Genomic DNA, 230,686 nt, shown 5'->3' with positions numbered 1-230,686 from the left:
AGTATATTGATTTCCGCTTTCCAAATGTAAGTAGCCTTCCAAAGTCTGCACCTCTCTTTATTGTATAAATATTATATTATTTTTATAATTATTCATTTTTATCCAAAAAAAATATATAATCTCTTGGTTAGTATGGTTGTATTGGATGACGCTCACCAATTTCGATTGCAGAAAGAATGTGGGTAATTCGAGAAACTGCTTGATCCATCTCTTCTTTGCTAGCTGTCAATGGTGGAAGTAATCGGATTACCTTTTCACCTGCCGGTAGAACTAACAGGTTATAATTTTGCAATTCTTTTATATATGCTTGCGCTTTATGGTTCAATTCAATACCAATTATCATTCCCATTCCTCTTACATCTCTAACAAGTGAGGTTTGACTCAAGTCTCTCTGCAAATTTCCGATTAAATAAGCTCCTTTTTCTTTAACTATTTGAAGAAAATCTCTTTTAAACACTTCATCCATTGTAGCAATTGCAGCTGCAATAGAAATCGGGTTCCCGCCAAAGGTAGAACCATGACTTCCAGGGCCAAAAACTGAAGCAAGGTGACTTTTCCCAATTACTGCTCCAATAGGAAACCCACTTGCCAATCCTTTGGCTACTGTAACGATATCAGGGTTAATTTGAAAATGCTGATAAGCAAAATTCTCTCCTGTTCTCCCTATGCCGGTTTGTATTTCATCAATGATCAAGAGTGCACCATATTGCTTACACAGTCTTTCTACTCCTTTTAGAAAGTCCTGAGTTCCAACATACACTCCCCCTTCTCCTTGAACTACTTCTATCATAACAGCTGCAATCGAATAATCCATAATCGAAGATATATATTCTAGATCATTGAATGGAGCATGGATAAAGGTATCTAGCAAAGGCCCATATCCTTCCTTAATTTTTTCCTGTCCCGTTGCGGACATTGCTGCAAAGGTTCTTCCATGAAAGGATTGGTGGAACGTTATAACTTTCGACTTACCCGTTGCTTTTCTTGCCAGTTTAATAGCTGCCTCATTCGCCTCAGCACCACTGTTAGAGAAAAACACATAGTCTAATCCACTTGCATTTGCAAGCTTCAAAGCAGCAAGCTCCTGTGAAGAACTTTCATATAAGTTTGAGACATGCCAAAACTGATTAAGCTGCTTTTCAACAGCCTTTTTTACACTGGGTGGCTTGTGCCCTAAATTACAAACACCAATTCCCGAGGTAAAGTCTAAATATTGTGTTCCATCCTTACTCTTTAAGTAGCTGCCCCAAGCTTCAATGGGCTCTATTTCCCAGCGAAGGTAGGTTGAGAACAAATGACTCATTTGTTGATCACTTCTTTCTTACTAATTTTAGTCCCACTCCAGTTATCAGCTTTAAAAAAAGCTTCCTTTCCAGAAACAATTCTGACATGTTCAAGACCACTCCCTAATGCAACCAAAGCTGATTGAACCTTCGGAACCATTCCCCCAGTTATTTTCCCTTCATTTATGAACTTTCCAATTTCCACTTCATCTACATGTGTAAGAGGTTTATCGTTCATACATATACCAGGAACATTTGTTACGAACACACATTGCTCTACACCTAGGGCACTAGCTAGAGCAGCTGCAGCGTAATCTGCATTAATATTTAATGTAACCCCTTTGTCTGTCATCCCAATTGGTGTAATCACGGGATTGATTCCTTCAGCTAATAATGAAAGAATATGACTTGCTTCAACCTCTAGAATCTTCCCTACGAAGCCATATTTTTGTTTATTAATGAAATCCGCTTGCAACAAATTTAAATCTGAACCATGGACACCGATACTCTTTATGCCATTTTCTGCTAATGCGTGGACGAGTTTTCGGTTGGTTCTTCCAGCTAGTGTCATTTCAATTAAACTCATCATTTCTTCTGTAGTTACTCTTAATCCATCTTCAAATTGATTCGCACATTGATAGTGTTCAAGAATCTGGTCAATGTCTGGGCCACCTCCATGAACAAAAAGCAATTGATAAGACTTCTTAATAAGCTCATGTATGCTATGGAAAAAAGAAGGAGTTAACTCTTCAAGCACATTTCCTCCTATTTTAAAAAGGATCCGCTTCAATTTTATTCCCCCTTATGTTCGATAGCTTGCATTTATCTTGACATAATCATATGAGAGGTCGCAGCCCCAAGCTCTTCCTATCCCTTCTCCTTCATGTAAATCAACAATTATTTCGATTGTATCCTGTAATAAATAGGCTCTTGCTTCTTCTTCTGAAAAATGGAGAGGCTCACTCTTCTTTAGCATCTGGATAGTCCCAATTGATATATCAACTGATTGAGTACTAATTTTCACATCACTCTGGCCAATGGCACCGATGATTCTCCCCCAGTTTGCATCTGAACCATAGATAGCGGTTTTGACGAGATTAGAACCAATAATTTGTTTTGCTATCACCCTAGCATCTTCATTTGTCTTGGCACCTTTTACGCAAACTTCTACTAATTTAGTTGCCCCTTCTCCATCCCTTGCGATTTGCTTTGCTAAGTTCTCACATGTACATGTTAATAGTTCTATAAAATTCATCCAATCTGGATGATCCTCAGTCAGGCTAGTTTGATTGGCTTTCCCATTTGCCATGACAAGTACCATATCATTTGTAGATGTATCTCCATCTACAGTAATTTGGTTAAATGTATGTTCAGTTGCTTGTTTAAGAGCCAAGTGTAATGCGGAAGAGGTAATATTAACATCTGTTGTAATAAAAGCTAGCATGGTTGCCATAGAAGGATGGATCATACCAGACCCCTTTGCCGCTCCTCCCATAACAACTTTTCCCCCTTCAATCTCAACCGAATAGCTGCATTTCTTCATAACAGTGTCTGTCGTTAAGATGGCGGTTTGGAATGCTTCTGCTTGGTTCTCCGTACGTTCAGGAGTTAGACTTAATATTCCTTTTTTCACTTTTTCCATCGGTAAATATTCACCAATTACTCCAGTTGAAGCGACAGCCACCTGATGTTCGATAAGATTAAAAGCAGCTGCTGTCTGACGCCTCATTTCATATGCATCCTTCATCCCTCGTTCTCCTGTACAGGCATTCGCACAAGCACTGTTTACTACAACTGCTTGTAATACTCCACCTTCCTTCAAACTCTCTTGTGTAACTTTAAGAGGAGCTGCTTGAAATTGATTCGTTGTAAAAACAGCAGCACTATTTGCAGGTACATCACTGATAATAATTCCAAGGTCTTTCTTAGAGTATCGTAACCCCGCATGTATTCCTGCTGCTTTGAACCCTTTTGGACTTAAGATATCTCCATTTACTATTTCTTTAACAGCAGATGCTACTTTCATTACATTCAACTATATTCCCTCCTTATGGGTAAACCGGGATCGAATGAAGCCCTTCTGATTCTTGTATACCAAAGAGTAAATTTGCATTTTGAACCGCTTGACCTGCTGCACCCTTCATTAAATTGTCTATGACAGAAACAATAACCAATCTTCCAGTTCTCCTATCTACACTAAGTCCGATATCACAAAAATTCGAAGCACGTACTTCCTTAATGCTAGGAAAAACACCCATCGGCTTAATCCGGATAAATGGTTGCTGCTTATACATTTGTTGATATAATTCTATAATCTGCTCGGTAGGGTATTCTTCCTTGAGCTGTACGTAGATCGTTGTCATGATTCCTCGAGTGATGGGCAATAAATGGGTGTTAAAGGTGATAGTTGATATGGATTGGTTCCATTCTTGAAGTTGTTGTTCAATTTCCGGAATATGCTGATGTTCATTCACTTTATATATTCTAAAATTTTCATTCATTTCCGAATAGCTAGTTTCAATTGCTGCTTTTCTTCCAGCACCTGATACTCCAGATTTTGCATCAATAATAATACTTCCAGGATCAATTAATCCGTGTTTTACTACTGGGGCTAATCCAAGAAGGCTAGCCGTAGGATAACAGCCTGGATTCGCAATCCATTTAGCTGATTGAATCTGTTGTTTATTCCATTCTGGTAAACCATAAACAGCTTCAGCTATTAGTTCTTTTTTTGCAGGAGGTTTTTTATACCATTGTTCATATTCCTTATCGTTTTTTAATCGTAAATCTCCAGATAAATCAATAATTGGAACGTGATAAGTCGAAAACTCTTGGGCTAAATGTTTCGATACTCCTGAGGGAGTAGCTAAAAATATTAGATCTGCTTGTTCTGAGATGAGGTTTGGTTCGATTCTCTCCAAATTTGAATGAATGATCTGAAATAAATGAGGATACACCTGACTGATTAGGGTTTCTTCTCGAGAAGTATGTATTGATTGCAATGAAAATTCATTGTGCTGGTTTATTAGTCTTATGAGTTCAACCCCACTATAGCCTGATGCACCAATTATAGATACCTTCATTTATCAACTTCCCTTCGCTTTATTATGCATAAATAAACAAGTAATTTTATATTTATAACTTTTAGTTCCTCCTATTATAAGAATACTTTTATATTAAATCAACATATTTTTCCTTGTTTTTGTTTATCTTTTATTTCGTTTACAATATAATGATAGTAAATAAGTCTGAGGTTGACTGTATACCGATTTTCATTTTAAATCAGTAGTAGCGATTATTTCGCCTCAAAAAGGTGGTTAGAAAATGCAGTCATTTACAGAAATTTCATCGGAGTTAAAAGAGTTAATTCAAACCGTTCACCACACTCGAAAAGTAGAAAAAGGAACATTTCTTTTTCAAGAAGGAATGAGTGCTAATGAGCTTTATCTTGTTAATAGTGGTATCATTTATATAAGCAAAATCATTCCAGATGGCCGTGAACTTACTCTTCGTATGTGTAAGGCAGGAGATTTGATTGGAGAGCTTTCTCTTTTTTGCCCCACCCCGAAGTTTATGTTGAATGCAAAAGTGGTTGAAAATGGAGAAGTATCCGTCATACTAAAGAATGAGCTCGAGGAAAAGCTTGAACAAAATAGTACATTGGCTTTGGAATTCATGCGATGGCTAAGCCTTCAGCATCGAAAAACCCAAACGAAATTTCGTGATCTAGTACTCCATGGAAAAAAAGGTGCGCTATATTCTACATTAATACGATTATCTAATAGCTTCGGCAAAGAAACTGAGGAAGGAATGGTCATCCATTTACCTCTAACAAACCAAGAATTGGCTAATTTTTGTGGCACTTCACGCGAAGTGGTCAATCGCTTACTAAGCGAACTACGAAAGAACGACATCGTATCAATTGATAAAGGGATTATTACGATTCATGATCTAGAACATTTAAAACAAGAGATAGATTGTGAGAATTGTCCAATTGAAATTTGTAATATTGAATAAAGACGAACGTTCGTTATACAGAAAAAAGTCGATTGCAAAGAAATCGACTTTTTTTGTGTTCATAACATTCATTTGATCTATTTCCTTACTTCTGTACAATCCAAAAAAATATTATGATAAAAAATAATACGGCATTTACGATTTCTAATATGCCAACTTTCTTTACAGAATAATTTTTTCCATAAAAGTAAATCGCCCGACCTAAACTAGGAAGGAATGCAAATGCGATGAGCCATTCACCTGCGAACAGAAAACTACAAACAGCGGCTAGATGGTATCCCCAAGAAACCCATTTGTAAGTAGTGCTTTTCTTTTCGCGAATCATCGTTTTTACATAGAAGGTACTTCCCATAAAGAAAATGATAGATGTGATAAATACCATCCATGCTTGTTTTGAAACCTCTCCACCACCCAAAAAGCTACTAGCTAAACCAGCGATGCTAAATACGACAACGGCACTCATATCATTCAATAATGCCCGATCTCTATTTCGACTCGAAAAATAGGAATTTAAAAGAAAAAATGGAACCATTGCAAACCCAAAATATGCTATTCCTGGCCTTGTCCATAAAGGGATAAGTAATAGTATGAGAGCCGGCAACAAATAGATCAATGTCCATTTTGTATAAAAAGGGATTTTTTTCTTTTTAAATAAAAGCAGCATCGGGTATGTCGCTAAATACAATAATAACCATCCCAAAAAGAACGGAATATGCTGCCATATGATCGTACTTGCAACCGCCCCTAACCAAAATGGTATGATCAGCATTGCCCATGCCCCATGCTGCTTTGGTAAAAATAATTTCAATGTTATCACTCCCTCATCATCCTAGTTTCACTATATAGAAAATGCCTTCAGAAGTAAGTGAAGCATATCACAAGTTAACATATGAAATATAAGAGAAGGTAAAATTGATTCAGGTCAATCTCATACATGAAATACCTAGGTTGAATGATACCTTATATATCTTGAGCGAACACTTTTCAACCGGGATAAAAATTAGATATTATGAGCGAATTACCACCTTCCACGTAAAAAACAATGGAACAATAGCTTAGTGCGCCTTTGCGAGGCTAAGGCAAGCATAAAACAGTTTAGAATAGAAGGTCTTTGCCATCCATTTTAAATTGACTTACGACCCCTTAAGTGTTAAGTGATGGAGCGGGATGCCGACCTACTTATCAACAAGTGTCAATTTTCTACTTTCTTAAGCAACAAAAAAACCGCCAAAGGCGGTTTACTGGAAATTTCGCTGAGCTAGTCGCTTCTTTATATATCGGTGTGGTTTAAATATATAGTAAACATACTTTGTTAATGACACAACTAGGATAAAGGTCAACAATAGAATTAAGTGAATACGTGATAGAATAGAAATGCTCTCAATCACTTCCATATTAGGTTTTAACTGTATCAAGCTAACTACCCAATAAAATAGATCCACAGGTTCATTCGCCATGCTATAAAAGAAAATTACAGCTATTCCTGATAAAAAGCTGAGAATTAATAATCCTCCAGCAGTCTTCTTAAGCATCCGACTTCCTATAGAATCTGGTAATTGATCGTCCTGCCATCTTGTTAAGTCATATTGCCATACAAGTCCCATCCCCAAAATGGCAATAACTGTGTAAGGATAAATCATCCATAATATGATATGGAGCATTTCCATTCAATTGACACCACCTATATTTAAACAAACATCATTTCCCCTTAATGCCATCCTACCAGCACCCTCAAGGAATAGCAGTGACAAAAGTTACGAATTTGACAATTTTATTAACATTTTTTAAATCTTTTTTGAACAAACACCTAATTAGTCATATAATCTCTAACCCAATTAAGAAAGTCAGGATCGCCACGATAAAAAATTGGAACATTCGCTTTTTCTTTTAGAACCCCTAAAAGGTTGCGGTCTAATGTGATATATGCTCTTATCTCAGATAATTGTGACAGACTAGCATAATCATCAATACTTCGGAGCAATACAGCCTTTGAATAAGAAGCCATTTTATGCCCTTCAATAAAAATAACATCTGGCTTTAAATATGAAAGCCAAGCAATTTGCTGTTCAAGGGGCCAAGCGTCTAATTCAGCCTGAATTAACACCCTTCCGTCTCCCTCTACTAAAGAAGCCATCGCACCTGATTGCATGTGCTGGCTCGAGTCTTTTTCTTCGAATACAGTAGGCTTGCCACCGTGACCATGATGTTTTATCGTCACAACTTTTTTACCATCTGTTGTACAAATATCAACCATTCTTTTTAAAAGGGTTGTCTTGCCGCTATTTTGATACCCAACAAGTTGAAATATGATTGGTTTTACCATGGCCATTCACTTCCAACATCATCCTCCAGTATTAGAACCTCTACCTCCGTTCCTGCTTCGAAGCCCCGTGTCCCACCTGGTAAAAGCATAAGAGAATTCGCTCCTGCTAAGCTCATCACAATATTCGATTTATCTAATCCGCTAGGTGAGACTACTAGCTTCCCATTTGATACAGATAGGATACTCCGTACAAATCTAGTAAACGGATTCGCTTTTTTGAAATCAACCTGTAAGATAGCTTTCTCTTTACGCAAGTGAGGGTTTTCTGAAAAAAGCATTTTTCGAATAACTGGCCTTGAGAATAATTCAAATCCCACATAACAAGCGGATGGATTTCCAGAAAGTCCAAATAAAAGCTTTCCTTCTAATTGTGCAACGGTTGTGACACTTCCAGGCCGCATCGCCACCTTATTAAATAATACCTCTGCTCCTAATTTTTCATAAATTGCTGGTAAATAGTCAAAGTCACCTACTGAAACTCCACCCGTTGTGATCAGCATATCTACTTCCGAAATTGCTTTGTTAACTGCTTCAAAGCATGTATCAAAATCATCAGGAAGTTTACCAAAATAGTGAACGTCAGCACCTACTCGTTCAATTTGAGCAGCAATCATATATGAATTGCTATTGCGGATTTTTCCAGGTACTAGTGAATCGTGAACATCTAGAAGTTCTGTGCCTGTAGCGAAAAGACCAACTCTTGGCTTTTTAGCAACTGATACCTCAGCATATCCAAAAGTCGCTAGCATTGCTTGAATACCTGGATTAACCTTTGTTCCTTTTTTAACCAGGACTTCTCCTTCTTTAGCATCTTCACCACGGTATGATACATTATCCCCTTTATTGTACCTTCTCTTTATTGTCATATATTTTTTACCGTTATGCTCTTCTTCTTTTGTCAATTCAAGCATAACCACACAATCGCTTCCTGCAGGCATTTGTGCTCCTGTCATTATGCGAACTGCTTGGCGTTCATTAATTGTCTTATCGGTTACATGCCCTGCACCAATATGATCAATGACTTCAAACGTAACAGGATTTTGCTGACTTGCCTCGTTTGTATCCATTGATCGTACAGCAAATCCATCATATGGAGCACGATCAAAATGAGGAACATCACTTGTAGCCATTAAATCCTCAGATAGAAAGCGACTATAGCTTTCCTGTATCGTTACCTTTTCTATCTCGCCTGTGATTGAATATTGCATAACTCGTTGAACAGCCTCTCCAATCGGAATGGGCTTTCTTCTCTCTACCATTTCATCAGCTCCTATGTACATGCGGGCTTATTTTTTTTAGACTCTTTTTAGAACTTGAGTCAAAATTATTTCTCCTATTATTATAACTGTACAAAAAGCGACCCAACATGACAAACATCACAGCTCTAAATTGACATAGAAACTCCTTTTTCTTTTAGCTTAGCAATACCGCTTTCTAGTTTATCATCCACTACTGCAGCTGCTTGAATATGTTCATTGATCAAACGCTTCGTTTTTTCAAAAATCTCTTCCGTTTGCTTCATCTCATCTAGCGCTTGAAAGCAGCTTTGATTTTGGAAATAAATAAGCTCACGAACGTCATCAACCTGAATTCGCACTTTGCGAATCACTTGATCAATTACATCTATCTTCTCGACCGTTTGCTTCCCTAATTCCATTCCTGTTTGTACGATTGAAGAGCATACTTCGGTACTTCTAACTGTAGTATCAATGTCCCGTTGGAATCCCTTTGTTAATTTGGTTATCCCTTCTATACTGGAGGCAGTTTCCTCTGCCAAATCCCTTACTTTTGAAGCAACGATCGAAAACCCCTTTCCATGTTCTCCAGCTCTTGCTGCTTCTATTGAGGCATTTAACGCCAGTAAATTTGTTTGTTCAGCTATTCCCTTTATGATTTGGACAATCTCATCGATTTGATTGGATTGTGTTCTTACCGATTTAACCAGTTTCATATTCTGCTTCATTTCTACTCCAAGGTTACTTATTAGTTCTCCCATCCTCTTCACTATCGATTGACCTTCTTCCCCTTGAATAGCCATATTATTCGCTAATGATATTAGCTCTTCTCCTTTCTGATTCATGTGGTTAGCACTTTCTGAAGAAGCTGTTATTTCCATCCTCGTTTTTTCTACGTGTTTTTTAATAGTTGTAACTAAGTCTCCCAGTATATGATGCTGTCCATTTACAGTTTCATGCTGTTCAATCGCCATTATGAGTTCTTCTTGAAAGCGATTGACGAAACTCACTTGTTCAATTTCTTTATTATTCAAAGATTCTCTTAACCTCAAATTTTCTTCTATTAATTGATCTCTTTCTTCTAATATTTTCATATAAGTGTTTTGTCTAATAAACATCTATATACACCTCAACCTTTTTCCCTAAATATATCAACATATATTTTTTACAGTTATGAGATAAATCACATATACCAATGCAGTGATTTCCCTTTAATAAATGAATGTTAACTCTCCGTAAGGTAAAAATTCGATGTAAGTGTGATACGCATCACCAACATTCTGTTGGAAATTTATTATTCTTATAGTGTAAACCAATCCATTTGAAGGAGGATCCACATCCTATGAACACGATGCCATTCTCTGAAATCACTTACGTCAAAGATATAGTAAACGAAGCACCAAAAACGAGTGATGTTTTTAAACGCCATCGTATTGATTTTTGTTGCGGAGGTAATACCCCTTTAAAAAGCGCTGCCGCTGAAAAAGGAGTTAACCTTGCTAGCTTAATGGAAGAACTGCAGGAAGTATATTCACAATCCCAAAATCAAAAGGATGATTTAGAGGTTTGGACCAACTCATCTTCTAATGAAATTATCGAGCATATAATAGATCATTATCATCGTCCGTTAGAAGAAGAATTAAAAAATCTCAGTCCTTATGTAACGAAGGTAGCACGAGTTCACGGAGAGAGGAGACCTGAGCTCGTTCGAATTCACGATCTATTTTACGAATTGAAGGAAGAGCTACTAGAGCATACATTTAAAGAAGAAAGTGATGTATTCCCATTGCTTAAACAGCTTGATGATGTACAAGTTGAAGAACGCAATAACATGATGAAGGGAATTAAAGAGCTTGAAAAAGAGCATGATCATGCTGGAAGTATTTTGAAGGAGCTACGTGAGATTACTACAGACTTTGAGCCACCACTAGATGCTTGTGGAACTTATCGACTAGTTTTTAAAAGATTAGAGAATCTTGAACAACATACATTCATGCATATTCATTTAGAAAACAACATTCTGTTCCCGCGTTATTTTGAAGATTAAATCAAATTAAATAAACACTTTTTATTCTTATTTCTCAACTAAAAACGAGCAGAAACTTTACATTTATGATAGCAGATTCACGACAAAGGCAGTGAGAATCCCTCTCACTGCCTTTTGTGATATTTTTGATGGGAGTGGCGTTTGAAGGGGTGATTTCCATTATAAGATGCTTTGCTTTCCGAAGGGCGAGCGGTGAACCTCTACAGGGACTAAAGTGCTTTCAGGGTCTCAACTCTCCAGCTAATCCCGCATGTGTTTCGCATCCTTCCGCTCCCAACTGTCCGAATTCGAATGAAGAAGGTATTCTTACCTGGTTTATATCAGCAGTCTTTTAAGAATAACCTAAAACAAAAACAACTGTAGACGAACTCCATTGATTAGAGTTCGTCTACAGTCCGCCCGCTTATTATTTATCCACCAATATAAGACATTTCAATTTTTTTTCGGTTTTTTGCGGTTTCTTCCGACCTTTCATCGGAATAACGATCTTTCCGGCCATTCCATATTTGCATAATATGCTGTTTAATTTCTTCATTTGATACGCCACTTCTCATATAATCTCGAAGATCATGACCATTACCATTAAACAAGCATGTATATAATTGTCCATTGGCCGATAAGCGCATGCGTGTACAGCTAGAACAGAATGATTCTGAAACGGAAGGGATAAAACCAACATCCACATCAGTGCCCTCATAGCGATACCGCTTCGCCACTTCGCCAAAATAATCAGGATCTACAGGCTCTAGGAGATAATGCTCCTTTAACAACTCATAAATTTCTTTCTTCGTCACTACATCATCCATTTTCCAGCCGTTTGTACTGCCAACATCCATAAATTCTATAAACCTTAATTGTAATTCATTATCTTTACAAAACTTAGCCATTGAAACGATTTCAGTATCGTTTAAACCTTTTTTCACAACCATATTTATTTTGACACCTAGTCCTGCTGATTGAGCAGCTTTTATCCCTTCAACAATCGGCTGAACACCTACACCTCTACCATTAATATCACCAAATAGCTCATCATTTAGGCTATCTAAGCTGATGTTTACTCTTTTTAGACCTGCCTCCTTGAGAGCTTTTGCATGCTTAGGTAGAAGAACACCATTCGTTGTTAATCCAATATCCTCTAAACCTTCGATATTTGATAGCATGTTAACAAGCACTGGAAGATCCTTTCTCATCAGAGGCTCTCCACCTGTTAAACGAATCTTTTCTACTCCTAGTCCTACAAAGATTCGCCCAACTCTTTCTATTTCTTCATAGGATAATAGTTCACTTTTCGGAAGAAATTGAAAATCAGGTCCGAAAATATCTGCAGGCATACAATATTTACATCGAAAGTTACATCGATCAATCACCGATATCCGTAAATCTCTTAATGGTCTATTTAATTGGTCTTTTATGATTTGTTTCGTCATTAGCGTCAACCCCAACTATAAGAGTGCATAATCTCATCGTAACAATACTATGAAGAAAAAGATGTTAACAATCTCACACTATTCATCCATTTGCTTTCTTATTCTTATTACAACATAAAACTATTACCTATAGTTAAAAATAGCACTATTTGTCATGATGTTGTCAAGATTGAAAAGGCTATAGGTAAACTCAATAGACTTCGAGTTTGTCTATAGCCTTCTCAAGAAAAACCCACTTGGCGTTTTTTTACTAACACTTCACTTCAGCATTTTTTCTGCCATAATAATACCAACAGATAACTAAGCTAATGGCGTAATAACCTAAGAATAAGTACAATGCTAAATTGGCAGACCCTGTAGTATTGATGGACCAACCAAAGAGCTTTGGAATCAAGAATGCCCCATAAGCTGCAATCGCTGCCGTGAACCCTAATACTGGAGCTGCTAACTTGGCTTTTCCTCCTTCAAAAATATACGGAATCATACGGAATGTTGAACCATTGGCAATACCTGTTGCAAAAAATAATAGGATAAACATTGAGAGAAATCCAGTGAAATGATGGATGTTTAAGAAATAAATAACCCCGATGGTTGCAGCAATCATTAACAGTATATCAATCAAAGTGACCTTTGCACCGCTTCCAACTTTATCAGAAATCCACCCACCAACCGGACGGAATGCAGCACCTACTAGAGGTCCTAAAAAGGCAAGTCCAGCTGCTCCAGCTTCTGGAAACTCTGACTTGATTAATAACGGAAATGCTGCCGCATATCCAATAAAAGAACCGAAACACATCGTATAGAGCCAGCTCATAACCCAAGTATGCTTCTCCTTAAACATGGCTGACTGCTCCTTAAAGGATTGCTTTGTGCCAGGAAGATTATCCATTCCAAAAAACGAGATAATCGTGACAATTACAATTGGAATGACCCAAACAAAAGCTGCATTTTGAATAAAAATCTCTGATCCGTCTGGTAGTTTTTTGGCTCCTCCTGTTAGCATCCCTAGCCAAGGCACACTAATGATGATTGGTGTTACAAATTGAACAATACTGACTCCGATATTTCCTAACCCTGCATTTATACCGTTCGCTGTCCCCTTTTCTTTTTTTGGAAAGAATGGGCTTATATTTGCCATCGATGAGGAGAAATTTCCTCCTCCAATTCCACATAATGCGGCTAATAATGCCATTGTAAAGAAGGATGTTTCTGGATTTTGAACTGCAATTCCAATTCCAATTGCAGGGATTAGAAGCGCTCCAGTACTAATAACTGTCCAATTTCTCCCTCCAACGATTCCCGGCATAAATGTAAAGAAGATTCGAAAGGTTGCACCTACAAGTCCTGGTAATGCAGCAAGTGTAAATAATTCACTTGCTGTAAATTCAAAGCCTACATCATTTAATCGTACAGCTGTTACCGACCAAATTTGCCACACAATAAAGGCAAGCATTAAGGCAAAAACAGATATCCATAAATTTCTCTTTGCGTGTTTTTTCCCTTCTGCCTCCCAGTAATGAGAATCTTCAGGATTCCAATTCGTGATTCTAGCCATCTTCATCAAACCTCCAACCTGTGTTATTTGAAAATAAGCATGCTATTTGCATTTATCGTAAAGAAAAGGAGGATTTCAAGATGTGAAGTTCTTCACATCCCTTTATAAGTTCAAAAAGTATTCACAAACAAAACTTGAACCACCATTCAAACATGAACATATTGTTAAACTATTGGAAACCTTATTGACACTCTTTTCTCTATAATTCATGCTACAAATAGACGTACTATTTAGTAGCGAAAATTAATAATGATTAAAGGGTGATGCTTTGTGGTTGAAAAAATGAAAGCAACACATTCGATACAAATTAAAGAATTGCTCAGGTTTGCTGATCGAACCTTTCAAGTTGAAAAAGGTTCCTTTCTATTTCAAGAAGGAATGGAGGCCGTTGAGCTTTATATCATTCTTTCTGGAAAAGTACAAATTAGTAAAATGACGACAGATGGAAGAGAACTCTCCCTTCGCATTTGTGGAGAAAATGATATTTGCGGAGAATTAACGCTCTTTACCGAAAAGCCTAAATACCTATTAAGTGCAAAAGTGATTGATCGTGCTGAAATCATAGCCATTAAGAAAGATGTGATAGAGAAAGAGATCTTTCAAAATAGCAGCTTAGCTTTTGAGTTTATGAAATGGATGAGTGATCATTTTCGAAAAACACAAACCAAATTCCGTGATCTAGTCTTAAATGGGAAGAAAGGTGCATTATTTTCCACTCTCATCCGCATGACCAATAGTTATGGAGTTGAAGTTCAAGACGGCATCTTAATCGATCTACCGCTAACCAATCAAGAGCTTGCCAATTTCTGTGGTACCTCAAGAGAGAGTGCGAATCGGATATTAAACGATCTAAAAAAAGATCGTATTCTTTCAATTAACAAAGGTAAAATTGTTATTCATGACCTGCAATTTTTAAAGGATGAAATTGGATGCGAGAATTGCCCTGCTGTATATTGTAGTATCGAATAAATGTAGGAAAGAATGAGACCATTAGCTTCTATTCGCTAATGGTCTCATTCTTATGCTTGTTTCTGCCTTAATGCCTTGGGAATATACACACAAAATGGCTCACTTTCTAAATAGTCACCTGTCATGGCAAATGCACGTGAGCGTGAACCTCCACATACATATCGGAATTCACATTTACCGCATTTTCCTTTGTATTGGTCTGGATCTCTTAAATTCTTAAAGATTGGAGATTCGCGATAAATAGTAGCTAATGATTGCTCTCTGACATTTCCTGCCTTAATCGGCAATAAACCACTAGGATAAACGTCGCCAATATGTGAGATAAACACAAATCCATTTCCATCATTTACTCCTTTAGGAGCCCTTCCTAACCCATCAATTGATCCTGTCCTGCCTTGTTGAGTTAGTGCATCTAAATATTGAATTTCATCAGGCTGAGCCTTTGCTTCTCTCAATTTCTGCTGAATGACAACCCTTCGATAATGTTGAGCTGCTGTAGTCTTAATATCAAACGGAACTTTTCTACTTAGTTGATAGAGCCATGTGAATACCTTTTCATGTTCAGCAGGTGTGATCATATCCTTCTCTTGTCCTCTGCCAGTTGGTACTAAGAAAAATACACTCCATAAGACGCACTTAAGACTCTCTATTAGCTTCGCCATTTCTTCTAAGTAATCATAATTGTAACGAGAAATCACTGTATTTATTTGAACAGGAATCTCAAGCTCGTGGAGGTATTTTATTCGTTCAATCGTTAAGTCGAAGGAACCTGAAGTGCCGCGAAAATGATCATGAATATCTGCATTCGGTCCATCTAAGCTAAATGCCCAGCGAGATAAGCCAACTTCCTTTGCCTTTTCAATTGCTTCTTTCGTGACATTTGGTGTGGCGCTTGGTGTCATCGAAACTCTTACACCCTTCTTAACTGCATATTCTGCAATATCAAACACATCTTTGCGCATTAATGGGTCTCCACCTGTAAACACAAGCATGGGATTGTCCATTTCATAAATTTGATCAATTAAGTCTTTTCCCTCTTCGAACGTTAACTCTCGAGGGTCTGTCTTATATTGAGCTTCAGCCCGGCAATGCAAGCATTTTAACTGACACGCCCTAGTCAATTCCCAAATCACGATAAAAGGGTCTTTTTGAAAATCTCGATTAAATACCATTTATGCCCCTCCCTACTGCTTCTATGAGGATGATTATAGTTGAAACAGAGATGAAAGTAAGTGAAGTATCTCACATATTATAATTTTTCAATAGAAAAATGAGCTTTTCTCTATATCTTCTAATGTAATAATCAGAACAAAAGCTCAGGGCACCTTGTTCAAGCTAGGGAAGGCATAAGACAGTTCAGAATTGATGAAATTTATCTTCTCTTAAACAACAAAAAGGCTGAGACATAAGTATTTCATTCAATGGTATATCCGAACGATCAAGAGTTATCTCCTTTTACTAGTTCAGGTATTCTTGTTTGTTTGGAAAACAAATTTTTAAAAAATGGTGGAGTGGAGCGGAAGACACTCGACTACTAAGGGTAAAAGAGGAAAGACTGAGACACCAAAGCGCAGCGAGGAGGATCAGCTTCCTCCCCGCGGAATGCGAGTGTCTGCAGCGCAGGTGGAACGAACTTGTTTTTACAACCTAACTATTTGAATAAAGTCATTGATCGTCTTTGAGAAGGAGTCATTTAGCTATGTCCCAGCCTCTTGAATAATCCGAAGCTCAATCAATAGAATTCAGCATTCATTATGAAATGGTAAGTACTTCATATTTCTCTGCAAGCTCGATAAAGTGACCCATGCCACTTATTTTGCCGGTAATTATTTTACCTTCTACATCATAATAGTCAACACATGTTTTACAGGCGAAAACATTGACACCTTTGCCTTCTAATTCCTTTATATGGACAGAAACAAACGACTCTTCCGTTAGGGTGTAGACTCCTCTATTCATACAAAATATAGCGGAAGGTAGCTCTTCTCTTTGCTTTAATAGCGTAAAAAACGTTTCTAGCACTCCCTCACCTAGCTCTTTATCTCCTTTTCCTAGCTGGTCAGAGCTCACTAGTATTAATTTATTTTTCAAAGGTCTCTCCCCCTAAAAAAGTGCTTAGCGAATTCCAAGTGCAATTTTTGCATAGCGAGACATCCTATCTTTATTCCATGGTGGATTCCAAACTATGTTCACTTCTGTTTCCTTCACTTCTGGAATATCTACTAAAGCGGATTTAACTTGCTCTACAATTGTTCCTGCAAGTGGGCATCCCATGGAAGTCAATGTCATCTCAACAGTTGCAATTCCTTCTTCATTTACATCTACGTTATATACAAGACCTAAATTGACAATATCTACACCTAACTCAGGATCGACAACAAGCTCTAATGCTCCCATTAAACTATCTTTTAATTCTTGATCCATATTTCTACACTCCTTTAAATTTATACTTATTTTACTGCTAGTTGCATTAAATAGCGTTCAAACCATTCCACTGTTTTCTCCACACCTTCTCGACTAACCTTATGTCCAGCATGCTCGTCACTAATAAAGCAAAGTCTCTCTGGAGCCCCTCTGTATATTGGTTTTATTTTGTGATAAAACTCATATGTATAGGAGAAGGGAACAACGGTATCTTTCTTTCCATGCCAGAATAAAAGTGGTCTTTGATCTAGTTTTTCTGGCTGAATGCTAAGGTCTAGCCCTCGAAGCGTTGACAAAAGCTGTGCTAACTCTTCTTCCGAAATAGACAGCATTCCTCCTTGTTTCTCTAGATCCGCTAATTGTGCTAATGCAAACTTTTCATAATAAGGCATTCCCATTAAGCTTACAGCTGATTGAATCCAGTCATACTTTGTTAATGCACCTAGAGTTACAATACCTCCCATCGAGGTTCCAGCTAAACCAATGCGCTTAGGATCAATCAATTGCTCTGCTTCAAAGTATTCTTTAATAGTATGCAACTCGTCAATAGTCGTTAATACAATTTCCCAGAATCGTACACTTAGTTGATGTTCGTTAAGCCCGATAGTTCTTTCTCCGTGATACAAAGCTTCTGGTAAAACCACACGGAATCCTTTTTCAGCTAAATAATATGCATAATGGAGATTGTGCTCCTTCGCACTTGTAAAGCCGTGAATAAAGAAAACCACTGGCAGTTTTTCTGAAAAATATTCTTGTTTTACAATATGTACCATTGGGATTTGTTGGATCCGTTTATTCTCAACTACAACCAAATTCAAACCTCCAATACAGATTTTTGTTAAACTAATAGTATATGTTTTTACAATTGAATTAATAAATTGTTACCATAGTGTTTATAAGGTAAATTTGGTAAACGTCTGTTACATCGATAAACACCATCTACCAACTTTCATTGATTGTAAAAAAATTCTTTAGATTTAGTGTATCATGTAGACAGTGATTTTCTCAAAGCATTACACTTATTTTGTAAAAAATGAAAAAGGAGACTCCCATGAAAGAAAAACATTTAATCGCACTAGACTTAGACGGTACGTTATTAAAGGATGATAAAACCATTTCAAATCAAACAAAATTGGTACTTAATAAAGCTAAAGAAGAAGGTCACATTGTGATGATAGCAACCGGTAGACCCTATCGATCAAGTGAAATGTACTATCATGAGTTAGGATTAAATACGCCGATTGTTAACTTTAATGGCGCTTTCGTTCATCATCCTAAAGATGATGCTTGGGGCAGATTTCATACTCCTTTAGACATTAAAGTGGCTAAGGAAATTGTAGATGCTTGCAATACATTTCAATTTCACAATATTATTGCGGAAGTAATAGATGATCTTTATTTCCATTATCACGATGAAAAGTTAATGGATATCTTTAGTTTAGGTAGTCCTTCATACACGACAGGTGACCTACGACAATTTCTAAAAGACTCTCCAACAAGTATGTTAATCCATGCTGATGAGCACCATGTGAAAGAAATCCGTGATCATTTATCTGCTGTACACGCTGAAGTAATTGACCATCGAAGCTGGGCTGCTCCATGGCATGTAATAGAAATTGTAAAAACTGGCTTGAATAAAGCGGTTGGTTTAAAAAGAATTTCGGATAACTTAAATATTCCTCAAAACAGAATCATTGCATTTGGGGATGAAGATAATGACTTGGAGATGTTGGAGTTCGCTGGAAAAGGAATTGCAATGGCCAATGGAATAGATGCGGTGAAAAATATCGCAAATGAAGTGACCCTTACAAATGAAGAAGACGGCATTGGCGTTTATTTAAATGATTACTTAAATTTAAAAGCACTATAAAATTATGCAAGCAAGCCCACTCGTTCCCTTTATTATTATGTCTCTGTTATGGGCATATTATTTAATGAGTCAGCAACTAGGACTCATCACAGCTCTTAACAAACTGGAGGGATTCGGAATGGGTAAACGTAATAAATCAAAACGCTTTGTACAAAAGAGTGCAAATAGTGTATCTAAACATGATGAACGTATTCCCTATCACATGACTTATTCTGAAGCGGAAGCGCAAAAGCTAAAAAATGTGAATGAATCTTCTCTTGGTGGAATATAAAGAGCAGTTGAGGTACGCTAGCACCTTGGATGCCAGCTTCAAGTGCAAGCAAAAGGATGGAGAGCATGATCTCCATCCTTTTTGATGTTATATAGATTTTCAAGGATTACTTTCTAGCTAATATCAATCCACAAACACATTTTAATAAAATTTTTCAAGTACAAGGGGATATGTGTGAATGATTTTTCCGTCTTGTTGGCTTCTCTCATATAAGTTCAAAATAAGTGTACCATTTGTTGGTAATTCATCCCTCGGTATAGATACTTCTATCGTAAATGGGCTCCAGGATGGAAATGACTTTTGTGTTTTAACAGAAGTTTCTTGAATGAATTCATTGTGCCCGTCTTCAACTGTATAGAAAAATTCACCGTCGATTGGACGGGATTTACCCGTTACAGCATAGATCCCTTTTTCTCCTGAAACTTTGATTTGCTTGAAAACCGGATTTTCAGCAGGTACTAATAAAGTTGATTCCGATTTTTCTTCGGAATCCACCCGCTTCCCATTTACTAAATTCGCCATTAAATAAGTGGTTACTCGAAATTCCTCAGGTTTTACCCTTTCGTCCTCATAAGATAGATTCCATTTTTCTATCCAAGTGCGTTTCTCATTAGGTTTTAATGTGATCTTTTCAACTGTTTGTGTAAACGAAAGCCGTTCTGAGTAACGATAGATCACTTGGTCTTTATCATTTTTCACTTCAATTTCATAGAGCTGAGAAGAAGGGAATTGAAAAGTAATAGGAAAAGCTTCTTCATTTTTTAAAACGAGTTCAAATTCCGCATGCTCTGGTCCTGCTGTTGGAATTACATAAAAAGAATAATCAATTGTAGAGGCTTGCCCTCCTTCTTGTGCTAATCCAACTAAAGGATACAATAAGCATAATAAAAGAATGGCCACTACTAATCGTTTCATTTACGTCCCTCCATTAAGAATTATAATTAATCTTTACGGAAAAAGCCGATAATCCCCGTTGTTTGAACGATATTGGTAAAAGCATTTGGATCTACTTCATTGACAACCTGCATTAAATCATAAAGCTCGTAACGGGTAATTACGATGATCATCATTTCTTTATCCTCATTCGTAAAAGCACCCTTTGCAGGAACTGTGGTGATACCTCGAACAAGCTTAGCATGCACAGCTTTTTTCATTTCATCCGATTTTTTTGTTACAATCATTGCCGTCAGTTTTTCATGCCTTGTATGAATGGCATCAATCACACGAGTTGATGCATATAAGGTTACGAGCGTGTAGAGCGCTTTTTCCCATCCATATAAAAACCCTGCTGTCACAATAATAATCCCATTTAACGTAAAGAAATATGTACCTACAGGGCGATCCTTCATTCGGGATAATACCATAGCAACAATGTCCATCCCGCCTGTAGATGCCCCCCATTTTAAGGTAATCCCTACACCAACTGCTGCAATAACTCCACCAAACACTGCATTCAGTAAAATATCTTCAGACAATTGAATAATGGGAATAATCTCCAGAAATAGAGACATAAGAAACACACTAATAAAACTATATAGCGTAAATGATTTCCCTACTTTTTTCCATCCTAAAATGGTCACAGGGATATTTAAGATAAATAAGAGAATCCCTGTTGATGCAAACGATCCAAAAATCCCAGATAATAGCTGAGCTACACCTGCGAATCCGCTTGCATAGACATTTGCAGGGATTAAGAAGAAATTCATAGCCATTGCATTTAATAATGCCCCTATAGCTACGACAATGAGTTTTTTCGTTTCAAGCCAAATCATGAAGAGTCCTCCTCAAACCTATTATTATTTCTATACCCTAAAACGATGTTTTTGAACACAAATAATTGTATTTTAAATTTTTTCAAGCTAAACTTATAAACAAAGAATGCCGAAAGCAGGTGAACTATATGTCAGTAAAGATTTTAGCTGACAGCGCGTGTGATTTGCCATTAAGCTTTTACAAGGAAAATGATGTCACACTATTACCACTAAAAGTGGAAATTGATGGTGAGGAGTTTGAAGATCTCGTAACCATCCAACCTATTGAAGTGTATAACGAAATTCGCAACGGAAAAACTCCAAAAACCTCTCAAGTTTCTCCCCATACCTTTAAAGAAATCTTTACCCGTATGGCGGAAAATAATGAATCAGGTATTTATATTGCCTTTTCCTCAGAACTATCAGGTACATATCAAACTGCTGTAATGATTAAGGAGCAAGTGCAAGAAGAGTTTCCACAGCTAGACTTAACCATTATTGATTCAAAATGTGCTTCCGTTGGCTATGGCTTAGTTGTCCTTGAAGCTACACGACTTGCTAAGGAATCATTATCAAAAGGCGAATTAGAAGATAAAATCATCTTCCACTGTCAGCATATGGAGCATTTATTCTCCGTAGAAGATTTAGATTATTTAGCAAAAGGCGGTCGAGTATCTAGAGCCTCTGCATTTCTTGGTGGTTTGCTAAACATCAAGCCCCTATTGAATGTTGAAGATGGAAAGTTGATTCCGATTGAAAAAATCCGCGGTAAAAAGAAGCTTCTTAGACGAATGATTGAAATAATGAAGGAACGCGGAGTCTCTCTTGATACTCAATTAATTGGGATTAGTCATGCAGATGACCTTACAACAGCTAATGAAATCAAAGAGATGATCCAAGCTGAATTCCACCCAAAGGGCTTTTATATGAATACGATTGGTTCAGCAATAGGCTCACATACTGGACCAGGTACAATTTCCATCTTTTTCTTAAATAAATTGCCTTCTTAAAGTTACATACTCCTTTCGATTTATACAGACACTATAAATGAACCTATTTTGGAAAGGAGTATTTCTATGCCACATACTTCTGATAATGATAAAAAAGCCAAGGACAAAAATGCACTTCGTCATGAAAAAAACATGATGAAAGAAAAAAATCGCCAAGCTGGCAAAAATCAATATTCGAAAAATACTGATCATCTATAAAGATAAAAAAGGCTAAGAGCAAGCGTTCAAATGACGCTTGCTCTTTCTTCAGTCTTTTTTCACATATGTCCAGCCTTCTTCTTGGTAAATCTTCCCTTCTTTCATTAGCTTACCTAGAGCACGCTTAAATGCACCTTTGCTCAATTGAAAACGCTCTAAAATATCTTCTGGCATGCTTTTGTCCCCATACGGCATAGCTCCATTTCGAGATAAGAGGTATTGATAGACTCCCTCTGAATCTTCATCTAAGGCTTCTTGCTTTCTAGGGAGCAATGATACATTGACCGTTCCATCTACTTTCACATCAACGATCCTTCCCTCAATCTTCTCCCCTAAACGAGGCTCCTCTAATCTTTGGGATTCATGAATAAAGCCTTTGTAGCCCTCAGCTGTGAATATCCAGCTACCTACTTTAGCCGTACGATATATATGACCTTGAATGTTTTTGTTATAGTCCTTGCTTGTAGCTTCAATCGAAAGTTCTTCCATGATTGGGTCTGTTGCAAGCTTCGCATACAATCGATGATTTCGGTTAATGCGGATGGTGATATATAGTAAGTCACCGATTTGTGGCCATACTGATCTATGAGTAGGCAAATCCTCTTCGCCAAGTAATAGATGTTTATTAATCCCTATATCCAGGAAAACACCAATTCCTGGCTTAATATCTACAACTTTTACCCAATTGTATTTTCCTACGGATACAACTGGAATTGTCGTCGTTGAGGCAACCCTTCCTTGGTTATCCGTATAAAGAAACACCTGAACCTTCTCATCCACGCTGTATTCTCGATCAGCTTCATTCGTATGTAACAATACATCTTCTGTTCCGTCCGTTAAAAAGTAGCCAAACGAAGCTTCTCTAGATACAGTTAAGTTAACTACTTCACCAATCTGCTCTTGTAATGACATATTTATCCTCCTTTTTCTTTCCTAAATCTATATAACAAACGCCATTAAGACAAATTGAACTCATTGTCTTTTGGATACTTTACTTTCTACTCAGAGTTACTCCTATTCATTATAGTCCTTCTCGTGTATGAACCTTGATCACAATTTAGTTAACCCTTTGCGAAGAAATTGTCCATAAAGTTGTTTGAACTGCTATATTTTACTATAATGTAGCCATAAAGTGAAACCTTTCCGTAATGGTTTTTATTATTCCACACGGAAATTTCTTTTACCCAATACTTATCAAATTATTAGGAGGTACATATGGCTAAGGATAGTTCATTTGATGTTGTATCAAAGGTAGATTTTTCAGAGGTTACAAACGCTATTAATCTTGCACTAAAGGAAATTAAAACACGCTATGATTTCAAAGGAAGCAAAAGTGATGTTTCACTAGATAAGGAAGAGCTTGTTCTTATTTCAGATGATGAATACAAACTAGAACAATTAAAGGATGTCTTAATTAGCAAAATGATCAAACGTGGAATTCCGATTAAAAACCTCGATTACGGTAAAATTGAAGGAGCTTCTGGTGGGACAGTCCGGCAGCGTGGAAAGCTCATTCAAGGAATTGATAAGGACAATGCTAAGAAAATTAATATGCTTATTAAAAATAGCGGGTTAAAAGTAAAAAGCCAAGTGCAAGATGATCAAGTACGCGTCACAGGAAAGAATCGTGATGATTTGCAACAAATCATCGCTGCCATTAAAGATGCAGACTTATCAATTGATGTTCAATTTATTAATTATCGCTAATCAATACAGTGCGAATGGGATGATGCTCATTCGCATTTTTATGTCGCAAAAACTTCACATTTCGTCCTTGGATATAATGAATGACTCATGTATTATACCTATATAGGTATAATTTTTTTCTAACAAAGGAGGCTACAAATAGATGAGCAAAAAAATTATTATTGTTGGTGGAGTGGCCGGCGGAGCAACAACTGCAACGAAATTAAGAAGATTAGACGAGCAAGCAGAAATTATTATGTTTGAGCGTGGAGAATTTATCTCCTTTGCAAACTGCGGACTTCCTTATCACATCAGTGATGTGATTGAAGACCGTTCGAAGCTTCTAGTTCAAACAGTGGAAGGAATGACTAGTCGTTACAACCTAGACATTCGTAATTTCACAGAGGTACTTTCAATTGATCGTCATAAGAAGAAGATCAATGCGAAAAATTTGCAATCTGGAGAAGAATACGAGGAGTCATATGATATCCTCATTCTCTCTCCTGGTGCCAAGCCTTTTGTACCACCAATAAAAGGGGGAAAGAATCCAAATGTCTTTACACTCCGTAACATTCCTGACATGGACAAGATTAAATCTTTTATAAGTGAACAAAAACCCAAAACCGCAGTTGTGATTGGTGGAGGTTTTATTGGAATTGAAATGGCTGAAAACTTAGTTGAAGCAGGTTTAACCGTTTCAATCGTTGAAAAATCAAACCAAGTAATGGCTCCTATTGATCCTGAAATGGCTGAAATAGTTCATAACAAGCTCGAAAATAAAGGAATTAATCTTGTTCTAGAGGATGGCATTCAAGAGGTTACAGAAAGCGGCAGAAATGTAGTGTTAGAGAGCGGAAAAATGCTTGACTCAGACTTAATCATTTTAGCTATCGGAGTTAAACCAGAGAATAAATTAGCAACTGATGCAGAGTTAGAGCTAGGTGGAAGAGGTGGAATCATCGTCAATGATTATCTTCAAACATCTGATGAATCTATTTATGCATTAGGAGATGCCATTGAAGTTAAGGACTTTGTCCTTGGCTACCCAACTATGATTCCTCTAGCATGGCCAGCAAACCGGCAAGCACATATTGTTGCACACCATATAGTAGGAAGAAAGATCAAATATCCAGGAACTCTTGGCACATCTATTGTTAAAGTCTTTGACTTAACAGTAGCAGCAACTGGGAATAACGAAAAGACACTAACACGTTTAGATATTCCTTATGAAGTTGTTCATATTCATCCACTTTCACATGCTGGTTATTACCCTGGTGCAGAACCGATTGCTTTAAAGCTAGTATTTGACAAAGAGACAGGGAAAATCTTTGGAGCGCAAGCAGTTGGAAAAGATGGAGTGGATAAGCGGATTGATGTCCTCGCCACTGCCATCCGTGGAGGTTTGACTGTTCATGATTTGCAGGAGCTTGAATTAGCATATGCCCCTCCATTTTCGTCAGCAAAAGACCCAGTCAACATGCTGGGATATGTTGCGGCCAACATTGTCGACGGCATGATTGAAACAGTGAAATGGCATGAAATTGACGAGCTTGTTCAAGGAGGAGGATATTTACTCGATGTTCGAACAACTGTAGAACATGATTGTGGATGTATCCAAGGTTCTAATAATATTCCTCTAGATGAACTTCGAGATCGATTAGAGGAACTTCCGAAGGACGATACGATTCTCATCACCTGTCAGGTTGGATTACGAGGATATCTCGCGTCAAGAATTTTAATGCAGAACGGCTTTAAAGTAAAAAATTTATCTGGTGGCTATAAAACATATTCCACTTTTAAAAAGTCATAAGCATCCTTAGACGACTTGCTATTTAGCAGGTCGTTTTCTTCATTAATAAAATAATAGCAGGATCAACACACGGATAATTTCAGGAGATGGGGCAAATCCAAAATAATAAATGTAAGTTAATTCACCTGTTTTATTCCATACTAATAAGGGAAACTTCTGAGAAATGGAAGGAGTGCATGAGAATGAATAAGGAAAATCAATCGTCAGCAGGATTTCCCCCGCAACATCAAAAGCGCCAGCCAGGAATCGAATCACAGATGAAGCCCCTGCCTTTATCCGTCGATTCTAACTACAAAGGAAGCGGAAAGCTAAAGGGTAAAACAGCCATTATTACCGGTGGCGATAGCGGAATTGGTAAAGCAGTTGCCATCTATTTCGCAAAAGAAGAAGCAAATGTGGTCATCTCCTATTTGGATGAGCATGAGGATGCTGAAGAAACGAAAAAGCTTGTCCTAGCTGAAGGACAAGCTTGCATAACGATTTCTGGAGATATTGGGGATGAAGGCATTTGTCGTCAATTAATCCAGCAAACGCTAGATACATTCGGCCGCATTGATATCCTTGTAAATAATGCAGCAGAGCAGCATCCACAAAAAAGCTTAACAGACATAAGTGTTGAACAATTGGAACGAACCTTTCGTACGAATGTTTTTTCTTATTTCCATTTAACGAAAGCAGCACTTCCTCATTTACAAAAAGGGAGCTCGATCATTAATACGGCTTCAGTAACGGCTTATGAAGGAAATGAACAGCTAATAGATTATTCTTCTACGAAAGGTGCCGTAGTTTCTTTTACCCGCTCTCTTGCTAAAAGCCTTGCAAGTCAAGGTATTCGAGTAAATGGCGTAGCCCCTGGCCCTATTTGGACACCGCTTATTCCATCTACCTTTTCTGCAGAAAAGGTGAGCCAATTTGGGACAAACACTCCGATGGGGCGAGCGGGACAGCCCTTTGAGCTAGCACCTAGCTATGTTTATTTAGCAAGTGATGATTCAGCTTATGTAAGTGGACAAATGATTCATGTGAATGGCGGGACAGCCGTAAACGGGTAAAGTAACAATAGCTCAGTGCGTCTTGGTCATGCAAGGGCAAGCAAGACAAACTAGAATTGAAGAAAGTCATTCTAATCTGACGTACGACCTCTTAAGGCTTGTCGAAGTACTTTATCCCTAAACAAAGAAAAAACAAGCAGCTATGTGTACCTTTACATTCGCTGCTTGTTTATGACATGATTGGCCTCTTCAAACTAGGTATACTACAAGATGAACGTTTGATAATTCGATGAGAGACAATCATTCGTTTGACCGGTTCATTTGGATTTTCCACCAGTTGAATCAGTGTCTTCGTAGCATGGTATCCAAGATCAAAAATATTAATATCAACTGAGGTTAAAGGTGGACGGGACATTTCTGCTAATAGGACATTATTAAACCCAACAACAGAAATATCCTCTGGAACTTGAATTCCAAGCTCCGTTAAGGTGTTTAATATACCAATTGCCATAAGATCATCGGCTACAACTAGAGCAGTAGGTGGTTTATCCAATAGAAGAAGTTCGCGAACTGCCTCTTGTCCCCCCTCTTTTAAAAACTTCTCATGAACAATATATTCATTTCGGAAAGGAATTTTGGCCTCTCTTAAAGCTTTCTCATAACCAAGCACTCGATCAACTGTCACGACCAAATTTACATTTCCGCCAACAAACGCAATTTGCTCGTGACCAAGCTGAAGTAAATAATTTGTCACATCTTTAGCAGCCCTAAAATTATCATTATCCACATGAGAAATCGTCTCTTCGTGTTTAAATGGCTTTCCTACAACAACAAAAGGAAAATCCCTATCTTGCAAATAGTTGAGAACCGGATCTTCAACCTTCGAATAGAGCAGAACCAACCCATCTACCCTTCTACCTTGCACCATTTGGATGACGCCATCGTATATTTCTTCCTCTGTTTTCCCTGTCGTCATATGAAGAGCATATTGTCTTTCATGAGCCGCTTCACTAATTCCTCTTAAAACGGTTGGAAAGAATGGGTTTTGAAAAACAACATCAGTTGAACTCGGCATCACTAAGCCAATTGCTTGTGTTGACTGACTTGCTAAGCTACGAGCAATAAAATTTGGATGATACCCAAGCTGCTCCATTGCAGCTCTTACCTTTTGCTTTGTCTTTTCACTGATCCGAGGATTATTTGCAATCACACGTGAAACTGTTGAAGGGGCTACTTTTGCTAGTTTTGCCACATCTTTAATTGTTACACCCATCAGTTCCCCCTCTTTCATCATTGACTATTCCTTTATTATAATCGAATGTAAGCGTTTTTTCTTTCTTTTTTCAGTTATTCACATATTTCCCATAATATCTGAAAAAATGATAGACAAAGGGAGAGAAATATATCATTCCTCTCCCTCTCATCTATGCAACCTCTATTGTTCTGATCGATTTCTTCTCGCTCTTTTCCAAATTAATACTAGAAAACCAATGAAAGCAGAATATACAATACCCATTGTTACTAAATAAGGAATATTTAAGCCTGACTTATTTGTTAGTACATAAACCTCAGCTTCTTCTCGGTCAATAATCATCGTATATTCTTCGTTTTCCTCACGGACAAGATCGCCTGCAAGTAGCCCTCTCAGCTCCTTATCTGCCTCAAATGTACTTGCTGGGATGGCAATGCTTTGAGATTTTGAAGTGTTATTTAGAGCAACAATTGACACTTCATTCTCAAACTCACGCTTATAAACTGCTACACCATTCTCTTCCTTTACAAGCTCCATTGTGCCTTTGGTTAATGATGGTAGACGATCGCGAAGCTCCCCAAGCTTCGTTAAATACTCAATCAATTCTTTATCTGTTCGAAAGTCCATTTGATTATAATTATCAGGAACATCTCCACCATCTAAAGCAATCTCACTTCCGTAAAATACAATTGGAACTCCTGGGGTAGTAAACATATAGGCAAGTGTCAACTTCCATCGTGCACCAGGATGAATATTTTCATCAATAATTTCCCTTGTAAAGCGTGATGTTAAGTGATTGTCAACATAGTTCCCTTTTAGTACTTCATTTTCCTGCTGTAATGAAAGGAGCTCTGATATCGACTTGTCAGGCTTCTCAAATGCATTTCGCAAAGGTTTAACCAGACTTGTATTCAATTGAATATCCAGTTCTATTTCATTCGAATTTCCCATCAATATAAAATCTTGATTCTCTTTCTTGACAGCCTCTGAAAAATCTCGCCAATAACCGAAATCGCTATCTACGGTACCGATAAAATATCCATCAAGCTTTGTTTCTTGAATCCACCAGTTCGCTAGATTGACCATTTCCTTCTGCACTTCTTCATTTGCCAGGTTAACTTCATACTGCTCTTCATTCACCTGACCCTTTAACCAATCCTTTTTTTGTGAGTTTGTTACCCATGGATGTTCGCTTCCGACAAATTGAACAGGAAAATCGACGATTACTTTTAATTCAATTTTATGTGCTTCCTCAACAAGCTCCTTGAACATTTCAATATTGCCAAAGTGCTCTTCCGTTTGATAGAAGTCATTCACCCAATATCCATGATATCCTCCATCTGCATTTGCAAATATCGGTGACAGCATAATGGAAGTAAAGCCCATTTCTTTTATGTAATCAAGTCGATCTATGATTCCTTGAAAGTCTCCACCATGGTATGCATCCATATTTTCCATTTGTACATTTTCATTGTTTGATGGATCTCCATCATTAAACCGATCGATCATTAAAAAATAAATTGATTCATCTAGCCATTTCCGCTCTTCGTTTTCAACCGCTCCAACTGGGAGACCATAGAAAAGAAGAAATGGAATGAAGAATAGAGACAGTGCTCTTGATTTCATCCCCGCTCCTCCTTAAAAGGTGATATCGGAATGTAAAAAAGTCATATAGTTGATGGCATGCAATTTTGCATACCCTTACATAGCTTTACCTATTCAATAACCAATTAGACCCTTCTTTCATCCTCCTATAGATTAGCCTTTCCGATCTTCTTTAGTCAATCATGAAGGCTCTTATTCTATAAACAAGAAGAATTTCTCAAACCCTCTAATTCCTCTTGATTTGATTCCCTATTTTTTGTTACTTTGGAATATAATAATAATCAAAGAATAGTTTCTTAGAACGAATTGAATTTTGAGGATGCCTTGTACCTAGTAGCTTCAAACTGTACAATAAATTCCTGGCAAATGCGCAAACGATTGCGCTATAAATGGAGGTGAATATCTTTGATTGAATGTTCGTCTATATACCATCGTCCTATTGATCATCTAACGTATCCAATCGACCATCATTCACTTCACATTAAAATTCAAACGAAAAAAGAAAATGTGATGAAAATTAAATTAACTTATGGTGATCCATTTGAGTGGGAGAATGGCACCTGGATATCTCATATCACCGAAATGAAAAAGATAGGCAGTGATCACCTCTATGACTATTGGCAGACGAGTATCCATCCCCCTCATTTCCGTATTCGTTATGGCTTTGAGTTAATAGGTCATGAAAATCAAATTTTCTATACCGAGAAGGGATTCATCAATGAACGCCCAAATGACCCTGGTAGCTACTTTTGTTTCCCTTACTTACACAGCAATGAAATTTTTTCAGCGCCAGACTGGGTAAAAGATACAGTATGGTATCAAATCTTTCCTGAGCGGTTTGCAAATGGAAAAGAGTCGCTCAACCCAGAAAATACTCTAGCATGGGGAAGTGTGCCTCCATCCTCGACCAATTTTTTTGGCGGAGATTTTCAAGGAATCATTGATCACCTAGACTATTTGGGAGATTTAGGTGTAACAGGTATATACCTCACACCAGTGTTTAAAGCAAAATCTAACCATAAATACGATACGATCGATTATTTTGAATTGGACCCACAGTTTGGGGAGAAACAGCTTTTTCAAAAATTCATTATCCAATGTCATTCCCGAGGCATAAAGGTGATGCTTGATGCCGTTTTTAATCATTGTGGCTATTACTTCCCTCCATTTCAAGATGTATTACAAAATGGTGAAAAGTCAAAGTATCGAGATTGGTTTTACGTGAATCAGTTTCCTTTGGAAGGGGGACCTCTTCCAAATTACCGTACCTTTTCCTTTGTAGAAACTATGCCAAAGCTAAACACCCAAAATCCTGAAGTAAAAAAATACTTACTAGACGTTGGGCGCTATTGGGTAAGTGAGTTTGATATTGACGGTTGGAGATTAGACGTCGCAAATGAAATCGATCATATTTTTTGGAGGGAGTTTCGGACGGCCCTAAAAACGATAAAGCAGGATCTCTATATCTTAGGTGAGGTGTGGCACGATGCTATGCCATGGCTTAGGGGAGATCAATTTGATGGCGTAATGAACTATCCATTTACATCCTTTGTTATCCAGTTGTTTGCAAAAGGTGAGATAACAACCAAAGAATTTATCGAGGGGATGACAGCCGTAATATTCAAGTATCCTGAAACAGTCAACCAATCATTATTTAATTTGGTAGGAAGCCACGATACACCTAGAATTCTGTCAGAATGTGGAGGAGATATTCGAAAGGCTAAAATAATCTTTACATTTTTATTAACGTTTCCTGGAACACCTTGTATTTATTATGGAGATGAAATTGGATTATCAGGTGAAATGGACCCTGGATGTCGAGGATGCATGGAATGGGATCCAACTCAGCAAAATATTGAGTTATTTCAGCATATACAAAAGTTTATTAAACTTAGAAAAGAAGTCCCCCTTCTTGCAAATGAGGGTGATTTTTCTTTCCTTCACTCAACCGGTGTCACAGGGTGCCTAGCCTTTACGAAATCAACGGAAACAGAAGTTGTTTTGGTTGTGATGAACCCCTCTGACGAAAATAGTGAGTTTCCGATCCCCTTTCACTTGAGAGGAAAGAAGATTACAGACTTAATTCACTTGAAAGAGTATGCAGCTGAAGCAAGTCAATTGCTTGTCCAATTGCCACCATATGGCTATGAGGTTCTCCATTTTTCAAAGGAATAAATTTAGACACGTTTCATGCATAAGAACAAAAGCCCCGTTTTCATGAGGGGCTTTTTTGGAGGCTATTATGGAAAATCAATCAAAAAGGAATCTTACTCTATTTACGCTCACATGGCCCATTTTTATTGAAGTACTCCTACATATGTTAATGGGAAACGCAGATACCCTCATGCTATCTCAGTACTCCGATAATTCAGTAGCTGCTGTTGGCGTGTCAAACCAGATTCTAGCATTTATTATAGTCATGTTCGGTTTTGTCGCTACAGGAACGGCTATTCTAATTGCACAAAACTTAGGTGCTAAGCAAATGAAAACTGCCTCTGAAATAGCCGTCGTTTCATTAGGGGTTAACTTTGTATTTTCCCTTGGCTTAAGCTTAATCATTTTTTTATTAAGCGAGCGAATCCTCCTCTTAATGGATATTCCCAATGAACTATTAGAAGAGGCAGGCGTTTATTTAAAAATTGTTGGTGTCTTTTCATTTGTTCAAGCATTGATCATGACAGTTGGTGCCATTCTTAGAAGCTATAGCTTTACTCGAGATGTTATGTACATTACAATCGGCATGAATATATTAAATGTCATAGGTAACTATTTTGTTATCTTTGGTCCATTCGGTTTTCCTATTCTCGGAGTTGAGGGCGTTGCCATCTCGACAACAATCAGTAGATTCTTAGGTTTACTTGCTGCCCTTATCTTGTTATTTAATAGAGTTAAAGGCGGTTTCCCATTAAAGTTTCTATATCATTTTCCTAAAAAACACTTGAAGGACTTACTGCGTATCGGCATTCCATCTGCCGGTGAGCACCTCTCCTATAATGGTTCACAAATGGTCATCACTTATTTTATCGCGATTTTAGGTACACAGGCCTTAACCGCAAAAGTGTATGCACAGAATTTAATGATGTTCATCTTTTTATTCGGTATCGCCATTAGTCAGGGAACTCAAATTCTCATTGGACATATGGTTGGTGCAAATGAATTTTCAGAAGCCTACAAACGCTGCTTGAAAAGCTTGAAGCTTGCAGTGATGATTTCTTTTTGTGCTGCTCTAGTGTTTAGCTTTTTCTCCCATCAATTGCTAGGGATATTCACATCAGACAGTGAAATTATTCGGGTAGCTAGCACCTTAATATTGTTAACTATTCTGTTAGAGCCAGGACGCTCATTTAATCTAGTCATTATCAATTCATTAAGAGCTGCTGGCGATGTCAAATTCCCTGTGTACATGGGCATTCTTTCAATGTGGGGAGTCAGTGTAACTTTATCCTATCTGCTAGGCATCCATTTCGGTCTAGGCCTAGTCGGGATTTGGATTGCTTTTATAGCGGATGAATGGTTGAGAGGCCTCCTGATGCTTTGGAGATGGAAATCAAAAGTTTGGATGGATAAATCATTTGTAAAGAAGATACCTTCTCGCTCGTAGACTTTTGCTTTTCTGTTCGGACTCGGGTTCCTCTTTTTCTTGCATTCTTGTCCGATATCGCTCTCTCTTCGGACTCGGGTTCCTCTTTTTCTTGCTTTTCTGTCCGATATCGCCCTCTCTTCGGACTCGGGTTCCTCTTTTTCTTGCTTTTCTGTCCGATATCGCCCTCTCTTCGGACTCGGGTTCCTCTTTTTCTACCTTTTCTGTCCGAAATCACTCTCTCTTCGGACTCGGGTTCCTCTTTTTCTACCTTTTCTTGTCCGATCCGCCCTCACCTTCTTCACATTCATTTTCATCTTCTATCCTGACACCACCAACACATGGAGTTTTTTCATCAATAAAAAAACACCCGGACTAATCGCATGAAAAGTCCAAGTGTTTTACTAAAACAATTTATAATGAAGCCATAATTCGTTCTTTTATATGATCTGTGACGAAGTTTCTCTGCTTAAAGACGTTATAGCCCTTGTTCCGAATTTCATCTAAAATTGCTCGATATAGAAAGGCTGCTCCTTTTACAGGAATCCGTGAATACTCTGGATATAATTCTACTGTTTCCATTGCTTGCTCATAACTGTCTTCTGCCATTTTCGCGAGTTCTTCCCACATTGAGATGAAGCGTTCGTTTACCTCATAGTGAAGAAATTCCTTCATAGAATAATGATGCTGGATAAATTTCTCCTTTGGAAGATAGATCCTTCCTTTCATTAAGTCCTCGCCGATATCTCGAAGAATATTCGTAATCTGCATGGCAAGACCTAGCTGTATAGCCCCTTCCCTAAGTTCTGTTTCTTTTCCTGGTGCAAGAACGGGTAAGAGCATTAATCCCACTGTGCTGGCAACATGATAGGAATAATCAACCATTTCTTCTACCGTATCATATCTGTTTTTACATAAGTCCATCTTTTGTCCTTTGATCATGTCATCAAATGCTTGTTCATCCATGTCAAAACACTGAAACACATCTGTAAGTGCCATCCACATTGGATCATCTACAAAGCGGCCCTTTTTAAACAGTGCGTATTCTTGCTCAAATTGAAGAATTTCTCGCTTCGGATGGGCGCTTTCATCGATAATATCATCTACTCTTCTGCAAAAGGCATAAATGGCCCAAACAGCCCGTTTTTGGCTGGATGGTAAAAAAGAAAATGCTCGATAGAAGGTTTTCGAATTTTCCTTTATCACGTTTTCACAGAATTCATATGCGACTTGAAGTTTATCCAATTGTCATCACTTCCTCTTTTGATATATAGGTAGTCGTTTCCTTAAACATTTCCTCAGCGACCAATTTTGCCCCTTGCATAACTATCGGAATCCCCCCACCAGGGTGAGTGGATGCCCCTACTGCATAAACATTCTGTTCCTTAAATGGCTTTACTTGTGGTCTAAACACACCAGACTGCATAAGAGCGGGTGCTATACCAAAGCTTCCTCCCGCGAAGAGCCCTTCCGCCTCCGCATCTTCAGGTGTTCTCACTTTCATCCATTCGACATGCTCTCTTAAATTAGGGAACGCATCATCCTCTATTCGGCGAAGAATCTTTTCTTGAAATTCCCTCGTTTCCTTCCAAGCAATTTGAGACCCCGAAGGTACTGGAACAAGCACATAGAGAACACTTTTCCCCTTTGGAGCTAATGATGAATCTATACTTGAAGGGTAGAATGTATAGTACGATGGATCAGTAGGTAGTTCTCTTTTTTCAAATATCTCCTTCATCGATTGCTTAAAGTTACTTCCGATAAAAAATTGATGAGTCATTTGATCTTCATATTTCTTATTCAAACCGAAATAGAAGAGCAAGCATCCTGATGAAGGGGTGTATGACTTTTCTCTATTTAATAGCTCTCGCTCTGCTACTGGGAAATCCCCATTTACTACATATGAATCAAACACATGACGTTCATCGTTTACCATTAAGTAATCGACGTGTGAACCTGTGGAATGAAGCTCCTGCACTTTAGTATCCAAGTGGATGGTAACTTTCCTTTTGCGTAACTCCGCTTCTAACACATCAACTAAGCTACCATATCCACCTTTTAAATAATAAATTCCATGTTTATGCTCACTGTATGAAATTAAGCTGTAAATCGCAGGTGTCCGCAAAGGATTTCCACCAATATACAAAGTTTGGAGTGCATATGAAACTCTTAGTCTTTCATCCGAAAAATAGCGAGAAAGTTGCTTATACACATCTCGGAAAGCTTTCATTTCAAGTAAAGTCTTAATCGTTTCTTTGTTATAAAAATTCCGTTTCCTTGTAAAGGACTTTTCAAGAAACTTCGGTTTTCCTGTATTAAACCGACCTTCCATATCTTTCATAAATTGGCGGAAGCCTGCTAGATCATCGGGTGACAGAGAGGTGATTTCCTTTTCTTGCTTTTTCATATCCGCATACTTGGTATAAGCACTTTGATCAGCAAAATGAATTTTATACAGTGGATCACATTTGATTAATTCATACGCATCACTATTTATTCCTGCCTCTGTCAAAATATCCTGTAACATTTCTGGCAATAGGACAATGGTTGGACCTATATCAATTTTAAACCCATTCTTTTCAACAAACCCTAACCTTCCACCAAGCCGTGCCTCTTTTTCTAAAATAGTAACATCATGCCCTTGCTTTGATAAAAGTAATGCAGTAACTAATCCGCCTATTCCACCGCCAATAATCGCTGCTCTCATAGTGCCTGCTCCATCTTCGGCTGGATTGGGTATTCTATCTTAAGTCCGTCGCTTTCCATAATTAATCTTGTCGTAATTCGTGCAGACTCTAAAATAGTTGGGAGCCCACTCCCAGGGTGTGTCCCTCCCCCAACTAACCATGCATGGTTTAACTCTTCAAAGCGATTATGAGGACGTAGTACCATCATTTGTGATAGCTGGTGACCAAGATTAAAGGTTGCCCCTTTATAGACATGCATATCTTGTTCCCAATGCCGTGGGCTAATAATTTTTTCCACCTCAATAAATTGTCTTAAACTTTTAAAACCCGTTTTTCTCTCGATTGTCTCAAACACTAGATCTCGAAATGCATTCTCGTGCTTTTCCCAGTCGATTTCACTAAAATTATTTGGAACAGGAGCTAGAATATACAAGGCTGATTTTCCCTTTGGTGCTAACGTAGAGTCTGTAATTGATGCATTCTGAATATAAATGGAAGGATCCATAGATAACGTCTTCGTTTTTGTAATATCCTCAACGTTTTTCTTATAATCTTCTGCAAAACAAATCGTGTGGTGTGGAAGATTATACATATGATTGAGTCCTAGATAGATCATGAAGGTCGAGCAAGAATACTTCTTCTTCTCTAGCTTCGTCGGACTGTATTTTTTCAAAGCCCCAGGTTCTACAAGTTTTGTCATCACATGGGCAAAATCCCCATTAATGACGACTTCATCTGCCTCAATTTTCTCGCCATTTTCTAAAATGACACCTTTCACATCTTTTCCTTCTAGCCATAACTTTTCCACACCCATATTCAATCGGATTTCTCCACCATATTCCTCCGTTACCTTTGCCATTGCTTTAGGAAGTTGATTGAGTCCCCCAATCGGGTGAAATATTCCATGTTCATGCTCCATATAAGATAAGATGGAGAAGGCTCCAGGACATTCCCATGGAGACATTCCGAGATATTTTGATTGAAATGTAAAAGAAAGCTTGAGTTTTTCACTTGTGAAATATTGGCTTAACACGTCATAAAGTGACTTACCTAACGATAGTTCTGGAAGTGCTTTTAATACCTTTAAGCTTAAATAATCCGAATATCGATCCATCTTACTTTGAAGAATGGGTGTTAATACATCCATCTTCTTCTTTGTTTCCTTCATAAACGCCAGATACCCTTTTCCCTCACCTGGAAAATGCGTTTCAATTTGGTGATACATTTCATGTTCATTTCGAGTCATCTTTAGCTGAATATCGTCAAACTGTAACTCATACATGGTTTCTAACTCTTCCAATTGTAGATAATCATCTATGTTACGATTTGCGGCTTCGAATAGCTCCTCAGCAATATGAGGCATGCTCAAGAAAGTTGGACCAATATCGAAAGTATATCCATCAATGGTCATTGACCCATTTCTTCCTCCAACAAATGGCTGTTTTTCAAATACAGTTACGTTATATCCTTTACTTGAAAGGAGCATGGCTGCTGCTAATCCCCCTGGCCCTGCACCAATGACGATAATGTTTTTTGCCATGATTGGCCTCCTAGTATATTTATTGTACATAAGTTATACAAACATTATATAAACATCAACCACATTTGACAATTTTCAATGTGTTCATAAAAGAAAATCAGCTTCTATCTTTAATAGAAGCTGATTTTCTACGTTAATCCACAATATTAATATGATAATCTTTAAACCACACATGTATCTGTGCAAGATGAGCTAGTAATTGTGGACCTGTCATGAGCTGACCAAACCAAGGCTCTTTAAATGCAGCACCCTCACTATCAATCATTTCTTTTAATTTTTGCTGATCGAAAAACTCATATAATGCTGAATTTCGATCCTCTAAGATTTCTCCTAAGAATCCTTTGACTGCTTTCGTATAAGCTGGGTGATGTGTTTTGGGATAAGGACTCTTTTTACGATATAGAACTTCATTGGGTAAAACCCCCTCCAAAGCTTTTCTTAAGATTCCTTTCTCTCTGTTTCCATACATTTTCATCTCCCAAGGGATATTCCATACGTATTCTACTAGCTTATGGTCGGCAAACGGCACTCGCACCTCTAAGCTCGCCCCCATACTCATACGGTCTTTACGATCTAATAACGTCGTCATAAACCATATCATATTTAAGTAAAATAGCTCACGTCTTTTCTGTTCCTCTAATGACTCTCCATCTAACCTTGGTGTCTCAGCCACTGTATCATAATATTTTCCCATGACATAATCTTGAATTTTCAATCGCTCGCTCCAGTGGCCTTTCAGCAGTTCTTGACGTGCATGAACAGAACGCTGCCAAGGGAACCCCTCACGGCTCAAATCCTCGCTTCGGTGAAACCATGGGTATCCCCCAAAAATCTCATCAGCACATTCGCCGGATAATCCTACAACAAAGTCCTTTTTTATTTCACGACAAAACCATAATAGGGACGAGTCAATATCTGCCATACCAGGTAGGTCCCGTACATGAACTGCTTCGATTAAATGTTCGGCTAACTGTTCCTGTGATATGATACTGTAATGGTGCTTACTATTAAACGTTTCCGTCATTTTCTGAATAAATGCACCATCAGAATTTGGTTGAAATTCATTCGTCTTAAAAAACTGATCATTGCCTTCGTAATCAATTGAATACGTATGAAGCTGACCTTTCCCTTCATCTGCATATGCCTTTGCTGCAATGGCAGTAATCGCACTAGAATCCACCCCACCTGATAAAAACGTACATAGTGGAACATCTGAAACAAGCTGCCGATTAACCGCATCGGTAAATAAACCTCTTACCTTTTCTACAGTTTGGTCTAATGAATCTTGATGTTGTTCACTTTTCACATTCCAATAGCGCCATATTTTTTGACCTGAACGAGATAAGGTCATTGCATGAGCAGGTCTTAATTCGCTAATCCCTTTAAACACACCAGAACCTGGTGATCTCGATGGGCCAAGTCCAAAAATTTCTGAAAGCCCTTCACGATTCAGTTCCGCTTTCATGTTCGGATGGGCTAAGATCGCCTTTAGTTCAGATCCAAAGATGATTCCTTTTGCAGTATCCGCAAAGAACAAAGGCTTTACCCCTAACCGATCCCTGCCGATAAATAACTGCTGTTGTTTCTCATCCCAAACTGCAAAAGCAAAAATCCCATTTAAAAACTCCACACATTTTTCCTGCCATTCCATATAAGAAGCTAGTAAAACCTCAGTGTCAGAATGGCCGTTAAAAGAATATCCTTTAAGTAGTAACTCTTTACGGAGGTCTTCCGTATTATATAGTTCGCCATTGTAGCAGATCGTGTACTTATTGCTTTGTTTTACTTTTGTCATTGGTTGGATTCCACCTTCTGGATCAACAACAATTAACCGCTTATGACCAAATCCAACATGAACATCCGTCCATATATTTGTATCGTCCGGACCACGCTTCGCTAATGTTTCCGCCATTTTTTCGATAGTCGACGTTTCCTTTCGTAAATCTATTCCGAAGTCAACCCAACCAGTAATTCCGCACATGTGAACCATCCTTTCTTTGGTTGTCTATCTTGTTGTGAATGTAAACGATAGTCGAAGCTACCCATTACCCGTTTTCAAATATATGTGTTTGAATGTAAAAAATGAGAAAAACCCATTGTAAATATGCTTATTTACAACTTTTTTGAATAAGGATAACCACATTCATTAAGGTAGAATCTATTGTATGCAGCGATTACTGAGTTGGTTATTTACCTAAATGTAATATGATGAGTTATAAAATTTGAAGAAACTGTCTACAAAGGATGTTGAGGGATGATTACGGAGGTATTAACTTGAATAAACAGCAAAGAATTAAGCTAATGGAATATCAAACTCGCTCTTTCACAGAAGGTACCGTTGAATATATGAATGATCAGTGGGTTTTCTTTGATTCAGAGAGCGAAGAAGCATCATTAATGGATGACTACCTCCACCAGGAAATTGAAATCCTATACAACAATCGTTGGAAAAAAGGGAAGATTTTCGAAGGAGGCAAGATTGACTTAGGAAAAGACAGCATCTTTCTTCAGAATCATGATCTAATTCGAATTCGTAAACACTTAATTTATTCTCTCGAAAGATTATTAGAGGGTTTATCTGATGATTCATTTTTTCAATTTGTGACGAGCTTAAATAGCTTGCAGTTTTCTGTTTATGATTGTATTTATTGTTACAATCACCTGGAGTTTCTAGGCCATGAAAAACGAAAATCAGGAGTTAATTTTTTGATTTTTGATAATCAAGAACAGCTTTGCAATGTTCAGCATCATTTCAGCTATTTTGAAAGCATAAATGACCGTTTTGAGTTTACCATCAATAGCGGAAAACGGATGATTATCGAGAAGGTATCTTCTTAGCGTTACTTACAAAATGAAAGGCTAAATTCCATTAAAAATTCAGAAAAGGAACCAAGAGCGTGCTCTCGGTCCCTTAAACAACTATCTTTAGAAGCAGCACTTTTCACGTGCTGTTTTTTTCCTTTACACATGTCTTCTTTCAACTAAACGAATCCCAATCCCCATCATGACGACTCCCATCAACAGAAGGAGGCCAATTGGGTATAACAGGTCTGATACTGAAAGGCCTGATACGGTGACACCTTTTAATAATTCCATCCCGTACGTAATAGGGATAAATTTTGATAGTCCAAGGAGAAGCTCAGAAGAAACAATTTCAATCGGCCAGTAAGCTCCTCCTAGCATGGCAAAGCTCACACCAACTAACGGAATGACTGCGTTATATTGCCCCATCGTTTTCACTAAACCTGTTAATAAAATGGACATCGCAACAATTGCAAATAAATAGGGAATGACAACGAGTAGAACAGCTCCAAAAGCTCCCTTAAAATCGACTCCAACCATAAACTTAAACACACAGAATATTAATGCGATTTGAAAATATCCAATGAAGAAGCTATACAATAAATTTCCTACATATATCTGGGTCTTTGAGGTTGGTGAGAGAATTAAGCGATCCCAGATTCCTGACTGCTTATCTCTTAAAATCTCTACAACATTAAATGCCACCGTATAGATCGAAAAGAATAAAACATAGCCAAATAATGATTGTAATGTTTGATCATACACCCATTCCTCGTCGTCTTGGAAAGAAGTGATATGAATATCTAATAGAGGGTTTTGATTGATTTGCTGAAATACCTCGGTGCTTCCTGTTGCCTCGTTCACTACTTCTTCCTTTAGTTTTTCTTGATAGAATTGGTCTACATATTGTTCAATTAAACGATCATTTGAGTTTGCCCCTCCCAAAGTATAGAGAACGTAGCTGTCCTGTTCTAATTCAAGGCCTGCATTTGCTTTTCCAACAGATACTTCATCTAATGCTTTTCTTTTCGGAACTGCCTCAAATTGATACGTATCATTGTCATTCAATTCTTTCACTATCTGATTAAAATCATCATCTTCCATTGTACTATAGACAGGTACAATTATTTTTGAATTGGAGTATGAGGATGTTCCCATTAAGAATGCAAAAGCAATACATATGATTGTTGTAGCTATAAATGCTCCTGGCTTCCTTAACATTTTCAGCTTGCCATACAAAATCCCCTTCACATCGAGTCACCTCTTTTCGGCTGAATAATAATTCCAAGTAATAATAAAATAATCGTTGTTACAAGCATGGTGATCATTTGAGAGCTAATATCACCAATAGAATAACCTTGAATTATTTTTAAGTAGGATGAAATTCCTGCTCCACCTGGTGAATAACTTGCTAATAGTTCAAACAATGCACCAAATTGAGATACTGGGAAAAAGCTCCCTCCAAAAAATGCTAAAATCGGAACTAGAAAGGAAGAAAAGATCCTAGCTGTACTTTCTGAGTTCATGCGAAAATTGATGGCAGTTAATAGCACCGCAAATCCACCCATCATCGCACTTAATAATATAGTTACAATCAAGAAATTTAATACACTCGGCCAAGTCACATCATAAATGATGGCAGATAGCCCAAATAAGATCACCATTTGTAAAAAAGCAAAAATGATGGTAGAAATAAATATTCCTATAAAGAAAACAGACTTAGGTACACTTGCTAACAAGATTCTTCCAAAAATATGGTTCTCCTTTTGTTCATAAGCAAAGGATGCATTATTTGAAGCCACATAAAAGATGAACATAACACTCATCCCAATCGCATAATACGCAACAGAATTAATCGGCTTTTTCTTTGAAACTGTTTCTCGCTCTCCAATTTCCTTGGACAGCTTCGCTTCTAATTCCCCTGAACTAATTCCATATTGCGTGGCCTTCGACCAAAAGTTAATTTCCTTTTGAAAGATTTCAAAAATGTTTTTTAAGATACTTGATTCAAGCGACTTAGAATCATTTAATTTTAATTCTAGCTTAGGTGCATCACCTTTATTGAAATAGGCATGTTCATAATATTGCGTCGTAAAGTTCTTGGGAACATATAATATCCCACTATAATCCAATTCTTGCTTCATTGTAAGTTTTGTATCTATCTTTTCTATCGTAATCGATTTCTTTAGTTCTTCACTTTCTTCAATTTCATTAATAAAAACAGTTAATGGATTGAATTGTCTTATTGCTTGTATTATTTGGTCTTTTTCAGCTTTGGGGAGAGAAGCTTCTTCAAACTGTGTGACAAGCTTTTCTACTTCTTCTTCATGATTTGATTGTTCATAAACTGCTAATTTAATGGATAGCTTCGGTACTCTCTCATCTTGGAGTGCCCCTAATGCCGTACCAAGGATTGTTATTAATACAAAAGGCATGAGCAGGAGAATGATCAGCTCCCGAGGTCGTCTCCAAAACATGAGAAGATCTTTTTTTATCATTTGCATGAGCATCATTATCCCCTCCTAATCTCTTAATTGCCTACCGGTTAAATGCAAGAAAACATCCTCTAGGGACGGTGTTTCAACATTAGCAGATGTTATGACCGTCCCAGTTTCCTCTGCAATTTTAAACACATCTTTCAAGATGTTTACTTGCTTTGGTACAATAATCGAGATATTCGGTTCTTGTATTGAGATATTTTTGATACTTGGGTTGTTTTCAAGCTGTTGAATAAACTCTCCTTTAACTAAATCAACTTTAATTAAAATGGTCTGTTCAGCAGACAAAATACATTTTATCTCCTCTTTAGATCCAGCAGCTATGATTTCACCATGATCCATGATATAGATTCGATCACATAGATACTCAACTTCTTCCATATAATGACTCGTATAAAGGACCGTCATATTCTTTTCTGAATTTAACCGCTTCACGGTTTCAAGAATATAGTTTCTCGACTGAGGATCAATTCCAACAGTAGGTTCATCCATAATAATCAACTCTGGTTCATGTAATAATGCAACGCCAATATTTAGTCGCCGCTTCATTCCTCCAGAGAAGGTTTTCACTAGGTCTTTTTCTCGATCCTTTAAACCGATGATTTCCAATACTTCTTCTATTCTTTTCTTCAAGTCCACCTTAGGAATCCGATGAATTCTCCCAAAAAACTCAAGATTTTCTCTTGCTGTAAGCTCCATATATAAGGCGATTTCCTGAGGTACGACCCCTAAAATTTCTCTTAGCTTTTTTGGTGCTTTTAAAATACTCTCATTATATACCCTGACATCTCCACTTGTTGGGCTGATTAAAGAAGATATCATCGAGATCATCGTAGACTTCCCTGCGCCATTTGGACCTAATAGTCCGACTGTTTCACCCTTCTCAAGGTACAAGTTTACATTATTTACTGCGTATTTATTTTTATATTGTTTTTTCAATTCCACAACTTCTAACATATGAATCCCTCCTCTAATAACTACTTTAACCGAAATCCAAAATAGTCCACACTATCTACAGTCATTAGTTCTTTGTCTAACCATGACCTCAGTCATTTCCTTCCGTCATTATTACAAGTGTGTAATTTGATTTGCCATCATTCATAGACACAGTGAAGCAATCATATATATTCTCATTTAGATTTCCTTCTCTGATCTCTAAGCTTCAGATGCTAACCCTATTGTCACTCCAGCTTGAGCTCCTCCATAGATGTGGACTACAATACAAAAAAAGCTGACTCAAGATAGATAAGTAGGCGTGAGTCAGCTTAGTCAGGTTATAAGAGATCATGCCGTACCGCAAATATGGCGAGCTGAGTTCGATCTCTAAGTTCTAGCTTCTGTAGGATTTGTGTAATATGATTTTTTACTGTACCAATCGATAGGAAGAGCTCAGAGGCAATTTCTTTATTTGTCTTTCCATGTCCAACCAGCTTTGTTATTGCCAGCTCTCTAGGGGATAATGAATGATCAATACTTGTGGTTTCTGGCTTTTCAAGTAGCCTTGGAACTACCTTTGCGGCTACCTGTTCATGAATCGCCATTCCACCTGCTAAACAGCTTTTAATGGACTGTAGGAGCTTAGGGCCGTCAGAGGTTTTCAAGAGAAATCCATTTACACCTTCCTTTAGAGCTTGGAGAGCATATTCTTCATCATTAAAAGTAGTTAGAATGAGGATTTTCACTTGTGGCCAACGTGCTTTAATCTTATGTGCAGCCTCAATTCCATTCATGACAGGCATTCTTATATCCATTAATATGATATCTACCGCTTTATTTTCCATTACTTCCATTGCTTCAAGCCCATTCTCCGCTTCGTCAATAACGACAAAATCAGGATCCTGTTCAATAATCATCTTTAGTCCTTGTCGAACAATTAATTGATCTTCAACTAATAATACTCGATTCACTTTGTCATTCCTCCTAAAGCGGCAAGTTCCCATCTACGACAAATTCCTGATCCGTTTGGTAGATATGAATAGACCCTCCCACTCCCTGTAGTCTTGCTTTCATACTTTTGATTCCGAAGCCTTCATAAAAAGAATTTGGCTGGTAAACTCGGTTGATTACTTGAAAATTAAGATCTCCTTTTGCCGATATTCCAAAGGTTACCGAAACCTCTCGCCCATCACTGTACTTCATCACATTCGTTAATGCTTCTTGGATCACTCGATAAAGAGCCACACTTTGTTTATTTGATAAAGAAAGGTTTAGTACTCCCTGCTTTGTTGTGAAATGGACCAATAAGTGACTCTCTGCCTCAAGCTTTCGAATTAAATTAATTACAGAGGTAATCCCTACTACTTCTTCAGATTGAAGAGCTCTAACTGCTTTCCTTGTTTCATCTAAACTCTCATCGACTAGCACTTTTATCCCTCTTAGTTGTTCGTTTGGTTGATTCATAAGAAATACTTCAAGCTGAAATCCGATGGCGGTTAGCTTATGACCAACCGAGTCATGCATTTCTCTTGCAATCCTAGTTCTTTCTTCCGCACGAATAGACTTTTCATTTTGAATAGCTTGTCTCTTTAGCTTTCGATACTCAGCAAGAATTTGATCATATATGATTTTTTGAGATTCCACACTCCTATACAAATTATGTAAATAGAAGAATAGGAGAAGTAAGAAGATTCCTAGTATGATCGTCAACATATGTAGATTGTTTTGATAGAAAAGAAGGTAAGGAAATGTAAAAACAGCCGTGCCGCTTAATAAATAATTATATGGTTTTATCTTAAGATAAAAATTGGCTTCGAATAAATAGAACGCAGCTAGCAATAGGAGGAGATAGGAAGTTCCATAATTTACATGTCCTGCAAAAATAACTGTCGTTGCTATTAAAAAACTTAATCCCATTAACTGCTTATTCATCAGCGGCAAATAAAAGTAGCAAGCTAATGTACATGCAGAATAAAACAAATAGGAAATTTGAACTTGCGGCTCATCAATTAAAGAATAAAAGATGCAAACCATTAAAGTACATAATAGGGTTATCCGTATATAAAAAGGAGGCATAACACCTTACTCCTCTCATTAAAAAATCATGATTAATTAAATAATCTAATAACTTTACCGTATCAAAAGTCCTAATGAACGGTCAATATCATTTAGTAGGTTTCGAATTTGATAAATGCGTATGATTGTATCCTATCCAATTTTTGCATGACCTAGGGAAAGTATTCATTCCCTTTCCAATTAACCTAATAAAAAGAAAAGCTTGAGACATTATGCTCAAGCCACTCTCTTCCTATTTGATTTCCTCATTTGACTCTTCTACACTCTCGTCTCTTCGGTCCTTTAACGCTTCAATGACATCCTTTTGTGTTAATAATGTGTGCCCATTTTGCCTTGCCATTGCTTGAACAATAAACATGAATAAGATCATTACGGCAATCAATATTACCAGCACCCAAACCCCAGGCATATTCACCCCTCCAGCAGAACCTTCTTTACACTTTTAACACGATTTATATAACAGTTTTCGAGAAGTTCCTCTCAAAATCAGCAATCTTCAGTGGTTTTTGGATATAAAACCCTTGTGCATAATGGCATTTAAGCTCCTTCAACAGCTCAATTTGTTCCTTCGTTTCTACACCTTCAGCTACTACTTTAACTGCTAATCCATGTCCCATTGTAATAATGGCTTTTACTATTGCGATATCAGATGTATCTAAACGCAAATTATTGATGAATGATCGATCAATTTTCAGTGTATTAATGGGTAGTGATCTTAGATAGCTAAGGGAGGAATATCCCGTGCCAAAGTCATCTATAGATACTTTAACTCCCATCACTTGCAACTGCTTCATGGTTATAATACTATGGTCGATATTTCTAAGCATTGTACTTTCAGTCAGCTCTAATGTAAGGTATTGTGGGTCTAGTCTAGATTCAGCTAGAGCTCGCTTGACATCATTTATAAATCCTGGTTGCTGAAATTGATAAGCAGAAACATTCACCGAAATGGTTAGCTCTCCAAGACCCCGTTCATGCCATTCTTTTGTTTGTCTACAAGCTGTTCGCAACACCCAGCTACCAATGTCGTTAATTAAACCCGTTTCCTCAGCAAGTGGAATAAATTCTCCAGGAGATACAGTTCCCCTTAATGGATGTTCCCAACGAATCAATGCTTCACTACCATAAATAGCTCCGGTATGAAGATCAATTAACGGCTGATAGCATAGATAGAATTCATTTTTTTGGAGGGCCTTACGTAAATAACTTTCTAATTCTAAGCGAACTAAAGCTTGTTCATTCATTTCATTTGAGAAGAAAGTTAGCAGGTTCCCTCCATGGTTCTTTGAACGATTCATGGAAATGTCAGCATTTTTTAATAATGTAGTTTCATCAAGGCCGTCACTTGGGAACATACTAACACCAATGCTCGCTGTGACAAAAAATTCTTGGTTTTCAAAGAATACAGGCTTACTAACTTTTTCAAGAATGTTATTAGCAATCTTTGTTACTTCTTCTATCGAGACATCTTTTGATAATAATAATGACAATTTGTCTCCGCCAAATCTCCCTAAAAAAGCTCCCTTGGGAAGAGATTTTCTCACCCTGCGAATAAGGTCTTTTAAAATTAAATCTCCAGCATAGTGCCCTAAACTGTCATTGATCAATTTAAATCGATCCATGTCAATAAACATCACTGCTAAAGAACGCTTCTTTTTCTTAGCTCTTTGGATTAATTCTTTGAGCTGTTCTGTTAGCTTTAGACGGTTGGGTAACCCTGTGTCCTGATCAAAATATGCCAATTGAATAATTTTATCCTCAATGATCTTCTGTTCCGTAATATTTCGCCCAATTCCATAAATCCCTACACGCTCGCCATCAACAGTAATCGGAATATTTTTCAGCTGGAATAACTGAACTTCCTTATCCTTGGATTGTATTTCAATATTATAATATTGCTCTTTTCCTTTTAATGCCCTATAGAAATGCATTCGAACACGAGGTATATCTTGCTGATGAATAAATTTCAAGGCTGATTTTCCAAGGACCTCCTCCTGACTGTAACCAAAGGTTGCCTCAAAAGCAGGATTAGTGCTTGTGAAATTTCCTTGAAGGTCAGTGGAATACACGAAATCTGCATTATTATCAAAAAGCGATCGGTAGTATTGCTCAGATACACTTAGATGTTCATTTAAGGTACGTATATCTGCTTGTGAAGCTTGCATAAGGTGAGTTAGAGAATCAATGACCTTCATATTCTCAGGCACTACAAAATTGGGGGATATTGATGTTCGATTTTGAACCTCATATGTTTCCGACAATGCCAAATAGGTTAACGTATGACCTACTAGTTGTGTTGGTGCTTTCGTTTTTGTGGCAAATTCACCATAACAGAAAAACCCACATGTAGGTGCAATTCTATTAAACGTTTGTAATTCATATTCAGTAAATGGCCGAATCATTCGCTTTCTAGCCATACAATTATAAATAAAAATCGACTCAACTGGATGCTTTGAGAGCTTCTTAAGTTCTTGTAAGGAATCTTCAATAATTCCTTGCAAATTGGCATACGAAAAAGTTAGCTTCTTTCCTTCTATTACAGAGCGGTTCACCTCTACCGCTCCATTTGCTAGTACTTTTGTAATAAAAATCGATATTTTCTCTCCATTTTCCTCTAGGAGAAAGGGAAATTCCACTCCTGATAGAGGCAGGCCTTCTACAAAAATATCACCTAAATAATGCCGAATGATTTGCAAGGGCTTTCGATGATCAATGGAATAGATCACATTGTCTTTTGACTTAGTCACAGTAAAAGCTTGACCAATTTCATGCCATTTATAATTTGTATACGTGCGCACTTGTAATTGCTCACTTCTTAAAGCGACAGCCACAACCCCGCTACTTATTATTTCCGTTTCGTTAAACACGAATGATTGCTCAAATTGACCATAATCACCAGCTACACCGCCTGAGATGATAAGCTCTGGACTTACTTCGTATATTCCATTTAACAACAATTGGACATCGACTTTTTCATCTGCTGAAAAAAGAATGATTGCCTTCGTATCATAACTGGACAAAGAAGTAGCAAGTTGTTTGCCCATTTCAAAACTATCTTTATAGAATGATTGATTTAATAAGACAGAATTTAACTCTGTCTTTTCAAAAATCGTAAAGTTTAAGACGATTTGCCCCTCATATAATTCGCCATCCATCATTTCACCAGCAGTTGTACAGCCTAGAATTGTACTTGTTGGTAGAGATTCGCTTAATGTCCGTTGTACTTCCTTTAATCGGCGGGTATCGTTAATCCCTGAAAAGACTTGAACTAATAAATTGGGGTATTCAAATAAATCGTGTAAATCTATAAAGCTATTTAGTTGGTTATCATTTTCATACAGGCAAGAAATTGTTTTGACCATCGCAACCACCATTATAGATTATGATTTTCAGCATATACTTATTTCTAAAAATACCATAAATAAGACCTTTTGTAATGGCAAAAAATGAAAAAAGCTCCCTTTTCGGAAGCTTTTTTAAAAAAATGTTCATTTTATGTCATTACCCAAATACTGGTATACCAAGTGGTAATTTGAACCCAAGGTAAATGACTAAAACAAGGGCGATGACAAACTGCGCCCAGAATAGAGTCGTTTTTTCATTTTTAGACGTTTTAATTAAAATCATTTCAAGCATAGCAATAACCCATAAGCCTAGTAACGATTTAATAATATAGGATAATGTGATTGTACTTATGCTGAATAATAGTAATGCACCTGTCGCAATAATTAATAGATACAATAATCGTAGAATCATTTGAACAACTTTAAACCCTTTTGCTTTCCCGCTTTTATGTAAGCTAAGAGCTACAAAGAAAAGTACGATTGCAATAAACCATGTCGTAATATGAGCATGTGTCATGGATTAACCTCCTTATATTCCAAATACGTTAACATCATAACATAAATGTATTCATTTTTCCTAAATGAAAGGTGTTTATCTTCTTAATTCCCCATTTAACTTTCAAGAGTATTCATTAATGTTCCAATTCCTTCTATTGAGATTTCTATTTGATCTTCTGGTTTTAAAAATCTTGGAGGATTAAACCCTTTGCCCACACCAGCTGGTGTACCTGTTGCAACAATATCTCCCGGCTCTAGAGTCATACCTTGAGATAATACAGAGATCACTTCTTCTATGGAAAAGATAAAATGAGCTGTAGTGGAATTCTGCCTGACCTCTCCATTTACCTTTGTCTGGATATGTAAATAATTTGGGTTTGGGATTTGGCTTTTATGAACAATCCATGGTCCCATTGGGCAAGTCGTGTCTAAGCTTTTTCCAATAAAAAATTGCTTATGCTTCGCTTGAAGATCTCGAGCGGTAATATCATTTATGATGGTGTATCCAAATACGTAGTCCAGTGCATTCTCTTTAGAAATCTCTTTTCCTTTTTTTCCGATGATAACAGCCAATTCCCCCTCATAATCTAGTTGCTCAGTCACTCTAAGATGATGAGACACTTGTTGATTTGGTCCAATTACTGTTGTAGGAGCCTTTGTAAATATCATGACATGCTCTGGGATATCTTCCTTACTTCCCATTTCAATTGCATGCTCAGCGTAATTTTTCCCTACACAGAAAATATTTTTGCTCGGCCTTGGAATCGGTGCATGTAAAACTATCTCTGCTCTTAAATGCATCACACCCCTTGCCGAAGCAGGATGATCCTGTAACCATTCAAGTAGGCTTTGAACCTTTTCAACAAATTCATCTCCAAGGGAAATGCACTCGATCATTGACAAGGGGAGATCATTTATTCCGATTTGTTCTTGTCTTCCCTTTCCTAAATCGATAACACTTGACTCATCCTCCGTCATGATTCCGATAAATACGGTTTCATCCTTTTCACCTGTTACAAACTTCATTTCTTTCACCTACTATTCATTAAGTTATGATTGCTTCTTCCACCTTTGCCAGCTTCCATATGTAACGCTTCTCCACACCCACTCAAACGGTCCATAGTAATAGTTTTTCACCCATATCCGGCTAACAAGGATTTGGCAGATAAAAAATGCAATGGCAATCATCGTTCCAGCTACTACGGATACATTTCCATATAAGCCTAAACCATATTGGTAGAAAATTAGTGTGAAAATAATTGATTGTAATAGGTAGTTACTCAATGACAGCTTCCCGACTGCCGCAAGTGGAAGAAGCCATTTCTGAACTCTTTTTCTTTCAAATAATAGGGCGATGCACAAGGCATAGGCAATCGCGAATAGTGGACCTCCGAAAATATCTTGAACATACTCGATAAATAAATTGCGCTCAATTACATATGGCACCGACTTTATTAAAAGCCCTAAACCAAAAAATACAACAGCAACCCACATCATGGTTTTTCGATGTTTTGCAACATTCTCAAACAATTTCACTTTCCCGGCCCATGCACCAATGAAAAAAAACGGGAAAATAGTAACGATAGAAAAAATAAGTCCTACTAAATTATTCACTCCATACCAATCCGTGACCCGTTGATTCATAATTTCTATAAAAGTTCCATTTTGATAAATTTCAAGAGACGCCTTCGCTTCTTTCATATCATAGGTATTCATTTGATCTGCAGGAGCAATTAGCACAGATAGAAGCAATAATCCCGAAAACAAGAGATTAGGGAGGATATACAACAAAGTACCTGTAAGTAAAAGCCCCGTTCCTCTCATTCGAATAAACAGAAGAAAAAGAAACCCTAACATGGCGTAGTTAAACAAGATGTCTCCATGCCAAATAAATAACGCGTGCAGGAGTCCCATAATTGCTAAAAACCCAAGACGGCGAAAGGCTAATTTTGGAAAGGATAACCCTTTTTCCAACGTTCTCTCTTGAAAAAGAACAAGCCCATAGCCAAATAACATGGCAAACAATGGATAAAAGCTAGCTTGAACAAATAGATCAATCAATCGATAGACCGCTAAATTAGCTGATCCTTCCCACCATTTAAATGGATCCAAATACAGGATAGGTGAATGAAAGGATAGCATGTTGACTAAAAAAATGCCCAAGATTGCAAATCCTCGCATACTATCTATTGAAACGATACGATCCTTTCCAGCTGTTGGTTCTAATGAATTCAATTATTTTACACATCCTCTTCCCAAAATCTGTATTATCATTATACATGAACCCTTGCCAATAAGGATGAATTTTTTAGTAAACGAAACAAAAGAGGCTGGGACTTAACTATATGACTCTTTCTCAAAGACTTTATTAAAATAGTTAGGTTGTAAAAACTAGTTCGTTCCACCTGCGCTGCCGACACTCGCTTCCGCGGGGAGGAAGCTGAGCCTCCTCACTGCGCAGAGTGGTCTCATCCTTTCCACTATTTCCCCTAGTAGTCGAGTGTCGTCCGCTCCATTCCACTATTTTTAAATAATTTGTTTTCCGAACAAACAAAAATACCCGAACTAGTAGGAGATAACTCCTGATCGTTCGGATAGTTCAATGACTGAAATCATTCTGCCCCGGCCTCTTTTGAAATTCATCTATAGAAATGCAGCTTAGTTGACAAACCTCCCGCTCTTCCCATGAGATTCCCAATATTCATTGCGTAAATGGACTTTTTGGATTTTCCCTGATGCTGTTTTAGGAAGCTCAGAAACGAATGTAACACCTGTAATCGCCTTAAAGTGTGCAAGCTTCTCACGAGAAAAGGAAACTAGGTCTGACTCTGATATTTGGCTATTCTGTTTGATCACCACATATGCATGTGGTGTCTCACCCCATTTTTCATGCGGAACGGCAATAACAGCTGCTTCTAATACCCCAGGATGCTCGTACAGAACTCCTTCCACCTCTATAGAAGAAATATTTTCTCCTCCACTTATGATTACATCCTTCTTTCTGTCCACAATATCAATGTTGCCATACGGATCAACAGTTGCCATGTCTCCTGTATGAAGCCAGCCATTTTGGATGGCTTCCATCGTTGCTTGCTCATTTTTCCAATAGCCTTTCATCACACCGTGACTTCGAGTCACTACTTCCCCTATCTCTTTTCCATCGTGCTTAACCGCTTCTCCATATTCATTGATTACTCTTACTTCACTTCCGATCATGGAGTAACCTGCTTTTGCCTTCATTCGATATTGTTCCTTAAGGGGTAGATCCTTTAGATGTGAGCGAATGGTTGAAATCGTGCTTAACGGCGAGGATTCTGTCATTCCATAAACTTGAATAAACTCCCACCCCAATTCCTTCTCTACTCTTGTAACAAATGCTGGTGGGGGAGCAGAGCCTGCAATAACGACACGGACATCTTGCTTAATTTCTGGAACATTCTTCTCATAATATTGTAATAGCGAATTTAACACGGTTGGAGCCATATGCATGATGGATACGTTATGTTGTTCTAATGCGGCAAAGATGGCTTCAGGCGAAGCTTTTCTTAAACAAATTTGCGAAGCACCATTAGCGGTATAATAAAATGGAGATCCCCATCCATTTACATGAAACATTGGCAATACATGGAGCAATACATCATCATCACTAACGCGCAAATGATGCATCGTACTTAAAGCATGTAAATAATTATTACGATGAGTTAACATGACCCCTTTAGGATTTCCAGTCGTGCCACTCGTATATAATAAACTACAAACATCATCTTCATCTAAATTTTCTCGGCTATACGGAGATTCTATTTGAGACGCTAGCCACTCATCATAACCTATCGCTTCAGTCAAATCATGTTTATAATGAACAATGATTTGTTCAACTGTTGTGAGCTGTTCTTGTATAGGAGCAATTAATTGGAATAGCTCCTCGTCGACAAACAATAATTTAGACTCACTATGGTTTAAGATAAATAAATAATCCTCAGGCTTTAAGCGAATATTGAGAGGCACCATAACCGCTCCTAGCTGGAAAACTCCATAGAATCCTTCCAGCATTTCGACCGTATTCGGAGCTAGGTATGCTATTCGGTCTCCTTTTTTTATTCCAGCTTCCTTGAGCCCATGAGATAACCGGTTCACTCGATCATTTAACTCTTCATACGTAAATACACGATCATCACAAAAAATGGCCTTCTTCTTTCCATATAATGAAAGAGCTCGATCTAAGAATTGTGGTAAAACTAACGGTACATTCATTTAACAGCCTCCTCTTACTTTTATTTATTTTAATTTTCAGAAAAAATAATGATCTATTTTACATTTTAAGACAGTTTGAGTTATATTTCATCTGTTGTATAACATTTTCAATGAATTTTTTGTGACGATCGCCTCGGAGCCTTATGGAAAGAAATTAATCTGGGCTAATGAATCACATCCTCCTCTTCTTCACATACGATATTAAAGAAACTAAAAAAAGGGTGTTTTTTATGCCAGCAATTGTCGGAGTTGCACAAGTGATTACAATTGGGAGTAGCTCAGTGTTTCATATTGGGGATGTATACAAAATAATGCCTATTTCAACCGCCAAAACCTTTTCTGGAGCTGGGTCTTTTAATACAGGAGAAGCCATGACCGTTCATAATAATCAAAGTACAACCAATACGTACGACTCAGACGTATTAGATCAAGGGAATTATTTCAATGCATAGATATGGATGTGATTCATATGAATTTTTATATACAGCAATCTATTCAAATTAATTCGATTCGGATTGATGGAATAACAAATTCTTCCGTACTTCAAATTGGGAGTGCAGGCATCATTAAGCCTGCTTCTTACTTGTACAATACTGGCGGGTTTACAGAACCAGCTCCTCAAGCCGTTCAACAAACTTCACAAAACGGAATTTTAGAAGCTCCTGCTGTTCCGTTGCAGGCACCAATTAGAGGTTAGCCTAGCTATACAACTCGAACGAATGAGCGAGGTGTTCGTCATGAGCCAAGATATTTATCGCTATATTCAAGAGCTACAAATTTATATTCAACATCAAGATAGAAGGATTCAAAGGTTAGAAAAAGATGTAAAGGAATTACAAAAACAGTTCGGGGAAATAAAGGAACGCCCACCTATACGTGTAGACAAAATAGAATATAAGTTTGATCAATTAAAAGTAGAGTCATTAGAGGGGACATTAAATATCGGCTTAAACCCATCGGATCTTCAAGGGATAGATGAGTTTACCGTAGATCAACAAACAATCCAGACTCCAAAGCTTTCTCCTAAGGACTTCATGCAGAGAAGTATGGAGGTTGAAGAAGAGATTAATCAATTTCTTGAATCAGAATTACCTTCAATTTACCAACAATCACAGCAAAAGCTAAACATTAATGTGGATGACTCCTACCTTTCCTTTATTAAAGAAGATATAAAAAAGCAGTTACCCTCTAGAGTACAGTATTATATAAAACAAAATGGAACAGAAGAACGAACGAGACAAGAAGGAAAGGATAACATAGTGGAGCAGTTAAAAAAGGAAATACAAAACGGTGTCTTGACGTTTTTAAGTCATTTACCAGATAACGTGAAGGGAATGAGCAATCAATGATTTTCCAAGTCTATAATCGTAATCTATGTGTTGGCGATATTGAAGTAGTGGGGGTTTCAAGCTCCTCGTTATTAATGATAGGAGACACACAAACGATTCAACTTGCCTCTACTTTCGATACACCTGCTGAATCGTTAATTATTGGTCCCTTTGTTCCGCTAACTATCCGGTGATTAAATGTTTAGACGAACATCTCACGTGACCTCCTTAGAAGTTTATGCTTTATCCTTTGGCTCTACCTTACAAATTGGTGACTCTACTTATATTAATGGATTCACACGAGCAATTGCTGTACAAAGAGATGCAGATATTTTCTTTGGAGATGAGGGAGATTTTTCTAAATATCCTATTTTTTCAGAACCGATCCCCTTCTTGCCAATTGAAGAAGAGTTAACTTATGAATCTCATAACTATAACCCTAATATCAAAGTCAATAATATTCATGTTCTTGGAATCTCCACATCTTCAGCCCTTCATATAGGTAATACCGAGCATGTTTCCCTTGAATCAAGGGTTAAACATATTCGTCAATTGTCTTCCCCTGATGAACGTTATGAATAAGAGTAAAGGATGTTTTATATGCCAGCTATTATAGGACCTGTTCAAATCGTGAATGTTGGTGGAGGAATTGTCCAATTTGGGGATACCCTTTATATTTCTCCAAAAAGTAATTCAAAATCGGCAGTTGGTTCTGGTTCGTTTAATACAGGTGGTTTCATTATTACTAATAATGGGATAAGTGGAACAAATGTATTAGATACCAACCTTATTGACCAGCCTACTGTCGGGAACAATTAAGAAATGCGTATGCATAGTATATGGTGAATACAATTTATAGAAAAGCAGTCAATGTCATCTGTACTGCTTTTCTTTTCGTTGTACTGAAAAAAATTACCTACGCTTTTTCTTCAGGTCATTCGACTTCGTTACTTTTGTAAGCTTTGTTGAAGGTTGCTTTCGAATCCATTTTATATATTTATGTATCTTGTGGTCTGCTCGCAGCAAATCAAGGGTATGTAAGCGAATGGCCAGTTCATCATTTGTATAAAGAGCATGTATTTGCTTGTGGCATGGTAGACAAAGGTTAGCAGTGGGCAAAAAGGTCCCCCCCAATTCCTTAGGGGTTAGATGATGGACCGTTATTTCCACTTCCTCACGCTTACACAATTCACAAGTTCCCGTTGTCCATTTTTTACCCATCGATTAGATAACTCCCTTTTTCGGTTTCAGCAATAGTATGATAAGAATTTCTTTGGATAGCTTTATTATGAAAAAAACAGCTAAGATTATTCAACTCCTTGCGAGATTGCCTATACAAAGTTAAAAGCGTATGTTAAAATTTCCCGCTACAAAATAAACAATTAGAGGCTTGGACATAACTACATGACTCCTTCTCAAAGACGAACAATGAATTTATAAAAATAGTTAGGTCGTAAAAACAAGATCATTCCACCTGCGCTGCAGACACTCGCTTTCCGCGGGGAGGAAGCTGAGCCTGCTCGCGGAAAGCGAGTTCTCAGCCTTTCCTCTATTTCCCTTAGTAGTCGAGTGTCTTTCGCTCCATTCCACTATTTTAAAAAAATTCGTTTCCGAACAAACAAAAATACCCGAACTAATAAAAGGAGATAACTCCAGATAGTTCGGATATACCATTGACTGAAATACTTAGGTCCAGCCTCCCACATTTTAAAGAATCCACTTGTTTCTTCTCTCTATTTATGGATTCCAAGTATATGTGCGCCATCAAAGAAAAATAAATACCTTTCATTAACAGTCCTTTTATAGATGGTTTCTAGTGCTTCAGTATAAAGGTCGATTTGGACTTTGTAGCGATTTTCTAAAATGGGCTTTGCTTCAAAAAAGCCCCCCGTGAAGCGATCTGTGATTCCATCTGTTTTATAGTCGAGCAATACGGTTCCATGCTCATCTTCAAACACACAATCAATAACCCCTTGAATTAATATAGACTCATCTTTTCCCTTCCAATCAGCATAAATTTCACTAGCTTGGTAGCATAAGCTAAACGGAATTTCTCTTTGCACTTTTGTCGCGTTTCGCATTCGTTTTCCTAGTTCTGTTTCAAAAAAAGCAACGATTTGGCTTGGTTCAATGACTAGACGCTGTTCCTTTGTTAACAATTCATTCTTAACCAGATCGTCTAGTTGAATATTTACTGACTGTTCATTAATTGGGACGGCCAAATCCAATTGCTGCATGACCATATGCATAGCCGTTCCTCTTTCAGCTGGAGTTAATGCTTTTTCCTGCATGAAACGAGGACGACTTAGAATAGGCTTGCTCATCTTGCGAAGGAGTTCTGTACCACTTTCCTCATCCATTAACTCCCGCTGGCGTTTTACCTCTGTAACAGATTGCTTTGAACGATACTTTGAAGCTTCAAGATAATTGTATTTCCAAGACAACTGTTCTTCTAGCTCATTCTTATACGGAGAAGCCTCTGGGATCAATTCTCCTTTATATACTTTTTCTAATCTTGACTGCTGGCCTTCATCTTCTATTTGATCTTGCAAGATCATATCCTTTGCCACAATGAGCTCAACTTTCCAGGATGATGGATGATGTTGGATTTCATTTGGGATCTGCGGAGTTATTCCAGCCCCATCTTCTCTAAGTGATTCACAATCGCTGTGCCGAACAAGGGAAGGACCAATCCAATCTAAATAGTTCTTTGCAGACGCTCGCTCGAATTCCTGCAACAGCCAATTTGGATTCGCCAGTGTTTGAGACCAGGTCTCAAGCTTCTTCTCCAATCCTTTAACAGAGCCAATTAAGTACAGCTTCTCCTTCGCTCTTGTTAGAGCCACATACAGAACACGCATTTCTTCTGCAAGCATTTCCATTTTCTTCTTTCGTTTGAATGCTAGTTGAGGAAGTGATGGGTACGAAATTCGTTTCTCTGCATCTACAAATTTCGATGCGAAGCCTAGATCTTTATCAAGCATGACTGCTTTTCTTAAATCCATCATATTAAACTGCCTGCCGATGCCAGCCATAAAGACGACTGGAAACTCTAAGCCTTTACTTTTATGAATCGTCATGATTCTTACAACATCCTCTTGTTCTCCAAGAGCACGTGCAGCCCCTAGATCGTCACCTCTGTCGCGCATTCGTTCAATAAATCGTAGAAAGCGGAATAGCCCCCGAAATGAAGTCGCCTCATATTGGCGAGCACGGTCATATAATGCTCTCAAGTTTGCTTGGCGTTGTTTCCCTCCAGGCATGCCACCGACAAAATCATAAAAATGAGTATCACGGAACAATTGCCAAATAAGTTCTGACAAGGATCCTTGTCTTGCAATAGAGCGCCAATGTTCAAGCTGATCAATAAAAGGTCTCGCTTTTTCATAAAGCTCTTCCTCTTCAGAAGATGGTTTATGGCGACAAAAGCTTGCTAAAGCCTCATAAAACATTCCCTTTCGATTATGAATTCGGATTTTCGCTAGATCCTCTTCCTCTAATCCTACAATTGGTGAGCGAAGGACAGCCGCAAGAGGAATATCTTGATATGGATTGTCAATTACTTTTAATAACGACATCATGATGGCAACCTCTGTTGCTTCAAAATAGCCAGATGATAGGTCTGCATAAATTGGTATTCCCTGCTTTTTAAATTCTTCCATAATTTGCGGAGCCCATGTCATTGACCTAAGTAAAATCACCATATCTCGATACATAACCGGGCGGATTGATTTCGTTTTTGGATTATACACCTCTTTACGAGAGGAAATAAGCTCTTTAACCTTTTTCACAATAAGCCTTGCTTCTACTTGAGATTGTTCTAGCTCAGCTTGATCAAAGTCTGCCTGATTGCTTTCCTCTTCCACTCCCTCCACATCAGATCCCTCAGAATCTACTAAAAGGACCTCAATAGGGTATTCTTCTTCTTCAGGATATGGAGCGCCTTTCACTAATTCAGCAGCTTCATCATATTCGATTTCTCCTACCTTAACCCCCATCACTTGCTTGAAAATAAAGTTAGTTCCTGCTAATACCTCTCTACGGCTTCGGAAGTTTCGTGCAAGATCGATTCTTAACCCTGAAGTTTCTCCATCTACTTCAAATCGATTATATTTTCCTAAAAAAAGGTTTGGTTCTGCAAGACGAAACCGGTATATCGATTGCTTAACGTCGCCAACCATAAAAAGATTTCCAGTTTGCTCCCCATCTTGAGTAACCAGTTGGATGATAGCCTCCTGAACCATATTTGTGTCTTGATATTCATCCACTAATACTTCTTTAAACTGATTCCGATAGCTAGTCGCTGCTTCAGACGGTAGAAGTAACGTACCTTGATTTGAAGAAGATTGAGCTAATATTTTCAAGCAATAATGCTCTAAATCTGCAAAGTCAACTAAGCCTTTATCTTTCTTTACTTGTTCGAATTTCTCTCCAAATGCGCGAACGAGTTCTACGAGTGTTTTGATATGCGGATGCATTTTCCGCATATCCTTAATAAAGCTTTCTGGCTTTCGAGAAAACAGCTCTGATTGCAAATCCTGGAGAATTTTCTTCGCTTTTTCTCTTAGCTTTTGAGCACGTTCAATGAGTCCCTTATCATATTCATCTCCTCTACATACCTTGGCACGGGAGAAGGACCATGACTGCATTCCATTAAAAAGTGTTGACCATGAATCTTGATTAGCTTGAATTAGCGTATTTACAATTTGTATATCATCCAAGAAATTTTCAGCTCTCGGTGCAGGTCCCCCAGGTTCCTTTGATATTTCAAGTGCTTGTTCAAGCAGCTGCTTTGCCCCCTCGAGCTGAAGTTCAATATCGTACATGAGAGCTTCCATGAATGGTAGATCATCAATAGAGGATGAATTTTCATCCACATCATACATCTTTACCAATGATTGTAAATATTGATTTGGTGCAGCATTAGCTCTTGCAAAATCATATAGTTCGCGTACAATATCCTGCAAAGCATGGTCACTGCGATCGTTCGTAAATGTATCGACTAATGAAAAAAAAGCTTCATTAGATGTTTTCCCATATTGTTCCTCAAATAATTCTTCTATTACTTCATCTCTTAGCAATTGAGCTTCTGTTTCATCCGCAATGCGGAATCCTGGATCCACATCAATTAAGTAATAATATTTTCGAATGACTTCTAAGCAAAAAGAATGGAGTGTTGAAATAGACGCTTTATTTAGCAAGCTTAGCTGCTTCCTTAAATGATTCGAAGTAGGGTTTTGATTGATTGCTTTTTCCAATGCTTCTCCGATCCGGTGACGCATTTCAGCGGCCGATGCATTCGTAAATGTAACAACTAATAACTCGTCCACATTTATCGGCTGTACATCAGAAATGATTTTACTAATGATTCGCTCAACAAGTACGGCAGTTTTCCCAGAACCCGCAGCAGCTGCCACTAGTATTTCTTGACCATTAGCCATGATCGCCTTCCATTGGTCATCTGTCCAGGTTACATGTTCAGGCTTAGGCGGAATAGTTAATTTATTCATTCTTGTTTACCTCCTCTCTAATTTTAGCTAGCACGTCATCTTTGGATTGCGGGAGAAGAACTCGGTATTCATTCTGTTCCAACGATTCATCAAATTGACATACAGATTTATATGAACAGAACGTACAAGGAGTTCGATCCTTCATTTTATAAGGGGAAATATGCAATGTCCCTTCTGTAATGGCATTTCCAGTAGTTAAATATTGCTTCCGAACATAATTTCTTAATAGATTAAATTCCTCTTTACTAGCTACCTTTGATCGTTTTGATAAACTACCATCCTTTTTAATACCAGCTGCAACAATAGAAGAATCGCCTGATTCTAGCGTATTGTCCATTAAGCGTATTACCTGGTCTTCTCCAAGCATTAGACCGTTCATCTTAAACTTTTTAAAAATTTCATCTTCTATTTCATCAAGTGTCATCACTTTCTTGGCATTAACTAATGGATTATGCACATGGAAATATAATACACCTGCTGGATCCGCTGTTTTCCCTATTAAGCTTTTTGAATGGGTTATGATTATGTCAAGATAAGTAAGCATTTGTAAGGCAAGTCCATAATAAACATCACTTACAGCCAAATCCTTTGAGCTAGATTTATAATCAATAATCCTTAGGAATACACCATCACTATGTTCAGCCTTGTCTACACGATCAATTCGGCCAACTAGCTCCATTTTCGTCCCATTATTCAATGAAAAAGCTAGCGGAGGTAACTGTGCCTTCGGTCCAAAACCTAGCTCTAACCCAATCGGAGAAAAACCGCTTGCTTTTGCCTGTTCACTTAAAACAAAGGAAGCACGGCTAATAATATTCTCAAGCTTTCTTTTAATATAGTGGTGACGATTTGAGCTTAATAGAATCTCATTTTGCAGTTTCGGTGCTAGCATTTCTACAGCTTGTTTTGCCAATTGCTCAAGCTGAGCTTTGGATAAATCGCCCCAAGATTGATTTTGCGTCATAATGGTCTCTGCAATATATTTAAGCGCAGCGTGAAACAGATCACCAATATCCGGTGCTTCAAGCCTGAATATTTGCCGGTCTCTTAGCTTTAATCCGTGCTGCACGAAATGGGAGAATGGACAGCTATGAAACAGTTCCATTCGCGACACACTGGCTTGAATTAAATCACCATATAATTCTTGACTTGTTTTTTCTGTAAGTGGCTTGGTTCGATTTTCATAATTTAAGCTTGAAAGTACCTTTTTAGCAGGTGCTTTCCATTTTTCATGGTCCATGTAGTAGTTATATACATCCCACCAAAAATCATACACAGGGTAGTTTCTTTTCTTTAATTGCAGCTGAGCTGTTAAATAGGCAAGTGCCGTTTTCTCATTTACTGCATATTCTAATTGATCTGTTTCTGATAACTCCGCAGGATCTGATAAGAAGAAGTGTTTATGTGCAAAAGGCATAAGATCTTGAATACGTTTAATATAAGAGGAAGGCATAAGTGCTTTCCCTTCTTCATTTGCAAGCGGATACGTAATATAAATATATTGGGATGCCGTTGTAATTGCTTTATAGGCAATAAATTCCTCGTCTAACAAACGAGTTCTACTACTTGGAGCTATTTTCACTCCTGTTGAGAGTAGTAGCTCCCGATCATCATCTGCTAGTATTCCGTCCTCTGAAAATTTAGCAGGTAATACTCCTTCGTTCACTCCCATTACAAATGCAGCTTTTATATCAGTTAATCTAGATTTTTCCATATCTGCAATAAGCACCTGATCCAATGCAGGTGGTACAAGGGAGAACTTTAATGACTCTAATCCTGCATCAAGAATTGAAGCAAACTGTTTAAGTGAAACTTCTTCATCTCCGAGCATTTCAACAAATTGGTCAAGTAAATCCACAATCGAATTCCATGCTTGATCATGCTCTCTTGCCTTTAATAGATTCCCTCTCTCTTCTTCATCAAGCTTCCATTTTTCCAATTTCACTGGAATGTCTAGTTCCTCTAAATATAGAAATAAGGCTTCTGCCAGCCCTCTTCCGTCCCTTGCTTTCTTTAGTCTTCTTGACATTCTTATAATTGGAGCTGAAATCATTTCTTTTAAGTTGTTTAATTCATCTTCTACTATTTTTTCTGCATCTGTTTGGGCAATATCTTCAAACTCTAACCCACGGATTCTTCGATATACCCACCGATCTTTTTTCGTCCACTTCACGCCTTGGACTCCATAGGCTAGCACGTAGTTTTCAAGGCGATCGGTCTGCTCTCTGACTTTACGAACATTTAATTTCACAGGAAATAATAGTTCCGTTTTTACTGCACGAAAAATGGGTTCATACCGCCAAAAGCCATTGATAATTTCTAGACTTGAACGAATGAGTTCTACTAGAGGGTGGTTTAGCATCGTTCGTTTCTGATCAATAAAGAATGGAATCTCGTAATCTTGAAAAATCGATTCAATTAAATCATGATATTCATTGCCGTTCCTTAATAATAAAGCTATATCTCGAAAGCGAAGTTCTTCCTTCTGAACAAGTTGTTTTATTTTCCTTGCTACCCCTTCGACTTCCGCTCTTCGGTTAACAGCCTGAGCAATATTGACAGGTGCATGATCTTGAAAAGGATTTGCTGGTCTTGAGTCAAAATGCTTTTCTAAATGGACTAAAGCAGGAGATTGCCAGCGTTTTGGCTCTACTAGTAAGGTTTTTTCAACAGCTAATCCATGGGATTGTCCCATTTGATAGAGCGTTTGGTAGGTTTCTCCCGGCATCCTAAATAAATGAAGCTCATGGGGAGGTGCTGTTTCAAATGGCTTGTCTAGAGTAGAGGTAATGGTTACTTTTTTGCAAACCTTCATTAATTGATTAATAATTAAATACTCCTGGGGGGTAAAGCTATAAAATCCATCAATGTATACTTCTGCTGACTGCAAATACGTAGAATTTAAAGCCTTTTCAGTGAATAATCGGAAATAATCTTCTGAATCAATATACTTTTCAAATGTTGATTCTTCAAAGCTTCGGTAGATTACCTCTAGATCGTGAAGTTTATCTGCTAGCACTTTATTGGTCATGTCACCAGAGTGAGAAAGGGTGACTTGTTTTTCAATCAGCTGCGCTGGTTCTACACAGTACCGTTTAAATTCGGTGATCATCTGCTCCATTTGATCAATAAAACCATTTTTATCAGCTGTCCGTTGAAAAAGCTTTAATTCATCCTTCTTATCTTCAATAATCTTACGTATTAACATACTTATCCCCACGCTATTTAGATGATAGCGACTAATCCCACCGGTCTCTTGGAGAATTCTCCAAGCTAAACGAGTAAAGCTAAACACTTGGGACCGGATCATTCCACCAAGCTGTGGGGTTGTGATTAGCTTATATTCTGATAAAAACGTCATTTGGTCTGGAACCATATAAATGATTGGGGGACCATCCGGTTCAGCCAGCAACTTTTTGCGAATTTCATTTAAACAATAGGTTGTTTTTCCAGTCCCAGCTCTTCCTAATACAAAATGAACAGACATAATATGCCTCCTTACTCCAAATCTACGACTTTATTCTATACAACATCTTAACACAGACACGATTCAAATTTTTGTAAGACCTATAGGAAAACTCTCCTTTATTTTACAAGTGACCCGTTTGAATAACGAACTAAATTGAAACAACTTCCTTTTTCACTGGATTCCCATAGAATAGTATAGAATTTAAATGGGCAGGTGATTGATATGATATCAAGGCCTATTTTATGGGCCACCGCTTTCATTTTAACGATAACAGGCATATTTGTAGCAAGTAACATTTATACACTCATCCCCATCTACAGTAATGTAGCTATTTCTTTAAGTGTCCCAGAGGATCATATAGTTGGTGCCGGAAGCTTATTTACGCTCTTTTATGCAATTGGTCTTTTGTATTTCGGCCCTGCCTCTGATAAGGTGGGGAGAAGACGAATCATTGTTCTCGGAATGCTAGCATCCTCGTTATCTACATTAGCTGTAGCATTTTCTACTAACTTAGGTACTTTATATTTGTTCCGCTCCTTACAGGGGCTCACTTTGGGAAGTTTTGCTCCAGTTGCTTTCGCCTACTCCTTTGATCTGTTTTCTCCCAAAAAAAGAACCCTTCTACTTGTTTTTATTAACACTGGATTTTTAATGGCAGGGATTCTTGGCCAATTAATCAGTTCTTCGATCACAATCAAATTTCACTGGGACTATGTATTTTACTTTTTTTCGATTTGTTATTTTCTTCTGTTTGTGGTCTCACTCTTGATTTTACCGAAGACAAAAACAGAACACGACCAAAACACATCACTTATTAAAACCTTTATCGAATTACTTAAAAACAAGCAATTATTAAAATGTTATGCCATTACATTTACACTATTGTTTTCTTTCGTCGCTTTATACGATGCACTCGCAAGATTTTATCATGGCACATATGATGAATTGTTCACGATCCGCTCTGTAGGTCTAATTGGTGCAGCACTTTCGCTATTTACCGCGAAACTAATTGATAAGTACGGAATATTTACTACATTAAGGGCAGGATTATGCATCGCAATAGGCAGCCTTATTCTTCTTACCATGTTTAAAGGATATTATGAGCTTATGATTTTATCCATTTTATTTGTTGCCTCGATCTCTCTATTGATTCCTACAATAATTACATTGATTGGAACGATTGGCGGTACTAACCGAGCTAAAGCGTTATCCTTGTATTCCTTTCTTCTCTTAACAGGTGCCAGTCTCGCATCACCAATCGTTATGATGTTTAGTTTTCAACATGTATTACTCCTGCTAATAGGCTTTTTTTCACTGAACTTTTTCTTTGGACACTTCCTTTCCAAAGAAGAGAAATTAATTACTTAATCCTTCCTATGCAAGAGGAGGGATTTTTTTTATGGAACAGATCCGTTAAAACTCACTCACTAAATTGACAGTTAATTAATGCCCAATTTTAACAATCTTTTCTAATACACTTGAAATTCTCTCCAATAGGATGTATAGTACATTACAACACTAATGCACTATTCCACACTGAAGATCAGGAGGTGTTTTCAATTGATATTAAACACCGATGGAACAAAGCCGATTTATATCCAAATAGCTGAATGGTTAGAAACCGAAATATTAAATCAACATTTTGCAAGCGACGATAAAGTCTATTCTCAATATCAGCTGGCTGAAATGTTCAACATTAATCCAGCTACAGCTGCAAAGGGGATTACTCTCCTTGCAGAAGAAAACATCCTTTATAAAAAAAGAGGCCTTGGTATGTTTGTATCCGCAAATGCACGTGAAATGATTGTGCAAAAACGAAAAAATTTAAATTTCAAAAATCTAGTAGTGGACCTTGTATTAGAAGCCCAACGCTTAAGTATCTCAAGGGAAGAATTAATTCAAATGGTTCTAACTGAATATGAGTTTAAAGGAGCTGATAAAAATGAAAGTGATTGATTGTAATAACCTAACAAAAACATTCGGTCATGATAGAGGTTTAAATGGAGCTACTTTTGCCATTTTCGAAAATAAAATGATTGGGTTGATTGGACGAAATGGAGCTGGAAAAACAACCTTACTAAAATTAATCGCAGGATTTACAAAGGAATCATCAGGAGACATTCAAGTATTCGACCAAAAACCATTTAATAGCTTACTTGTATCAGCAAATACGGTATTTATTGATGACCAATTAAGTTTACCCAACTCATTAAATTTAAAAGAAATTCTCCAAGAATCCGCTCGCTTTTTTCCAAACTGGAATCAAAAGCTCGCTGAAGGATTGTTTGATTATTTCTCATTTACACCAACTGACAGACATCACAATCTTTCAAAGGGGATGAAAAGTACATTTAACATGATAATTGGATTAGCATCTCGCAGTGCTTTAACCATCTTTGATGAGCCAACGACAGGAATGGATGCAGCAGTAAGAAAGGATTTTTATCGAGCATTGCTAAAGGATTATATTCGATATCCTAGAACCATCATTCTCTCTAGTCATCTATTAAATGAACTTGAAGATATCCTAGAAGAAGTGTTGCTTTTAAAGGATGGCAAAGTATTATTACATGAAACAATGACTGATTTAAAAGAATACGCCATCGCCTTAAAGGGTCCAACTGAAACTTTATGCCGATGGACTCAAAATGTGGATATTCTTCATGAAGGCACTGTTGGAGCCAATACGGCCTATCAAGTCGTTGAAAACAAATGGAATGAATCAGAACAGCAACAAATGAAAAAAGAAGGCATTGATATAGTAAAAATAAATGCGAATGAACTATGTATCTATTTAACGGAACACAGAAGAGGAGGGATTGACCATGTCTTTAATTGAGGTTCACCTTTCAGATATCGTAAAAAAACAGTACTTTTTTAAATTAAAGGGATTTGTAGGAGCAATTACTTCTCTACTCATTGCCCAGCTATTTGCTTTATTGTTCTCACTTGGCGGGTTAATGTCGTTGAGCACTGGGAGTGGTGATGGTACATCGGTCACGATTAGCTCGTACTCAGCTAACCTTGTCATCGCCTTTACTATGATTTGGGGATTTGTTAGTGCCTTTACCATTACAACTAGAGCTTACCGAAATGATGATTTTACTTTTGTTTCTACTCGATTAAGTAGCAACTTAGCCAATATTCTTTATATCGTTTCATTAAGCATGATTGGTGGGTTTACCTCGCTGCTTTCAGGAATAGGTTTGAAGGTATTTATTTTCTATCAACAAGGTGCTGATCAAATAATAGGTAGTCCATTCTCTCCACTTGATATTATAGTTGGTCTTCTTTCTACTAGTTTATATGTCTTCCTAATTAGCGCTCTTGGTTACTTACTAGGTGTAATTATTCAGCTTCACAAATTATTTGCCATTGTGTTAAGCTCCCTATTAATTGGGCTATTAATTGTCGGAGAGAACTTTCCCATTTTACAGCTAGTGCTTGAATTTTTCTATCTAGAAACATCATTATTTCAATTTACACTAAAAGTTTTGTTCACATCTGGGTTGCTATTTGTTAGTGCCATCAGTATATCTAATCACTTGGAGGTGAAATAATGGGAATCATCTCAATTATTCCAGTCATCTTCTTCTTTAGCATCTTACTACTCATATACTTTTTAGTACGTACCTTAGTAAATAAAAGAACTAGCTTCACCTCTGTTCAATTAGGGTATCGCTTAAGCTATTACCTTTTAGCTGGATATGGATTGATCTTGCTGATATGTGTGATCGTATATTTTTCTTCCATAAACAGTGGGATTTCAACAAAAGAAGTAGATGAGGTTCACATTGATGATCAATATTATGAAAAAATCATACAAGGAAAAGCGGATGAATTAGAGGGGTATATGGTAAAAGATGAATGGAGACTCACCTATTCAGATGAGACACTTCATATAAAAAGCTACAATACAGTTTTTGTGAACTCTTTTATAACGGTAGAAGAGAGTCAAGAGTTAACGAATGAAATCGTTGCTAGCTACTATACCCCACTTGCTGTTTACGATGGGATTGATTATACGGAAAAAGTTGACAACATTACCATTGAACTTACAGAGGATAACCTTATTTTATCAAAGGCAGAACCTTTTAATTTGAGGCTATATAAGTTTTCACCTGAATTTACGATTAGCCAATTTACAGACTCAACATACATGGATGACTACGATCCTGACTACAATGGGGGTATTAGTTTAATTCGCATACAAGTGCCAGAGGGGTTAATTGTGACAAACGATGAAACAATAGACGTTCAATTTATTGAATAAATGCTTTTCGCAATAGAGAGGACCATTTATAGTGCTTTCTTAGATTGTTGACAAAAGAGACCGAGATTACTTTCTCGGTCTCTTTTGCCATCTTTTTTGTTCATATATCACCGAATAAAATAGTTGGATGATTTCTGCTCCAGGTAAGGCGCTTGATTTCCGGGGAGTGTGTGGTGAGCCTCCTCAGCGAATATAGCGCATACGGGATCACACCTGTCTCGCTAATCCCTCAGGAGTCTACGCACCCTCCCGTTCCAATCAACCTAGTGCTTCTAAACCTAGATACAAAAAGTAATAATACCGCTTTTCCATGTACTCAGCATTCGATGTAGTGTAGAGTCTTGTCTGTAACACGAATCTCCCAGTTTGACTTTTATTAACTGGGGTTATCATACACTTCTCACCAGTTGTACTTTATTTGATTCCTTTCATTTCTCCAATAATTCTCAATTCTTTTTTGTCAATTTTTCCGACATGTGTTTTCGGTAGCTCATCTAAGAAAAAGAAACTCTTCGGAATTTTATAGTTCCCTAGCTTATATTGACAGTGTGCTTTTATTTCATTGGATGTTATTGTTGCACCTTTTTTTAATACAATAAAGGCAGTGACTACTTCCCCCCATTTTGCATGTGGCATTCCAATCACTGCCACTTCATTAATGTGAGGGTGAGTAGAAATCCAATGTTCTACCTCTAAAGGATACACATTCTCCCCACCTGTAATTATCATATCTTTCTTTCGGCCAACAATGTAATAGTAGCCATCCTCATCACGACGAGCTAAATCTCCCGTGTACAGCCATCCCTGCTTTATTGCAGCGTTTGTAGCATTTTCATTATTCCAATAAGATTGAAAGGCATGTTTTCCTTGAATTAACACCTCTCCAACCTCGCCAATTAAGGCCTCAGCTCCGTCTTTTTTTACAAGCTTAATAGAATTAAATAGCATTGGCTTTCCGACTGATCCCAACTTTTTTTGAGCTTCTATCGGGTCAATAAAGAAATTGTTCGGTCCTGCCTCAGTCAGTCCATACCCTTCTTTAAACATAAGCCCCTTTTGATGAAATGCATCGTATATCTCAAGTGGACAAGGTGCACCACCTGAAAGAAATGTATTCATGCTTGGAAACTGGGCTTGTCTGAACTCGGTAGTTTCTACGAGCATATGATACATCGTTGGAACAAATAGAACGATTGTACACTGGAAATCGTTTATGATGCGTACGGCTTGAACAGGTTCAAAATTCGACCCAATTATGACTTTTCCACCTGCCATCAGCAAGGGGATGGATAAGGCATTTAATCCACCTGTATGAAACATAGGTAAATAGGTTAAAGTCGTATCATCGTTCGTTAAGTTCCAGCTAACAATCGTATTGATGCCATTCCACAAAATCGATTGATGTGTAAGGACAACGCCCTTTGGCCTTCCAGTCGTTCCACCCGTATAAATCATGGCGAGCGGATCTTCATCAAGCAATTCTATGCTAATCGGCTGTCCATTCGCTGAATATAGTTGACTGATTGGAACTTGTTGAAAACATGGGTGGAGATTTTCGACCAACTCTTCAAATATAGGGTGATAACATACTACACTTGGTGTACAGTCTTCTAATATAAAGTTAATTTCCTCCAGTGATAAACGCCAATTCAAGGGGGTAAAAACAGCCCCCACCTTTCCACAAGCAAACAATAGATCAAAATAACTTATATGATTAGGAGAGATCAGTACAACTCTCTCTCCCTTTCTTACCCCCTCATTAAGCAACCAACTGGCGACTTTCTCTGCTCGATCATTCAAGTCCTTATAGGACCATGCTTCATGGTCCCCCCCATCGACAACAGCAGTTGCATTTGGTGTTAATCTCGCTCTACTTTCAATCCAATCGAGTTCCCACCTCACACTAACCTCTCCTTCATTCCATTAAGATAGTACCATTGTAGAAAAGGAGAGTTACAAGTTAGTTACATAAATTGATAAGCACAACAAATAAGAAGGACCTTCTATTGGGCCCTTCTTATTTGTTTACATCATGATTCCACCATCCACATGAATGACTGTGCCATTTATATAATCGGCTTCAGAAGATGCGAGGAAAAGATAAGCGTTCGCAATATCATCTGGATTTCCTAGTCTACCTAACGGAACCATCATTTTCATTTGCTCGATTACCTTCTCAGGTACCTTAGCTGTCATTCCTGTAGCAATAAACCCTGGCGCTATAGCATTTACATTGATTCCTTTTCGTCCTAGTTCCTTTGCCCAAGTCTTTGTCATGCCTACAACTCCAGCTTTCGTCGCCGCATAATTGGTTTGCCCTATATTCCCATATACTCCTGAGACGGATGAAGTGTTTATGATTTTTCCTTTTCCTTGTTCCATAAGTACGGGCAACACCGCTTGGGTGCAATGGAATACACCTGTTAAGTTAACGTCTAGCACCTTTTGAAAATCCTCATGGGATAATTTGTGTAGCATCGCATCTCGCGTAATTCCCGCATTGTTGACGAGTATATTAATTTTCCCAAAATACTCCTTCACCCCGTTAATCATCTCGTCAACACTTTTCCGATCAGCAACATTCACTTGAAAAAAAGCCACCTCATATCCTTTTTCTTGCAGTTCAATTGCTCTCATTTTTCCAGTATCTTCATCGTAATCTGCTAGTGCAACTTTGGCTCCTTCCCTGGCAAATATCTCTGCTGCTGCTAAGCCTATTCCATTAGCAGCTCCTGTAATTACAGCTACTTGATCGTTTAATCTCATTTTAGGTCCTCCTGTATATTAATTTAAAAATTCAGACAATAATTCCGATAGCTGTTCTACATCATCTACAAGTGGTGAATGTCCACAATCGATTAATTCGACAAAAGAAGCTCGTTCTCCTAGGTCTTCTACTATTTCATTTGTCATTGATTCAGAAATGACAAGATCACGGTCTCCCCTTAAAACTAGAACAGGCACATGAATATCTTTGGCTTGGTTCGTACCAGTTGAAAGTCCATTACACTGGTTACTAATATTAAATGTATTTAAAGCATGATAGACTTCTGCTAAATTTCTTTGGGTCAGCATATCATCAATATACTCTTCGTATTTTTCAGCACTCGGTTGTTTTTTCGTATAGATTAGTGCATTCCACATCGCACGTAGAAAATCTCTGTTACTAGAATCATAGGCTGTTTGAACAGCGATTGTCTTTCCTTTGTCTTCTGTAATTTCCTTATATGACTGAATGCGGTGATCGGGATCTGGCATCCCATCCTCTCCCGTTCCATAAAAAGGGTACCCTCTTGTTGAAGCAGAAGCTAGTAATACCAACTTCTCACAACTCCCTGGGTAATCCGCAACATATTGCATTCCCACAGCTCCACCTGTTGACCACCCGATAATTGAAAAATTTCTCAAGTTCATTTCATCTACAAACATTTTTACATCATCAGAAAAATCTTTTATCGATTGGATTGGACGGTTATAGGAAGATTCTCCAAAACCTCTTAAATCAAGTGCATAGAGCTTATATCGTTCATCGAGCTGCTCCATTATAAGATCCCAATGCTTTGATGAGGTCATATTTCCATGAATCAGAAGAATATTCTTCGATCCTCCCTCTCTTTCTCGATAGGCAATAGTTTCTCCATTTGAAATAACTACTTTATTGATGTTTACTTTTTTAGTGATTGACATCAACATTCACCTCTCCCCACTTAATGGTTGTCGCTCCCCAGGCATAACCGATTCCTGCACTTACTAGTACAACTACATCTCCGGTCTTTAATTTCCCAGCCTGCTCAGCTAACTGCAACGATAGAATCTGGTCGAATTGGCCAATATGGCCGTAGTTGTTTAAATAGATGGACTGGTCTGCAGACAAGCCTAGTTCCTTTAATACATATTCATGTGCTGATCTTTTCATGTGCAGCATGGCTACATAACGGATATCTTTTTCACTAAACCCACTACGATTGACTGATTCACGTATTACATGAATAAAATTTATCATTGATTTTTCTTCTAAACGCTGCTTCATCCCAATTGGATCTAATACATCTAATTTATTCAATGAAAGATTATCTTTTGTAATTGGATGTTTCGTTCCCCCAGCGACTACTACAACATCCTCTGAAAAGGATCCATCTGTCATAATTTCAGTTTCATAGATTTGGTTTTTTGTGTGACCTTTTTTTAAGATTATTGCCCCTCCACCTGCACCAAGATTAAACATAAACCTCGTTCTTTCATTCTTGTAATCAATCAAATCCCCATTCCGATAGCCACCAGCAAGTAATACGGTATCAATTCTTTCATCTGACAGCATCATACTTTTCGCTACTTTAATCGCCATCATGGTCGTACCACACCTCAGAGCCACATCAAATGCCCATGCGTGATAAGCACCAATTTCCTCTTGAAGTTTAATCCCAGCTGTCCAAAGGGGATATTCCTTGTATTCCTCTCCAATATAAATGACAAGATCAATATCTAATGGGTCAATCTCGCCATTTGCCAGTGCAATTCTTGCAGCCCTTATGCCCATTTCACATGTATGATCATCTGGACCTGGGATAGGTTTTCTACTTATTCCCATCTTTTGTTCCACAATGAATGGAGGAATTCCTGCCTCATGAGCAATTTCTTCTCCTGTTATAAATGTTTCAGGTATATACGTACCAGTGCTGACAATCCCAATTTCCAATTTACCTCCTCCTTTATAACTCATTTAAGTCGTAATCCTCCATCGCCTCTTTCATAAAAATCAGCACCTCTTCAATTGTCTCAAACATCGTTTCTAGTTCCTCCTGAACGTGTGTTACCTTAATTCGCCAATACTTTTTTCCCGTACTCTCTTCCTTATTCGCTAAGTGAAATCGCACGACAAAAGATGCTACGTGATTTGATTCCATCCCTTCCCCCTAACTAGCCGCTTTATGCTCTGCTTTCGCTTCCTTTTTTCCTCTTCTGCCAAAGCGAATTGATCGAAGTGTTCCAACCAGCCCCGAAGGAAAAAACATGACTACTAAAATATAGATAATCCCAAAAAATATGATCCAACGCTCAAAAATCCAATGTACTTTTGCAAGTTCCGTAAGCCAGTGATGAGCAAATTCGATAATACCTGCGCCAACAATTGCACCAACCAATGTTCCAACACCGCCAATAATCGTCATTAACAAGGCATCTAATGTAATATCCATTGTAAACACACTCGTATTTACAAAACGCAATGAGATGGCATAGAGAATTCCAGCGATACCTGCCATCATTCCCGAAACAACACTCGCAATAATTTTATAATGAATAATGCTGAAGCCTAGCGATTCTGTTCGTTGCTCATTTTCGCGAATGGCTTGAAGTACTCTCCCAAGTGGTGAGTTTGTAAAACGAGTAAGCAAGACAAACACGACAATCATCGTCCCTAAACAAATGAAATAGAAATCTGTTCGGTCTTTTAGAAATTCTGGGACTCTAAAGGTAAACCCATCATTTCCATATGTTATTGTTCTCCACTTTTCTGCTAGCACTAAGAATAATCCTGCAAATGCCATTGTTAACATGGCATAGAAATGACTTTTCAATCGCAATGTGAGTAATCCAACAAAACAGCTCAATACAGCTGTTAACAATAAAGTTAGTAATATGGCTAGAATGAAGTTGGTTGCCGTCGCATCAAGCTGTTTCATAAAAACCCCAACAGTATAAGCTCCAATTCCAAAAAACATTGCATGACCAAACGATACAATTCCTGTGTAACCTAACAAAATATCATAACTCATCGCGAAGATGGCAAATATAAATATCTGTGTAAAAAGAATAAGCATGGTACGCGAATCATAGATAAATGGCAATAAGATTAAAAACCCTGCAACTAAAAGATATATGGAGGTTCGTCTATTATTCCTTACCACATTCATCTGTTCTCACCCCTTTAGTCCAAATAAGCCCTGTGGTCTAAAAATTAAAACCACTGCCATTAGAAGCATGTTAACAGCGAGAGCTAGATTTGGTACGTAATATGCCATAAATGAACCCGATAACCCTACTAGAATAGCGGCAAGTAATGACCCTGGGAAGCTACCCATTCCTCCAATGACAACGACAATAAATGCTAAGATGGCAAACTCCATGCCCATTTCTGCATAAATAACGCCAGAGTATGGCCCAAGTAATACTCCGCCTAGAGCAGCCATTGCAGCACCCACCATAAACACAAGCATGAATACTTTTTGAATATTAATGCCAAGTGATTGGACCATTTCTTTATTCATTACTCCTGCTCTAACAATTAAACCAACTTTCGTATTTCTTAAAACATATTGAACGACCAAAAATACAAGGAAGCCTACTAGAATGATAAAAGCACGATATTTTATAATGATGACTCCCCCAAGCTCCCAGCTTCCCTTTAAGTAATCTGGTGGAACAGCTGAAATTTGATCTGGTCCCCAAACGACCTTTAATAACTCGGACAGGACAAGCATTAAGCCAAGAGTAATTAAGATTTGCTGCACATGATTGCCATATACCGGCTTAATAATCCATTTTTCAGTTACAATCCCAAGGATCGCACCCGTTAATAACGCACCAATTATTCCAACAGTAAAGCTACCAGTTGTCATATAAATCCAAGTACCACTATAAGCTCCCCATGCAAACAAACCACCATGAGCAAAATTAAGAACATCCATTAGACCAAATATTAATGTTAATCCTGCTGCAAGCAAGAAGATTAACATTCCTGTTGCCAGCCCATTAACGGTCAGGTTAATCAGTAACTCCAAGCCAACTTCCTCCTTCCCTTAAGCAATCCCTAAATATTTCCTTCTCATTTCTTTATCTTCTTTTAATTGTTTCATTTCTCCACTAGTGGCTGTTTTTCCATCATCAATAATATAGAAACGGTCCCCAATTGTACTTGCCATCATGAAATTCTGCTCAACTAACACAATCGTTGTAGTATCCTTCATTTGTATAATCGATTCCATCACTTTTTCAACAACTATCGGAGCAAGCCCTTTGCTCGGTTCATCAATAAGTAATAGTTCATTATTATTCATATAAGCTCTGGCAATGGAAAGCATTTGCTTTTGCCCACCACTTAATAGTCCTCCCTGCTTCCTCCAAAACTTTTTCAAATCTGGAAACAGCTCTAAAATATAGGATAGCTTTTCTCTCGTATCGTCTGTTTCTTTTGTAATAGCAACTTTTATATTTTCTTCCACTGTAAGTTCAGCGAATATGCCTTGGTCTTCAGGAACATAACCAATACCCTTTTGGGCAATGGAATAAGTCGGACAGCTTTGAATGTCTTCCCCTTTAAATGTAACGCTTCCTTTAAAAGCAGGGTTTAACCCCATAATCGTTCGTAAGGTTGTCGTTTTTCCAGCTCCATTTCTCCCAAGTAGAACTGTTACCTCTCCTTTTTTAGCTTCAAAGGAAACTCCTTGTAAAATATGAAACTGTCCAATATAAGTCTCAACATCATTAAGCTTCAATAGGGCGTTCGTCATATAAACCTCCTAAATAAGCAGATTGAACGGTTTCGTTTTTCATAATCTCCTCTGGTGTTCCATCCGCCAACAGTCGACCATTAAATAAAACCATTACTGAATCAGACAAATCTAAGATCATATCCATTTTGTGTTCAATGAGAATGATCGTCCGATCACCTTGCTCTTTAATCTTGCGGATCACTTCCAAAATAGCAGGTACTTCCTCTAGGGACATTCCCGCTGTCGGTTCATCAAGTAAAAGCACCTCGGTGTTCAAAGCTAATAGCATGGCAATTTCTAGTTTTCGCTTTTCACCATGGGCTAAATTTTTCGCTAAGGTATCCCACTTTTTATCCAAAAATACAAGCTTTAACCATTCCATTGCTTTATCCTCAAATCCCTTGAGGCTCTTAAAATGGGCAAGCATTTGAAATCTTACACCTGCCTGTGATTGGACAGCTAATCGAACATTCTCAAGTACTGTTAAATTGGGGAAAACATTGGTGATTTGAAATGATCGTCCAATCCCCCGCCTAGTTCTTTCAGTTGTACTCGCCTTCGTTATGTCCGTTCCTTTGAAATAGATGCTTCCCTTTGTCGGAGCTAACTGGCCGCTTAGTAGGTTGAAAAACGTCGTTTTACCAGCACCATTGGGACCGATAATGGATTTGAATTGGTTTTTTTTGACAGAAATTGATACAGCATCAACTGCCCTGTGTCCGCCAAAAGAAACCGTTAAATCTTTCGTTTCTATAATAGAACTCATTCTCTTCACCACCTACACTCTAATAGAATGAACTTCGGTTAATCATCACCGAAGTTCACTTTAAAATTATGAAACCTTTAATTTCGCACTGGAGGTGCTGTTTCTTCAGGAGATAGCTCTCTTACTAGAACTGGTACTGGGTAAGATAAACCTTCCTTCTTCTCAAGTTTAATGGCATATAAGGTTTGGAGTGCTTGATGGTCTTCTGGGCGGAAAGTCATTTTCCCTTTCGGTGATTCAAAGCTCATCCCTTCCATCGCTTCAATTAATGTATCTGCATTAGTATCCCCAGCTGTCTTCTTTATCGCTTCTACAATTGCAATAGCCGCACTCATTCCCCCTGGTGTGAATAGGTCTGGTACATCGCCATCAAAACGCTTTTTGTGCTCTTCTACTAACCAGTCATTCACATCATTACTTGGTAGATCATGATAATAAACGGTAAACCCTTCCATTCCAACCAGTGGCTCCATTGTCGCTAATGCAGCAATATCAGGTGCTCCTGTAGAGATTTTGATTCCTTTCTCTTGAACCTTCATATCGGCAATTTGATTCCAAGGGGAATTCGCTCCTGCCCAAATAACAAATAAATAATCTGGTTCTGAATCGATTACTTTTTGAATATTGGATGTAAAGTCTGTTGCAGCTGGATCCGCGTATTCTTCATGAACAATTTCAGCGCCAAGCTTGATTGCCGCTTCTTTAAACGCCGCTACCCCATCACGACCAAATGAATAGTCAGGTGCAAACGTTGCGATTTTCACTCCTTTATCAGCTATGGCAGCTGCTCCTGCAACTGCATCTTGCGAAGAGTTTCTTGCTGTCCGGAAAATGTATTTATTAAACTCTGACCCTGTAATACTATCAGCTACAGCAGGCTCAACGACCATTACTTTTTCGTATTCTTCTGCTAGGGGAAGGACAGCCAGTGTATCACCAGAACTTGAAGAACCTACAAGGAAATCAACTTGGTCTTCCTCTAATAATTTGGTCGCCTTTTGGACAGCAACCTCTGGCTTTGTTTCTGTATCTTCAACGATAAATTCAATTTTACGTCCTTCAACTTCCATGGTGCCATTCGTGGCATAATCAAGACCGAGTTCAAAGCCTCTAAGCGTCTGCTCACCGTATGCCTCCAGCCCACCTGTTTGTGAAGCCAATACTCCGATTTTTATTGGTTCACTATTCTTTTCTCCCGTACTTTCTCCATCGCTACTGTCTGTTTTCTCAGAACTACATGCACTAGAGATGACCATAACTATCGAAAGTAACCAAATAAACCCCAAACGGCGAATAATCTTGCTCATTCCATTTCCCCCTTATTTGTTTTTTGCCAAAGGCTGTTCTCCAACTTTATTGTTTTCAAGTTTTTCTTAACGACTTCTTTTGATCCATTACCAAAGGTGCTTAAAAGCAACTATATTAAGAGAATAGCCTTTCTAAAAGCTCACAAGCTTTGAATACATCATAAGAAAAGCTAGTTACAAACGAGTTACAGGGTTAAAAAGTACTATTCCGCACCAAAATGAACCGATGAGAGAATAAGATGGCCACTTAAGCTTGTCCCCTATATTAGATATATATAAGAAACAGGTATAGAGTTATACCTCCATACCTGTTTTAGAGAGCCAATAAAAGACCTCGAGAACGATTCCTTTGGATTTTAATTTTGGAGTAAAAATCACCACACTGTTTTGACAATCATATTTCTAAAAATAAAAAAGACTGAAGGCAACTTCAAAAAAGTCGTCTTCAGTCTTATTCTAAAAGCATTCTTTGGCATTTAATATTGCATAAACTTCTCAGATTCTACGATCATGTCATACATATGTTGGGTTGGTTCAAGTGGAGGAACACCTAATTCGTTTTCAAGTGTTTCACAGCATTTTTCATACCATCTTAAGGCGTAAGGACGATTGTTTTTCCGATAATAGCAATACATTAATAGTCGATAAGCCTCCTCCCAGGTTCGGTCCTTCTTTAAGATTCTTTCACACCAAGCAATTGCTTGGTCATATTCTTCACTTCGAACCGAAAGCTGCGCTAGCTTTTCCGCTCCTCTTAAAAACAAAACTAGGAGTTTTTCTCGCTCATTGATGCACCAGTCATTGTAGCGCCTCTCGATCAAATAATCTCCTTTGTATAGGTTCAGACCTTTCTCTAGGTAAGGAATGGATTTTTCCTTATCTTTTTCTTCCAAGCCTGTTTGAATGTAATTTTCAAATAGAACCGAATCAATCTCTATTGCAGCTTTCGTATTCAAACCGTAAGATGTACCTTCCCTCACAATAAAAAATGGGTGTGCTCTTGCCTTACGGTTCGGTTCTAATACGTTGTTTAAGGCATTTAATGCGACTTTAAAATCTCTAGCAGCACTTTTTTCCGCTTGGTCCGGCCACAGTTGAGAAAAAATTTCATCTTTTGTTAAGAGCAATTGACGATTAGAAACGAATAGCTGAAGAAGTTCTTTTGCTTTTTCTCTTTGCCATCCACGTTCTTCCACCTCTTGATCACCTAACCAGGCTTTAAATTTCCCAAGTACTTGGATTCTTAATGTATAGCCTGGATGTGAATCAAGGTTTCCTACACTCATTTCTTGTAGAATTTTTGTTACATAGTGAGCCGCTATTTCTTGTTTTTGTGCTTCAAGCAATAAAGGGATTACCATTTGTAAGTCTTGTGGTCCAAAAGTCGTTCTTTTTTTAAAGAAGAATTCATATTCTCCTACTTGAACCCGTTTAATAAACGCGTCTATAGATTTAGTAAAACCCGCCAAATCCCCTTGTTTATAGGAAATATATGCCACCCAGAAATAGACAAGCATTTTCCCGTACTCATCCCCACACTGCTCAAATTTTAAAAGGGTCTTCTTAAGCTCATTGATAGCATTTAAAAAATGATTTTGATATACAAAAGCTAAACTCATTGCTAATGAGATTAAGGAGGATAACCAGAGGTCTTTTACTCTATCAGTCTCAAGCAATGCCTGTCTTCCAATTTCAATTGCTCTTTCATAATCTCCAGTTCTTCCATACAAGATGCAAAGTCCCATCAGCGGCTCAGCTTTCCCTCGATCCACATGTAGACGGTCCATCATCTCAAGTGACGTTTCATAGCATTTTATCGCCATTGATGATTCATATTGGTCTATTAATTGTACGGCATGCCCCATCCGAATCCAGCCACACGCTTCAACAAATGGAGATTGAATTCTCATCCCATATTGAATTCCTTCCTGAGCCAGGTACTTCGCTTCTTTCCCATTACCGGTAAATGCTTCTAAAAGAGAGAGTAGTAGATCTGTTTCACGATGTGATTGAGGTAAGGGCTGATGATCATTTACATAACCAGTTGCATTTTTTGAGCCTCTTAAAGCAGCTTTGGCCTGTATCAATCTTCCCGTTCGTAGCAATAACCTAGCTTCAAGATTTCCATCCTCTAAAGGAACACGATGCTGTTTCGCTCTAGCAATCCATCGCTCCGCTTTTAATGCTTGACCTGAATTTATGAAATTTTCCGCCAATAATTTATATAGCTTTGCTATTTCTTCTTCTGAGCTGATTTGATTTTGCTCATTCAATTCAATAGCTTGATATAATAAACGCTCTGCCTGATATGGCTGAATTGTATCTAGGTAGATTTTCGCTTTACCCACTAATGCCCTTCTTTTAGAATCTAAATCGCTACTGTTTTCACCTAATAGAAGTGCGTGGTCATAACAATCCTCCGCTTGTTTGTATTGAGACCGAAAACGATAAACTTCCCCTTCTAAAAACCAAAGCTGGGTAAATGTGTTTTTATATGTGGAAGGAATTGTATCCAACCGATCCTTTAATCCCTCTAGCTTCCCGTTATCAAGCATTTCATCTCCATACTTACTAAGCAAGGAAGCCATCCCTTCATAATAACGAATTTTCTCATAGTGACCGATTGCTTCTTCCCATAGACCTGTTCTTTCGAAATAGCGTGCACTTCTTTCGTGTAACCGCTGAAAATTTTGCGGCTGATGAATTTGAAGCTGTTTTTCTAAAAATTCCTTAAATAGAGCATGGTACTTATATTGCTGTTCTCCTATTTGTTGGATAAATAGATTTTTATCCAACAATTGCTCTATCATGATTTTAGAACCCTTAATCCCCAGTATTTCATCACAATTTTCTTCACTTATTTCTTCAAATATGGAGGTTTGTTCAAGGAATTGCTGGATAAAAGGAGGTTGATTAGCAAATACTTCCAACGCCAAGTATTGAAATAAGTCTTCTAAAGAGTTCGATGGCTTGAACCATTCACTACTTGAAAAGCGTACAGCGTCTGTTGCCTGTTGGGCAATCATTCCTAGTGCAATTACCCACCCTTCAGTTAAGTGGTATATTTCTTCTACTTTATCTGGAGGAAGCGTGATCTGATAAGACTCATTTAACAGTAATTCAATTTCATCCTTTTTGAGCATAAAATCACTTTTCGTGAGCTCCAACAAATCACGACTCACCTTCATTTTTGTCAAACATTTCCACGACGGTCTGCTTCTACTTGAAATTACGAGATGTAAATTCGTTGGAATATGTTCAAGTAACAATTCTACCAATCGGTTGACCGTAAACGATTGTTCCACTTGATGAAAATCATCAATGATTAATATCATCTCATTTGGGAGGGAATGAATTTCATTTACGAAGAGGGAACAAAGTGAGTTTAGTTCTTCATCCCTTATATAGCGGTCCATTTGATTCATATAATGAATTAGTTCAACTCCAAAGCTTGGAACTTTAGTTCGGATTGAATAAACCAAGTAGGTTAAAAAAGGAAACACGTCATCATCAGATGAGGAGATAGAGTACCAACAACAATCACATTTTGAATCGGTAACATATAAAGCAAGCGCCGTACTCTTTCCGTATCCAGCACCTGAATGGATGAGCGTTAGAGGATATCGAGAAATCGCTTTCATTTTTTTTGCTAACCTAACACGTCTTATCCAATCATCCTTCACACGAGGAACAATTAATTTCGTATGGAGGATGTGCATTTTCGAATTCATTGAATACCCCCTTTCTTTTTTGAATTTTTAAATTATTTTACCATATTCCATATAAAAAAGAACTCGAATCTACTCGAGTTCTTTAAAATGTGACATCCATATCATTCAGGGGCCAATATCGTAAATTCACTTTTCCTACGACTTTGTCAACAGAGATAAAACCAAAGTGGCGACTATCCCAGCTTCGAAGACGATTATCACCAAGTACGAATATCTTTCCTTCAGGAACTACTTCTTCACCTGTTAATTCAATTAAAGTGAAATCACCTGTTAACCGATTCCCTAGGTGATGATTGCGATATTTCTCTAGATATTTCTCTTCCATTTTCTGACCATTAATATACAATTCATCATCACGGTATTCGATTTGATCCCCAGGTAGGCCGATGATTCTTTTTACATAATCATCTTCTTCATTGGCATGGAATACAATGACATCAAAACGATTTAATTTCCCAATTTGATAGCCAATTTTATTTACTACAAGCATATTTCCGTCTTGTAGTGTAGGTTTCATTGATTCCCCATCGACTTCATAATTTGAGAAAAAAAACGTGCGAATGAAGACAAAGATAATTAACCCAATTCCTAACGCTTTTAACCATTCGATTCCTTCATTTTTCACCGTTTCCTTCAAACTTGACGCCCTCCTAGAGTCACGATCTTAATAACCACCTTGCTTTTCCTTTGATACATGATTATTCATTCTACCTTCAATCCGCTTTCCTACTAGCCATAAAATAAGGATAACAACCGCAACTATTGCTGTTCGAACCGGTTGAGTAATCAACGATTTAATATCATACCCAACAAAACTTATCGTAAAGATCATCACCATCTTTCCAGTTAAGACAGCCAGCATATATTGAGCAATACTGATCTTAGATAAGCCTGCGACAATGTTCACAACTGCTGAAGGTGTGAACGGGAAACAAAGTAATAGAAACAGTGGGCCAAATCCATGATCCTCTACCCAAGACATAAGCTTCTCGACCTTCTTATGCCGTTTTAAAAAGTTTAGAATCCTTTTTTGTCCATATTTTCGGACGAGAGAAAATACAAGGAGCGCTCCTAAACAAGCACCAATCCAAGAAAATAAAAATCCAAACCAAAGTCCAAATGCATTGGCATTTGCCATTACAAAAAGGAACAAAGGTAGAAATGGCAGAAAAGCCTCTACCATCGGAAGTAAAATGCCTGGAATCGGTCCGAACGAGCGATAGTGCTCAATTAACTCCATGATATTTTCCATTGTAAACCATTCTTTTAATGTCTCTAAGTCCATTGAAAGTCTCCTTATTGAAAGCACGTGAGCTGTTTCATGCGACCCTGCCGGTGTACTCTACTTATATGATTAAGCTATCCTACATTATCGATCCAGCATTCATTCTGCTTCATAGCTTATTTTTCCTTTAACATGGTCCATTTCATACTCTTCTGTAGAAATCTATTTTGCGAGAAAGTCGTGTATTGCCTGTTTGTTTTGTTCGAGATCAATGGCAAGAACAAGTCCCACTCCACCACCTATCCTCTCATCCCAATAAGCACCATCTACTGGAATTCTTAAAGTATCAATATCACGATTTCCGCCAGTGATGAAGTCCTTCCCAATGAATAACATATCGGTTGTTTGAAGATTTGTATTTATAAATGGCTGAACTACCCCAACAAGCTTCGGTAATTTCGGTAATGTTTGAATACTGCTAAGATCACTTGCTAGCTTCTTCATAACCTGCTGCTGCCTTTGTACGCGGCCAAAGTCTCCAACTGCATCCATTCGAAATCGAACATACCCTAATAGATGTTCTCCATCTAAGCGTTGCATACCTGGTTGAAGAGTGACTCCAATGTTTGCCGACATTTCCTTTTCTACATCAATTTCAACTCCATCTGGAAATGCCTCATCAATCAATTGAACAAATCCTTTAAAATCTACAACAGAATAATACTGAATATCCACATCGAAATTATCTTTAATGGTTTGTCTAAGTAAATCGGGACCTCCTAAAGCAAAGGCAACATTGATTTTATCCATTCCATGCCCTGGAATATCTACATACGTATCTCGCATGATCGATATCATCTTATATGTTCCTTTTTCCGGGTGATATTGAGCAATCATAATCGTATCAGAGCGAGATTTATCTTTTCCACGAGCATCACTCCCAATTAGTAATACATTTGTTCCACCATATTGATCTGGCTTCCCTTTAAACTCATACTCTACCTGCTCAACTTCTGTTTCTTTTAAGGATTGAGATACTCCCTGTTTATATTGTAGATATGAATAAACAAATAACCCAGCCACTAGTAAAAGACAAACAAACAGAGTTATTTTCCATGTTTTTCTTTTTTTATTCTTCTTTTTATATTTTTCAGATCTCATTCAAACCCATCCATTCTCATTCTCAATATTATTTGCATTCGTGACGAAGCAAAAATCACAACACATATAATATATGACTATTGCTCCTTCTAAAAAGTTTCTCTATTTTTTCTAGTATTTTTTACTATAAATTAAGAGTAGCAGAAAATCGATATATTTACTATTTTCTAGAAAATACAACTTCATTCCTTTTGATAGGATAAAAAAACTCGCAAAGATTTTTTTCTTTGCGAGCGAAGATTTTGTTTACTTTAAATAGGATTCGAACCAATTTTCTATATATTTTAATCGATCAATTCGGAAGTTTGGTTTTCCACTCCTCGATAGCTCGTGGTTCGACTCAGGGAATCGAACGAATTTCGTTTGCTTCTTCTGGTGCTTTAAGGCAATATATAATTGCTCCGCTTGTTCTACTGGACAGCGGTAATCCTTCTCACTGTGCAGTATTAATAAAGGGGTATTCATATCCTTAACATAAGCTAATGGAGAGTGCTTCCATAGCTTTTCGATATTTGTAAGGTCTGCTTGGATTTGCCAATCTGTAAAATAATAACCAATATCACTTACACCATAGAAACTAATCCAATTCGAGATAGAGCGTTGCGTAACTGCTGCTTTAAAACGATCTGTATGCCCAATGATCCAGTTCGTCATAAATCCTCCATAGCTTCCACCAGTTACACCTAATCGATTCTCATCAATGAAAGGATACTCTTGCAGCACAAAGTCTACTGCTTCCATCAAATCGTCATAATCCTTCCCGCCATAATCTCCTCGGACTGCATCTACAAAGTGCTGACCATAGCCATGACTTCCTCTTGGATTCGTAAATACGACCGCATAGCCTCTTGCTGCTAATAGCTGAAACTCATGGAAATAAGTATTTGCATACATCATATGGGGACCACCATGAATCTCAAGAATCATGGGATATTTTTCTCCTTCTTTGTACATTGTAGGTTTCATCATCCACCCATGAACATCAAGTCCATCACTTGCTTTAAAGGTGAACGGCTGTACTTCTGCAAGGGGAACTTCTTCTAAGAAATCGTTGTTACAATTTGTCAACTGTGTTACTTCGCCCGTTGTAACCTCCAATAAAAATAAGTCTCCTGGAAGATTTGGCTTACTTATAGCTACAACCGCTCGGTCATTACGACCTCCAGTTGTTAAACCATACACATGCTGTTGATCTAATAATGCTGGATAAATTTCGCCTGCAACCGTACCGTAGTAGACAACGGTATTGCCATGATCGGTAGCTAAGAAATAGAAGCTTTCATAATCATCATCAGACCACAACAAACCAGGAGCTATTGTCCCTTGCTGAAAATCACCAATAGCAAAGTCACCTGCATTTACTTCCCAATTTGGAGTCAAGCAAGTTAATGTATGTTCTTCTGTGTGATAAACCCATAGTTTGGTTAGCGTTGCATTTTCATATTCTCGTTCGTGCCCTAGCATTCCTACATATTTTCCATTTGGGGACCAAGTCACATTTCCAAAGTAGCCTGTATGATTTGTCACCTCAATTAGCTCCTTTGACTCGATATGCATAAGGTAAACGCTATTTGAAAAAGACAAATCCTGATCGTCATTTAAATCTGCCGTTAATGCAACTTGCATTCCATTTGGTGACCAGCACTGCAGATAGTAATCCGCTTTTCCCTCTGTTAGCTGCAGTATTTCACCTGTTTCTACATCTACAATTCCAATATGATGATAACTTCCGTCCCAAAAGCCCTGAGCATCGGACTTATATTTCATTTGATCAACTTCTAACGGGGCAATCATCTTTTCTTTTCGTTCCGTTTGTTCCAGCACTGACTCGTTTTCCTTTAATGATGTTTGAAAAGCAATCTTTTTACCATCTGGGGACCAAAGTGGATTCGATGCTCCATTTAAGCAAAAAGTGATTTGTCTTGCTTCTCCACCGCTTTTATTCATTATATAAATTTGATTCTTTTCATTTCGATTCGACACAAATGCAAGTCTCTTTCCATCATTTGACCAACGTGGAGTGATATTTTTGTGCTTCCCATAAGTCCACTGCACTGGCTCACTCTTCTCATCTACTTGTATGTAAAAAAGGTTAGAATAATATTCATTCAACTCTTTGTCGATTGAAGTTTCCACATACACTAATTCTTTCCCATTCGTTGCAAGCTGTGGGTCTGCCACAGATTTCATTTCAAATAAATCCTCCGCATTTAACGTTCTCAATTTCATCCTCACCTTTCCAAACGGCTACTAACGTTACAATTCTTTAGATAGCAGCATGCCATAATATACATCTTTATGATTAATTATTTCGACATCAGAAATAATTAACCTGCTAGACGTACTAAAAAATTCGTTACTTGGAAAAGTTAAGCAAAATAATAGCAACATTGCAATTTCCTTTTTAATTGTGTATTCTTTTATAGAACATATGTTCTATTTTATTCTTACAAAAGGAGTATTACTGAAATGACCCGTATTCCTGAGCGTGACCGTAACATTATGGAGCAAGCCATCTACTTACCTATGGCTCTAACCATCTTAAACCGCGATTTGACCGTTATTCACAATAGCCCCTTTAAGCTAAAGCAACCATATCTCGAGTTAATTGAGCTGACAATGACAGCTATTCAAAAGGACTTGAAAGAAGTAAAAGCTTATATGAGCAAGCACCAGCTCCGCGTCGAACAGCTAAAACGAGATGAAGCATTTACGATGTTCCTTTTCTTATACAAAGGATATGAAGAGCATCACAATTATTTTAACCCTCGCATACGCAACAAAGTCCAAGAACTAATGGAGCATTATTTATTTAAACGATTCTCTTCCAAGCTTTAATTTGGGTTTTTGTATACATTGCTCTGCTCAGAAGCCCTCATCGTAGGTTTTTTAACAAGATAAAAGGATCTGCGGTTCGTTTGCTCAATACGTTGCATTAATTTAGTCCGTAAAAGAGCTGTTCTAAGCAATTGATTTTCAAAAGAATGATTAGAGATAGGAAGGATATACGTTTGTTTATTTCGGAAAGTAACGATTGTTTGATTTGCTTCATGACGATGATGATTTAACACATGTTCATGTGAAACCCAAATGCATTGAGAATTACTTGGTGAGGTAGTTGGGAAGAAATAGATGAAGTTTGTCGGATCAATGGTGATTGGTACTTTATGTGTGATGCCAATCAACTGTCTTGTACCTTCTTTCCTGCCTTCATAGCTGGCCCCAAAATAATGACAGCTATTCTTGATAATTTCGATTGGACGAAATGGCGATATAAATTCATCCTCAAGCTCAAGAATTAAAGAGTATGTTTCTCCTCCGTATGTAGTTGGAACGACAATCATCGTTGAAGAGTTAATTTCATATTCCTCCACGATTGGGCGGTGCTTATCCATTTAATATCAACTCCTTTATTTTCCATAATCGTAACACCACACCTCCATAATTTGTATATTTTTAGAAAAAATTACTAATTTGTACACAATTCCACAACATAACAAATAAGTTTTCAGAAATTTTTAAAAATTCAGTTGAATATTTTCCGAAAATTCCATATAATATTAAAAAGGCATCCGAGGTGATTTTCATGAAAGAGAAATCATACACAGACTTAATGAAAGCAAGTGCTCACAAACAGAAGAATAATAAAGAGTCTTATGTAGTCAACTTGTATATTGAGATGTTGTTAACCGAGGTCCTATTAAAAGCGGAAAAAGAAAAAGTGATGGAGCAAATTGATCGTGCAATTGACGAAAGAGATCAACTGACATTTTTAAAGCTATCTGAGCAGTATAAAGAGTTAACGAAAAGGTTTGGAACATAGTATACTGGGACATAAATATTTTCGTCAATGATATACCTGAACTATAAGGAGTGATCTCCTTTTACTAGTTCGGGTATTTTCGTTTGTTCGGAATACAAATTTTTTATAAAAAGTGGAATGGAGTGGAAGGCACTTGACTACTAAGGGATATAGAGGAAAGGCTGAGACACCAAAGCGCAGCGAGGAGGATCAGCCTCCTCCCCGCAGAAAGCGAGTGTCTGCAGCCCAGGTGGAACGAACTTGTTTTACAACAACTATTTTAATAAAGTCATTGTTCGTCTTTGAGAAGGAGTCATGTAGTTATGTCCCAGCCTCACATTATTTTTTATTCATTCCGTTTTTGAATTTCATATTCTTCTACCATAGAAATCCGTTCAAGCATCGTCGGGTGCCCATATCGGAAAATTTTAACAAGCAATGGTGGATTCACCTGACTGAGTCCAGCCCTTGTTAACTCTTGGAATGTATCGATGGCAGCCTTTAAATCATTTGTCATGTGAATAGCATAGTGGTCTGCTCGTTTTTCTTCATACCTTGAGACTAAATTAGACAACGGACTCGAAATAAAGAGCAGCATTGAAATAATAATGAAGAACAATGGCAACGATCGTATATCCTCAACGGCAGGAATTTTAAAAGCAGCTCCCCATCGATTAATGATATAGTGCATTAATCGATACGTGATGTAAAGGCCTACTAACGAGAGCAGTAAATAACCTGCAATACCGAAATAGATATGCTTTTCCACATAATGGGCCATTTCGTGTGCCATTATGAATAGAATTTGATCGTCAGTCAAGCGATTCAAGGTTGTATCCCATAAGACGATTCGAGAATTAGATCCAACTCCTGTTACATATGCATTGAGAGCGTTTGTTTTCTCTGCCATATTAACTTCAAACACATGCTTTGCAGGAATATTTGCCTCGCTTGCTAATTCTAAGATTTTTGTCTCCAATTGTTTATCCTTCAACGGATAAAAATCGTTGTATAAAGGATCAATTACGACAGGTTGAATAAACATCATAAATAATGTAAAGGGAACGGATAGTAGCCATGCATATAACCACCATCGTTTACTACTCTTTTTCATTAACCAATAAAGGACAGATACAATCAAAAACATCGTACCGTAATTCACCCAAAAATCAATTAGCTCATCCTTCATCCAAGAAGTAAAAGTTTGAGTTGAGATATTGTAGCTTTTAGAAATCGAAAAACTAATATAACTTAAGGGAAATGTTGCTACAAAAGCAAAGAATGAAAGCCAAACGAGATATATAGCTGTTTGAATGATTTTAAATTTTGAAGACTGTTCTGCCCACCGTTTAAATGCCTTAGATAAACCAAATAACAAAATAAACAAATAAAATATCCACTCAAATGGAGTTGATAAGAAAAACAACATATTCCTTACCTTCGAATATTCTTCACTTAACTCTAGTTCACGAGCATTTAGAAATGTGGCTGGGTCTGCTTTCGATCCCTCATATTCAAACGGTAAACTTGTATTTGCAAAGTAAAATAAGTACCAATAAATAAACAGTCCATAAATAATAAAGGCGAGCGCACCGTAGAAGCCGATCTTCCTTGCCATTAAATCCCCCCTATTTTCTCTCTACTAGTTGGTACAACCTCTTACTATGTATTTTAGTAAAAAAAGATTGGTTTAGAACTTTGAATCCAAATTTCAACGATAACTTCTGTATTATTTGCTTTGCTTGAGGCAATTATTAGGAATGGTAATTAAAGAAGGAGTTATTGAGCCAATTGGGAAGGTATGATTTGGGGTACTTATTGCTCTTTCAGATGAAGATTGGACAGGGTGCGCTTCTAGATTCAGAGCAATCGATTTTTCTCCTTAACCATACTCTTCTTTCGTGCTAAGCAAGCCCTAATTTCCATTTTCTGAACAAAAGCTCAGGGTGCCTTGGTCAGGCTAAGGCAAGCATAAGACAGTTTAGAATAGACGGCGTTCTTTTCCCTTCTATTCTAAATTGGCTTAAGACAACAAGGGGCTAGGCGCTGGACCTGAATGCCGAAGCACTTATCAACAATTGATAAATTTTCTTCCTTTCGAAATTAAAAAAAGAGAGAATAGACTGATAGAAAGGCAATCGATCCTAGTACGACGATAATAACATTTGCGCCCATAAAGGCAAGTAAGAAAGCAACAGCCGCACCAAATAGCCCAAACCAAATATCCTCTTGAATAAATAGGATTCCTGGGAAAATTAACGCACCTAATGTGGCATAAGGAACATTTTTCAAGACTCCTTGCAAAAATTCAGGAAGTTCCTTTCCTTTAAACAAGACAAACGGGAGCATTCTTGGGATATATGTTACAATTCCCATCCCAATAATCATCCAAATGATCTCACTGTTCATTAGAAATCACTCCCCTTTTCTTCTTTCTTAATGTTTCAACAACCTCTACAAGTACAGCTGATAAAAGTGTAGCAACAACAATCGCCCAGCCGGTAGACATGAGTTGGAGCATAGAAAAAATGGTATGGAAAGCTGCAGCTATTAAGGCAAGTAATAGAACCTTTGTACTTTTTTTCAAAGAAGGGACTAACAAGCCGACAAACATTGCATACAAGGCAACTGACATACTTTCTTGTAACGTTTTCGGAAGATTGGCTCCGATTAAATGGCCAATTCCAGAGTTAATTACCCAGCTAGAATAGGAGATCGAAATAACTCCAAGCATATAGCCAGTTGTAACTACTCCATCCTTCATAGAGGCAACAGAAAATGTTTCATCTGTTATACCAAAGGAATAAATTAACTGGTTAACAACTGGTTCATCTTCACTCTTTTCATTCAAAGCAGTCCCCATAAGAAAGTGGCGTATGTTTACAATAAACGTGGTAAGAATAATTTCAAAAATCCCTGTTCCAAGAGTTAATAGACTTAGAGAAATATATTGAGACGCTCCTGCAAATACAAATAGACTCATGAGTACCGTCTCAGTCAGTGTCAATCCCGTCGTCTTAGCTAATAAGCCAAAGGTTAATGCAACAGGGAAATAACCGATCCCGATACTAATTCCAGATTGGAATCCTCTCTTAAAATCAGAATGATGCTTACCCATTACCGCTTCTGCCATTGTTGTCCCCTCCTTAATTCTTCAGTTATGTATTATAATAAATCTTATAGAGCAATTACTTATACGCTATATTATACATACGTGCGTTATAATAAACAATATCTTTCGGAGGGAAAAATGGAAAATATTCAAAAAAATATTGGGGTCAATTTAAAAGCCACAAGAAAAAATCGAGGAATAAGTCTTGAACAGACGGCTGAATTAACTGGGGTTTCAAAAGCAATGCTCGGCCAAATTGAACGTGGAGAATCCAATCCTACAGTTACGACTCTTTGGAAGATTGCTAGGGGGCTGCAAATCTCCTTTTCAACGTTGATGAATGAAGAGCCCTCGGAGGTTCACTATGTTGAGCTCCATTCGGTCAATCCCATTATGGAAAATAACGGAGATTATCGTGTCTATTCCGTATTCCCTTTTGATCCTCGAAAGAAGTTTGAAATTTTCACAGTTGAAATGGAGATGGGTTGTCAGCATACATCCGATAAGCATAATGAAGGCGTTGAAGAATATATTACAGTGATGAGTGGGACGTTAGAATTGATTATTGGTGAAAAAGCCTACGTCATTTCAACAGGTAATTCCATTCATTTCCTAGCTAATCAAGCACATACGTACAAAAACATTAGCCAGGAATTAACGAGATATCAAGCAGTAATGTACTATCGCTAAATTTGAAAAACGAGCAGAACAAAAGATTAGTGCGCCATGGTAAGGTTGGGGCCAGTTAGAAAGTTTATAATCGAAGGCGCTCTTTGCCTTCGATTCTATTTAACAACAATCGATAAATTTTATACTTTCCTAAGCTTTGACCAAAGAGGCTGGGACATAACTAAATGACTCCTTCTCAAAGGACGAAAGTGATTTTTTTAAAAATTAATTTTCCGAACAAACAAAAATACCCGAACTAGTAAGAGGGGATAACCCCTAATAGTTCGGATATACCATTGACTGAAATACGTATGTCCCAGCCTCCTTCTAAATTAACACCGCTCGATCGTTATTCATCTTCTCCCCACGAATTCGTTGGAACTCCTCTAATAATTGCTCAATGGTAAGCTCGGACTTCTCTTTTTCATCTGCTTTAAAAATAATTTGTCCTTTATCCATCATAATTAATTTATTTCCCAGCTCCAATGCCTGCTGCATATTATGTGTTACCATTAAAGTCGTTAGCTGATATGTTTCAACAATTTCTTTCGTAAGCTGAGTAATAAGCTCAGCTCGAGCAGGGTCTAAAGCCGCTGTATGCTCATCAAGTAATAATATTTTTGGTTCTGTAAAGGTTGCCATTAAAAGGGACAATGCCTGCCTCTCTCCACCGGATAGAAGACCTACCTTCGCTTGAAGCCGATTTTCTAGACCTAAGTGCAGAGTCTCAAGTTTTTCCTTGAAGAATATCCGTCGTTTTTTGGATAAGCCAATGTTTAATCCTCTAGCACCTATACGTTTAAAAGCAATGGCTAAATTTTCTTCGATTGTCATGGTAGGAGCTGTACCTGCCATTGGGTCCTGAAATACCCTTCCAATCAAATGAGCTCTCTTGTGCTCTTTCATGGTAGATACATTTTTCCCATCAATCTCTATATCACCAACATCAGGGAGTAACTTTCCTGAAATCATATTCATTAATGTTGATTTCCCCGCTCCATTGCTACCAATGACAGTAACAAAATCACCAGGCTGAAGAGTTAAGTTCACCTGGTTTAATGCTACCTTTTCGTCAGGTGTCCCTTCGTTAAATACCTTATAGATCTGGTTTAATTGCAGCAAGACTCTCCCCCCTTTTTTCAACTTTTGACTTCCCAATAGATGTAAGACGCTTTTTTCGTCTTTGTGCTTCACGCTGCTGATCAACAAGCCTCGGAATAACAAGAGCACTTACTACGATAAGGGCAGTAATGAGCTTCATATCTCCCGTTTCAAGAAAATCTACTCGAAGTGCCAGCGTCACAATAATTCGATATAAAATGGCTCCACCTATAACAGCAAGAGTTGCTCGCACGATCGTTTTTGCGCCAAAAATCGCTTCTCCAATAATAACAGAGGCGAGCCCAATAATAATCATACCTATTCCCATCCCAATATCACTGAAACCATTATACTGGGCAACCAACGCTCCAGAGAAAGCTACCAGTGCATTTGAAATACCAAGACCAAGAATTTTTAAGAAGTCTGTATCAGCTGAAAAGCTTTGAATCATCGTCTCATTATCTCCAGTTGCTCTTATGGCTAAGCCGATATCCGTCTTTAGAAATGCGTCAATTATGAACTTGATAATTAACGTTAGAACAAGCATCATACATACTACTGCCCACGTTTTCGGTACAAAGCCACCAAGACCTATCGCAGACAGAATATCTTGTATCCAATCATCTAAGCCAAAGCTTTTCCATATGTTTGTAATTGATGTCATGACAGTTTCTTCCTGCAATAGTGGTACATTCGACTTTCCCATAATTCGAAGGTTAATAGAATACAAAGCTATCATCATTAATATCCCAGATAACAATGGGTTTATCTTACCTTTCGTGTGTAAAAGTCCTGTCATACATCCGGCAAGAAACCCAGCAACAACCGCTAAAGTCGTCGCCAATAAAGGATTCATCCCATCCACTATTAATATGGCCGCTACTGCTGCTCCAGTGACAAAGCTACCATCAACAGTTAAGTCTGGAAAATCAAGAATCCTGAAGGACAGGTATACTCCTAGTGCCATCAATGCGTATATTACACCGGCTTCTATCGAGCCGAAAATTGCTATGGACATGTTAAACACCCTTCCTTTTCATTAGGCTTTAGTTGGGAGAGTAAGAGTTGCTCCAGATGTCCGTTGTGAACGGTACGCAGGTAGATTGCAACTTATAGAGATATAGCTTCTAAAGTGTCCAGCCTCTCCCGTTAAAGAATTACAGCTTCTCTCATCTACTTCGTTTCCAAGCTAACAAAGCCCAAAATAAAATAAACAGAAGGACTTCCCAAAGATGAGAAATCCTCTATTAAACATGGCTATTCTGTATACTCAGCCATACTTTCCCATTCTTCTTGCAATTCAATTCCCATATCTTTAGCAGCTTTCGGATTAATTAACAGCTTCAGGTTTTGTGGATATTGAACAGGTAATTCTGAGGGCTTCTTTTCCCCTTGTAAGATTTTCGCAGCCATTTCACCTGCCTCATATCCAATATCCTGATAATCGAAACCAAAGGCTGCAAACCCTCCTCGTTTTACCGAATCCAACTCCCCAACGAATAACGGTAGCTGTTGATCTGTTGCTACTTGAATGACTGACTCTAATGCGGATACAACTGTATTATCTGTAATGATATAGAACATATCAGCTTTGCCGATCAAGGATTCTGCCGCTTGCTTTACTTCTGAAGAGTTAGCAACAGTAGCTTCTACTAAAGATAAATTTGTATCTTTTAAAGCCTGCTTCACAATTTCAATCTGTGCAACTGAGTTTTGCTCTCCAGCATTGTAGATGACCCCTACCTTTTCACCCGAAAAATGTTCACTCATAAACTTCACAGTATTCGGAATAGCGTCTGGATGTGTATCAGTTGTACCAGTGATATTCGCACCTGGCTCTTCCATGGACTTAACTAACTCAGCTCCGACTGGATCAGTTACAGATGTAAAAACGATCGGAATGTCATTTGTGGCATTTAAAGCACCGTATGCACTAGGAGTTGAGTTTGCAAAAATAAGATCGACACCATCGCCAACAAAATTAGTAGCGATCGTTTGGTTATTATTCTGATCTCCACCTGCTATTTGAACATCATATTCTACCTCTAATCCTGCATCCTTGAGCGCTTGTTTAAACCCTTCGAATGCTGAATCTAGAGATGGATGTTCTACAATTTGGGTAACTCCTACTTGATATGCCTTACTAGACGCACCTCCATCACTGCTGCTAGCATCTTTTGTCCCACAGCCAGCTAACAATGCTGAACTTATTAAACCGATTGCAGTAACCGATAATAGTTTCTTTAACATTTTTGATATCCCCCTTATACCTTGTGCTTTTTTACTTAAACGCTTTTATGCTTTTATGCTTTTATTCACTAAATTATACACAGATATATCTAAGAATATCAACCTATTTTTTAAACTTTCCAATAACAAATCTTATAGACTAATATTCTTTTAATACTCAAAACAAAAGCTTAGTGCATATTAGTCAGACGAGGACAAGTAAGACCATTTAGAATAGAAGGTATTATTTGTAATCCATACTGAATTGGATTATGACTTTGGAGGGGGCTAAGCGATGGGTGTCAAAGATTTTTAACAATCGATAAATTTTACATTTTTATACAGGGATGCTTTCTTAAGCAACAAAAAAGCTCCTGCAGTCATTACCTCTGCAGGAGCTTTTTTATTTCCCCTTAAATACTGGCTTCCTTTTTTCACCGAATGCTGTCAATGCCTCCATTCGATCCTCAGTAGGAATCGTAATCTCATAAGCTTTCCTTTCAATATGTAAACCTGTTTGTAGATCCGCATTCATGCCTTGCTTTACTGCGAACTTGGCTTGTTGAAGGGCAATTGGCCCGTTTGCTAGCATTTGGTCCGCTAATTGAATGGCCTCCTCTATTAATGACTCTCTAGCAACAACCCGGTTTACCATTCCATATCGTAACGCTTCTTCTGACGTTAAACGTTTCGCTGTCAAAATGAGTTCGAGTGCCTTTGCTTGACCAATTAGTCGAGGAAGACGCTGTGTACCACCTGCACCAGGAATGATTGCAAGACTTGTTTCCGTTAGCCCCATTAACGTACCTTCAACTGCCAATCGAAAATCACAAGCCAATGCTAGCTCCATTCCTCCTCCGAATGCAAATCCATTTAATGCTGCGATTGTTGGTTGTGGTAGCTCATCAATCGCTGTAAACACCTCCCCTATTTTATAGATATTCCGCTTAACCTCTTCATCTGATAGAATTTTTCTCTCCTTCAAATCGGCTCCTACACTAAATGCTTTCTCACCTGCTCCTGTAAAAATAACGACTCGAACCTGTGAGCTCGTCCGAATTTTCTCAACGACCTGCTGCAGCTCTAATAACGCATCATAGTTAAGGGCATTTAAAGCTGCTGAACGGTTAATCGTGACATATCCAATATAATTCTCAATATTAAATAATATGGAACTCATTGACTCCATCTCCCTTCCTCTTTTTTCAATTCGTGAACTTTTTTGGAAACCCTTTCACCATTTGTAAATTTTTACGTGAATTCATTTATAGTTGAGTGAATACATTAAAGCCCCGCATCTGCTAAACTAACTTAACACAGTTACGGGGCACTTCGCTTTACGATTGTAGCACTTGGGTTTTTAGTGCTTTTCTTAAAATTTTTCCAGTTGTGTTTTTCGGAAGCTCATCTAGAAATTCAATGGAGCTAGGTATTTTATATTTTGCCAAATGCTCTTTGCAATATGCGAGTAGTTCCTCTTCTGTTAATGCTGGATTTTTACGGACAACAAAACTACGAACCGCTTCTCCAAGATTTGGATCTGGCACCCCTAGGACAGCTACCTCCATCACATCTGGATGATTGTAGAGCACTTCTTCCACCTCTCTTGGATACACATTGTATCCACCTACAAGGATGAGGTCTTTTTTACGATCCACAATATAGAAATAACCATCTTCATCCATTTTGGCAAGATCTCCTGTGTAAAGCCAGCCGTCACGTATAGTGGCTGCCGTTTCTTCCGGCATTTTATAATAGCCCTTCATTACATTTGGACCGCTAACAATTAATTCTCCCACTTGACCAACTGGGACTTCTTCCCCTAATTCGTTAACAACCTTATTTTCTACATTCACAATTGAAGTACCAATTGATCCTGGTTTCCGCGGACGATCTAGCGGATTAAAGCACGTGACAGGAGAAGCCTCAGACAATCCGTAACCTTCTGAAACTACTACATTGAATTTCTTTTCAAAATTCTTTAATAATGCTACAGGCATGGAGGCACCACCAGAAATACATAACCTTAAAGATTGTAAATCTTCTGGATTTCCCTCTGGGTATTGCAATAAGAAATTATACATAGTCGGTACCCCAGCAAATACGGACGGCTTATACTTCTTAGCCATTCTAAAAATTTCCTTCGGACTAAACTTAGGGTCGATGATAAGTGTCGCCCCATTCATTAGTGGCGCATTTAACGCAACGGTAAAACAAAACACATGAAACATTGGAAGAGTTGTGATGACGCGATCATCTTCATTCATTTTTAGATAATCACTTACATCCTTTGCATTTCTATAGAGGTTCTTATGTGTCAGCATAGCACCCTTAGGCTTTCCAGTTGTACCAGATGTATACAGAATAATCGCTACTTCATCTTCATCAATTTCTGGACCCGTATAGGATAGATCTCCTGATGCAATAAGTTGTGTAAACGATTTCATTTTTGGGAATAACGAAAGCTTCGTCACATCAATATTCGCTGCTTGTCCTTTAGGAGTCTCACAGATAATATAATTCTCTACTCTTGGTAGTGCGTGATGTAGCTTTTCTACTAATGGAACTAATAAGTCCAACGTAATAACCACTTTTACATCTCCGTTATTGACAATATAACCAATTTCATCCGCCGTATAAATCGGATTAATAGGAATGACTTTTGCCCCTAGCCGAAGTGCACCGTATAGAGCAATAACAAAATGCGGTGAGTTTCCTAATAATACGGCTATATGCTCCCCTTTTTTTACCCCTAACTTTTCTAACCCATCAGCAAATTTATTAACCGCACCATCTAATTCTGCATATGTACTTTGCTGATCCATAAAATAATAGGCTGGTTTCGCAGGTAACCTCTTTGCTGTCTCATGAAGCTGTGTTGATAAATTCATTTTTCTCCCTCCCTACAATTAATGAATGAGTAATCATTCACATTTTATTAAATTTTCTAAATATATTATATTGAAAGAATTTGGCAGTTTCAAGGGAAAGGTTCGAATATATATGAATTTTCATAATTTAATAGAAAATATATAAATATATGTAGATATATGAGTCCGAATGCTTACACATTTATTTCTAGACATGTAAAAAACACGAGAGGAAACTACCACTCGTGTTTTCTTATTAATAGATTAGCTGAATAAAGTCTTCCTTTGTTATATTCCCAAAATAATGGTTCATATGAATGTCTGCTAAAGCTTCCTCAATTTGAGATTTCTCATAGCGTATTCCAGATAACTTTGCTTCAATCTCTGTTACATCTCCCACTCCAAAGAAGTCACCATATATTTTACAGTTTTCAATCATCCCTTTATTAACTTCTAAGCGCACATCAATTTGCCCAACTGGAAAGCGATGAGTATGCTGTAAGTTGAATTTGGGGGATTTTCCGTAATTCCATTCCCAATTCTGATAGCGTTCTTTGGAAAGCTCCTGAATCTTTACCCAATCTTCTTCCGTTAACACATACTCTGAAATCTTTTCTTCATCGCCAAAAATATTTTTTAATAATAGCAATCTAAATTCTTCAATCGTCATTTGTTCTGATAAAAACTCAGAGATGTTCGCCACACGACTACGAATCGATTTAATTCCTTTAGATTCAATCTTGTCCTTTCTCACCTTTAGTGCTGATACGACATGTTCTATTTCAGAATCAAATAATAAGGTTCCGTGGCTAAACATACGACCCTTTGTAGAAAATTGCGCATTCCCTGAAATTTTACGTTCCCCAACTTGAATATCATTACGTCCACTAAGTTCAGCAGTAACCCCAAGTTTGTGAAGCGCTTGTATAACCGGTTCAGTAAACTTTTTGAAATTATGAAAACTCTCTCCATCATCCTTCGTTATGAAGCTAAAATTTAAATTCCCTAAATCATGATAAACGGCACCTCCACCTGATAGCCTACGAACGACATGAAGATTATTAGCTTCTACATACTCTGTACTAATTTCTTCAATCGTATTTTGGTTTTTACCAATGATGATTGATGGCTCATTTATGTAGAAGAGCAAATATGTTTCATTAATATCTAAGTTTTTTAAGGCAAATTCTTCAATAGCTAAATTTATTCTTGGATCGGTTATTCCTTTATTATCAATAAATAACACGGTGGACACTCCTTTATAATGTAAATGTTAACCCATGAGTGGCTAAGTCAATGGGACCTGTAAATTTCTGCGCAGATTCTTTTTTTAGATTTTCAATATTTCCAAAGTGGGGGAGATGCGTTAGAACTAGCTTCTTAACGTTTGCCGACTGAGCGAGTATCCCTGCATCATAACTATTCATGTGACCTGCATTCCTGCCATCTTGATGACAGTAAAAATTACATTCACATAGTAACAAATCTGCATCTTTTGAGAAAGGAATAAAATCACTTTTAAACGCTGCATCCGCAGTGTAGACCAATACCTTTCCGTCTGCCTCTATTCTCATCGCGTAGCAAGTAACAGGGTGACTCGTCAATAAAAATTGTACTCGAAATGGACCAATCTTCAAAGTTTTTTGAGGAACATATGCTTTTCCCTCTGTAATTTTTTTATATGTAAGCTTACTAAATTCATAAGGATGATCTGAATGTGCATAGATAGGAAGAGGGTCAAGTGGAACTCCTAGAATTCCTTGAATAAATCGAGCATGCTGTAACACCCCAATGTCCGCTATATGATCTGGATGATAATGAGATAAAATAACAGCATGTAACTTTTCAGCTGTGAGGATCTCTTGCATCTTTGATAGCACTCCACTCCCACAATCAATTAACAAGTTAAACCCTTTGTGCTCTAATAGATATCCTGAGCTTGCTTCATTTGCTTTAGGATACCCGCCCCACTGACCAATTACCGTTAATTTCATGACAATCTCCTCCAATTAAATTCCTTCAATTTAAACTATAACATTTTGGCATATTTTTCATCTATTTACCCATTATGCCCAATTTCTCAAATGTTACAAAACACTCATTGACATCTCGCGTCTGTTATCATACAATTTACTTAACAAAACTGTTATATTACAGATTCATTCCTTTGATAACTGTATATAAACAAACTTGTCATATTAATAACACTGGAGGTAGTGTAAATGATTCATAACGTAGTGGAATTTTTTAAAAACTTGCCGCCAAAAAAATGTACAGATTGTGGAGAATCCATTGAAGAACAACACGAATGCTATGGTAATACATGCGATAAATGCTTAGGAGTCACTAGTTTATAAGTTATAAAGTTCGAAAACTAGAACGATATGGAACAGACATTAATCAACTATACGTGTATAAAAAAACTACAGTCAAACTTAAAAAAATCTAAGTTTGACTGTATCGTATGAGGCTGGGACATGAGTATTTTAGTCAATGGTATATCCGAACGATCAGGAGTTATCTCCTTTTACTCGTTCGGATATTTTTGTTTGTTCGGAAAACAATTTTATAAAAAATAGTGGAATGGAGCGGAAGACACTCGACTACTATGGGAAATAGAGGAAATGCTGAGACCCCGCGGAAAGCGAGTGTCTGCAGCGCAGGTAGATCGAACTTGTTTTTACAACCTGACTATTTGAAAAAAGTCATGTTCGTCTTTGAGAGGGAGTCATTTAGTTATGCCCCAGCCTCTTTCTTTATTCTACTAATGTTTCAAATTCACGCTTATGCTTAAAGTTAAAATACATAATTGTTCCTAACACAAATATAAAGGTGAAAATTATTAATACCATTGTATTTTGCCACATAAAGCTCAGATCCCCACTAGAAATAACTGCCTTTAACCCTGATACAGAATAGGTCATTGGCAAGAAGAGATTGAATGGCTGTAGAAATTCAGGAATTAACTCCAGAGGGAATGTTCCAGCACTTGTCGTTAATTGTAGAATTAATATAATAATGGCTACAAATCGCCCAGGATCTCCAAAAGCAGTAACTAAAAATTGAATCAACGTAATAAAAGTTAGACTTGTAATGATACTAAATAAGACAAATAGTGGTAAGCTCTTCACCTCAAGTCCTAACCCAACAATTAGTATAAATACCGCTACTAATGCTTGAATAATACCAATTCCACTTAAGATAATGAATTTACTGGAGAACCAATTAAATCCATTTCGTGGAACAACTGCAGGCTCTTTTAGCGGAAATACAATTGATAATAATAACGCTCCAACAAAAAGACCAAGTGAAAGGAAGTACGGAGCAAACCCCGTTCCATAATTCGGTACTTTGTTGATTTTTTCATTTTGAACATCTACTGGCTGAGCCATCATATCATATGTTTGATCATCCGCATTTACTTCTGAAGCTTCGTTTGCCCCATCTGTTAATTTCGAAGCCAATTTCTCTGTTCCATCGGCAAGGCCATTCGTTCCATCTGCTAGCGATTGAGCACCATCTTCAAGCTGTCCTGCTCCTAGAGCAAGAAGATTTGCACCAGCAGTTAATTCATCTATTCCACTTGTCAACTCATTAGAGCCCCCGAGTAGTTGGTCCGCTCCCGCCTTTGCTTTAGTGAATTCATTAGAATAATTTCCCATTCCGGTTAAAAAGTCTTGTTGGCCTGAAGCTACCTGTTTTGCCCCTTCGTTAAGATCTATACTTCCTTTTGTTAACTGGTTGATAGCTTTTTGCAGCGTTAGTTCACCAGTATAAACTGTGTTCACTCCATCCGATACTTGAGTAGCACCATCAGCTAATCTACCTGTTGCAGCAGATAATTTACTTGTGCCCTCTTTTACTTGTTCGCTTCCTGATAATACTTCTTGTAATGTAAGAGAGAGCATCGCCTTTTGCTCCGAAGTCATCGAAGGTTCCAATGCTTCTAGTTGCTGCTTTAGTGCCAGAATTCCTTTATATAAATTTTCAGAACCTGCAGCTAATTTCTCCGTTTCAGGTTTCATAGAACTTACCCCTGCTGAAACCTCTAGTGCTCCAGCTTGAAGCTCTTTTGTTCCCCCAATTAATTCTGGGAGCTTTTGTTCTGTCTGCTTTAGGCCAAGCTTGATGCTTTCCATATTCGTTGAAATCTGTTGATTTCCGCTGTTTAATTGAGCAGCTGCTTCTTCAAGCTGCTTATGTCCCTCTTGCAATTGTGTTAATCCATTAGCTAATTGACTAACACCAACCTTTAATTCAGTAGAACCAGCGTTAACCAAGCTCATTCCATCGGTAAATTCAATTGACTTACTTGCAAGCTCACCAAGCTTTTCTTTTAGCGTCTTCGTACCTTCCTTTAACTCACCTGCGCCATCATTTAACTGATTAGCACCTTCACTTGCTTGACTGATTCCATCAGCCAACTCACTTACTTTGTCAAACATCATTTCTGAATAAGTTTTCGTAATTTCTTGTGAGATAGAAACCTTTATCTTTTCAATTGCGCTTTCTCCAATTTGAGCAGATAAGAAATTATATCCCTCATTAGGGACATATATTAAATCTAGCTTTTTGGGTTGTTCATCTAGAAGCGTCGTAGCATTTTCAGAAAAATCACTAGGGATTTCTACCAACATGTAAAATTTCTGAGTTTCAAGCTCCTTATATCCTTTATCTTTATCTAACACTTGGAAATGAAAATCATCACTATCTTCCAATTTTTGTGCAAGGTCGTTCCCTAGCTGCAATTCCTCCCCTTCTAGCGTAGCTCCCGTATCTTCATTCACTACAACTACAGGAAGATCTGATAAACGATCATATGGGTCCCAGAAAGCCCAAAGGAACATCCCACTGTACAGCACCGGAATAAACAATACTGCAATAATTGGTATCAGTAATTTTTTATTTCGAACAACAGCACGTAACTCTTCTCTTAGAAGATTATTTTTCATTTATATGCCCCCCATAAGTAATAAATGACTGTTTTGTTCATTTAGTCAATCCAGTGAAAAAAGGAAGGATTATCTCCTTATAAAGACAATCCTTTAAAAATATATTGTTCAATTACTTTGGCTATCTCTGCTTTCTCAAGTGGTTTATGATGCTTTTCCCAATCAAATATTAGTGCGATATATGTTTTTAACATAATAAAAGCGGTGAGCTCGGGATCAACATCCTGAATTTCGTTTGCTTCAATAGCTTGAATAACTTTATCCTTTATATACGAAATAATTGCTCTCTCCAACTTTTCCATCGCTTCCATGACAATTGGGGTACCCATTTCTCTTTCTTCTTGGAAAAGTTTGATTGTTAATTGATGTTGGATTCTAAATTCCAAGATTTTATAAAGTGCTCGATGGGCATTCACTCTAAAAGACAAGGTTGAATCAAAGGATTCATCAGCTGTTTGCTTCATTTCACGAATGAGACTTGAAATAATTTCATCAAATAGCTCTTCCTTGTTTTTATAAAAAGTATAGATGGTCCCCTTTCCCACATTGGCTATCCTTGCGACATGATCCATTGTTGTCGCCTTGTATCCAAATTGAGAAAATGACTTCGTTGCTGCGTCTGTAATTAATTGTTTACGGTCTATTGACATCGAAAACCACTCCATTTTGACTAAATGAACATTTGGGTCATTTCGTAACGTTTATTACTATATCAGACATTTTATACTGTGGCAACTAGGAATCGTAAATGAACTTCTTGAATAAGAATATTTAATTGCATCCTCTAAAGACAATCTATTATTTGCCTTGTAAAAAAAGCTGTCACGAATGGACAGCTTTTTTCTCATATAAATAGTCTAACACACTACTCACGACGGCTTCACTTTGATCAATACAGTCTGGAAGACCAAGACCATCAAAGGAGCTTCCAGCTAAAAATACACCTGGTAGCTCTTGATCTACACTTTGTTTCAGTACTTCGATACGCTTTTTATGGCCCACCGTATATTGTGGCATCGAATCCTTCCAACGTGATATTATCGTAAATTCAGGATCCGCAGTAATATCCATCGTTTTTTTCAAATCTAGGAGTACGATCTTCACAATCTCATCATCCGATAATTCCACAACTGCTTCATCACCTGCCCTACCGACATAGCAACGTAGCAGCACTTTTCCTTTTGGAGTAGAATGTGGCCATTTTTTATGCGTCCACGTACAAGCCGTAATTGTATAATCACTATTTCGAGACACGACAAACCCTGTCCCATCGATATCTTTATTAATAGCTTCTTCGGGAAATGCCAATGCAACTGTTGCGACCGATGTAGAAGGCATTTCCTTCAGTGAATTGAAAAAGGGATATGTTGAAAACATCGATTGTGTGATATGGTGTGGAGTCGAAACAATTACAGCATCTGCAATCATAATCTCTCCACTAGTTAAGGAAAGCTCATAGCTATTGCTTTTTTTGAGAATTTGCTCCACTCGATGCCCCTTTAGAATTGAGCCATCATCCATATTATCTTCGATTGCATCCACCAATGATTGTAATCCCGTCTTTACAGTCAGAAAGATACCCTTGCTTTTTTGCTTCGCATGAGAATTTTTAGGTGGTGATGGAGTACCCTTCTTCATTCCAATTACCAAGCTCCGATATTTTTGCTCCACTTGGTAAAACTGTGGAAAAGTTGACATTAAACTTAATTGATCGATATCACCAGCGTAAATTCCTGATAGCAGCGGCTCAATTAAATTTTCTACAACTTCATCCCCTAGGCGACGTCGGAAGAATTGTCCTAAGGATTGATCTTCAGCTGGATTTGAACGAGGTAACACAAAATCGGCAGCTGCTCTTAACTTGCCTTTCATTGAAAACAAGCCAGTTGTAACGAATGGCCCTACCTCAGTTGGAATTCCCATAATTGAGCCACCTGGCATTGGGTGTAGTCGCTCTTTCACAAGAACATACGATTTTCCTGCTGTATTACTGATCAGTTGATCAGCCATCCCAACTTCTCTCGCTAGCCGTGATGCACTTTGCTTTCTAGCTAAAAAGGAATCTGGACCCCTTTCAATTACATATCCATCTTGAATGACTGTTTGAATCTTCCCTCCTAAACGATGGGAAGCTTCCACAAGCTTGACATCAATTGATAGATTCTGCCCCTTTGCATACTTCTGCAAATAATATGCAGCAGTTATCCCCGTAATTCCCCCTCCAACTATTACAACCCTTTTCTTCTCTTCCAACACTGTAAATCGCCTTCTTTTCTATGGTATTTCGACTCTATCAAGCCTATTATCTCTACCCTTTAATAAAAGACTATTTTCGTAAACATCCTTCTCTTTACAAGAAAAGCTATTATTTATTCAGATAGTTTATTTAATACGACCGTAGCCATTGCATCAATAAACTCTAGCTTAGCGTTTGGCATTTCTGGTCGATAGTAGCTAACACCTATCTCATCAGTAACTACTTTGCATTCATAGTCATTATCAAACAGAACTTCTAAATGGTCTGATACAAAACCAACTGGAGTATAGACAAAAGCCTTATAACCCTTTTCATCGTATAGTTCTTTTGTTAAGTCTTGTACATCTGGTCCAAGCCATGGCTCTGGTGTGTTTCCAGCACTTTGCCAGCCTACCTCATAATTTTCAACTCCAGCACCCTTAGCGATTAGTGCTGCTGTTTCTTTCAACTGCTGTGGATATGGATCGCCTAATTGAAGGATTTTTTCAGGTAAACTGTGTGCAGATACGATAAGAACGGCATGGTCTTGTTCTTCTTTCGGCATTGACTCGAGTGTTTGTTTCACTTGATTCACCCAGTATTGGATAAACTTAGGTTCATTATACCAACTTTCGACAAAGGTAAATTTAGGACCACCAAGCTTGTCTGCTTCTTCTTTCGCCCGGCCATTATATGATTTAACACTGAAAGTAGAGAAATGAGGAGCAAGCACAATGCTAACAGCTTCTTCAATCCCGTCCTCTTTCATTTGTTTAACCGCGTCTTCTACAAATGGCTCAATATGCTTAAGTCCTAGATACATCTTAAATTCTATTTCATGTTGTACTTCATTTAGATGCTTTTCAAGAGCCTCCGCTTGATCAAGTGTAATTCGTGCAAGTGGAGAAATTCCACCAATCGCATCATATCTTTCTCTTAATTCTTCTAGCATTTCTGGAGAAGGTTTTCTCCCTCTTCTGATATGCGTATAATAACGTTCTAGATCTTCTTCTTTATATGGAGTCCCGTAAGCCATTACAAGTAACCCCATCTTCTTCTTTGTCATTTATTCCACCTCTTTAATTTGTATCTAGTCCATTATTGTGCCAAAAATCCGACTAACTTACCAATTCGAATGCTCAAATTGGAAAAAGAACTAAGTAGTTCTTTTATTATAGAAGCATCTAATCCCTAGACAAAGGGTGGTTATTTTCCTAGCTTTGAAGCTGAATATTCATGAATAAAAGTAGTTAACTTCTTCAATGTATCTGGGTTTACTTGAGGGAACACGCCATGTCCTAAGTTAAAGATATATCCAGGATGTTCCATTCCTTGATCTAAGATCGCTTTCGCTCGTTCTTCAATTACGTCCCAAGGAGCTAACAAAATAGAAGGGTCCAGATTTCCTTGAACCGTTTTCGTAATTCCCATTTCTCGAGCTTCACTTATTGGTAATCTCCAGTCTAACCCTACTACATCTAATGGGAGGTCATGCCATTCTAAAGCTAAGTGACTAGCACCAACACCAAACATAATTAAAGGTACATTTAACTCACGTAGACTAGAAAAAATTCGGTTCATAACAGGCTTAATAAAGTAGCGGTAATCCTGTACGTTTAACGCCCCTACCCAAGAGTCAAAAATTTGAATTGCACGAGCTCCTGCATTTACCTGTGATTTCACATATGTAATGGTCATTTCAGCTAGTTTATCCATTAACGCAAACCAAGCTTTTGGCTCTGAATACATGAAGGCTTTTGTCTTATTGTAATTCTTTGAAGGACCACCTTCGATCATATAGCTTGCAAGGGTAAATGGTGCACCAGCAAACCCGATAAGCGGAACGGATAATTGTTCTTGCGTTAAGAGCTTGATCGTTTCGAAGACATAAGGTACATCTTCCTCTGGGTGAATTTCACCAAGCTTTTCTACATCCGCCATAGACCGGATTGGGTTCGAAATGACCGGACCAATTCCTGTCTTTATCTCAACATCCACTCCTATAGCTGGAAGCGGTGTCATAATATCCTTGTAAAGAATGGCAGCATCCACATCATACTGTTCTACTGGCAGACGCGTTACATATGCACACAGCTCTGGTTGATGAGTAATTTCAAATAAAGAATATTTCTCTTTAATTGCCCGATATTCTGGTTGAGAACGTCCAGCTTGTCGCATATACCAAGCCGGTACATAGTCAGTCCTCTCTCCTCTAGCAGCTTTTAAAAACGTATCATTAAATTCTCTCGTCATTTGACAAATTTCCACCTTTCCTAACATATCTGTTTAACATTGTAATATATATCAACAAAAATAAACATTCGCTATTCTAAATTGGCTTATTTCAATATAGCCTTTTCTACTATGGTTGTATAGATAACCTAGTGAATTGTCAATAAATTGACGTTTTTCCGCTAGTCCGTTCTATTTCAAAGTTGATTATATCCAATGAAACCTATGATGGTCATCCAAATTTGTCACATTATTTTTGACGTATTATTGACAATTTCGAGATAACTTTAGAGAGCTATTATTATGCGTTCCCTTTTTAAACCGTTATAATAAAAATTGAGAAAGAACCGCTTAAAGAACAGCAACCAATAAATGTGTATGAGGTGATCACAATGAATGTCTATTTAACGAATGGAACAGTTGATTATTTAAGTAACTTGCATTCACAGCATCGTGATGATCAAATGATGTTAATGCATGCGGGAGAAGATGCTCTATTATTACATGAAACTGAGGGAGAATCCGTATTTAATGAACCGAGAAAGTATGAAGTAATTGATTCCTCAGGAACATTGGATGGGGCTGGTTTCGCTGTCTTAAATAACATCCCTGTAACCGAGGAAGGTAGACCAATCTTTGAGTACCGTTTTAAGAACCGAGCTGGCTTGATTGAGAGTGAGCCAGGATTTGTAGCCATACGTGTACTAAGACCACTATCAAATGATACATATGTCATCTTAACGCTTTGGCAAGAAGAAAAGGACTTTAAAGCATGGCAAGATTCACAAGCCTATAACAAAGCCCATGAAAAAAGAGGAACAGAGCAAGGAGTAGACAAGCAACAACCACAAATATTTGCTCGCCCATCCTTTGTTACAAGTTATGAAATCACCACTGGGTAACTAGCTTGGAGCTTTAACAAAAGCTGAGTGCGCCTTAGTCAGGATAGAGCAAGTTAGACAGTTTAGAATAGTAAATATTCTTTCCTTCCATTCTAATTTGAATTATGGCCTAGTGGATGTCGAAGCGTTTATTTACATATGATCAATTTTCTTAAGCAGTAATAAAGGGATGTCCATGAAGCGTGGACATCCCTTTATTACTGCTCAATTTTTTTAATAATCCCATTCCGATTAGCATATACAGCTGCTTGAGTACGATCAGCTACACCTAACTTGCTTAAGATATTGCTTACATGGGACTTAACTGTTTTAATTCCAATAAAGAGCTCCTCACTAATTTGTTGATTGGTCATTCCCTCTCCAATGCAGGTTAACACTTCAAATTCTCTTTCTGTCAGTTCATCATGAGGCTTCGTTTCTTGTGGTCTCAAGCGATTCATCATTTTATTCGCCACTTTCGGTTCTATAACTGTTTCCCCTCTTGCTGCTTTTCGGATAGCGGTAACAACCTCAGCTGCCGTTGCCGTTTTCAACATATAGCTAAACGCCCCCGCTTCAATCGCAGGAAAAACTTGTTCATCATCATAAAAACTCGTAATAATAATGATTTTACATTGAGGGTATGTTTTTAAAATTGTCTTAGTTGCTTCTATCCCATTTCCATTCTCCATTAAGAGATCCATTAAAACTACTTGCGGTTTTTCTTTTATAACAAGTGCAACGGCATCATTCCCACAGCTTGCCTCTCCAACTACTTCAATTTCTGGCTCAGTAATTAAATATGAAATGATTCCTTTCCTTACCATTTCATGATCGTCTACTACTACTACTCGTATCATTTCGAATCCCCCCCAATTGTTGGTATACGAATATTAATATACGCACCCTCATTCAGCTTCGAACGAACCTTGAATACTCCCCCTACCTCTTCACATCTTTCACGCATTGTTTTTAAACCGTATGATGTGACTTTCTCATTTTGAGGATCAAACCCTTTGCCGTTATCCCCAATAAATAAATGAACGTACTCTTCCTTTTCTGTTAAGGTGATTTCTACTTTGCTGGCTTGAGAGTGTCTAAGGATATTTGACAGTGCCTCTTGTACGATGCGAAACAAATGCTCCTCCCCTGCCTTAGATATATGCTCAATCTCATCAATGCTTGCCTTGAAATGAATGGTTGTTTTTTCTTTCAGTTCTTGAATAAGCTTAATGATTCCATCACACAGGCTATCATTGCTAAGTTCTACAGGACGTAAATGAAGGAGTAAAGCTCTCATTTCTCCTTGGGCTTTAGCTGCTATATCAGCAATTTGCTCTAACTGCTCTTTTGCACGAGTTGGATTTGTATCAAACAGACGAATGGTCGCTGACGACATCATACTAAGGGCAAATAACTGTTGACTTACCACATCATGCAGATCCCTTGCGAGACGCTGCCTTTCTTCAATAACGGCAGCTGTGTGAGCTGATTGTGCAAGTGTAGACCTTTCATTTGCTAGCCTTTGCATGGAGTATACCTGCTCCTGGATAAATTCGGCTAGTTGGTTTAATTCTTCACAGATTAATCCAATCTCGTCCTTTTCAAAAACAGGCATTCTTTCAGAAAACTTTCCACTTCTTAATGTGGAAACGTATAGTAAAATGTCGCTCAATCTTCCTTTAAAGAGATAGCTCCCTTTAATACCCAAATAACCTCCAACAAGAATAAGAACAACAAACATATAAAGCGTTAGCCAAAAAGTTGTTTGAATCGTAAACTGAGGGTTCTCATTGTTAAACAAGTACAATTGCAGTCCGACGAAAAAAAAGAGCGGGCCGATAATCCCTAACATGACGAAACTTTGAACAAACCAATATCTAATACCTTTTTCTATTTTCATATAACTACCCCTAAACCCGATCTATTCGAATAGATCCGATTTTTAATGATATTTCCATACGTAGCTTCCTTGTCGCATCATCATAGTCTGGAGATTTGTAATAAATTTCTCTATTTGCTGATAATTCACCCTCCGAATCTAGTTCAAATAAACGAATATCTCCAACCTTTACCTTCGTATGAATTTCAACTGGAATGTCATCTGGAATCAGGATATTGACATCTCCTATTACCCCTTGAAGACGAATAGGCGTTTCCTTTTCGGGAATAAACGCTTTGCTAAAATCAATAAAATAATCCCCAATTGTGTTGTAAAGCTCCATTGGTTCGACAGCCCAATTGGAGGACTTAAAGTTTACATCTCCTATAGAAAAACCTCTAAATTTCTGAGCGATTTTTACTTTTGTACCTTGATTTCCTACCTCGTCCTGCTCAATAACCTTATCCTTAGATTGATATTTTTCAAGGGGAACATCAGAAGATATGTGAACCTTGACCCGACCCTTGTTTAATAGCAAGTTCACACCAATGAAGATAAGCAATATAGGCCATAACTTCCAGAAATCCCAAAATTGAAAATTAATGATATTAAAACGGTCAACTATTAGCAGACTTGAAAAAAACGTTAAAATTAAATAACCGAACCATCCTTTCCGAATGGTAATAGCATATATTAACTTACCTATTGAAAAGGCAAATAACACGAAAGGATAGGAAACGACAAAAAGTTCTTTTATTTCCAAGGAAATGACACCTATATTTACAAGGAGAAGTAAAGTGCCAATCGCAAATAAACATAACGCGAAGAAAATTTGATTAATCGAACGATACCGCAACAAAGACCCCTTCTTTCTTATGATTATCATACAATTTCGATATTCTTTATCTAAATCCTTTTTCAACCTTACTACTTATCTGTATACTACTATTTTTTCTATCTCTTAAGAACAACCTGTAGTCGCTACCTTCTCCGCCTCTAGACTGATATATTTTCATTTACGCCTCACAACTTTAATGACTGAACATATTCTGTATTACGTTCAGAATATGGGGGATTGCCTATCTAACGGGACTCCCCTATTTCGAATTGGAAAGGAGGCTCCATAAACAATGGTCGTTGATTTTTCAGCACTTCACTGGATTTATTTAAGCTTTATCTTTCTCATTATTGCGTTTATGGTGATGAAGCGGGATACGACGTTAGTGTGTATTTTAGGGATCTTTTTGATTGCACTTACAGCTACTGAATCGATTACCATGTCGATAAGTAGTATTTTTTCTAGCTTTATCTATGCCATAAATGAATTATTATCTACTATTCTTGTTATCTCTATTATAGTAGCAATGAGTAGAATTCTAACCAAGACAGGAATAAATGATGTAATGATTTCTCCCTTTTCAAAATTAATTCGTACTCCCACTCTTGCTTATTGGACAATTGGTATCCTCATGATGATTATTTCATGGTTCTTTTGGCCATCTCCTGCTGTTGCATTAATGGGTGCTGTGTTGCTTCCAGTAGCTCTACGCGTTGGACTCCCTGCCCTTGGAGTAGCAGTAGCGATGAATTTATTTGGTCATGGAATCGCTCTATCAGGTGACTTTATCATCCAAGCAGCTCCTAAGCTTACGGCAGATGCCGCTGGCCTTCCTGTAAGTGACGTCATTCAAGCTAGTATTCCATTAGTAATTGTAATGGGTGCTGTTACAACGGTTACTGCTTTTTATCTACTAATGCGAGATATGAAATTGGGCAAACTCTCCGTTCACCCTGGTTCCACAGCAGGTAACACTTCTTCGGAATTTCCCGAGCCACAACCAAATCTATTAACCAAAAACCAAAAAAAATTCTTTGCCCTTTTGATCCCTACCCTTTTTCTAATCGATGTCGTATTAATGTTTACACAAAATCTCCAAGGGGGAGATGCTACCGCATTAATTGGTGGGACGTCGATTTTTATCTTAATCATTATTACACTAGTTAGTCATAAACATAAGGGATTAGAAAAGACAACAAGCTATTTAATTGAAGGGTTCCAATTTGGCTTTAAAGTATTTGGTCCTGTTATTCCAATAGCTGCCTTTTTTTATTTAGGAGATGCTGGGTTCACGACAATGATTGGCGATTATCTTCCGAATGCATCACAAGGAATTGTCAATGACTTAGGTATTGGGTTAGCCGCTATCGTTCCATTGAGTAAAGAGGTAGGCGCAATTACATTAACAGCAGTAGGAGCAATAACCGGATTAGATGGATCTGGATTTTCAGGGATTTCATTAGCTGGATCAATTGCAAAGCTATTTGCTACAGCTATCGGATCTGGCGCAGCTACCTTAACCGCGCTAGGTCAGATTGCGGGAATTTGGGTAGGTGGCGGAACGCTTGTCCCTTGGGCACTAATTCCTGCAGCCGCCATCTGTAATGTAGATGCTTTTGAACTAGCAAGACGCAATGTTATACCTGTAGTAGTCGGGTTAACTGTAACCACGATTGTTGCAATGTTCTTAATATAATTTGGTTCAACTTCAAGAATTACATGCATTCCTTTTGTTTTTCGAACTAATTTTTATCTTGACAGTTTTTTTAAAGGCTGGTTTTGTATACAGTATTATTTTTGAAACATGGGCAGTTTGGAGCCCCTGGAAACTCGCTTGCGGCGGGGACGATGAGCCCCTCGGCTTCGCATGTTGGGTCTCAACTGTCCCAATACTCCCGCAGACGTCTCGCATCTTTCCGCTCCAAACTGTTAACCTTCGTATGAAGAAGGTGATATTACCTGGTATAAAACAACAATCTTTTGAAAATAGCCTTTATAAAATAGGTCAATTTGTTCCGCTAAGAAAAATTCAAACTATCAACAGCAGTAATCAAAAAAGTCTCCTTAACGTTTGTCAAGGAGACTTCTTTTCTTTAACTCTGCCTAGTCTTTCTTTTAATGACTGTTGGATGGAAATCCATAAGCTTGTCCAAGTAATTCCTAATGCATATCCTCCAATGACATCCGTCGGATAATGCACCTGAAGTACCACTCGGCTGACCCCAATAAATATAATAATCACTGCACCTAAAGTAACTGAAATCCACTTAACCAGTCTTGATTCAACCATTGTTATGATAAAATAGGCGATAAAAGAAAATAGAATCAAGCCCACCATGGCATGTCCACTCGGAAAGCTTAAGCTATTTACATGAACAAGATGCTCTCCACTGGGTCTTTGCCTCCCAATGAGGCCCTTTAATAGCATGTTCCCTTCATATCCAATTGCTACAGCGAAAGTAAAGGTAACTACCCCTACATAGTCCTTCCTTACAATCCATAGAAATGCAATGACGAATAATGAAATCGCACCTATCATCAGTTTAGATCCTAGAAAAGTTATCCCCTTAAAGAATGGATATGTCTTCTCTTGAAATAGGGTCTGTATAAACCTAGCAACGGCTTCATCAACAACTAAGGAAGTATTAGAGGTTACAGTGTAGATCAAGAAAACAAATACACAAAATGATGTAAAAGCGACGATCTTCATTTGTCCTCTTTCCATATATATATCCTTATCATTTCATCTCTTAATTATGTGGTATGGGAGGAGTTTCTAATAACCTCATGCGATAAGCATTCATAGCGGTTATTCCTAAATGCTCTAAAAGATTATAATTCGCATAAGCTCCAACCACAGCCCCAATGCCAGGAACTAGCTGAAGCATTTTTGCAAGGTCTATATAATCTCGATACTCCTGTTGAAAAACTCTCCATTCCAAATCCACTAGATCTGATTTTCTATTTTCCCAGTTTTCCAATAATTCTAGGGTTTCACGACGGTGGTCATCACTTGAAAACGCCAATTGAAAAATATGGAGAATAAATAATCGCTCTTCAAACTGATTTGTGTCATAGCCATAGATGGCAGCCGCCTCGAATAAGAATTTTATTTTTATTGAAAGTAGCAGTGGAAAATCCGCCAATCCTAAAAATATCCCACCTGCTCCAGTTCCAGCTCCTTCTATGGTAGCCGTTTTCCGATATGCTGCTAAACTCACTTTCAGTCTTTCATCTCGTTCTTTTAAGGTCGAGAATCGATGTTTTTTCTTGTTCGTTGTTAGATTGGAGCCAACCAAAGTAGCTTTCACCATGTTTTTAATACTTTCTGTCAGGATGGTGTGAACCTTTTCAGGAATCAAATTATTCACTTTGATTTGGGCTTTTTTTGACAATCGGTTAAATACGCTTGAGCGCTTCTTCATTCTATTTTTCCACAATTCAACTTCTTCATAAGTTTTTTGTTCATATTCATTCATCAGCTTCTACTCCCACCCTTTTGCTTCACATGATAGGATATATTCTACGTTTGAAATCACCCACAGGTTTCGGTCAAAAAGAAAGAGGCTGGGACATAACTATATGACTCCTTCTCAAAGACGAACAATGACTTTTTTAAAATAGTTAGGTTGTAAAAACAAGTTCGTTCCACCTGCGCTGCAGACTATCGCTTTCCGCGGGGAGGAATCTGAGCCTCCTCGCTGCGCTTTAGTGTCTCAGCCTTTCCTCTATTTCCCTTAGTAGTCGAGTGTCTTCCTCTCCATTAATTTGTTTTCCGAACAAACAAAAATACCCGAACTAGTAAACGAAGATAACTCCTGATCGTTCGGATATTCCTTTGACTGAAATACTTATGTCCCAGCCTCTCTTATTGAATACTTCTCACTTCATACGCCCCGCGGGAAGCAAGCACCTCGGAGCGGAAATCAACTTTCAAACGATTCCTAGCTTACAATTTCAACCGCTGTTGGCTATAAATAAAGACATAAAAATAGGTAAATATCCATCCGCTAAAAATAGCCAATAAGCCGATAAGCAAGTCTCCCTTTAATAAGATCGGCAAAGACAGAAACAAAGATTGTATTCCAAGAACCATGACAAGCAACCGTTGAAACGACCTCAACCGATCCGCTTCCTTTATCGGATAAAGCATGACCCAAAGCTTATTCTGATAATGCATCCATAAAGGCAATAACTGAAAGCCTGTTAAGTATAAAAATAACAGCACAAACAATAGTTGCCCATATCCAAACGAGATAAAATATATAACAAGGGCTCCGATAATCGTCAATCGAATAAACAAACCAAAATAATCACCTGCACGCAAAAAAGTGCGAGCATATAAATGACTATACGTCTTCTCTTTTACATATGGTAAAGTTCCAAACAGCCAATCTAGCCATTTGCGTCGTTTCACACTGTTCCTTAGTTGAGGAACATCTGTAAACATGTTTGCCAGCCGGTAAAAGGCTGCCATTCGCTTTTCCTCTTGTTCAATCAAGCTCCCCCACTTTAATCCCATATTTTTCGTCTGGCTTGAGTAGTAGAAGTATAAACCAAGAAGCATCAACCATATCAGACCAGCATATAAAGGAGAAGCATTGGCAAATAAAAAATAAAGGAGGCTTCCATTAATAAAATATCGAATGCATGAATCGATAACATGTACCCGTTTCTCTACGTAGAATTGAACTCGCCATTTGATTAGTATATTCACCAGCTTTACTGCACTTATCACTAGTAAAAAAGGGACAAATGCCCGAAAAGAACCATGATTTACATGAGCGTACATTGGCATAAATACAGCTAGCCCAACAGTAATCAAATATACTTGAAAAACAAAGCTAATACCAATGGACCTTTTAAAGTAATTCCCAAGCTTCGTTTCAAGTGGTAACAAGAAAATTCGATCGGCTTCAAGAAGATAGGTATAAACTGGACTATAAGTCAGAATTCCTCCTAAGAAAACCGCAAGAACGATGGCTGCAGGAAAATCTGTTGGTAATGTACGTAACCACTCTTGATAATAATAGGCTGCCGTTCCTAAAAGAAAAACGAGAACAATCACCAAATGTCCATTAAATATATAACGAAGGTAACGGCCTAGTTCTTTATTGGTTGAGCTAAAACGCTCCTTCCAAAGCTTCTTTTCATCAAACATAATCTTCTTCCTTTGTTAGCTGAATATAGAGATCATCTAGAGTCGCATTAGGCATTGCAAATTGTTCTTGTAGCTCACTTAAAGTGCCTTTCGCTCGAATTTCTCCTTCATGCAAAATGACAAATCGATCACAATATTTTTCTGCAGTCGCTAGAATATGGGTAGACATTAAAATTCCTGCCCCATCATCTTTCATTTTTTTCATTAAATCCAATAGTGATTGAATACCAAGGGGGTCTAGTCCAACAAATGGTTCATCGACAATATAAAGAGAAGGTTGTACTAAAAAGGCACACATAATCATCACCTTTTGTTTCATCCCTTTTGAAAAATGAGCAGGGAACCATTTTAATCGCTTTTGCATGCGAAATTCTTTTAAGAGGATTTCAATTCGGCTTTTATACGTTGTTTCGTCAATGCCGTAAGCCATTGCTGTTACTTTTAAATGCTCCTCTAACGTTAATTCATCATATAGTATGGGTGTTTCAGGAACAAAGGTAAATTGTTTACGATATTCTGCTTTCCCTAGATGAAAGCTAAGACCATTGATCGTTACCTCTCCCTTTTGAGGCTCCATTAATCCAATGATGTGTTTAATAGTTGTACTTTTTCCCGCTCCATTTAACCCAATTAAGCCAACTATTTCATTTGCCTTTACATCAAAGGAAACATTTTTTAAAACAGGGGTTCTTGAATAACCACCTGTGAGTTCTTTTATTTGCAATAATGTCATTTATTTTGTCCTCCCGTTTAAGCTATTTTTATTTTAACAAAATGTCAATTTAAAAAGTAGGAATAGCCTAAATGATTCTTCCGACAAAAAATATTGTTCTTTTACATATTTCTTTCCTACCCGGGCATCCTAATCTTTGAAGGGGAAAACACTTAAACATTTGAGATGAGGTGTCTACACCAGACTCTTTCCTTTCAAGATAAGTATAGGCTTCAATCGTTCGAATAAGGGGATGGTTGCATTGCACAAGATGCGAATAACCATAGGTCACTAATCGAAAACACTAAACAAATGAGGTGTTTATCAAAGACATCTTCTTCTAAGCTTTTAGTTGTCATTGCAATTAAAAGAAAAAGGGGATGGTACGCTTGAACCAGAATTCGTTTTAAACCATAAACACAATTCATCAAGCCTAAAAACTAAATGAGGTGTTTATCAAAGACATCTTCTAAGCTTTTAGTTGTCTATTGCAATTAGAAGAAAAGGGGATGGTTCGTTTGAACCAGAATTCGAATTAAGCTAAATTAAACACATTTCATCTGATCATTTAAAAAATGAGGTGTTTGTCGCAGGCCACTTTTAGCTTTATACGTTGAGAAACATATAAAGTAATACAACACATCAAAAATGAGGTGTTTGTCAAAGAAAAGTTTCCTGAAAATGAACGTATATAAAGAAGCACTCCCCTTCAAACAAGACAGGATTCTTAGCGAATCCTGTCTTTGTTGTTTCCCGTTTCTATTGTGCTGTGCTAAAATAAGCTAAAAACTTGGTATTTATAACCATTAGGAGGCTCGAGTATGAGTGATTGTATTTTCTGTAAAATAGTAAATGGTGAAATCCCTGCAGCAAAAGTATTTGAGAATGAGCATGTATTAGCATTTTTAGATATTAGCCAAGTAACTAAAGGCCACACACTTGTCATTCCAAAAGTACATAAGGAAAATCTTTACGAGCTTACACCAGAAATCGCTCGAAATCTTTTTGAAGTAGTCCCTGCAATTGCAAACGCCATCAAAGCTGAGTACCAACCCATTGGGTTAAATACGTTAAATAATAACGGTGTAGAAGCAGGACAATCCGTGTTCCATTACCATATGCACTTGCTACCTCGCTATGGAAAGGGCGATGGATTTGGAGCCGTATGGAAAAGTCATCAAGACGAATACACTCCCGAAGAACTTCAACATATTGCTAAAAGCATCCATCAGCAACTAAATAAGTGATCTTCAAATTCTCCAAAAGAGGCAGGGGCATAACTAAATGACTCCTTCCCAAAGACGCACAATGACTTTAATCAAATAGTTAGGTTGTAAAAGCAAGTTCGTTCCACCTGCGCTGCAGACACTCGCTTTCCGCGGGGAGGAATCTGTGCCTCCTCGCTACGCTTTGGTGTCTCAGCTTTCCTCTATTTCCCTTAGTAGTCGAGTGCCTTCTGCTCCATTCCACTATATTTTAAGAATTTGTTTTCCGAACAAAAAAAATACCCGAACGAGTAAAAGGAGATAACTCCAGATCGTTGGGATATACTATTGACTGAAATACGTTTGTCCCAGCCTCTTTCTATATTCGTATGATGGTAGAAAAACTAACTTACCCTGTTAACATCTTAAACCAATCCATTATTAAATTCCTCAACCGCTCTATTTATTTTTTCGAAATGTTCAAATTTTTATAGAAAACAACAGCAATATTTTGGTAGGATAAAGTATATCTTTCGTTCCTTTACCGCGTTATTGTATTTACTTTATAGGAGGTGTGTTTTTTGCGTCGTACTTTTAACTTTAATGCAGGGCCAGCCGCCCTCCCGCAACCAGTACTAGAGAAAGCTTCAAAAAACTGGTTAAACTTCGATGGAACAGGTATGGGCATTATGGAATTAAGTCATCGAAGTAAAGAATATGAGTTAGTTCATGAAGGGGCAAAAGCCCGGTTGAGAAGATTATTAGCCATTTCAGATGATTATGAAATCCTATTTTTACAAGGAGGGGCAAGTCTTCAATTCTCCATGGTCCCAATGAATCTGCTAGGCGAAGATGAAGTAGGTTGTTATATTCTCACTGGAGCTTGGTCAGAAAAAGCCTTAAAAGAAGCAGAGAAAATCGGCAGGACATCGATACTTTCCTCTGGGAAGGCTTTAGGATATCAAACAATTCCTCATATAGAACAGCCTAATTTACCAAGCGATGCAGCCTATGTTCATCTTACAAGCAACAATACCATTTATGGTACCCAATGGAGCAGCTACCCTTCGGATATATCAGTTCCACTTATTGCAGATATGTCGAGTGATATTCTAAGTAAACCGATTGATGTCAACAAATTTGGCCTTATCTATGCAGGTGCACAAAAGAATTTAGGACCATCTGGAGTTACCGTTGTAATGATTCACAAACAACTTTTAGAGAAAGCCCCTTCTTCCTTGCCTACGATGTTAAATTATCAAACACATGCAAATAGTCAGTCACTCTATAACACTCCGCCTACTCTTAGCATTTATTTACTGTATCTCGTCCTTGAATGGGTGGAGGAAATTGGCGGTGTAGACGTTATGGCGAAACATAACCAACAAAAAGCTAACATTCTTTACTCAGTAATAGATGAAAGTAGCGGTTTTTTCAATGGGCATGCGACAGTTGAAAGTCGGTCTTTAATGAACGTAACATTTACTCTACCTTCAGAAGAATACACAAAGCAATTTCTTCAAGAGGCTAAATCCAGAGGGTTTGTTGGACTAAGTGGTCACCGATCCATCGGGGGGTGCAGAGCTTCTATTTATAATGCGGTCCCACAGGATGATGTTGTTCAATTAGCTCAATTTATGAAAGAATTTCAGCTTCAATACAGCTAAAATGAGCTACTTTTACTAAGCTTTAATCTTTAGATAGTAAGATTGTTCTAAATTTATCAGACCAATTGAAAAAACATCCTTGGATTCCCATTAAATTATGTTATAATTATAGAAAGTTTTTCGCTACAGGCAATGAGTGCACTGTAGGAGAAACATAGAATAGTCTAGTTTAGATGAGGAGAGATGAGAATTGAATACGAAAAATCTTGTTGCACTATCACTACTTGTAGGAATGGGTGCCGTACTTCACGCTGTAGTTCCAGGATTCTTCTTAGGAATGAAGCCTGACATGATGTTGACTATGATGTTTATCGGAATTGTCCTATTTCCAGAAAAGAAAAGTGTTTTATTACTTGGTTTAGTAACCGGCTTAATTTCAGGGTTAACTACTACGTTTCCAGCGGGATTGTTTCCAAATTTAATTGATAAGCCAATTACTGCGTTCTTGTTTTTTGGATTGTTTCTAGCATTAAAGAAATTTCAAAAATCTGTTGTCACTGTTGCTATTTTAACAGCTGTAGGTACTATTATTTCTGGAATAATCTTCTTAACATCAGCTTATCTCATTGCAGGGCTTCCTGGTCCATTTGCTGCACTATTTGGAGCTGTTGTTTTACCAACAACTGCTGTAAATACAATTACAATGGTTGTATTATACCCGGTAGCTCAATCGATTGTGAAAAGAACGAAGCTAACACAAACAACGATTACACAATAAAATATACAAAAAGGAACCTGAATTTCCAGGTTCCTTTTTCATTATTATTTAAAATTTCACCCTATTGAAAGCTATACATGATGATCCCTAGTAACAATGCACCAAGGGCTGATGCCGCTAAAACACCTGCTCTTTTACGTAACACGTGTTTCGGTGGATAAACTCCTGTTTTTTGCGTTGCAATCAAGTAATGAAATGCCCCGTAAAATAAAACGGCACTTAGTGCAAATATGCCGAACACAACTCCTGCCAAGTCCCTTCCACTCCTTCCGCTCGTCCTAACGTCTAACAATATATGATACCTAGCGATTATTTGTTGATTAATTATATGTATGCAACAAGCAATTCCCCTATGAAAAACCAATGAACAGAAAGGTATGATAAACTTGATAAATAAAGGATTTCACTTATTTTTGTAGAATTTTGTAAATATTCTTTATTTAAAACAAGTTGCTTTTGATTTCTCATACAAATTGGAGCTTGTTTCTCAAGTATTTGTTTATATATGAAAGTATTGGGAAAACAGTCTTTGAAAAAGATTAGATATGAGGTGTAATAAATGAGAGGAAAGTCTGCATTCATTGGATTTGTCGTTGGAGGAGCTGCTGCTGCTATTGCAACATTACTGACTGCGCCTGCTTCGGGTAATGAAACTAGAAAAAATCTCCAAGCAAATAAAAAAATTTGGTCAGAGCATATACAAGAACTTCAAGAGAGCATTATTGAGGTAAAAAATTCAGCGATCAAGTTATCACAACAAGGAAAGGGAACCATTACAGCTCTTACAAAAGACTTGAATCACTCAATATCGACTTGGAAAAAAGAAGTAGAACCACATCAACAAGCGATTCAAGATGAGCTCCGGGCCATAGAACACTCCATAGAAGAATTAGAGAGCAAACCAGAAAATTAATCAAAGAAACTCCTTCATTCTTAAGTATCTAAATAGAAAGAAGGAGTTTCTTTAGTAAATGAAAAACCAATATATTATAAAAATTTTCAGTTCAGATACTACAGATTGAAATCGTATAGTATCCAGTAATTAATACCTTTAACTTAGTATCGAAAAATATTTCTAAAAATTTCGCAAATTTATATCTTTATTAATTTTTGTTTTATTGGCATAATGAATATATGAAATCAAAAAGTAGGTGAAATCAGGGATGACAGAAAAACAATATTCAATGAAGGAAGCTTTGCTTTTCAGTCAAAGGATTGCACAGATCAGTAAAGCGTTATGGAAATCAATTGAAAAAGATTGGCAGCAATGGATTAAGCCATTTGACCTTAATATCAATGAGCACCATATCCTTTGGATTTCTTATCATTTAAATGGAGCTTCCATATCTGACGTGGCAAAATTTGGTGTTATGCATGTATCAACTGCCTTCAATTTTTCTAAGAAATTAGAGGAACGGGGATTACTACAATTTTCTAAAAAGGAAAATGATAAAAGAAATACGTATGTTCAATTGACTGAAAAGGGTGAAAGCGTTTTACTAGAATTAATGGAGACGTATGAGCCTGATAAGAATGCAGCTTTTTCAGGTGCTAAACCACTAAGGGACTTATATGGAAAATTTCCAGAGGTCATTGAGATGATGGCTATTGTACGCAATATTTACGGTGATGATTTCATGGAAATCTTCGAAAGATCTTTTAGTAAAATTGAACACGATTTTGTTGAAGAAGATGGGAAAATCAAGAAAAAAAACCCAGTAGATAAAGAATACGTATAATTACGAATCACTTTAATAAGCGGATGTCAGCACACCTCTTCCGCTTCCAATTTTCCCCTTTTTATGTTCATCATTTCACAAACAATTCCTTCTATTGAAACTCGGCAAGGAATGTCCATATTTGTCGGCAAAATTTCTATTGCTTTTTTGCTTAATTCGTCGTAAATTATGTTAGTAAGTTTTATAAACCTTATAATAATTTCTCCTTTTGGAGGGCTGATACGATGAATTGCTGGAAGACGGTAAATTTGGCTAAACAATATGGTACTCAAAGACTTTTCATATTGTCTTCCTTAACCATGCTATTTTCTTTTATTTTACTTTATGTTCCATTTACTTACTTATTTGACGGAGCAACTTCCCTATACGATAATCACTTTTTGTTTTTCGTCTTAGGAGCGATGCTAGTTTACCCGCTCCACAAATTTTTGCACCTTGTCCCTCTCATGGGTATGGGCGAAAAGGTACAAAAAAATGTGTGCCTTTATTATAGTTGCATACCGGTGATTCATATACGCGTGAATGAACCAATAAAAAAATGGTTATTCTTAACAGCGTCTCTTATGCCATTTGTCATTATAAACCCCCTATTAATATTTGCATGTTATCTATTCCCTCATTACGTGCACTATTTAACAATTATTCTTGCATTTCATGTAGGAATGTGTGTATCTGATATGATTAGTGTAAAGAATGTTCTTTTCGCACCGAAAGGATCGTTTATTGAGGAAAATGATGATGGGATTGAAATATTAATTAAGAACAACGCTTATTAAAAAGGCATTCACCCTGAGTGCCTTTTTCGTTTCAAACTGCTGTTCATAAAAATGATTGGTTCTTGAATAGAATAAGTTATGAATGTTACTACTATCTTTTTTTACAAATATTTGTTATTGTAGGTAACATACCAAATCTATACATACAGGAGGGAATCGTCGATGATCTCCATGTTTATTTTCTTTGCTATATTCATTTTATTCTATATTAATAAGATGACAAATTCCCTTTGTTTACAAAAGGAAATCCCCGAAGAGCGGCAGCCAAAAGTATTCCGGACCATTAATGTTCTGATTACAATATTACTAATTTCTTCTTATATAGAAATTCTATTCGCTTAAGCTTTGGGTACATAGGATTGAGCATTATGTATAAGGAAAGAGCATGAGTTAAACCTCATGCTCTTTATTTTCCTTCGAGTTCTACATCGTACGTCGAACGGCCGCTCCTTCTTATAACCAAGCAGCACCAACAATGATTAAAAGAATGAACAATACAACGATTAACGCGAAACCGCTACCGTAACCTGCACCCATGATAACACCTCCTTTCTTAACAAGCTGAAATGACTGACTTGCTTATTTCATGAGAAGCACTGAGCCTCCCCTATTCTGGATCCCCCATCACTTGCTAAAAATCCCCTTGGCAAACTGCTTCACACAGCAGTCCTTTAACAGTGCCAGGTCTATTATCAGCCTCTATATTCTTGATTAACATAAATGAAACACGAATAACATTTAGCTATCCAGTGAGGGCTAAAGTTTTCTATGCGCTGGGCACTTAATCTATACACATGTCTAGATAAGTAATTAAATAGTAGGTAAACCATGTTTATTTCTTCATGCTATTTTTTAAAAAATCTATATCATTTTCATTAGCAGTATGCTGCACCAACAATAATCAATAGAATGAATAATACAACGATTAACGCAAAGCCATTGTGGTAACCCATCTTGATCCCTCCTTTTTTCTCTCTCGATACATCATATGTAAGTGTCCTTAAAATGGGATGGGCTAATTCCCTAATTTTCATCGAAGAATCCAAGGATAGGCTATTGTTTCCAGTCAATCATTAAATCAAAATCGTTTGTATTTAAGTCACCCTCTACACAAAAAATTGGAATATATTTTACAGCGAACGAAAAAATATATAGGATATTGTTTTTCCTCTATATGCACTTTGTGATATAGTAATATTTGTGAATTCAATTCAAAGTCGAAATTAACTTTTTAGGAGATGTTCAGCATGAAGAAAAAATGGTTATTGTCCTTAACTCTTGCTGCAGGAGTTATTGGGTTAAGCGCTTGTAATAACGCCTCAAGTTCTGATGTAATTGTAGAAACAAAAGCTGGGAATATTACAAAGGACGAGCTTTATGAAGCTATGAAGGAAAAGTACGGAGAACAAGCACTTCAAGAGCTAGTATATGAAAAAGTTCTCTCTGAAAAATACGAAGTAACAGATGAAGAATTAGATGCTAAAATTGATGAATTAAAACAACAGCTAGGAGCTAACTTTGAAATGGCTCTAGCTCAGTATGGTTATGCAAGTGAAGATGACTTAAGAGAAACATTTAAAACAGGTCTTCTTCAAGAAAAAGCTGCCATCAAGGATATTGAAGCAACTGAAGATGAACTTAAAGAATACTATGATAACTTCAAACCACAAATTAAAGCTAGACATATCTTAGTGGAAGATGAAGAAACTGCAAAGGAAATTAAAGCTAAGCTTGATAAGGGCGACAAATTCGAAGATCTAGCGAAGGAATTCTCTCAAGATCCAGGCTCTGCGGCAAATGGTGGGGACCTAGGCTGGTTCGGTGCGGGTCAAATGGTTCCTGAATTTGAAGAAGCAGCATATGCTCTTGAAGTAAACGGAATCAGTGACCCTGTGAAATCTGAACATGGTTATCACATCATTCAAACAACTGAAAAGAAAGAAAAGAAATCTTTCGATGAAATGAAAGAAGAAATTGAATACAAAGTAAAAACAGCAAAACTTGATGGCGAAAAGATTCAAGCTGCAATGGATCGTGAGCTAAAGGATGCTAAAGTAGATATTAAAGATAAAGACTTAAAAGGAATCCTAGAACAAAAAGAAGCTGAATAAGTAAGTACAAGCACTTGGTTTAGCACTGATGCAAACACTTATAAGCTTTTAAAAAAACAGATGCCCAATTGTTAAAATGTCCTTTACAAAAGGTACACTTTTAAGTAGGGCATCTGTTTTTCTTTTGGCAATTATACTGGCAAAATATAAAAAGATTATTATCAGCTCTGTTGACTATATTTGTTGCTCTATTACTTATGCTCCGAATGACCTTTGTCTTTCTTCCTTTTCTTTTTCAAGCCGTTTCATATAGATATCCCCTTCTCTTTCTATGCTTTCCATTTCAATATCTCGATCCTCTTTAGCGGACTTGATAGTCATTAACGCACTAAAAATGATACCTGCAACAACAAAGTATACCCAAATTGGAATCATATCTACATCTCCTTTTTCACTACTAGAATTCACACTCTCTTTACTAAAATCTATGCAAAGGGAATGAAAATATGCTAGTTGTTCTCTACTTATATGATGTCTAGTCTAATTGCGTTCCATATGAGTTTTCTTTGCCTTAAACAGAACAAAAGCCCACTTCAAAGAAGTAGGGCTCTAGGATGCTATTATTTATGGAATGTCGGCTTATAGAAAGAGCGATTGTCCAATGCAAAGATTCGCTCCGAGAATTCTCCTGGCTTGACGCGTTCCAATGCTCGGTCTAGCATATTCATTTTCGCATCAATGTTATCAATATAGTGAAGGATTTCTGCTTCCTTAATTAGTGGTGGCTTTGGACTTCCCCATTCCGCTTTCCCATGATGGCTTAAAACGAGATGTTGAAGGATTAATACCTCTTCTCCAGAAATCCCTAGCTCATCAGCTGCTTGGCCGATTTCATTGACCATAATCGAGATATGGCCTAGTAAATTGCCTTCAACTGTATAAGTCGTAGAAATTGGGCCTGATAGCTCAATGACTTTACCTAAGTCATGTAGGATCACACCTGCATACAATAAATCTTTATCGAGGCTTGGATATAAACTAGATATCCCCTTGGCTAAATCAAGCATAGACACTACATGATACGCTAACCCAGAAACAAATTCGTGGTGATTTTTTGTTGCTGCTGGATACTCTATGAATTCCTGCTGATGCTTCTTCAAAAGATGTCTTGTAATTCGCTGGATATTTGGGTTTTTCATTTCAAATATATATTGTGTTATTTTACTAGACATTTCTTCCTTTTCTATAGGAGCTGTTTCTAGAAAATCTGATAGCTGGACAGGGTCCATTGGAGACGCCGGACGTATTTGTCTAATGCGCAATTGGCTTCGTCCTCGATAGCTTTGAATATCTCCTAAAATCTTTACGATACTTTGAGGTGCATACGTTTTCTCATCTTCATCTGAAGCATCCCAAAGCTTAGCTTCAATGTCTCCACTTTGATCTTGAAAGATTAGTGTCAAAAACGGTTTGCCATTACTAGCAATTCCTTTCGAAGCCGTTTTAATAAGTAGATACACCTCTACCTGCTCGCCTACTTCATAATGTAATATTCCTTTTTTCATAGACTTCCGACGCTCCTTTCTCTATGGTTCTAGTATACCATATTCCACTGCAAATCGTTCTCTACACCCTTGTACACTTGCACAACCTCATCATTTATTAATTCATAGATTCCTTTTCCATCAAACGCTTGAATTTGATTATCTTTCAACCAAATACAAGATTGCTCATCAATTCCATAGTATTTGCGTGAAGAAAATAGTCTTGCCGTTTCTAATAAATGATCCTTTTCCTCCCACTCAGAATAATGAACGGATAAAATCATGTCTTGAAGTAATCCTAGTCCTTTCCTTTGTAGTAGCTTCTGTGACCTATGATCCTTCCCAGATATGACACAAATATCAGGTGTAAGTAAAGCTCCAGCTGAAAAGCCTGCTAACGGAACTCCCCTCAAAACACGATCTTGAATGGCAGTTGATATTGGTGTGTCCACAATATAGTCCGCATAGCTGTTAGTATCACCACCACCGATGATAATTCCAGAGCTACTCAGTACACATTCAATCACCTTTGCAATAGGTGTCGATGGGAGTGGGAGATAAATAAATTCATTAACACCTAGCCTATTAAGCGCCGTCGTATATTTAGGCATATAAGCCTCCCATCCCTCTCTCTCAAGGACTAACAATACGATAGAACCATTTTTCTTCGGTAGTAAACTAACATATTTCTTTGCCATCTTTTCTGTAAAAGGTGGACCGCCTCCAAAAAGAAATACATGCTGATTCATTCACTACTTTCCTCCTTGTTATTTTCATTCATCTATTCGCCCAGAAATCCTCTTACGTATAAATTTAGAAAATTTGATCTTCACATAGATCGATCATGTTTACAGTGTTCTTAGTAACGATAGTCTAGGAGAAAAAATCATCTTTGGTTCTACATATCCATATCAAGACCAAAAATAAGAGGCTACAAAAAAGCCTCTTATCCTTCACTTAATTCTTGGTTAACTCTCTTTTTTCGGATCCATGCATTTGTAGCTATTAATCCAACAATCATAATGAACCCCCCAAATAAGTAGGGGATATGGATATTCCATTCAAAAAGCGTCCCTGCTAAAATAGGCCCTGCTACATTTCCTAAACTAAGGAAAGAGTTATTCAACCCCATTACCATTCCTTGGCGATTCCCAGCAAGCTTAGAAATCAGTGAATTAATCGATGGCCTTAACGTGGAATTCCCAACGAAGAAGATCGAGGTCGTAATTAATACCCATACAAAGGAAGGAGCAAGTGTCATTATAACAAAGCCTACTGCACTTAATAACAAAGAACCTGTGACTACTCGTTCTTCCCCAAACCTCGCTATGAGCTTCCCTACTATACCTCCCTGAACAATAGTTCCGATAATCCCTGTAATCAAGATGATTAAGCCTACCTCACCTGGATCATAAGAATATCTTTCCATCGTATAATAGCCGAAAATTGCTTGAAAGTTTGCTAATCCAAAGCTCATGATAAATACTAATATGAGCAGAAAGCCTACTGGACTTGAAAGAGCTATTTTCATTTGCTTAAATTGCCCCACTGTTTCTTCCATCTCATCACCAGATACTCTATCTTCTTTTGGGTAAGATTCAGGTAGAATCAAGAAAGATACAATTGCAGCAATCGTAGCAGCAACCCCGGCAAATAAAAACGGGTATGTTAGATCAAATTCGGCAAGCCATCCACCTATACCAGGTCCTACAACAATTCCGAGTCCCATTGAAGCTCCAAGGATCCCCATCCCTTGTCCTCGTTTTTCTGGGGAAGTTACATCGGAAACATATGCCATCGCTGTTGGCATCAGCGCTGATCCAAATGTTCCTGCGAGTATTCTTGATAAGAAAAGCATCCAAAGTCCATTTGCAAATGCAAAAATAAACTCAGCGACCGCAAAACCTACTAATCCGAGGGTAATGAGGGGTTTACGACCGATTTTATCCGACAGTCGTCCCCAGATTGGCGCAAACAAAAACTGCATAAATGAGAATACAGCGACAAGTAATCCCATAATTTGGGCATTCGCGTCAAAAAGCTCTACATAAAAAGGTAATATTGGAATAACCAAGCCAATTCCAACCATTATTATAAATAAATTAAAACTTAATAAAATTAGAGGTCCTTTTTTCCCCTGAAGTTTATCCTTTTGTTCACCCATATTTAAATTCCTCTCAAATACAATATTAACCTCTATTCGGCAAGAGAAAGCACTTGTAAGCCTTCAGAAAGATGGAAAGCAAAGGTTCAAGATGCAGCATACCTAGAAAATCATCCTTCCCTTTCAAATTACCAAAGTTGAATGTTTTCCATTCTTATCCTACTATAGATACCTACATTATTCACCTTCTAACTGGCTTTATTACATAACCGTGTAAGAAGAGGTACTTAATGATATCACCTGTTCTTTAGAAAAATGCGTTAAGAGATGCTGGTGACATGTGAAAAACCATACTTGCTGTGGAGCTAATTCCTTCAATAGCTCCATAACCTTTTCTGTACGTCCCTCATCAAAATTCACAAAGCTATCATCAATCATAAATGGAAATGTATAACTTTTATATAGAGTGGTAGCCAGTGCAAGCCTTATGGAAACATAGACTTGTTCTGAAGTCGCTTGACTAAGTTCATTTGCTTGGAAAAACACGTGGTCTTTCCGTTCAATTAAAAAACCATTGCCTTCATCACTAGAATGAATATGAATATACTTTCCGCCAGTTAAAAATTGAAGGTACTCTTCCGCCTTTTTGAGCATTTGGGGAAGGCGTTCTTTCTTATACCGATCAACGGTTTCCGACAGTAATGTTTTGGCAATAGCTAATTTAGCCCATTTCTTAACGTCTTCATTTAGTTCAAATTTCTTCTGATTGAACGTATGCAGCAATTGGCCATACGTTCCACCCTCTTCAAGTAGATTAATCTCATATTGAATCTTCGCTAACTTTTCTTGGTATGTGTGGATTGTATGCTCTTTTTCTGTCATTTGTTCTTCTAACTCAAGGATTGTACCAGCTATATCTGGTTTACTTTGGATCTCCTTGTGATCCTTTTCGCCGAAAGGACTCGTATATAAGCTTTTCTGAATCTGTATTAATCTCTCTTCAAGCTGCTTTTTCCGTTCAGATTTTTGACCAAGCTCATAAAACTCCTCTTCATTTTCAACATTTGCTAACTTGAATAACTCGCCTATTTCCTTTTCTAATTGCATTTGTTGTATATAAAGCTCATTCCATTCTTCCTTCAGTTCCTTTAGCTTTGTTTCCTGCTCCTTATGTTGAACGCGCTTTTCATATTCTTCTTTTAACATATTCCTTAACAGAGAAGCTGTTTCCTGCAATGAAACTGGAATGGTTATCATAAACATTTGTTGTAGTTCTTCAAGCTGGCTTACAATTTTACTAGCCTCCGTCTGAATCGTTTCTAAACGTTCCTCATGATTTTTTTTCGTTCTTAGAACCGTTTTATATTTATCAATTAATTGAAAAGCATCATGAAGGTTCGTTAATGCAATGTTCTTCGGTATAGAAAGCTGATGGCCCAATTGAATTATTTTCTCTTCATGCTCGATGGCTTCTTTCTCCCACTTTTCATACCCTTCAATGACATTCTCATATTGAGTATTTTGCTGCTCCCACTTCATTTCTAGAACATATAATTGCTCACGCAACATTTGATCCTTGCTATACATTTCTTCAAAGGCAGATAGCTCATGACTCCCATTAGCTGTGCTCATTGAGAGGAGCTGTTCTTTTTTAGCATACGTTTCAGAAATTTCTTTCTCTAAATGACGTATGCTAGTGTTAAGTGGCTTTTTCAATTTTGAAAATAGGATAAACCCGCTTCCTATAAGACTTGCGATTACCAGAAACCATTCTTTATTCACAATTCCCCAACCGATTAACAAACTAAACAACAGGGAGAGTGCAGCCATTTGGATGAAGGTCTGTTGTTTCAAATGCTTCTGCTGTTGAAGCTCTACCTTTTGTGAGTTTTGTAAAAAAAGAATTCTTCTTTCTATCTCTTCAAGCTGATATGATGACTTCCATCCTGTGATTTTTTCCTGAAGTTTTTGCCTTTCTGTTTCCGTTAATATGGATTTTTTCAAGCTTTCCAGCTGCTCTTCTATTGCCGTCAATGCACGTTGTTCAATTTGAAACTGTCGATCTAAAGTTTGCTTCTCTTCCTTTAACCGATTTTGTTGAGCCTGAGCTTTTGCGGTTTTCTCCTCCATAAATACACTCGTATCAACATTTGAAATTTTATCATCCTCTATTTTAAGGTTAAGCTTCTCTTTTAATACGTCAAGTTCTTCAGTAAGATGACGTACCTGAATGATTAAGTGCCCTTCTTCCTGACGTAATCTCTCATATACAGGTAAGCTTTCAATGCTTGTTGTTACATCTAGTTCCTTTGCTATAAGCTGCTCATTCAGTTGAATTTGCTCAATTTGTTCGCGTGTATTGCTCATACGCTCCTGCAAAATATGAATCTGCCGTTCACAAGCATTCTTTAGCTCATTCAACTGATCTAATCTTTCAAGCCCAGCTGATGGGAAAAATATCTGATCATACCCAGCTAATTCTTCTTCCAAAACCAGCTTCTCTTCATAATAAGGAAGAAAGTGCGTCCATTGTCGAAGTTTATCTATGTCTTTTTGGAGTTGTTTATCATATTTCTGTTCCTCGGCTATTTTATATTCTAATCGCTCTTTTTCCTCAATTAATATCCAATATCGATCATTCTGTTGTTCAGCTTTTAGAAGTTCACCCTGAAGCTTCTTCAGTTCTATCAGCTGTTGGTTTATGTATGGCTTTCTTCCATTCGGTTTGAATTGTGTATCAAGTTCCTTTTGTAATTGATTTTCAACTATAAAAAGCTGATCTGTACCGACAGCCCCTGTAGAAAATAAATATTTCCCTAAGTCCTCCTTCTTCATGTGGTGGACATTTTGTAGCCCATGAAGATTAAAGGAAAAGATCGACTGATACAAGACTTTGTCTATTCCATTTAGAAGCTCTTTCAAAAGTTCTTCGGTCCCTCTCGTCCCATCCTCGAGCACAACACTTACATCGCCTACTGCTTTTCCTTTCACACGTTCAATGACCACTTTTCCTATATTGGGGAATTGAACAATCAGCTGACCACCATATTTACTACCCAGCTTTGGTTCATATCGTAATTCTGCTTGCTGCTTTGTAGGAAACCCGAATAGAATACTATGAATAAAAGACATAATCGTAGACTTCCCAGCCTCATTCTCACCATATAGAACAACCATATTTTGCAGATTGTCTAGTCGATAATTTTCAAGCTTTCCATAACCATAAATATGAATTCCGAGTATTCTCAAACTGTTCACCTCCTCACTTATTGGTTAATAGCTGATGCATGAGCATCTCTAACGATTCTTGGAGAAGCTCTTCCTCTTCGACCTCAGTTAACTTATCCATATATCTCCTTCCTAGCGGATTTTGTTTCAAAGCTACTATACTCTTTTCTACAAGAGCTTGTTGGTCTTCTTCTACGAGTTGAAATAATTCGTTAAAAAATCCGCCCTGCTCCGTTAAATCCATTTGTTGCATATAAGATGATTTGGGTCTCTTCAAGGTGATTTGCCGAATCCAAACGAAGGATTCTTCAGCTTGCTCCATTTCTTGAAGACTTTCCAGTAGCTCTTCCATTACTGTTTGATCCAGCCATTCTTCCGCCCTTGTTTCTTCCAAGGTAAGGGTGATAATTTTCCCTAGTCCTGTGGCACGCTCTTCTTCAATCAGTGATAGACACAACTGGTATAGCTGATCAAAGTCCATAACATGGTCAGTAATTATTGACATCTCTTTCCAAACTATATCTGAAGTCTCGACCCAGTGTAAGTCTGCACCAGCAGAAGTTAGATCTACTAAATAACAGCCCTTCATCCCCGTTTCCTTTCTGTGTCTTCCTTGGATATTGCCAGGATAGACAATTGGGGGAGACATATTTAATAACTCACGTTTATGTATATGTCCTAGTGCCCAATAGTCAAAATCTTTTTCTAACAAATCTTTTAACTGAAAAGGAGCGTATCGTCCGTGTTCACTACTTCCTTCGTGGTGTCCATGCAAAATCCCAATATGCAAATCAGCTCCCTCTCTCTTTTCATATTGGTCTATCATTCGTTCATAAACATGTCTTTGCCCATAGCTAAATCCATAAAGATTGGCGGTCACACCTTTTTTAGTGTAGGCTTTTACTTCTACTTCAGGACCAAATATATACACATTCTCTGGTAAATGAATGTGTCGCCAGTTCCCTTCTAAATGGTCATGATTTCCATGAATAATATAAGCGGCAATGGCACATTCCTTTAACCTTTCTAGCTCTTTTCTTAACCTTGCCTGCGCTCGAATACTTCTGTCTGCCTGATCAAATAAATCACCAGCCAAAATGACAAAATCCACCTGATATTTTACGGCTGCATCGATCACTTTCCTAAAGGCAAGAAAGGTACTTTCTTGAATTCGATTAATAATCGGTTCTGGCAACTGCTTAAGACCAAGCATTGGGCTATCTAAATGAAGATCTGCCGCATGAATAAATGTTATTTTTTTCATAGAATCTATTTCCTCACATACGCTTTTTATCCATTTTAGCACCTAAAGAAAGCGAATGCACGTTCTGATAGAAGAAACAAAAAAAGCATGCCTTGGCATGCGATTTGATTGGAGACTAATTGAATGCATTGTATAAGTATGTCAATATCCGCTTCATGTATTTTCTACTAGTGAAGCGGAAATCAACTTCCTTCATCCCTTGCCTCATTTATCTATTGCAAACACATTAAGGAATCTAACCATTTCAATGTGCTAATTAATGTAAATCTTTTAGAAGTTTCATTAAAAGAGATGACTCCAAGCTTATGAATATCGGTTTATCTAGTAGAAAATTGCCCACTTATTTGTTTCAAGTTCTCACTAAGGTGATTTAATGCCTCAGCAGAAGACGCAATTGTACCAATTACTTGAATTTGCTCATCAACCGATGCAAGAACTTCTTCTGAAGATGCAGCCGTCTCTTCAGATACTGCTGAGATGCTTTGAATGGATTGCAAAATTACTTCACTATTAGAAGTTACATGTTGAATCTCCTCAGTTAATACTGTAATTGAGTCAACAATTTGTATCATCGAACGAGAAATGTGATTAAATTGAGTTTCGGTATCAGCAACAGCTCCGTTTAATTGAGTCGAGATATCAACGGTACTACTCATAGCAAGTACCGTTTTTTCTGTGTCTTTTTCAATACTGATTATCATTTCTTGAATATCATTTGTTGCCTCATTTGTTTCTTCTGCTAATTTCCTCACTTCATCAGCGACAACTGAAAAACCTTTTCCATATTCTCCAGCTCTGGCTGCCTCAATACTCGCATTTAACGCCAGTAAATTCGTTTGTTTGGAAATAGTATCAATTGTGGTCACGATATTCGAGATATCTTGAATTTTGCTATATAAATGTGTAATTCCTACGCTAATTTGGTCATTTGCATCTATGGATTGTTGATTAGACTTCTGTAATTTAACCACTTGATTTTTCCCCAATTCAATTGCTTCAGTGGAATGCTTCGTTAACTCGAGCATTTCATTATTTCTGAGATTCATTAATTGAATCGCGCGAATGAGATCATCTGCCTTTTGACTTGTTAACTCAATATCAGATGCTTGTGATACAGAACCCTTGGTAATTTCCCCCATCGCTTTTCCAATTTCCTCGCTTGTAGCACTCGTTTCCTCTGAAAGTGCTGAAAGCTCTAACACTGATTGGGAGACATTCGCACTCATTGTTTGCATATTTTCAATGATCTCTTTTAATTGAAAGCTCATTTTATTAAAAGCACCAGCTAGCTGTCCAATCTCATCTTTTGATTCTGGTAATTTCTTATGAGCTAATAGCCCTTCGGAGATTTCTACGGAAGCTTTTGTTACTAATTGTAATACCTTAAACCTACCTCTTGTTCCTACATAGAATATGGATAACCCCAAAAATGTTACAATCAGTGCAGTAAATACAATCATCTTCTGCAGTTGGTTTAAGGATTCATAGAATTCTTCTTCGTACGCACCTAGTCCAATATTCCAATCCCAAGGTTCAAAATATGACATATAAATAATTTTGTTACTTTCTTTAGTTTCACCTGGATTTTTCCATCCGTAATCATAAAATCGGTCAGCTGGTGCACTTTTTTTCGCAATTTCTACAACTTCTTGTATAATATATCGACCGCTTTCATTCGTTAACTCCTTTTTATTTTCTCCAATAGGGATAACTGGATGGAGCTGGGCTGTAAAGTTAGAATCGTATGCTACTAGATATCCATTTTCTTTATAAAGATAATCCGATTGTTTGTAATCATAAACCTTGGATCCATCCTTTGTAATAATAGGTCCTAAAAATAATTCTCTCGCTTTTTGCTGTGCTTCCTCTAAAGTAATGGCTCCGTTCTCTACCTCTACGTTCAACAATTCTAGAGTAGAGATGGATGCAGAAACGATATGTTGAAGATCAAGCTTCCCACTCTCTACAAGCTCCTTCTTTGCATACAAATAACTTAAACTACCTAATGTACTTGTAGCTATTATCATAAGTGCCGTAATGAAGAGTAAGAATTTCGTAGATAGCTTGGTTAATGTCATTGTAGTTGCCTCCTCAAAATAAGTCATTCCTCCCTTTTTTTCGACCTAAAATCGAATTGATTAACAAGTTTGTTAAAACATTCACAAATAGTTCATATGTCTTATTTATTAAAAGGAATTGAAAATGAAATTACTTTTTCTCCATCTTTAATAAAAAACAAAAGGGACCAAGCATATGCTCTTGATCCCTTTATCGACAATTTAAAACCAGTAATAAAGATGCTTGTTTCATCACTTATGGGCTATAAACTTGTTGCAAGAGTAATGTGTATTGAATAGTTGCATCCGTTCGCTTATCAAACTCTCTTGAACGAAAGCCATACGTAACATTGACTCGAACTTCATATGGTGAAACTAGCTGGGCATCCGTCTGAATTGTCGTTCGAAAGAACATTCCTTCTTTATCAGAGAATCCATAATCGATTCCTCTTAACATTACACTCGCTTGTAATATTCGATAAGGATATGTCCGGTACGTCTTCGTGAGGGTTCTTCCTTTTTCCAAAGCCTCTTGGAAACGCACTTCTCCCTCAATCATATTTAGCATGTCATCACCTCTTGAGATGTATATGCTTATTCCTCAATAATAGATGACTTCAACTTTATGACATTTGGTGCATTTTCGAAAGCCCTCTACTTCTAAGAAAATATGCTTGCATTGTATTTGAATCTGGGAAATTTGTTCTTCTAATTGCTCGATTATGTTCTTTAATCGATTAATTTCTTCTTTTAAATAGGATACTTGTTTCACCTTATTTATAGATGGCTGAACCATTTTCAACGAACTCCTTCGCTTTTTCCTTCATTCCTTCTATGATTAAGCCGTTCTCTGATTGGGCCATGTGACGAATGTCTTGAGAGATTCGCATCGAGCAAAATTTCGGACCACACATTGAACAAAAATGGGCCGTCTTTGCTCCTTCAGCAGGAAGTGTTTCGTCGTGGTATTCTCTTGCTCGGTCAGGGTCTAGTGATAAATTAAATTGATCGTGCCAGCGGAATTCAAAGCGCGCTTTTGATAAGGCATTATCTCGAACTTGAGCACCTGGGTGGCCTTTTGCTAAGTCAGCGGCATGTGCTGCAATTTTATAAGCGATAACACCTTCTCTAACATCCTCCTTGTTCGGCAATCCTAAATGCTCTTTAGGCGTCACGTAACAAAGCATCGCTGTGCCAAACGAGCCAATCATTGCTGCTCCAATGGCAGATGTAATGTGATCATATCCTGGAGCTATATCGGTTGTTAATGGACCTAGTGTATAGAAAGGTGCCTCTTTACAAATCTCAAGCTGTTTATCCATGTTCTCTTTTATTAAGTGCATCGGAACATGTCCTGGACCCTCTATCATAACTTGCACATCATGCTTCCATGCAATTGCTGTTAGTTCGCCTAGCGTTTCAAGCTCTGCAAATTGGGCTTTGTCATTGGCATCGGCTATTGAGCCTGGTCTTAACCCATCTCCTAAAGACACAGCAATATCGTAGGCTTTTAGAATCTCACAGATTTCTTCAAAATGAGTGTAGAGAAAATTTTCCTGATGATGAGCCAAGCACCATTGGGCTAAAATAGAGCCCCCACGCGAAACAATTCCTGTTGTTCTAGTTGCAGTCATTGGGATATACCTTAGCAACACACCTGCATGGATCGTAAAGTAATCCACCCCTTGCTCGGCTTGCTCAATTAATGTATCCCTGTACACTTCCCATGTGAGATCTTCTGCAATCCCATTCACTTTCTCAAGTGCCTGATAAATAGGAACAGTTCCAACTGGGACAGATGAATTTCGGATTATCCATTCTCTTGTTGTATGTATATTTTTTCCTGTTGAAAGATCCATAATCGTGTCAGCTCCCCACCGAGTCGCCCACGTCATTTTCTCTACTTCTTCTTCTATAGATGAAGATACCGCTGAGTTCCCAATATTCGCATTTATTTTCACATGAAAATTTCGTCCAATGATCATCGGTTCTGATTCCGGATGATTGATGTTTGCTGGGATAATGGCACGTCCAGAAGCTACCTCTTTACGAACAAATTCTGCATCAAGTTGCTCCCTAATAGCAATGAACTCCATCTCAGGTGTGATGATTCCTCTTTTGGCGTAATGCATCTGCGTTACATTCTGTTTCCCCTTAGCTCTGAGCGGACGATCAACAATATTTGGGAAAACTTCTACTTTTGTTAAGTCTTCAATTTTTTTATATCCGTTATCCTCCGGCTTTACATCTCTACCTTTGTATTCCTCCACATCCCCACGCTCAATTATCCAATTTCTTCTTATTTTTGGCAGACCTTTCTGAATATCGACTACCTGAGTAGTATCCGTATAAATCCCACTCGTATCATAAACACGAATTGGCGCATTTTCTTCTGTACCAAATACTCCCTCCGTTGAACTTTGAGCAATCTCTCTCATTGGAACCTGAATATCAGAGCGTGATCCCCCCACATACACTTTTTTACTGTTTGGAAATGAATAACTTCCTTGAAAATTAGTAGTCATGTTAATTCCTCCTTGAATTTTCTGTCCGAGTTCATGCTTTCTTCGGACTCGGATTCTTGTTTTCTTGCTTTTTCTGTCCGAAATCACCCTTACCTCGGACTCGGTTTCTCGTTTTCTTGCGATTTCTGTCCGAAATCACCCTTTCTTCGGACTCGGATTCTTGTTTTCTTGCCTTTTCTGTCCGATATCACCCTTTCTTCGGACTCGGATTCTCTTTTTCTTGTCATTTCTGTCCGAAATCACCCTTTCTTCGGACTCGGATTCTCTTTTTCTTGTCATTTCTGTCCGAAATCACCCTTTCTTCGGACTCGGCTTTTCGTTTTCTTGCCATTTCTGTCCAAACACACAGATCTCTCCGTCCAATTCCCTCCTCTCCATGCTTGGTGAGGCTAATTCCAGTTTTCTGACTCTTTTTACTCTCATGATCATAGGCACAACAAAAAATCGGGCTCAATATGAACCCGATAAAAGATAAAACAGTATTCTCCAAGTTAAGCAAGACTGTTCTACTTTCCTACGCTGATATGAATCAGATCAGGTTCAAAGGGTCAATTAGCTTTATAGCGCTTTTCTCTCAGCCCTGCTCATAGGACTCCCCTAGTAGATCAAACTATTCAATTGTTATACGTTATGATTGCTGCCGCAATTTTAGAAGTAAAAACAAAGAATCTTCTATACAAAAAAGCCCCTAGCAATTCGTACACTGGGGCCTGAAACAAAGGTAATTCGATAGCTCAAGTCTTTGGTACTTTGTGCATTCAAGTACCAATGATTGCTTTTAATACGCAAAAAAACAGACTGTTGCTAGGAATCTACTATGTATGTGATTATCCATACACTTCCCTACGCTGGTACGAACCAGATCAGGTAATTAGGGTCAAAGACTATAATGGGTCTTAATCTCAGCCGGCCATTCCGGCACCCCCAGTGCCAAATTATTCAAATTTCCTTCTCAATATACCATAACGTCTTTAATTTGCAAATACCATTTTTTCTTTCACTTATTCATTTTTAAAGCATAGGCTTAGCTCGCTCCATACATCAAAGCAATTCCCATCTATATCATAAAAAACAAAATTTCTACCAGGATGCCCACGGTCCTCTACCCTTCCCACTTGAACACCCTTTTCACATAACTCTTCGTAAAACTCTTGCAACGCCCTTTCTCCGTCGACTTCGAAGGTTAAAGAAAAATGCTCGTTTCCGTTATCATCTAAAAAATTGGCACTTTGATTTTTCAATGCTTTGACTAGAAAAAAACTTTGGTTGGCAAAGTTAATTATTGCCTTCTGATCGTCAGCATAACTGACTTTCGCCTCCAAGTGGTCTACGTACCATTTGATCGATTTTTGCACGTTGTTTACGGGTAAATAGGTTGTACCTACACGAACCAATTTTCCACTCATATTATACGCCTCCTTAAAAGAGTGCAAACCAATGATTTGCACTCTTCTACACGCTAATTGTTTTTCGTTAGTTGCAATGCTTTCTTTATATCCTTAAATGAATTTGATTTTCCATACATAAGTACTCCACCTTTATATACTCTTGCTCCAAAGATGGCTAGAAGCACTATGGTTAGGATTAAAATGGCGATTCCCAGAATTGGCTCCCATACAGGAAGTGATAGCATTCCTACACGCATAAACATCAGCATCGGTGTAAAGAAAGGAATATAAGATGTTACTGTTACAAACGGAGTATCTGGTTGGTTCAACCCAAACATAGCAATCATAAAGCCCGCAACAATCATCAGTGTCATTGGTGTAATCATTTGCTGAACGTCCTCAATCCGACTGACAAGGGAGCCTAAAAAAGCGGCTAGAGTCGCATACAAAAAATATCCTAAGATAAAGAAAGTGACGGCATAAATTATGGTAGAGGCGGGAATATTTCCAAAACCAAAGAAATCAAAAAACCCACCTTCCATTGACTTAAGATTTCGCTTAACAAAGTAATAACCTACTAAAAGCTGGGCTGCTAATTGGGTTAAACTTAACAGTGCCACTCCTAAAATTTTCGCAAACATTTGTTTAATAGGTGACACACTGGAAATCAATATTTCCATTACACGAGATGATTTTTCTGTCGCCACTTCCATCGCAATCATGTTCGCATACATGATGACAGCAAAATAAATGACAAACAATAACACATATACAAGACCTCTCGCTTGGTTTAGCTCCTCTTCCGTTTTGGCATTTTCCTCTAATGCTACTTTTTCAAATGAAGCAGGCTCATAGAGTTCATTTAACTGTTCTCCTGTTAAGTTTAAATTAGCAGCGGCTAAAGATGTTTTTAGCTGCTGTAGCCCATTTTGAAGATCCATTGAAATTGAAGAATCTGCCATTGTCATCGCTTTATAGGTTGCTGACGGAAGACCAGATTCATCAGTTGATAGGACTAATAAGCCCTGGTACTCACCATCTTTAATAGCTTTTTCGCCATCTTCTTCACTTCCATCAATCTCCGATAATAGGAGGTCTTTATTAATGGCGGTTATTTGTTCTTTATAGACTGGATAGTACTTCCCTGACTCATCGATGACAGCTACTTTGTCTTGCTGTTCTTCTTTGTTATCAAAAAATTCAATTATATTTGATAGGTTGGTAAGTCCTACAATAATGACTAAGCTAATAATGGTTGTTATGATAAATGACTTGGTTTTCAGTTTACTAAAATACGTATGGAATAAGATAATCCAAAAATTATTCATAGGAAGCACCTACTTTCTCGATAAATATATCATTTAAAGAAGGCTCCTCAAGTTCAAATTTTCGTACAAACCCTTTTGAGACGACTTCCTTTAGTATTCTTTCGGCTATCTCTTCACTTTCGATTTGAAGATGAATACCTTCAGTTGTTTTCTTAGCTTTCGTTACTCCTATTTCATTCGCTAAATAATTTAAGTCAAAGTCAGCGTGGATGACTAAGTTTTTCTTTCCAAATGCTCTTTTAATCTCTTTAAGAGCCCCATGAACAACTGGAGTTCCTCTATGCATAATGCAAAGATGCTCGCACATTTCTTCTACATGCTCCATACGGTGGCTGGAAAACACAATCGTTGTTCCACTTTCTTTCAATTCTAAAACAGCATCCTTAAGCTGCTCCACATTTACTGGATCTAACCCACTAAATGGTTCATCTAAGATTAATAGTTTGGGTTTATGTATAACAGCTGCAATAAATTGGATTTTTTGTTGATTTCCCTTTGAAAGCTCCTCTACTTTTTTATCCATATACTCGGGTACCTTAAAGCGCTCAAGCCAGAATTGTAGCTCCTTAAGGGCATCCTTTTTTTGCATTCCTCTTAGTCTTGCTAAATATACAATTTGATCTTTAACCTTCAATTTTGGATATAATCCTCTTTCTTCCGGTAAGTAACCGATAATACTACTTGTTGAGTAGTTGATCGGTTTTCCATCCCAAGTGATGCTCCCACTACTAGCATCTAGAAGGCCAAGGATCATCCGAAAGGTAGTAGTTTTACCTGCACCGTTTGCTCCTAAAAATCCAAACATCTCTTTTTCTGGAATGGATATTGATAGATTATTTACGGCTGAAAAGTTTCCGAACCTTTTGGTCACATGTTCTAGTTTTAAAACCAAATTGATCACTCCTTTACTAGTAGTCTATACGATTTCTCTTCCAAAAAGGTTCCAAAAAACAGCAAATTTTTCTTTTGCACAAAAGATGAAATTATGCAAGAATAATAGTAACTATCAGAATTTTAAAACAAAGGGGAATGAATAAATGAAAGCCTATAAACTAACTGCCTTTGAAGCGACTGGTAAAAAAATTCTAGATGAAACGTTTGAAGCAGAATCTGACGAACAAGCAAAGACACTCGGAGAACAAAAGCTTGAGGAGAAGGGGCTCTCTGATAAAACGCACCGCTGCACCTCTCCAAGCGGAACATTAGTATTATTTCATATATAAAAGGTAAAAAGAAAAGCAAAGAATCAATATTCTTTGCTTTTCTTTTGTTTATTTTCCAGTATAGTTAGGCTTTCTTTTCTCAATAAATGCTTGAACGCCTTCTCTGTGATCAGCGGTTTGACGCATTTTTTGTTGGCCAAATTTCTCTAGCTCTAGAATTTTCAATAAATGTGGTCTATTTTTTTCAGCGAGAATTTTTTTCGTCTTAATCATCGCTTGGACTGGACGATTTAACCAACCTTGTAGTTTGGCATTTAAAGCATCATCGAGGTTTTCCGCAACCTCATGAACAAGCCCTATTTTCAAAGCTGCTTCTGCTTGCAATTGCTTCCCTTCCCAAATTAAATGCTTAGCCTTATCCTCTCCTAAGCGACGTTCTAAAAAGAAGTGCGCACCACCATCTGGAATAAGAGCAATTCCGATAAAGTTCATAGCAATTTTACTATTTTCTTCAGCTAGTATATAGTCGGTTGCTAGTGCAAGACTTAAACCTAACCCAGCTGCTGGACCAGTAATTGCACTAATTGTTAATTTTGGGATGCTATACAAAGTAACAACGAGCTCATTAATGCAATCCATGACCGTGAAAAAGTCATTTTCATTACTGCTTGCCAGCATTGTTTTAATGTCACCACCAGATGAAAACGCACGACCATTACCTCTTAGAACGATGATATCAATTTCATCTGACAAACTTAATTCCTTTAAATTTCCGACAAGCCCTTTTAACATTTCGTAATTGAGTGAATTTAATGATTCTGGGCGATTCATTTCTACTGTAGCCACACGACCGTCAATCTTTACATTAACTGTATTTGTTGCATACTCTGTCGTCAAAATAGAGACCCCCTACTCGGTTCATTTAAATAGCTGTTTTGTCAATATTGCCTGTTTCTAAGTTACTTATGTTTCAAGTTCTCACCACGCTTTTGACACCTGCTTGCCTTGAATAAATAGGGAGACAGATGTGTAAAAGCGAAAATATTTTAGAATACAGCCATTTACTATTATTATAAAAAACAAATTAAACATATGAAAGGTTTTTTCTAAATTTTTCAAATTTACGTAATATAATGATTATCTTGCGGAAATAAGAGATTGGGACATAACTATTGATACCATCCAATAAGAGAAACGAATCATTGCTAGAGAAACAAGTTCGTTCCATTACGCTGCAAACGCTCGCTTTCCGTAGGGGAAGCTGTGCCTACTCTGAGTGACGCCATCAATATCTCATCGTTTCTTCATCTTCCTTCAAATCGAAGGTCTTCCGCTCAATTCCACACTTATTAAAAAATAGTATAAACAGTTAACAAATAAACACCCGAGCTATCAGGCGAGTGATTCATTAAAAAGATCACCTAATAGTTCGGGTTTGTCATTGACTGACATACTTTTGTTTCAGCCTCAAGCCCTTGTTAACTTTTTTGCATTTGGCTGACTTGATCACGAAGTGCCATCTTCAAGAATTTTCCAACAGACGTTTTGGGAATTTCCTCCATAAAAAGCACTTCATCAGGTAGCCACCATTTAGCAAACTGTGGCTTTAAAAATTCATAAATATCCTCTTTACTTACTTTCCCTTTGTAATCATCTTTTAACACGACGCAGGCTACAGGACGTTCCTGCCATTGTTCATGTGGAATGGCAACAACCGCTGCTTCAAATATTCCCTCGTGGGCCATTAAAGCATTTTCTAGATCAACGGATGAAATCCATTCACCGCCGCTTTTTATTAAATCCTTAATACGGTCAACTACTTTCATAAAGCCTTCTTCATCAACCGTTACAACATCTCCTGTGTATAACCAGCCATCACGGAAAGCATCTGACGTTCTTTCATCTTGATAGTATTCAGAGGCAATCCATGGACCTCTAATTAAGAGTTCTCCCATTTCCTTTCCGTCCCACTTGACTTCCCCATCTTTACCGATAACTTTCATTTCAAGACCTGCAGCAAGCGTTCCTTGCTTTGCTTTAACCTCTAGCTTTTCTTCTGCTGACAGATCCTCCTGATAGCTCTTTAGATTAGACACCACCACAAGCGGACTGGTTTCTGTCATTCCATATGCATGAACAAAAGGAATGTTGTGCTTTTCTTCAAAGGCTTTAATCATGCCTTTAGGGGCAGCAGAACCACCGCAAAGCACCATTCTCAAGCTGCTCATATCATATGTGTTTTCCTCTAATTCCTTTAACAGGCCTAACCAGATTGTTGGAACCCCAGCTGTCATCGTGACTCGTTCCGATTGGATGAGCTCTGCAAGAATCTTTGGGGTAAAATATGGACCTGGTAATACGAGTGTGGTGCCAAACCATACTCCCGCAAATGGTACACCCCATGCATTCACATGAAACATTGGTACAACAGGCATACCGATATCCTTTTCACTCATGGCTACATTGTCAACCATCCCAAGTGCCATACTGTGCAATACAATCCCACGATGGGAATAGACAACTCCCTTTGGATTTCCAGTAGTGGCAGATGTATAACACATTCCTGCTGGAGCGTTTTCATCGATATCATCAGGAAACTCGTAATCAGCGCTTCCTTCAGAGATAAATTTTTCATAGTGGTACACTGGCGAAAGACTTGTTTCAGGAAGCTCTTCCTTGTCCGTCATAATGATAAAGGCTTTAACGGTCGTCAAATGACCTTGAATCTTCTCGATTAAAGGGAGGATATCCGAGTCAAGAATAAGAACTTGATCTTCCGCATGGTTTATAATGTACGTAATATGCTGTGGGGCTAGGCGAAAGTTGATGGTATGTAGAACTGCTCCACTACAAGGAATAGCGAAATACGCCTCTAAATGGCGATGGTGATTCCATGCAAGGGTACCTACTTTATCCCCTCTTTTGACTCCTAGCTTTTGTAATTGATCTGCTAATTTTCTTGTTCGTTCACCAATTTCCTTGTAGGTTAAGCGGTGAATTCCACTTTCCGTTCTTGAAACGACCCCTTTTTTTGGGTATAGCTTTTCTGCTCTTTTAATCATCTGCGTCATTGTCAAAGGTGTTTGCATCATCATTTCACATTCCTCCTTTAGTAAACGCTTTCAAATGCTCTCATAGATTCTATGAGAGCTTATACCTAAATCATTCTCTTTTTTTTGTAAATATCCTTTAATTTATTTCAGAATTTTTAGATATTTAACTAACCAATGAATAAAGCTCCCATTCTGGTGGATGGGAGCTCTTTTACTTTAGTTCATTTGTGGATGATGAAATAGTTCATTTAATATATCAATTTTTTTATTTGTATAATCCACAAATCCATCATTATACGATTTAGGGTCTTTAGGGTTTGCGAAATGCGTAATTTTCCCAGTTTGTGGATGAATAAATTTACTAGCAGCTCCACATCCAATTCCAATAATGGTTTGCTGTTCTTCCATGATCATAATATTATAGATGCTTTCTTGATTTGGGAGAGAATATCCGACATTTTCTAAATTACCTAATATATTCTTTTGACGATACAAATAATAGGGAGCGTAGCCATGATTCTTCGTCCATTTCTCTGCTAGGCTCATCATCTCTTCAATTTCATTACGATCTGCGACTTTGTATTTGGCTTTATTTTTCGTCATTTCAGAAGCTCTTTTGAATGAAAGTGTATGAACCGTTAATGATTCTGGCATCAGCTTTTCCGATTCATTCAATGTGTGAGTGAACTCTTTAACACCTTCACCAGGCAAACCAATAATTAAATCCATGTTAATATTATTCATGCCCATCTTGCGAGCAAGGTGGTATTTTTCAATTGTTTCTTCAACTGTATGATGTCTGCCAATCGCTTTGAGTGTTTCTTGAATATAGGATTGAGGGTTAATGCTAATTCGATCGATTTTCCATTTATTTAAAATTTCTAATTTTTCGGTCGTAATCGTATCGGGACGCCCTGCCTCAACTGTAATTTCACGGATGCTTTCCACATCAGGAAAGGAAGCATTCATTTCTTCATAAAGCATATCCATTTCTTGTGCTGTGATACTAGTTGGTGTTCCGCCACCGTAGTAAACAGTTGTAATTTTAATATGGTTCTTTTTCAACCATTCTCCAATTTGACGCATTTCGTAATGCAATCCACCTAAGAAGGATGTAACAGAGCCTTGACGGCCATTAATCGCATATGCTGGAAATGTACAATATGCACATTTTGTCGGACAAAATGGAATCCCAATATAAATGCTTACTTCTTTATTCAAATCATAAAGATCTGGTACAATTGCTAATTGACGATTCACAATTTGCTGCATTAACTCAATTTTCTCATCGGTTATTAGATATTCGGCCTTTAACCGGGCATGGGCATCTTCCTTTTTAACTCCACTTTGCAGAAGCTTATGAAGAAGCTTTGTTGGACGAACACCTGTTAGAAATCCCCACTTTTGAATCATACCGGTCCATTCTTGCAAGACCGAAAGATAAGCATGAGAGATAGCGTATTTTACTTGTCGAAATTGTCCTTTTTCATCAAGCCCAACTTCAAGTGCTTTTTGGTATTGCGCAGACTTACTGATCCCATTCTCATCTCGTAAAGCGGCTTCGACTTTAATTTCTTCATCAATTGAAAGGGAGAAATCAATTGTCACCCTTGTTGTCTCATTATTTTCTTCAAACAGAACCTTCGCCTCTTCAAAAAACAAATCAGCAATTAGCCGCAGAGGACGATGAATTCGCTCATCTTTAATACCTGTAATTAATATTTTCAAAGTAATCACCTTTTTAATATATGAATCTGTTAAACATGGTGTTGATTTTCGTATCAGATGCATAATAATAAATGGACAGTCCTTGCATCTATCTCTAGTTCAATAGAATAAACCGAAAGAAGCATAAAATAAACTCATTTAAGTGTACAGAATCTGTTATACAAGGTCAATATAGTGAAAAATTTTCCTCTTATTCTAAAACTACGTATTCCACTAAACATAAAAAGCAGGTCACAATTGGACCCGCCTCTCATTTATTTAATTATATTCATTTTTCGTAGAAACTCAATCGGCTGCTGCTTTCTGAAGTGCTCTTTAACCATATACGCTACCCCATGCTGATTATTGGAGCGGGTCACCCAATCTGCCGCTTGCTTGATGTGGTTTGGAGCATTCCCCATTGCCACTCCAAGCCCTACCTCTTCAATCATTTCTTGGTCATCAAATGAATCACCTATAACCACCATTTGCTGCCTTGATATTCCCATCAATTCCCCTAAATATAGAAGACCATTAAGCTTTGAAACTCCTTGAGGTACGATGTCAATTCGATAATTATTTACATCGTGAAGCTGAACTTCTGTAAACATCCCACTTAATGCTTTTTTAGCATCGTGTAGGTCTTCTTTATCATTAAAATACACTTCAAGTTTTGGTGGAGAAACTGGATTGTCTATTAACGTCTCACTAATTGAATCTACGTATTGCTGAGCGTAATAAAGTGGATCACCTGATTGAAAAACGGTTTTTGCTAACAGGTTATGTGTCAGTTTAGATACATTAGCGATGGAAAATTTGTCATCTACAATTCTAATTTGACAGTTAAACTTCTCTAGCAATCGGACAACCTCAAATGTAATTTCTTCTTGAATTCGCCTAACCAGTACTGGCTTATCTGAATCACTTGCAACAAACGCACCGCTATGCGTCACAATTTTTGAATCCAGTTTCAAAGCTTTGGCTACTTTTTTTGCTGACGGAAAGCTTCGTGATGTAATAAGCGTGACATAAATACCCTTTTGCTGTACATATTCAATTGCTTCTCTAGTGGATTTATGAAGTCGGCCATTAGATTGAAGTAGTGTTCCATCAATATTTATCGCAAGTAAACGATAGATCATTTCAAAATGCCCCCTATTCTCTCGTTGTGTGCACCTATATATCACTTGTATGAAATGAAAGGGACAATTAGAACAATCATTGGACATCTTCTACCACATGATAAATTATCTTTTAAAGCAATTTATAGATTTGTATATCTAAAGCGGAAGCCCTCATCCATCGATCTTTTAGGAAAACAGTACTTAGCAGGAGTTGGGTGCTTCACCTTTTTCAATGCTTCTTTATCTTCTTTTAGGCTTTCATACGTTTCTTTTCGTTCAGCTAACATTTTATTGTAGACGAAACGAACACAACCAAAGGTTTTGCGAATAAAAAAAGCTTGTTCATCTGTTGGATACAAACTGAACTTGTACGCTTTATTTTGTGTAGTCATGTCAAATCACCTCACTTTATCCCTTGATTTTCTATATATTTTTTCACCACTTCCATAGGTGAGCCACCAGTGGTCAACAAACAGAAACTTCTTGACCAAAACATTTCTTTCCATAACTTTTTGCGAACATGAGGAAAGTCCTTCTTGATTAGTCTTGAACTGGCACTTTTATAGGCATTGATGAATTTTGATATTTCACTGTTAGGCTGTGCTTTGAACAAGATATGAACGTGGTCAATATCGTGGTTCCATTCGATTAATGTAATATTATATTTTTGACTCAAAGACACAAATTTATCTTTGGCATAGTCGGAAATCGTATCATCTATCACTTCCCTTCGATACTTCACAACTAATATGAGGTGGTAATACATCAAGAATACTGAATGGTTATTACTGTCTAGTTTCATTATTATATCAATCCTTACGCTTTATAATACTGATTATAACACATGGTGGAAAATGACAAAAGAAAGACCCTTTGGGTACCGCTCAACCGTAATTCATCTCCCCCTTACCGCTTGGGCTACGCCCTCCACACGCTTGAAGAGGGAGACTTCTTTCGGAGGTACGTTAAAAATCTGGCTAAAGATTGACCTATGAATCCTGTTCCACCTGCTAGGATGATTCTTTTTTCATGACGAAAACTCCAGTAATTTTATTTTACGTTATTTATCCAACTTAGCTCGATTATAACAAAGGCATAAAAGGTTACATATGTTTGAAACGGAAATTATGAAAATATTACCATATGGTTTTTTTGCATAAATCGACCTGTTTTTTAAAACAACTAGAAATGTAACATCCAATCAAACACCAAAAAGGAGCGATGATTAGAAATGGCAAACAACTCGAATAACTTAGTAGTACCAAATGCACAACAAGCAATCGATCAAATGAAGTATGAAATTGCAAATGAGTTTGGCGTAAACCTAGGTGGAGAAACCACTTCTAGAGCGAATGGTTCCGTTGGCGGTGAAATTACTAAGCGTTTAGTATCAATGGCTCAGCAACAATTCGGTGGTTCACACAAGTAATTTTTCAAAAAAAATGAATAAATGGCCTATAAACCCGCTAAAATCTTTTTAGCGGGTTTCCACTACATATGATAATGGGGACTAATTAGAGTTCGTAGTTAAACCAATTGAAGAATATCTTCTACGGCATCATAAAGGGAGGGTGCTCGAACATCGGCTTTTGACTCTTCCATACCAATAAATACGGTTTTACACCCGGCTTTAACTCCTGCTTCAATATCCCTTTCATGGTCTCCGACCATTACACTGTGAGAGAGATCAATATTGTATTTTTCAGCAAGAGCGAACAGCATACCAGCACTTGGTTTTCGGCATTCACACCCTGCCTTTGGCTTATGAGGACAATAGGCAACCTCTTTTATGATTCCGCCCTTTTCCCGAATGAGTTCTTCCAATCGGTCATGAATCTCAATCAAGCTTTCTTCCTTTAAATAACCTAAGCCAACACCACCTTGATTTGTGACAACAAATACCTCTATTCCTGCACTTGTAAAGGCTGCAACGGCTTTTGCTGCTCCAGGTAATAAAAATAACTCATCTGCTTTGTTAACAAACTTTACTCGATCCGTTAAAACTTCATTTAATACACCATCTCGATCCAGAAAAACGGCTCTTTTCATTATCAAATATCCTTTCTCATTTCATCATCCCTATGAAATTCTTTGCAAACTTAACATGATTTATACCATTATTTATTCATGTCGTTAAAATTCTTCCAAATTAGAGGTTCACCGCGTTTTTCTACTCGTTTCTCTGCTTCTGATAAACCGGCTCTATCCAAAAAAAGAGATCCCCCGTTAAGGAAACCTCTTCTCTGTTATTGTTCTATTGAGCCGTATAATTCTTCTAGTGGCTTCATAATAATCTGGTTTAGCTCAGTAATAATCATGCTCATCCGTTGCTCTGCTTCCATCAGCTTAGAAATTTTATCATGTTGCTGAACAAGTGCTACCGTTTTTTGAGCTTGTTCCACTTCTTCTTGAGAAATTTCCTGCCCCATCATTTGTTTTTGCTGTAACTGCATTTGGATATTTCGAAAATTCTCAAACATTTCCTTTGCAGAAGGATCTGCATTCACTTCATCGTATGCGTTTTTTAGATTTGTGTATTCATCGCTTTGACGAATCGCTTTTTCTAGTTCATATGCCGAATCATGTAAGTTTACTCCCATTTTTGACAACTCCTTTATTGTTAAGCAATCCACTACACTATAACAAACTATGTTTCAGATTGCGAGGAAGCCACTTTCTTCATTCTAAAGGAAAAGGACCAATATCCCTTGGGCTAATCCGATCATCCCTCCAAGGAGTGCACCTAAATAAGTGATCATCTTGAGCTCACTTTTCGTGATGGATAGAACCATTTCCTCCAAGCGCTCAACTGAAAACGATTCAACCTGCTCACGAACGATATCTGCTAAGTGAAGTCTTTCCATTAAAACATGCACACGCTCTCCTAACCAACTTCCTAACAACATGACCGCATTTGGAGAAATCTTCTCCACGACCGTCTCGCGAATCGGCAACGAGATTTGGGAAATTGGTGTATTTAAGCCTTTGTCTAACTTGAGAATCCTCTTACTATAATCCTTTATCATCACTAAGATTGACTGTCTTCCTACTTGAGCTTCAAGCTTGCTTGCTTCCCACAACAGTACCTTATTCCATTCCTTATGTAAGAGCGTTGTCACTAAGTCATGTGTGCCTTCGCTTTTTAAGAACTTAATGATCTCTGGTCGAATTTTATCGGTTAGGTTTACATTTCCTAAAAACATTTGTAGCATATTTCCAAGCATTCCACTACGCTCTTTTACGAAGTCATCAACCATTCTTTGTATTCTGAGTTCTCCTTCAGTGCTGTCAAAATAATCGGTGCCCTTTTGTAATATATAGGAACTAATTAATGGGATTTTCGACTCCACTTTTTCCAAAAGCTCTGGAGTCATTAGCTCCTTCACGGGCTCATTCTTATACTTTTCCATTAAATAGATATACTTATCTTCAAGCATATCATCTACCTTCACCTCTAGCTTAGCTTGTCCGTCCACCACACCAAATTTCTCAAGGAGTTCAAGTGGTGTTTGATCTTTGGAGAAAAACCGTTCCAGCTCACTCTGAACAAGCTTGGTCATTTCCAATTGAAAGCTTTCATTTAAAAATTTCTTTTGTACACTTTCTGGTGTCAACAAATGATCTACGACCATACGTCCCAGCTGCTCAGCCAGCTCCTCTCGTCTTTTCGGAATCAGCCCTGGAGTAAACGGCATTTTCCATTTTCCAATATAGATTGCTTTGTATGGCCGAAATAACATTTTAATGGCCAAGGAATTCGTAAATCCGCCGATTAGTGCACCAATTCCCATCATAATAATGATCGTTAACGCTATTTTCATTCCTATCTACCTCTCATCTTGAAGCACAAATTTATTCATTTAACATACGATACCATATCAGCTTTTGCCCATTTCTCTATTATAAATGTACCTATAACGACGAGCAAATGAGGAATACACATGACGAGAACATATTTACCTATTACGATTATTCCTGACCAAACGTTTCAACTAGAGAAGGATACGATCCGAATGAGTCCCTCTTTAATGAAATATTGGGGTCTAGAACTAAAAGAAATTATTTGCCTATGCATCGGTTCTAAATGTCTTCAAGTAGGCGTTGAAAGCGCGCCAATTACAAAAGATGACATTCATCTAAGTGAGCTCTTAATTAGGGAAACCCTTCTACCTGTTCAAGAACACTCATTGCTTGCTCGATATTGTCATGATACGAAAAGACTTTTACTTGGCCCAATTATTGCTCTAGTCACTGATTTCAAAGAGGAAGATATGCTTACCACTCCTAACTTCCGTGCCATCCACACATTTATTGAGGAGCTACAGGACGGGTTACAGCAAATCGGAGGTTTTTTATACGTTTTTCATTTTAAAGATGTATCACAGGAAAAAGTAAATGGCTACTATTTTGATATTGAAACCAACGAATGGAAGAAAACAGAATTGATGTATCCTACTGCTGTCTATAATCGTATTCATTCTCGTAAATTAGAATCCTCTTCTTACTTTCAGCAATTCCAAACAATTCTTATAAAGAATAATATTCCGATGTTTAACGATGGATTTTTTTCGAAATGGGATGTACATGAAGCATTGTATAACGAAGAACATCTACATCCACATCTACCTAAAACAAAGATCCTAACAGAAGAGAGTATCATCAGTCTACTTCAAACGCATCAAGAGCTGTTTATCAAACCCATTCATGGTAGTCAAGGAAGAAATATCATCCGGATGCGGAGAGATGAAAAGAATCACCTAGAAGTTGATCTAACCTCTCCCCACTCTAATCATTCTCTTTCCTTTCTCACAATCAGTTCATTTATGCAATGGTTCCAGCCACGTCTAAAGAAGAGAACGTACTTAGTTCAACAGTCTATCCCTTTACTAAATTATAAAAACCGCAAATTAGACTTTCGTGTGCTTTGTCACAAGAACCACCGAGATGACTGGAAGGTATCTTCCATGGTTGCTAGACTCTCTGCAGAAGAACAGTTTGTATCAAATATTGCTCGCGGCGGTGAAACGATGCGTCCTATTAAAGCCTTATCTTTATTATTTGATCAACCAACAGCCATTCAGCAGCAAGCGTTAATGAAGGAGCTCGCTATTGATGCAGTTAACATCTTAAGTCGATCCGTTAGTGGCTTAGTAGGAGAACTAGGCGTAGATATAGGGGTGGATGAATACGGAAAACTTTGGATAATCGAGATCAATTCGAAACCTTCAAAAAATTTCGAAGGAAAATCCACTTCATTAAGGCCATCCGCTAAGGCGATCCTTGAGTACTGCACTAAGTTATCTTTTGATTATATGAGAAGCAAGGAGGAGTAAGTCATGCTTTCATTAGGTTTCATGACACTTGACAAAACAAGTGAGCAAACTTATTTTACAGAAATCGCCAAACGATCCCATTCTTTTGGAATCATATGCTATCGTTTTGTTCCAACCAATATAAATCCTGTTACACAGCAGATTACAGGAGAGCAATTTGACCATAGAGAACACAGATGGGTATCTTGTGAATTTCCCCTCCCATCTATCCTATATGATCGTTGCTTTTATCGTGAGGATACGCATTCTAGACAGTGCAAAACCATAGTTAGTTGGTTGAAAAAGCGAAAAGATTTGAAATTCCTCGGCTACGGTTTACCGAATAAATTAGATATTTTTCAAGCTCTATCCCATTCTAGTCTCGCACCCTATTTACCACATTCAATTGAAGTTAACGCTGGCGAACAACTTCTAGAGCTCCTTCTAAACTGCAACCCTATCTTATTAAAGCCCACTTCAGGATCTCAAGGGAACGGTATCTTCCTAGTTGAAAAGCAGCAGGATGGCTTCCATGTTAGAACCGATAAACGAGAAAAGCAAATAACACATACCTTTGCCGATCAAGAAACGCTAGTAAAATGGGGCAACCAGCTGGTTAGGAAGCGCGAATATCTCATGCAACCCTTCTTATATCTGTCCAACCAAGAAAATCGTCCATATGATATCCGCTCCTTCCTCCAAAAGGATCAAGATGGTATATGGAGATTAATTGGGAGAGGAATTCGTACCGGAAGTGAAGGCGGGATTATATCCAATATTAGTGCAGGAGGATCCATTTCTGATTTTGAAAATTGGCTTAGCCAATTTTCAATTTCCATGCAACATTACTTAGTAGAGGAACTTCAAGATATATACAACAAGCTTCCCCATCTACTGGAATCGAGCTTCTTTCCTTTATTTGAAATTGGGCTTGATATTGGTGTTGCAAATGATGGAGCGATCTGGATCCTTGACGTGAATTCAAAGCCCGGTAGAAAAGTAGTGATAAGCACTAAACTAGACGAAAAAGAAGCATTATATATAGCTCCGTTATTGTATGCAAAAAAAATTGTCAATCAAAACTGGATAGAAAGGAGAACCGTTCATGAGAAGAAAATTCCTAATTGAAGTCATCGACCATCCGCTAAAGACAGTCATTTGCCCAACTACTATTCACAACTTTGAAAATGTTACTAGAGTTGCTTTCGGAACAAATACAATAGATCATAACTTTTCTATCGTACAAAAAGAGCAATCAAAAATCTTTATAAGCAAGGACCTTGCAAATGAACTTAAGTTCCCGCAGCTAAATCTTCCACTGCATGTCTTTGTGGAAAATGACACGATGTTCATTGGACCACTAGTTGGCATTTTCACTTCAGGGTTTACACCTTTTCCCATGAGACCAATTGGCGAACGAAGCTTATTTTTCGCAAAGCTTTTATCTGTAAAAAAAAGTGTTGCCGCACTTCCATTTGTATTTGGAGAAGAACATATTAATTGGGAGCAAGGAACGATTCAAGCTTTGTTCTATCATGATAAAGGCTGGGAGTCACTCGAAGTACCCTTTCCAAATGTTGTATACGACCGTTTACCGAATCGAAAAAGCGAACGAAAAAAAGCACTTCAACAAGTGAAAAACCGAATGCAAACTGACTATTTAATTCCATGGTACAATCCCGGTTTTTTCAATAAATTGGACGTTTTTGAACGAATTCAACAGGAATCTACTGTTAGTCACTACCTACCAGAAACACATCCATTTACTTCATTCTCTATGATTGAAAGAATGCTGGGAGAATACGGTCACGTCTACTTAAAGCCAATGAATGGCAGTCTTGGGCTTGGAATACACCAAATCCTCTTCGACAAGCATGAGGAGGTATACTATTGCCGCTATCGCAATGATCAAGGTAACAATAAACTACGCAAATTCCAAACCCTAGAAAGTCTCATGAATCAGCTATTTGGTCAAAAGAGTTTAAAGCATATGCTCGTTCAACAAGGGATCCACTTACTTCGATTGAATAAAAGGACAATTGACTTTCGAATTCATACGAATAAAGACGAAAATGGCAAGTGGAAAGTCACTGCTCTAGCAGCGAAAATGGCAGGTGCTGGGAGTGTGACTACCCATCTAAATAACGGGGGCGAAATAAAAACCATAGAAGAAATTTTTTTAGCTGAACAAGACCAAAAAAGCATTAAGGAAAAATTAACTAAATCGGCTCTTGAGCTAAGCCATGCACTAGAAGAAAATATGGAAGGAATAATAGGAGAGATCGGCTTTGACATGGGAATGGATCGCCAAGGAAACGTATGGCTTTTTGAAGCAAACTCAAAGCCAGGAAGGTCTATTTTTAAACACCCTCAGTTAAAAGAGTTTGATGGATTAACAAGAAGATTATCTTTAGCCTTTGCTGTATTCTTAGCCGAAAGAGCGATTACGCGGCCAGAGGAAATGTTTAAATGATCATTCATTATCATCCGAAAAATAGGCAATGGTATCACTATTCGTCTCTCTCAAATCCTTTGAAATTTGGGAAAAATGAGCAGCCTTTATATCAAGTAGATGGAGACTTAGTTAATGATACCATTCCCTTTCTAGTCACCTCTCTAGATGAACGTGTCGGTCCACTAATTGGGATCTTGGCGGACCGGAAAGATAATCAAACCATTGCAGGGAATGGTTCTCTTTTCAAGGAAATACAAAAGAAGCTGTTAGACCATGGCGGTATTTCAATCGTTTTTACACCTGATGGAATATGTGAAAGTAAGATGGAAGGGTTTGTTTATCTACCAAACCAAGATAAATGGATACCCGCATGCTGCCCTCTTCCACATATCGTCTATAATCGGATTCCTTATCGAAAGGCAGAGAAATCAAATAGCTTTGAATATGTGCGAGCTCTACTAAAAAAGCACCACATTCCTTTCTTTAATCCTAGTTTTATTAACAAATATGACATGTATGAATTGTTTACCCTTCACTCTACTTTAATAAGTTTTTTACCTGATACGATTATGGTTAATGAAAAAAAGAGATTGTTCGATTTCTTACAGAACCATCAGAAAATTTATCTTAAACCAACGCAAGCTTCCAAAGGTAAAGGAATATCTCGTATGAATCTTGACTCTCATCAAAAGATTACGTTAACGAGTATTAGTGAACAGACTGTGTTTCCAAATTTTGAAGCATTTTGGGTGAACTGGGAACCTACCTTCCAAACCAAACCGTTTCTTGCTCAAGAGGCAATCACTTCTGATACGCTAGACGGGCATCGCTATGATTTGAGGATATTAGCCCATTTTGAATCCCAACAATATCATGTAACTGGTGTTGGGATTAGGCAATCATTGGAACAGGACGTGACAACCCATCTTCCAAATGGAGGGCGCATCCTCCCCTACACCCTCATTCAAAATGATCGTCACGATGAATTCATAAAAAGAATGGTTCAAGAATGTGGAAAAATTTTATCAGAGCAGCTAGGTTTTTTCGGCGAATTTTCAATAGATGCAGGCATAACCAACACTGGTGGGTACGTCATCTACGAGGTTAATTCAAAGCCAATGAGCTTTGATGAAGAAGAAATAGAAGCTAACCGAATTGAAAAGCTTTGCAAGTTGTTTTTTCAAAAGGCTGCATTCGTGCAAGCGTCACATGGCTAGAAGGTTACCTTTTCTCTCTAATAATTGGTAGTAAAGGATCCATATAATCGGTTAATGGATTAGAGGATATCAATCTTCTATTTCATTTTGATTTTGAGCGACCCTTTGTCGAACTGGAGCGAATTTATCAATTGAAAGAAAATGGTAAAAGTTGACCGTTTTTCTTGAAGTAAGGAGCGATGACTCCAACCATCCACTTTGTATGTTGTGGTGAACCTCAGACTCCTCCTATAAAGCACGATTGATATTTAAAATACGATCCCTCCAAGTCATACTTTTTCAATTTTCACAAAAGATGTACAATGAATAAGAGGAGGAGATGGGATTGCTAACACATTTTCAATTTAAACCACTATATGAGAACAACCAAATGCCAGGTTGGCGTTTTTCCTTTTATTACCAAAAACAAAAACTGACAGGAATTTATTACTCAGACGGTAAAATTGAATGGACCGGTGTTAAGCCGCCGAGTACAGAAGAAGAAGCAACACTTTTCTCTCGTATCCATGAATTAATGCTCTACCATGTCTATGATTAATCAATCCATTGCATAAACCTTCCCTTTTTAAGAAAAATAAGATATAAAACGGAAGGAGGCAAATGAGTTGTCAAAAGAAAAGCAGTCAAGTACAAACAAAGATCTGGCGTATGAAGGGAAAGAAAAAGCCTACCTTGATATTGATCGTATGATTAATGAAGGGATGTCAGGTGGAAGTGTCCATATGCGAAAAGACTCAACAAACATCGAAGAAGCAAGGGACTTACCCCCAGAAGATCCACCATATGAAGTGAATTAGAGAAGCGGAAGCTCCTCCTAAAAACACGTTATGTTGCCTATCATACATGGAATGCTATGACGTATCACCTTGTAATCTTTATCAAAAAAAGACACTTCATCCACAATGGATGCAAGTGTCTTATCTGCTTTTCACGATCATATTGACAGCTTCTTGAATGGCTTCCTCTGCATTTTTCCCCTCTTCATTTGCGTCACGAATACATGTTTCGAGATTCTTCGCAACAATGAAACCAATTGCACGATCGACGGCAGAACGAACGGCTGATAACTGAGTGACCACATCTTTACAATGTTTTTCCTCTTCCATCATACGTATCACTCCACGAACTTGTCCTTCTAACCGTTTTAAACGATTTTTCATCTCAGCTGAATATTCCATTTTATTTGACACCTCTTCACTCATACGCTACCCCCTAATGTATAAAATTATAAATGGTTTAGGAATATATTTCACGTCCTAGCCTCATTCATATTTTTTCCTTCTTGCTGCAAATTGCTATAATAATCAATATAAACCCACAATTACAATATGAAGGAAGTATATTTATGTTGAAATTATTACAAAACTTATATGAAAAGTCCATATTTAAACAAAATAAGCCTGACCTTTCTTCTAATTACCATTGGTTTTATGAAAGTGCTTCAGGCGATTGGCTTGGAATTCCAAGTACACAAATAAGTGAAAAAGAGTTAACAATATTGAAAACTCTTTACCACTATCATGAAATTTTCTCTACTCATGACCCTATTTCACAGCAATGGTATGATTTCCTTTTTGCTGATGGAAATCTTCCTCTCTCCTCTACAACAGGTTCCGCCAGGCTTAGCTTATTTTATTGTGAGAAAGATGAATGGGACAAGCAGGATTTAGAATCCGCACTTAAAGGTTCCTTTCCCGAATCTCCTGTGATTCTATGGGAAAATGATTATCTTGGAGTAATAATTGAACAATCAAAGGACTTATTAAATGTGGACGAATTTGAGTCTATAGCACAAACCTTTGAAACTGACTTTTACAAAAAAATCTATTTCTTTATTGGAAAGTCTTCCAATATAACAGAAGAATTAGCTGATACATTTACAGAGGAAAAAGCCTACTTTACCAAGGGAATGCGCTTGCTCCCTCAGCAGAGAGTCCAAACCTTTGAAAAGCTCTTTCCAATTTACATTGTGTCAGAATACAACCAAAATTTACAGAGCGGGCCAATCTTCGCCTTATTTCAATCCTTTAAGGAAGACCCTGACCTTCATCTGACATTAAAAATTTACCTTGAAAATCATTCAAATGCATCAACGACAGCTAAGAAGCTCTACATTCATCGAAACACACTACAATATCGATTAGATAAATTTACAGAAAAGACAGGGGTACAACTAAAGGATTTTAATAGTGCTGTTACCGTATATCTAGCTTGTCTAATGTATGATTTGCCTTCTACTAGTAATGTTGCACAATAGCTCCTTGATCGTTTTGTGCAACCTGCCCATACTGAATGCAGCCTATTGGCGCTACAATAAGAGTAGACAAACATACAGGAGGATTAACACGATGGCTGAATTAAAACTGGAGCATATTTATAAAATTTATGATAATAAAGTAACAGCAGTTGAAGATTTTAACCTTCATATCCAGGATAAGGAATTTATTGTATTCGTCGGTCCTTCAGGGTGCGGTAAATCTACTACGCTACGTATGATAGCAGGTCTTGAAGAAATTTCAAAAGGAGATTTCTTTATTGATGGAAAACGTGTAAACGATGTTCCACCTAAAGATCGTGATATCGCCATGGTTTTCCAGAACTACGCGCTATACCCCCATATGACTGTATATGACAATATGGCTTTTGGATTGAAACTACGTAAGTTTGCAAAGACTGAAATTGATCGTCGCGTAAAGGAAGCAGCAAAAATCCTTGGCCTTGAAACCTATTTAAACCGTAAACCAAAAGCATTATCCGGTGGTCAGCGTCAACGTGTGGCACTTGGGCGTGCGATTGTCCGAGATGCAAAAGTATTCTTAATGGATGAACCATTATCAAATCTTGATGCGAAGCTACGTGTACAAATGCGTTCAGAAATTATTAAGCTCCATCAACGCCTCCAAACAACGACAATCTATGTAACACACGATCAAACAGAAGCGATGACAATGGCGACCCGTATCGTTGTAATGAAGGATGGGGTCATTCAGCAAGTTGGTTCCCCTAAAGAAATTTATGCAAACCCAGAAAATGTGTTTGTTGGTGGATTTATCGGCTCACCTGCTATGAACTTCTTTAACGGAAAGTTAGAGGAAGGGAAAGTAATCATTGGATCTACTGAGATTCAAATTCCTGAAGGAAAAATGAAAGTTCTGCGTGACCAAGATTATGTTGGCAAGAACATTATCTTTGGGGTACGCCCAGAAGATATTCATGATGAGCCTGTTTTTATTGATGCATCTCAAGGTTCAAAAATCACTGCAGAAATTGAAGTATCTGAATTAACAGGTGCTGAAACGATGATCTATTCAAACCTTGAAGGACAATCTTTCGTAGCTCGTGTTGACTCACGTACAGATATTATGCCTAACCAACAAATTGAATTAGCATTTGATATGAATAAAGTGCATTTCTTTGATGCTGAAACAGAGTCACGTATACGTAGCAAATAAGTTCAATTAGTACATCAATAAAAAGCTGTCAGCTGACAGCTTTTTATTTATTCCTCAATTAGCCTTACCTCCTCTTTTCCACAGGATGGACAGTGAAATACATGTGGACATTGCTTATCTTGATAATCATTTGGAATCCCATCCTCAAGCTTTAATTGGTCAATGGGCATATAAGGACTATAGTCATCGTAATAGTCCATGACCCTCCCTTGATCCTGTAAAACCTCTCCACATGAAGGGCATTTTTCCTGAATCATCAGAAATCCATTACATAAAGGACAAATCGCCATTCGCTTCTAGCTCCTTATTTTTTTCTTAGTTTGCGTTTTCTCTGTCATCCTATGTAACCAATTGGTAATCATCAAGGTAAGTGTATTTATCTGTCTTTCAAGTAATAAGAAATAGGAAATAATTTACTGTGCGAGTTTTCGAATAAACAGCTGAAAAATCTCCATAATAATGATTAACACAGGGCAACAACGTAGCAACACCCAATAAAAGCACTATTTAATCACTTTATGGACTATGCATGGATGCTTGATTACAAACGAATCAATTTGGTTCAATTCCAAAATAGTCCACAAAACTAAAAAATCTGAAGGAGAGTGTTCATCATGGCAAACAACAATTCTTCAAACCAAATCTTAGTAGCTGGAGCAGAGCAAGCGATCGATCAAATGAAATACGAAATCGCTTCTGAATTCGGTGTAAACCTTGGACCTGAAACAACAGCACGTGCTAACGGTTCAGTTGGTGGAGAAATCACTAAGCGTTTAGTATCTATGGCTCAACAACAACTTGGCGGAAGCTACCAACAATAATTTATTTTAACAACAATTAAATAATATGGCTTTAGCCCCCTTTAAATAGGGGGCTATTTATATTAAACCATGGAATCTATATTTACCCATTCTTCATATTCGGCTTCCGTAAGATAGCCCGTTTGTAATGCAGCTAATTTTAGTGTGATATTCTGTTGAAATGCAAGCTTGGCAATTTTAGCAGCTTTTTCATAGCCGATGTGTGGATTAAGAGCTGTTACGAGCATGAGCGAGTTCTCAACATGCTTTTTAATAACATCCTTATTTGCTTCTAACCCCTTTATACAATTTTCATTAAAAGAGTTCATTCCATCTGTTAACAAACGAATGCTTTGCAGAAAATTGTAGATAATCACTGGTTTAAATACATTTAACTCAAAATTACCTTGACTTGCAGCAAAACCTATCGTTGCATCATTGCCGAAGATTTGAGTACATATCATTGTTAATGCTTCACTTTGTGTTGGGTTTACTTTTCCTGGCATAATAGAGCTTCCTGGCTCATTTGCTGGAATAGTAAGCTCACCGATGCCGCTTCTTGGCCCACTGGCAAGAAAGCGTACATCATTCGCTATTTTCATTAAGTCAGCAGCTAACGCTTTTAGAGCACCATGCGCATATACAAGTTCATCGTGACTTGTTAGTGCGTGAAATTTATTCGATGAAGACCGAAAAGGAATACCAATTTCCTTCGCAAGCTCCTCCGCTACTTGATCACCAAATATAGGGTCTGCATTAATACCCGTCCCTACTGCAGTTCCTCCGATTGCTAAGTTATTTAAGTATTGGCAAGCTTGTTTAATCATAAGCTCCGTTCGGTCAAGCATCATTCTCCAGCCACTGATCTCCTGCCCAAGTGTTAAAGGGGTTGCATCTTGTAAATGAGTACGACCAATTTTCACAAGATTCTTGTATTTTTCTTCCTTTTGCTTAATTGATTCCTTCAATTGCTGCAATGCAGGTACAAGCTTTTCAGATAGTTCTCTTGCTCCAGCAATATGCATCGCTGTAGGGAATGTATCATTGGAGCTTTGTGACATATTTACATCATCATTTGGATGGATTCGTTCAGTTGAATTTTTCTCTGCTAATATTTGATTTCCTCGATTCGTGATTACCTCATTCACATTCATATTGGATTGTGTACCACTTCCCGTCTGCCAAACAACTAAAGGGAAATGTTCATTGTATTTTCCCGATAGAATTTCATGACAAGCTTGCGAAATGGCATTCCGTTTTTCTTCTGATAATTTTCCGAGCTTTCTGTTAACAGTGGCCGCAGCTTTCTTTATTTGAACAAAAGCATAAATTAATTCTACTGGCATTCGTTCAATCCCAATTTGAAAATTCTCCTTACTTCTTTGGGTTTGTGCTCCCCAAAGCTTATCGGCAGGCACCCTCACTTCTCCAATCGTGTCTCTTTCAATTCGTTCCATCACTTTTCACCACACCCCTTTATTAGCACTTTTATTCTTATTCCCCTTTTTCATGCATTTAAAAAGGAATTAGAACAAAAAAACTGCTTGCTGTGCAGCAAGCAGTTTACGAAGATTTAATAATAGAGTAGCCAATATAATATACAAGAACCATCATACTTGCAATGGCTAATGTCACTGAATAATCTTCCATACTGAATCCTCCTATGACGTATTATTTGTACTGTAATTACCTTAAAGTTATCATAGAACCAAACAATGCCTCACATTTAAAAAAGAACGTTATGTGACGAAGGAGTGAAAGTTTTATGAACATATGCATTTTAGGGGGGACAGGTAGGGTCGGAAAAATCATTGTAGAAAACGCCCTCCATTCAGGCCATCGTGTTCGCTCTCTTGTTCGAGATACTAGTAGGTTATCTACAAATAAACAATTAACGGTTTTAAAGGGAGATGTACTCAATAAAGCAGATATAATCAATAGTATGGATGGTTGTGATGCTGTTTTTAGTGCATTAAATACGGATGGAAATGGGACTCTCTCAAAAAGTATTCCATACATTATCGAGGGGATGCAACACCATGGAATCAAACGAATTATTACTATTGGAACAGCAGGTATACTTCAAGCAAGAACCGAACCAGAAAAGTACCGTTTTCTTTCGAATGAATCTAGGCGTAAAAGTACGACAGCTGCTGAAGACCATTTACAAGTCTATCTCCAGTTAAAAGAATCGAATTTAGATTGGACGATTGTTTGTCCTACATATTTGCCAGTTGGTACCCGAAAAGGACAATATCGAGTCGACATTCATATGCTTCCTGAAAATAGTTCGTCCATCTCAGTCTATGACACAGCCGACTTTGCCTTTTTGCAGTTAAGTTCAACAGATTTCTTAAACTGCCGAGTCGGAATCACTTATTAAGAAAGCCCCTCATCTATCGTTGAGGGGCTTTCACCAAACTTATTCACTTAGCCTGCTATCGAGGCTCCTCCCTTTTGAAGCTGATACATTTGATAGTACTTACCTTTCAGTTCCATTAAGGCGTCATGGTTCCCTTTTTCCACAATATTTCCTCGATCAAGCACAATAATTTGATCGGCATTTTTAATTGTAGAAAGACGATGGGCAATAATAAATGTCGTTCTTCCTTTTTTTAATACATCCATCGCTTCTTGGATAATTACTTCTGTTTCAGTATCAATGCTTGAGGTAGCCTCATCGAGTATAAGAATAGCTGGATTAAATGCTAATGCCCGAGCAAACGAGATCAGCTGTCTTTGACCACTTGAAAGCGTACTACCTTTTTCAATCACTGGTTCATCAATTCCATTTTCAAGGTTTTTGAAAATATCAATTGCACCAACATCGGCTAATGCCTTTTCAACTGCTTCTCTTGAGATAGAAGGATCATCTAAACTAACATTTGAAGCAATTGTCCCTGTAAACAAAAACGGGTCCTGAAGAACGATACCCATATGTTTGCGTAGCGTTTGCCTTGAAATATCCTGAATATCCATTCCATCAATAGAGATGCTTCCTTTCTGGCAATCATAGAAACGAAACAACAGGTTGATTATAGAGCTTTTTCCAGACCCTGTATGACCTACAAGAGCAACGGTATCACCTTGTTTTGCTTCAAAATCAATGTCCTTTAACACAAATTCATTCTCTTTATAACCGAAATACACATGTTCAAACTTCACATTGCCTTTGTACCGCGGTATCGATTCATCATTTACATCTACTCCATCCTCGTCTAATAGCTTAAACACACGCTCACCAGCGACAAGGGCTTGCTCTAAGTTTGCAAGCTGGTTCACAATGCCTTGAATTGGTTGGAACAGACGATTAATATAATCGACAAATGCATAAAGAACCCCTAGAGTTACAACAGATGATGCTTTGAGAGCTTCTCCACCAAAATACCAAATAAATGCAACAAAAACGATGTTTCTAAGAACTTGAACTAGATTATGAGAGGTTAAAGAATTTAAGCTTAACAGTTTATTTTGATAAGTGAAGTGCTCTTTATTCATTTTCTCAAAGTCATTTAACGTATCATCTTGACGGTTAAAAGCTTGAATGATGTTCATCCCTTGAATAGATTCATTTACCATTGCGTTAATATCACTAACTCGCGAACGAATGACATGATTGTATTTCGACGCATATTTCCGATAAAAAATGATCCACAAATAAAGGATTGGGAGTAACAACAAGCAAATGAGAGCGAGCTTTGCATTTAGTATAAATAACGCGATATAGATCCCCGAAATATAGATGATGCTAGTAAAGAATGTAGATAATACCGTTACATATAATTCGCGAATCGCTTCTGTATCATTTGTAATTCGCGCAACAACCTTCCCAGCTGGAAGGTTATCAAAGTAATGAATCGGCATCCGCTGGATTTGACCAAACACGTCTTCCCGCATCTTTTGAATAACCCGGTTTGCCGATTTCTGCAGATAAAATCTTTGGCCATATTGAAAGAATGCTGAAACAACTAATAGGCCAAAGTATAAAGCTAACAGCCCAATAATTTTAGGGATTTCCGGCTGATAAAACCGCTGAAGTTCACCGCTTGCAATAATATCCCCATTATATGTTGCCGTCTGATCACCTTTTTTCACAGTCAGCACACCCTCTTGATAAGAGCGCTCCCCATCAAATTCAAGTGTTCCTTCGATAAAAATGTAATCCTTGCCGACTTGAAGAACACGCACTGGCTGCACTTTCTCGTCCCCTTCGGTCAAATAGGCTTCCCTCTTATAAAAGGATCCTTGATAATTTACAGCTTCATTATCTTCCTCGATCTCGTACCAATTGCCTTCAATTCCTAAAATATGCTGATCAATTAGCTTTTTAGCAATAAAAGGACCTGCGAGATCTGCAGTGACGGCAATCGTAAGCATAGCAAGTGCGGCGATTATTAGTTTTTTATAGAGTAACGCATACTCAAATAGGCGACGTCCTGTACTCACGATACCACCTCCTCTACCTCTGACTGAACTTGTTGGCGAATATATTGCTCTTTATACCAACCTGCACGGAGCATCAATTCGTCGTGTGTCCCTTCTTCAACAATTTTCCCATCATCTAGAACAATGATGTGATCTGCATGCTGTACAGCAGTCATTCGATGTGTAGAGATAATCGTTGTTTTTCCACTTCGTTCCAACCGAATATTATCAATAATTTTCTTTTCCGTTTTCGCGTCAACAGCTGAAAGGGAATCATCTAATATTAAGATTTCCGGATTTTTAATTAGTGCTCTTGCAATAGAAATCCGCTGTTTTTGCCCTCCTGATAGAGCCACACCTTTTTCCCCAACGAGTGTCTCTAACCCATCAGACAAATTCTCGATATCCTTGCGGAAATCAGCAAGATCAATCGCTTCTTGTAACTCTTCTTCTGTAGCATTTCTTCCACCGAACAGAATATTTTCCCGAACTGTCTTAGAAAATAAAATATGATCCTGTGGAACATAGCCAATCCACTCTCTTGTTTGATTAAGAGACAATTGATCAATTGAAACATTTCCAAGCGCTAAGCTACCAGAGCCTTTTGGATACTCTCTTAAAAGCTGTTTAATAAAAGTCGTTTTCCCGCTTCCCGTCTTTCCAACAACCCCCAGCGTTTCTCCTCGGTTTAACGTTACTTCAACTTCAGTTAGGTTCTTGGTTTTCGACGATGGATATTGGAAGGAAAAGTTAGCAAATACGAGCTCATTCGGTTCTTCCACTGCATGAGGATATTCAGGATCAGCTACATCTTCTTTATAGGATAAAGTTTCGAGCAAACGATCTAAGGAAGCATTTCCTCTTTGCATCACGTTGATCAATTCTCCAATGGCAAACATAGGCCAAATTAACATCCCTAAATATACATTGAATGAAACAAGTGCACCCAATGTTAATGATTGCTGAAAAACTAAATACGAGCCATATCCAAGGCCAATAATATAACTTAGCCCTACAAGCACTTTAATCGTCGGTTCAAACAAAGAGTCTATTTTTGAAACCGCAATGTTTTTATGGTACACATCCTCTGTCATCTCATGAAACCTTTGTTGATCCGCTCTTTCTTGCACATAGGCGCGAACTACACGTACTCCAGATACTGATTCAAGAACTCGGTCATTTAATTCTCCAAAAGCATCCTGAGCATCCATGAAACGTGTATGAATTTTTTTACCATAGATTTTCATGATATAGGCCATAATGGGCAGGGGAAGAACTGCTGCTAATGTCAGTTTCCAGCTAATAAAGAAACCCATCGTGAATAAAATAGTTAGCATAAAAACACTTGAGTCCACTAAGGTCAATATCCCAAAGCCAGCTGTCATAGAAATTGCTTTTAAGTCGTTTGTCGCACGCGCCATTAAATCACCCGTGCGATTTTTCTCAAAGAAGGTTGGTGTCATCTTTAATAGATGCTTCATAAACCTCGTTCTCAGCTTTCTTTCTACTAGAAATGCTCCACCAAATAATTGATACATCCATACATACGTAATTCCATAGGATATAACGGTGATCCCAAGGAGAGCTCCCAAATACTGAAGAATCTTATTTGTACTCATCATATCTAGATGAATATCATCTATGGCCATTCCAATTAATCTTGGAGGTAGAACATCTAAAATCCCTACGATAATTAATAATGAAATAGCCAAAAAATACCTTTTCCAGTTTTCCTTAAAAAACCAAGCTAATTTTTTAAAAATTGAAAGCATTTACTCATCTCCTATCCTCTTCTGTTGCGCTTTCACTAACCACCTTCGAGATCCACACATATTACACCCATTTTGTTTTTCTGAACTAATAGCATTTTAATTACCTCCTACTTTTTGTTTTAGGCTGTTTCCATATACATTGTTGCTTTCAAAACAGGGGGAGTTTTCCGCTCTAGGATAATCGCTTGCGGTGGTTGGGCGGTGAGCCTCCTCGGGGTATCACCTGTACCACTACTCCCGCAGGCGTCTTTCATCCTTCCGCTTAAACTGTTAACCTTCCAATGAAGAAGGTAATCTTACCTGGTATAAAATAACAATCTTTTAGAAAATAGCCTTGTTTTATGAAAACTAGATGATATACACCTAGAATTTTCTGAATTTTATAGAAAACAAAAAAAGACATACCGCTCCATTATGTGCGATATGCCTATTATGACATAAAAAAACACAGGGGACGACGAAACCGTAACCTGTGAAAATTCTATAATAGTAATCAAAAATGTTATAAAAACCAGTTAGTTTTTAGTAGGTTACGAACATATCATATTCAATTGTTTGTTTTTTCATATCAAATACGATCATTTCATAACCCTCCTTTACTTCACATGTTTTTCCATACATGTAAGGTTATCACCAACTATAAATAAAGTCAATTCCCATTTTTCAGATTTTTTGTTCTTCGCTATTTGATAGAGCTAGATAATAACAGTGGTCACTCAACTACTACAGCTGTCCCGTAAGCCATAATTTCAGAAGCATTTTGCATTACTGCAGATGTCTCTAATCTCATACAGATGACTGCATTGGCACCTTTTGCTTTTGCATCTTCCACCATTCTTCCAATCGCTTTTTGTCTCGCCTCGTCCATCATCTCTGTATACTCTTTGATTTCTCCACCTACAATTGTTTTTAAACTCGCCATAATATCACGGCCAATATGTTTGGATTGCACGGTACTGCCTTTAACAAAACCTTTAAGCTCCTTCACTTCTTGCCCAGGTACAAAATCAGTAGTCACGATAATCATTTTCTTCATCCTCCCGCCTTTCTTTTTTACGTTCTTTAAGTAATAGATAAAAAATCATAAAGATTGATAATGCGTAAACTATATAAACAACAATTGCAACTTTTATGTTAATGAATAACATCAACAAGCCTACTAATTGTCCAGCAATTGCAATAAACAATAATAATTGTTTAAGCTTTTCCATTTATAATTCCTCTCATTCTAAATGGTCTTTATTCTGCCAAATTTTCCGAACAAATATGAGGTAAACAATGGTAGGCATAGGTGCTTGAATAAGAGCAATGATTCCCCAAAACCAGTAGTTATGCCCATGTTTTCTCGCATCCATAAATAAGAAGATGCTTTGGCAAATTAGGATGATGGCTACAACAATTAAAAGTGGCAATGAAATTTCTTCATTCATGTTTCGTTCACCTGCTTGAAGAACCGTATTCCACTATAAATAGCAATCCCGATAGTTATTATCCCTTGCAAAATAAAGAATACGATTGGAAGCTGATACAATGTGAAAAGAACTCCTGTTAGAACGAACAAAGCAATAAAGGAAAAGATACCTATATCTCTCACTAGTTTTTTGCGTAAATTTTGTTGCTGTATACTAACCATTTGTTGAAACCAATCAAGGCTAGGCGTTGCCTCTATGTCCATCTTCTCAATTGCATTCAACCCTTCTTTTATTTCTATGATTGCTTGAAGATCGTGTTCATCTTGAGGCTCTCTTTCAAAGTCTATGACTTTCTTGTCCTTCATCTACTTTCAACTCCTTCCGAACTGCCATTATCCCATGATGTACTCTAGATTTCACTGTCCCAGAAGAAATACCTAGTATTTCACCAATTTCATCATAAGAATATCCATAATAGTGCTTCAAAACAATCGGAATTCTTACTTCCTCTGCTAATTTACCTAGAGCTGTTAGTACGTCATTCCATTCTTCATTTCGACTCTCCATTTGCCACTTAATTTTCCGAAACATTTGCTCTTGTTCTTGCCTTTCCCAATTGCGAGAGCGTTTCATTTTCCTTTGTTGGTCGATATAAAGGTTCGTTCCAATTGATATCAGCCATGAGGAGAACTTTGCCTTTCCATGGTAAAGCTTAATCTTTTCAATCGCCTTTGCCATTGTTTCTTGTGCTAACTCTTCAGCAACATCTAAATTCATCGTAACTTTAATTAGATACCTACGTAAAAATGAGTAGTTCTCCTGAAATAATTTGGCAAATGCAAGCTGGTCGCCACTCTGCGCCATATTAATGAGTTCTCTTTCCTCCATTCCTGCCCCTCACTTCCCTCTATTTCGACCCGCTTGGTTTTTTATCATTCATCAGACGAGTGACGAATGAAAATCGTTCAAAAAAAAGAAAGATAATTTTCGTATCGTTGTCAGTTGCCATTCTTTAAAGCTTCTAGACCTATCAAAAAAGCTCGCCATTTGACGAGCTTATCGTTCTATCAAATTATTAGGTATATATAACAATAAACCATTATACAGTCCCTGTTTGCCTAACACTAGCTACATTCTCTTGAACTGAAGTGTTTTTCGAATATTTTGGCAGCGTAATCATATATAATATTCCTGTAAAAACCATACACCCCCCTACTAACCAATAGAGCATTTCAACCGAGAGGTACGCTGGAAAGCTAAATGCAATTAACCCTAATGTAACAGATTGAGATAGCATCATTAGCGGGGATACCCACCCTTGAACTCTCCCCATCATCTTTGGATCAATGATGCTAGGCAACCAGCCTCCAATCCCAATATTTATTAATGGTAAGGCGAGTGCCGAAAGGAAAGTAAGAACTAAATATACTACAACATCGTTCGTTAATGAAGATAGAATAATGAAGCCTCCCGAAACGATCACACCAATAATAACCATTTGATAAAGCTTCATCTTTTGGCTTATTAGTGATGCTAAAAAGCTTCCGAGTAAAACACCTATCCCAAAGATTATTCCAATATAAATTGACATCTCCTCATAGCTTGTGGGAGCTAGCTTATATTTTAAGATAAACACAGGCATGACTGTAAATCCACCGTTTACAACTCCAAAGATGAAGAAGCCCATTAATAACGCCCTTAATAGCTTATGCTTTACGATATAAAGCATCCCAACCTTAAAATCATTCAGAACGAGCCCTACTTTAAGGTCTTTCAATGTATGACGCCCATTTGGAAGTCTCACTTCTTCTGTGATGTCACAAGAGCGAATTAACAGAGCACTAATAATAAATGTAATCGTATCAACGATAATAGCTCCATATACACCTACAGTCCAAAACGCCAAAATTCCTAACCCGTTCCCAAATAGCATAAATAAGCTCATTACTAGCTGATTTATGCCAGCTGCTGCCGTATAATCGTCTTTCTTCAGGATTCCTTGAATAATCGCACTTTCTGCGGGATAAAAGAATTTCTGTACTGCGCTTCTCAAGAACAACATGGAAAAGATAAGTGGCATTGATTCTGTCATTATTGCAAGAAGTAGGAGAACTGATAAAGCAGCCCCAATCCAATCGCAATAAAGAGCGATTTTTTGACGATCCATTCGATCAGCAAACACTCCGACTAGAAAAAAGATAAACAAAGTTGGTAAAGAATACATAAGTTCTGTTATGGAAGCATATACAGGTTGGTCTGAGAATCGCTCGAGCAAATAAAACATAAAGGCGGTTAACCCTATCGTACTTCCCATCTGTGAGGTAAAATTAGCAAAAAATAATTTAACAAAATTCGGATTTTTGAAAATTTCTTTAAATTTGTTCATTTCCATACCCCTATTCTTTAACTGGTAACTTCATTCTAACCGCTTCCTTCTATAAGGATAAGTGACTACTGATGGTTTTGAGCTCAGTCTGTAGACGGAGGTTCATCCAGCTTCTATTACACCTCGATATCTTTGAAGATGGTATTTTTTATGTGAATAAAAAAAGATGTTTGGAATCTGCTCTCCAAACATCTTCATAATCTATTATTTTGATCGCTTAATCATCTTCATTCTTTTCCTTTTTCTTTTGCCACTTTTTTTCCCACTTCTTCTTTTCCTTTTCAAGCTTCTTTTGCCACTTTTCGGCATCTTTCTTTAATTCCTCTTGCCACTTTTGCATTTGTTCTTGCTGTTCCTTCTTCTTTCGTTCTTCGATATATGCAGCAACAGTTGGCACTTGAAAGGACAATGGTTCAATCCCCTGCAACGAACTTGACAAGATGTCTTTGAAAATTAAAGCTGCTCCTTCACTGCTTGTTGTCGTCAAATAGTGATTTCGATCTGTTCGATCATAGCCTACCCAAACAGCTCCAACCAACTGAGGGGTATACCCAACAAACCATTGATCTTTGATTCCATTCACTCCTTCAATAGGTACTTGCGTGGAACCGGTTTTCCCAGCTATTTCCCTTCCAGCAATCTTCGCTCCTTTACCAGTGCCACTTTCAACAACATGTAGAAGCATTGTATTTATTTTTTCTGTGACACTTACTGTAGTCACTTCTGTTGTCTTCTCTTGCCACTTAGCTACAATATTTCCTTCTTTATCTTCTATTCTTTTAATAGCATGTGAATCCACACGCACTCCTTTATTCGCAAAAGCCCCATAAGCTTCAGCCATCATTTGAGGAGATACTCCTTTTTCAAGGCCTCCTAAAGCAAGGCTTAAGTTTTGGTCACCCTCTTGAAGAGGAATTCCAAACCTTTTGGTAAGCTCGATTCCTTTTTCTACTCCAATTTGTTGAAGTAACCAAACGGCAGGAACATTCAATGATTGAGCAACAGCTTCATACATAGGTACTTGACCTAAATATCGGTGATTATAGTTACTTGGCTGGTAGCCTCCAAAGTCTAACTTCTCATCCTTTAGTGAGTCTGTTATGTTCCATCCAGCTTCTAAAGCAGGAGTGTAGGAAGCGATAGGTTTCATTGTTGAGCCTGGTTGAACCCTTAAATGAGTGGCACGATTAAATCCTCTAAATACATGCTCACCTCTTCCTCCAACAAGAGCACGAATTCCTCCTGTTCGAGGATCAATCAAAATAGATCCGCTTTGTACGATTTGCTCATTCGTACCCTTTGGAAATAACTCTGATTGGGTATATGTTGTTTCTATCGCCCTTTGCATATTGGGATCCAGTTCTGTGTATATTTGGTATCCCCCTGTTAAAAGCTCATCCTGAGTAAAACCATATTCACGTATAGCTTCATCTAACACATGGTCAACATAATACGGATATTTTCCTCTGAGTGGGTCTACCCCCTTATCAGTTATTTGAATTTTCTCTGCCTGAGCTTCTTTAAGTACCTCACTTGTAATCAAGCCTAAATCGTGCATTCTCGTTAATGCCACATTTCGTCTATTCATCGCCTTCTCTACATGATCAATTGGATTTAAGGCAGATGGTGCCTTTATAATTCCTGCAATCAAGGCCGATTCACTTAGCGTAAGGTCCCTTACTTCCTTGCCAAAATATTTTAGTGACGCTTGTTTGATTCCCCAAGCTCCTTTTCCAAAATAGATTTTATTCATATACAGTTGTAAAATCTCATTCTTTGAGTATTCCTTTTCCAACTCGACCGCAAGAAATAACTCTTCGATCTTTCGTTTGTATGTTTTCTCTGGTGACAACAAAGCATTCTTTGTCAACTGTTGAGTTATTGTACTTCCGCCTTCAACCACTTCTCCTGCTGAGAAATTTCTAAAGAATGCTCGACCAATTCCTTTTAAATCGATTCCATTGTGCTCAAAAAAACGATGATCTTCAACCGCAACCACTGCATCAATTAAGTGATTAGGAAACTCTTCGATGGGTACCCCTTCTGTTATATTTCCTGAAATCTTACTCGCAACTTCTTCATATTGATCATAAATAATGGTTGCTTGTGCAAACCCTTCTTGTAATGAAGTTGTATCAACTGTTTTAGAAAAATAATAGAAGAAGCTCAGTATCCCTAATAAACACACTAGTCCTACTAGTAATAACCACTGTGTAAGATGTTTCTTTTTCCAAAAGGCTATGACATTATTAATCCAAGTTTTTCTTTCTTTCATACGGTTCTCCTGCCCATTTTTGTGTGATTATTCCCTAAAATAAGAAAAAGCAAACGAGATGATATCGCATGCTTTTTCTCTTTATTTATTTTGTTCTCTTTTCAGTTCTTTCATTAAGCTTTCCATATACATGTACACAATTTGTTTTGTTTTATCATCAGCTTGAATAACGTCTAAATGCTTCATGCATTTTTTTATAGTGGGATGGATTTCTATATATTTTTCCATATCCATAACCTAACTCCTCTAAGCCGTTTTTCATACCCTTCGATTTCATGGAAGATTTTGTGACCGTATTTTAAAATTATTTCTATTTTTTTCATTCCCTACCGACTAACTATTCCTTTTCCATTCTAAGAAGTTTCCAATTCTATTGAATGGACACTAAATGATTATCCAACCCCCTTTTTCTTTAAGGCTGTTTTGTATACATTGCTGCTTTGAGACATGGGAAATTTTCCGCTCCAGCATACTGCTTGCCGCGGGTTGGCGGTGAGCCATCTCATCTTCGTCTCTGGGATCTCACCTGCCTCACTGTTCCCGCAGGCCCCAAACTGATAACCTTCATATAAAGAAGCTAATCTTCCCTTGTATAAAACAACAATCTTATAGAAGCAGCCCTCTATTTATAAGAAAACAAGCCAATTTATTAAAATAGTGTAACCTTCTTCCAACTGATCCTGTCATATCTTATAAAGGACTAAAAAGGTGGGGCTTAACAATGAAGAAATGGATATTAGGGGTTGCATTGTTTTTTGGGATAGGTTGCATCGCTCTCTATCTTATAACAACACAGTTGCATGTAGAGAGCAGCCAAATGACAATGGATACTAAGCCGGTTGGGCTTACGAATCAAGTATGGACGATTCCTTTTTCCCAGAAGTTAGATAAAGATACGATCCATAATGGAAATGTATACGTAAAAAATAGTGATGGAGAAAAACAAGAGACTGAGGTTTCTATTAGTCGTGATGGAAGATCCATCATCATTTCTCCTCCAGAGGAAGGCTATTCAGTAGATGCCGGTTCCTATTCTCTTCATGTTGGAAAAGGAGTTAAGTCCACATGGGGGAGAAATCTTTCTTCTACACTGATCCAAAGCTTTATTATCAAAGAACAGCTTCCAGTCATTGGTTCAAAGGAAAAATTACAGCAATACTTCTTAACAGTCATGAAGGAGAAAAAGTCGAATCGCAACCAGTTTTTCCCCCTTTTCAAGGAAGACGCTACTGAAGAAAAAGCAGCTGATTCTTCGATGGAAACTGGCTTAAATACTCAAGACCATTCAGAGACAAATGTGCAAGTTCAAGGAATTGATGAAGGGGACCTTGTGAAAACAGACGGGAAATATATTTATCAGCTTTCTGATCGAGAAATAAGGATTATTCAAGCACAACCTGCAGACAAAATGAAACTTGCTGCTGAAATAACCTATGATGAATCCTTTTCAGCAAATCAACTATACCTCCAAGGAGAACATTTAGTCCTAATTGGTCAGGAATATCAATTGCATGAAAACCAATCGAAACAAATGCAAGATAAAGTGAGCATTGCGCCCTTTCACCAATCAACAAAAGTGATTGTATATGATATAAGTGATCCTACAAATCCAAACCAGGTGAGAGACCTTACTTTGGAAGGACACATGACCTCCACTCGTAAAATTGGCAGCATTGTGTATCTCGTTACCAGTCATTATCCAGATTACTGGCTGTTAGAGGAGAATGAAGATATGGATATTCGTCCACGTATGAAGGATAGCGCTGTTCACAAAGAGATACAGTCGATTTCTTATGAGGACATTCAGTATTTTCCTGAAACAAAAGAAACGAATTACTTAACTATTGCTGCTTTCGATATGGAAAAATCAAAGGATCCAGCCTCTATTCAAACATTTCTTGGTAGCGGAGGACAATTGTATATGTCAAAAGAAAATATATATATCGGAGTTGAAAACTACATTTTTTCTGAATCCGACTTCATCTATGACCCAGACACAACGATTTATCGGTTTTCCATTGATCAGCTTTCAGTCAACTTAACTGGATCTACAAAAGTGAATGGGAGAATATTAAACCAATTCTCAATGGATGAGCATGATGGCTTTTTCAGAGTAGCTACTACGAAAGGTCAAACATGGGATGAAAGCAAACCATCAACGAATCAACTCTATATTTTCGATAAGAAGTTAAAGCAAATGGGAGCATTAGAAAACTTAGCAAAAGGTGAACGTATTTACTCCGCTCGGTTTATGGGAGACCGAATATACATCGTCACCTTTAAAGAAACCGACCCTCTATTTGTCATTGATGCTTCTAAACCAGCTGAGCCTAAAGTGCTAGGGGAATTAAAAATACCAGGGTTTAGTAACTATCTACACCCTTATGATGAAAATCATGTTATAGGATTTGGTCACGATACGAAGATCGTTACAGATAAAAATTCCACACAGCCGCGCATCCTTACAAATGGCGTCAAGATCTCAATGTTTGATATTACCAATCCAACACAACCTAAAGAGAAATTCACTGAAATTATTGGTGGCAGAGGAACTTATTCACCACTTAACCATGACCATAAAGCATTGCTCTTTGATAAAAAGAAAAACATCTTTGCCTTCCCAATCAATATCTACAACGATGTTGAAGGAAGTGAATATGAGCAAACCTTCGAATTTCAAGGTGCATATGTATATTCAATTGACTCAACTGAAGGTTTGTCACTCCAATCTAAAATTACCCATCATGATGGAAAGGCTTCTTATGAGGAATGGGAAAGTGAAATTCTTCGTCTACTCTATATAGGAGAAAACCTCTATGCCCTATCAAATACAGGAATCAGTGCCCATAGCCTTAAGGGTTATCAATTAATGGGACAATTAACATTTCAATAATATAGTAGGCCTATTCAACCGAATAGGTCTTTCCCTTTTATATTGGCTTTCCTAAATTTTACTATTATTCTACCTTCTATACCGTTATAATTTTGATAGATTAATTAGGGTGAGGTTAATGAAAATGGAGCAACCAATTATCGAACATAGTATTGCCGCGGAAAAGCAAAAGAGAAAGCGTTACAACCTGTCAGAGCATGAGCGAAATCGAATTATAAAAAAAATTGGGCAGGAATCTCAACCAGATGCTTATTTCTATATTATGGTAGTTCTTTCATGCTCAGTAGCTACCTATGGACTTCTCTCGAATAGTACAGCTGTTATTATCGGAGCCATGCTAATTGCTCCCCTCATGAATCCTATCTTGGGTGGAGCACTTGCTTTAATTACTGGAAACAATCGACTGCTTAGAGTAACAATTAAGGCTGAACTAATCGGTGCGATGATTGCAATTGTCTTATCTACTTTGTTAACTCTTTTCCTCCCTGTTGCTGTGCTTACACCCGAAGTGCTAGCGCGTACTGAGCCTACGCTAATCGACTTAATTATTGCACTTGCCTCGGGAGCTGCAGGTACATATGCCATTTGCTATCGTGCAGGCGCTACTCTTCCCGGAGTTGCTATTGCTACAGCGCTAATGCCCCCGCTTTGTGTTGTGGGAATTAGCATTGCAAAACAGGAATTCCATCTTGCTGGAGGAGCTCTTCTATTATTTTTTGTTAACATGCTCGCCATCCATGTGATAGGGATTCTAATTTTTAAAATCGCAGGGTTTACCACCCCGTCCATATCAAACTATTTTGGTTTAAATGCAAACAACGAGAATCAATCAGTTAGCAATCGGATTGTTCAAAATAAGATTATCTATCCCATCACGCTGTTATTGCTTGTTAGCATCCCATTGATTTTTTTTATGTCTAATTCAATTGACACTGATCGTACTGAAAAGCTTATTCGAGCAGGCCTAGAAGAAGGATTTGTAGTGTTATCTCCTGATTCCAAACTTGTATCTGTACATTTTGATAAGGAAGAACAAACCTATGTAATTAGTACGGAGATTCATACGGATCGTGTAATTTCTCCTGATGATATTCGCACGCTTGAAAACAGCTTGGAATATCGCCTAGCAGCACCTGTACGTCTGACTGCAAATGTATCTCTTATTCAGAAGGTCAGCAACGAAAGCTCGACCAATGCATTTCAATCTCTCTTTCCAACACAACAAGAAAAAGTTATTGAAGTGATAGAAAGCGATACACCTGAACATATTATCGAGCAAACAGTTGATGAAAAACTCCTTCTATTTGAAGGTTATGTCCTCGAAGACTTTGTATTTCAATACCAAAAGGGTTCTGGTACTTATCAAATACAACTTCAAATTAAGGGAGAAAAATTCCTAGATGAACAGTTTTCTAGAACCATCGAAACAGTACTTGAAGACAAGTTAAAAAGAAAGGTATTGGTCACTCTCATACAAGAAGCTAAACTCACTGAAGACATCGAGACAGATGAAAAAGAGGCGGTATCAAAGGATGATGAAACATAAAAAGCTTGAGCTAGATTCATTTTCTAGCTCAAGCTTTTTACACAGAGAGGGTTTGATTCTCTAGATTACTGATATTTTCGATAAGACAGCCTTTTCTGAAGTACATTTTTTAAGAGGTGTCCTTTGTCAAAGATATAGCAGGTAACAAAGCTTAGGATTAAATAGAAGAATGTGAAGACACTTGGAATGAATACAATCCGAAGCCACTCTCTCATAACCAATCCTGAAAACACTTTTATTCCCTTTGCCTCAGGTTGAAATTGATGAGTAAAGAAAGCACCTTCCACAAGCATGAATAGAAATACATTTGCCGTTACATAAATGAATAGTAAGATCATGATATTTGCTTTTTCAGTACGAAAACTAAATTTTACAGCGACAGTAATCAAAATCGTTATCAAAGGATACACCACAAAAATAAGGTTGTATGGAGTCATTTCCCGTATTCCCCCTATACAGTACTAACTATTTATTGCTTCCTGCTTGTCAACTCAATAAAGCGCTCTTTTGATAATTTTTCATCAAAGCTGCTAAAAATCCGAAATCGATCTACATCGATAATTCGAAAGTGCTGGCTGATAATGTTTTGTTGAAGAATATAGCTATTTTTCCGCTCAACTTCCTTCCACCATACTTTTCCTCCCAATGTTTTTTCCTTTCGAACATCAATTCCTTCTCGAGCAACTGTTTCAATAACCTCTAAAGGTTCATTTCCGAATAAGAACTGCAGGGTTTCTGTTTCTCTAAATAGTGCACATACCGTGACTACAGTAGACCAGTTTGCGAAAACTCTTCCTTTTTCAATTTGAACAAGTGTTTTTTTTGATACGCCAATAATATCTGCCATTTTATCCTGTGTATACCCAGCTTCTGTACGAATGAGACGCAACTTCTCTGATACCTTTGCAATAATCTCTTCTCTTGTCAAATTCCCTTTTCATTCCTTTTTTTATCATTTAGTGTAATTTTACACCATTTTATCCAAAAATTAAAGAATAAACATATAAAAGCCAGCAAATCGAATGATTGCTGGCCTAAATTTTATTTAAATTCACTTATTTAGACTGACTTGAGCAATTCGTTGAACAGCTCTCTCTTATACTACATGCAGCACATTTCCCTGCTTTTGAACGATTAATAAACCGATAGATTGCCCAGCTTGCGTACCCAAAGACCGCTGTTCCGATTACAATATTTGCAAACATTTCAAACACCTCATTTGTATTAGGCTAATCCAAGAAGCTTCCCGCCTTGGAAAATGATGAATGAAAGGAGATAGGCAATTCCTAAGGCATAGGCAACTGAAAAGACTGTCCACTTCTTTGAACCTGTTTCTTTATATACGGTTGCGACCGTAGCTAAACAAGGGATGTAAAGAAGGATAAATACCATAAAACTGTATGCAGCTAAAGGAGAAAAATAATCCACTAGCAAGCCTTGCAACCCTGCTTCGTTTGGAACATAGTAGATAATATTCATCGTTGAAATAATTGCTTCTTTTGCTAAAAACCCTGTTAAGAGGGATGCACCAGCTTGCCAGCTTGCAAAACCAATTGGTGCTAGGAGTGGTGCCAAAGCTCCTCCAATTGCTGCTAAAAAGCTGTCATCCATTGCCACATCTAAGCCGGTTGGCCCCATATAAGATAACAACCAAATAAAAACTGAACCTGCAAAAATAAACGTTCCAGCTTTTTTTACAAAGCTTTTCCCCTTATCCCACGTACTTTTCCAAAGTGCTCCGAAATTAGGAAGTCGGTACGGTGGTAATTCAATGACAAAGATGGAAGTCTCACCTTTTAATATCGTTAAAGAGAATAGTTTAGCAAGGATTAACGCTACAATAATCCCTAATACATAAAGAGATAATACAATAAGTGCTTTATGCTGCAAAAAGAATGCTCCGACAAAAAGCGCATATACAGGAAGCCTTGCCGAACAGGACATGAGTGGTGTTAACAAAATAGTTAATAATCTCTCTTTCGGAGTTTCAATCGTACGGGCTGCCATAATTCCAGGTACGTTACATCCAAAACCAATCATCATAGGAATAAACGCTTTCCCATTTAATCCGACTGCTTCCATTAATCGATCCATGACTAGTGCTACACGTGCCATATAGCCAGAATCCTCTAATAAAGAAATAAAAAAGAAAAGAATAAAAATCTGCGGAACAAACACAAGTACACCGCCAACTCCTGCGACAACTCCATCTAATAATAAAGAACGGATAAATGAAGAAGCACCTGCAAAATCTAAAAATCTTTCAATCCCGGAAGAAATGGGACCCGCAATTATCCCGTCTAATACATCTGATAAAGGGAACCCTAGCCAGTCAAAGGTCAACATAAACATCAGATACATAAGGGTTAAAAAGATAGGAAGACCTAAAATTTTATTTGTGACAATCGCGTCGATTTTCTCAGATAATGGCGCTTTCGTTCCTTCCTTCTTTTCTGAGACCTCTTTCACAATTTGTTGAATGGTTTCTTTTCTTTTAAGGAATATCAATTGGTCAAGTGATTTGCCATTCTCTTTCTGCCTAACAGTTTCTCTAGTAGAATTGACAAGATGATCAATTTCAGACTCGACTATAAAATTCGAAAGATATTCTCTTACATAAGTATTTCCTTCAAATAACTGAAGAGCTAACCATCTGATTGAATGTTTATCTTCTCCTTTTAACATAGCTTCAAGCTTTAAAATCCCGTCCTCAATTGCACTTCCATAGTCAATTGTATTTTTCTTAGGGAGTGTCTTTACTTGATCAGTGACAATACTAGCTAATTGTTCGGATCCTTTCCCTGTTCGAGCAATTACTGGTACTACAGGTATTCTTAGTATGGAAGAAAGCTTTTCTGTGTCGACGCGGATTCCTCTGTTCGTTGCTACATCTACCATATTTAATCCAATTACTAACGGCTTGTTATATTCAATTAACTGTAACGTTAGTTGTAAATTGCGTTCCATTTGTGAGGCGTCAACGATATTGAGAATTTGATCAAAAGATTCATGTAAAAAGAAGTTTGTAACAACTCCCTCGTCCTTTGAAAGTGGACTTAGGGTATAAATACCAGGAAGGTCAATTAATCGATCCTGATTGTTTTTAAATGTTCCTATTTTCTTTTCAACCGTTACACCGCTCCAGTTCCCAACATATTCATATGAGCCAGTTAACGTATTGAATAAAGAAGTTTTTCCTGTGTTTGGATTTCCTAACAGTGCAATCTCCATCATTTCTCTTCCACCTTAATACTTCGCGCCTCTTTACGACGAATACCGACACATTGTCCACATGATTCAAGCATAATCGGGCCGCCAAACGGCATTAAACACTTCACACAAAATTCCGATCCTTCTGTAATTCCTAAATCTAGCAATCTTCGGCGAACTAAATGGTCAATTGTTGAGATATCGGTAATAATCCCTTTGCTTCCAACCTTTAAATTTCCTAACATGCTCATCACCTTATATATATTTTATTTATTTGTTTACTAAGTAGGAATACTATTGAGAATGATTCTCTTTATTTATATCAAGGTTTTTTCCAGAATGCTGTGTCATATATCACTCCTTAAGGGAAAATAACACATTCTTTTTTGCTAAATATGGAAGATCAGTTGTATTTTAAGAAGAATAAGAATGAAAGTTTGAAAGGACCATTCAATATGAACGATACAGTCATCTATTTATTCAAGAATGATTTCCGTCTACATGATAATCCAGCATTATATGAAGCTAGTAAGCATCAAAACATGATTATTGCATATATCCATGATGAGCATTCACGGGGGAAATGGAAGCTAGGAGAAGCGAAAAAGTGGTGGTTGCATTACGCATTATCTGCTATGGAAAATCAAATCAATCGATTAGGTGGACATTTGACGATAAGGAAAGGGGATACAGTAGAAGAATTAATTAGATTAATCAATGAAACATCAGCACACTGTATCTATTGGAATCGAGAGTACGAACCAGCTGTCTATTCAAGAGATCGAGAACTAGCAGAAAAGCTCACAAGATCGGGATTTCAGGTAAAAACATTTGAAAGTTGCCTCCTTCTCCCCCCTTGGACAATCATAAATAAACAGAAAAAACCTTATAAAGTATTTACCCATTTTTACAAACAGGTTCTTGCGGTAGATATCCCACTCCCATTACCAGTTATTCTAGAGCCACTCTCAAGTATTGAGCTACCCACTGTACCTATTGAGGAACTCCGTTTGTTGCCTCGTCAATCTTGGGCAGATAACTTCTTGGAGAAATGGAATCCTACGGAAGAACATGCTATAAACCTATTTAATTCGTTTGCTCGTACGAAAATAAGCGACTATCATCAGAACAGAGATGTCCCCTCTCATGATGGAACATCAAGACTATCACCTTATTTAACGTTTGGACAAATTTCTGCTAGGTCGATGTTTTTAGAATTAAAGAAGATTCCAGACTCCGAGGAGTTTATTAGACAATTATTATGGCGAGAATTTTCGTACTACTTATTGTGGCATTTTCCTCATTCATCTGTTGATTCACTGAATAATCAGTTCCATTCCTTTCAATGGGATCAAAATCAAGCTCTATATAAGGTTTGGACAGAAGGAAATACAGGCTATCCAATCGTTGATGCAGGAATGAGAGAGCTTTGGAAAACGGGGTATATGCACAATCGTGTCAGAATGATTGTAGCCTCTTTTCTCACAAAGCACTTGCTCCTCCCATGGCAAAAAGGAGCTGAGTGGTTTTGGGACACCTTGCTTGATGCGGATTTAGCTAACAATTCCTTAGGTTGGCAATGGGTAGCTGGTACTGGAGTAGATTCGGCACCTTACTTCCGAATTATGAATCCCATTATTCAAGGAGAAAAATTTGATTCGGAAGGAGAATATATCAAAAGATGGATTCCCTCTCTTCGAAACATGCCATCTGAATACATTCATAAGCCTTGGGAAGCACCAGCTCATATATTAGAAAAAGCTGGAGTCATACTTGGAAACACCTATCCTGAGCCCGTTGTCAATCATAAAAGGGCGCGGTTAAGGACGTTGGAGCGATATGAACAAATGAAAAAAGAAAAGAAACCTCCTACAAATGATAGCTAATTTGTCAATTTCTTAAGGGCAGAATTCAATTATTTCTTATAAAATAGAAGGTAAATGAATAAAGGGTGTTTAAGATGGAGAATGAACGATCAATGGTTTTTCCTTTTGTCCACTCACTGCCAGAAGAATCACAAAAGAAAATCATTCAAACTGAAGTAAAGAAAGGTACTACCATGCTATGGGACGGAGATACGTGTGAGTACGCTACTTTTGTATATAAAGGGGAAGTAAGAGTTCACAAAGCCAATAAAAATGGACGGGTTGTAAACCTTTATAAAGTATTACCTGGTGAAGCATGTATATTAACGATAACAAGTGCTCTTTCATCCCAGCCATATCCTGCTAGTGCTGAAGCATTAAAAGACACGTCTCTTCTATTAATTCATAAGCATGACTTAAAAGAATGGCTTAGTGAATACCCTCAGCTTCAAGAGGTTGTTTATCAACACACAGCCAAACGTTTTATCTCCATGATGGCATTATTTGATGACCTTCTCTTCAAAAAAATAGATGAACGAGTGATTGAGTTTTTACTCGATAGGCTAACAGAGGACGAAAATTCAATTGCCATTACTCATGATGAAATGGCAATTGAGCTTGGAACGGTACGTGAAGTCATTAGCCGAATTCTGAAAAGCTTAGAGAAAGCCAAGATTCTATCCCTATCTAGAGGGAAAATTCAGTTGATTAATCGGTTGGCATTAGAAGAAAAAATGACAAACCTGTGAATATGTGACAAAGTCACATATTCTTCCTCCCCTAATATATATCATTATAATCATAACAACATTAAGGGGGAATATGCATGAAGTTAAATGTAGGGAGCACCGATCGAATCATTCGCTTGATCATTGGTATATTGTTATTGGGCTCATTCTTCTTAGAAGGAAACATGAAATACGTTGGAATACTAGGAATTGTGTTCGTCTTAACCGCTTTTATTCGATTTTGTCCTTTATATTTACCTTTCAACATTAGCACCTGCAAAAAATAAAAATAATCTCAGCCAAATGGCTGGGGTTATTTTTATTTTTTGCTTGAACTTGTGACAGTCCATATTTCAATCGAACATGTATACAACTATTATCCTTAGATATACCGATTTCGCTGGGAATTTTTCAGAAATAAAAGGATTTTTTCACAAAAAAAACGAATACAAGTAGTGTAAATATTTTGTAAATAAATATTTAATAGTGGTTATCCTTATTTTAGTTACGCTTTGCTCTGATTGAATAATGGTAAGTAGGTGTATTCATGTATACGTTAACAAATGAACGACTCATTGATTATTTAACAAGTAATCGAAAGAAATTAGTAGGTGAATGGGAAGCGAAGGTAGTTGTAGACCAGCAGGAGCCATGTACGGAAGAACAAATTCAATTAAACTGCAACCAGTTGATTGACACGCTCCTTAAGATCTTTTCATGTTCATATGATGAAACGGATGAGAAAATCAAAATTCTCGCTATTAAAGTTGCCAAGGAAAGGGCCAAATCTAGTAGCAATATTGGGAATTTTGTATATAACGTAAATTTAGGACGATCGGTCATTTTTAGCAACCTCTACAAAATTGGTGAAACATGGGATTACATACAGCCAGCAATTGACAGGATTAATTTTTGCTTTGATAAATTCCTCCACTATGCGGTTAGCTACTACTCAGAAATGAAGGAGCAAATTATTGAAGAAAAAAATCAATTCATTAATTCCACCCACAAAGATCGATTAACTCTTTTGGGGCAAATGACCTCAAGTTTCATCCATGAATTTAGAAATCCACTAACATCTGTTCAAGGATTCATTCAATTAATTAAGTCAGAGCATCCAGATATAAAATATTTAAACATCATCTCGAATGAGCTTGAACAACTGAATTTCCGTGTGTCTCAATTTTTACTCTTATCTAAAAAAGAACTGATTGGAAAAGAAAAAACAAACTTCTTCTTCAATGCATTATTAGAAGAGGTATTAATATTTCTTTATCCCTCTATTCTCGATAGCAATGTTAAAATTCAAAAGTCGTTGGATCAAGATATCCAACTTTTTGGATACGCAGATGAAATTCGCCAAGTACTAATAAATATCATCTTCAATGCCATTGACGTATTAAGTACTTATCGCAGTGATCCACAAATTGAGCTAACTACAAAAATTGATGATGGAAGGCGTATTACAATCCACATTGCAAACAACGGACCAATGATACCAGAAGAACTGCTTGTTTCCATTTTTGAACCTTTTGTAACAACTAAAAAGTTAGGAACCGGTTTAGGTTTATTTGTCTGCCGAGAAATTATTGAAAAACATAAAGGCACATTAGAATGCATGTCCTTACCATCTAAAACGGTCTTCACAATTACGTTACCACTAGCCAAAGATGTATAGTCCCCCTCAAACATTGGTTGCAGGGGCATTTTTTTGGAGGAAAATTGGAGAACGGTAACGATTAAAAAGAGGTTCTCTCCATATTTACTCTCCATTTTATCTTGATTAACACGAAAGGAGAAAAAATGTTTTCTATTGACGTAGATAATGAAATTCAATTACAGCTTTTCCAAATGCATCACGCACAGGACCTCTATCAGCTTGTAAATCAAAACCGATTACATTTACGGGAGTGGTTACCTTGGGTTGATAGCATGACATCCGTTCAACAATACCATTCAATTATTCCAATGTGGCTAAAACAGTTTGCCGACAATCAAGGGATGAATACAGGAATCCGCTATAAAGGAAAGCTGATTGGCTGTATTGGCTTTCATCAAATTGATTGGGCAAATAGACAAACAAGTATAGGATACTACTTGGCAGAAGGTTTTCAAGGAAAAGGCATTATGACTCGAGCATGCCAAGCACTTATTAACCATGCTTTTCATGACCTAAAGCTACACCGCATTGAAATCCGTTGCGGTGAAAAAAATATAAAAAGCCGTGCTATTCCACAGCGACTTGGGTTTACGGAAGAAGGAAAAATTCGGGGGGCTGAACAACTTTATGGGAATTATCACGATTTAATCATATATGGGTTACTCTCGGATGAATGGAGAGTTAAAGGTTAATGTCAGCTTAAATATACTGCATAAAACTTCAACTTTGTAGCAGTTGAAGTAAAGAGCGCACATTTAGGATTGGACTATTTTATATAATCATTATCAAACTACTCCCTATTCATATATAGCGTTTTTTATCATACAATAGAAGTAGTAAACTTTTTTCAAAACCACTACGTTTGACTGTACGGTTTAACATCCCGTATAATTAAGTTTATTTGTATTCTCTGATAATCTTCTGTTTACTAAAATAGTAGAATAAATGATTCTCCATTTTGTCCGATACACGACAGTGAAGAAATATCAGAGCCCATTTTTTTATAAGTAGAGGTGATATGATGGGGCAGGCTATCGTATCGGGGAGTTAGCAACTATTGCAAATGTATCTAAGAGAACAATAGATTATTACACGAGTCTAGGATTATTAAAAGCTGAACGCTCTCAGTCAAATTATCGGTTATATTCTAAAGAGTCACTTGAAGATTTGAAATTTATCGAAGAGTGCAAACTTCTACACCTTCCCCTTGAAGAGATTAGAAGAAAGCTTGAAATAAAGAAATCAGGGGAAATTCAAAACATTGAAGTAACAAAGCATATCAATCTTTTGACACAACAGATGAAGCAGCTAAGAAAAGACATCTCTGACTTACTCCCGCTTATGGGATGCTTAGATGAACAACAAAAGCATAATTTCTCCGAGAAAATGAGTGTAGAGAGCACGGCGTTAATTAAATCCTTATCGAGTTTTAAAAACTAGTCTGCTTGCTTTAAGGCGCTGTCAGACAAAACTAATTTTTGTTTTATTGGGAGGTGACTCCTTACTCGTGAAGACGAGATAAGGAAACTTATTTGGACATATTTAACTTGGTTCTCATTGCCATTTTAATTGCTTTAACGGCATTTTTTGTTGCATCAGAATTTGCCATTGTGAAAGTCAGAAGCTCTAGAATCGATCAGTTAATGGAAGAAGGCAATCGAAGTGCGCTCGCTGCAAAGAGAGTAATTACCAGCCTTGATGAGTATTTATCAGCATGTCAGCTAGGAATTACGATAACAGCGCTTGGCTTGGGGTGGCTAGGTGAACCTACATTTGAACACATTTTACACCCGCTTTTAGGTGGACTTAACTTACCTGAATCTTTGACAAGTGTTCTTTCCCTTTCTTTTGCCTTTGCGCTTGTAACATTTTTACATGTGGTAGTTGGTGAATTAGCCCCTAAGACACTTGCTATACAAAAAGCAGAGTTAATTACGTTATTATTTGCACGTCCATTAATATGGTTCTATCGATTAATGTACCCTTTCATTTGGGCTTTAAATGGTTCTGCTCGACTTATTACAAGCCTGTTTGGCTTAAAACCAGCGTCTGAACATGAACTAGCTCATTCTGAAGAAGAGCTTCGATTGATCTTATCCGAAAGCTATAAAAGTGGCGAAATCAACCAATCAGAGTTCAAGTATGTAAATAAAATTTTTGATTTTGATGATCGTATTGCAAAGGAAATTATGGTTCCTCGAACAGAAATTGTTTCTTTAGCAAAAGATGACACACTTGAGACCTTTTTAGAAGTTGTTCATGAAGAAAAATTCACTCGATATCCAATTATTGATGGGGATAAAGATCATATCATTGGAATGGTGAATATTAAAGAGATCATGACTGAATTGATTAGAAATCGAGAAATTCTATCTGAAACACTTGAAACTTATACCAGACCGATCATTCGCGTCATCGATACCATTCCAATTCATGACCTTTTGCTTAAAATGCAGAAAGAAAGAATTCATATGGCCATTTTAATGGATGAATATGGTGGTACATCAGGTCTCGTAACGGTGGAAGATATCGTGGAAGAAATAGTCGGTGATATACGCGATGAATTCGACAATGATGAAATTCCGATGGTTCGTAAGATGAATGATGAACACTATATTATTGACGCTAAAGTGCTAGTGAGTGAAGTGAATGACCTACTAGGTTTAGAAATTGATGATGAAGATGTTGACACAATTGGTGGCTGGGCTTTAACTGAGAACTATGACGTTAAAGAAGGGGATACCCTTCATATTGGAAGCTTCTCCTTTAAAATTTTAGATATGGAGGAACACCATATCAAATATCTAGAAGTAAAAAAAATAGCAGCTGAAGAAATTGCTGTCTCTATCGAGATGAACAGTACAGAAGTATTGTCTTAATAAATTTACATTTAAACCATAATCCTCTCTATGAGGAATCCTTCAGATTATCGACAAGCTTGTAGAATTTTGAGCTTGTCGGATAGTCTTTTTTTTATTTTCGTAAAGACAAGTGCAACAATAGGATGAAGAGCGTCCCCGGAAAGTATGCATTTGTAGCGGAAATCACCCTTTCACCTCCAATTCATTTTCAATTATAACTATAGGGATGAGTCCGCTGGTTGCCTTTTTCATTCAGTTAACCATTTAAGGATATTTTTCTTCTCAAATTCACTGAGTCATACTAGTGATTGGAGCGGAAGGCGCTTTACTTCTCGGGGATTAGCGGTACAGCCAAGACCCCGCAAGCGAATGCTGAGGAGGCTTGGCGAACGCCCCCTGGAAAGCAAGCAGCGGAAATCAGCCTATGTCGAGGAGGAAAATAAAAATAACGAAAATTACAGCGAAAAAGGTTCCTCTTCTTTCAAGCCTTACTTATTGGGAAGACGAATCATAAACCTTGTTCCCGTATTCTCACTACTTGTCACTTGGATCTCTCCTTGATGTAACTGTACTAGCTGCTTTACGATGGATAGCCCCAGACCGAACTCTCCAAACTTATTGCTTGTACGTGACAAATCAGCTTTATAAAATCGAACCCAAATGTTTTCAACTTCTTCTGGAGCCATGCCTATACCTGAATCTTCTATTTCAATGATGGTCTCTTTATAGCCTCGCTTCCCTCTCATGCGAACAACGCCATTATCAGTAAATTGGATACTGTTTTTGACAATATTGATAAGGATTTGAGTCAGCCGGTCATAATCTGCAAAGACATTAAGACCTTCCTCCACCTCTACAATGAGTTGATTGTTCTTTTCAATTGCTTGCTGAGCTAATTGCTCTTGGACAATTTCAAAGGCATCTTGCAAATCAATCTCTTCCTTGTTCAATTTCACCTGATTTGATCGTATTCTTTCATAATCCAAATTCTCATTTACTAATCTAATCAACCGCTTTGTTTCCCGATCAATAAGATCCATTCCTTTCTCCTTTTCTTCATTCGGAATAAGGTCATTTCGAATCCCCTCTACTAAGCCACTTATCGTTGTTAAAGGTGTTCTCATCTCATGGGATACATCGGCAATAAACTTACGTCTTCGATTTTCGAGACTCTCAATTTGCTCACTCGATGCTTGTAAACGTACAGCCATTTCATTAAAATCCTTTGCAAGATAATCAATTTCGTCGGCACCCTTTTCCTGTATATGGACTTTGTAGTTTCCGAATGAAATCATTGATGTAGCATTTCGAAGCAGTTTAATTCTTCTGACCAAACTCTTTGATAAAAACCCACTTATTAAAATCGAAGCCGTTAGTGAAATAATAATTGTATAAACTAACAACTTATTAAGCTTTCCAATAATTTCTACTGCCCCACTAATTGGAGAAACGAGAAGCACTCCACCTGTCATCGTCTGATCTTGCATATAAGGAAGCGCCACTAGTGTTACCTCTGTTTCAAATCTTTTTAGGTCCTGCTTGACTGAAACCATTTTCCCATCTGACAGTTGTCCCCACTCCTCTTCTGTTAAGCTAATGAGGGCTGTTCTAGGTAACTTCGGATAGACGACCCTACCATCTTTATCAAAAAGAAAGTAATTAATCTTTCTTGCATCGAGTAACTTGCTATATTCGCGAAGAAATTTCTCATCACCTTCAAAGCGAATCGTTAATTCTTCTAGAATTTGCTTTCCAAATGCCCCTAGTTCTTCGACTTTATTTTGAAAAATAAAGTTTTGAACCAGCTGTGAAAAAAGTAAACTTAAAATAAGAAATGCCGTAATGACGATACTAATATGACTGACAAGAAGCTTATAGAAATATTTATTCTTCATCTGCATTAACCGACTCATCGAACTTATACCCTATTCCCCATACCGTGTGAATAAATGGTTGTGAAGCTGTACCCACCTTCTTGCGCAACCTTTTAATATGAACGTCAACTGTTCGTTCGTCTCCATAAAACTGATACCCCCAAACCCTGTCTAATAACTGCTCTCTTGAAAACACTTGGCGGGGGTTTTTCACAAAATAATACAATAAATCAAACTCTTTAGGAGTCAAATTTGTTATAAGACTTTCCATATAATAGGCTTCCCGTTTCTCTTTACTCACTTTAAAAAATTCACTACGAACAAAATCCTGTTCAGAATCTTGATCTGCTACTGGCTGAAAACGCCTTGTAACAGCTTTTATTCGAGCCATAAGTGTAAGCGGGCTAAACGGTTTCGTTACATAATCATCTGCTCCCATCTCCAGTCCAAGCACCTGATCAGATTCGCTATCCTTTGCCGTCAACATAATGATGGGAACGCTGCTAAGCTCGCGAATTTTCCTACACAAGGTTACACCTTCCATTCCAGGAAGCATCCAATCTACAATAATTAAATCCCACTTTTCTTTATTAAAGCGCTCAAATCCCTCTATACCGTTATGGATAAATACACCTTCATATCCTTCTTTGGAAAAAAACATCTCTAGCATCGAACAAACACTCTCATTATCTTCAATGACTAAAATCTTCATCTATATCCCTCTCAATCCCGAAGCTTCTTTTCTTAAATTAAAACGAATTGTCCTAACGAATGCAATATGTATCTATTTTTGTTCCATACATTTCACCCTTCCTACCAGGATTCGTACATTTTTGTTCATATTTTAAGGATAAGCTATGTTTGTAGCAAAAATTAAAACGTAAGGCTCTATGAACAGGGAATAGCTTGCCTTGGTTAAAGAAAGCAACTACTTCTTATTATAGAGCCCCCAAAAAAAGGAGTGTAAATTCACATGAAGAAAAACATTTTGGTGGTATCTGCTTTAGCTTTAGGTGTTTTATTTACAGGAACAGGACTGAAGGACGTGTATGCTGCAGAAGACAAACCGAAAGACAGTATGGCAGAAAAGAGAGAATGGAAAGAAAAGCTAGTTAATGCCGAAAAGGTAAAGGAGTTAGAAGAAAAGGGGTACACAAAAAAAGAAATATTCAAGGGAGCTCACCTTGCAAAAAGAGCAGAAAAGTCGGTAGATGAAGTACTAGCTTACTACAAGGAGAATAACTCATCATGGGTGGATACTGCCAATCATTATAACGTAGAGCTAAATCATTTGGGAAAGAAAAAGAAAAAGCTTGCTTTCGTAGAGGAGAATATGGATGAAATTCTTCTTAAGTTAGCTGAATATACAAATACAAATCAAGAAGAATTGAGTAATTATTTAAACGATGACATGAAGCTAAAAGAGCTTATGGTAGCTGCTGTTCTTTCTACGCTAAGTAACTCCGATCTAGATGAAATACTAAAGCTTCATAACGAAGGGACTACTTTTAAAGAGCAGATGAGCGAACAAGGAATTGACCATACCCAATTCCATGAAGAAATGAAAAAGCTTCGTGAAGAGATAAAGACAGACATAACAAATTAACATTGTTTTGGAGAAAGGGAGAGGGGCTTGAATTTTTTAAAGCGTGCAATGATAAGTGTGAAGGCTCGGGCCGGTAAAAGTTTACTTCAGCTTTTTGTATTTACTGTTATTTGTATCCTCGTTTTATCGGGATTGACCATTCAAACAGCAGCAACTAAGTCTAGTGAACTAGCAAGAACTCAGCTTGGAGGAGAAGTTACCCTTCAAGCTGATATGACTAAACTAATGGAGCAGCAGCAAGGAGCTGGTGGAAGAGCAAAATTTCAGCCTGTTTCTGTCTCTGAAGAAGTAGCCTCAGAACTTCTCACTTTAGAACATATTAAGGGATATAACTTTTATGCAAATGCAACGGCCATCGCAGCCAATTTCGCCCCGATAGAAAGTGAAGAATCAGAAGATACGTCTACCTCAACTGCTGAAGACAAAGGTGGACAAATGGAGATGATGCCTGGAAAAATGATGGGCGATGTGTCTATGCAGGGAGTTATGTTCACCGATGCGGTTTCAGAGTTTAGGGAAGAGCAATCTACCCTTGTTGAGGGTCGTCACCTATCAAATATGGACGCGGGCCAAAACTTCCTATTAATGGAAATTACATTAGCAGAGGAAAATGACCTTTCAATTGGAGATAGGGTTAGCCTTCAGTCAACAACAGCAGAAGATCTAATGGAATATGAGATTGTTGGATTGTATGAAACAACCGTTTCTGCAGATAACACTCAGCAAGGAAGAGATTTTGCTACATTAAACCCATATAACAAGCTATATGTTCCCTATTCTTCGTTAACTCCATTTAAACGCGATAAAACAGACGGGACGATTGATAGTGCGGTCTATTTTATCGATGACCCTGTCAATATCGATTCCTTCGTAGAGTTAGCAAAGGAAACAGGTTTAATCGACTTAGATACGTATATGCTTGACAAAAATGATCAATTATTTCAGCAAATGATGGGACCAATTGAACATGTTGCCTCCTTTTCATCAAATGTAGTGATTTTAGTGACAGTTACTGGTGCTATGATTCTTGGACTTATTGTGATGATGAGCATCCGGGAGCGGAAATATGAAATGGGTGTGTTAATGGCGATTGGTGAGAAGCGATGGAAACTAGTCGGTCAATTTTTAGCAGAGATACTTGTTATTGCGATACTAGCTCTTGGACTTTCAAGCATTAGTGGTGACTTTGTTGCAACAAAGGTAGGAGATCAGCTACTTCAGCAGCAGCTGATAGATTCAGAAGCAGAAATTGATCCTGCCGCATTTAAACAAAGAATGCCTATGTTCGGTGGTCAAAATCAAGTTCTACAGGTCGATCCGATTGATGAACTGAATATTCAAGTCACGAACGAGGATCTTTCAATGCTCGCATTAATTGGATTGTTAATTGCTGTTCTTTCTACATTACTCCCTTCCCTATCCATTTTGCGAATGCAACCGAAAACCATTTTATCCAAGCAGGATTAATCATTGGAGGGAAAAATATGAGCAACCTATTAGAATTCAAAGATATTTCTTACTGGTACACACATGAAGGGAAACAACAACCAATCCTTAAAGATATAAATATCGCATTTGAAAAAGGTCTTTTCTATACGGTTACAGGACCATCAGGTTCTGGCAAGACAACGTTTCTATCTTTAGCTAGCGCATTAGATCTACCTAAGTCCGGCGACATTTTATATGAGGGAAAGAATATTCAAAAGATTGGGTTAACTAATTTTCGTAATCAATTTGTATCGATTGTCTTTCAATCTTACAATCTACTTCCCTATATGACAGCCTTACAAAATATTGTAACCGCTATGGAAATTACCAAGTCACCTGTTTCGAATAAGAAAACACATGCATTAAAAATGCTACAAAGAGTAGGAATCACAGAAGACAAAGCCAAACAAAAAGTCCTGACGTTAAGTGGTGGACAGCAACAAAGGGTATCTATCGCAAGAGCTCTCTGCTGCAATTCTAATCTTATTGTCGCAGATGAACCTACCGGTAATTTGGATGAAGACACAGCTAAAGAGATTGTTCGACTTTTCCAACATATCGCACACCATGAAAACAAATGCGTAATAATGGTCACACATGACCAACAAATTGCAAATGCATCTGACGTAATTGTCAAATTATCAAAAGGAAGCTTTACTGTCCAGTATAAGAAACAACCAGAATTTGTATAGTTTTATTATTGCCGAAATTGAATTCACACAAAAAAGCTTGGCTTCGACACCAAGCTTTTTTCGTATTCTTCGATACAATGCTTTACGCTAGGTAGACAAAATATCCCATAAACGCAATACTTAGTGCGTACATTATTGGATGTACTTCATTCGGCTTCTTTAACGCCAACATTGTTAACGGATAAAGAATGAACCCTAATGCAATTCCTGTTGCCACACTAAATGTCAGTGGCATCATAAGGATGGTTACAAAAGCTGGAATGACAATCTCTAGCTTACTCCAATCAATATGCTTCACTTCCATCGCCATTAATGCCCCAACAATTATCAATGCTGGTGAAGTAACCTCTGCCGTAACGACTGAAAGCAGTGGAGAGAAGAATAATGCAATGGCAAAACACCCGGAAATAATGATAGAAGTAAATCCCGTTCTTCCACCCGCAGCAATACCAGAGCTAGATTCAATCATTGATGCAGTCGTTGAGGTACCAAGAACGGCACCAACTACTGTAGAGGCTGAATCTGCTAACAGAGCTTTCCCCGCATTAGGAATCTCGTTATTCTTCATTAAGCCTGCTTGACTTGCAATTGCAATAAGAGCACCAGCCGTGTCAAAAAAAGCAACAAACAAAAAGGTAAAAATAACAGCAAGCATCTGCGGTGTTAGTATTTGATCTAAATGAAGAAACACTTCTCCAAAGGTTGGTTCTAAGCTTGGTATTCTTCCTATTACACTTGTTGGTTTATCAATGATTCCAACTAGCATTCCAATAATCGTAGAAATAACCATTCCGTAAAAAATAGCTCCCTTTACACCTCTAACGATTAATACAACCGTTAGTACAAAACAAAATACAGCTAGTAAAGTCGTAGTTGATTTAAGATCACCTATGGAGACAAAGGTTGCTTCATTTCCAATTATTAATCCTGCATTTTTTAAGCCAATAAATGCGATAAAGAACCCTATCCCTGCAGCAATAGCATGCTTGAGGTCTTTTGGGATGACATTAATAATTTTCTCACGAATCTTTAGCAAGCTAAGGATGACAAACAAAATCCCCGATACAAACACACCGGTAAGTGCAGTTTGCCAAGGAATCCCCATTCCAATACATACTGAAAAGGTAAAAAATGAATTCAACCCCATACTCGGTGCAATTCCAATTGGATAATTGGCGAGTAATCCAATTAACAAAGAACCAATAATAGCTGAGAGTGCTGTCGCTGTAAAGACTGCTCCTCGTTCCATTCCGGCCTCACTTAAAATGATGGGGTTGACAATTAATATATATGCCATCGATAAAAAGGTGGTAAACCCAGCAATCGTTTCTTGCTTATAGGTAGTACCACGTAAATCAAACTGAAAATACGTTGACACCTGTTGTTGCCTCCTTATTGAATTAATATAAAATATGATTCAAATATATAGAACCAAACAGAAAAAAGCTTCGCGTATGTACGCGAAGCTACCGAAAATGATTAAGGGAAAATACTAAACTTTCAATCAAGTATTCTTCCCTGTAGTCAAGCTATTTACGGCAGCTCGGTAGAAACGTTTAGGCCCTATCCCTAAACATATACAAGGGTATGTTCATTCTATAATGTTGATAATTCTATCAAACTGCTATTACACCGTCAATTTGAAAGTAAATTAACATTTTTCTTATTATAAGAAATATTTCGAGGAAAAGAACGGAGCTCCCCCTATTACGGGGGAGCTCCTATCCTTTAGACCATTTGACTTATATCCTTTTCAAGAACATCAATTGTCTCAGGGTGTTCAGATAATAGTACTTGAAGCCTGCCATACGACGAATAGACGGTTACAAGATGCCCAGACTCCATACCGTCAACTATTGAAGATTTTGTAACGTGCTGTGGAGTCATATTCAGCTCATTCCCTTTGTTCGATTGATTGACTAAGAAAATTCCATTATGTAAATTTAGAAACTCACTAACTGAAGCTTGCGCAAGCTCATCCACTTCATGTAATTCTTCCTCTGCATAAACAGAAGCGATTTTTAGAAAGCTAGACTCATCAGTAAGAATAGCTGTGAACAGTGGGGTTGGCCCAGTAATAACTTGGTTAACCAACCAATCTGCCTCCAACTGACCTTCTACTTTGCTAATTTCTAAGTGAATTTGATCATCTATAAAACGAATCATATTTTTCGCGAATAACGAAATATAGTCAACAAAAAAGTCCTTTTTATCCTTCTCATCAACTGGAAGAATACTCTCAACCAATGCATCAATATTTCCTTTTTTAATTTCCTCAAATCTTTCATCAGATAAGCTATGTTCTTTTTTATAACTTACCAATGCTTGAGAGAACTCCTCAAAGCTCATAAAGCATTTATCCACTAATGCTTGGGCAAGTAGCAAATGATTTTGCTTTTGCGCGCTCAGCATTTTCTCTACTTGCTCATCTGTTAAATAGCCAAGCTCTATCGCTATTTCACCAAAGCGTTTGTCCATCTGCTTTTGCTTTTCATGAACTTCTTCGGCTTGTACACCTGTCATAAACCCCTCATCAACTGCAATGATTCCAAATTTAACATGTGTAGATTGAGCGAATGCCAATGCTTCACTTAACTGTTCAGAAGTAATATAGCCTGAATTTAATAAGTAGTTACCAAAAAACTGACTAAACACCAACATTCCCCCCTTTTTTCTCAACCAAAACTTTTTCAATAATATTCGTAATTGCCTCTAAGGTTATTGGCTTTTGAATAAAGTCAAACGCACCATGCTCAAGTGCCGTTTTAAGATGGGCTTGTGTACCGACTGAAGATGCCATTACTACCTTAATTTGATCATCGTATTCTTTAATCTCCTTTAACGCTTCAATCCCATCTTTATCAGGCATGACAATATCCATCAATACAAGATCAGGATGATGTTCCTTCGTCAATTTTACAGCTACTTCCCCATTTTCTGCTTCTAATATATTTTCACATTTACATTTCTCTAAATTAGCTCTAACCTTTTTCCGGATTAGAACAGAATCATCACATATTAATACCATTAAATTATTTTCCAAGCTACTCATCTCCCTACAATGAACTGTAACATTATCCTATTTCTACAAAAACTTCAGAAATCCTTTTCATTTATGCGACTTTTTTACTATCTTAATAAACTTGACACATAATTAATCATTCAGATGTTTGATGTAAAATTGTTGCTTTAGAGTGGATCATAGAGATTCTGAAGTAGGAAGAGTGAGTGATGATGACTATTGGCATTCGCCATTAAGTGAGAAAGCAGAGTTTCTAGAGGAGAGGTGTTTTTTATCATTTGCAAATAACCTATATTCTTAGTTAGGATATATTTGATAAATAGCACAAAAAAAAACCGAAGAATTACTCTCCAGCTTGTATGTATAGTTTGGCTCCACAGGCAGGACTCGAACCTGCGACCGATCGGTTAACAGCCGATAGCTCTACCACTGAGCTACTGTGGAATGTTAATATGTATATAATACCATGTATATTCATAAAAATTCAAGTGTATATTATGGTGGGCCTAAATGGACTCGAACCATCGACCTCACGCTTATCAGGCGTGCGCTCTAACCAGCTGAGCTATAGGCCCCTAATTGGAGCGGGTGATGGGAATCGAACCCACGACATCAGCTTGGAAGGCTGAGGTTTTACCATTAAACTACACCCGCATATTAATTAAATGGAGGCGGCAACCGGATTTGAACCGGTGGTGAAGGTTTTGCAGACCTCTGCCTTACCACTTGGCTATGCCGCCCTTTTGGCTGGGCTAGCAGGATTCGAACCTACGCATGACGGAGTCAAAGTCCGTTGCCTTACCGCTTGGCTATAGCCCACTATTTATAATCACATATTAAATTATTTAATAATAATGGGGCGACTGATGGGAATCGAACCCACGAGTGTCGGAGCCACAATCCGATGCGTTAACCACTTCGCCACAGCCGCCATGATAAATACTTTGTTTGATTGGCAGGGGCAGTAGGAATCGAACCCACACCGGAGGTTTTGGAGACCTCTGTTCTACCGTTAAACTATGCCCCTATGTAAATGGTGGAGGGGGACGGATTCGAACCGCCGAACCCGAAGGAGCGGATTTACAGTCCGCCGCGTTTAGCCACTTCGCTACCCCTCCATAATGAAAGGTGGCTCAGGACGGAATCGAACCGCCGACACAAGGATTTTCAGTCCTTTGCTCTACCGACTGAGCTACTGAGCCAAATAATATTTTAACATACTTATTTCGTAAAATGAGTCAAAGTCAAACCTTCGTCCCGATTTCAGAATGATTATTCATGAAGCCATTCAATCGGTACGCTGTTGATTATTCAAGAAGCTTATTCATTCGTGCTCTACCGACTGAGCTACTGAGCAAATATAATAATGTATTACTTGTTTCGTAAAAATGGCGGTCCGGACGGGACTCGAACCCGCGACCTCCTGCGTGACAGGCAGGCATTCTAACCAACTGAACTACCGGACCAAATTGCGGGGACAGGATTTGAACCTGCGACCTTCGGGTTATGAGCCCGACGAGCTACCGGACTGCTCCACCCCGCGATAATATAATAGTAATAAAAAATATGGAGGAGGAAGAGGGATTCGAACCCCCGCGCGGTTTAACCCGCCTGTCGGTTTTCAAGACCGATCCCTTCAGCCGAACTTGGGTATTCCTCCGTTTAATTATAATATGAAGTTAATAGCGGCGGAGGGAATCGAACCCACGACCTCACGGGTATGAACCGTACGCTCTAGCCAGCTGAGCTACGCCGCCATGATGAATCAAATTATAATTGGTGGAGCCTAGCGGGATCGAACCGCTGACCTCCTGCGTGCAAGGCAGGCGCTCTCCCAGCTGAGCTAAGGCCCCAATGAATTTATAAGAAGTGGTCGGGAAGACAGGATTCGAACCTGCGACCCCTTGGTCCCAAACCAAGTGCTCTACCAAGCTGAGCTACTTCCCGTAATGGCGCGCCCGAGAGGAGTCGAACCCCTAACCTTTTGATCCGTAGTCAAACGCTCTATCCAATTGAGCTACGGGCGCTTTTTATAAAATGATGCCGAGGACCGGAATCGAACCGGTACGGTAGTCACCTACCGCAGGATTTTAAGTCCTGTGCGTCTGCCAGTTCCGCCACCCCGGCACTATCTTTGGAGCGGAAGACGGGATTCGAACCCGCGACCCCCACCTTGGCAAGGTGGTGTTCTACCACTGAACTACTTCCGCATATATAAATAATGCGGGTGAAGGGAGTCGAACCCCCACGCCTTGCGGCGCCAGATCCTAAGTCTGGTGCGTCTGCCAATTCCGCCACACCCGCATATTCTAAATGGTGAGCCATGAAGGACTCGAACCTTCGACCCTCTGATTAAAAGTCAGATGCTCTACCGACTGAGCTAATGGCTCATTCAAAAAATGGTGCCGGCGAGAGGACTTGAACCCCCAACCTACTGATTACAAGTCAGTTGCTCTACCAATTGAGCTACACCGGCATAAAACATATGGTGGAGGATGACGGGATCGAACCGCCGACCCCCTGCTTGTAAGGCAGGTGCTCTCCCAGCTGAGCTAATCCTCCATATTAAAATGGTGACCCGTACGGGATTCGAACCCGTGTTACCGCCGTGAAAGGGCGGTGTCTTAACCGCTTGACCAACGGGCCAATTTAGTAAGTCTAGCAATGTCCTACTCTCACAAGGGGACAGCCCCTAACTACCATCGGCGCTGAGAAACTTAACTTCCGTGTTCGGCATGGGAACGGGTGTGACCTTCTCGCAATAATTACTAGACTTTAAATTAGCGACAAAAATTATATTAACAAAACAATAATATTTTGTCAAGAGGTTCATTCCCTCAAAACTAGATAATGTATAGAAGAAGAAAGAATAACGGTAATGCCATTTTCATAACTAATCCAGCTCCGGCTCCTACCTTCTATCGAAGTTGTACAGTCGCCTTCGCTTTCTTATTTGGTTAAGTCCTCGATCGATTAGTATCAGTCAGCTCCACATGTCACCATGCTTCCACCTCTGACCTATCAACCTGATCATCTTTCAGGGATCTTACTAGCTTGCGCTATGGGAAATCTCATCTTGAGGGGGGCTTCATGCTTAGATGCTTTCAGCACTTATCCCTTCCGCACATAGCTACCCAGCGATGCCTTTGGCAAGACAACTGGTACACCAGCGGTGCGTCCATCCCGGTCCTCTCGTACTAAGGACAGCTCCTCTCAAATTTCCTACGCCCACGACGGATAGGGACCGAACTGTCTCACGACGTTCTGAACCCAGCTCGCGTACCGCTTTAATGGGCGAACAGCCCAACCCTTGGGACCGACTACAGCCCCAGGATGCGATGAGCCGACATCGAGGTGCCAAACCTCCCCGTCGATGTGGACTCTTGGGGGAGATAAGCCTGTTATCCCCGGGGTAGCTTTTATCCGTTGAGCGATGGCCCTTCCATGCGGAACCACCGGATCACTAAGCCCGACTTTCGTCCCTGCTCGACTTGTAGGTCTCGCAGTCAAGCTCCCTTGTGCCTTTACACTCTACGAATGATTTCCAACCATTCTGAGGGAACCTTTGGGCGCCTCCGTTACTCTTTAGGAGGCGACCGCCCCAGTCAAACTGCCCACCTGACACTGTCTCCCGCCCCGATCAGGGGCGTGGGTTAGAATTTCAATACAGCCAGGGTAGTATCCCACCAATGCCTCCACCGAAGCTGGCGCTCCGGCTTCCAAGGCTCCTACCTATCCTGTACAAGCTGTACCAAAATTCAATATCAGGCTACAGTAAAGCTCCACGGGGTCTTTCCGTCCTGTCGCGGGTAACCTGCATCTTCACAGGTACTATAATTTCACCGAGTCTCTCGTTGAGACAGTGCCCAGATCGTTACGCCTTTCGTGCGGGTCGGAACTTACCCGACAAGGAATTTCGCTACCTTAGGACCGTTATAGTTACGGCCGCCGTTTACTGGGGCTTCGATTCAGAGCTTCGCTTACGCTAACCCCTCCTCTTAACCTTCCAGCACCGGGCAGGCGTCAGCCCCTATACTTCGCCTTGCGGCTTTGCAGAGACCTGTGTTTTTGCTAAACAGTCGCCTGGGCCTATTCACTGCGGCTTTTCAGGGCTATTCACCCTAAAAAGCACCCCTTCTCCCGAAGTTACGGGGTCATTTTGCCGAGTTCCTTAACGAGAGTTCTCTCGCTCACCTTAGGATTCTCTCCTCGCCTACCTGTGTCGGTTTGCGGTACGGGCACCTTTTTCCTCGCTAGAGGCTTTTCTTGGCAGTGTGGAATCAGGAACTTCGGTACTTTATTTCCCTCGCCATCACAGCTCCGCCTTATGGTAACGGGATTTGCCTCGTTACCGGCCTAACTGCTTGGACGCGCATATCCAACAGCGCGCTTACCCTATCCTCCTGCGTCCCCCCATTGCTCAAACGGAAAAGAGGTGGTACAGGAATATCAACCTGTTGTCCATCGCCTACGCTTTTCAGCCTCGGCTTAGGTCCCGACTAACCCTGAGCGGACGAGCCTTCCTCAGGAAACCTTAGGCATTCGGTGGATGGGATTCTCACCCATCTTTCGCTACTCATACCGGCATTCTCACTTCTAAGCGCTCCACCAGTCCTTGCGGTCTAGCTTCAACGCCCTTAGAACGCTCTCCTACCACTGACATCGTAGATGTCAATCCACAGCTTCGGTGATACGTTTAGCCCCGGTACATTTTCGGCGCGGAGTCACTCGACCAGTGAGCTATTACGCACTCTTTAAATGGTGGCTGCTTCTAAGCCAACATCCTGGTTGTCTAAGCAACTCCACATCCTTTTCCACTTAACGTATACTTTGGGACCTTAGCTGGTGGTCTGGGCTGTTTCCCTTTCGACTACGGATCTTATCACTCGCAGTCTGACTCCCATGGATAAGTCTTTGGCATTCGGAGTTTATCTGAATTCGGTAACCCGATGGGGGCCCCTAGTCCAAACAGTGCTCTACCTCCAAGACTCTTACTACATGAGGCTAGCCCTAAAGCTATTTCGGAGAGAACCAGCTATCTCCAAGTTCGATTGGAATTTCTCCGCTACCCACACCTCATCCCCGCACTTTTCAACGTGCGTGGGTTCGGGCCTCCATCCAGTGTTACCTGGACTTCACCCTGGACATGGGTAGATCACCTGGTTTCGGGTCTACGACCACATACTCATTCGCCCTATTCAGACTCGCTTTCGCTACGGCTCCGTCTATCCAACTTAACCTTGCATGTAATCGTAACTCGCCGGTTCATTCTACAAAAGGCACGCTATCACCCATTAACGGGCTCTAACTACTTGTAGGCACACGGTTTCAGGATCTTTTTCACTCCCCTTCCGGGGTGCTTTTCACCTTTCCCTCACGGTACTGGTTCACTATCGGTCACTAGGGAGTATTTAGCCTTGGGAGATGGTCCTCCCAGCTTCCGACGGGATTTCACGTGTCCCGCCGTACTCAGGATCCACTCAAGAGGGAACGAAGTTTCAACTACAGGGTTGTTACCTTCTCTGACCAGCCTTTCCAGGCTTGTTCGTTTACTCCGTTCCTTTGTAACTCCGTATAGAGTGTCCTACAACCCCAAGAGGCAAGCCTCTTGGTTTGGGCTAATCCCGTTTCGCTCGCCGCTACTCAGGGAATCGCATTTGCTTTCTCTTCCTCCGGGTACTTAGATGTTTCAGTTCCCCGGGTCTGCCTTCCATATCCTATGTATTCAGATAAGGATTCCATCCCATTACGGATAGAGGGTTTCCCCATTCGGAAATCTCCGGATCAAAGCTTACTTACAGCTCCCCGAAGCATATCGGTGTTAGTACCGTCCTTCATCGGCTCCTAGTGCCAAGGCATTCACCGTGCGCCCTTTCTAACTTAACCTATAAGCTTTCAATACACATCGCATCTCTTCGTCAGCTTCCTTCGCTCCGCTCCTCATGTACATAAGTACATTCCGGTGCTCACTCAGTTGCTTCCTCGACCTGCTCGCGTCTTGAAACCTTCTAATTTCTTGTTTAGAGAAAATCTTAAGATTGGCGATTACTCGGTAATTCTTTATTGTCTAGCTTCGGCTCCTAACTTCTCGGTCGTTTCGATCCGCCCCCACAAATCCAAAAACAGGATTTGCATGGTCAGCTCTCCAACGTCTGTCGAAGTTGAACAGTCGCCTACGCCTTTCAATTTGGTTTCTTCTATATTTCATTATCTAGTTTTCAAGGAACAAGTTCACTTTCTTCTATAATAAGAAGAGAGTTTGTTATAGAGAGATTGCTCTCTCAAAACTAAACGAACCATAAGCGTCAACTTTCATGTAAATATCCTTAGAAAGGAGGTGATCCAGCCGCACCTTCCGATACGGCTACCTTGTTACGACTTCACCCCAATCATCTGTCCCACCTTAGGCGGCTGGCTCCAAAAGGTTACCCCACCGACTTCGGGTGTTACAAACTCTCGTGGTGTGACGGGCGGTGTGTACAAGGCCCGGGAACGTATTCACCGCGGCATGCTGATCCGCGATTACTAGCGATTCCGGCTTCATGCAGGCGAGTTGCAGCCTGCAATCCGAACTGAGAATGGTTTTATGGGATTGGCTAAACCTCGCGGTCTTGCAGCCCTTTGTACCATCCATTGTAGCACGTGTGTAGCCCAGGTCATAAGGGGCATGATGATTTGACGTCATCCCCACCTTCCTCCGGTTTGTCACCGGCAGTCACCTTAGAGTGCCCAACTGAATGCTGGCAACTAAGATCAAGGGTTGCGCTCGTTGCGGGACTTAACCCAACATCTCACGACACGAGCTGACGACAACCATGCACCACCTGTCATCCTGTCCCCCGAAGGGGAACGCCCTATCTCTAGGGTTGTCAGGAGATGTCAAGACCTGGTAAGGTTCTTCGCGTTGCTTCGAATTAAACCACATGCTCCACCGCTTGTGCGGGCCCCCGTCAATTCCTTTGAGTTTCAGTCTTGCGACCGTACTCCCCAGGCGGAGTGCTTAATGCGTTAGCTGCAGCACTAAAGGGCGGAAACCCTCTAACACTTAGCACTCATCGTTTACGGCGTGGACTACCAGGGTATCTAATCCTGTTCGCTCCCCACGCTTTCGCGCCTCAGCGTCAGTTACAGACCAGAGAGTCGCCTTCGCCACTGGTGTTCCTCCACATCTCTACGCATTTCACCGCTACACGTGGAATTCCACTCTCCTCTTCTGCACTCAAGTTCCCCAGTTTCCAATGACCCTCCACGGTTGAGCCGTGGGCTTTCACATCAGACTTAAGGAACCGCCTGCGCGCGCTTTACGCCCAATAATTCCGGACAACGCTTGCCACCTACGTATTACCGCGGCTGCTGGCACGTAGTTAGCCGTGGCTTTCTGGTTAGGTACCGTCAAGGTACCGCCCTATTCGAACGGTACTTGTTCTTCCCTAACAACAGAGTTTTACGATCCGAAAACCTTCATCACTCACGCGGCGTTGCTCCGTCAGACTTTCGTCCATTGCGGAAGATTCCCTACTGCTGCCTCCCGTAGGAGTCTGGGCCGTGTCTCAGTCCCAGTGTGGCCGATCACCCTCTCAGGTCGGCTACGCATCGTTGCCTTGGTGAGCCGTTACCTCACCAACTAGCTAATGCGCCGCGGGCCCATCTATAAGTGATAGCCGAAGCCATCTTTCAGAATCCTAACATGTGTTAGGAGCCATTATCCGGTATTAGCCCCGGTTTCCCGGAGTTATCCCAGTCTTATAGGCAGGTTGCCCACGTGTTACTCACCCGTCCGCCGCTAATCTTTAAAAGCAAGCTTTTAAAGATCCGCTCGACTTGCATGTATTAGGCACGCCGCCAGCGTTCGTCCTGAGCCAGGATCAAACTCTCCATTAAAGAGTATTGATTAGCTCAATAGTTAAAACAAATTTAAAACGTTGACGTTATGGTTCGTTTAGTTTTCAAAGAACAATATGACACAAGAATAAATTCTACATCTTCACTATTATTATGTCAATATTTTTTGTGTTCACTTTCGCTTCAACAGCGACAAAAACTATATTAACATAATTATTTTCTGTTTGTAAAGCCTTTTTTAAAACTAATTTCGCTTTTATTTTTTATCAGCGACAGGAATTAATATTACACGACTAGTATTATTTAGTCAATATATTTATATATAGATTTTAATATTATTTCTATCATAGGATGCAAAACAACTATATAGGCAACAAATGGTCCAAACCGGATAGAGCGAATATATTGCTATTGTACCTAAATACTGTATGTAAGATGCGATATAAATTAATCATTTTCTTCGATTAGAAGAGAAAGTCCTCCCTATCGTTTAGCAGAGCTCAGAAACAGGCAAAAGACATCGAAGCCTTTCTTCAATGTCTTTTGCTTTATATTCTTGCTTTGAAGACGTAAGCTCTTTTTGAAATTTTTAGAATAACATTTCCTTATGATTAGAAAATAGCTCTCCCCCATAATAGGACAATATTTCTTCAACAAACTCAGAAAATCGTTTATGGTCATGACTAGAAAAAAATTGATCTACATTTTGAACAATTTTATTGTAGACTTCTTCATTTGATTCTTTAAGGCATCTAGCTCTCCATTTTCCTATCCCCATCCAATTTCCATCTGTTCTTATTACTAATTCAGATAATCCTTCGATTAAGTTATTGACAATGAAAAGTTGCTCTCCCTCATCTTTACAAGTTCTCAAATCGTATAATTGATCTGTTATCTTATATCTAAGCTTAGCAAAGTCCTCACTACTCCACATTGCCATTCCGTTCATAAGGGTAGACTTCGCTTCTTTTTTCACTTTTCCTCCTAAATCATCAGTATCCTCTACAATAATTCCTTCTGCACAGATTTTTATAATTGTAGGCACTCCCGTATAACGAGCTGTTTCAAATTGATAATACAGAGCTGATTCAGTAAAGACGAACGCTTCAATCTTTCTGTCTTCGAATATATAACAAGATAAATGAGGACTCTCTTGTGTTTCATCAATGATTAATAGATCAATATCAGATTCTCGATTTTGTTGATTATGAATGATGCTACCACCTACCATACCCACTGATGCATTTGGATAAAATCGCTTTATAAACTGATTGACTAGCTCTATAATCGACTCTTCCATTGTACTCACTCCCTTCATATTCATCTATGCGTTCCGTTTGGGTATTAGAACGAGATCCTTATATTCCTCATTTGAATCTAAGACCGTTTCCGATGTGAATGAGGAGCGCTTTATTCTCATTGTCTGACTTAGGTAGAATTACATTCTCGTAAAGCAACCGTTATATTCTATATAACTTTGTCTATGAAATAAAAAAACTATAAACAAACTCATAATTTTAAGAGTTTATCTATAGTCTTTTGAACTGCAGGTTATACAGTTTCTTAGTCCTTTCTATGCAGAAATATCCCAGTCCTCTTCGATCGTTTCTTTATAGAAGAAAAGGAACTCTCTTAAAAATGGATGATGAAGCTTATTACTTCCTTCGGTTACTACCATTTGAAGAACTGGTTGAATATGTTTCTTAACAATTTCTCGCTCTATGTCTACTAAAACATTGTAATTCTCTTCATTTTCCAATTGTTCATTTACAAGAGCACTTAAAAATAACGTTATACACCCTAGGTGGTCTGGATACCGGTCATTTTCTAGCGGATAATAGAATCCCATGCTTTCATATAATTGGATTAAACAAAGTAAGTCTTTCTTTCTAGACTCTGTACCCTCCCCTTCATTCACCTTATAGGAAGAAAGGTAAGGTGATATAAAAAACTTCCCTGGGATAAAAAAATGATTCTCATACCATAACTCCACTTGCTCTCTATCATAATATGTGTGAAACGGAAGCTGGTCTTGGAGCTCCTTGGGTATCTGGTTCATTAAAATCTCATATTGATTCCATTCCCCTAACCATATACTCGATAAAATATTTGCAATTGCCATCTTGCCTTGTTGCTCTTGTTTTAATTGAGTCATTCTTATCACCTCTCCATCTAATTAAGCCTTATTTACTTCTACATATACATCCTGTTGAGCTGGCCCGCCAACTAGTAGATCTGCTAGAAACCCTTCAAAGTAGCTTTCATCCTTTTCCGCTAAAGTATTTACGGAAAATCCTTTTCCACGAGGTGGCGTATAGCCTGACTCTTCATGTAGTGGCTTATTAAACTCGAATGGCAGATGGCCATATGGGTCTGCTGGCTTGATCGTTTTTCCATCAACTCTTTCAACATTTGACCCATAAGAAAAATGACCGAAACTGAAATTTGCTCCTACAACCCCCGGCTTTATCCCTGGTGTAACAAGAACTTTAGATTTAACTTGTGCATTGTTTGAGAGAATAATAACTTCATCATTCGTGTTAATCCCTTTTGAATTTGCATCTAGAGGATTCATCCACAAGTAGTTCTCAGGGCGGATTTCTCGAAGCCATGGATCTCCTTCTGTACGATGTGTTGCCATATTTCTAGATTTCCAATTAATAAATTGTAATGGCTTATTAGGCTTATATATTTCACCATTGTAGGTTTTGATCTCCTCTGCCACTGGGACTCCTTCAAAGAATTTTCCAGTATACGCACTTTTAAACATGGCAGCTTTTTCATCGTAAAAGTACACTTGATTGCCCCATCGATATTTTAATTGATTCCCTTCATATTCATCTCCAAGCGGTTCAAATCTACCACCACGGTTTAATACATAGACAACCTTTTTCCATTCTTCAGGCTTTACTGCCTGTTTTAATTTATTCATATTAAAGTATTTACCTAATGCGTTTTTTCTAGCTTTTTCAAAGATAGCTAGCTCCTCTGCATTTGCATCAGGTACTGGTTTTTTGCCATCAAAAGCAATATTAGCAATTCGTTTCAGATAATAATCTTCTGGTTCATGCAAAGCCGACCCATCAACAAATGCTCGATCACCTACACCTGGAAGACCCATTTCTTTTAGGAGATCAATGTATACCTGCTCTGTAGGTTTTGCATCAGATACAATTCGTATAACCGGCTGAATTACTCCAGCAAACTTGTACTTTAGGATGGGGAATATATCTTCTGCATTCCAACTTTCCAAATACGCTAGGTCCGGCAATACAAAGTCTGCAAACTTCGTAGTTTCCCCAATAATCACATCTGAAGAAACGACAAGCTCGATTGTTTTTCCGTCCTTTAAAAATTTCTCTTGCATCTCCGAACGTGGTCCTGCCATAACAGGTGACGTACGATTAATAAGTAGAGCTCTTATTTTATATGGATATCCTTCTGCTGAACTAGGAAGGACATCTTGGATTAATTTATTTCCAAATGGATACCACGGTCGCTTAGCTGGATAACCATCTTTTTCAAATAAGGATGTCTTTTCATAAGGAACTTTATGACGGGTGACTGGAATTCCCCATCCTTTATTTGCATTTGGAATTGTCGCTAGATCATATCGCCCCTCGGTTGCTTTATATTTCGCACCTAACGCAGTATCCCCGCCCTTCCAATCATGACTTCCAACTAAGTGAAGCAGCATATTAATGGCTCTAACGTTGTAGTACCCATTCGTGTGCATGGCTGGACCCCGATAAGAGTGGATTCCAACCTTCTTACCATGTGACGTAAATTCCTTTGCTAGTTGGATTATTTGATTAACAGTCACATCACATAATTCAGAATACGCTTCAAGGGTCTTTTCCATCACTTTTTCTTTAAATATCGTAAATACGGATTTTACCTTAATTCCATTTATGGTCGTATTTACTTCAAGCTCTCCATTCGTTGCATTCGAATGGGTTATTGGGTTTCCGTCTTCTATAACGACATATTCTTCTTCTCCAATTCCTAAATCCTTCGCTCTTAAGAAAGGACGTTTTTTATCATCTACATTTACTAAGAAGGTTGCGTCGCTCCATGTAGTTTCACCATCTAAATTTGCTGCTTTCTCATTCGGATTTCTTAAGTATGTTTCATCGTAGCGGTTGTTTTCAATTATCCATCTTGCCATACCAAGAGCTAATGCACCATCTCCTCCTGGCTTTACAGGAATCCATTGATGTGCTTTTTCGGCCGTCTTACTATACCTTGGATCGATTACAACCATCTTCATTCCTCGATCAATCGCATTCGTAATTTGTGGCGCAAAAGTAGTTGGTCCTCTATTGGCTACCATTGGATTTGTTCCCCAAATAAGGACGAACTCAGCATTGTCATAATCAGGAATCATCCGCTTCTTAGCTTTTTCGGTATCATAGGAACGAACATTTCCCATAACACTAGTAATACCGCAATATCCTCCGTGGTCATAATAATTAGCAGTACCTAAGCTTCCTGCTGCTAACCTTTCAATAAATTCACGACGATGGCCAGCCATTACAGCAATTTGATTGGATTTCGGACCAAAATCAGGATGATCTGTATTAATTAATACATCTTTATACTTTTGATCAAATGCAACCTTCTCCATCCTCCCTGCCTTAACTTGTTCCCAATCTGACATTACTTGTTCTTCAGGGACATATGCCCATATATTTTTTAAACCGGGTGTCCCTAATTCTTTGCTTCCTTCCAAAATTTCTTTGTATGCTTCTTCCCATGTAACGGTTTTCCAAACACCACTTCCACGCTCCCCTACACGCTTAAGTGGTTTCTGAATACGAAATGTATCATATACAGTCTGAATTCCTGCTTGTCCTTTAAGACATGTTCTTGCCCCGCGGAATCCTCTTCCCGCTTTCGCAATATCCCCGGTCCCTTTTACCGCTTCCTTCACTGGCGTTGTATAATTGATATGGCCATATGGAATCATATTCATCGGACTGTATTGATTTCCAGCAATTTTTCGAACGATCGAGGAATAGGCTCCCGCACTACCTCCCACAACATACGCCTTTATTGTACAAGTCGCATTACATTGCTGACATGAAGTGAAAATTATATTTTCTGCTGAATAGTCTTGATAATCACTTCCTACTCCATGCTCTTCATCTGTCCAAACTCCGCTCATTACCTGTTTGACTGGACCTACAAAGGCAGGGCCTACAAATGCAATTGCGCCAAGTGTACCTAACGCCTTTAGAAATCCTCTTCTCTTCATTTTTTTATCTTCCATTGTTGTTCACCTCATTTACATCCATTTCAGACTCTTCTATCGGTAGCAACTTCTCTCCGAATGTGTAAATAATTAGTCCCATAGCAACCACCCCTACACTTACCATCCATTCGTTAAATGACGGGAAGTAATTGCCCCAAGGTAATTCATGGAACAGAGGGACAATTAATGGAGGAACAACGATATTAAAACGTACCCCAATAATTCCAATGACTATAGCAATAGCTGCAAAGAGCAAGGCATTCACTGATTGGTTTGTTCGCTTCCAAAAAACAATCGTTATCGGGATGACTGCTCCGATAAACATTTGTACTCCCCAAAATGACCAGGAAAAACCACTTGCCATCATCGTTCCTAATGTATCTAAATGTTCTGTTTCTAAGCCATACCAGCCAGTCAAATATTCATAAAATTGAAGACCGAGGTCAATGATTAGAAAACCCACCATTAGCTTTGAAAGTGACATGATCATTTCTTTATCAATAGGCTGTTTAGTTGCTTTTTTCTTAATAATATACATGGCTAGCAGTAGCGCGGTGCCAGATACCATTGCTGAAACTACGAAAATAATCGGAAAAATAGCGGTGTGCCAAGCTGGTCTTGCTTTAACTAACGCAAAAATCGTACCAGTACCGCCATGAACACCAATAATCGCTAATGGGATACCGATTGTTCCTAATATTTTCATCCATATATGATCACGTTTTTTGGTAGCAGCATTAACTGTTGCATTTTTAAATGTAATCAATTTAGCTACTTTTCCTTTTACCGTATTCGTCTTTGCTATTCTGACAAGATCCTCGCGCATAGCAATATAAAGTTCTACTGTTAAAAGCGCTATATATACAAGGTAAAAGTGGACCTCCCAAGCGAGTGCCGATGTAACATTCCAATAAATTATTGCGTTAAATAAACGTTCTGGTCGACCAAGATCCATTAAGACAAAGGTTAACGCGACAATCATACAGACGATGGCAGTAAATAGAGCTGCTTTACCGATTCGTTCATATTCTTCCATGCCAAAAACATAAATTAATGTGGATAATAAAAATGAGCCTGCACTTAACCCAACAAAAAAGATGTAGAAAGCTATCCATGCACCCCACGGCGTAATACTTGATAGGTTAGTAGCTGATAATCCATCCATAAACCGGCCAATAATGAAATACCCACCTACGGCAAAAGAAGCAAACAGAAAGGAAATCCAAATTTTAAATACCGAAGATGATTTAAGTTGCTGTTTGGTCTGTAAGGCTAAATTCGACATGTATTTCATCCCTCCTATCTTAAATAAATAACACTTGGATGTGTTCCTAATTCTTCTTTTAAACGAAAAGCTCTTGGACTTGCAGCTAGTTTGGATACCACGCTGTTTGGGTCATTTATATCTCCAAAATAACGGGCATCTCCTATGCATGTCTCTACACATGCAGGCTCTTCCCCACGTTGTAGACGATGGAAGCAAAAGCTACACTTTCTTACTGTTCCAATAGGAGTTTTCCCTTCTTTTCTTTCTCCTCTTTCAGTCCCATATTCAGGGCTTGAGACATCATTAAACCCCATCATTTCTTGTTCATAGCTATCACCAAAATCAAATGAACGGGCTCCATACGGACAAGCGACAATACAATAGCGACAGCCTATACATCGATCATTGTCTATAGCTACGATTCCATTTTCCATTTTGTATGTGGCTCTAGTTGGACAAACTTGAGCACATGCTGGTTTGTCACATTGCATGCAGGGTCTAGGTAAATTCACTGCTCTGATATTTGGAAATTCGCCTTCTAATTTCTCCATTACCACGTTATAAGAAATTCCAGGAGGCGTTCGATTCTCCGCTTTACAAGATACTGTACACGTATCACAGCCAACACATTTTTTTAAGTCAATCACCATAACCCATTTAGGTCCACTTTTCTCCTTTTGGGTAGTGTGATCTACCCCTGAAGCGTAGTACTTACCGAATTCCTTTGTTAAAGAAGAAGAATAAGTTTGATGAAAATCTACAATATCTAATCTCCCATTTATTACTTTACGTGCATCTCTTGCCATATTTAAACCTAACTCAGAATCATAAGGGGAATTAGACATCTCCTTTTTTGAATCAGGAAGTACCAAATCGACTAATTTGTCAAAGTCCTTCGGCTCGGGTCCCCGATTAAACAATAATCCCATTGTGATCACCTCATTCTACTTTTTCATTGTCTCTTGGATCTCTTTTACTTCCTCAATTTCTTCTGCAAAATCACTAGTTAGCTCCTTAGCTGACTTTTTAAATTCCTTCAACGTTTGACCAAAGGCTCTACCGATTTCAGGTAATTTCTTTGGACCAAAAATGATTAATGCTAATACTAGGATTAATATAAGTCCTGGGATCCCAATGTTAGATAACATACTCTCACTTCCTTTTGGTTGGATTCATCTTTCTATCTATTCAACTTGCAAGTTACGTGCCAACTATTTGAAAGCACTTGGAAATACTGCATTTTCTGCCAACTTAGTTCTTCATTTAACACCTCAAGTACCCGTCCTTTGGCTATTCTTCAAGTATTTACACTAATGATCAAACCCTATGCATACAAAAAAGCACTCCAGTCATTGCCTGAGTGCTTTTTCAAAGAGTGTGACATTTTGACACGTTATGCCTTTTTGTCATATGTCAATTTGTCATCGTTCAGTTAAGTTGTATTGCTCGATTTTCCGATATAGATTTCGAACACTTATCCCTAAGGCTTCTGCTGCCTTCGTCTTATTCCATGATAAAGTGTGAAGTGCTTTTTCAATGTGTTCCATTTCTAATTCTTCTAAAGTCTTTAATGTTAGGGGTTTTTCTATTTCTCCTGAAGATATAGGTGAAAGTAGCAAATCCTCAACTTCTACAATGTTTCCTTTCGATAAGAGAAGGCCTCTTTCTATTAAATGTTGGAGCTCCCGTACATTCCCTGGAAAAGGATAGGATTCTAGTTGCTTGATTGTATTATCTGAAAAGATCTTTTCTGTTTTCTTTGCTTTTTCAATAAAAAAACGGATGAGTACAGGAATATCCTCGATTCTTTCCCTTAGTGGAGGGACATATAGCTTAACTACATTTAAGCGGTAATACAAATCCTCTCTGAAATTCCCTTCCTCTACCTCTTTCTCCATCTGTCGATTCGTTGCAGCAACAACACGTACTTTTACTCTTCTCTGCCTGATATCCCCTACACGTCGAAACTCTCCTGATTCTAGAAATCTTAGCAGCTTTACCTGAACTGCTTGTGGCATTTCACCAAGCTCATCTAAAAATAATGTGCCACCATCTGCTACTTCTACTAATCCTTTCTTTTCTTGATTCGCTCCTGTAAAAGCTCCTTTTGCATGTCCAAATAATTCACTTTCAAGTAAGGTTTCTGAAATAGCTCCTGAATTCAGTGCAACAAATGGTTCTTCTCTTCTATTACTCCAATAATGCAGGGCTTTAGCAAACAGCTCTTTTCCCGTACCGCTTTCCCCTTCAATCAGTACAGGCACTTCACTATCAGCTATTCGCTTGGTTAACTGTACAACCTCCTGCAATTTTGAGCTTTCTCCAACAATATGAAATTGGTTTTGCTGTTTTATTAACTTCCGCATGCTTTCATTTTTATCTTTTAAGCTCTTATTTTCTCTAGCTTTTTGAATGATCAATTCTAATTCAGATAAATTATATGGCTTAGTTAAATAATCAAAAGCACCATATTTCATCGCTTCAATCGCTGTTTCAATCGTACCGTGACCAGTAAGCATGATAATTTGCATATCAGGCTGTATGATTTTCGTTTCTTTTAATAGTGAAATTCCATCTTTTTTTGGCAGACGAATATCAAACACACCAATATCATAATAGTTATTCGTTAATAGTGATAATGCCTCTTCTGCACTATCAGCATGTTCTACATCATAGCCCTTCCTCTTCAATCGTTTGACAAGCAGTTGTAGTAAATCCTTTTCATCATCAACAATTAATAGCTTTGCTGTAGTCACTTAATCATCCCCCTTTACTTTCCCATCAATTGGGATCATCACTTGCATGGCAGTTCCATTGCCGACCTCACTCCATACATCGATTTTCCCACCAAACTGCTGTATGATCCCATAACAAACTGATAACCCAAGTCCTGTTCCTTTCCCTACAGGCTTTGTTGTATAGAATGGGTCAAAGATTCGCGGAATCATTTCTTTTGGTATGCCACTACCTGTATCAATTACTTTTATTAATAAATTCTCGTCATCCTGCCATACACCTAAAGTAAGGCTGCCTTCCTCTTCCATTGCATCTACAGCATTATTGATTAGATTGACAACAATTTGCATTAGCTTTAAGCCATCACCTGCTATTTTTGGCAAGTTTCCCTCAATATCTAGCCTTACATTTATTTGGTTTTTCTTAAGCGAATATTCTACTAAACTTATACTGTTTTCGATTACTTCTCTTACATCCATATAGCTTTCATTCCAAATAGATTTCCTAGAAAAATTTAATAGATTATTCGTAATTTTTTTACATCGCTCGGTGTTTTCCTTTATCTTTTTTAAATAGAAGTTCATTTCTACTTCATCTAACTCTTCATCTTGGATACTTATCCGATCGATTAAGTCCTCTGCATATACGTTAATTGTTGTTAGAGGATTGTTCACTTCATGCGCGAAGCTCGACGCCATTAGACCAAGAGCACTAAGTTTATCGGTTTGAATTATCTTCTCTTCCATTTGTTGCTGCTCTGTAATGTCCTCAATAAAAATAAGATATTCACCCTCACCTGGAATAACATGACTGAGAGGAAACACACGATGTTTATAAATCCGTTCATATCCATCTTCATCAAGAGATTTCATAATCTGATCTGCATGACTCTCAAGCGCTGGACATGTGATGGGGCATTCTTGACAAGGCGTTAATCCCCCCCCTATTAAATGATAGCAAGGCAATGATAAATCATTATTTTTCAACCAATTTTGAAGAGTTGGGTTCATCCATGTCACTTGATATTCTTTCGTAACTAACGCTAGTCCTGCTCCAATTCCATTTACGACGATATCAAGTCGTTCCTTTTCCATTTCAAGGTAGAGGGTTTTATCATATAATTCTTTTTTCAGATTATTAAAGGTTTCAACTAACTTTCCCATCTCGTCATTTCGATTAACTTGGATATCTACCGTTTGTTTTCCTAACTGAAACTTTTGCATCGCTTTTTCTAGCATCACAATGGGCTTTGTAAAATAGAGACCTGCATATATGCTGATAATGCTGGCAAATAGAGTAACAATTGCTACTACCATTAGGCCATTTGTAAACATTTCATTAACAGGCTCGAAGGCTGTCTTTTTTGGTTGCTCCATAACCAACGTCCAATTAATCTGATCAATCTCCGCTTCTACACCCAAAACAGGTTGTTTCACAGCTGTGGCTTCATTTCTCCATAATTGACTGTAATCCTGATGAGCAATGACCCTTCCGTTTCTATCTATTAAATATAAATAGGCTGAGTGGTCTTGCCGTAAGGATGAAATCAGGCCAATTATTTCTTGAAGCTGAACAACAACACCGATACCTTTACGTTCCCCATTTTCCATAAACGGAACAGCTAATTTCATAACAGGCTGGCCAAAAGGATTGAAAATAACATTGCCATAAACCTTATCATCCGTTTGGAACGCATACCACATTTGATCCTCAAACCATAATTCATTTTCATCAGAAATGTTTAAGAGATAACGCGAAACACGCTTTTCTACTATCCCTTTTGCATCCGTTATTACTACTTCTTCGATAAAATCACTTTGTTGTAAAATTTCATAGAAAGCACTTTTTTCATCCTTACTATTTTTCAAGGCGGAAACCATTTGAATTCGTTGAAACGTTTGGTTAAATTCTAATTCTATTTCACTTGATAAATTATCGAGCATTAACTTTTGCTTTTCAATAATTCGAACTTCTAAATCTACTTTCACATGAGCGTAGTAATAGTAACTAATAAATAGAAGAGGAAGCGTAGACATAATCATCCCGAACACTAATACCTTGTTTCGAATTGGTTGCGAGAGAAACCCTTCAATTAGCCGCTTCATCTGCTTTATTCCCTTCTACAGCCATTACTAAATTTGCCACTTTCATCAAATCGTGATCCATTGGAATGTTGAGTTCTTTTGCTACTTGTTTATTTATGAAAAATTGGATGGAATCGGGGAGTTCAACTGGGAGTTCACTTGGTGAATTCCCTTGAATAATCAAGCTTACATACCTCGCAGCTTGATATCCTTGGCTATAAAAAGTTGCTCCATAACTTGCTAAAAAGCCACTTTCCGTTTCATGCTCATAAATACCCATTGTGGGTGCTTGATATCTCCTTGAAATCTCTACGATTTGTTCGGCCATTGATTCCATACGAAAACCAGGTAATACTAGAATACCCTCTTGATTTTGAATACTATTTCCAAATTGCTCTAGAAAATCAGCCCCACCAACAGGGTGTACGACGATTTCGATTGCTAGCTTCATTGCTGCTTCTTTCGTATTTTCTAAGCTTAATTGACTTACTTCGATATCTTGATCATAGAGGACATGTACTCGTTTGAGCGATGGTATCAAGTCATATAACATTTCTAATCTTTTTCCAGAAATACCTGTATGATAGTTATTCACTCCTGTAAATTGCCCTCCTGGTGTATGGTATTCATCGATTACTCCAATATCCTTTGGTGCCGCAATTCCAGCGAACACAATAGGTATGTCAAGTTGTTGATCTGTTACCTGTTTTTTCAGTTCTAGTGTTTCTATTCCACCCATTGCCACAATTACATCTGGTGTCTCTTTTAGTAAACGAGCAATTTGGTTCTCTAAAAGCCTATCATCGTCCTTGCCATTTTTTAACACAAACTCAAACTCGTTCTCCTTGTACCCTAAGTCAAGAAGGCCCTGTTTTAATCCTAAGAACTTCTCATAACGACTTTCTCCAATCATTATGACACCTACTTTTAGCGGAGGATTGTCATCCTTTTCTATATAGTTGTAAAGAACAACCGAGAAAGTCACAATCGTTAAGAAGAAAAAAAACCATTTTATTTTCAAAGGAAATCCTCCCTTGCATGTTGTTCAATCTCCTTTCACTATAACGAAAAAAAACAAATACCTACCTTGGTAAATAGGATAATTTTATGACGATTCAAACGGATGCCTTGATGAAAATTCAAAGGGATGACGGAAGAGAACTATTCTAACATTGCATTCTCTTTTTTTAAGATTAAAATGAATGTATAGGAAAAATAGCATTGAGTAGGAAAGGATTCGGTCGATGATTAGTAATGCAGATGTTATTGAAAGATTAGGTACTTTATTACAGAAAGAGCTATCGAGTGAAGCACTTCATGAGGTTTTGTTTTGCGAAGGGAAGCATAAGAAGGTGTTGCAGCGGTTTTATTTAGGAAAACAATCGTATGTACAATATAAAGTAATTGACTCTTCTGCTAAATTATTTGTAGATATATCAATTTTAGGAAACCCAAACACTTTTCGAATGGGAATTGAAGAAATAAATGGACAGCACATCTTTCAATCGGAGCCGAGAGTTTCATATAGTTATTTATAGTATTATTGGTATTATTGGTATTCTGGGAGAGGAAGTTAAGCCCATCCATGGGTCTTATCTTACCTCTCTATACACGAAGAGAAGTCTACTCTGAAATGAAAAAGAGAGAGTAATCCCACTCTCTCCTACAAAAGGATATCTACCCATATCTTAATGGACGTTGCTAAGATTAATACAGCTAAAATGACTTGTAAAATTTTTGTGTTAATTTTTTTACCAGCATTCGCTCCTAATGGTGAAGCAATTAGGCTCGCTACTACCATTATTGCCGCAGGAAAATAGTCTACCTGTCCTGTCGTGATCTTACCGACGGTCGAGCCAATTGAGGAAATAAAGGTAATCGCTAGAGAAGTGGCAATTGTCATTCTTGTTGGGATTTTCAAGACAACGAGCATGATAGGTACTAGAAGGAATGCCCCTGCTGCACCTACAATCCCAGCACCGATTCCTACAATAAGCGCAAGGACCGCAGCTAGAAACTTATTGAACTTCACCTGATCCATTGGAATATCATCTAAGCCTTTTTTAGGAATGAACATCATGATAGCAGCTACTAATGCTAGAATTCCATAAACGAGGTTAATTCCGCCCTCAGACATAAAGCCAGATCCATAACTACCAATAAAGCTGCCCATCAGAATACTTCCACCCATGTAAATAATTAATGTCTTGTTCAGATACCCACCTTTCCGATAAGCCCAAACCCCACCAATCGTTGCAAAAAACACTTGAACAGCACTAATCCCTGATACTTCATGTGCACTAAATGCTGCTAAACCAAATAATGGCGGGATGTATAAGAGCATTGGATATTTAATAATAGACCCACCTATCCCAACCATCCCTGAAATATAGGAACCTATAAATCCAATTAGAAAAATGACAATAATAAAGGCAAAATCCATATGATTCCTCCTCGTTTTTAATAAGTTCCCCCTTCTTACATTAGCCTTGTAATGCATAGAAGAAAGCGGAGAGAAGGTCTCCACTCACACTACGATATGAAAGAGCACCTTAAACCCATATTCTTTTTTTGCGAAAATGTAAGAAAAGGAGACATAATCTCCTTTTCTACTCGTTATTACCCCTTTTGAATCCAAAATTTTAGAACACCATTGTCCTCTTCATGCTTAAGTAACTCATGACCAGTTGATTGTGACCAAGCAGTTAAGTCCTTTAACGAACCTTTATCAGTTGCGTGAATTTCTAAAACTTCACCTGTTTGAATTTCTCCCATTGCTTTTTTTGTTCGAACGATTGGCATTGGACAAGCTAATCCTTTAGCATCAAGTAATTTTGTTACATTCATTATGAAACTCCTCCTTATCATCATGTAAAATCGTTTTTATCGAACAGCACAGCGGTTTGGACCAATTTCCATTTCACGTTGTTTTTCTTCATCTGGGCTTATTTTCCCCATATTGGTTTCACGAATTTCTTGATATGCATTTGGTTGTGGTGGTAAATTTTCTGAGACCAATTTTCTAAATACCGCTTCATCTTCTATATTCAACCCATGATTTTGGGCGAATAGTGTTCCTAGCTTTTCAGAAACACTTCCATCTTCATTTAATTCATCGATAATCATGAAATGAGCTGGCAATACAATCAGTTCATCTGAAAGCTCACGATAACGTCTGTAAAGAGTTTCTCTTAGATCTAAGACCCAATCTGCTGCTTTTCCAGCTAGGTCAGGTCTTCCGATTGAATCGATAAACAAAATATCACCTGACAGCAAATACTGATCATCTATTACAAAAGAGGTCGATCCAATGGTATGACCAGGAGAGTAGATTGGTTGAATCGAAATCTTTGTGTCACCAATCATTACATCATTTCCTTCATGCAGTGCTTCATAGGTAAACGTAACCTCATCAGCATCTTTCGTAGGTAACCAGTATGTTGCATTTGTTTGCTCAGCAATCTTTCTTCCACCAGAAATATGATCTGCATGAAGATGCGTATCAAACACATGCTTAATCGCTATTTGCTTTTCTTCAGCAAACTTTGTGAAAATATCTGTCATACGAGTTGCATCAATAATCGCTGCTTCTCCCTTAGAAACAACCATATAGGATAAACAACCTTTTCCAATGCGGACAAACTGATAGATTTCTCCACCATCTTTTAGATTCCCAACCTTAACGGGTTCTAAATGCTCACTCCAAGCCTTCATTCCACCTTGAAGATAGGCAACCTCCCTGCCCGCTTCTTCAAGCATTTCAGCAACCATTATAGAAGACCCTTCTTTGGCACATACTACAAGTACTACTTGATTGGTTGGAATTTGATCAAGAATCTCCTCTACTCCATCCAGGAGATCAAAATAAGGGATATTTAAATGTGTAAATTGGTCACCTTCAATTTTCCAATCTTGAAAGTCTGATTCATTACGAACATCTAGAATAAATAATGCTTCTTTATTGAAAACCTTTTTCGTGACTTCATGTGAATTCATTGCTTTCACTATTTTACCCCCTTAGGTATATTATTGGTGAAAAAAATTTACTTAACTCCGTCTGTTTCACCTGTCCACTGTGTCATACCAGGAACGACGTTTACCACATTTGAAAATCCATTGGCAGAAAGAATTTGTGCTGCCATATCACTACGGTTTCCTGTCCGGCATACAACATAGATTGTCTTCGATTGATCTATTTCTGATAAACGTACCTCTAAATCTGCAAATGGAATAGAAACTGCTTGAGGAATATGACCAAAAGCAAATTCAGCAGGCTCTCTAACATCTAAAACGACCATGTCAGCTTCATTTTCCAGCTTAATTACAAGATCTTCATTTGAGATTACATGAGGAAACTTTGATTCAGACTTTTCTTCCGAAACACTTGCTTTTCGAATGTAATGCTTTAATATTCCTTCTTCTTCAATTGTTCCTAAATATTGGTGTCCAGAACCTTTCGACCAGGCTTCGATATCGGCTTTTGATCCTTTATCTGTAGCTTGTACTTCAACTACCCCACCAGGGTTTAGTGCATTCATTGCTTTTTTCGTTCGCACAATTGGCATTGGACAAGCTAACCCCCTAGCATCTACCACAAGATTCGTCTTAAACGCTTCCATAAAAATATCCCCCTTTGATTAAATAAATAAATTAACATTTCCTTCAGATGCATCTGCTAAATAGGCGGCAACTCCTGCATATTCAACTCCATCCATTATTTCTTCTGGTTTTAATCCGAGGAGATCGACAGTCATTTGACATGCAACAAGCTTAACATCCTGTTCTTTAGCCATATCTATTAATTCAGGTAGTGGCAATACATTATGTTTCTTCATTATATCCTTAATCATCGTCGGTCCAAATCCGGCATAATTCATTTTGGATAAACCCATTTTATTCACGCCTCTAGGCATCATTCTCCCAAAAAGCTTTTCTATAAATGTTTTTTCTACCTTAATTGGTTCATCTTTTCTTAAGGTGTTCAATCCCCAAAATGTATGGAAAATAGTTACTTCGTGATCATATGCTGCTGCACCATTCGCAATAATGTATGCAGCCATTACTTTGTCATAATCTCCACTAAATAAGACAATTGTTGTTTTTTTACGGTCTGTCATTCTATCTCCTCCTTACCCCAATGGGTATATAAGAATATAAAAAAATAATTGTGTGTGTTCAATTAATAATATTGTCATGTTGTTAAATACCTTACAGGGTATACTATATTATAATTTTTTTGGTCTGTCAACAGGGGTATTTGATTTTCTTGGCTTAAGCTAATGATGCATGATGAATGACTGTGACGTGCTTTTTATTAATCACGGAAATGAGTGTATACAGCCTTTTTGGGGTTGTGATGAGTGAAGTCTATTTCATTATGAGGGAGAGAAAAATCTTTTTTTCATAAAGCGAGCAATCATAAAAAAGAATGCTCGCTCAAAATAAATTTTATCTCTTCTTTGGATCTAATATCAGCTTTCCATAGGTTTGACGAGATTGCATAAGTTTATGGACTTTGGCCGCTTCTTCTAATGGAAACACTTCACCAACCGTTATCTTCAATTGCCCTTTTGCTAAATAGGTGAATAAGTCGTTTAAACTCTCCTTTAATAACTGCGGCTTTCTCATAATCTGTGGTAAGAAAAAGCCGATGACCGATTGATTTCGCGCCATTAGTGTGGATGGGTAAAATCTTGGCTGTTCCCCACTTGCTACACCATAGATAACTAGACGCCCAGACGTAGCGAGACATTGTAAGGTTTTATTGAAAATATCTCCTCCCGCCATTTCAAGTGCGACATTTACTCCTTTGCCTCCCGTCGCTTCTAATACTTCCTTTTCCCAACCATCTTTTGTGTAGTTTACTAATACATCTGCCCCCATTTGACGAGCAAGCTCTAGTTTTTTCTCTGTACTTGCAGTAGCAATTATCTTTCCTGCCCCAAATAATTTAGCTAGTTGAACGGCAATTGTACCGACCCCACCTGCTGCAGCATGGACAAGAACAGACTCCCCTTCTTCTAATCGTCCCATTGTTTTTAATATATGATAAGCACTTAGCCCTTGTAAGGGAAGGGCTGCGGCTTGCTGAAAATCTAGCTGCTCTACAAGTGGGATCAATGAACGCTCATCAGCTATCGCATATTCAGCATATCCCCCTGCTTCGATTAAAGTCACAACCCTCGCCCCTGGCTTCACTGTTGTTACGTTTTCACCAATGGCAACTACCACTCCCGCTACTTCAGCTCCTGGTATAAACGGAAGGGGTGTTTTCACTACATATTGCCCTTCTCTTCTCGCAGTATCAGCATAATTGACACCGATTGCATGAGTATCGATTAATACCTCATGTCCTTTTGGTTGAGGTGTATCCAGGTCGACTTGCTTCAATACTTCAGGTCCACCATATTCTGTGAATTGAATTGCTTTCATTTCTCATCCCTCTTTTTCTAGTTATCATTTTCTTAATACGTAATAGGATATTCGTGAATCAGAATCTATTTAGTTCCCATGGAAAGTTCCATCGTCTTTCCATTAACAAATATATTGATTACTAGCATATTGTCTTTCAGCAATTATTCTGTTCCTTAACAAATCGGCAGTTATATCTTGAAAATCAAGGCACGCTCGAATGGTCATATCAATAAACTGCTTTTGTTCTTCACCTGATGTGAGTGAAGATACAATACTACGTGTATTTCTCTCCACATTCCAAATGGCTTCCTCTAAAAAGGTTTGAGAGAGTTTGATTTTCAAATCTGCCTTTGCTTCTCCCATTCTCACGATGTTTTTATATGTTCGATATACAGCCGATTCTGCGGCATATAAATAAATCGCAATATCCGCTAGCTTCATTAACGTTTCTTGTTCATGTACTAATTTATCCCCGAATGCTTCGTAGGCAACACCGGCACTTAGTAAAAACAAATGGCGAAGCGTTTGTATAGTTAAGCGCTCCTTTGCAAAAACCCCTTCCGCTTTTTCAGAAGGCTTCTGAAGGGATCTAACAGCTTCCTCTACTCGAGATTCTAAATGAAATTCGCCTTTCCTTGCTTTGCGGAATAAATGAGTTGGTATAAGTAATCGATTAATTTCATTCGTCCCCTCAAAAATCCGATTAATCCGAGAATCACGGTACATTTGCTCAACATTGTATTCTTTTATAAAACCTGCACCACCATGGAGCTGGAGTGTTTCGTCTACGACATTGTCTAGGGTTTCAGAGCCAAATACCTTACAAATTGCACACTCCATTGCATATTCGCTCATTCTTTTCCCTATAAGTTTGGTGTCCGTACATTCATAAAGGTCAAAAAGGGACTCTTCTAGTAAAGCCGCCGTTCGATATTGCAGCGATTCGGCTGCATAGATTCTCGATGCCATCTTAGCAATTTTCTCCTTCGTAGCAGGAAAGGCTGCGATTTCTCTTCCAAACTGTTTTCGTTCTTGAATAAATTGAACGGATTTTTTTAGAGATACTTTGGCTGCACCCATACAAGCAGACCCTAAATTGAAACGTCCTAAGTTAAGAACATTCAAGGCAATTACGTGTCCCTTGCCAATTTCCCCTAATAGATGATCTACCGGAACTAAACAATCCTCAAAAATAACCGTTCGAGTCGATGATCCCTTTATGCCCATTTTCTGTTCTTCTGGTCCAAAAGATAATCCCGGGAAATTTTTCTCTACAATAAATGCGGTAAATTGCTGTCCATCTACTTTAGCATAAACAATGAATGTATCTGAAAACACCGCATTTGTAATATACATTTTTGTACCATTTAAAAGGAAATGGGTTCCTTCCTGATTAAGTCTGGCTGTCGTTTCAGCAGCTAGAGCGTCTGAACCTGCATTCGGCTCTGTTAAGCAATATGCACCAATATACTCTCCGCTTGCCAATTTAGGTAGATAGGTCTCCTTTTGCTTTTCCGTTCCAAAATAGGTGATTGGAAGTGTAGCGATACAAGTATGATTAGAATGAGCAACCCCATACCCACTCGATGGACCGACCATCTCACCCACAATTCCTTTGCTTACTTTATCTAATCCTAATCCACCATATTTCTCTGGAATGCTATGTGCGAGTAGCCCTAGATCGCCTGCCTTTTGTAGTAATTCAACAATAAGTTCAAAGTTTTGTTCCTCAATTTTATCCATATTTGGCAATACTTCTTTTTCAACAAATTGCTTTGCTGTTGAACCAATCATGACATGCTCATCGGTGAAATCCTCAGGGGTAAATAGATCCTCTACATTCAATTGAGCAAAAAGGAAGCTTGCTCCTTTATTTTTCGTATGAATTTCATCCATGTAAGATCCTCCTTTTAGTTAGAAAACGATCGGATCACTTCTACTAAACTAGTTCCGTTGTCATGTAGCATTGAGTATTCTCTATTAATCTAGTACATTCCTAGCACTAGTCATCTGTTCCCCTTGGGTGATTAAACTACGGACAAAATGATTGAACTGGGAAAAACGAGAATCATTTGTTTGTCCTTTTTGATACCGGTAATAGATTTGTTGACATATCACAGCTAGCTTAAAGTAAGCGAAAGTGACATAGAAGTTGATATTCGATACATCACGTCCGCTTTTTCTAGCGTAGGCTTCGATAAATTCAGTTCTTGACATAAATCCATCTAAAACAGTTACAGGCGGTTTTCCTAAGCCATTCTTTAGAAGTGGTGGATCATCTGACTGTGTCCAATAACTCATTGCTGCTCCTAAATCGGCTAACGGATCACCTACAGTTGACATTTCCCAATCAAACAATCCCACCATTTCATCTAAATCCTCAGTGAACATCGCATTATTGAGCTTATAATCATAATGAATGATCGTTGCATCAGCATACACAGGAATATGATCTATTAACCATTTCTTCAATCGATCAACTTGTGGAATATGATCTGTTTCGGCACGGTCATACCGTTTTATCCAACCATGTACCTGCCTCTCCATAAACCCTTGAGGTTTGCTTATATCAACTAATCCCGTCTGTCGATAATCAACTTGATGTAACGAAACAAGTTGATCCACCATTTTTTCTGATAGTTGCCTGCAAAGTTTTTGGGTCACCTTGATGCCTTCTGGAAAATCTGTATCTAGCACAATCCCCTTTTTTCTTTCCATTAATAAGAAGGGACTCGAAACGATACTCAAATTATCTGAATATAAAATAGGTTTAGGTGCCACTGAATAATAAGGATAAACTTCTGAAAGGATCTGGTATTCCCGCTCCATATCGTGAGCTTTTGGTGCAACAGGTCCTAAGGGCGGACGGCGAAGCACTGCATTCCAATCCCCTGCTTTCAGCTCATATGTAAGATTCGAATGTCCCGCGGAAAATTGAAGAACCTCAAGTGGCTCGTTAGGAAAATCTACAATATTCTCCTTCAAAAAGCCCTCTAGCGCATTTACATGCAACTCTTCTCCCTTTCTAACGTGAATCGTATCAGAGAATTTTTGATTAGGCATGTTGTCCTCCTTCATCTATGGGTTTATGAAGAGTGAATATTCTGAAATTATTTCTTTGATACTTCTCCTTATTTACGTGTCTCTCAGGAAATACATTTACCTATGTCTAAAAACTGGCTTTCTTTTTTCAATAAATGCACTTACACCTTCTTTAATATCCTCTGTTTGAAACACTTCTACGAGGAGATTTGCTTCTATTTCAATACCATTTTCTAATGTAGTATCCAACCCATGATCAACTGCTTGTTTGATTCGGGATAATACTTGTAAGGAGTGTCTGGTCATTTTTTTCGCTAACGCGATTCCAGCTTCTACCCCTTTTCCTGTTTCAACAACAGAATTGACTAACCCAATCCGTTCCGCTTCTTTTGCAGAAATGGCCTCTCCCGTATACATTAGTTCCTTTGCTTTTGCTGCTCCAACTAGCCTTGGCAAACGCTGAGTGCCCCCTGCACCTGGAAATAATCCTAAAGTGATTTCAGGAAGTCCGATTTGGGCATGCTCTTCAGCGATTCGCATATCACAACTTAAGGCAAGCTCGCACCCTCCCCCTAATGTGAGACCGTTTAATACAGCGATTGTTGGTTTAGGAAACTGCTGAATTTCGGTTAACACTCGATGCCCTTCCATTACAGACTCCTTCATATCTCGATTGCCGATCAACTGCGGAAATTCTTTAATGTCTGCTCCTGCTACAAATGCTCGATTCCCTGCACCTGTTACTAACACAGCTACAATTTCTTCATCCTCTTTTAGTTGAAGAAAGGCATTCTTCAACTCTTGGAATACCTGTTGGCTTAATACATTTAAAGGAGGGTGATTAATTGAAACAATCCCCAGTCCATTCATCTTTTCATAGGTTACAGTTGAATTCATCCCTTCTTCACTCCTATTTGTTGGTATTCATACCAGCCTTTTCCTGTTTTTCTTCCTAAATGGCCTTGCTCCACCTTCTCATGCATAGAAGGAGTAGGTCGATCCTCTTCATTTCCCGTCTCTTGATAACGTTGCTCCATTACGTAATAGCCTACGTCAATTCCTGAGAGATCCATCAGTTCAAATGGACCGATTGGATGATTCAGTGCTTTCCTGCAAATCATATCAATATCCTTGAAATCGGCAATTCCTTGTTCATATAAAGATAACGCTTCTTTTTGTAATGCTCCTAATATTCGGTTCGCGACAAACCCAGAAATTTCTTTTTTCAAAAGCAAAGCGGTGCGGTTCACTTTCTCACATACTTCCATAGTCACTCTAGCTGTTTCCTCTGAAGTTTGCTCACTCACCACGACTTCCACACAATCCATAACTAATGGTGGAAAAAAGAAATGCATATTTACGACTTTGTCAGGCCTCTGTGTCACACCTGCAATTAAACTATTAACAATTGTTGAGCTATTTGTGGCGAATATAGTATGCTGCTGCGCATATTTCTCAAGCTCTTTAAATACTGCCTTTTTTACATGCAATTTCTCAACGACTGCTTCAATGACAAAATCAGCAGGTTTGACAGCTTCCTCTAGACTGGTAGTAAAATGCAGACGTCTAAACGCAGCAGCTTTTTGATCCGGTGAAAGCTTTCCTTTTTCAACCCACTTACCCATTAATATCGCTAAGCTTTGTTTGGCTTTTGTTAATGCTTCTTCCTGCACATCCTGAATCGTTGTATGAAATCCCCCAAGAGCACATAACATTCCAATTTGATGTCCCATTTGTCCTGCACCAATCACAGCAATTTGTTGAACTTTCACCTAAATTCCTCCCCATCAACCAACTGGTTAGTATGTTTATATATTTGGAAGTGCAGGGTGCAGGGACACCCCTCACTTCCTATTACATTCTCTATGCTTGAATTCCTTTTAACATCATCTCGACAAATGTTTCAGCAACTTCTTTCTCAGACGCTTTTCCGCTCGGATTGAACCATTGATAGCTCCAATTTGTCATTCCTAAAATGCCAAACGTAATAATTGGAGCATTCAGATCCGGTCGAAACTCACCTTTGTTGATTCCATCTTGAATTAAGGCTTCCAGATTTAAGCGAAATTGATCTCGTTTCGGAATTATTTTTGCAAGCCGCTCTTCGTTCAAATTTTGCATTTCTCTAAAGAAAATCTTGGCGCTAGATCCTTGACTCTTAATCTTACGAATGAGCATAAATACGACCTCAAATAGCTTCTCTTTACAGGTCTTATGTGGATCTTCAAAGATCTCTAATTGAAGTTTTAGCATTTCATCAATATAACCTAGGTGGATGTCCATTAACAGCTCTTCCTTACTCGAGAAATAATAATAGAAGGTTCCTTTTGTCACACCAATGCTATCCACTATATCTTGAATAGATGTCTCTGAAAATCCTTGTTTTTCAAATAGCTGTATACTAAATTCGGTAATCTTTTCCTTCACTTTCTGCTCCCCACAATCTAAACATTCTTTGCTGCAAATTATACCATGTCTGTTTTTCCTTCGAACGTGGCTATCTTTGCTTAGCCTCTTCCTCTCTTAATGCTCGGCGAAGGATTTTCCCAACACTTGTTTTGGGGAGTTGGTCTCGAAACTCGACGATTGTCGGTACTTTGAAGGCTGCCATTTGTTTCTTACAATAGTCGGTCATCTCTTCAGCAGTAGCATTTTTTCCAGCCTTTAAGACGACTACTGCTTTGACCGTTTCCCCTCTATATGGATCAGGAACCCCTATTACAACTGCCTCTTGAACGGAAGGATGCTCATAAAGGACTTCCTCAATATCTCGTGGGTAAATATTAAAACCACTTGCAATAATCATATCCTTCTTCCGATCCACAATATATAAATATCCATCCTCATCCATTTTTCCAATGTCCCCTGTAAACAACCAGCCGTCCCGAAGAGCATGTGCTGTTTCCTCCGGCATATTCCAGTACCCCTTCATCACCTGAGGACCCTTTAGGATGATTTCTCCTAACTCACCTGGTGGCACTTCTTTCGTTCCTGTCGCGAAATCAACAACCTTATATTCGGTTGAAGGGAATCCAATTCCTACACTTCCAGGCTTTCTTTCCGCAAAATTTGGATTACAGTGCGTGGTTGGAGCTGTCTCTGATAGTCCGTAGCCTTCGAGAATCTTTGAACCTGTTTTTCTTTCGAATTCTTTCAGAAGTTCAACTGGCATAGGCGCACTCCCACTATTACAAACCTCAATGGAATGAATGCCATACTCTTCAGCACGTGGGTGGTTTGTAATGGCAACATACATCGTCGGAACTCCTGGGAATAAAGTGGGCTGTTCATTTTTGATCGTATTTAATACCTCTTCTATTTCAAAACGTGGGAGCATAATCGATTCAGACCCTGTATATATGGCAAAGTTCATGCAGGAGGTCATTCCAAACACATGAAACAAGGGTATAACCGTTAGAAATTTCTCTTTTCCCATTTCAAGGTCTTGTTGGAAAAACTCAAAGGACTGTACAACATTAGCTACAATGTTTCGATGAGTCAGCATTGCTCCCTTCGATCTTCCTGTCGTTCCCCCTGTGTATTGGAGAACGGCAACATCATTATCTGGATCAACATCAACAGGAACTAGTTCCCCATTTCCTTCAGTTATAAAGCTTTCAAAGCTACGGTCGGGATGAAAATTTGCCTCAGAAGAAGGCTTAAGACTAACAACGATAATGTGTTTAATCATAGTAGATGCTTGAACAGCTTTTACAATTGGATATAACGCGTCAAGTACAACAATCGTTTCTGCTCCAGAGTCATTTAGAATATATTCCAGTTCTCTTTCCACTAACATTGGATTGATTTGTGTAACAATCCCCCCTGCCGTTAAGCAGCCGTAATAAGAGAGAACATATTGTGGACAATTGGGGAGCATGATCGCTACTCGATCTCCCTTTTGCACACCATTCTTTTGCAGTGCGGAGGCAATCCCTATAACGCCGTAGCTTAATTCTTGATAGCGAATTTTTTGTCCATAAAAGGATAATGCTAGATTTTGAGGATAAGTAGCAGTTGTATGTTGTAGCATTTGTGGCAGAGAGATGTTTGGAACTTCTACAGTCGTAGCAATTGAACTAGGGTAATGAGAATGCCAAACCTTATTATTTGTCATATGAATCCTCCTCATTATTTATATAAAAGGCTCTGTTCGCTAAAGGAATGATTCTTATCTATTTGTTTATTAAAAACAATTGTTTAAGATCCTATTAGCGATTCCCATCCTACATGGCATGTGTTCCGCCATCGACAATTAGGACATCTCCTGTGATAAAGTTTGCTGCATCTGATGCTAAAAATATAGCAGCCCCTTTTAGATCGTCATCTGAACCAAATCGCCCAAGCGGCGTTGCTTCAAGAATCGGTGTCTTTCCTTGTTCCATAATGACCTTTGACATTTTCGTTGGAAAGAATCCAGGTGCAATTGCATTGACATTGATGTTATATTTCCCCCATTTGACAGCTAAATCTTTCGTAAATGTAATGACAGCTCCCTTGCTTGTGTTGTATACAATTGTGTCCATATATCTAGGATCGGTGCCTCCTAAGCCAGCGACGGATGCAATGTTGATGATTTTCCCTGCTTTTTGTTCAATCATCACCTTTCCAACAGCTTGACTCATCAAAAAGGTACCCGTTACATTCACATCCATCACTTTTTTCCACGCCTCAAGTGGCATGTCAGTAACAGGTGCTCCCCAAGTTGCACCACTGTTATTTACTAAAATATCAATATGCGAAAACTGACGTAGTGTCTCTTCAACCACATACTGCACATCATCTGGCTTAGATACATCACATTGAAGGGCAAGTGTCCGAGCACCGAGCTGATCCAGCTCCTTTGCTACACTCTCGCATGCTTCTAACTTTCGTGAACATACAACAACGTTCGCACCTGCCTCGGCAAATCCCTTTGCCATTTGAGCACCTAGACCTCTCCCTCCACCAGTTACAATTGCAGTTTTTCCAGTCAAATCAAACAGCTTTAGCGATTCCATTCTCAACATCTCCTTCCATATGATCTATTGATATTTCCGTAATTCTAGCTTTGCCACTTGTGCTCGATGAACTTCATCTGGACCATCTGCCATTCTTAAGGTTCTTGCATTTGCCCATTGAGCGGCTAGCGTATAATCCTCCGACACCCCTGCTGCACCCAAGGCTTGAATAGCTCGATCGAGCACACGTAATGCCATTGAAGGTGCAATCACCTTTATCATGGCAATCTCTGACTTCGCTTCTTTATTTCCAACCCTATCCATCATATAAGCTGCCTTTAATGTAAGTAACCTAGCTTGCTCGATCTCGATTCGCGAATCCGCTATCCACTCTCTTATGACACCCTGCTGAGAAAGAGGTTTACCAAAAGCTACACGATTTTGTACACGCTTACATAATTCTTCAAGCGCTCGTTCTGCTGCACCAATTAATCGCATGCAATGATGAATTCTCCCAGGCCCTAATCTGCCTTGTGCAATCGCAAACCCCTTGCCTTCCCCCCACAGAATATTTTCTTTCGGTACCCTTACATTTTCATATGTAATCTCCCCATGTCCATGTGGCGCATGGTCGTATCCGA

The 230,686-nt window shown here is 38.1% G+C and carries 210 protein-coding genes, 23 tRNA genes, 3 rRNA genes, 1 pseudogene and 3 riboswitches (2 of these 240 cut by a window edge); of the genes and pseudogenes, 63 read left to right on the top strand and 174 right to left on the bottom strand.

The annotated features are described in order from the left end of the window. The 5 genes from LS684_RS06015 to argC form a co-directional block, all read right to left on the bottom strand. Window positions 1-42, bottom strand: the beginning of a protein-coding gene (locus LS684_RS06015; protein ID WP_233810710.1) for a carbamoyl phosphate synthase small subunit. 1,038 nt of this gene lie to the left of the window's left edge; only the first 42 of its 1,080 coding nucleotides appear in the window; it begins with the start codon at window positions 40-42; its stop codon lies off the left edge, out of view. A gap of 85 nt (window positions 43-127) precedes the next feature. After that, the gene (gene argD / locus LS684_RS06010; RefSeq protein ID WP_233810709.1) at window positions 128-1,303 is read right to left on the bottom strand and encodes an acetylornithine transaminase; all 1,176 of its coding nucleotides are present in this window, start codon (window positions 1,301-1,303) and stop codon (window positions 128-130) included. Next, entirely contained in the window at window positions 1,300-2,073 is a 774-nt protein-coding gene (gene argB, locus LS684_RS06005) for an acetylglutamate kinase (protein ID WP_233810708.1), read from the bottom strand. Before argB ends, argD begins: the two co-directional genes overlap by 4 nt. A gap of 12 nt (window positions 2,074-2,085) precedes the next feature. Further along, the gene (argJ, locus tag LS684_RS06000) at window positions 2,086-3,318 is read right to left on the bottom strand and encodes a bifunctional ornithine acetyltransferase/N-acetylglutamate synthase (RefSeq protein WP_432418798.1); all 1,233 of its coding nucleotides are present in this window, start codon (window positions 3,316-3,318) and stop codon (window positions 2,086-2,088) included. A gap of 13 nt (window positions 3,319-3,331) precedes the next feature. Continuing rightward, the gene (argC, locus tag LS684_RS05995) at window positions 3,332-4,366 is read right to left on the bottom strand and encodes an N-acetyl-gamma-glutamyl-phosphate reductase (RefSeq protein ID WP_233810707.1); all 1,035 of its coding nucleotides are present in this window, start codon (window positions 4,364-4,366) and stop codon (window positions 3,332-3,334) included. A gap of 241 nt (window positions 4,367-4,607) precedes the next feature. Here argC and LS684_RS05990 point away from each other — a divergent pair, with 241 nt between their 5' ends. Then, the gene (locus LS684_RS05990; RefSeq protein WP_233810706.1) at window positions 4,608-5,300 is read left to right on the top strand and encodes a Crp/Fnr family transcriptional regulator; all 693 of its coding nucleotides are present in this window, start codon (window positions 4,608-4,610) and stop codon (window positions 5,298-5,300) included. Between the two features lie 85 nt (window positions 5,301-5,385). On the opposite strand, the gene LS684_RS05985 is transcribed toward LS684_RS05990, so the two are convergent. The 5 genes from LS684_RS05985 to LS684_RS05965 form a co-directional block, all read right to left on the bottom strand. Continuing rightward, on the bottom strand, window positions 5,386-6,108 hold the full coding sequence (locus LS684_RS05985) for a YwiC-like family protein (RefSeq protein WP_233810705.1): 723 nt from the start codon (window positions 6,106-6,108) through the stop codon (window positions 5,386-5,388). Between the two features lie 430 nt (window positions 6,109-6,538). After that, window positions 6,539-6,967: a respiratory nitrate reductase subunit gamma gene (locus LS684_RS05980; protein ID WP_233810704.1), complete on the bottom strand. Its 429-nt coding sequence runs from the start codon at window positions 6,965-6,967 to the stop codon at window positions 6,539-6,541. Window positions 6,968-7,107: 140 nt separating this feature from the next. Beyond that, window positions 7,108-7,623 carry a molybdopterin-guanine dinucleotide biosynthesis protein B gene (gene mobB / locus LS684_RS05975; RefSeq protein ID WP_233810703.1) on the bottom strand — a complete coding sequence of 172 codons (516 nt, stop codon included), beginning with the start codon at window positions 7,621-7,623 and terminating at the stop codon, window positions 7,108-7,110. After that, the gene (locus LS684_RS05970) at window positions 7,617-8,882 is read right to left on the bottom strand and encodes a molybdopterin molybdotransferase MoeA (protein WP_233810702.1); all 1,266 of its coding nucleotides are present in this window, start codon (window positions 8,880-8,882) and stop codon (window positions 7,617-7,619) included. The genes mobB and LS684_RS05970 overlap by 7 nt, the downstream gene beginning before the upstream one ends. 125 nt (window positions 8,883-9,007) lie before the next feature. Then, the gene (locus LS684_RS05965; protein WP_233810701.1) at window positions 9,008-9,976 is read right to left on the bottom strand and encodes a methyl-accepting chemotaxis protein; all 969 of its coding nucleotides are present in this window, start codon (window positions 9,974-9,976) and stop codon (window positions 9,008-9,010) included. A 224-nt stretch (window positions 9,977-10,200) separates the two neighbouring features. Between LS684_RS05965 and ric the strand changes: the two genes are divergently transcribed. Then, a complete protein-coding gene (gene ric, locus LS684_RS05960; protein WP_233810700.1) occupies window positions 10,201-10,905 on the top strand; it encodes an iron-sulfur cluster repair di-iron protein in 705 nt (234 codons plus the stop codon). Between the two features lie 410 nt (window positions 10,906-11,315). Here ric and moaA read toward each other — a convergent pair whose 3' ends face one another. Beyond that, window positions 11,316-12,332, bottom strand: a complete 1,017-nt coding sequence (gene moaA, locus LS684_RS05955) for a GTP 3',8-cyclase MoaA (protein WP_233810699.1) — start codon at window positions 12,330-12,332, stop codon at window positions 11,316-11,318. Window positions 12,333-12,582: 250 nt separating this feature from the next. Then, window positions 12,583-13,887 (bottom strand): MFS transporter, encoded by a 1,305-nt coding sequence (locus LS684_RS05950; RefSeq protein ID WP_233810698.1) that lies wholly within the window; start codon window positions 13,885-13,887, stop codon window positions 12,583-12,585. Window positions 13,888-14,169: 282 nt separating this feature from the next. Between LS684_RS05950 and LS684_RS05945 the strand changes: the two genes are divergently transcribed. Next, window positions 14,170-14,856, top strand: a complete 687-nt coding sequence (locus LS684_RS05945; protein ID WP_233811554.1) for a Crp/Fnr family transcriptional regulator — start codon at window positions 14,170-14,172, stop codon at window positions 14,854-14,856. A 50-nt stretch (window positions 14,857-14,906) separates the two neighbouring features. Here LS684_RS05945 and LS684_RS05940 read toward each other — a convergent pair whose 3' ends face one another. From LS684_RS05940 to LS684_RS05925, 4 genes are all read right to left on the bottom strand, one after another. After that, window positions 14,907-16,028, bottom strand: coding sequence for a TIGR04053 family radical SAM/SPASM domain-containing protein (locus LS684_RS05940; RefSeq protein WP_233810697.1), 1,122 nt, complete (start codon window positions 16,026-16,028; stop codon window positions 14,907-14,909). Between the two features lie 580 nt (window positions 16,029-16,608). After that, window positions 16,609-16,947 carry a DsrE family protein gene (locus LS684_RS05935; protein ID WP_233810696.1) on the bottom strand — a complete coding sequence of 113 codons (339 nt, stop codon included), beginning with the start codon at window positions 16,945-16,947 and terminating at the stop codon, window positions 16,609-16,611. 24 nt (window positions 16,948-16,971) lie between these two features. Further along, window positions 16,972-17,280 (bottom strand): metal-sulfur cluster assembly factor, encoded by a 309-nt coding sequence (locus LS684_RS05930; RefSeq protein ID WP_233810695.1) that lies wholly within the window; start codon window positions 17,278-17,280, stop codon window positions 16,972-16,974. A 26-nt stretch (window positions 17,281-17,306) separates the two neighbouring features. Then, a complete protein-coding gene (locus tag LS684_RS05925) occupies window positions 17,307-18,092 on the bottom strand; it encodes an alpha/beta fold hydrolase (RefSeq protein WP_233810694.1) in 786 nt (261 codons plus the stop codon). Between the two features lie 239 nt (window positions 18,093-18,331). Between LS684_RS05925 and LS684_RS05920 the strand changes: the two genes are divergently transcribed. Beyond that, window positions 18,332-19,150 (top strand): Cof-type HAD-IIB family hydrolase, encoded by an 819-nt coding sequence (locus LS684_RS05920; RefSeq protein ID WP_233810693.1) that lies wholly within the window; start codon window positions 18,332-18,334, stop codon window positions 19,148-19,150. A 118-nt stretch (window positions 19,151-19,268) separates the two neighbouring features. Next, window positions 19,269-19,421: a hypothetical protein gene (locus LS684_RS05915; protein ID WP_233810692.1), complete on the top strand. Its 153-nt coding sequence runs from the start codon at window positions 19,269-19,271 to the stop codon at window positions 19,419-19,421. A 141-nt stretch (window positions 19,422-19,562) separates the two neighbouring features. Here LS684_RS05915 and LS684_RS05910 read toward each other — a convergent pair whose 3' ends face one another. Further along, the gene (locus tag LS684_RS05910; protein ID WP_233810691.1) at window positions 19,563-20,336 is read right to left on the bottom strand and encodes a BsuPI-related putative proteinase inhibitor; all 774 of its coding nucleotides are present in this window, start codon (window positions 20,334-20,336) and stop codon (window positions 19,563-19,565) included. Between the two features lie 26 nt (window positions 20,337-20,362). Beyond that, on the bottom strand, window positions 20,363-21,193 hold the full coding sequence (locus tag LS684_RS05905) for a YitT family protein (protein ID WP_233810690.1): 831 nt from the start codon (window positions 21,191-21,193) through the stop codon (window positions 20,363-20,365). A gap of 128 nt (window positions 21,194-21,321) precedes the next feature. Here LS684_RS05905 and LS684_RS05900 point away from each other — a divergent pair, with 128 nt between their 5' ends. Together LS684_RS05900 and LS684_RS05895 are read left to right on the top strand one after the other, a co-directional pair. Then, complete coding sequence (locus tag LS684_RS05900; protein ID WP_233810689.1) at window positions 21,322-22,182, top strand: DegV family protein; 861 nt, start codon at window positions 21,322-21,324, stop codon at window positions 22,180-22,182. 66 nt (window positions 22,183-22,248) lie between these two features. Continuing rightward, entirely contained in the window at window positions 22,249-22,380 is a 132-nt protein-coding gene (locus LS684_RS05895; RefSeq protein ID WP_233810688.1) for a DUF3941 domain-containing protein, read from the top strand. 48 nt (window positions 22,381-22,428) lie between these two features. On the opposite strand, the gene LS684_RS05890 is transcribed toward LS684_RS05895, so the two are convergent. After that, window positions 22,429-23,292 (bottom strand): CvfB family protein, encoded by an 864-nt coding sequence (locus LS684_RS05890; protein ID WP_233810687.1) that lies wholly within the window; start codon window positions 23,290-23,292, stop codon window positions 22,429-22,431. Window positions 23,293-23,595: 303 nt separating this feature from the next. On the opposite strand from LS684_RS05890, the gene LS684_RS05885 reads away from it, so the two are divergent. The 3 genes from LS684_RS05885 (at window position 23,596) to LS684_RS05875 (ending at window position 26,928) form a co-directional block, all read left to right on the top strand. Beyond that, window positions 23,596-24,087: a YajQ family cyclic di-GMP-binding protein gene (locus LS684_RS05885; RefSeq protein WP_233810686.1), complete on the top strand. Its 492-nt coding sequence runs from the start codon at window positions 23,596-23,598 to the stop codon at window positions 24,085-24,087. A 142-nt stretch (window positions 24,088-24,229) separates the two neighbouring features. Further along, window positions 24,230-25,876 (top strand): CoA-disulfide reductase, encoded by a 1,647-nt coding sequence (locus tag LS684_RS05880; RefSeq protein ID WP_233810685.1) that lies wholly within the window; start codon window positions 24,230-24,232, stop codon window positions 25,874-25,876. Window positions 25,877-26,058: 182 nt separating this feature from the next. After that, entirely contained in the window at window positions 26,059-26,928 is an 870-nt protein-coding gene (locus LS684_RS05875; RefSeq protein WP_233810684.1) for an SDR family oxidoreductase, read from the top strand. A 169-nt stretch (window positions 26,929-27,097) separates the two neighbouring features. On the opposite strand, the gene LS684_RS05870 is transcribed toward LS684_RS05875, so the two are convergent. Together LS684_RS05870 and LS684_RS05865 are read right to left on the bottom strand one after the other, a co-directional pair. Further along, window positions 27,098-28,141, bottom strand: coding sequence for a LacI family DNA-binding transcriptional regulator (locus tag LS684_RS05870; RefSeq protein WP_233810683.1), 1,044 nt, complete (start codon window positions 28,139-28,141; stop codon window positions 27,098-27,100). 162 nt (window positions 28,142-28,303) lie between these two features. Then, window positions 28,304-29,746 (bottom strand): alpha-amylase family glycosyl hydrolase, encoded by a 1,443-nt coding sequence (locus LS684_RS05865; RefSeq protein ID WP_233810682.1) that lies wholly within the window; start codon window positions 29,744-29,746, stop codon window positions 28,304-28,306. A 387-nt stretch (window positions 29,747-30,133) separates the two neighbouring features. Here LS684_RS05865 and LS684_RS05860 point away from each other — a divergent pair, with 387 nt between their 5' ends. Next, complete coding sequence (locus LS684_RS05860) at window positions 30,134-31,900, top strand: alpha-glycosidase (protein ID WP_233811553.1); 1,767 nt, start codon at window positions 30,134-30,136, stop codon at window positions 31,898-31,900. A gap of 67 nt (window positions 31,901-31,967) precedes the next feature. Further along, window positions 31,968-33,326, top strand: a complete 1,359-nt coding sequence (locus LS684_RS05855) for an MATE family efflux transporter (RefSeq protein ID WP_233810681.1) — start codon at window positions 31,968-31,970, stop codon at window positions 33,324-33,326. A 393-nt stretch (window positions 33,327-33,719) separates the two neighbouring features. Here LS684_RS05855 and LS684_RS05850 read toward each other — a convergent pair whose 3' ends face one another. The 4 genes from LS684_RS05850 to asnB all read right to left on the bottom strand — a co-directional run bounded on the left by LS684_RS05850 (window position 33,720) and on the right by asnB (window position 39,513). After that, entirely contained in the window at window positions 33,720-34,550 is an 831-nt protein-coding gene (locus LS684_RS05850; protein WP_233810680.1) for a phytoene/squalene synthase family protein, read from the bottom strand. Continuing rightward, on the bottom strand, window positions 34,543-36,012 hold the full coding sequence (locus LS684_RS05845; protein WP_233810679.1) for a phytoene desaturase family protein: 1,470 nt from the start codon (window positions 36,010-36,012) through the stop codon (window positions 34,543-34,545). The genes LS684_RS05850 and LS684_RS05845 overlap by 8 nt, the downstream gene beginning before the upstream one ends. Next, window positions 36,009-37,532 carry a phytoene desaturase family protein gene (locus LS684_RS05840; RefSeq protein ID WP_233810678.1) on the bottom strand — a complete coding sequence of 508 codons (1,524 nt, stop codon included), beginning with the start codon at window positions 37,530-37,532 and terminating at the stop codon, window positions 36,009-36,011. Before LS684_RS05840 ends, LS684_RS05845 begins: the two co-directional genes overlap by 4 nt. 133 nt (window positions 37,533-37,665) lie before the next feature. Continuing rightward, a complete protein-coding gene (gene asnB, locus LS684_RS05835; protein WP_233810677.1) occupies window positions 37,666-39,513 on the bottom strand; it encodes an asparagine synthase (glutamine-hydrolyzing) in 1,848 nt (615 codons plus the stop codon). A gap of 293 nt (window positions 39,514-39,806) precedes the next feature. On the opposite strand from asnB, the gene LS684_RS05830 reads away from it, so the two are divergent. Then, window positions 39,807-40,370 carry a DUF2777 domain-containing protein gene (locus LS684_RS05830; RefSeq protein WP_233810676.1) on the top strand — a complete coding sequence of 188 codons (564 nt, stop codon included), beginning with the start codon at window positions 39,807-39,809 and terminating at the stop codon, window positions 40,368-40,370. A 123-nt stretch (window positions 40,371-40,493) separates the two neighbouring features. Here the strand turns inward: LS684_RS05830 and LS684_RS05825 are convergent, their stop codons facing one another. The 11 genes from LS684_RS05825 to LS684_RS05775 all read right to left on the bottom strand — a co-directional run bounded on the left by LS684_RS05825 (window position 40,494) and on the right by LS684_RS05775 (window position 53,937). Beyond that, window positions 40,494-41,585, bottom strand: a complete 1,092-nt coding sequence (locus LS684_RS05825) for an ABC transporter permease (protein ID WP_233810675.1) — start codon at window positions 41,583-41,585, stop codon at window positions 40,494-40,496. Continuing rightward, the gene (locus LS684_RS05820; RefSeq protein ID WP_233810674.1) at window positions 41,582-42,847 is read right to left on the bottom strand and encodes an ABC transporter permease; all 1,266 of its coding nucleotides are present in this window, start codon (window positions 42,845-42,847) and stop codon (window positions 41,582-41,584) included. Before LS684_RS05820 ends, LS684_RS05825 begins: the two co-directional genes overlap by 4 nt. 9 nt (window positions 42,848-42,856) lie before the next feature. Then, window positions 42,857-43,789 carry an ABC transporter ATP-binding protein gene (locus LS684_RS05815; RefSeq protein ID WP_233810673.1) on the bottom strand — a complete coding sequence of 311 codons (933 nt, stop codon included), beginning with the start codon at window positions 43,787-43,789 and terminating at the stop codon, window positions 42,857-42,859. Window positions 43,790-44,106: 317 nt separating this feature from the next. Next, window positions 44,107-44,739, bottom strand: coding sequence for a response regulator (locus LS684_RS05810; RefSeq protein WP_233810672.1), 633 nt, complete (start codon window positions 44,737-44,739; stop codon window positions 44,107-44,109). Window positions 44,740-44,752: 13 nt separating this feature from the next. Then, window positions 44,753-45,844, bottom strand: a complete 1,092-nt coding sequence (locus LS684_RS05805; protein WP_233810671.1) for a sensor histidine kinase — start codon at window positions 45,842-45,844, stop codon at window positions 44,753-44,755. A gap of 232 nt (window positions 45,845-46,076) precedes the next feature. Continuing rightward, a complete protein-coding gene (locus tag LS684_RS05800) occupies window positions 46,077-46,253 on the bottom strand; it encodes a hypothetical protein (protein WP_233810670.1) in 177 nt (58 codons plus the stop codon). 43 nt (window positions 46,254-46,296) lie between these two features. After that, the gene (locus LS684_RS05795) at window positions 46,297-49,206 is read right to left on the bottom strand and encodes a bifunctional diguanylate cyclase/phosphodiesterase (RefSeq protein ID WP_233810669.1); all 2,910 of its coding nucleotides are present in this window, start codon (window positions 49,204-49,206) and stop codon (window positions 46,297-46,299) included. A 139-nt stretch (window positions 49,207-49,345) separates the two neighbouring features. Next, a complete protein-coding gene (locus LS684_RS05790) occupies window positions 49,346-49,705 on the bottom strand; it encodes a YisL family protein (RefSeq protein WP_233810668.1) in 360 nt (119 codons plus the stop codon). 95 nt (window positions 49,706-49,800) lie between these two features. Next, the gene (locus LS684_RS05785; protein WP_233810667.1) at window positions 49,801-50,712 is read right to left on the bottom strand and encodes a fumarylacetoacetate hydrolase family protein; all 912 of its coding nucleotides are present in this window, start codon (window positions 50,710-50,712) and stop codon (window positions 49,801-49,803) included. Window positions 50,713-50,736: 24 nt separating this feature from the next. After that, window positions 50,737-51,921: a DUF418 domain-containing protein gene (locus tag LS684_RS05780; protein WP_233810666.1), complete on the bottom strand. Its 1,185-nt coding sequence runs from the start codon at window positions 51,919-51,921 to the stop codon at window positions 50,737-50,739. 423 nt (window positions 51,922-52,344) lie between these two features. Further along, on the bottom strand, window positions 52,345-53,937 hold the full coding sequence (locus LS684_RS05775) for a long-chain-fatty-acid--CoA ligase (protein ID WP_233810665.1): 1,593 nt from the start codon (window positions 53,935-53,937) through the stop codon (window positions 52,345-52,347). 230 nt (window positions 53,938-54,167) lie between these two features. Here LS684_RS05775 and LS684_RS05770 point away from each other — a divergent pair, with 230 nt between their 5' ends. From LS684_RS05770 to LS684_RS05745, 6 genes are read left to right on the top strand one after another with little or no spacing between them, the layout of a single operon-like run. Beyond that, the gene (locus tag LS684_RS05770; RefSeq protein ID WP_233810664.1) at window positions 54,168-54,389 is read left to right on the top strand and encodes a spore germination protein; all 222 of its coding nucleotides are present in this window, start codon (window positions 54,168-54,170) and stop codon (window positions 54,387-54,389) included. Between the two features lie 17 nt (window positions 54,390-54,406). Next, window positions 54,407-54,634: a spore germination protein GerPB gene (locus LS684_RS05765; protein WP_233810663.1), complete on the top strand. Its 228-nt coding sequence runs from the start codon at window positions 54,407-54,409 to the stop codon at window positions 54,632-54,634. Window positions 54,635-54,674: 40 nt separating this feature from the next. Then, the gene (gene gerPC / locus LS684_RS05760) at window positions 54,675-55,286 is read left to right on the top strand and encodes a spore germination protein GerPC (RefSeq protein WP_233810662.1); all 612 of its coding nucleotides are present in this window, start codon (window positions 54,675-54,677) and stop codon (window positions 55,284-55,286) included. Next, window positions 55,283-55,459 (top strand): spore gernimation protein GerPD, encoded by a 177-nt coding sequence (locus LS684_RS05755; RefSeq protein ID WP_233810661.1) that lies wholly within the window; start codon window positions 55,283-55,285, stop codon window positions 55,457-55,459. Before gerPC ends, LS684_RS05755 begins: the two co-directional genes overlap by 4 nt. Before the next feature lie 4 nt (window positions 55,460-55,463). Then, a complete protein-coding gene (locus tag LS684_RS05750) occupies window positions 55,464-55,847 on the top strand; it encodes a spore germination protein GerPE (protein WP_233810660.1) in 384 nt (127 codons plus the stop codon). 18 nt (window positions 55,848-55,865) lie between these two features. After that, window positions 55,866-56,084 (top strand): spore germination protein, encoded by a 219-nt coding sequence (locus LS684_RS05745; RefSeq protein WP_233810659.1) that lies wholly within the window; start codon window positions 55,866-55,868, stop codon window positions 56,082-56,084. Window positions 56,085-56,177: 93 nt separating this feature from the next. Here the strand turns inward: LS684_RS05745 and hlpB are convergent, their stop codons facing one another. The 3 genes from hlpB to addB all read right to left on the bottom strand — a co-directional run bounded on the left by hlpB (window position 56,178) and on the right by addB (window position 64,262). Further along, window positions 56,178-56,486 (bottom strand): HNH nuclease-like protein HlpB, encoded by a 309-nt coding sequence (hlpB, locus tag LS684_RS05740; RefSeq protein WP_233810658.1) that lies wholly within the window; start codon window positions 56,484-56,486, stop codon window positions 56,178-56,180. 512 nt (window positions 56,487-56,998) lie between these two features. Then, on the bottom strand, window positions 56,999-60,775 hold the full coding sequence (addA, locus tag LS684_RS05735; protein ID WP_233810657.1) for a helicase-exonuclease AddAB subunit AddA: 3,777 nt from the start codon (window positions 60,773-60,775) through the stop codon (window positions 56,999-57,001). Beyond that, window positions 60,768-64,262: a helicase-exonuclease AddAB subunit AddB gene (addB, locus tag LS684_RS05730; RefSeq protein WP_233810656.1), complete on the bottom strand. Its 3,495-nt coding sequence runs from the start codon at window positions 64,260-64,262 to the stop codon at window positions 60,768-60,770. The genes addA and addB overlap by 8 nt, the downstream gene beginning before the upstream one ends. Window positions 64,263-64,466: 204 nt before the next feature. Here addB and LS684_RS05725 point away from each other — a divergent pair, with 204 nt between their 5' ends. From LS684_RS05725 to LS684_RS05705, 5 genes are all read left to right on the top strand, one after another. Then, the gene (locus LS684_RS05725; RefSeq protein ID WP_233810655.1) at window positions 64,467-65,612 is read left to right on the top strand and encodes an MFS transporter; all 1,146 of its coding nucleotides are present in this window, start codon (window positions 64,467-64,469) and stop codon (window positions 65,610-65,612) included. 192 nt (window positions 65,613-65,804) lie between these two features. After that, window positions 65,805-66,200: a GntR family transcriptional regulator gene (locus tag LS684_RS05720; RefSeq protein WP_233810654.1), complete on the top strand. Its 396-nt coding sequence runs from the start codon at window positions 65,805-65,807 to the stop codon at window positions 66,198-66,200. Beyond that, window positions 66,187-67,083: an ATP-binding cassette domain-containing protein gene (locus tag LS684_RS05715; protein WP_233810653.1), complete on the top strand. Its 897-nt coding sequence runs from the start codon at window positions 66,187-66,189 to the stop codon at window positions 67,081-67,083. Before LS684_RS05720 ends, LS684_RS05715 begins: the two co-directional genes overlap by 14 nt. Further along, window positions 67,070-67,804 (top strand): hypothetical protein, encoded by a 735-nt coding sequence (locus LS684_RS05710; protein WP_233810652.1) that lies wholly within the window; start codon window positions 67,070-67,072, stop codon window positions 67,802-67,804. The genes LS684_RS05715 and LS684_RS05710 overlap by 14 nt, the downstream gene beginning before the upstream one ends. Beyond that, window positions 67,804-68,517, top strand: coding sequence for a hypothetical protein (locus LS684_RS05705; protein WP_233810651.1), 714 nt, complete (start codon window positions 67,804-67,806; stop codon window positions 68,515-68,517). The genes LS684_RS05710 and LS684_RS05705 overlap by 1 nt, the downstream gene beginning before the upstream one ends. 414 nt (window positions 68,518-68,931) lie before the next feature. Here the strand turns inward: LS684_RS05705 and LS684_RS05700 are convergent, their stop codons facing one another. The 15 genes from LS684_RS05700 to LS684_RS05630 all read right to left on the bottom strand — a co-directional run bounded on the left by LS684_RS05700 (window position 68,932) and on the right by LS684_RS05630 (window position 86,426). Further along, window positions 68,932-70,419, bottom strand: coding sequence for an acyl-CoA synthetase (locus LS684_RS05700; protein ID WP_233810650.1), 1,488 nt, complete (start codon window positions 70,417-70,419; stop codon window positions 68,932-68,934). A gap of 123 nt (window positions 70,420-70,542) precedes the next feature. Further along, window positions 70,543-71,283, bottom strand: a complete 741-nt coding sequence (gene fabG, locus LS684_RS05695) for a 3-oxoacyl-ACP reductase FabG (RefSeq protein ID WP_233810649.1) — start codon at window positions 71,281-71,283, stop codon at window positions 70,543-70,545. An 18-nt stretch (window positions 71,284-71,301) separates the two neighbouring features. Beyond that, window positions 71,302-72,204, bottom strand: coding sequence for an intracellular short-chain-length polyhydroxyalkanoate depolymerase (phaZ, locus tag LS684_RS05690; protein ID WP_233810648.1), 903 nt, complete (start codon window positions 72,202-72,204; stop codon window positions 71,302-71,304). Next, complete coding sequence (locus tag LS684_RS05685) at window positions 72,191-73,237, bottom strand: 3-oxoacyl-ACP synthase (RefSeq protein ID WP_432418797.1); 1,047 nt, start codon at window positions 73,235-73,237, stop codon at window positions 72,191-72,193. The genes phaZ and LS684_RS05685 overlap by 14 nt, the downstream gene beginning before the upstream one ends. After that, window positions 73,227-73,421: a hypothetical protein gene (locus LS684_RS05680; RefSeq protein WP_233810646.1), complete on the bottom strand. Its 195-nt coding sequence runs from the start codon at window positions 73,419-73,421 to the stop codon at window positions 73,227-73,229. The genes LS684_RS05685 and LS684_RS05680 overlap by 11 nt, the downstream gene beginning before the upstream one ends. Before the next feature lie 9 nt (window positions 73,422-73,430). Beyond that, window positions 73,431-74,429: a branched-chain amino acid ABC transporter permease gene (locus tag LS684_RS05675; RefSeq protein ID WP_233810645.1), complete on the bottom strand. Its 999-nt coding sequence runs from the start codon at window positions 74,427-74,429 to the stop codon at window positions 73,431-73,433. A 6-nt stretch (window positions 74,430-74,435) separates the two neighbouring features. Further along, entirely contained in the window at window positions 74,436-75,296 is an 861-nt protein-coding gene (locus LS684_RS05670; protein WP_233810644.1) for a branched-chain amino acid ABC transporter permease, read from the bottom strand. 18 nt (window positions 75,297-75,314) lie between these two features. Continuing rightward, complete coding sequence (locus LS684_RS05665) at window positions 75,315-76,025, bottom strand: ABC transporter ATP-binding protein (RefSeq protein WP_233810643.1); 711 nt, start codon at window positions 76,023-76,025, stop codon at window positions 75,315-75,317. After that, on the bottom strand, window positions 76,000-76,773 hold the full coding sequence (locus LS684_RS05660) for an ABC transporter ATP-binding protein (RefSeq protein WP_233810642.1): 774 nt from the start codon (window positions 76,771-76,773) through the stop codon (window positions 76,000-76,002). Before LS684_RS05660 ends, LS684_RS05665 begins: the two co-directional genes overlap by 26 nt. 77 nt (window positions 76,774-76,850) lie before the next feature. Beyond that, the gene (locus LS684_RS05655; protein WP_233810641.1) at window positions 76,851-78,080 is read right to left on the bottom strand and encodes a substrate-binding domain-containing protein; all 1,230 of its coding nucleotides are present in this window, start codon (window positions 78,078-78,080) and stop codon (window positions 76,851-76,853) included. Between the two features lie 476 nt (window positions 78,081-78,556). Further along, window positions 78,557-81,811 (bottom strand): AfsR/SARP family transcriptional regulator, encoded by a 3,255-nt coding sequence (locus tag LS684_RS05650; RefSeq protein ID WP_233810640.1) that lies wholly within the window; start codon window positions 81,809-81,811, stop codon window positions 78,557-78,559. 82 nt (window positions 81,812-81,893) lie between these two features. Beyond that, window positions 81,894-82,448, bottom strand: coding sequence for a signal peptidase I (lepB, locus tag LS684_RS05645; RefSeq protein ID WP_233810639.1), 555 nt, complete (start codon window positions 82,446-82,448; stop codon window positions 81,894-81,896). A 27-nt stretch (window positions 82,449-82,475) separates the two neighbouring features. Further along, entirely contained in the window at window positions 82,476-83,096 is a 621-nt protein-coding gene (locus tag LS684_RS05640; protein ID WP_233810638.1) for a TVP38/TMEM64 family protein, read from the bottom strand. Window positions 83,097-83,258: 162 nt separating this feature from the next. Beyond that, window positions 83,259-84,197 (bottom strand): LCP family protein, encoded by a 939-nt coding sequence (locus tag LS684_RS05635; RefSeq protein WP_233810637.1) that lies wholly within the window; start codon window positions 84,195-84,197, stop codon window positions 83,259-83,261. A 246-nt stretch (window positions 84,198-84,443) separates the two neighbouring features. Continuing rightward, window positions 84,444-86,426 (bottom strand): S9 family peptidase, encoded by a 1,983-nt coding sequence (locus LS684_RS05630; RefSeq protein WP_233810636.1) that lies wholly within the window; start codon window positions 86,424-86,426, stop codon window positions 84,444-84,446. A gap of 240 nt (window positions 86,427-86,666) precedes the next feature. Between LS684_RS05630 and LS684_RS05625 the strand changes: the two genes are divergently transcribed. Further along, window positions 86,667-87,035, top strand: a complete 369-nt coding sequence (locus tag LS684_RS05625; RefSeq protein WP_233810635.1) for a YhjD family protein — start codon at window positions 86,667-86,669, stop codon at window positions 87,033-87,035. Here LS684_RS05625 and LS684_RS05620 read toward each other — a convergent pair. Then, the gene (locus tag LS684_RS05620) at window positions 87,032-87,592 is read right to left on the bottom strand and encodes a competence protein ComK (protein ID WP_233810634.1); all 561 of its coding nucleotides are present in this window, start codon (window positions 87,590-87,592) and stop codon (window positions 87,032-87,034) included. The genes LS684_RS05625 and LS684_RS05620 overlap by 4 nt on opposite strands. Window positions 87,593-87,783: 191 nt before the next feature. Here LS684_RS05620 and LS684_RS05615 point away from each other — a divergent pair, with 191 nt between their 5' ends. After that, complete coding sequence (locus LS684_RS05615; protein WP_233810633.1) at window positions 87,784-88,020, top strand: IDEAL domain-containing protein; 237 nt, start codon at window positions 87,784-87,786, stop codon at window positions 88,018-88,020. A gap of 325 nt (window positions 88,021-88,345) precedes the next feature. Here the strand turns inward: LS684_RS05615 and LS684_RS05610 are convergent, their stop codons facing one another. The 3 genes from LS684_RS05610 to LS684_RS05600 form a co-directional block, all read right to left on the bottom strand. Next, complete coding sequence (locus LS684_RS05610; RefSeq protein WP_233810632.1) at window positions 88,346-89,617, bottom strand: M48 family metallopeptidase; 1,272 nt, start codon at window positions 89,615-89,617, stop codon at window positions 88,346-88,348. Window positions 89,618-90,102: 485 nt separating this feature from the next. Further along, entirely contained in the window at window positions 90,103-90,408 is a 306-nt protein-coding gene (locus LS684_RS05605) for an AzlD domain-containing protein (RefSeq protein WP_233810631.1), read from the bottom strand. Then, window positions 90,398-91,132: an AzlC family ABC transporter permease gene (locus LS684_RS05600; RefSeq protein ID WP_233810630.1), complete on the bottom strand. Its 735-nt coding sequence runs from the start codon at window positions 91,130-91,132 to the stop codon at window positions 90,398-90,400. Before LS684_RS05600 ends, LS684_RS05605 begins: the two co-directional genes overlap by 11 nt. A 117-nt stretch (window positions 91,133-91,249) precedes the next feature. Between LS684_RS05600 and LS684_RS05595 the strand changes: the two genes are divergently transcribed. Next, entirely contained in the window at window positions 91,250-91,801 is a 552-nt protein-coding gene (locus LS684_RS05595) for a helix-turn-helix domain-containing protein (RefSeq protein ID WP_233810629.1), read from the top strand. 306 nt (window positions 91,802-92,107) lie between these two features. Here the strand turns inward: LS684_RS05595 and LS684_RS05590 are convergent, their stop codons facing one another. From LS684_RS05590 to LS684_RS05560, 7 genes are all read right to left on the bottom strand, one after another. Then, window positions 92,108-92,902, bottom strand: coding sequence for an ABC transporter ATP-binding protein (locus LS684_RS05590; protein ID WP_233810628.1), 795 nt, complete (start codon window positions 92,900-92,902; stop codon window positions 92,108-92,110). Beyond that, the gene (locus tag LS684_RS05585) at window positions 92,877-93,899 is read right to left on the bottom strand and encodes an ABC transporter permease (RefSeq protein ID WP_233810627.1); all 1,023 of its coding nucleotides are present in this window, start codon (window positions 93,897-93,899) and stop codon (window positions 92,877-92,879) included. Before LS684_RS05585 ends, LS684_RS05590 begins: the two co-directional genes overlap by 26 nt. 239 nt (window positions 93,900-94,138) lie before the next feature. Continuing rightward, entirely contained in the window at window positions 94,139-95,131 is a 993-nt protein-coding gene (locus LS684_RS05580; protein WP_233810626.1) for an ABC transporter substrate-binding protein, read from the bottom strand. A gap of 382 nt (window positions 95,132-95,513) precedes the next feature. Then, window positions 95,514-96,290: an enoyl-CoA hydratase-related protein gene (locus LS684_RS05575; protein WP_233810625.1), complete on the bottom strand. Its 777-nt coding sequence runs from the start codon at window positions 96,288-96,290 to the stop codon at window positions 95,514-95,516. Between the two features lie 157 nt (window positions 96,291-96,447). Then, window positions 96,448-98,001 carry a fatty acid--CoA ligase family protein gene (locus tag LS684_RS05570; protein ID WP_233810624.1) on the bottom strand — a complete coding sequence of 518 codons (1,554 nt, stop codon included), beginning with the start codon at window positions 97,999-98,001 and terminating at the stop codon, window positions 96,448-96,450. Window positions 98,002-98,236: 235 nt separating this feature from the next. After that, on the bottom strand, window positions 98,237-99,226 hold the full coding sequence (gene lplA, locus LS684_RS05565; RefSeq protein ID WP_233810623.1) for a lipoate--protein ligase: 990 nt from the start codon (window positions 99,224-99,226) through the stop codon (window positions 98,237-98,239). Between the two features lie 13 nt (window positions 99,227-99,239). After that, window positions 99,240-99,974, bottom strand: coding sequence for an MBL fold metallo-hydrolase (locus LS684_RS05560; protein ID WP_233810622.1), 735 nt, complete (start codon window positions 99,972-99,974; stop codon window positions 99,240-99,242). A 228-nt stretch (window positions 99,975-100,202) separates the two neighbouring features. Here LS684_RS05560 and yhfH point away from each other — a divergent pair, with 228 nt between their 5' ends. Next, window positions 100,203-100,337 carry a protein YhfH gene (gene yhfH / locus LS684_RS05555; RefSeq protein ID WP_233810621.1) on the top strand — a complete coding sequence of 45 codons (135 nt, stop codon included), beginning with the start codon at window positions 100,203-100,205 and terminating at the stop codon, window positions 100,335-100,337. Window positions 100,338-100,736: 399 nt separating this feature from the next. Here the strand turns inward: yhfH and LS684_RS05550 are convergent, their stop codons facing one another. The 5 genes from LS684_RS05550 to hemE form a co-directional block, all read right to left on the bottom strand. Further along, complete coding sequence (locus tag LS684_RS05550; protein WP_233810620.1) at window positions 100,737-102,932, bottom strand: YhgE/Pip domain-containing protein; 2,196 nt, start codon at window positions 102,930-102,932, stop codon at window positions 100,737-100,739. Between the two features lie 77 nt (window positions 102,933-103,009). Next, entirely contained in the window at window positions 103,010-103,582 is a 573-nt protein-coding gene (locus LS684_RS05545) for a TetR/AcrR family transcriptional regulator (protein ID WP_233810619.1), read from the bottom strand. A gap of 172 nt (window positions 103,583-103,754) precedes the next feature. Further along, on the bottom strand, window positions 103,755-105,188 hold the full coding sequence (hemY, locus tag LS684_RS05540; protein ID WP_233810618.1) for a protoporphyrinogen oxidase: 1,434 nt from the start codon (window positions 105,186-105,188) through the stop codon (window positions 103,755-103,757). A gap of 113 nt (window positions 105,189-105,301) precedes the next feature. Continuing rightward, on the bottom strand, window positions 105,302-106,234 hold the full coding sequence (gene hemH / locus LS684_RS05535; RefSeq protein ID WP_233810617.1) for a ferrochelatase: 933 nt from the start codon (window positions 106,232-106,234) through the stop codon (window positions 105,302-105,304). A gap of 140 nt (window positions 106,235-106,374) precedes the next feature. Beyond that, window positions 106,375-107,421 carry a uroporphyrinogen decarboxylase gene (gene hemE / locus LS684_RS05530; RefSeq protein ID WP_233810616.1) on the bottom strand — a complete coding sequence of 349 codons (1,047 nt, stop codon included), beginning with the start codon at window positions 107,419-107,421 and terminating at the stop codon, window positions 106,375-106,377. 371 nt (window positions 107,422-107,792) lie between these two features. On the opposite strand from hemE, the gene LS684_RS05525 reads away from it, so the two are divergent. Then, on the top strand, window positions 107,793-108,302 hold the full coding sequence (locus LS684_RS05525) for an antibiotic biosynthesis monooxygenase family protein (protein ID WP_233810615.1): 510 nt from the start codon (window positions 107,793-107,795) through the stop codon (window positions 108,300-108,302). Window positions 108,303-108,499: 197 nt separating this feature from the next. Here LS684_RS05525 and LS684_RS05520 read toward each other — a convergent pair whose 3' ends face one another. From LS684_RS05520 to liaF, 3 genes are read right to left on the bottom strand one after another with little or no spacing between them, the layout of a single operon-like run. Next, on the bottom strand, window positions 108,500-109,141 hold the full coding sequence (locus tag LS684_RS05520) for a response regulator transcription factor (RefSeq protein WP_233810614.1): 642 nt from the start codon (window positions 109,139-109,141) through the stop codon (window positions 108,500-108,502). Continuing rightward, window positions 109,138-110,184, bottom strand: a complete 1,047-nt coding sequence (locus tag LS684_RS05515) for a sensor histidine kinase (RefSeq protein WP_233810613.1) — start codon at window positions 110,182-110,184, stop codon at window positions 109,138-109,140. The genes LS684_RS05520 and LS684_RS05515 overlap by 4 nt, the downstream gene beginning before the upstream one ends. A gap of 10 nt (window positions 110,185-110,194) precedes the next feature. Beyond that, window positions 110,195-111,049, bottom strand: coding sequence for a cell wall-active antibiotics response protein LiaF (gene liaF / locus LS684_RS05510; protein ID WP_432418816.1), 855 nt, complete (start codon window positions 111,047-111,049; stop codon window positions 110,195-110,197). Between the two features lie 244 nt (window positions 111,050-111,293). Between liaF and LS684_RS05505 the strand changes: the two genes are divergently transcribed. Next, window positions 111,294-112,697 carry a hypothetical protein gene (locus tag LS684_RS05505; RefSeq protein WP_233810611.1) on the top strand — a complete coding sequence of 468 codons (1,404 nt, stop codon included), beginning with the start codon at window positions 111,294-111,296 and terminating at the stop codon, window positions 112,695-112,697. A 378-nt stretch (window positions 112,698-113,075) separates the two neighbouring features. Here LS684_RS05505 and LS684_RS05500 read toward each other — a convergent pair whose 3' ends face one another. The 4 genes from LS684_RS05500 to LS684_RS05485 form a co-directional block, all read right to left on the bottom strand. Then, entirely contained in the window at window positions 113,076-113,711 is a 636-nt protein-coding gene (locus LS684_RS05500) for a phosphatase PAP2 family protein (protein ID WP_233810610.1), read from the bottom strand. Between the two features lie 40 nt (window positions 113,712-113,751). Continuing rightward, the gene (locus LS684_RS05495) at window positions 113,752-114,480 is read right to left on the bottom strand and encodes an EcsC family protein (RefSeq protein ID WP_233810609.1); all 729 of its coding nucleotides are present in this window, start codon (window positions 114,478-114,480) and stop codon (window positions 113,752-113,754) included. Window positions 114,481-114,950: 470 nt separating this feature from the next. Continuing rightward, window positions 114,951-116,162 carry an ABC transporter permease gene (locus LS684_RS05490; RefSeq protein ID WP_233810608.1) on the bottom strand — a complete coding sequence of 404 codons (1,212 nt, stop codon included), beginning with the start codon at window positions 116,160-116,162 and terminating at the stop codon, window positions 114,951-114,953. Continuing rightward, window positions 116,155-116,895 (bottom strand): ABC transporter ATP-binding protein, encoded by a 741-nt coding sequence (locus LS684_RS05485; RefSeq protein WP_233810607.1) that lies wholly within the window; start codon window positions 116,893-116,895, stop codon window positions 116,155-116,157. Before LS684_RS05485 ends, LS684_RS05490 begins: the two co-directional genes overlap by 8 nt. Before the next feature lie 800 nt (window positions 116,896-117,695). Here LS684_RS05485 and LS684_RS05480 point away from each other — a divergent pair. The 3 genes from LS684_RS05480 (at window position 117,696) to LS684_RS05470 (ending at window position 120,464) form a co-directional block, all read left to right on the top strand. Further along, a complete protein-coding gene (locus LS684_RS05480) occupies window positions 117,696-118,121 on the top strand; it encodes an HIT family protein (RefSeq protein WP_233810606.1) in 426 nt (141 codons plus the stop codon). Window positions 118,122-118,660: 539 nt separating this feature from the next. Continuing rightward, window positions 118,661-119,746 carry a 3-phosphoserine/phosphohydroxythreonine transaminase gene (serC, locus tag LS684_RS05475; RefSeq protein WP_233810605.1) on the top strand — a complete coding sequence of 362 codons (1,086 nt, stop codon included), beginning with the start codon at window positions 118,661-118,663 and terminating at the stop codon, window positions 119,744-119,746. 190 nt (window positions 119,747-119,936) lie between these two features. Continuing rightward, a complete protein-coding gene (locus LS684_RS05470; protein ID WP_233810604.1) occupies window positions 119,937-120,464 on the top strand; it encodes a tryptophan transporter in 528 nt (175 codons plus the stop codon). Between the two features lie 61 nt (window positions 120,465-120,525). Here the strand turns inward: LS684_RS05470 and yhzF are convergent, their stop codons facing one another. Further along, window positions 120,526-120,717, bottom strand: coding sequence for a membrane protein YhzF (yhzF, locus tag LS684_RS05465; protein ID WP_233810603.1), 192 nt, complete (start codon window positions 120,715-120,717; stop codon window positions 120,526-120,528). 306 nt (window positions 120,718-121,023) lie between these two features. Here yhzF and LS684_RS05460 point away from each other — a divergent pair, with 306 nt between their 5' ends. From LS684_RS05460 to LS684_RS05445, 4 genes are all read left to right on the top strand, one after another. Beyond that, on the top strand, window positions 121,024-121,377 hold the full coding sequence (locus LS684_RS05460; protein ID WP_233810602.1) for a YtxH domain-containing protein: 354 nt from the start codon (window positions 121,024-121,026) through the stop codon (window positions 121,375-121,377). 250 nt (window positions 121,378-121,627) lie between these two features. Beyond that, window positions 121,628-122,203 (top strand): HTH-type transcriptional regulator Hpr, encoded by a 576-nt coding sequence (locus LS684_RS05455; protein ID WP_233810601.1) that lies wholly within the window; start codon window positions 121,628-121,630, stop codon window positions 122,201-122,203. A gap of 224 nt (window positions 122,204-122,427) precedes the next feature. After that, entirely contained in the window at window positions 122,428-122,979 is a 552-nt protein-coding gene (locus LS684_RS05450) for a DUF3267 domain-containing protein (protein WP_233810600.1), read from the top strand. 162 nt (window positions 122,980-123,141) lie between these two features. Next, on the top strand, window positions 123,142-123,321 hold the full coding sequence (locus LS684_RS05445; protein ID WP_233810599.1) for a hypothetical protein: 180 nt from the start codon (window positions 123,142-123,144) through the stop codon (window positions 123,319-123,321). A gap of 111 nt (window positions 123,322-123,432) precedes the next feature. Here the strand turns inward: LS684_RS05445 and LS684_RS05440 are convergent, their stop codons facing one another. Further along, window positions 123,433-123,516: a YjcZ family sporulation protein gene (locus LS684_RS05440; protein ID WP_110943592.1), complete on the bottom strand. Its 84-nt coding sequence runs from the start codon at window positions 123,514-123,516 to the stop codon at window positions 123,433-123,435. Between the two features lie 338 nt (window positions 123,517-123,854). After that, window positions 123,855-123,938 carry a YjcZ family sporulation protein gene (locus LS684_RS05435; protein WP_233811552.1) on the bottom strand — a complete coding sequence of 28 codons (84 nt, stop codon included), beginning with the start codon at window positions 123,936-123,938 and terminating at the stop codon, window positions 123,855-123,857. A gap of 288 nt (window positions 123,939-124,226) precedes the next feature. Here LS684_RS05435 and LS684_RS05430 point away from each other — a divergent pair, with 288 nt between their 5' ends. After that, entirely contained in the window at window positions 124,227-125,090 is an 864-nt protein-coding gene (locus LS684_RS05430) for a peptidylprolyl isomerase (protein ID WP_233810598.1), read from the top strand. 195 nt (window positions 125,091-125,285) lie between these two features. Here the strand turns inward: LS684_RS05430 and LS684_RS05425 are convergent, their stop codons facing one another. The 13 genes from LS684_RS05425 to LS684_RS05365 form a co-directional block, all read right to left on the bottom strand. Next, the gene (locus LS684_RS05425) at window positions 125,286-125,465 is read right to left on the bottom strand and encodes a sporulation YhaL family protein (RefSeq protein ID WP_233810597.1); all 180 of its coding nucleotides are present in this window, start codon (window positions 125,463-125,465) and stop codon (window positions 125,286-125,288) included. 185 nt (window positions 125,466-125,650) lie between these two features. Then, window positions 125,651-126,595 (bottom strand): 3'-5' exoribonuclease YhaM, encoded by a 945-nt coding sequence (gene yhaM / locus LS684_RS05420; protein ID WP_233810596.1) that lies wholly within the window; start codon window positions 126,593-126,595, stop codon window positions 125,651-125,653. Window positions 126,596-126,624: 29 nt separating this feature from the next. Next, on the bottom strand, window positions 126,625-127,323 hold the full coding sequence (locus LS684_RS05415; protein WP_233810595.1) for a Type 1 glutamine amidotransferase-like domain-containing protein: 699 nt from the start codon (window positions 127,321-127,323) through the stop codon (window positions 126,625-126,627). A 197-nt stretch (window positions 127,324-127,520) separates the two neighbouring features. Continuing rightward, on the bottom strand, window positions 127,521-128,738 hold the full coding sequence (locus tag LS684_RS05410) for an MFS transporter (RefSeq protein ID WP_233810594.1): 1,218 nt from the start codon (window positions 128,736-128,738) through the stop codon (window positions 127,521-127,523). A gap of 201 nt (window positions 128,739-128,939) precedes the next feature. Next, on the bottom strand, window positions 128,940-131,927 hold the full coding sequence (locus tag LS684_RS05405; protein WP_233810593.1) for an ATP-binding protein: 2,988 nt from the start codon (window positions 131,925-131,927) through the stop codon (window positions 128,940-128,942). A 13-nt stretch (window positions 131,928-131,940) separates the two neighbouring features. Then, entirely contained in the window at window positions 131,941-133,170 is a 1,230-nt protein-coding gene (locus tag LS684_RS05400; RefSeq protein WP_233810592.1) for a metallophosphoesterase family protein, read from the bottom strand. Window positions 133,171-133,487: 317 nt separating this feature from the next. Then, complete coding sequence (locus LS684_RS05395; protein WP_233810591.1) at window positions 133,488-135,248, bottom strand: methyl-accepting chemotaxis protein; 1,761 nt, start codon at window positions 135,246-135,248, stop codon at window positions 133,488-133,490. A 235-nt stretch (window positions 135,249-135,483) separates the two neighbouring features. Continuing rightward, window positions 135,484-135,795 carry a hypothetical protein gene (locus tag LS684_RS05390; protein WP_233810590.1) on the bottom strand — a complete coding sequence of 104 codons (312 nt, stop codon included), beginning with the start codon at window positions 135,793-135,795 and terminating at the stop codon, window positions 135,484-135,486. Between the two features lie 33 nt (window positions 135,796-135,828). Next, window positions 135,829-136,023, bottom strand: coding sequence for a hypothetical protein (locus tag LS684_RS05385; protein WP_233810589.1), 195 nt, complete (start codon window positions 136,021-136,023; stop codon window positions 135,829-135,831). Continuing rightward, window positions 136,001-137,752, bottom strand: coding sequence for a phosphomethylpyrimidine synthase ThiC (gene thiC, locus LS684_RS05380; RefSeq protein ID WP_233810588.1), 1,752 nt, complete (start codon window positions 137,750-137,752; stop codon window positions 136,001-136,003). Before thiC ends, LS684_RS05385 begins: the two co-directional genes overlap by 23 nt. A gap of 494 nt (window positions 137,753-138,246) precedes the next feature. Continuing rightward, window positions 138,247-138,361: riboswitch (TPP riboswitch) on the bottom strand. A gap of 214 nt (window positions 138,362-138,575) precedes the next feature. Then, a riboswitch (TPP riboswitch) is annotated at window positions 138,576-138,688 on the bottom strand. A 65-nt stretch (window positions 138,689-138,753) separates the two neighbouring features. Next, window positions 138,754-139,158 (bottom strand): VOC family protein, encoded by a 405-nt coding sequence (locus tag LS684_RS05375; protein ID WP_233810587.1) that lies wholly within the window; start codon window positions 139,156-139,158, stop codon window positions 138,754-138,756. A gap of 53 nt (window positions 139,159-139,211) precedes the next feature. Continuing rightward, on the bottom strand, window positions 139,212-140,468 hold the full coding sequence (locus LS684_RS05370; protein ID WP_233810586.1) for an ABC transporter permease: 1,257 nt from the start codon (window positions 140,466-140,468) through the stop codon (window positions 139,212-139,214). Continuing rightward, window positions 140,461-141,360 carry an ABC transporter ATP-binding protein gene (locus tag LS684_RS05365; protein ID WP_233810585.1) on the bottom strand — a complete coding sequence of 300 codons (900 nt, stop codon included), beginning with the start codon at window positions 141,358-141,360 and terminating at the stop codon, window positions 140,461-140,463. The genes LS684_RS05370 and LS684_RS05365 overlap by 8 nt, the downstream gene beginning before the upstream one ends. 145 nt (window positions 141,361-141,505) lie before the next feature. On the opposite strand from LS684_RS05365, the gene LS684_RS05360 reads away from it, so the two are divergent. Further along, window positions 141,506-141,691, top strand: a complete 186-nt coding sequence (locus tag LS684_RS05360; RefSeq protein WP_233810584.1) for a YhzD family protein — start codon at window positions 141,506-141,508, stop codon at window positions 141,689-141,691. Window positions 141,692-141,739: 48 nt separating this feature from the next. Here LS684_RS05360 and LS684_RS05355 read toward each other — a convergent pair whose 3' ends face one another. The 6 genes and pseudogenes from LS684_RS05355 to tnpA all read right to left on the bottom strand — a co-directional run bounded on the left by LS684_RS05355 (window position 141,740) and on the right by tnpA (window position 148,317). After that, window positions 141,740-142,528, bottom strand: coding sequence for an enoyl-CoA hydratase (locus LS684_RS05355; RefSeq protein WP_233810582.1), 789 nt, complete (start codon window positions 142,526-142,528; stop codon window positions 141,740-141,742). Window positions 142,529-143,109: 581 nt separating this feature from the next. Then, window positions 143,110-144,726, bottom strand: coding sequence for a long-chain fatty acid--CoA ligase (locus LS684_RS05350; RefSeq protein ID WP_233810580.1), 1,617 nt, complete (start codon window positions 144,724-144,726; stop codon window positions 143,110-143,112). A 174-nt stretch (window positions 144,727-144,900) separates the two neighbouring features. After that, window positions 144,901-146,412 carry a coproporphyrinogen III oxidase gene (locus LS684_RS05345; protein WP_233810578.1) on the bottom strand — a complete coding sequence of 504 codons (1,512 nt, stop codon included), beginning with the start codon at window positions 146,410-146,412 and terminating at the stop codon, window positions 144,901-144,903. Between the two features lie 254 nt (window positions 146,413-146,666). Beyond that, on the bottom strand, window positions 146,667-147,533 hold the full coding sequence (locus LS684_RS05340; protein ID WP_233810576.1) for a Cof-type HAD-IIB family hydrolase: 867 nt from the start codon (window positions 147,531-147,533) through the stop codon (window positions 146,667-146,669). A 179-nt stretch (window positions 147,534-147,712) separates the two neighbouring features. Beyond that, window positions 147,713-147,907: pseudogene (locus LS684_RS05335) on the bottom strand (helix-turn-helix domain-containing protein); the annotation flags it as partial. An 11-nt stretch (window positions 147,908-147,918) separates the two neighbouring features. Then, on the bottom strand, window positions 147,919-148,317 hold the full coding sequence (gene tnpA / locus LS684_RS05330) for an IS200/IS605 family transposase (RefSeq protein WP_233810574.1): 399 nt from the start codon (window positions 148,315-148,317) through the stop codon (window positions 147,919-147,921). A 429-nt stretch (window positions 148,318-148,746) separates the two neighbouring features. Here tnpA and LS684_RS05325 point away from each other — a divergent pair, with 429 nt between their 5' ends. Further along, on the top strand, window positions 148,747-148,944 hold the full coding sequence (locus LS684_RS05325; RefSeq protein WP_233810572.1) for an alpha/beta-type small acid-soluble spore protein: 198 nt from the start codon (window positions 148,747-148,749) through the stop codon (window positions 148,942-148,944). Between the two features lie 98 nt (window positions 148,945-149,042). Here the strand turns inward: LS684_RS05325 and LS684_RS05320 are convergent, their stop codons facing one another. From LS684_RS05320 to LS684_RS05310, 3 genes are all read right to left on the bottom strand, one after another. Next, complete coding sequence (locus LS684_RS05320) at window positions 149,043-149,564, bottom strand: D-glycero-alpha-D-manno-heptose-1,7-bisphosphate 7-phosphatase (protein WP_233810570.1); 522 nt, start codon at window positions 149,562-149,564, stop codon at window positions 149,043-149,045. A gap of 197 nt (window positions 149,565-149,761) precedes the next feature. Beyond that, window positions 149,762-150,115 (bottom strand): YlbF/YmcA family competence regulator, encoded by a 354-nt coding sequence (locus LS684_RS05315; RefSeq protein ID WP_233810568.1) that lies wholly within the window; start codon window positions 150,113-150,115, stop codon window positions 149,762-149,764. 84 nt (window positions 150,116-150,199) lie between these two features. Then, window positions 150,200-151,336, bottom strand: coding sequence for a DUF445 domain-containing protein (locus LS684_RS05310; protein WP_233810566.1), 1,137 nt, complete (start codon window positions 151,334-151,336; stop codon window positions 150,200-150,202). A 120-nt stretch (window positions 151,337-151,456) separates the two neighbouring features. On the opposite strand from LS684_RS05310, the gene LS684_RS05305 reads away from it, so the two are divergent. From LS684_RS05305 to LS684_RS05280, 6 genes are all read left to right on the top strand, one after another. Then, entirely contained in the window at window positions 151,457-152,848 is a 1,392-nt protein-coding gene (locus LS684_RS05305) for a YheC/YheD family endospore coat-associated protein (RefSeq protein ID WP_233810564.1), read from the top strand. Between the two features lie 3 nt (window positions 152,849-152,851). Beyond that, window positions 152,852-153,955: a YheC/YheD family endospore coat-associated protein gene (locus tag LS684_RS05300; RefSeq protein ID WP_233810562.1), complete on the top strand. Its 1,104-nt coding sequence runs from the start codon at window positions 152,852-152,854 to the stop codon at window positions 153,953-153,955. Further along, a complete protein-coding gene (locus tag LS684_RS05295; RefSeq protein WP_233810560.1) occupies window positions 153,933-155,300 on the top strand; it encodes a YheC/YheD family endospore coat-associated protein in 1,368 nt (455 codons plus the stop codon). Before LS684_RS05300 ends, LS684_RS05295 begins: the two co-directional genes overlap by 23 nt. After that, window positions 155,297-156,499: a YheC/YheD family endospore coat-associated protein gene (locus tag LS684_RS05290; protein WP_233810558.1), complete on the top strand. Its 1,203-nt coding sequence runs from the start codon at window positions 155,297-155,299 to the stop codon at window positions 156,497-156,499. Before LS684_RS05295 ends, LS684_RS05290 begins: the two co-directional genes overlap by 4 nt. A 325-nt stretch (window positions 156,500-156,824) precedes the next feature. Beyond that, window positions 156,825-157,037, top strand: a complete 213-nt coding sequence (locus LS684_RS05285; RefSeq protein ID WP_233810556.1) for a YheE family protein — start codon at window positions 156,825-156,827, stop codon at window positions 157,035-157,037. A 67-nt stretch (window positions 157,038-157,104) separates the two neighbouring features. Beyond that, entirely contained in the window at window positions 157,105-157,296 is a 192-nt protein-coding gene (locus LS684_RS05280) for a hypothetical protein (RefSeq protein WP_233810554.1), read from the top strand. A gap of 120 nt (window positions 157,297-157,416) precedes the next feature. Here the strand turns inward: LS684_RS05280 and LS684_RS05275 are convergent, their stop codons facing one another. Next, window positions 157,417-157,677 carry a metal-sensitive transcriptional regulator gene (locus LS684_RS05275; RefSeq protein ID WP_233811551.1) on the bottom strand — a complete coding sequence of 87 codons (261 nt, stop codon included), beginning with the start codon at window positions 157,675-157,677 and terminating at the stop codon, window positions 157,417-157,419. Between the two features lie 167 nt (window positions 157,678-157,844). On the opposite strand from LS684_RS05275, the gene LS684_RS05270 reads away from it, so the two are divergent. After that, window positions 157,845-158,756, top strand: a complete 912-nt coding sequence (locus LS684_RS05270; RefSeq protein ID WP_233810552.1) for a PucR family transcriptional regulator — start codon at window positions 157,845-157,847, stop codon at window positions 158,754-158,756. Window positions 158,757-158,847: 91 nt separating this feature from the next. Beyond that, the gene (locus LS684_RS05265; protein WP_233810550.1) at window positions 158,848-159,951 is read left to right on the top strand and encodes an ABC transporter ATP-binding protein; all 1,104 of its coding nucleotides are present in this window, start codon (window positions 158,848-158,850) and stop codon (window positions 159,949-159,951) included. Between the two features lie 47 nt (window positions 159,952-159,998). Here the strand turns inward: LS684_RS05265 and LS684_RS05260 are convergent, their stop codons facing one another. Beyond that, window positions 159,999-160,241 carry a hypothetical protein gene (locus tag LS684_RS05260; RefSeq protein WP_233810548.1) on the bottom strand — a complete coding sequence of 81 codons (243 nt, stop codon included), beginning with the start codon at window positions 160,239-160,241 and terminating at the stop codon, window positions 159,999-160,001. Between the two features lie 324 nt (window positions 160,242-160,565). Here LS684_RS05260 and LS684_RS05255 point away from each other — a divergent pair, with 324 nt between their 5' ends. Beyond that, the gene (locus tag LS684_RS05255) at window positions 160,566-160,772 is read left to right on the top strand and encodes an alpha/beta-type small acid-soluble spore protein (protein ID WP_233810546.1); all 207 of its coding nucleotides are present in this window, start codon (window positions 160,566-160,568) and stop codon (window positions 160,770-160,772) included. A gap of 62 nt (window positions 160,773-160,834) precedes the next feature. Here the strand turns inward: LS684_RS05255 and fumC are convergent, their stop codons facing one another. Then, window positions 160,835-162,208: a class II fumarate hydratase gene (gene fumC, locus LS684_RS05250; RefSeq protein ID WP_233811550.1), complete on the bottom strand. Its 1,374-nt coding sequence runs from the start codon at window positions 162,206-162,208 to the stop codon at window positions 160,835-160,837. A gap of 308 nt (window positions 162,209-162,516) precedes the next feature. Between fumC and LS684_RS05245 the strand changes: the two genes are divergently transcribed. Beyond that, window positions 162,517-163,134: an NAD(P)-dependent oxidoreductase gene (locus LS684_RS05245; RefSeq protein ID WP_233810544.1), complete on the top strand. Its 618-nt coding sequence runs from the start codon at window positions 162,517-162,519 to the stop codon at window positions 163,132-163,134. A 47-nt stretch (window positions 163,135-163,181) separates the two neighbouring features. Here the strand turns inward: LS684_RS05245 and LS684_RS05240 are convergent, their stop codons facing one another. The 10 genes from LS684_RS05240 to LS684_RS05195 all read right to left on the bottom strand — a co-directional run bounded on the left by LS684_RS05240 (window position 163,182) and on the right by LS684_RS05195 (window position 173,255). Next, window positions 163,182-165,197, bottom strand: a complete 2,016-nt coding sequence (locus LS684_RS05240) for an ABC transporter ATP-binding protein (protein WP_233810542.1) — start codon at window positions 165,195-165,197, stop codon at window positions 163,182-163,184. Next, window positions 165,194-166,948, bottom strand: a complete 1,755-nt coding sequence (locus LS684_RS05235) for an ABC transporter ATP-binding protein (RefSeq protein ID WP_233810540.1) — start codon at window positions 166,946-166,948, stop codon at window positions 165,194-165,196. Before LS684_RS05235 ends, LS684_RS05240 begins: the two co-directional genes overlap by 4 nt. 712 nt (window positions 166,949-167,660) lie before the next feature. Continuing rightward, window positions 167,661-167,975: a YbjQ family protein gene (locus LS684_RS05230; RefSeq protein WP_233811549.1), complete on the bottom strand. Its 315-nt coding sequence runs from the start codon at window positions 167,973-167,975 to the stop codon at window positions 167,661-167,663. Continuing rightward, a complete protein-coding gene (locus tag LS684_RS05225; protein WP_233810538.1) occupies window positions 167,956-168,159 on the bottom strand; it encodes a hypothetical protein in 204 nt (67 codons plus the stop codon). Before LS684_RS05225 ends, LS684_RS05230 begins: the two co-directional genes overlap by 20 nt. A gap of 12 nt (window positions 168,160-168,171) precedes the next feature. After that, a complete protein-coding gene (locus LS684_RS05220; protein WP_233810536.1) occupies window positions 168,172-168,378 on the bottom strand; it encodes a sigma-Y antisigma factor component in 207 nt (68 codons plus the stop codon). Then, on the bottom strand, window positions 168,375-168,725 hold the full coding sequence (locus LS684_RS05215; protein WP_233810534.1) for a YxlC family protein: 351 nt from the start codon (window positions 168,723-168,725) through the stop codon (window positions 168,375-168,377). The genes LS684_RS05220 and LS684_RS05215 overlap by 4 nt, the downstream gene beginning before the upstream one ends. After that, on the bottom strand, window positions 168,697-169,248 hold the full coding sequence (gene sigY / locus LS684_RS05210) for an RNA polymerase sigma factor SigY (protein ID WP_233810532.1): 552 nt from the start codon (window positions 169,246-169,248) through the stop codon (window positions 168,697-168,699). Before sigY ends, LS684_RS05215 begins: the two co-directional genes overlap by 29 nt. Before the next feature lie 211 nt (window positions 169,249-169,459). After that, complete coding sequence (locus tag LS684_RS05205; RefSeq protein WP_233810530.1) at window positions 169,460-170,746, bottom strand: MFS transporter; 1,287 nt, start codon at window positions 170,744-170,746, stop codon at window positions 169,460-169,462. 217 nt (window positions 170,747-170,963) lie between these two features. Further along, complete coding sequence (locus tag LS684_RS05200) at window positions 170,964-173,021, bottom strand: transglycosylase domain-containing protein (protein ID WP_233810528.1); 2,058 nt, start codon at window positions 173,019-173,021, stop codon at window positions 170,964-170,966. 81 nt (window positions 173,022-173,102) lie between these two features. Beyond that, window positions 173,103-173,255 (bottom strand): hypothetical protein, encoded by a 153-nt coding sequence (locus tag LS684_RS05195; RefSeq protein ID WP_233810526.1) that lies wholly within the window; start codon window positions 173,253-173,255, stop codon window positions 173,103-173,105. 487 nt (window positions 173,256-173,742) lie between these two features. Between LS684_RS05195 and LS684_RS05190 the strand changes: the two genes are divergently transcribed. Continuing rightward, window positions 173,743-175,914, top strand: a complete 2,172-nt coding sequence (locus tag LS684_RS05190) for a beta-propeller domain-containing protein (RefSeq protein ID WP_233810524.1) — start codon at window positions 173,743-173,745, stop codon at window positions 175,912-175,914. A 118-nt stretch (window positions 175,915-176,032) separates the two neighbouring features. Then, window positions 176,033-177,460 carry a TIGR00341 family protein gene (locus tag LS684_RS05185; protein ID WP_233810522.1) on the top strand — a complete coding sequence of 476 codons (1,428 nt, stop codon included), beginning with the start codon at window positions 176,033-176,035 and terminating at the stop codon, window positions 177,458-177,460. A gap of 65 nt (window positions 177,461-177,525) precedes the next feature. Here LS684_RS05185 and LS684_RS05180 read toward each other — a convergent pair whose 3' ends face one another. The 5 genes from LS684_RS05180 to LS684_RS05160 form a co-directional block, all read right to left on the bottom strand. Next, on the bottom strand, window positions 177,526-177,897 hold the full coding sequence (locus tag LS684_RS05180) for a hypothetical protein (protein WP_233810520.1): 372 nt from the start codon (window positions 177,895-177,897) through the stop codon (window positions 177,526-177,528). Between the two features lie 32 nt (window positions 177,898-177,929). After that, complete coding sequence (locus tag LS684_RS05175; RefSeq protein ID WP_233810518.1) at window positions 177,930-178,388, bottom strand: helix-turn-helix transcriptional regulator; 459 nt, start codon at window positions 178,386-178,388, stop codon at window positions 177,930-177,932. A 127-nt stretch (window positions 178,389-178,515) separates the two neighbouring features. Further along, window positions 178,516-178,665: a FeoB-associated Cys-rich membrane protein gene (locus LS684_RS05170; protein WP_233810516.1), complete on the bottom strand. Its 150-nt coding sequence runs from the start codon at window positions 178,663-178,665 to the stop codon at window positions 178,516-178,518. Between the two features lie 19 nt (window positions 178,666-178,684). After that, window positions 178,685-180,694: a ferrous iron transport protein B gene (gene feoB, locus LS684_RS05165; RefSeq protein ID WP_432418796.1), complete on the bottom strand. Its 2,010-nt coding sequence runs from the start codon at window positions 180,692-180,694 to the stop codon at window positions 178,685-178,687. Continuing rightward, complete coding sequence (locus LS684_RS05160) at window positions 180,691-180,921, bottom strand: FeoA family protein (RefSeq protein WP_432418795.1); 231 nt, start codon at window positions 180,919-180,921, stop codon at window positions 180,691-180,693. The genes feoB and LS684_RS05160 overlap by 4 nt, the downstream gene beginning before the upstream one ends. A 204-nt stretch (window positions 180,922-181,125) precedes the next feature. Here LS684_RS05160 and LS684_RS05155 point away from each other — a divergent pair, with 204 nt between their 5' ends. The 7 genes from LS684_RS05155 to LS684_RS05125 all read left to right on the top strand — a co-directional run bounded on the left by LS684_RS05155 (window position 181,126) and on the right by LS684_RS05125 (window position 187,802). Then, a complete protein-coding gene (locus tag LS684_RS05155) occupies window positions 181,126-182,556 on the top strand; it encodes a cryptochrome/photolyase family protein (protein ID WP_233810512.1) in 1,431 nt (476 codons plus the stop codon). A 74-nt stretch (window positions 182,557-182,630) separates the two neighbouring features. Beyond that, a complete protein-coding gene (locus tag LS684_RS05150) occupies window positions 182,631-183,284 on the top strand; it encodes a Crp/Fnr family transcriptional regulator (RefSeq protein WP_233810510.1) in 654 nt (217 codons plus the stop codon). A 77-nt stretch (window positions 183,285-183,361) separates the two neighbouring features. After that, window positions 183,362-183,550, top strand: a complete 189-nt coding sequence (locus tag LS684_RS05145) for a YgaP family membrane protein (protein WP_233810508.1) — start codon at window positions 183,362-183,364, stop codon at window positions 183,548-183,550. 260 nt (window positions 183,551-183,810) lie between these two features. Beyond that, window positions 183,811-184,941, top strand: a complete 1,131-nt coding sequence (locus tag LS684_RS05140; protein ID WP_233810506.1) for a histidine kinase N-terminal domain-containing protein — start codon at window positions 183,811-183,813, stop codon at window positions 184,939-184,941. Window positions 184,942-185,066: 125 nt separating this feature from the next. Continuing rightward, window positions 185,067-185,615: a GNAT family N-acetyltransferase gene (locus LS684_RS05135; RefSeq protein ID WP_233810504.1), complete on the top strand. Its 549-nt coding sequence runs from the start codon at window positions 185,067-185,069 to the stop codon at window positions 185,613-185,615. A 346-nt stretch (window positions 185,616-185,961) separates the two neighbouring features. Then, on the top strand, window positions 185,962-186,363 hold the full coding sequence (locus LS684_RS05130) for a MerR family transcriptional regulator (RefSeq protein WP_267930412.1): 402 nt from the start codon (window positions 185,962-185,964) through the stop codon (window positions 186,361-186,363). Window positions 186,364-186,455: 92 nt separating this feature from the next. Then, window positions 186,456-187,802, top strand: coding sequence for a hemolysin family protein (locus tag LS684_RS05125; RefSeq protein ID WP_233810502.1), 1,347 nt, complete (start codon window positions 186,456-186,458; stop codon window positions 187,800-187,802). A 470-nt stretch (window positions 187,803-188,272) separates the two neighbouring features. Here LS684_RS05125 and LS684_RS05120 read toward each other — a convergent pair whose 3' ends face one another. Then, window positions 188,273-189,679 (bottom strand): sensor histidine kinase, encoded by a 1,407-nt coding sequence (locus tag LS684_RS05120; protein ID WP_233811546.1) that lies wholly within the window; start codon window positions 189,677-189,679, stop codon window positions 188,273-188,275. Next, a complete protein-coding gene (locus LS684_RS05115; protein ID WP_233810500.1) occupies window positions 189,669-190,370 on the bottom strand; it encodes a response regulator transcription factor in 702 nt (233 codons plus the stop codon). Before LS684_RS05115 ends, LS684_RS05120 begins: the two co-directional genes overlap by 11 nt. 261 nt (window positions 190,371-190,631) lie before the next feature. Between LS684_RS05115 and LS684_RS05110 the strand changes: the two genes are divergently transcribed. The 3 genes from LS684_RS05110 to LS684_RS05100 are packed head-to-tail and all read left to right on the top strand — an operon-like array spanning window position 190,632 to window position 193,444. Further along, a complete protein-coding gene (locus LS684_RS05110) occupies window positions 190,632-191,264 on the top strand; it encodes a hypothetical protein (protein WP_233810498.1) in 633 nt (210 codons plus the stop codon). A gap of 27 nt (window positions 191,265-191,291) precedes the next feature. Next, window positions 191,292-192,731, top strand: a complete 1,440-nt coding sequence (locus LS684_RS05105) for an ABC transporter permease (RefSeq protein WP_233810496.1) — start codon at window positions 191,292-191,294, stop codon at window positions 192,729-192,731. 17 nt (window positions 192,732-192,748) lie between these two features. Further along, the gene (locus tag LS684_RS05100) at window positions 192,749-193,444 is read left to right on the top strand and encodes an ABC transporter ATP-binding protein (RefSeq protein WP_233810494.1); all 696 of its coding nucleotides are present in this window, start codon (window positions 192,749-192,751) and stop codon (window positions 193,442-193,444) included. 82 nt (window positions 193,445-193,526) lie between these two features. Here LS684_RS05100 and LS684_RS05095 read toward each other — a convergent pair whose 3' ends face one another. The 38 genes from LS684_RS05095 to LS684_RS04910 all read right to left on the bottom strand — a co-directional run bounded on the left by LS684_RS05095 (window position 193,527) and on the right by LS684_RS04910 (window position 216,670). Then, the gene (locus LS684_RS05095; protein WP_233810492.1) at window positions 193,527-194,822 is read right to left on the bottom strand and encodes an NCS2 family permease; all 1,296 of its coding nucleotides are present in this window, start codon (window positions 194,820-194,822) and stop codon (window positions 193,527-193,529) included. Between the two features lie 123 nt (window positions 194,823-194,945). Continuing rightward, a riboswitch (purine riboswitch) is annotated at window positions 194,946-195,047 on the bottom strand. Between the two features lie 125 nt (window positions 195,048-195,172). Beyond that, window positions 195,173-196,099 (bottom strand): cyclic di-GMP-binding domain-containing protein, MshE-related, encoded by a 927-nt coding sequence (locus LS684_RS05090; RefSeq protein WP_233810490.1) that lies wholly within the window; start codon window positions 196,097-196,099, stop codon window positions 195,173-195,175. Beyond that, window positions 196,092-196,496 (bottom strand): response regulator, encoded by a 405-nt coding sequence (locus tag LS684_RS05085; RefSeq protein WP_233810488.1) that lies wholly within the window; start codon window positions 196,494-196,496, stop codon window positions 196,092-196,094. Before LS684_RS05085 ends, LS684_RS05090 begins: the two co-directional genes overlap by 8 nt. A 339-nt stretch (window positions 196,497-196,835) precedes the next feature. Continuing rightward, a tRNA-Asn gene (locus LS684_RS05080) sits at window positions 196,836-196,910 on the bottom strand. 54 nt (window positions 196,911-196,964) lie between these two features. Beyond that, window positions 196,965-197,041 (bottom strand) — tRNA-Ile (locus LS684_RS05075). A 5-nt stretch (window positions 197,042-197,046) separates the two neighbouring features. Then, window positions 197,047-197,120, bottom strand: a tRNA-Gly gene (locus LS684_RS05070). 12 nt (window positions 197,121-197,132) lie between these two features. Continuing rightward, window positions 197,133-197,206, bottom strand: a tRNA-Cys gene (locus LS684_RS05065). 4 nt (window positions 197,207-197,210) lie between these two features. After that, a tRNA-Gln gene (locus LS684_RS05060) sits at window positions 197,211-197,285 on the bottom strand. 36 nt (window positions 197,286-197,321) lie between these two features. Next, a tRNA-His gene (locus LS684_RS05055) sits at window positions 197,322-197,397 on the bottom strand. 22 nt (window positions 197,398-197,419) lie between these two features. Continuing rightward, a tRNA-Trp gene (locus LS684_RS05050) sits at window positions 197,420-197,493 on the bottom strand. A gap of 7 nt (window positions 197,494-197,500) precedes the next feature. Then, a tRNA-Tyr gene (locus LS684_RS05045) sits at window positions 197,501-197,584 on the bottom strand. An 11-nt stretch (window positions 197,585-197,595) separates the two neighbouring features. Then, window positions 197,596-197,668, bottom strand: a tRNA-Phe gene (locus LS684_RS05040). Window positions 197,669-197,855: 187 nt separating this feature from the next. Beyond that, a tRNA-Asp gene (locus LS684_RS05035) sits at window positions 197,856-197,932 on the bottom strand. Between the two features lie 3 nt (window positions 197,933-197,935). Further along, a tRNA-Met gene (locus LS684_RS05030) sits at window positions 197,936-198,009 on the bottom strand. 24 nt (window positions 198,010-198,033) lie between these two features. Next, window positions 198,034-198,126: transfer RNA gene (locus LS684_RS05025), tRNA-Ser, on the bottom strand. A gap of 23 nt (window positions 198,127-198,149) precedes the next feature. Beyond that, window positions 198,150-198,223 (bottom strand) — tRNA-Met (locus LS684_RS05020). 20 nt (window positions 198,224-198,243) lie between these two features. Further along, window positions 198,244-198,319: transfer RNA gene (locus LS684_RS05015), tRNA-Ala, on the bottom strand. Window positions 198,320-198,336: 17 nt separating this feature from the next. Beyond that, window positions 198,337-198,413 (bottom strand) — tRNA-Pro (locus LS684_RS05010). A gap of 3 nt (window positions 198,414-198,416) precedes the next feature. Next, a tRNA-Arg gene (locus LS684_RS05005) sits at window positions 198,417-198,493 on the bottom strand. A 14-nt stretch (window positions 198,494-198,507) separates the two neighbouring features. Beyond that, window positions 198,508-198,593 (bottom strand) — tRNA-Leu (locus LS684_RS05000). A gap of 8 nt (window positions 198,594-198,601) precedes the next feature. Continuing rightward, window positions 198,602-198,676, bottom strand: a tRNA-Gly gene (locus LS684_RS04995). A gap of 12 nt (window positions 198,677-198,688) precedes the next feature. Further along, window positions 198,689-198,770, bottom strand: a tRNA-Leu gene (locus tag LS684_RS04990). Window positions 198,771-198,780: 10 nt separating this feature from the next. Beyond that, window positions 198,781-198,856, bottom strand: a tRNA-Lys gene (locus tag LS684_RS04985). A gap of 10 nt (window positions 198,857-198,866) precedes the next feature. Next, window positions 198,867-198,942 (bottom strand) — tRNA-Thr (locus tag LS684_RS04980). Window positions 198,943-198,952: 10 nt separating this feature from the next. Continuing rightward, a tRNA-Val gene (locus tag LS684_RS04975) sits at window positions 198,953-199,028 on the bottom strand. Window positions 199,029-199,037: 9 nt separating this feature from the next. Further along, window positions 199,038-199,112: transfer RNA gene (locus LS684_RS04970), tRNA-Glu, on the bottom strand. A 10-nt stretch (window positions 199,113-199,122) separates the two neighbouring features. Continuing rightward, window positions 199,123-199,239: ribosomal RNA gene (gene rrf, locus LS684_RS04965) — 5S ribosomal RNA — on the bottom strand. 180 nt (window positions 199,240-199,419) lie between these two features. Next, window positions 199,420-202,352 (bottom strand): 23S ribosomal RNA (locus LS684_RS04960). Between the two features lie 444 nt (window positions 202,353-202,796). Continuing rightward, window positions 202,797-204,347: ribosomal RNA gene (locus tag LS684_RS04955) — 16S ribosomal RNA — on the bottom strand. Together the 16S, 23S and 5S rRNA genes with 23 tRNA genes alongside form the textbook arrangement of a ribosomal RNA operon. A 550-nt stretch (window positions 204,348-204,897) precedes the next feature. Then, window positions 204,898-205,608: a nucleotidyltransferase family protein gene (locus tag LS684_RS04950; protein ID WP_233810486.1), complete on the bottom strand. Its 711-nt coding sequence runs from the start codon at window positions 205,606-205,608 to the stop codon at window positions 204,898-204,900. Between the two features lie 273 nt (window positions 205,609-205,881). After that, complete coding sequence (locus LS684_RS04945; RefSeq protein ID WP_233810484.1) at window positions 205,882-206,463, bottom strand: molecular chaperone TorD family protein; 582 nt, start codon at window positions 206,461-206,463, stop codon at window positions 205,882-205,884. Window positions 206,464-206,484: 21 nt separating this feature from the next. After that, window positions 206,485-209,580 (bottom strand): molybdopterin-dependent oxidoreductase, encoded by a 3,096-nt coding sequence (locus tag LS684_RS04940; protein WP_233810482.1) that lies wholly within the window; start codon window positions 209,578-209,580, stop codon window positions 206,485-206,487. Further along, complete coding sequence (gene nrfD / locus LS684_RS04935) at window positions 209,570-210,847, bottom strand: NrfD/PsrC family molybdoenzyme membrane anchor subunit (RefSeq protein WP_233810480.1); 1,278 nt, start codon at window positions 210,845-210,847, stop codon at window positions 209,570-209,572. The genes LS684_RS04940 and nrfD overlap by 11 nt, the downstream gene beginning before the upstream one ends. A gap of 14 nt (window positions 210,848-210,861) precedes the next feature. Next, window positions 210,862-211,758 carry a 4Fe-4S dicluster domain-containing protein gene (locus LS684_RS04930; RefSeq protein ID WP_233810478.1) on the bottom strand — a complete coding sequence of 299 codons (897 nt, stop codon included), beginning with the start codon at window positions 211,756-211,758 and terminating at the stop codon, window positions 210,862-210,864. 15 nt (window positions 211,759-211,773) lie between these two features. Then, window positions 211,774-211,977 (bottom strand): twin-arginine translocase TatA/TatE family subunit, encoded by a 204-nt coding sequence (gene tatA, locus LS684_RS04925; protein WP_233810476.1) that lies wholly within the window; start codon window positions 211,975-211,977, stop codon window positions 211,774-211,776. A 273-nt stretch (window positions 211,978-212,250) separates the two neighbouring features. Continuing rightward, a complete protein-coding gene (locus LS684_RS04920) occupies window positions 212,251-213,585 on the bottom strand; it encodes a sigma-54-dependent transcriptional regulator (RefSeq protein WP_233810474.1) in 1,335 nt (444 codons plus the stop codon). Next, on the bottom strand, window positions 213,586-215,670 hold the full coding sequence (locus tag LS684_RS04915) for a HAMP domain-containing sensor histidine kinase (protein ID WP_233810472.1): 2,085 nt from the start codon (window positions 215,668-215,670) through the stop codon (window positions 213,586-213,588). It lies immediately after the preceding gene. Further along, entirely contained in the window at window positions 215,654-216,670 is a 1,017-nt protein-coding gene (locus tag LS684_RS04910) for an ABC transporter substrate-binding protein (RefSeq protein ID WP_233810470.1), read from the bottom strand. Before LS684_RS04910 ends, LS684_RS04915 begins: the two co-directional genes overlap by 17 nt. A gap of 223 nt (window positions 216,671-216,893) precedes the next feature. Here LS684_RS04910 and LS684_RS04905 point away from each other — a divergent pair, with 223 nt between their 5' ends. Next, entirely contained in the window at window positions 216,894-217,187 is a 294-nt protein-coding gene (locus LS684_RS04905; RefSeq protein ID WP_233810468.1) for a hypothetical protein, read from the top strand. Between the two features lie 125 nt (window positions 217,188-217,312). On the opposite strand, the gene LS684_RS04900 is transcribed toward LS684_RS04905, so the two are convergent. From LS684_RS04900 to LS684_RS04835, 14 genes are all read right to left on the bottom strand, one after another. Beyond that, window positions 217,313-218,092: a sulfite exporter TauE/SafE family protein gene (locus LS684_RS04900; RefSeq protein ID WP_233810466.1), complete on the bottom strand. Its 780-nt coding sequence runs from the start codon at window positions 218,090-218,092 to the stop codon at window positions 217,313-217,315. 176 nt (window positions 218,093-218,268) lie between these two features. Then, window positions 218,269-218,496 (bottom strand): sulfurtransferase TusA family protein, encoded by a 228-nt coding sequence (locus tag LS684_RS04895; protein ID WP_233810464.1) that lies wholly within the window; start codon window positions 218,494-218,496, stop codon window positions 218,269-218,271. A gap of 36 nt (window positions 218,497-218,532) precedes the next feature. Continuing rightward, window positions 218,533-219,645 carry an MBL fold metallo-hydrolase gene (locus LS684_RS04890; protein ID WP_233811545.1) on the bottom strand — a complete coding sequence of 371 codons (1,113 nt, stop codon included), beginning with the start codon at window positions 219,643-219,645 and terminating at the stop codon, window positions 218,533-218,535. Between the two features lie 47 nt (window positions 219,646-219,692). After that, window positions 219,693-220,268: a sulfurtransferase TusA family protein gene (locus tag LS684_RS04885; RefSeq protein WP_233810462.1), complete on the bottom strand. Its 576-nt coding sequence runs from the start codon at window positions 220,266-220,268 to the stop codon at window positions 219,693-219,695. Window positions 220,269-220,286: 18 nt separating this feature from the next. Beyond that, window positions 220,287-220,766, bottom strand: a complete 480-nt coding sequence (locus LS684_RS04880; RefSeq protein ID WP_233810460.1) for a DsrE/DsrF/DrsH-like family protein — start codon at window positions 220,764-220,766, stop codon at window positions 220,287-220,289. 331 nt (window positions 220,767-221,097) lie between these two features. Further along, window positions 221,098-222,081: a quinone oxidoreductase family protein gene (locus tag LS684_RS04875; RefSeq protein WP_233810458.1), complete on the bottom strand. Its 984-nt coding sequence runs from the start codon at window positions 222,079-222,081 to the stop codon at window positions 221,098-221,100. A gap of 102 nt (window positions 222,082-222,183) precedes the next feature. Next, entirely contained in the window at window positions 222,184-223,959 is a 1,776-nt protein-coding gene (locus LS684_RS04870; protein ID WP_233810456.1) for an acyl-CoA dehydrogenase FadE, read from the bottom strand. An 84-nt stretch (window positions 223,960-224,043) separates the two neighbouring features. After that, window positions 224,044-225,126, bottom strand: a complete 1,083-nt coding sequence (locus tag LS684_RS04865) for a phosphotransferase family protein (RefSeq protein ID WP_233810454.1) — start codon at window positions 225,124-225,126, stop codon at window positions 224,044-224,046. 96 nt (window positions 225,127-225,222) lie between these two features. Continuing rightward, entirely contained in the window at window positions 225,223-226,002 is a 780-nt protein-coding gene (locus LS684_RS04860; RefSeq protein WP_233810452.1) for an enoyl-CoA hydratase, read from the bottom strand. Next, window positions 225,999-226,877: a 3-hydroxyacyl-CoA dehydrogenase family protein gene (locus LS684_RS04855; RefSeq protein ID WP_267930372.1), complete on the bottom strand. Its 879-nt coding sequence runs from the start codon at window positions 226,875-226,877 to the stop codon at window positions 225,999-226,001. The genes LS684_RS04860 and LS684_RS04855 overlap by 4 nt, the downstream gene beginning before the upstream one ends. A 91-nt stretch (window positions 226,878-226,968) precedes the next feature. Further along, entirely contained in the window at window positions 226,969-227,532 is a 564-nt protein-coding gene (locus LS684_RS04850; RefSeq protein ID WP_233810450.1) for a TetR/AcrR family transcriptional regulator, read from the bottom strand. A gap of 70 nt (window positions 227,533-227,602) precedes the next feature. Then, on the bottom strand, window positions 227,603-229,222 hold the full coding sequence (locus tag LS684_RS04845) for a long-chain-fatty-acid--CoA ligase (protein WP_233810448.1): 1,620 nt from the start codon (window positions 229,220-229,222) through the stop codon (window positions 227,603-227,605). 109 nt (window positions 229,223-229,331) lie between these two features. Beyond that, the gene (locus LS684_RS04840; protein WP_233810446.1) at window positions 229,332-230,105 is read right to left on the bottom strand and encodes an SDR family oxidoreductase; all 774 of its coding nucleotides are present in this window, start codon (window positions 230,103-230,105) and stop codon (window positions 229,332-229,334) included. A gap of 24 nt (window positions 230,106-230,129) precedes the next feature. Then, on the bottom strand, window positions 230,130-230,686 hold the 3' portion of the coding sequence (locus LS684_RS04835) for an acyl-CoA dehydrogenase family protein (protein ID WP_233810444.1). Its footprint extends 652 nt past the window's final position; only the last 557 of its 1,209 coding nucleotides appear in the window; the start codon falls outside the window, past its right edge — the gene reads right to left on this strand; the stop codon is at window positions 230,130-230,132.

It is taken from the genome of Cytobacillus spongiae, from assembly GCF_021390075.1.
This window is presented reverse-complemented; position numbering and strand designations above follow the sequence as displayed.

What these genes read in the sequence shown, in the direction of transcription:
- LS684_RS05815 (WP_233810673.1), bottom strand. Translation starts at nt 43,789, where the DNA reads ATGTTAGAAGTTGTGGAATTGAAAAAACAATATAAAAATAAATACGCA.
- LS684_RS05620 (WP_233810634.1), bottom strand. Translation starts at nt 87,592, where the DNA reads ATGGATAAGCACCGCCCAATCGTGGAGGAATATGAAATTAACTCTTCA.
- LS684_RS05255 (WP_233810546.1), top strand. Translation starts at nt 160,566, where the DNA reads ATGGCAAACAACAATTCTTCAAACCAAATCTTAGTAGCTGGAGCAGAG.
- LS684_RS05905 (WP_233810690.1), bottom strand. Translation starts at nt 21,193, where the DNA reads ATGATTTGGCTTGAAACGAAAAAACTCATTGTCGTAGCTATAGGGGCA.
- LS684_RS04865 (WP_233810454.1), bottom strand. Translation starts at nt 225,126, where the DNA reads ATGCCTAATCAAAAATTCTCTGATACGATTCACGTTAGAAAGGGAGAA.
- moaA (WP_233810699.1), bottom strand. Translation starts at nt 12,332, where the DNA reads ATGACGAAACAAATCATAAAAGACCAATTAAATAGACCATTAAGAGAT.
- LS684_RS05155 (WP_233810512.1), top strand. Translation starts at nt 181,126, where the DNA reads ATGAACGATACAGTCATCTATTTATTCAAGAATGATTTCCGTCTACAT.
- LS684_RS05795 (WP_233810669.1), bottom strand. Translation starts at nt 49,206, where the DNA reads ATGGTCAAAACAATTTCTTGCCTGTATGAAAATGATAACCAACTAAAT.
- LS684_RS05415 (WP_233810595.1), bottom strand. Translation starts at nt 127,323, where the DNA reads ATGAATCAGCATGTATTTCTTTTTGGAGGCGGTCCACCTTTTACAGAA.
- hlpB (WP_233810658.1), bottom strand. Translation starts at nt 56,486, where the DNA reads ATGGGTAAAAAATGGACAACGGGAACTTGTGAATTGTGTAAGCGTGAG.
- LS684_RS05665 (WP_233810643.1), bottom strand. Translation starts at nt 76,025, where the DNA reads ATGACGAACGCCCTATTGAAGCTTAATGATGTTGAGACTTATATTGGA.
- LS684_RS05980 (WP_233810704.1), bottom strand. Translation starts at nt 6,967, where the DNA reads ATGGAAATGCTCCATATCATATTATGGATGATTTATCCTTACACAGTT.
- LS684_RS05750 (WP_233810660.1), top strand. Translation starts at nt 55,464, where the DNA reads ATGTTTAGACGAACATCTCACGTGACCTCCTTAGAAGTTTATGCTTTA.
- LS684_RS04840 (WP_233810446.1), bottom strand. Translation starts at nt 230,105, where the DNA reads ATGGAATCGCTAAAGCTGTTTGATTTGACTGGAAAAACTGCAATTGTA.
- LS684_RS05220 (WP_233810536.1), bottom strand. Translation starts at nt 168,378, where the DNA reads ATGAATGAAGAAATTTCATTGCCACTTTTAATTGTTGTAGCCATCATC.
- LS684_RS05880 (WP_233810685.1), top strand. Translation starts at nt 24,230, where the DNA reads ATGAGCAAAAAAATTATTATTGTTGGTGGAGTGGCCGGCGGAGCAACA.
- LS684_RS04885 (WP_233810462.1), bottom strand. Translation starts at nt 220,268, where the DNA reads ATGGAAGCGTTTAAGACGAATCTTGTGGTAGATGCTAGGGGGTTAGCT.
- LS684_RS05260 (WP_233810548.1), bottom strand. Translation starts at nt 160,241, where the DNA reads ATGGCGATTTGTCCTTTATGTAATGGATTTCTGATGATTCAGGAAAAA.
- LS684_RS04845 (WP_233810448.1), bottom strand. Translation starts at nt 229,222, where the DNA reads ATGACAAATAATAAGGTTTGGCATTCTCATTACCCTAGTTCAATTGCT.
- LS684_RS05640 (WP_233810638.1), bottom strand. Translation starts at nt 83,096, where the DNA reads ATGGACTTAGAGACATTAAAAGAATGGTTTACAATGGAAAATATCATG.
- LS684_RS05205 (WP_233810530.1), bottom strand. Translation starts at nt 170,746, where the DNA reads ATGAACAAATTTAAAGAAATTTTCAAAAATCCGAATTTTGTTAAATTA.
- LS684_RS05140 (WP_233810506.1), top strand. Translation starts at nt 183,811, where the DNA reads ATGTATACGTTAACAAATGAACGACTCATTGATTATTTAACAAGTAAT.
- LS684_RS05450 (WP_233810600.1), top strand. Translation starts at nt 122,428, where the DNA reads ATGAATTGCTGGAAGACGGTAAATTTGGCTAAACAATATGGTACTCAA.
- LS684_RS05965 (WP_233810701.1), bottom strand. Translation starts at nt 9,976, where the DNA reads ATGTTTATTAGACAAAACACTTATATGAAAATATTAGAAGAAAGAGAT.
- LS684_RS05460 (WP_233810602.1), top strand. Translation starts at nt 121,024, where the DNA reads ATGAGAGGAAAGTCTGCATTCATTGGATTTGTCGTTGGAGGAGCTGCT.
- yhfH (WP_233810621.1), top strand. Translation starts at nt 100,203, where the DNA reads ATGATTCATAACGTAGTGGAATTTTTTAAAAACTTGCCGCCAAAAAAA.
- LS684_RS05320 (WP_233810570.1), bottom strand. Translation starts at nt 149,564, where the DNA reads ATGAAAAGAGCCGTTTTTCTGGATCGAGATGGTGTATTAAATGAAGTT.
- LS684_RS04880 (WP_233810460.1), bottom strand. Translation starts at nt 220,766, where the DNA reads ATGACAGACCGTAAAAAAACAACAATTGTCTTATTTAGTGGAGATTAT.
- LS684_RS05915 (WP_233810692.1), top strand. Translation starts at nt 19,269, where the DNA reads ATGGGTAAACGTAATAAATCAAAACGCTTTGTACAAAAGAGTGCAAAT.
- argC (WP_233810707.1), bottom strand. Translation starts at nt 4,366, where the DNA reads ATGAAGGTATCTATAATTGGTGCATCAGGCTATAGTGGGGTTGAACTC.
- LS684_RS05370 (WP_233810586.1), bottom strand. Translation starts at nt 140,468, where the DNA reads ATGAATAATTTTTGGATTATCTTATTCCATACGTATTTTAGTAAACTG.
- LS684_RS04895 (WP_233810464.1), bottom strand. Translation starts at nt 218,496, where the DNA reads ATGAATGTAACAAAATTACTTGATGCTAAAGGATTAGCTTGTCCAATG.
- LS684_RS05895 (WP_233810688.1), top strand. Translation starts at nt 22,249, where the DNA reads ATGCCACATACTTCTGATAATGATAAAAAAGCCAAGGACAAAAATGCA.
- LS684_RS05785 (WP_233810667.1), bottom strand. Translation starts at nt 50,712, where the DNA reads ATGAAGTTTGTAACAGGTGAAAAGGATGAAACCGTATTTATCGGAATC.
- LS684_RS05800 (WP_233810670.1), bottom strand. Translation starts at nt 46,253, where the DNA reads ATGCCTGGGGTTTGGGTGCTGGTAATATTGATTGCCGTAATGATCTTA.
- LS684_RS05595 (WP_233810629.1), top strand. Translation starts at nt 91,250, where the DNA reads ATGGAAAATATTCAAAAAAATATTGGGGTCAATTTAAAAGCCACAAGA.
- LS684_RS05625 (WP_233810635.1), top strand. Translation starts at nt 86,667, where the DNA reads ATGACCCGTATTCCTGAGCGTGACCGTAACATTATGGAGCAAGCCATC.
- LS684_RS05515 (WP_233810613.1), bottom strand. Translation starts at nt 110,184, where the DNA reads ATGAAAATAGAAAAAGGTATTAGATATTGGTTTGTTCAAAGTTTCGTC.
- LS684_RS05375 (WP_233810587.1), bottom strand. Translation starts at nt 139,158, where the DNA reads ATGAGTGGAAAATTGGTTCGTGTAGGTACAACCTATTTACCCGTAAAC.
- LS684_RS05950 (WP_233810698.1), bottom strand. Translation starts at nt 13,887, where the DNA reads ATGGCTAGAATCACGAATTGGAATCCTGAAGATTCTCATTACTGGGAG.
- LS684_RS04915 (WP_233810472.1), bottom strand. Translation starts at nt 215,670, where the DNA reads ATGAAGCGGCTAATTGAAGGGTTTCTCTCGCAACCAATTCGAAACAAG.
- LS684_RS05425 (WP_233810597.1), bottom strand. Translation starts at nt 125,465, where the DNA reads ATGATTCCAATTTGGGTATACTTTGTTGTTGCAGGTATCATTTTTAGT.
- LS684_RS05350 (WP_233810580.1), bottom strand. Translation starts at nt 144,726, where the DNA reads ATGATGATGCAAACACCTTTGACAATGACGCAGATGATTAAAAGAGCA.
- LS684_RS05135 (WP_233810504.1), top strand. Translation starts at nt 185,067, where the DNA reads ATGTTTTCTATTGACGTAGATAATGAAATTCAATTACAGCTTTTCCAA.
- LS684_RS05245 (WP_233810544.1), top strand. Translation starts at nt 162,517, where the DNA reads ATGAACATATGCATTTTAGGGGGGACAGGTAGGGTCGGAAAAATCATT.
- LS684_RS04860 (WP_233810452.1), bottom strand. Translation starts at nt 226,002, where the DNA reads ATGAATTCAACTGTAACCTATGAAAAGATGAATGGACTGGGGATTGTT.
- LS684_RS05315 (WP_233810568.1), bottom strand. Translation starts at nt 150,115, where the DNA reads ATGGGAGTAAACTTACATGATTCGGCATATGAACTAGAAAAAGCGATT.
- LS684_RS05455 (WP_233810601.1), top strand. Translation starts at nt 121,628, where the DNA reads ATGACAGAAAAACAATATTCAATGAAGGAAGCTTTGCTTTTCAGTCAA.
- LS684_RS05300 (WP_233810562.1), top strand. Translation starts at nt 152,852, where the DNA reads ATGCTTTCATTAGGTTTCATGACACTTGACAAAACAAGTGAGCAAACT.
- LS684_RS05265 (WP_233810550.1), top strand. Translation starts at nt 158,848, where the DNA reads ATGGCTGAATTAAAACTGGAGCATATTTATAAAATTTATGATAATAAA.
- LS684_RS05270 (WP_233810552.1), top strand. Translation starts at nt 157,845, where the DNA reads ATGTTGAAATTATTACAAAACTTATATGAAAAGTCCATATTTAAACAA.
- LS684_RS05855 (WP_233810681.1), top strand. Translation starts at nt 31,968, where the DNA reads ATGGAAAATCAATCAAAAAGGAATCTTACTCTATTTACGCTCACATGG.
- hemE (WP_233810616.1), bottom strand. Translation starts at nt 107,421, where the DNA reads ATGACGAGAGAATTTAATGATACGTTTTTAAAAGCTGCTAGAGGAGAG.
- LS684_RS05910 (WP_233810691.1), bottom strand. Translation starts at nt 20,336, where the DNA reads ATGAAACGATTAGTAGTGGCCATTCTTTTATTATGCTTATTGTATCCT.
- thiC (WP_233810588.1), bottom strand. Translation starts at nt 137,752, where the DNA reads ATGACTACTAATTTTCAAGGAAGTTATTCATTTCCAAACAGTAAAAAA.
- mobB (WP_233810703.1), bottom strand. Translation starts at nt 7,623, where the DNA reads ATGGTAAAACCAATCATATTTCAACTTGTTGGGTATCAAAATAGCGGC.
- LS684_RS04900 (WP_233810466.1), bottom strand. Translation starts at nt 218,092, where the DNA reads ATGGATTTTGCCTTTATTATTGTCATTTTTCTAATTGGATTTATAGGT.
- LS684_RS05805 (WP_233810671.1), bottom strand. Translation starts at nt 45,844, where the DNA reads ATGCCTCCTTTTTATATACGGATAACCCTATTATGTACTTTAATGGTT.
- LS684_RS05295 (WP_233810560.1), top strand. Translation starts at nt 153,933, where the DNA reads ATGAGAAGAAAATTCCTAATTGAAGTCATCGACCATCCGCTAAAGACA.
- LS684_RS05115 (WP_233810500.1), bottom strand. Translation starts at nt 190,370, where the DNA reads ATGAAGATTTTAGTCATTGAAGATAATGAGAGTGTTTGTTCGATGCTA.
- LS684_RS05400 (WP_233810592.1), bottom strand. Translation starts at nt 133,170, where the DNA reads ATGAAAAAAATAACATTTATTCATGCGGCAGATCTTCATTTAGATAGC.
- LS684_RS05180 (WP_233810520.1), bottom strand. Translation starts at nt 177,897, where the DNA reads ATGACTCCATACAACCTTATTTTTGTGGTGTATCCTTTGATAACGATT.
- LS684_RS05340 (WP_233810576.1), bottom strand. Translation starts at nt 147,533, where the DNA reads ATGATCTATCGTTTACTTGCGATAAATATTGATGGAACACTACTTCAA.
- argD (WP_233810709.1), bottom strand. Translation starts at nt 1,303, where the DNA reads ATGAGTCATTTGTTCTCAACCTACCTTCGCTGGGAAATAGAGCCCATT.
- LS684_RS05600 (WP_233810630.1), bottom strand. Translation starts at nt 91,132, where the DNA reads ATGGCAGAAGCGGTAATGGGTAAGCATCATTCTGATTTTAAGAGAGGA.
- LS684_RS05755 (WP_233810661.1), top strand. Translation starts at nt 55,283, where the DNA reads ATGATTTTCCAAGTCTATAATCGTAATCTATGTGTTGGCGATATTGAA.
- LS684_RS05305 (WP_233810564.1), top strand. Translation starts at nt 151,457, where the DNA reads ATGACGAGAACATATTTACCTATTACGATTATTCCTGACCAAACGTTT.
- LS684_RS05550 (WP_233810620.1), bottom strand. Translation starts at nt 102,932, where the DNA reads ATGAAAAATAATCTTCTAAGAGAAGAGTTACGTGCTGTTGTTCGAAAT.
- LS684_RS05160 (WP_432418795.1), bottom strand. Translation starts at nt 180,921, where the DNA reads ATGAGCATGTTAGGAAATTTAAAGGTTGGAAGCAAAGGGATTATTACC.
- LS684_RS05570 (WP_233810624.1), bottom strand. Translation starts at nt 98,001, where the DNA reads ATGAATTTATCAACACAGCTTCATGAGACAGCAAAGAGGTTACCTGCG.
- LS684_RS05520 (WP_233810614.1), bottom strand. Translation starts at nt 109,141, where the DNA reads ATGATACGAGTAGTAGTAGTAGACGATCATGAAATGGTAAGGAAAGGA.
- LS684_RS05680 (WP_233810646.1), bottom strand. Translation starts at nt 73,421, where the DNA reads ATGGAATCAAATCACGTAGCATCTTTTGTCGTGCGATTTCACTTAGCG.
- LS684_RS05120 (WP_233811546.1), bottom strand. Translation starts at nt 189,679, where the DNA reads ATGAAGAATAAATATTTCTATAAGCTTCTTGTCAGTCATATTAGTATC.
- LS684_RS05200 (WP_233810528.1), bottom strand. Translation starts at nt 173,021, where the DNA reads ATGAAAGAAAGAAAAACTTGGATTAATAATGTCATAGCCTTTTGGAAA.
- LS684_RS05525 (WP_233810615.1), top strand. Translation starts at nt 107,793, where the DNA reads ATGAATGTCTATTTAACGAATGGAACAGTTGATTATTTAAGTAACTTG.
- tnpA (WP_233810574.1), bottom strand. Translation starts at nt 148,317, where the DNA reads ATGAAACTAGACAGTAATAACCATTCAGTATTCTTGATGTATTACCAC.
- hemH (WP_233810617.1), bottom strand. Translation starts at nt 106,234, where the DNA reads ATGACAAAGAAGAAGATGGGGTTACTTGTAATGGCTTACGGGACTCCA.
- LS684_RS05870 (WP_233810683.1), bottom strand. Translation starts at nt 28,141, where the DNA reads ATGGGTGTAACAATTAAAGATGTGGCAAAACTAGCAAAAGTAGCCCCT.
- LS684_RS05100 (WP_233810494.1), top strand. Translation starts at nt 192,749, where the DNA reads ATGAGCAACCTATTAGAATTCAAAGATATTTCTTACTGGTACACACAT.
- LS684_RS05900 (WP_233810689.1), top strand. Translation starts at nt 21,322, where the DNA reads ATGTCAGTAAAGATTTTAGCTGACAGCGCGTGTGATTTGCCATTAAGC.
- LS684_RS04930 (WP_233810478.1), bottom strand. Translation starts at nt 211,758, where the DNA reads ATGGGATTATTGTTTAATCGGGGACCCGAGCCGAAGGACTTTGACAAA.
- LS684_RS05635 (WP_233810637.1), bottom strand. Translation starts at nt 84,197, where the DNA reads ATGAGATCTGAAAAATATAAAAAGAAGAATAAAAAAAGAAAAACATGG.
- LS684_RS05275 (WP_233811551.1), bottom strand. Translation starts at nt 157,677, where the DNA reads ATGGAATATTCAGCTGAGATGAAAAATCGTTTAAAACGGTTAGAAGGA.
- LS684_RS05660 (WP_233810642.1), bottom strand. Translation starts at nt 76,773, where the DNA reads ATGAGTTCTATTATAGAAACGAAAGATTTAACGGTTTCTTTTGGCGGA.
- LS684_RS05685 (WP_432418797.1), bottom strand. Translation starts at nt 73,237, where the DNA reads ATGAGTTATAAAGGAGGAGGTAAATTGGAAATTGGGATTGTCAGCACT.
- LS684_RS05820 (WP_233810674.1), bottom strand. Translation starts at nt 42,847, where the DNA reads ATGATGCTCATGCAAATGATAAAAAAAGATCTTCTCATGTTTTGGAGA.
- fabG (WP_233810649.1), bottom strand. Translation starts at nt 71,283, where the DNA reads ATGAGATTAAACGATCAAGTAGCTGTAATTACAGGAGCTGCTAATGGA.
- LS684_RS05610 (WP_233810632.1), bottom strand. Translation starts at nt 89,617, where the DNA reads ATGGCAAGGAAGATCGGCTTCTACGGTGCGCTCGCCTTTATTATTTAT.
- LS684_RS05215 (WP_233810534.1), bottom strand. Translation starts at nt 168,725, where the DNA reads ATGAAGGACAAGAAAGTCATAGACTTTGAAAGAGAGCCTCAAGATGAA.
- LS684_RS05650 (WP_233810640.1), bottom strand. Translation starts at nt 81,811, where the DNA reads ATGAATTCGAAAATGCACATCCTCCATACGAAATTAATTGTTCCTCGT.
- LS684_RS05940 (WP_233810697.1), bottom strand. Translation starts at nt 16,028, where the DNA reads ATGGTATTTAATCGAGATTTTCAAAAAGACCCTTTTATCGTGATTTGG.
- LS684_RS05885 (WP_233810686.1), top strand. Translation starts at nt 23,596, where the DNA reads ATGGCTAAGGATAGTTCATTTGATGTTGTATCAAAGGTAGATTTTTCA.
- LS684_RS05990 (WP_233810706.1), top strand. Translation starts at nt 4,608, where the DNA reads ATGCAGTCATTTACAGAAATTTCATCGGAGTTAAAAGAGTTAATTCAA.
- LS684_RS05890 (WP_233810687.1), bottom strand. Translation starts at nt 23,292, where the DNA reads ATGTCATTACAAGAGCAGATTGGTGAAGTAGTTAACTTAACTGTATCT.
- LS684_RS05145 (WP_233810508.1), top strand. Translation starts at nt 183,362, where the DNA reads ATGAAGTTAAATGTAGGGAGCACCGATCGAATCATTCGCTTGATCATT.
- LS684_RS05575 (WP_233810625.1), bottom strand. Translation starts at nt 96,290, where the DNA reads ATGAGTTCCATATTATTTAATATTGAGAATTATATTGGATATGTCACG.
- LS684_RS05930 (WP_233810695.1), bottom strand. Translation starts at nt 17,280, where the DNA reads ATGGATCAAGAATTAAAAGATAGTTTAATGGGAGCATTAGAGCTTGTT.
- LS684_RS05840 (WP_233810678.1), bottom strand. Translation starts at nt 37,532, where the DNA reads ATGGCAAAAAACATTATCGTCATTGGTGCAGGGCCAGGGGGATTAGCA.
- LS684_RS05235 (WP_233810540.1), bottom strand. Translation starts at nt 166,948, where the DNA reads ATGCTTTCAATTTTTAAAAAATTAGCTTGGTTTTTTAAGGAAAACTGG.
- LS684_RS05430 (WP_233810598.1), top strand. Translation starts at nt 124,227, where the DNA reads ATGAAGAAAAAATGGTTATTGTCCTTAACTCTTGCTGCAGGAGTTATT.
- LS684_RS05410 (WP_233810594.1), bottom strand. Translation starts at nt 128,738, where the DNA reads ATGGGTGAACAAAAGGATAAACTTCAGGGGAAAAAAGGACCTCTAATT.
- yhaM (WP_233810596.1), bottom strand. Translation starts at nt 126,595, where the DNA reads ATGAAAAAAGGAATATTACATTATGAAGTAGGCGAGCAGGTAGAGGTG.
- LS684_RS05585 (WP_233810627.1), bottom strand. Translation starts at nt 93,899, where the DNA reads ATGTCCATAGCAATTTTCGGCTCGATAGAAGCCGGTGTAATATACGCA.
- LS684_RS04870 (WP_233810456.1), bottom strand. Translation starts at nt 223,959, where the DNA reads ATGGATGAAATTCATACGAAAAATAAAGGAGCAAGCTTCCTTTTTGCT.
- tatA (WP_233810476.1), bottom strand. Translation starts at nt 211,977, where the DNA reads ATGTTATCTAACATTGGGATCCCAGGACTTATATTAATCCTAGTATTA.
- LS684_RS05385 (WP_233810589.1), bottom strand. Translation starts at nt 136,023, where the DNA reads ATGGTTCAGCCATCTATAAATAAGGTGAAACAAGTATCCTATTTAAAA.
- LS684_RS05605 (WP_233810631.1), bottom strand. Translation starts at nt 90,408, where the DNA reads ATGAACAGTGAGATCATTTGGATGATTATTGGGATGGGAATTGTAACA.
- LS684_RS05970 (WP_233810702.1), bottom strand. Translation starts at nt 8,882, where the DNA reads ATGGTAGAGAGAAGAAAGCCCATTCCGATTGGAGAGGCTGTTCAACGA.
- liaF (WP_432418816.1), bottom strand. Translation starts at nt 111,049, where the DNA reads ATGATAATCATAAGAAAGAAGGGGTCTTTGTTGCGGTATCGTTCGATT.
- LS684_RS05790 (WP_233810668.1), bottom strand. Translation starts at nt 49,705, where the DNA reads ATGACACATGCTCATATTACGACATGGTTTATTGCAATCGTACTTTTC.
- LS684_RS05290 (WP_233810558.1), top strand. Translation starts at nt 155,297, where the DNA reads ATGATCATTCATTATCATCCGAAAAATAGGCAATGGTATCACTATTCG.
- addA (WP_233810657.1), bottom strand. Translation starts at nt 60,775, where the DNA reads ATGAATAAATTAACTATTCCGCCTAAGCCTGAACATGTAACCTGGACA.
- LS684_RS05775 (WP_233810665.1), bottom strand. Translation starts at nt 53,937, where the DNA reads ATGAATGTACCGTTAGTTTTACCACAATTCTTAGATCGAGCTCTTTCA.
- LS684_RS05195 (WP_233810526.1), bottom strand. Translation starts at nt 173,255, where the DNA reads ATGGATATGGAAAAATATATAGAAATCCATCCCACTATAAAAAAATGC.
- LS684_RS04875 (WP_233810458.1), bottom strand. Translation starts at nt 222,081, where the DNA reads ATGAAAGCAATTCAATTCACAGAATATGGTGGACCTGAAGTATTGAAG.
- LS684_RS05715 (WP_233810653.1), top strand. Translation starts at nt 66,187, where the DNA reads ATGAAAGTGATTGATTGTAATAACCTAACAAAAACATTCGGTCATGAT.
- LS684_RS05945 (WP_233811554.1), top strand. Translation starts at nt 14,170, where the DNA reads ATGAAAGCAACACATTCGATACAAATTAAAGAATTGCTCAGGTTTGCT.
- gerPC (WP_233810662.1), top strand. Translation starts at nt 54,675, where the DNA reads ATGAGCCAAGATATTTATCGCTATATTCAAGAGCTACAAATTTATATT.
- LS684_RS05490 (WP_233810608.1), bottom strand. Translation starts at nt 116,162, where the DNA reads ATGTTTGATGAAAAGAAGCTTTGGAAGGAGCGTTTTAGCTCAACCAAT.
- LS684_RS05495 (WP_233810609.1), bottom strand. Translation starts at nt 114,480, where the DNA reads ATGAATGAATATGAACAAAAAACTTATGAAGAAGTTGAATTGTGGAAA.
- LS684_RS05875 (WP_233810684.1), top strand. Translation starts at nt 26,059, where the DNA reads ATGAATAAGGAAAATCAATCGTCAGCAGGATTTCCCCCGCAACATCAA.
- LS684_RS04905 (WP_233810468.1), top strand. Translation starts at nt 216,894, where the DNA reads ATGATTAGTAATGCAGATGTTATTGAAAGATTAGGTACTTTATTACAG.
- LS684_RS04940 (WP_233810482.1), bottom strand. Translation starts at nt 209,580, where the DNA reads ATGGAAGATAAAAAAATGAAGAGAAGAGGATTTCTAAAGGCGTTAGGT.
- LS684_RS05710 (WP_233810652.1), top strand. Translation starts at nt 67,070, where the DNA reads ATGTCTTTAATTGAGGTTCACCTTTCAGATATCGTAAAAAAACAGTAC.
- ric (WP_233810700.1), top strand. Translation starts at nt 10,201, where the DNA reads ATGAACACGATGCCATTCTCTGAAATCACTTACGTCAAAGATATAGTA.
- LS684_RS05110 (WP_233810498.1), top strand. Translation starts at nt 190,632, where the DNA reads ATGAAGAAAAACATTTTGGTGGTATCTGCTTTAGCTTTAGGTGTTTTA.
- sigY (WP_233810532.1), bottom strand. Translation starts at nt 169,248, where the DNA reads ATGGAGGAAAGAGAACTCATTAATATGGCGCAGAGTGGCGACCAGCTT.
- LS684_RS05225 (WP_233810538.1), bottom strand. Translation starts at nt 168,159, where the DNA reads ATGGAAAAGCTTAAACAATTATTATTGTTTATTGCAATTGCTGGACAA.
- LS684_RS05705 (WP_233810651.1), top strand. Translation starts at nt 67,804, where the DNA reads ATGGGAATCATCTCAATTATTCCAGTCATCTTCTTCTTTAGCATCTTA.
- LS684_RS05745 (WP_233810659.1), top strand. Translation starts at nt 55,866, where the DNA reads ATGCCAGCTATTATAGGACCTGTTCAAATCGTGAATGTTGGTGGAGGA.
- LS684_RS05865 (WP_233810682.1), bottom strand. Translation starts at nt 29,746, where the DNA reads ATGAAATCAAGAGCACTGTCTCTATTCTTCATTCCATTTCTTCTTTTC.
- fumC (WP_233811550.1), bottom strand. Translation starts at nt 162,208, where the DNA reads ATGGAACGAATTGAAAGAGACACGATTGGAGAAGTGAGGGTGCCTGCC.
- LS684_RS05085 (WP_233810488.1), bottom strand. Translation starts at nt 196,496, where the DNA reads ATGAGTAGCTTGGAAAATAATTTAATGGTATTAATATGTGATGATTCT.
- LS684_RS05170 (WP_233810516.1), bottom strand. Translation starts at nt 178,665, where the DNA reads ATGTTTGCAAATATTGTAATCGGAACAGCGGTCTTTGGGTACGCAAGC.
- LS684_RS04950 (WP_233810486.1), bottom strand. Translation starts at nt 205,608, where the DNA reads ATGGAAGAGTCGATTATAGAGCTAGTCAATCAGTTTATAAAGCGATTT.
- phaZ (WP_233810648.1), bottom strand. Translation starts at nt 72,204, where the DNA reads ATGTCAATCACTAAAAAAGTAAACATCAATAAAGTAGTTATTTCAAAT.
- LS684_RS05185 (WP_233810522.1), top strand. Translation starts at nt 176,033, where the DNA reads ATGAAAATGGAGCAACCAATTATCGAACATAGTATTGCCGCGGAAAAG.
- LS684_RS05505 (WP_233810611.1), top strand. Translation starts at nt 111,294, where the DNA reads ATGGTCGTTGATTTTTCAGCACTTCACTGGATTTATTTAAGCTTTATC.
- LS684_RS05770 (WP_233810664.1), top strand. Translation starts at nt 54,168, where the DNA reads ATGCCAGCAATTGTCGGAGTTGCACAAGTGATTACAATTGGGAGTAGC.
- LS684_RS05230 (WP_233811549.1), bottom strand. Translation starts at nt 167,975, where the DNA reads ATGATTATCGTGACTACTGATTTTGTACCTGGGCAAGAAGTGAAGGAG.
- LS684_RS05480 (WP_233810606.1), top strand. Translation starts at nt 117,696, where the DNA reads ATGAGTGATTGTATTTTCTGTAAAATAGTAAATGGTGAAATCCCTGCA.
- LS684_RS05310 (WP_233810566.1), bottom strand. Translation starts at nt 151,336, where the DNA reads ATGAAAATAGCGTTAACGATCATTATTATGATGGGAATTGGTGCACTA.
- LS684_RS05725 (WP_233810655.1), top strand. Translation starts at nt 64,467, where the DNA reads ATGATATCAAGGCCTATTTTATGGGCCACCGCTTTCATTTTAACGATA.
- LS684_RS04890 (WP_233811545.1), bottom strand. Translation starts at nt 219,645, where the DNA reads ATGAATTCACATGAAGTCACGAAAAAGGTTTTCAATAAAGAAGCATTA.
- asnB (WP_233810677.1), bottom strand. Translation starts at nt 39,513, where the DNA reads ATGTGCGGAATTACTGGTTGGGTTGACTTCGGAATAGATTTACGAAAG.
- LS684_RS05580 (WP_233810626.1), bottom strand. Translation starts at nt 95,131, where the DNA reads ATGTTAAAGAAACTATTATCGGTTACTGCAATCGGTTTAATAAGTTCA.
- LS684_RS05360 (WP_233810584.1), top strand. Translation starts at nt 141,506, where the DNA reads ATGAAAGCCTATAAACTAACTGCCTTTGAAGCGACTGGTAAAAAAATT.
- LS684_RS05150 (WP_233810510.1), top strand. Translation starts at nt 182,631, where the DNA reads ATGGAGAATGAACGATCAATGGTTTTTCCTTTTGTCCACTCACTGCCA.
- LS684_RS05630 (WP_233810636.1), bottom strand. Translation starts at nt 86,426, where the DNA reads ATGAAATTGAGAACGTTAAATGCGGAGGATTTATTTGAAATGAAATCT.
- LS684_RS05765 (WP_233810663.1), top strand. Translation starts at nt 54,407, where the DNA reads ATGAATTTTTATATACAGCAATCTATTCAAATTAATTCGATTCGGATT.
- LS684_RS05445 (WP_233810599.1), top strand. Translation starts at nt 123,142, where the DNA reads ATGATCTCCATGTTTATTTTCTTTGCTATATTCATTTTATTCTATATT.
- LS684_RS04945 (WP_233810484.1), bottom strand. Translation starts at nt 206,463, where the DNA reads ATGACTCAATTAAAACAAGAGCAACAAGGCAAGATGGCAATTGCAAAT.
- feoB (WP_432418796.1), bottom strand. Translation starts at nt 180,694, where the DNA reads ATGATGGAGATTGCACTGTTAGGAAATCCAAACACAGGAAAAACTTCT.
- LS684_RS05190 (WP_233810524.1), top strand. Translation starts at nt 173,743, where the DNA reads ATGAAGAAATGGATATTAGGGGTTGCATTGTTTTTTGGGATAGGTTGC.
- LS684_RS05560 (WP_233810622.1), bottom strand. Translation starts at nt 99,974, where the DNA reads ATGAAATTAACGGTAATTGGTCAGTGGGGCGGGTATCCTAAAGCAAAT.
- LS684_RS05920 (WP_233810693.1), top strand. Translation starts at nt 18,332, where the DNA reads ATGAAAGAAAAACATTTAATCGCACTAGACTTAGACGGTACGTTATTA.
- LS684_RS05615 (WP_233810633.1), top strand. Translation starts at nt 87,784, where the DNA reads ATGAAAGAGAAATCATACACAGACTTAATGAAAGCAAGTGCTCACAAA.
- LS684_RS05440 (WP_110943592.1), bottom strand. Translation starts at nt 123,516, where the DNA reads ATGGGTGCAGGTTACGGTAGCGGTTTCGCGTTAATCGTTGTATTGTTC.
- LS684_RS05845 (WP_233810679.1), bottom strand. Translation starts at nt 36,012, where the DNA reads ATGAGAGCAGCGATTATTGGCGGTGGAATAGGCGGATTAGTTACTGCA.
- LS684_RS05395 (WP_233810591.1), bottom strand. Translation starts at nt 135,248, where the DNA reads ATGACATTAACCAAGCTATCTACGAAATTCTTACTCTTCATTACGGCA.
- LS684_RS05655 (WP_233810641.1), bottom strand. Translation starts at nt 78,080, where the DNA reads ATGAGCAAGATTATTCGCCGTTTGGGGTTTATTTGGTTACTTTCGATA.
- addB (WP_233810656.1), bottom strand. Translation starts at nt 64,262, where the DNA reads ATGTCTGTTCATTTTGTATTAGGAAGAGCTGGGACTGGAAAAACAACC.
- LS684_RS05325 (WP_233810572.1), top strand. Translation starts at nt 148,747, where the DNA reads ATGGCAAACAACTCGAATAACTTAGTAGTACCAAATGCACAACAAGCA.
- nrfD (WP_233810480.1), bottom strand. Translation starts at nt 210,847, where the DNA reads ATGTCGAATTTAGCCTTACAGACCAAACAGCAACTTAAATCATCTTCG.
- LS684_RS05390 (WP_233810590.1), bottom strand. Translation starts at nt 135,795, where the DNA reads ATGCTAAATATGATTGAGGGAGAAGTGCGTTTCCAAGAGGCTTTGGAA.
- LS684_RS05500 (WP_233810610.1), bottom strand. Translation starts at nt 113,711, where the DNA reads ATGAAGATCGTCGCTTTTACATCATTTTGTGTATTTGTTTTCTTGATC.
- LS684_RS05485 (WP_233810607.1), bottom strand. Translation starts at nt 116,895, where the DNA reads ATGACATTATTGCAAATAAAAGAACTCACAGGTGGTTATTCAAGAACC.
- LS684_RS05675 (WP_233810645.1), bottom strand. Translation starts at nt 74,429, where the DNA reads ATGAATGTGGTAAGGAATAATAGACGAACCTCCATATATCTTTTAGTT.
- LS684_RS05545 (WP_233810619.1), bottom strand. Translation starts at nt 103,582, where the DNA reads ATGTCAATAGACCGTAAACAATTAATTACAGACGCAGCAACGAAGTCA.